This window comes from Pseudomonas sp. B22129, from assembly GCF_044218875.1.
Lineage (GTDB): Bacteria > Pseudomonadota > Gammaproteobacteria > Pseudomonadales > Pseudomonadaceae > Aquipseudomonas.
In genome coordinates, this window is sequence record NZ_CP162592.1 from 173,015 (window position 1) to 401,222 (window position 228,208).

Here is a 228,208-nt window from a genome sequence, read left to right on the forward strand (position 1 = left end):
CTCCAGGGTTGTCAGGCTAAGGCGGCCAAACAAGCAAGCATACCGAGTCGGCCCGTTTACACGGGCCGGCTAAAAAGATGGCGCATTATCCTGTGATTGACCGCGCCTGTCACGGAGCTTGCTCATGCACGTGCACAAAGCGTGAGGCAAGGGTTGTCAGGCTTTGCTTGCGAGGTTCAAACTGCGGCCTTTGTCGCGGGCGGTTTACAAAGCTCCCGAGCATCAAAGCCTGCGTACAGACGCCAGGCTCACAGACCTTAAATAAGGGACCCGAAAATGGAATTGGTTGTAAAAAGCGTTAGCCCCGAAACGTTGAAAACCGCCACCCTCGTGGTCGCTGTCGGCGAAGGCCGCAAGCTGGGCGTCGCCGCCAAGCAACTGGATGAACTGAGCGGTGGCGCCATCAGCGCGATCCTCAAACGCGGCGACCTGTCCGGCAAAGTCGGCCAGAGCCTGCTGCTGCAAAGCCTGCCGAACCTCAAAGCCGACCGCGTTTTGCTGGTGGGCGTGGGCAAGGATGCGGAGCTGGGCGACCGTCCATTCCGCAAGATCGTCAGCGGCATTCTCAACACCCTCAAGGGCCTGGGCGGCAGCGATGCGGCATTGGCGCTGGATGAAGTCGTCGTAAAAGGCCGTGACAGCTACGGCAAGACCCGCCTGCTGGCTGAAAGCCTGGTGGACGGCGGCTACCTCTTCGACCAGTTCAAGAGCACCAAGGCCGAACCCCGCGCCCTGAAGAAGATCACCCTGCTGACCATCAAGGCGGCGCAGGCCGAAGTCGAGCGCGCCGTGACTCACGCGACGGCAATCGCCAACGGCATGTCGTTCACCCGCGACCTGGGTAACCTGCCGCCGAATATCTGCCACCCGACGTTCCTCGGCGAGCAAGCCAAGGCACTGGGCAAAGAGTTCAAGGGCCTGAAAGTCGAAGTGCTGGACGAGAAGAAGATCAAGGAACTGGGCATGGGCTCGTTCTATGCCGTGGGCCAGGGCAGCGACCAGCCGCCACGCCTGATCGTGATGCAATACAACGGTGGCAAGAAGTCCGAGAAGCCTTACGCCCTGGTCGGTAAAGGCATCACCTTCGACACCGGCGGCATCAGCCTCAAGCCGGGCCTGGGCATGGACGAGATGAAGTACGACATGGGCGGCGCCGCCAGTGTGTTCGGTACCCTGCGTGCCGTGCTGGAGCTGAAGCTGCCGATCAACCTGGTGTGCATCCTGGCCTGCGCCGAGAACATGCCGAGCGGCGGTGCGACCCGTCCGGGCGATATCGTCACCACCCTGAGCGGCCAGACCGTTGAAATCCTCAACACCGACGCCGAAGGCCGCCTGGTGCTGTGTGATGCACTGACCTACGCCGAGCGCTTCAAGCCGCAAGCCGTGATCGACATCGCCACCTTGACCGGTGCCTGCATCGTCGCCCTGGGTTCCCACACGTCCGGCCTGCTGGGCAACAGCGACGAGTTGATCGAGCAACTGCTCAGCGCCGGCAAAGCCGCCGATGACCGCGCCTGGCAACTGCCGCTGTTCGATGAGTACCAGGAACAGCTGGACAGCCCGTTCGCCGACATCGCCAACATCGGCGGCCCGAAAGCCGGCACCATCACCGCTGCCTGCTTCCTGTCGCGTTTTGCCAAGAACTTCAACTGGGCGCACCTGGACATCGCCGGCACGGCCTGGACCAGCGGCGGCAAGGACAAGGGCGCCACTGGCCGTCCGGTTCCCCTGCTGACCCAATACCTGCTGGACCGCGCCAAAGCCTGAAACTGATGACGCCGGGGCGGCTTCATGGCCGCCCTGGTCTCAGGAACCGCAATGACCCAAGTCGACTTTTATATATTGCCCAGCGCCGACCCGCTCGCGCGCCTGGACTTTGCCTGCAAGCTCACCGAAAAAGCCTGGCGCATGGGCCACCGCATCTACCTGCACTGCAGCGATGCCGCCCAACGTGACGAGCTGGATGCCCGCCTGTGGCGTTTCAAGGGCGAAAGTTTTGTGCCCCACGGCCCGGCTGAATCCGAACCCGAAGGCCTGGTAGTGCTGGGGTTGGGTGACAGTTGCGGCGACCACGCTGACCTCTTGGTCAACCTGGACCTGAAAGTACCGGCCTTTGCCAAGGCTTTTGCCCGCGTGGCAGAGGTAGTGGTGGAAGACCCGGCTATTCGTCAGGCCGCGCGGGAGAGTTTCCGTTTCTACCGTGAACAGGGCTATCCTCTGCAAGATCACCGGCTACAACGACTCTGAGTACGCGATGGACACTCCCAACCCTATAAAAAAAGACGACCACCTGCTGGATGACCTTGAGTCGATCCGCCAGTTGCTCGGTGATGATGATTTGCAACCGCCGCTGTTGACCGAATCAGTCGAGGGCGAGGTACAGATTCCGCTGCTGTTCGACATGGTGGGCGGCAAACCTGCGGCGCCGGAGCCTGTGGCCGCCGAGCCTGCCCCCGCCCAAAAAGGGCCTGACGCCCTGCTGCTGCACCTGGACAACGAACTGCGCGCCGCCGCGCAACTGATCATGCAAGACGTGATCGACGACTTTGCCCCGCATATCGAGGCCGAAATCAAACGGCGAATGGATGCGCGGATGGAGCGCTTGCTCAGCCAATACCAGTCCTGAATTAAACACAGATCCCCTGTGGGAGCGGGCTTGCTCGCGAATGCGGTATGCCAGTCGCAAATGGATTGACTGACCCACCGCATTCGCGAGCAAGCCCGCTCCCACATTTTGATCTATGTAAAGTTCCAGGCCGTCTTCAACTCGCCCTCCTCGCCCTGCCCCGTTATACTTGCCGGCTTTCCTGAATAAATGCCAACTAGGGTCCCGCCGCGCATGGATAAGACCTACCAGCCGCACGCTATCGAAACTTCCTGGTACCAGACCTGGGAATCCGAGAATTATTTCGCCCCGCAAGGCGCGGGCGATTCCTACACCATCATGATTCCGCCACCGAACGTCACTGGCAGCCTGCACATGGGCCATGGCTTCAACAATGCGATCATGGATGCGTTGATCCGTTTCCGCCGCATGCAGGGCCGCAACACTCTGTGGCAACCGGGTACTGACCACGCCGGTATCGCCACCCAGATGCTGGTGGAACGCCAATTGGAAGCCACTGGCCAGAACCGTCACGACCTGGGCCGCGAAAAATTCCTGGAGAAGATCTGGGAATGGAAAGACCAGTCCGGCGGCAATATCAGCCGTCAGATCCGTCGCCTCGGCTCGTCCGTTGACTGGAGCCGCGAGCGCTTCACCATGGACGACGGCCTGTCGGAAGCCGTGAAAGAAGCCTTCGTGCGCCTGCATGAAGACGGCCTGATCTACCGCGGCAAGCGCCTGGTCAACTGGGACACCAAGCTGCACACGGCGATTTCCGACCTTGAAGTGGAAAACCACGACGAGAAAGGTTTCCTGTGGAACCTGAAATACCCGCTGGCTGATGGCGCGAAGACCGCCGAAGGCAACGACTACCTGATCGTCGCCACCACCCGTCCGGAAACCATGCTGGGTGACTCCGCCGTCGCCGTGAACCCGCAGGACGAGCGCTACAAGGCGCTGATCGGCAAGTTCGTCGAACTGCCGCTGGTAGGCCGTCGCATCCCGATTATCGCGGACGACTACTGCGACCCTGAATTCGGCACCGGCTGCGTGAAAATCACCCCGGCCCACGACTTCAACGACTACGAAGTCGGCAAGCGCCACAACCTGCCGCTGTTGAATATCTTCGACAAAAACGCCGTTGTGTTGCCGGCCTGCCAGGTGTTCAACCTGGACGGATCGCTGAACGACAGCGTCGACGGCAAGATTCCGGCTGAATTCGCCGGCCTCGACCGTTTCGAAGCGCGCAAGCAAATCGTTGCTGCCTTTGACGCCGCCGACCTGCTGGTGAGCGTTGATGACCACGCCTTGAAAGTACCGAAGGGCGACCGCTCCGGTACCGTGATCGAGCCGTGGCTGACCGACCAGTGGTACGTCTCCACCAAGCCGCTGGCCGAGCCTGCGATTGCTGCAGTAGAAGACGGCCGCATTGCGTTCGTGCCTAAACAGTACGAAAACATGTACTTCTCGTGGATGCGTGACATTCAGGACTGGTGCATCAGCCGTCAACTCTGGTGGGGCCACCGCATTCCGGCCTGGTACGACGAGTCGGGCAAGGTCTATGTAGGCCGTGACGAAGCCGAGGTTCGCGCCAAGCACAACTTGCCCGCCGACCTGGTGTTGAATCAGGACAACGATGTACTCGACACCTGGTTCAGCGCCGGGCTGTGGACGTTCTCCACCCTGGGCTGGCCGGAAAAAACCGAGTTCCTCGAAAAATTCCACCCGACCGACGTCCTTGTCACCGGCTTCGACATCATTTTCTTCTGGGTTGCCCGGATGATCATGTTGACCATGCACCTGGTGAAAAACGACGACGGCACCCCGCAGGTGCCGTTCAAGACCGTGTACGTACACGGCCTGGTGCGTGATGGCCAGGGGCAGAAGATGTCCAAGTCCAAGGGCAACGTCCTTGACCCGCTGGACATCATCGACGGCATCGACCTGGAAACCCTGGTGCAGAAACGCACCTCGGGCATGATGCAGCCGAAAATGGCGAAGAAGATCGAGAAGCAGACCCGCGACGAGTTCGAAGGTGGCATTGCCAGCTACGGCACTGACGCCCTGCGCTTCACGTTCTGCTCGCTGGCGTCCACCGGTCGCGACATCAAGTTCGACATGGGCCGCGTCGAAGGCTATCGCAACTTCTGCAACAAGATCTGGAACGCGGCGCGCTACGTGCTGGACAAAGGCGAAGACTGCGGCCAGAACGGCGAAGCCTATGAGCTGTCCCTGGCGGATCGCTGGATCATCTCGCAGTTGCAGCGCACCGAAGCCGAAGTGACCCGCCAACTCGATCAGTTCCGCTTCGACCTGGCCGCGCAAGCCTTGTACGAGTTCATCTGGAACCAGTATTGCGACTGGTACCTGGAACTGTCCAAGCCGGTGCTGTGGGACGAAAACTCGCCGATCGAACGCCAGCGCGGCACCCGCCGCACGTTGGTGCGCGTGTTGGAAGTGGCCTTGCGCCTGGCACACCCGTTCATGCCATTCATCACCGAAGAAATCTGGCAGCGCATCGCGCCGCTGGCCGGTATCGAAGGCAAGACCATCATGCTGCAACCTTGGCCGGTGGCCAACGAAGCGCGCATTGATGAGGCCGCCGAAAGCGATATCGAATGGCTCAAGACCCTGATGATGGGCACGCGTAACATTCGTGCCGAGATGAACATCGGCCCGGGCAAGCCACTGGCAGTGTTCGTCAAGAACGCCAGCGCCGAAGACCAGCGCCGCCTCGCCGAAAACGATGCGCTGCTCAAGAAGCTGGCGAAGCTGGAGTCCATCACTGTACTGGCTGCCGGCGCCGAAGCACCGTTGTCCGCGACCGCGCTGGTTGGCGAGATGGAAGTGCTGGTGCCGATGGCCGGCCTGATCGACAAAGGCGCTGAACTGGCCCGCCTCGACAAGGAAATCTCCCGCCTGCAAGGCGAAGTGGCACGCGTGGGCGGCAAGCTGTCCAACGCGGCGTTCGTCGACAAGGCGCCGGCTGAAGTCATCGAGAAAGAACGCGCCAAACTGGCCGAGGCCGAACAGGCCCTGGGCAAGCTGGCGGAGCAACATGCGCGGATTTCCAGCCTGTAAGCCGGAACCTGTGTGAAAAAGAGACCTTCGGGTCTCTTTTTTTATGCCTTTTTGTGGGAGCTGGCTTGCCTGCGATGCAGGCAACTCGGTCCTTCAAGCAGACCGAGGTGATGCCATCGCAGGCAAGCCAGCTCCCACAGTTGACCGAGTAAGGCCCAAGATGTGTGACAATGCCCACCACTTTGAGCCAACACCAGAATCAACATGACCGCCCCCAGCACGCCAAAACCTCCGCGCAAGAAGCCTAAAACCGCCGCCACGGCCAAGCCCGTCGCCCCGCGCAAGGAGGCCACCCTGCATCCGCGCAACCGCCACACGGGCCGTTACGACTTCCCGGCGCTGATCAAGACCACGCCGGAACTGGCGAAATTCGTGATCATCAACCCTTATGGCAAAGAGAGCATCGACTTCGCCAGCCCGGATGCGGTGCGAGTGTTCAACCGGGCGCTGCTCAAGTCCTTCTACGGTATTCAGCACTGGGATATCCCGGCCGACTACCTGTGCCCACCGGTGCCGGGGCGTGCGGACTACGTGCATTTTCTCGCCGACCTGTTGGCCAGTAACAACGACGGCAAGATCCCGCGTGGTTCGATCGTCAAGGTGCTGGACATCGGCATGGGCGCCAACTGCGTCTACCCGCTGATTGGCTATATGGAGTACCGCTGGAATTTCCTCGGCTCGGAAGTCGACCCGATCGCCGTGGCCGCCGCCAAAGCCATCGTGCAGTCCAACGACCTGAGCAAGGTCATCCAGTTGCGCCAGCAAACCAACCCCAAGCAGATCCTGCTGGGCTTGCTGGAGCCGGGCGAGCGCTTTGACCTGACCATGTGCAACCCGCCGTTCCACGCGTCCATGGACGAGGCCACCAAAGGCAGCGAACGCAAGTGGCGTGCCTTGGGCAAGGCAGACCCGAAGCGCAAGTTGCCGGTGTTGAACTTCGGCGGCCAATCGGCCGAACTGTGGTGCGAAGGCGGCGAAGCACGGTTTGTGACGCAACTGATCGCTGAAAGTGCGCATTTTGCCCACAAGGTATTGTGGTTCAGCACCCTGGTGTCAAAAGCATCGAACCTGCCCGCGATCGAGACCGCCCTGAAAAAAGCCGGCGTGCTGGAAAGCCAGGTGGTGGAGATGTCCCAGGGCCAGAAGCAAAGCCGTTTTGTGGCGTGGACGTTCCAGACCAAAAACGAACAGCAGATCTGGCGCCAGCGCTGGGTGCGCGACTAACCTGAAGCGCGCTTTTGTGGCGAGGGAGCTTGCTCCCGCTGGACCGGGCTGGCGCTCCAGTGCGCAGCGCTCCCAAGATTTTGGGGCCGCTTCGCAGCCCAGCGGGAGCAAGCTCCCTCGCCACAGTAAGCTAGCGACTAAAAATCGCAGGCAACAAAAAACCGCGCCCGGATCGCTCCGGAGCGCGGTTTTTTTTGCTGCGTCTTACTTGTTAACAGCGTCGGTCAGGCCTTTGGCCACAACCAGCTTGATAACTTTCTTGGCAGCGATTTCGATGGCAGCGCCAGTCGAAGGGTTACGGCCAGTACGGGCAGGACGCTCGGTCACTTTCAGTTTGCCAACGCCTGGCAGAGTGATTTCGCCGCCGTTTTCCAGCTGATCAGCAACGATCTGGCTCAGTTGGTCCAGCAGAGCGCGCACGGTGGTCTTCGGTGCGTCTACTGCTTCAGCCAGGTCAGCGATCAGTTGGTCTTTAGTAATAGCCATTGTGGTGTTCCTTCCCTATCAAATTCATATGGATTGCAGAGTGCAGTGTCAGCCGTCGAGCCCGACCGTCATGGCCTGGCACCCCCGGCTATAACCACGGAGATCGGGGTTATAGATGCTTGAAACGGGGATTGGTTCGACCTGACAGATGCTGAATGCACGCTTAACGCCGAGACTTGGCGTAAGACGGGGCAAAACTAGCACAGAGACGGGGAAATATCCGCTTCTACCTAGCCATTTGGTCAGCTTTATCGCTCTAAACCGTGAAAAAAAGGAATATCGCCCGTCAGAGGTCGCCCAAAACAGCCTTCCAGGCGTGTCTTGGCCAACGGGTGCGGTACACTGGGCGACTTTTCGGGGAGGCCACCGGCTCCCCTTCAACCAGCCGAGAAGCCTATGCCGATCCGTCATTGCATCGTCCACCTGATCGACAAAAAACCCGACGGCACACCCGCAGTTCTCCACGCCCGCGACTCGGAACTGTCCGAATCCGCCGCCATCGAGAACATGCTTGCCGACCTCAACGAGAGCTACAACGCCAAACAAGGCAAGGCCTGGGGTTTCTTCCATGCCGAGTCCGGCGCGCACCCGTTCAGTGGCTGGTTGAAGGAGTATTTCGACGGTGGCCAGGATTTCACCACCTTCAGCCGTACGGCGGTCGAGCATCTGCAAAAACTGATGGAAGAGTCCAACCTTTCCACCGGTGGCCATGTGCTGTTTGCGCACTACCAGCAAGGCATGACCGACTACCTGGCCATCGCCCTGTTGCACCACAGTGAAGGCGTGGCGGTGACCGACGAGCTGGACGTGACCCCGTCGCGCCACCTTGACCTGGGCCAGCTGCACCTGGCAGCACGCATCAACGTCTCCGAGTGGCAGAACAACAAGCAGTCCAAGCAGTATATTTCGTTTATCAAAGGCAAGAACGGCAAGAAGGTCTCGGAATACTTCCGCGATTTTATCGGCTGCCAGGAAGGCGTCGACGGCCCGGGCGAAACCCGCACCCTGCTCAAGGCGTTCAGTGACTTCGTGGAAAGCGAAGACTTGCCGGATGAATCGGCCCGCGAAAAAACCAAGACGCTGGTGGACTACGCCAGCAGCCAGGCCAAGCTCGGCGAACCCATGGGCCTGGAAGAACTGTCGGGTTTGATCGATGAAGATCGGCCAAAAGCCTTCTACGACCATATCCGCAACAAGGACTACGGCCTGTCGCCGGAAATCCCGGCCGATAAACGCACCCTCAACCAATTCCGCCGTTTCACCGGCCGCGCCGAGGGCCTGTCGATCAGCTTTGAGGCGCACCTGCTGGGCGACAAAATTGAATATGACGAAGCCGCCGGCACCTTGATCATCAAGGGCCTGCCGACCCAACTGACCGACCAGCTCAAGCGCCGTAACTGATGCTCGGCGGGGTTTTCAAGAAAGTCCTGCTGGTGTTGCTGGTGGTGGTGGTTATCCAGAACTGGGGCAAGATCGAGCGGCTGTTCAACCCTTCTCAAGTGGTTTCAGAGCAAGTGCGCGCTTCGGCGCGCGTGACGCTTTACTCCACCGAGTGGTGTGGCTACTGCAAGCAGATCCGGCGCTTTCTGGACCAGAAAGGTATTCCGTACCAGGCGTTCGATATCGAGAAGGATGCCCAGGCGCGCAAGGCGTATGAGGCGCTGGGGGGCGGTGGGATTCCGTTTGTGGATGTGAACGGCACGCTGATCCGGGACTTCAATCCCGAGGCGATCATGGCCGCACTGAAGTAACCCATCTATAAAACACTGAAGATCAAATGTGGGAGCGCCTATCTCAACGCAACACAATCATCCGGCCAAGCACACTGTGTTGTTCAAAACCGAGCACAGCCTGCAAGGCATTCAACACCGCCTGCGGGTCTTTGCTCGGAAAGCTGCCACTGACACGCTTGGCGCCCATCTCGTCGTTCAGCACGAAGATTCGGCCCGGGTAGTAACGCCCCAGATCCTTGACCACCTCCGCCAGCGGCGCCTTGTAATAATTGAGCCAGCCGTCACGCCAAGCCAGGCGTGATTCGCTGTCGACCGGATGCATCGCATCGGCTACGCCCTCGGCGTAGGCCACTTGCTGGCCTGCCGTCAGAATTTGCTGGGGGCCGCTGCGGGACGGCGTCACGCCGACGCGGCCAGAAAGCACCGTCACTTGGGCGCCAGCCGGTTGCAGGCGCACTTCGAACTGCGTCCCCAGCACCCGGGCCTCACCACTGCCCGCCTCCACCACAAAAGGCTGGCCGGTGTGAGTCACACTGAAAAAACCGGCGCCGCGTCGCAGGCGGATGTGCCGTTCACCCCGGCTGAAATCCACGGCAATCGCGCTGTCGGCGTCCAGCGTGACTTGGGATTGGTCAGCCAGGGTGACCGTTTTTATCTCCCCCGGCGCCGTGACGTAATCGGCGCCCAAATCATCCACCCAGCGCGACGGCTGCCAGCCGGCGCCCATCGACACCATCAGCACCAGGCATGCGGCCAGGGCCAGGGCGCCGCTCCAGCGCACGGCGGGTGTGCGTTTGGGCGTGTTCATCGCGTTGAGATAGCCCTGCAAGGCCAGCGCATCTTCGCCTGCCAGTTTGCGTGCCGGTACTTCACTCAGTTCCCACAGCACCTGGGCCTGGGCATAGGCCTCGACATGCGCCGGGTCGGCCCGCAGCCAACGGCTGAACGTGGCCTGGTCGCCACTGCTTGGCTGATCGTGCAGCAGGCTCAGCCAGTCGAGCGCGGCCTGTTCCTGGGCGGGCGTTGGGGTGACGTTCACGAGGCTTTCCCTGGCGTGCGTGGGGGTGATGGTTCGCGAAGGCTGGCTTTGCAGGCTTCGAGGGCACGCATCATATGTTTTTCCACGGCACTTTGGGACAGCCCCATGGCCTTGGCGATTTGCGCGTATTTGCGCCCGTGAATGCGGTTAAGCAGAAAGATCTGCCGGGTGCGCTCCGGCAAACTGCGCAGGGCGGCTTCGACATGGCGCAAATCATTGCCCGCTTCGAGGGCGGCCTGTGGTTCCGAGCTTTGGTTGTCTGGCTGTTCCGGCAACCAGCCCTCGCTGCTGCGCACCCGCGCGCCTTCGCTGCGCAGGTGGTCGATGGCGATGTTGCCGGCGCAACGCAGCAGGTAGGTGCTGAGTTCTTCAACCTGCACCAAGGGCCGGCGCCAGAAACGCAGGAACAGGTCCTGCACCAGGTCCGCCGCCGTGGCCCGGCAACCCACGCGGCGGCTGACCAGCGCTTCCATCTGCGAACGCTGGGACAAAAACACTTGCAGGAAATGCGCGCGCCCACCGGCCGCATCGGTGTGCGGGCTGTCCTGGGATTCCGGTGGGGTGCTGATCATCATAAGAAGCTCAGGATAGGGCGAAGGCCGCAACAGGGCTGGCCAGCAGGCCGGCGCCTGCCAGGATCAAGGCCAACCTTGGCCGATATGGCAACAGCAACACCAGTAGTAACGCGCTGAGCATCAACACGGCGCACCACTCCACCAGCCCCTGGCCCCAGCCCGTGGCGGCGACGGCCGGCCAGATCGCCAGCGTGAGCAGCAACCAACCCGCCACGCGCAAACCCAGGCGCCGACGCGGCGAAGGCTTGCTGTGAAGCAACTCGCCGTGATGGCGGTCTGTGGACAGGCACAACGCGGTAAACCCGGCATAGCACAGCAGCAGCGCAAGGAGCATTCAGAGGGCCTCCTGCTTGAGGGCCAAGCCCTGCGCGCGAGTGGCCTTGGTTTGCGGCGCAGCGCGGTGGTGCATCTTCCAGGCTGCCCACGTCAGGAACAGGCCGCTGGCGAAACACGTCAGGTCAAAGCCGGCCATGGCCCAATCGCCCTTGGCGAGTGACACGCCCAGGTGTTGCGAGGTGGTCAGCGCGTTGAGCAACGGGATCGCAATAAACAGCAAGGCGCCGACACTCAATTGCTCGACCCAACCTTGGCGCCCGCGACGCAAGAGCGCATGCACCAAGCTCAGGGCCCAGGCAATAAAGAAGACCTGCACCTCCCAGTCGGAACGCTCGGCGAAGCTTGCCGGCAACAGGCGGTTGGCCCAGAAGAAGGCGGCAATGGCGATCATCAGCCCGGACATGCTGGCGATGTTGAGCACTTCCACCAAACGCAGCTCAAACGGCATTACCCCGGTTTTCGCATGCTTGAGCTGGCGCTTGCCAAGCCAGATGACCAGCCCGGTGCCAATCATCGCCGTGCCCGCGAGGCCGCAGATGAAGTACAGCCAACGCAGCACCGGCCCGGCGAAATGGCCCATGTGCAGGCCGTAGAAACTGCCGCCGATTGCGGCTGGCAATGATTGATCCGCACTGACTCGCAGCAGCTCGCCCGTGTGGCCATTGAAGGAAACAGCACTGCCAAAATCATGTACTACGCGGTCGGAGCCGGCGCGCACGACATTGACCGAAGCGTTCACATCACCTGGATTGTTGACCACCAAGCGGCCCACGTGACCACCGCCCCATTGCCCACGCGCTTGCTCGTACAACGGCAATAACGGCAGCAACGCACCCGGCTGACCCAGCGCCGGTGCATTGTTTGTATTGGGGAACACTTCATTGAAAAACGCTCGACTGTCGCTGCCATAAGCCGCAGTGATCGGCGCAGGCATCACCATATTCATGAAGATCACCAGGCTGCTGTAGGTGATCATCAGGTGAAACGGCAGCACCAGCACGCCGACCGCGTTGTGCCCGTCGAGCCAAGAACGCTGGCCTTTGCGGGGGCGGAAGGTGAAGAAGTCCTTGAAGATTTTCTTGTGGGTGATGATGCCGGTAATCAGCGCGACGAACATCACCATCGCGGCAATCGTCGATAACCAGCGGCCCCACGGGTAGGGCATTTGCAGCTGGAAGTGGAAGCGGTAGAAGAAATCGCCGCCCATACTTTCACGGGCCTGCACCGGTTGAGCGGTGACAGGATCAAGCACCTTCTGAATGAAATTGCCGCGTTTGCCGGGGTCGATCTTGTCTTGCCACATCACCGACAGGCCGGGGTCGCGGCTGTCCGGCAAGGTGATAAACCAGCGTGCGGCGTGTGGCGCCTGTTGTTGCAGATAGGCTTGGGCGGCGGCAAGGCTGCGCGCGTCGTCCAGCGGATGGGCCTGCACTTCGGGTTGCATCCAGTGGGTAATTTCGTCCTTGAAATACGACAGGGTACCCGTCAGGAAAATCGCAAACAGCAGCCATCCGAAAATCAAACCGGCCCAGGTGTGCAGCCAGGCCATCGCCTGGCGAAAGCCCTCTTTCATGTGCGCACCACCCAGAACCCCACACCCGCCAGGGTCGCGAACAATGCGCTCGGCACCATCACGCCAAACCAGGCACGCCACGCCGTACGGCAGGCAAAGCACCAAATGACGGCGAGCAGGTAGAACACAAACGAACTCATCATCCCGGTGATCACCGCATCAGCGCGCGAGGTGGGCATCCACAGCGCCAGGCAGACGGCGGCCAGGGACGCCATCAGATAACCACCGACCACAGCCGCCAGCACGCGGGACGTGACGGCGAGGCGGTAAGCGGCCGGAAGTGAGGTTGTGCGTTTCATGCAGGAGGCGCCAGGTTCATCAGCGCGCAATATTAATGATAAATATTCTCATAAGCAAAAGAGAACGGATGAATCACCTGCCCTGGCGGATTGCCGAACAGTATCGGGCACCCTACAATGCGAACAATTCTTGTTCTCTAAAGCATGCCGATGCTTATGGAGTGTTCGCGTTGCAGCCGTCACACACCGTCGAAGTCTTGTATCAGGACCATCACCACTGGCTCACCGGCTGGTTGCGACGCAAGCTCGGCTGCCCGGAAAGTGCTGCTGACCTGGCGCAGGACACCTTCGTCCGCGTGCTCACCGCACGCGAAGCGCCGACGCTGATCGAACCACGCGCGTTCCTCACCACCGTGGCCAAGCGTGTGCTGTTCAACTTTTATCGCCGCCAGGACCTGGAGCGCGCCTACCTCGATGCATTGGCGCAGATGCCCGAACATGTGGCGCCGTCGGAAGAAGAACGCGCGATCATCCTGCAGACCCTGGTGGAACTGGATCAACTGCTCGACGGCCTCCCCGTTCAGGTCAAACGCGCGTTCCTGCTGGCCCAGCTCGACGGCCTGACTTACGCGCAGATCGGCGCGGAACTGGGCATCTCCATCGCCACCGTCAAACGCCACCTGAACAAAGCCGCCATGCGCTGCTACTTCGCTTTATGAATTTCTCCACACAAGTGGCCGAACAGGCCGTGCACTGGCTGATGGAAATGCAGCAAGGCGCACTCAACCCGCGCCAACAGGCGGCTTGGCAGCAATGGCTGGCTGCCCACAGTGAACATCAACGCGCATGGGACCATATCCAGCGCGTCAACCAACGGCTGCGCGGCATGCCCTCGCCACTCGCGCATGCGGCGCTGAACGCGCCGAAATCCAGCAGCCGGCGCCAGGCCTTGAAACTGTTGCTGATCCTCGGCGCCGGCTCCGCTGCAACCTGGGGCCTGCGCCAACAACATATTCTGCCGCCGTTGACGGCCGACTACCGCAGCCCCGTCGGCCAGCGCCGCAAAGTCCAACTGGCCGACGGCAGCCTGCTGCAGCTGAACACCGGCAGCGCTGTCGATGTGCATTTTGATGGCGGGCAGCGTTTGATCCGCCTGCTGGAAGGCGAAATCCTGCTGACCGCCCGCGCAGGCAGTGAACCATTGAAGGTGCTGACGGGCCAGGGCTTGCTCAGCAGCCAGTCGGCCCGCTTGAACGTGCGTCAGTTCAACGACCATACCCAACTGGCAGTGTTCGACGGCCATGTGGACGTAATGCCCAACCGCTACAGCGGCCTGCCGCTGACCGTTGAGGCTTCGCGCCAGGTCAACTTCACCCGCAAAGGCTGGGACACCCCACGCCCGACCGACGCCAACAGCGGCGCCTGGGCCGACGGCATGCTGGTGGCCGCGCACATGCGCCTGGACGACTTCCTCGCTGAGCTGGGCCGCTACCGCCATGGCCAGCTCAATTGCGACCCGCAGGTGGCCAACCTGCTGCTGTCCGGCAGTTACCCGCTGGACGACAGCGAACGCATTCTCGACCTGCTGGAAGTGAGTTTGCCGGTCAAGGTGCGACGTTTCACACGCTATTGGGTGACCGTTCAGGCACGCGCCTGAAAATATTTTCCAAAACAGTGAGCCGTTTTCCACCCCTCGCGTGACAGAGAAGGAAAGCCACCTTGACCTTTCCTTCTCAGGACCGCCCTTCATGCCCCAGCAACCGACGCTTCTCGCCCGCACCCTGCGCCAACTCCTGCTCGGCGCCAGCCTCAGCCTGACCGTGCTGCCGTCCGTCATGGCAGCCGATGCCAAGCCGTACCACATCGCGCCGACTTCGCTGGAAACAGCCCTGAACCAGTTTGGCCGTGAAGCCGGTGTGCTGATTTCTTTCGGTTCAGAAGTAACGGCGGGCATGCAAAGCCGTGGGTTGTCAGGCAACTACAGCGCCGCTGAAGGCTTGCAAAAACTGCTGGAAGGCACCGGCCTGCAAGCCCGCGCCGAGGGCGACAACGCCTATAGCCTGCAACCAGCCGGGGCCCCGGCCACCCTCGAACTGCAAACCTCCAACGTGGTCGGCGACTGGCTCGGCGACGCGGCGCAAACCAACGTGTTCGAGCATCCCGGCGCGCGTGACGTGATCCGCCGCGAAGAATTCGAACGCCAGGGCGCCACTCAGGCCCGCGACGTGCTCAACCGCATTCCCGGCGTGAATGCCCCGGAAAATAACGGCACCGGCAGCCACGACATGGCGCTGAACTTCGGCATTCGCGGCTTGAACCCCCGCCTGGCCTCGCGCTCTACCGTGTTGATGGATGGCATCCCGGTGCCTTTCGCGCCTTACGGCCAACCACAACTGTCATTCGCGCCCATCAGCATGGGCAACATGGACGCCGTGGACGTGGTTCGCGGCGGCGGCGCCGTGCGGTATGGCCCGCAGAACGTCGGCGGCATCGTCAACTTCGTGACCCGCGCGATCCCGGATGCGCCGACCGTCAAAGGCGGTTTGCAAACTGAAACCAGCCCGTCCTCCAGCCACGACGGCTTCAAGACCACCGGCAACCTGCTGGCGGGGGGCACGGCCGACAACGGCCTGGGCGGCGCGATCCTGTATTCCGGCACCCGTGGCGGCGACTGGCGTGAAAACAGCAACACACGCATCGACGACTTGATCCTCAAGGGCAAATACCAGCTCGATGACGCCAACAGCTTCAACGCCATGGCGCAGTACTACGAAGGCCAGGCCGATATGCCTGGCGGTTTGAACGTGAAGGACTACAAGGCCGACCCGTATCAATCCACCCGCCCCTACGACAAATTCTGGGGCCGCCGTACGATGTTCAACGCCGGTTACCGCTACCAGCAAGACCGCCGCGAATTCACCGCCAACACCTTCTTCACCACCACCTTGCGTAATGGCTACCTCGACCAGGGCAGTTTCCTCTCGCTGTCGCCGCGCGAATACTGGGTACGTGGCCTGGAAACCCGTTTCGCCCAGGGCTTCGACCTCGGCCCGACCAGCCATGAAGTGGGCGTGGGCTACCGCTACATCAACGAAGCTGGCCATGAATTGCGCTACCGCACGCCGATCAGCGCCAACCAACAGTTGCCAGACACCAACAGCCGCAACGACCGCGACACCCGTGGCGCCACCGAAGCCAACGCGTTCTTCGTCGATGACCGCATCGATATCGGCAAGTGGACCATCACCCCGGGCGTGCGCTACGAGATGATCGAATCCCAGCAGACCAACAACCTGACCAACTTGAAGTACAAGGGCGACTACAACACCGCGCTGCCCGCATTGAACGTGCTCTACCACCTCACCGACGACTGGAACCTCTACGCCAACACCGAAGGTTCGTTCGGCAGCGTGCAGTACAGCCAAATGCCCAACCGCGTCACCAGCGGCGAAGTGAAACCGGAAAAGGCGCGCACCTGGGAACTCGGCACGCGCTATGACAACGGCACCCTGCGTGCGGAAATCGGCGCGTTCCTGATCAACTTCGACAACCAGTACGACAGCAACCAGACCAACGACTCGGTAATCGCCCGTGGCGAAACGCGCCACCAGGGCATCGAGTCGAGCATCAACTACGCCCTCGACGGCTTGAGCCCGGCGCTGGCCGGTTTTGATGTGTACGCCACCTACGCCTACGTCGATGCAACCATCCGCGAAGACGGCCCGAACAAAGGCAACCGCGTGCCCTTCTCGTCCAAGCACAAAGGCACCCTGGGCGTGGGTTACACCGAAGGTCGCTGGAAGCTCAACCTCGACAGCAGCTACCAGAGCAGCCAGTTCGCCGACAACGCCAACACCAGGGCCGAAAGCGCAGACGGCAGTACCGGGCGCATCCCGGGCTACATGCTGTTCAGCAGCCGCGCGGCCTACGATTTCGGCCCGCAATTGTCGGATCTGAATGTGGCGGTCGGCGTGAAAAACATCCTCAACAAGCAGTACTACACACGCTCGTTTGACGATAACAACAAGGGCAAATACGTGGGCGAGCCGCGCACGGTGTATGTGCAGACGTCCATCGCGTTCTGATTGCCGGGACCTTACAAACGCTGCAAAACCCTGTGGGAGCTCCCACAGGTGATCGGCTTTGTCAGTTGGAGGGGTTAACTGCCCGCCAGGCAACTCGGCGTGCCGGCCACCAGAGCGTCGATGGCACAACGCACCTTGGCCGGCATATGCGCTGCCGTCGGCCAGATCACGTGGATCGGTGCAGGCCTGTCGCGGTAACTGGGCAGTACCGCTTCCAGTTGGCCGCGCAGCACGTAATGCGCAATCAACCAGCTCGGCAACCAGGCCAGGCCGACACCGGCAATGGCGGCGTCGGCAACGGCCTGCAAGTCGTCCAGTACCAACGGGGATACCACACCGGGGCGAAACGAGGTATTGCAACGGTAGGCAATACCTCGGTGGCCGATGAGATCATCGATACTTTCGATTCTTCCCACACGCTGCAAATACGCCGGTGAAGCTGCCAGGCCCACGGATTGCTCGCCCAACCGGCGTGCACTCAGGCGGTCGGAATCCGGCAGCGGGCCGATACGCACAGCTACGTCGAAACCTTCCTGCGCCAAGTCGGTTAATCGATCAGAGAACGAAATATCGATCTCCAACTCCGGGTAGCGGTCCATCAAACCCCATAACGCGGGCGCCGCATAATGATGACCGAATGCCAGCGGCAAACTGGCGCGCAAACGCCCGCGTGGCAATTGCCGGCCACTCTCCAGCACCGACTCGGCGGCCTCAAGTTCCGCCAATGCGCGCAGGCAATGTTCGTAATAGGCCTGCCCGTCTTCAGTCAGGCGCTGGCGCCGGGTGGAACGCTGCAAAAGGCAGGTGCCCAGCCGGGCTTCCAACCGCGCCAAGCCCTTGCCCACCGCAGAGCGTGTGAGGTTCAGGCGCTCTGCGGCCTCGGTCAGGTTGCCGCTTTCAACGATTTGCAGAAAGAGTTCAACACCGTCAAAACGTGGAGTGGCCATGTTTGAATTGTCGCCTTTGATTCCCCGATCAAAAGAAAACTTATCACGAATCAAGAACCAAACTCCCCTGAAAATAGATCGATACCTCATCGACAGGAGAATCCCCATGCCACCCGCCGCCACGTTATCGGCCACCCGCTCTGCGCGTACCGCCAGAGATGGCCTCGCCCTCACCGCCGTGTGCCTCGTTGCACTGATGTTTGGCCTGGAAATATCCAGCGTGCCGGTCATCCTGCCGACGCTGGAACAGCAACTGGGCACTGGTTTCCAGGATGCCCAATGGATCATGAACGCCTACACCCTGGCCTGCACCAGTGTGCTGATGGCAGCGGGCACATTGGCTGATCGCTTTGGCCGCCGACGCATGCTGGTGTTGTGCCTGTGGCTGTTCGGGCTCGCCTCGCTGGCGTGCGGACTGGCCACGGATGCCTCCACGCTGATCGCCGCGCGCTTCGTGCAGGGCGTGGGCGCCGGGGCGATGATGATCTGTCAGTTCGCGATTCTGTCGCACCAGTTTCGCGAGCCCGCCGCCCGGGCGCGGGCCTTCGCAGTATGGGGCGTGATCGCGGGTGCAGGCCTGGGCTTCGGGCCGATGGTGGGGGCGTTGATCCTGGCAGTGGCGGACTGGCGCTGGGTGTTTTGGGTGCATGTACCACTGACCTTGCTCACGCTGTTGCTGTTGCGCGTCAGCGTGCAGGAGTCCCGTGACCCGGCAGGCCATCGTCTCGACATAGCCGGCATGCTCACGCTGACGCTGTCGGTGTTCGCGCTGGTGTACTTCATCACCCAAGGCAGCGAGCACGGTTTCGCCACACCGGCAATGCTGGGCTGGGCTGGTTTAGCGCTGGCCGGTTTGCTGCTGTTCATCTTCGTCGAGCGGCGCAGCCCGCAGCCGATGTTTGATTTCGCGGTGTTTCGCATCCAGCGTTTCAATGGCGCGTTGATGGGTTCGATCGGCATGAACTTCAGTTTCTGGCCGTTCATGATCTACCTGCCGCTGTATTTCCAGGCCGGTCTTGGCTACGACACCCTGACCACAGGCGGTGCCCTGCTCGCCTATACCCTGCCGACCTTGCTGGTGCCACCGTTGGCCGAGCGCCTGGCCCTGCGTTATGGCGCCGAGCGCATCATCCCACTGGGCCTGGGTTTGATGGGTGCGGGTTTTATCGCCATGGCGGTGGCCAATACCGTGACGCAACCGAGCATCGTCTGGGTACTGATCAGTTGTGCGCTGGCGGGAATCGGGCTGGCACTGACCAACTCGCCCACCACCAACACCACCACCGGCTCGGTATCCGCCGACCGCGCGGGCATGGCCTCGGGCATCGATCTCAGCGCGCGGCTGATTACGCTGGCGCTGAATATCGCGCTGATGGGCCTGGTGTTGTTACTGGGGATCAGCCATCACCTGGCAAGCCTGCTGCCGGGCACCACCGCACTGGATTGGCCGGCGATCAGCCAGAACATTGCGGCGGGCAAACTGGACGTGCCGGGGATGACCCTCTCCGATGCCCGGGCGGCACTGCGCCACGGCGCCGGTTGGGCCATGCTGTTTGCGGGCCTGGGGGCTGGCGTATTGTCGATACTGAGCCGGTATTTCTTCCGGCGCGGCCGATAAACGAAAACGGGCCTGCATAAGCAGGCCCGTTCCTATGGGTTGAAAAAACTGTCAGCTATCAGCTGTTAAGCGCAGCCTGTTCGTTTTCCAAAAATTCCTCTTCAAGCTCGGCCTCGTCAGCCTTGGTGTTCGGCAGGCTCTGGCCGGCGGCGCGTGGCTTGCCGCGCAGTTTGCCGTACAGATGCTCCAGCGCATGTTCCAGTTTGGTGGCCGCACCGTCGATCGCCTGTTCCAGGGTATCGGCCTTATGCAGTACCGAGAGCGGTTGATGGCCTTTTGGCCGTGCTTCCAGGCGGCAACTTAGATCATGGGGGCCCGGCTTGTCGCCGTTCTCATCTTTCAGGTAGACCTCAACGCGGGTCAGGTCTTCTTCATAACGTTCGAGCGTGCTCTCAATGGTGGTACGTACCCACTCCTCCAGTCGGATGCTGCTTTCAATATGGTTATCGCTATTGACTTGGATTTGCATAGTTCTTCCCTTATTTCAGCTAGCTCGCCAGAGGTCACAAACTGCAACACCGGGGTGGTGAAACCATGACCTCTTGATTACACAATTGAGCACTCGCTGAAACAATTCAACCCCTTTGCAAAGATAAATCATACATTACAAATTAAGTCTGACTACGAGCAAAAACGCTGTTAGGGTGGGGAGTTAGTTACATCTTCTTACGCCCCGCGAACCTCATAATTGCCCCTCTCCCAACGGGTGCAATCCGCGAAAGATCCCTGCTTCCTCCACCAGCCAGTCGTGCACCGCGCGCACGCCCGGGTGACTCAACGCGCCCGGCGCATACAGCAACACGTAGCGTTTGTGGTTGGGCACGGCCAGGCCGAACGGCACGATCAAGGTGCCACGCTCCAGCTCATCATTGAGCAAGGTGCGCCGCGCGATGGCCACGCCCATGCCGGCGATGGCGGCCTCGATGGTCAGATGATTGCGGTTGAACGTGTGGCCGCGCCGAACATCCGCACCGTGATAGCCGATGGCATTCAGGTAAAACTCCCACTCCGCATATTCATAACTCCCACGCCAGGCGGTGATGTCGTGCAGCAGCGGGAAATGCACCAGGTCAGCCGGGCCGTGCAGCGGCGGGCGACCACGCAGCAGGCTCGGCGCGCACACCGGGAAAATTTGCTCATCGAGCAACGCCGTGGATAACAGGCCGGGGTAGCTGCCGTCGTTGAGGTCAATCGCCAGGTCGAAGTCGCCTTCATGCAAGGCGATGCTGCTGTCTTCGGCCACCATGCGCAGCTGGATATCCGGAAAGCGTTGCTGCAAACGTGGCAAACGCGGGGTCAGCCACTTGCCCAGAAAAGACGGGATCGAGCGCAGGCGCAAGGTGCCGCTGATCATGCCCGCATCCAGTCGCTGGAGCTCCGCGTCGATGCTGCCGTAAGCCTCGCCGACCGTCGCCGCCAGCCGCTGCCCCTCAGCACTGAGCTCCACCCCGCGCGCGCGCCGATGGAACAAACGAAAGCCCAAACGCTCCTCCAACTGGCGGATCTGCTGGCTCACCGCCCCCGGCGTGATGTGCAGTTCTTCGGCGCAACGGGTGAACGACAAATGCCGCGCGGCACAGGAAAAAACGTGCAACCAGACATATGTCTGGCCATGAAGGGGCCGGGTCATAGCGTTTAGTCCTGCTAAAGGGTGTCTTAGGATAATTCGTTGGTCAGTGCCGTTCCAGAGGCTCAGTATCGCGCCAATTCCGCTCGCTCTACAAAACATGGCAGCGATTTTTACTCCATTGCTTGTAAGGCTTTAGCATGGCTATCAGTGTTTTCGATCTATTCAAAGTCGGCATCGGCCCTTCCAGCTCCCACACCGTCGGTCCGATGCGGGCGGCGGCGACCTTTGCTCAGGCACTGACAGACCAGAGTTTGCTGGCCGATACACACCGCGTCGAAGTGCGTTTATATGGCTCGCTGTCCGCCACCGGTGTCGGCCATGCCACCGACCGCGCCTGCGTGATGGGCCTGATGGGCGAATGGCCGGATCAGGTCGACCCCACCTCGATCAACGCACGCATCCAGCAACTGCGCGAGTCCGGCAAATTGCTGCTCGCAGGCCGCCAGGAAATTGCCTTCAACTGGCACAGCGACCTCCTGCTGCTGGACGAAAGCCTGCCCTACCACCCCAACGCCATGTCCCTGCACGCCTACGGCGAAAACGGCCTGCTCAGCGAGCAAACATACTACTCGGTCGGCGGCGGTTTCATCATCGAAGCGGCAGAAGCCGAATCGGGGGTTGCGCCGACCAGCGACGTGCAATTGCCCTACGACTTTTCCAGCGCCGTCGAACTGCTGGCCCTGTGCAACAAGCACGGCCTGCGGGTTTCCGAGCTGATGATGGCCAACGAACGTGCGTGGCGCAGCGATGAAGAAATCCGCAGCGGCCTGCTGCACATCTGGTCGGTAATGCGTGAATGCGTGGAGCAAGGCCTGCGCGATGAAGGCATCTTGCCGGGCGGTTTGGATGTGCCGCGCCGAGCGGCAAAATTGCACCGCAGCCTGTTGGAAATCGGCAAACCGAATGTGATCACCTCGACCCTGTCGGCGATGGAGTGGGTCAATTTATTCGCCCTTGCCGTCAACGAAGAAAACGCCGCCGGCGGGCGCATGGTCACCGCGCCGACCAATGGCGCGGCGGGGATCATTCCGGCTGTTTTGCACTACTACATGAAATTCAACGTCGACGCGTCCGACGATGACGTCGTCAATTTCTTCCTGGCTGCTGCCGCCGTCGGCATCCTCTGCAAGAAAAACGCCTCGATCTCCGGTGCCGAAGTCGGCTGCCAGGGTGAAGTCGGCTCGGCCTGCGCCATGGCCGCGGCGGGGCTGGCGGACATTCTGGGCGCCACGCCGGAACAACTGGAAAACGCCGCCGAAATCGGCCTGGAACACAACCTGGGCCTGACGTGCGACCCGGTGGGCGGCCTGGTGCAAGTGCCCTGCATCGAGCGCAATGCCATCGCCGCCGTCAAGGCGATCAACGCTACGCAAATGGCCCTGCGCGGTGACGGCAAACACTTCATTTCCCTCGACCGGGTGATCCGCACCATGCGCGATACCGGCGCCGATATGCATGACAAATACAAAGAAACTTCACGGGGCGGCCTGGCGGTCAGCTGGGTGGAGTGCTGATCGGAGCACCTCTACCCGCCCCAACGTGAGCCCGCGCAAAAATAATAACGAGGCAATACCGATGACCGATGTACGTACACCTGCTGCCGAAAATCCGTCTGTAGAGAACACCGTTACCACTGGCTGGACCCAACACGACACCACCTGGATGCTCGGCCTCTACGGCACCGCCATCGGCGCGGGCACCTTGTTTCTGCCGATCAACGCTGGCGTCGGCGGCTTCTGGCCGCTGATCGTACTGGCGCTGCTGGCCTTCCCGATGACGTTCTTCGCCCACCGCGGGCTGACACGCTTTGTGCTATCAGGCAAATCCGGCGACATCACCGAAGTGGTCGAAGAACACTTCGGCGTCGGCGCGGGCAAGTTGATTACCCTGCTCTACTTCTTCGCAATTTTCCCGATTCTGCTGGTGTACAGCGTGGCGCTGACCAACACCCTCGGCAGCTTCATGGAACACCAACTGCACATGGCGCCGCCGCCCCGCGCGATCCTGTCGCTGGTGCTGATCCTCGGCCTGATGGCCATTGTGCGGTGCGGCCAGGGCGTAATCGTCAAGGCCATGAGCGTGCTGGTGTATCCGTTCGTCGCAGCCCTGCTGTTACTGGCCTTCAGCCTGATTCCCAACTGGAACGGCGCATTCTTTGCCTCCGCCGGCGACGGCATGCCCCTGCCGCTGTTCTTCAAAACCCTGTGGCTGGCGATTCCGGTGATGGTGTTTTCCTTCAACCATTCGCCGATCATCTCCGCCTTCGCCGTTGACCAGAAGCGCGTATACGGCGCAGCAGCCGAGCGCAAAAGCAGCGGCATCCTCGCCACCGCCCACGGCATGATGGTGTTGACCGTAATGTTCTTCTGTTTCAGTTGCGTGCTGGCGTTGTCGCCCGCCGACCTGGCAGCCGCCAAGGCGCAGAACATCTCGATCCTGTCGTACCTGGCCAACCACTTCCAGACCCCGGTGATTGCTTACGCCGCGCCGTTGATCGCACTGGTGGCAATTACCAAGTCCTTCCTCGGCCACTACATCGGCGCCAGCGAAGGCTTTCAGGGCTTGATCGTCAAAACCCTGCGCGGGCGTAACCGCTCGATATCTTCCAAATGGCTGGAACGCTGCACCGCATTGTTCATGGTGCTGACCTGCTGGGCCGTGGCGACCTTCAACCCAAGCATTCTGGGCATGATCGAAACCCTGGGCGGGCCGATCATCGCGTGCCTGCTGTTTCTGATGCCGATGTACGCGATCCGCCGCGTGCCCTCTCTGCGCCAGTATTCCGGCCAGGTGTCGAATGTGTTTGTGGTGGTAATCGGGCTGATTGCGCTGTCTGCGATCGTTTTTTCTGTGTTGCCCTGAAACAAAGCACATAGCTAAAGAAAAACACTGAACCAATGTGGGAGCGGGCTTGCTCGCGAATACGGTGTATCAGCTAATGAATACTTGGCTGAACGACCGCTTTCGCGGGCAAGCCCGCTCCCACATTGGCTCTCAGTGCCTGAGAGGTCTCTGTACGGCACGGCCCTTGCTGTACCGTTTGCGAGGGAAACGGAATTTGGCCGGTGGTCAGCAGACGCGAACTAATCCCGATACCGGTCGTCAATGACTGCAGGTTCTTATCAGGCGGTAACGCACCATGGACAATCCTTTTCAGATCATCACCGACACGTTCACGCCCACCTACCGTGTCAATTTAAGCATCCAGCGGCTGGACGGCAGCATCATGCTGACCCTCTCGGATGAGTCAGGCGTGGTCGCCAAACGCATGATCAGCGCCGAACAACGCAACGACCCGCAACGGCTCAAACGCCTGGTGCAAAGCATTCAATTCGGCATCGCCATCGAGCAGGGCCACAGCGCCATGGAAATCCTGGCGGTGATGACCGACGGCGACAGCCACAAACTCTTGCAGCCGCCACCGCCTCGCGTACTGCCCTTTAACGTCGGGCTTTAAAGCTCGCCCTTCTCGGTCTCCAGGCTCGCCTCGCCCTTGCGGCGCGGGCCTTCAACCTTCACCGAGGGGAACGCCGACGAGGCGTAACGCACCACCAGAATCGAAAACGCCAGCAGCAGAATGCCGCCGCACAGGTAGATGATCCCGATGTCGGGTGGGTTGTGGTGCGACACGTTGGAGATCAGCAGGCGTGTCAGCGCAGTGATCGCCACGTAGATCAAAAAGCGCACCGGCATGTGGTTGGTCTTGAAGTAAATCCCGACCATCGCGCCCAATTCCAGGTAGATGAACAGCAGCAAGATGTCATCGATCTTGATGTGCCCGTTCTCCAGCATCCCCAGAAATTCCATCACCGCCGCCCAGGCCGTCACCGCACCGATGGCGAACAACGCCAGGTAATGGAACGACTCGACAAACAGGTTGCCCAGGGATTCGGCCAGTTCATGCACGTTCTGGCGCAGCTTTTCGGCCCAATTGATTTTCACGATGATGCTTCCTTAGGTCGGCTCGACCGGATAATGCGGGGTGGACGTGACGGTTGTTCTGCATGCAGAAAAAAGGCCAGAGGACGGTATAAGATGGTGGCCGCGTGATATGAGGCACTGCAAACCTGTATTTACGGGCTACATTAAAAAACTGCTACCCAAACTCTGTGGTTTGGCTTACCCTTTTCACTGTATATGAATACAGTAGTCGCAAAAGACAACTATCGTGAAGGCATGTGAGGTGGTGAATGGCCGTCGAAGTGGTATACCGCAGCAGCCGAGATCTGGAGCGTTTGTTCATGGATAAAGCCGAAGCTGACCGTCATGACAAGATGCTTGAACTCGCTGAGTTGCTGGCAGAAGTGTTGCAAAAAGCCGTACCGTCCCTGAGCGAGCAGCAGGTGGAAGAAGCCGGGATCTACATGGCGAAGAACCGCGATGTATTTGCCAAGGCGTTCAAGAGCCAGCCGGACGCGTTGTCCGAGTTGCTGAACCCGGCGGCGGAATAAAGCCCGAATTGAACAGGCCCTGAGTCACTGACTCAGGGCCTTTTTAATGCCCGGGTTATTTGTAGAGCAGGCGTTCGGCCAACTCATCCGCCACCCGCGCGGGGGAGCGCTTTTCGGCTTGGGCGTGGGCGAAGATTTCCGTGAGCCGCGTGCCGATGTTCGACAGGTGCGCGGTGATGCCAGGCAGCTCGGCCCCGCCATGCTTGAGGGCGACGTAGATCAGGCCACCGGAGTTGATCACGTAGTCCGGGGCGTAAAGGATGCCGCGCCCTTCCAACTGATCGGCGATGTCCAGGTTGGTCAATTGCGCGCTGGCCGAACCGGCCACCGCCGCACACCGCAGCTGGCCGACGCTGTGACGGTTGAACACCGCGCCAAGACCGCAGGGCGCCAGGATGTCGCAAGGCGTGCTGAGCAAGGCATCATTGGCGATGGGGTGCGCGCCCAGTTGCTCCATGGCCAGTTGCACCTTGCCGTGGTCGATATCGCTGACCAGCAGCTCGGCCCCCGCCGCGTGCAGTTGCTCGGCCAAGGCGTAGCCGACGTTGCCCAGCCCCTGCACCGCCACGCGCAAGCCTTCGAGGTTGTCGCTGCCCAAGCGGGCCATGGCGGTGGTGCGGATGCCGGTGAATACACCCATGGCAGTGTGGGAAGACGGGTCACCGGCGGCGGTGGTGCTGGTGACAAAGCGCGTGTGTTGAGCGATGCAATCCATGTCCGCCACCGATGTACCGCTGTCGATGGCGGCGATGAAGCGGCCGTCAAGCTTCTCAATGCAGCGGCCAAAGGCTTCAAACAACGCCGCGCGGCTTTCCACGTGCACCGGCCGGATGATCACCGCTGTGCCGCCGCCTATCGGCAAACCCGCGAGCGCGGCTTTGTAGCTCATGCCTTGGGCCAGGCGCGCGGCGTCGGCCACGGCACTTTCATCGTCGGGGTAGGAAAGGTAGCGGCAACCACCCAAGGAAGGGCCCAGGCGGCTGTTGTGGATGGCTATGACCGCCTTCAGCCCGGTGATCGGGTCGACGCTCAGGTGCAGCGATTCAAGGCGGGTGCTGTGCATGAGAGCAAACATCGTCAAGCTCCCGAATCACTTCTGGTAGAGGCCCAAGTATAGGCTTGCGGCAGAAAACTGCCGAAGCGCGCTGGAATAAGCCGCCCGGTTTCGCAGGCTGCGCGACATAAGAAGGTGGGATGTTTCTTAAGATGCTGGACGAAATTTCACAGCAAGGCTAAAACGGGGGCATCCGCCGGAGAATGCAATGAATCCCCGCAAAGCCTTTTTCGCCTGCCTGGAACGCTCCCCCCCTGCGCTGTTTGAAGCCGCGCTGTGGATTGCCGCTGAACACGACCCAAGCGTGCAGCCGCTGCTGATCCTGCAAGGCTTGGTCGTGCTGCAACAACAGGTCAGCGTGGGCATGCCGATGCTCCCAGCTGATGAACTCGGCCAACCGCTGCTGCGCCGCCTGAATGACCTGGGGTTCGCCCAAGACGACTTCACCCCGCTGCGCCCCGCTGCCGCCCTGCTCGACAAAGTATTGCAGCGCAAACGCGGGCAGCCTCTGGTCATGGGCCTGATTGCGCTGGAGATGGCGCGACGCCTGAATATCCCGATGGTCGGTGTGAATTTCCCCGGCCATTTCCTGCTGCGGGTCCCCGGCGCCGATCACTTGCTCGACCCCTGCGGCGGGCGGCGCCTGTACCCCAATGACTGCCGCGAGCTCCTGCACCGGCAATACGGGCCAAACCTCAAATTGCAGGCCGACCACCTGCTCACCGCCGAACCCCGCGCGATCTTGCAGCGGCTGTCACGCAACCTGCGCCAACTGCACCTTTCCAACGACGCTCCGCTCGATGCGCTGGTCGATGCTGAACGCGTGCTGGAGCTGGGCAACGCCAGCGCCGCCGACTACCTGGCGCGCGCCAGTTTGTACCAGCGCCTGGACTGCCCGAACGCCGAGCGCTTCGACCTGGAACATGCCTTGCTGCTCAGCGAAGACCCGATCCAGCGCCTGCGCCTGACCGAGCGGCTGGGGCATCTGCCGCCCAACTCAGTGGTGCACTGAAAAGTGGGAGCTGGCTCCCACATCTGATCTGCAGTGAATCAGTGAGGGGACGGTGCCTTGAGAATATCACCGTGCAGTGGATTCTGCGGCGCCTCGTGCCCCGGTGAACGCACCTGAATAATCAACAACGCCGCCATCACCGCCGGAATCGCACAGAAAAAGAAAATCTGCTCCACCGGAATATGCATCGCCAACAGCATGCTGCCAAACAGCGGCCCCAGGATCGAGCCGAATCGCCCCACGCCCAACGCCCAGCCTGTGCCGGTGGCGCGTACGTGTGCCGGGTAGAAGTTGCTGGCGAAGGCATTGAGGGTCAGTTGGCCACCAATGATGCAGAACCCGGCCGCAAACACGCACGCCACCAGATAACGCGGGTTATCGTGGTTCAGGCCGAGCAGAAGGGTGCATACCGCAGCAGCCGCCAGCACGCCGGACAACAGCCGTACCTTGCTTTTCAGGCGGTCGGCGAACCAGGCCATGCCGATGGCGCCCAGGGTGCCGGCGAACAGGAACATTGAGGTCACAAGGTTGGCTTCCTTCAAGGCCAAACCGCTTTCCAGCAGCAGCGACGGCAGCCAGCTGATCATGAAATACAGCAGGATCAGGCTGACGAAAAAAGTCGCCCAGAGCAGCAGCGTCGGGCGCGCATAGCCATGACGAAACAGCTCCACTACCGTCAACTTGCTGCCCTGTTCCTGCCGGTTTTCAGCCTCGCTCGCCAGCGGCGGCTGCCAGTCAGGCAGCATGCGCGCCGTGACGTTGCGCAAACGCACATACGGCGGTGTATCTTGCAGCAAACGTGGCAAGGATTCCGGCAGCAGCCACACCAGGAATGGGAATAGCAGCAACGGCGTCACACCCCCCGCCAGGAACACTGCCTGCCAGCCGTAACCCTCGATAAACCCTGCGGCCACAAAGCCACCTGCCGCACCGCCGAACGAAAAGCCGCACGCCGCCAACGTCACCATCAGCGTGCGCATTCGCGGCGGGGAATATTCGGACATCAGCGCCATGGCACTCGGCATTGCGCCGCCCATGCCGATACCGCAGATAAACCGCGCGGCCATCAACGTGGTCAGGGAGTTGGCGAACACCATCAGCACGGTGAGGCTGGCGTAGATCAACACGCAACCGAGCAGGATGCGCCGCACGCCAAACCGGTCGGCCAATGGCGTTACCAGCAGCGAGCCCAATGTCAGCCCCAGCAGGTTGGCGCTGAACACCGGGCCGAACGCGGCTTTTTCCAGGCCCCAATCCTTGGCCAATGCCGGCACCACATAACCCAGCACCTGAGCATCGTAGCCATCGGTTACCAGCAGCAACGCCAGCAACAGAAGAATCAACCACTGGTAGCGCGACACTGGCCGGGCGTCGAGTGCCGCGCGAAAGCTGGCAATCTGATTGTGCATCGCGAGGTACCTTTGTTGTTTTTATTGGGGCAACGCGTTTCTAAAATGTGGGAGCGGGCTTGCTCGCGAAGGCGGTGGGTCAGTCAGTACATTGATCGCTGAGACGCCGTATTCGCGAGCAAGCCCGCTCCCACATTTAGATTCAGGGTGTGTCAGGTTGGTTGGCAGGGTGGGCCTGGATAAAGGCCGGATGCTGCGCCGCCAACGCCGCCACTCGCCCGATACGCGGGTAAGCCATCAACGACACCTTGAAGCGCTCCGCCGCATACAGCTGAGGGATCAAGAACGCGTCGGCCATCCCGGGCGCGTCACCGAAGCAGAAACCTTCATCGCCAATCAACTGCTCAACGGCACCCAGGCCCTGGCTGATCCAGTGCCCGATCCACTCCAGCAACTGCGCCTCATCGTGCCCCCACTGACGCAGCAGGTTTTGCGTGCTGGAGTTGTGCAGCGGGTGGATGTCACAGCCAATGATTGAGGCCACCGCGCGCTCATGTGCGCGGGTCGCCAAGTCTTTGGAGAGCAGCGGCGCCTGTGGATAACGTTCGTCCAGGTACTCAATGATCGCGGGCGATTGAATCAACAGCTCGCCCTCATCGGTACGCAGCGCCGGCACGCGGCCTTGCGGGTTGATCGCCAGGTAGCCCGGCTGGCGGTTGGCGCCGCCCGGCGGCACCAGCAGGTTGACCGGTAGCGCGTTGAAATCCAGCCCCTTGAGCGCCAGGGCGATACGCACCCGGTACGACGAGGTGGAACGGTAATAGGTATAGAGTTCCATCGCCCTGCCCTCTTAGCGCGCCGCGACCACGGTGCCACGGCATTCGCCGAAGCCGATGGACGCAAACCCTTCACGGCTGCAACGGGCGCGCAGGATGATTTCGTCGCCGTCTTCAAGGAACTTGCGCACCTCGCCGGAGGCCAGCTCGATGGGCTTTTTACCGCCCTCGGTGATTTCCAGCAGGCTGCCGAACTGCCCCGGTTGCGGGCCCGACAAGGTGCCCGAACCGAACAGGTCACCGGCCTGCAACTGGCAGCCGTTGACGCTGTGGTGCGCAACCATTTGTGCGACGGTCCAGTACATGTGCCCGGTGTTGCTCAGGGTCAGGCGATGGGCCGGCAGGTTCTGCTCGCGCATCGAAGCGGTGGTCAGCAGCACTTCCAATTCGATATCGAAGGCGCCGGTTTTCTGGTCACGGTTGTCGAGCAAATACGGCAGCGGCTGCGGGTCGCCTTCGGGGCGTGCCGGTTGCGCTTTGCGGAACGGCTCCAGGGCTTCGGCCGTGACCACCCACGGCGAAATGCTGGTGATAAAGCTTTTCGACAAAAACGGCCCCAGCGGCTGGTATTCCCAGGCCTGGATGTCGCGCGCGGACCAGTCGTTGAGCAGGCAGAAACCGGCGATGTGTTCGGCGGCGTCGCCGATGGCAATCGCGTCGCCCATGGCATTGCCCTGGCCGATCCAGATGCCCAGCTCCAGCTCGTAATCCAGCCGCGCACAGGGGCCGAAGGTCGGCTCGGTCTGCCCGGCTGGCAGCGTCTGGCCTTTAGGGCGACGCACTTCGGTGCCCGACGGGCGAATGGTCGATGCGCGGCCGTGATAGCCGATCGGCACGTACTTGTAGTTCGGCAGCAAAGGGTTATCCGGGCGGAAGAGTTTGCCGACGTTTTGCGCGTGCTCGATGCCGACATAAAAGTCGGTGTAGTCACTGATTTTCGCCGGCAAGTGCATCTGGCAATCGGCGGCGCGGTGCAGAACCTGCGCCTCGCGGGCGTGCAGCTTGCTGCCTTCGGCGAGCAGCTCCAGCAGGCGCTCGCGCAGGGCCACGCGCGGGCCACGGCCCAGTTCGAAAAAAACGTTCAGCTGGCCACCCGCGGTCGCTTCGACGGCACGGCGAGCCTCGCCTTCGAACTCATCCAGCGCGGCGTGCAAGTCGAGGATCGCGTCACCAATCGCCACGCCACTGCGCGGCGCCGAGCCGTTGATGCTGAACACGCCCAGCGGCAGGTTTTGCAGAGGAAAGTCAGCGTGACCGTTGGCGGAGGCTACCCAGCTGCGGGTCGGTGTGGGCTGAGTCATGGGTTATCTCCGGTTCGGGTTGAAGGTGGCGGGCAGTGAGGCCCAGCACGCGTCGTAGGAAGGTTGCAGTTGCGGGCATTCGAGGGCGAACTGCGTGGGGCGCAGCACCTGGCTGGTCTCGAACATGAAGGCCATGGTGTTATCGATCTTGTGCGGTGCCAGCTCCACGTTGATGGCCTTGGTGCAGGTCTCGCCATCCGGGCCGTGGGCGCTCATGCAACTGTGCAAGGAGGCGCCGCCGGGCAGGAAACCTTCGGCCTTGGCGTCGTACGCGCCGCTGATCAAGCCCATGTATTCGTTCATCAGGTTGCGGTGAAACCACGGCGGCCGGAAGGTGTTTTCAGCCACCATCCAGCGCGGCGGGAAGATCACGAAGTCGAGGTTGGCCAGGCCGTGGGTGCTGGTCGGCGAGGTCAATACGGTGAAGATCGATGGGTCCGGATGATCGAAACTCACGGTGCCGAGGGTGTTGAAACGGCGCAGGTCATATTTGTACGGCACGTTATTGCCGTGCCAGGCGACCACGTTCAACGGCGAGTGGTCGAGTTCGCAGGCCCACAGTTCGCCGAGGAATTTCTGCACCAGCGTCGTGGGTTGTTTCGGGTCTTCGTAGTGGGCAACCGGTGTGAGGAAATCACGCGGGTTGGCCAGGCCGTTGCTACCGATGGGGCCCAAGTCCGGCAGGCGCAGCGGCGCGCCGTGGTTTTCGGCAACATAGCCGCGCGCCTGGGCATCGAGCAATTCGACGCGGAATTTCAAGCCTCGCGGGAGCACCACAATTTCCAGCGGCGCCACTTCAAGCACGCCCAATTCGGTGGCGATACGCAGGCGGCCCTGCTCGGGAACAATCAGCAGTTCGCCGTCGGCATTGAAGAATACGCGCTCCATCGAGCGGTTCGCGCGGTAGTGATAGATGCTGATGCCTGAAGGTTTTTCCGACCCGCAATTGGCAACCATGCCGACAAGGCCGTCGATAAAGTCCGTCGGCTCGCTTGGAATTTCCAGCGGGTTCCAGCGCAGTCGGTTCGGCGTGACAGCGCCCAACGGCCCACCGGCCAGTTGTCGCTCAAGTTTTACAAAAGCCGGGTGATTGGCCGACGGCTGGATGCGGTACAGCCAGGTGCGGCGGGCTTCGCTGCGCGCCATGGTGAAGGCGGTGCCGGAGAACAGTTCGGTGTAGAGGCCGTAGGGGGCTTTTTGCGGGGAATTCTGGCCCACGGGCAGCGCGCCGGGCAGGGCTTCGCTGGCGAATTCATTGCCGAAGCCCGACAGGTATTCGAGGTTCATGGATCATCCTCTGTGCGGAAGTTGTTTTTATCGTAATCCAGTTACGCACAACGTAATTTGATCACTGTCGACCGTCAAGCTATAAAGACGCCCATTCATCTCTCGGATTCTCGCCCCTCCATGGAAAAGCCCCGCGACACCGGTAAACAGAAAGTCCGCTCGGCCGAAGTGGGCACCGATATCCTCAAGGCCCTGGCTGAACTGTCGCCCGCCACTTCGTTGTCGCGCCTGGCCGAACATGTGCAAATGCCGGCGAGCAAGGTTCATCGCTATTTGCAGGCGCTGATCGCTTCGGGTTTTGCCGAACAGAACACTGCCACCAACCATTACGGTTTGGGCCGCGAGGCGTTGCGCGTGGGTTTGGCTGCGCTGGGCAGCATGGATGTGTTGAAGGTCGGCGCACTGCCCCTGGCTGAGCTGCGCGATGAACTGAATGAAACCTGCTTCCTGGCCGTGTGGGGCAACCAAGGCGCAACCGTGGTGCACATTGAGCCTGCGGTGCGCGCCATTACGGTCGTGACCCAATTGGGTTCGGTGTTGCCCCTGCTCAGTTCGTCCACCGGGCTGGTGTTCAGCGCCTACCTGCCGTTGCGCGAAACCGTGGAGTTGCGCGAACGCGAGGTTCAGGCCGGTATCGCCCATGCCTTGGCGGACGACCAGGCCTACGCCACCGTCTGTGAACAGATCCGCAGCCGTGGCTTGCACTTTGTGCATGGTTTGCTGATGCCCGGCGTCGATGCGTTGTCGGCACCGGTGTTCAACGCGGTCGGGCAGGTGGCGGCGGTGATGACCGTGGTCGGCCCCACCTCACTGTTTCACGCCGATGAAGATGGCCCGGCGGCGCAGCAGTTGCTGGCAGCGACCCGGGCCGTGAGCTGGCGCATGGGCTATCAGCCCTGAATCAATCGTCCCAGCGGGACAGTGCGACTGCCACGCGGTTCTCCACGCCTTTGACCTGCGCACCCGCCACCACGTAATTGTTGGTGATCATCGAGAACACCAGCCGGCGCCCGTGGGCGTCGGTGATATAGCCGCTCAACGACGACACGCCGCCCATGGAGCCGGTCTTGGCATGCAGGTTGTTTTCAGCAGGTGTGCCGCGCAAGCGATAGCGCAAGCTGCCGCCGGTCATGCGGTCGGTATTGCCGGCAATCGGCAGCGCGTTGTACCAGGCGTTGAACCACGGCTGTTTGTTCGCCGCCAACAGCAGGTCAGTCAGGGTTTGTGACGACACCAGATTCAGGCGCGACAGGCCTGAGCCATCGACTTGATTCAGCGCCGCCGTGTCCAGCCCCTGACGCTTGAGAAACCCGGCGACCGCCACCGCACCCGCCGCCGCCGTGCCGCTGTTGGACGCCTTGCGCCCCATGGCTTTGAGCAAGGCTTCGGACATGTTGTTGTTCGACAGTTTGAGCAACGGCGTGATCAGTTCCTGCAACGGCGCCGACTGATGCTCGGCCAGCACGGTGACTGCCACCGGGGCTGCACCACCGATTATCCGCCGCCCGGACACGCTGATCCCCTGCTGCGCCAAGGCCTGTTCGAACAGGTTGGCGACCAACTGCGTCGGCTCCCACACACTGACCAATATCTGGCTCTGCTTGCCCGGTGCAACCGCGCCACTGAGTTGCAACAGGTTGGTGCCGTGACGACGGCTGACGCCGTAAGTGTTTCCCGGCCCGCTGATGGCGTGGTTGCTCAGTTGCAGGTAATCGGTGGGCGGGAAAATATCCACATTCACTGGCTGGCCGCCGCGCACCGGCGCCTTGGCCGTGACCAGCACGGTACCGGCGTCAAAATCGGTATTGGGTGACACGGTCAACGCGGAAATCTGCGCGCCGTAGTAGGTGCTTTCATCGTCGTGGGACCAGTCTACGCCCAACCGCTCGGCGTCAAACCAGGTGTCGTCGAATACCAGATCGCCCTGCACCTGGCGAATGCCCTGGCTGGCCAGTTGCGCGGCGAGTGCCTGGTAGTCGGCGAACTGGATGGTCGGGTCACCCAAGCCACGCAGGTAGAGGTTGCCGGTGAGGCGGTCGCCCTGATGGATGCCGTTGCTCAGCAATTGCGTGGCAAAGCGGTATTGCGGGCCCAGCACATCCATCGCGGCGGCAGTGGTCAGCAATTTGAGGTTGGAGGCCGGCACCAGCCGCGTGCGCGGGTTGTGTTGATAGAGCGTTTTTCCGCTTTGCGCATCGCGCACCATCAGCGAAACCGTGGCGCCGTGCAACGCCGGGTCGGCGAGCAATTGGTCCAGAGAGGTTGAGGTCGGTGAAACACTCGCGCAGCCTCCCAGTAAAAAACTCAAGCCCACCAGCATCGCGCCGGTGTGTATCCATTTACCCAACTGCATCAGTAACGTTTTCCCACAGAGCGTTCAGTGGCGGCAACGCTACCAGCTCTGCCTCCTTGTGGCGAGCGGGCTTGCCCCGCGTTGGGGCGCGGAGCGGCCCCTCTCAATGCCACCGCATTTTTCCAGGCATACCGCGCCGCCAGGTTTTAGGGCTGCTGCGCAGCCCGACGCGGGGCAAGCCCGCTCGCCACAGGAAGCCCGCTCGCCACAACAGCACCGCCGCCAGGTTAGAACGTGAGGGTACTGGACACCGACACCTGCCGCGCATCTCCGATCGACACAAACTGCGTGTTCACCGAAGAGGTGTAGTACGTGCGATCAAACAGGTTCTTCACGTTGAGCTGGAACTTGACCTTCTGCCCGTCGACTTTGGTGTCATAGCTGGCGAACGCATCGGCCACGGTGTAGCTCGGCAGCTCGAAGCTGTTCGCCGCGTCCCCTGCCCGCTCACCGACATAACGCGCACCGGCGCCGACACGCAGTTGATCGCCCCCCAGGATGCTGCCGAAGTCATACACGGCTGACAGCGACCCGGTATTTTTCGCCACGTTCTGCAGGCGGTTGCCCTTCAGCGTCGGGTCTTCGGTGACCTCGGCGTCGGTGTAGGCGTAGCTGCCGATCAAGCTCCATTTGTCAGTCAACTGGCCGCTGGCATCCAGCTCCAGGCCGCGCGAGCGCACCTTGCCCGCCACGCTGTAGACGGCCGCCAGACCGTCACCGACCTGCACCAGCACGTTACGTTTTTCGATGTTGAACAGCGCCGCGCTCGCGGTGATACGCCCCGGCATGTCGAACTTGGTGCCCAGCTCCCAAGCCTTGGATTGCTCCGGCTCGAGGCTGCCGTCCAGCACGCTTTTGTTGGCCAGTGGCGCGATGGTCGAGTTGGGTTTGAACGACTCGGTGTAGCTGCCGTAGAACGACAGTTCATCGGTGTAGCGGTACACCAGGCCCGCACGCGGCACCCACTTCTGGCCGTTGCCATCGGTGTTGGCCGTGAAGGGCACGCCTTTGCCGGCGTATTGGTCGTACATCTGGTAGCGCGCGCCGCCCACCAGAATCCACTGATCGTTCAGGTGAATGGCGTCCTGGAAGAACAGCGAGTCGCTGCGCAGCTGGTCCATCTGGTTGCTGTCCGGCGCGCTGACGTTGGTGCCCGCCACTTCGTTGCCGTACACCGGGTTGTTGTAGTTGAAGACACCCCGCGGCGCCTGGCGAATCAGGTCGGCGCGGTAGATTTTGCGGTACTCGTCGTCCAGGCCGAACACCAGATCATGCTGCATGCCAGCGGCATTGACCTTGCCTTCGAGGCTGGCCGTGGCGAAACGGTCGGTGGTCAGCGCGCCCTGGGTGCCGTCCATGCTGCGCGTCAGGGTGCCGTTGGTGTTGACCTTGACCACGCGCACCTGGCTGGCGTCATAAGTTTCGCGGTTCCAGCTGTAGCCGAAGTGGGCTTTCCAGTTGTCGTTCAAGTCGTGATCGACTTCCAGGCGGTACAGATCGGAGCGCCCTTCCATGTTGTTGAACGGCTCATCCAGACGGCGGGTCGCGGGGATGTTAAGCGGATGGTTGGTCTTGGGGTCGATGGCGGTGCCCCGGTCAAATGGCGAGAGAAACTCGCGGTGCTCATAGGCAAACACCACCTTGGTGGTGTCGCCGTACCAAGCCAGGGACGGCGCCACCAGGGTCTCGCGGTGGGTGCCGTAGTTGCGCCAGTAATCTTCGTCTTCATGGTCAACGATCAGGCGATAGGCCAAACCGCTGTCACCAATCGGCCCGGTGGTGTCAAGGTTGCCGCCGCTGCCGTTCTTGCCGTCACCAAACGTCGAACCGCGCGCGGTCAGGGAAGTGGACTGCACCAGCTCAGGCTTTTTGCTGACGATATTGACCACGCCGCCCGGGTCCTGAATGCCATACAACAACGACGACGGGCCCTTGAGCACTTCGACGCGCTCGGCGGTGGAGTTCAGCGCGCGCCCCTGCACCACGGGCATGCCGTCCTGCATGATCGAACCGTTACGGTTATCGCCAAAGCCGCGCAGCATCACCGCGTCCTGGGTGCTGCCGAGGGTGTTGGCCTGGGTGATGCCGCTGATATTGGCCAGGGCGTCATCCAGGTTACGCGGTTGCTGGTCGCGCAGCACTTGGGCGGGCACCACGTTGACGGTTTGCGGGGTTTCCAGCAGCAAGCCGTGGGAGCGCATCACTGAGCTGGTGGGCGGCGGCTGGTAGCTGGTGGTCTCCTGGGCCGGGTTGGCGCCGCTGATGGTGGTGGCACCGAGGTTGACCGCGCCATCAGTGGGCACCGGCTCCAACGCCAGGGTGCGGGCGTCGATCTGGCGGAAGGTGAAGCCCGAGTTGCCGAGCAGGCGTTGCAAAGCCTGGGTCGCGCTCATCTGCCCGCTGAGCGCCGGGGCGCTCAGGCCGTACGGCGCTTCATCGGTGTAGATCACGCTGATCCCGGTGACCCGGCTGAAATCAGCCAGGGCCTGGGGCAGCGGCTTGGCTGCCAGGGCAAAATTGAACTGGGCGCTTTGCTGCTCTTGCGCCTGCGCAATGCCCAGAGGCAGCAACGCCAGCCCCGACACTGCCAATACCGAGGCTCCCAGCCACTGTTTAACCCAACCGCCCGCCGTCGACTTCATGCTGTGAGAACCCGTGTAGAAAACGCTGTTAATGCGAATAGATCGCAGTTTCAAGCACTACACGGTTGGGCGGTGGATTTACCTCACCTCTTTTTGAAAATAATTTATTTATTGCGCCTGAATACGGAAACCGAAGCGTGGGAAATGCACGTGAACCGTGCCGCTGCGTTCGCCACTACGGCGCAGGATCAGTTCTTCGCGCCCGGCGAACAGCAACTCGCCGGCGATCGGATCGACACCGTAATCCGTCGCACTGACAGTGACCGGCTGACCGGCCTTGAAGCCATTCGGGTCGACGAAGACCTCATCCGGCAGAGGCGCCGGCGTGGCATTGCGCGCAATGTTCAACGCCTGTTCGGCACTCATTTCACTGGCGGTGCCATGGCCAAAGCCCAACACCCGGCCCAGCCAGGCTGATGCCGCCGGGTACTCGTCTACCAGCGGTGCGGTCACCGGCGAGCCTTTGAGAAACCACAGCGGGTGAGCCAGAGCAAAGTCGGCAATCGACGGCTCGCCAAACAGGAAATCGCCCGGCTCGTGCTGCAGTTGTTGCTCTACGCGCAGCATGAGCGCCGGCCATTGATGCCGCGCCAGCTCAGGCACAATTTTGCTCGCGGTGCCGCCGCTGAACAACCCGACGCGGTCGGCGGCCAATGCCTGCAATATTTCCGGTGGCAATTTCGCAAAGCGAACGGCCAGCGATTCCGGCTGGAACACCAGGCTCACGGCATGGTGAAACACCACGCTGTCGGCCCAGAAGGCAAACGCCTGGGTATTCATTTCCTGGCCGAGGGGAAACAGCGCCGGCGTGGCTTTTTCCTGTTCCAGACGACGGGCGATCAGCGCGGTGTCGCAATAGATATCCGCGCCAATCTGCAACACCGGCGTTTTGCGATAGCCACCGGTCAGTGCGGTGAGATCAGGTTTCGGCAGCATTGGCGGGATATGCACCGAGTGCCAGGACAGCCCTTTGAAACCCAGCAAAAGCCGGGCTTTTTCAGCGAAAGGGGATTGCGGGTAGTGGTGGAGGATCAACTCAGACATGCCAGGCTCCGCTCAAGAAATGAGCCGCTAGCTTAGCCTGCAAAACCACTCAGTGGTGCCGTGGAACCCATCAGTCAAATCGATGAGCCACTCGCCGCCAGACACTCCTTGGCACTCTTCTTCAGCTTCTTGATCAGCCGCTCCTGACGCAGTGCCTCGCCCTTGCTCGCGCACTGCTCGGTGTACACCAGCGCCACTGCGGGGCTGGACAGGAAGAACCGTGCGCCCTTACCGCTTTGGTGAGAAGCAAAGCGGCGCACCGGGTCATTGCTGATGCCGCAATACAGCGAGCCATTGGCGGCGCGCACCAGGTAGACGAACCAGGGTTTGGGGTCAGGCGTGGTCACGGGGGAATTCGGCACAGCAAAGGGGCGCCAATCTTATCAACGACTGGCCTGAAATGCCTTCAAGCCTTTGAGCGCCTGGGCGCGTACGGCGTTCTTCAACGCAGGCGACCAGCCCAGCAACAGGCCCTTGATGCCCAAGGCCTGCCGGGACCAACGCCACAGGTCGAAGTGGTCATGATGTTCACTGATCTTGCCGTCGCGAAACACAAACCGCGCGCCGATATCGTTGACCACCGTATTGCCAGTGGCGCTGAACAAGTACGTCGCCACCCAATGGGCGCTGCCTGTGGCGTCATCACTACGTACATGGTCGAAGGTCAGGGAGAAGTCTTTGGCGCGGGTAGTGAGCATGCGCCACATATCACCAGCGTCGCGCCCGCGCAGCTCACCGAAAGCCGGGTCGCTGAACACTACATCGTCGGTGTAGCAGGCGGCCATGGCTTCGGCGTCCAGGCGCTGGAAGGCCTCGTAGAAACGGTTGATCAGGGCGGTGTGGGCATCACTCATGGGCAGGCTCCGGGCGCTATTGTTATCCGGGTTGCACGATAGTCTGCAGCGGCTCACAACGCCATGCCCATTTGCGGCACAAATGAGCGGGGTGACGTTAGAGATACACCACGTCCAAGGTGGCGCTGTCGTTGATGGGGATTTCCCGGCAAATCAGCAAGAGGCGCTTATCGAAAACCGTGGTGCCGATAGCATTTCATAGTGTCTTGCAATAACTTTCCTGACATTCTCACGCGACTCCAGGACTAACGAACGCTCAACGGAGAATTCAATAACTCCACTTGCTCGATAACTCACTTACTCGACAACTCACTTACTCGACAACTAGGGCACCATTCCGACATCCCGCGCATAAGCAAACAAGTCCACGTCAGTTGATATACACAACCGATGCATCGCCGTACTCTTCTGCTTGCTGATCGTGGAAATACTGCGATTGACCCGTGCCGCAATCTGGCTCACGGTCATGCCGCTGGCGAGCATGCGCACCACTTCCTGCTCCTTGCCCGACAGCTGCGGTGCCTGGGTCGGTTGCGCCACACAGGCTTGATCGAGCTGCGCGCGCAGGCATTCACTGACAAACTCGCGCCCCTGAACGACCGTCTTCAACGCCTTGGGCAGCTCCCGGGCGGACGCACTCTTGGCAATCACCCCTCGCGCGCCATGGCTGAATGCCGCCCGCAAGGTGGCAATATTGGCGAACATGGTCACCAGGATCACCGGCACTTGTGGGTACTTACGATTCAATAAACCCAACAGCCCATAACCGTCGGCTTGATGATTTCCGGGCATGGCGAAATCAGTCACGATCACGTCACACGGTATACGGCCTACCAACTCCAGAAGTTGATCCGGGCCATCGGCCTCGCCCACTACCTTGCATTTACCATTGGCCTCGATCACCACTTTCTGACCTACACGAACAATAGGGTGATCGTCAGCAATAATGATGCGAATCATCGTTTTTTCCATGACGGCAATTTGAGATCGGCAAAATACCGCGATCATGTTTCTGCAACAACAGGTAATAAATCACTCTTCAACTAATCACCCCATATTTAAAGGGCACCATCTAAAACCTACAAAATTAAGAGAAATAACATACGGAAAAGTACTACATATCAAGCCGCTATATTCCTTCAAATACGCGTCAGATAATTCAGATACCTCTCCACCTCTTGGCGAAACTCATCCAACGCAGAGCGGTTCACGGCGACCCCCGTTGAATGCACATCGTTGATCAGCTCCATCGTGCTCGCCTCCAGGCCGGTGTCACCCAGAAATGCCATGCTGCCCACCAGACGATGCAGGCACTGCGTGACCATTCTTGCGTCCGGCGTAGCCCGGGCGTGAGCCAGCACAGCAAGGTCGGCATGGGTCTCGCGGATCAGGCTCACCAGCATCCGTTCCACGACATCCCAGGAACCAAAGGCCTCGATCAGGCTGGCGCGGCCCGGGAGCGCGCTGTTGCGTATCGGGATACCGCTGCCACACTTGCCGGCAACAGCGAAATACTGTGGCAACCAGCAACGCAGCACCTTGCGCAATTGCGCAAGCCCGATGGGTTTGACCAACCAGCCGTCCATGCCGCACGCCACGCATTGGCGGATACCCTCCGGCCCCAAGCTGGCGCTCAGGCCCAGCACCGTGATCGGCGGGCGGCCTTCGGCCTGCTCGCGGCGACGCAGTTCGCGGGTCAGGGCGTAACCATCCATGACCGGCATGCGGCAGTCGCTGAGCACCAAATCAAACGGCTCGGCCGCCAACGCCTGCAGCGCTTGCCGGCCATCGCTGCAACAAAGGTGAGCCACGCCGAGTTTTTCCAGCAGCGAGCCCAACAGCAATCGGTAGGTGTAATGGTCGTCTACCACGAGCACCCGAGCTTCACGCAATGCTCCGGGCGGATTTCGGTCTGGAAAGTAGCCCGGCATAGTGCCCTCTACGAGCGCTATCGGCTCACTCGTTTTTCGAATCAACAGGCTTGATCGAACTCAAATGAATGACTAAATGCCATTAAAGATCAGGAAAAATATCCGAACGAGTGGTTTAGAGCGATACAACAACTACGACAACTGCGCCTTGCCCTTCCAGATAACGTTTTTCTGATTAAACAAGCCCCTTTTGTCATTGCCACCCTGTCATTCGTATTAGTTGTATTTCCCCCTCGAGACGCCCCCGATAAATTCTTCCCCGCTTCTCCCTGAAGCGGCGCGTGCCCAAAACAACTCCAAAACCATGGGCAACTTCACCGCGCCACTCTGCCCTGTAGCCCTTGCATAGGAATTACGTTGTGATGAAAGACTGTTTCGCCGCTCTGGCCGGTGCGTTGTTGATCGCCCATGCCGCCGTGGCCCAGGCCGCCAGTTCAGTGGACGTGTCGTTGAAAGGCGCCATTACCCCGAGCGCCTGTAACCCCAGCCTGAGCGATGGCGGCCAAGTGGATTACGGCAAGATCGCGGCCAAGGACCTCTCCCCCACCGGCACCACTGTGCTACCACCGGTCACACTTGAACTGAATGTGGATTGTGAAGCTGCCACGTTGTTTGCGCTGAACGGCAGGGACAACCGTTTGGGGTCCTCCTACTTCTCCGCCCTGGACCACCTGTACGGTCTTGGCCTGGTCAACGGCAACGAAAAACTGGGCGGCTATCAGATCGGCGTATTCAACCCGGTGGCGGACGAACCCGTCGTCCCGTTGTTCTCCTTCGACGACGGCAAAACCTGGCTGGTGAATTCTTCGGGCAGCTACATGGGGCATCCCTACTTGAATGCCTTCGGCGATTCCCCCACACCCAAAGCTTTGCGCAACGTCAAGGTCGAGCTGCGCATCGCCACCGAAATCGCTCCTGTCAGAAACCTCACCCTGACCGAGGAAGTGCCATTGGACGGCTCAGCCACGCTGGACCTCATTTACCTGTAACACCTTGACCTCTGACCCATCCCCACAAGGACCTGTGCCCATGGATAAACCCACCCTCGCCTTCCTGCTGGCAGCCTTTGCGCCCGCCGCTTTGGCGGCCAGCAGCACCGACTTGAATGTCTCCGGGAGCATCACGCCCAGCGCCTGCGCGCCCGTACTGTCCAATGGCGGCGTGATCGACCACGGCAAAATGACCTCCAAGGATCTGCAGCCGACAGCGCCCACAAGGCTCAATCCGGCGGATATGCACCTTGAAGTCGTGTGCGAGGGTGAAACGTTTTTTACCCTGACCACCGTGGACAACCGCGCAGGCACGTCCGCCATCAACCCGCGGCACCACGGCCTGGGCCTGACCCCGGAAAAAGAAAAACTGGGCAGCGTGGCGTTTTCGCTGTTCGACCCGGTGGCCGATGAAAAGCCGGTCAAGGTCATCACGTCGAGCAATGGCGGAGCCAGCTGGGCCGCATCGATCTACCTGGGGCATGAGGCACTGACCTCGTTTGCCGCCCTCGACGGTCCCAACACGCCCATCGCCCTGAAAACCCTGAACGCACGTTTGCGCGCGTTCTCCATCATCGTGCCCGCCACCGACCTGACGCTGCTCGATGAAGTGCCGATCGACGGCCAGGCCACGTTGCAACTGAAGTACTGGTAAGCCGTTTTTTATTCCCCCCAGCTAGGAGCACCACCATGAAAACCCTCAACGCCCTGTTCACCACCCTGCTGCTCACTGGAGCGGGCAGCGCCATCGCCGCCTCCAGCGTGGACTTGACCGTGCGCGGGTTGATCACCCCGAGTGCCTGCGAGCCCACCCTCTCCGGCGGCGGCAATGTGGAGATCGGCAAGATTTCCGCCAAGGACCTCAAGGCCGACGAAATGACCCGGCTGGCAGAGCAAACACTACAACTGGCCGTGACCTGCGATGCCGCCACCCTGATGGCGATCGAGCCCAAGGACAACCGGGCGGGGTCGGCTTCTGAAGTAGACGACAGCGCCTTCGGCCTGGGGCTGGTCAATAGCAGCGAGAAGCTCGGCTTCTTCCAGATGATCGTGCAATCGCCGGTCGGTGACGGTACTGAATTGGGCCCAATCGTCTCCCGCGATGGCGGCCTGACCTGGACCCGCTTGATATTCCTGATCAACAACGGCATCACCTCCGTGGCCAACACCACCACCATCGCACCGGTCCCGGTGCAGTCACTGGTGACCGACCTGATCATCGCGCCCTTCATCGCTCCGGCCAGCAGCCTGACCCTGACCGAAGAAGTACCGATCGATGGCTCGGCAACCCTGACCGTCAAGTACCTGTAATGGAAAGCGGGCGCAGCGCACTGCCCTGCGCCCACCGCTGTTCTCACGGATGTTCCTCAACACGGTTTCAACAACAGACCATGAACACGCTCTCACGCCGCTTGATGTCGCTCTGTCTTTGCCTGACCGCCCCCCCCGCGCTGTGCGCCTCGAAGGTCGACGTGACGTTGACCGGCAGCATCACCCCCAGCGCCTGCACGCCGATCCTGTCGCCCAGCGGCATTGTCGATCACGGGCGAGTGCCGGCCCGCTCGCTCAACCAGTACGAGTTCACCGAACTGCCCGCCAGGACGCTAGACATGAGCGTGGCCTGCAACCAGCCGGTGCTGTTCGTGCTGGTGGGGGTGGACAACCGTGCCGAATCATCCGTGGGGCCGGGTTTTTACTACGGCCTGGGCAACAACGTCCATGCCCCGGCCGAGCGCCTGGGCTCAGTGGCTTTGGCCATCCGCGAAGCGGTCGGTGACGGGCAGCGCGCCATCGTGCTGGCCTCCAGCAACAAGGGCCTGACCTGGTTCCCCGAAACCAACGCCTACCCGGATAACTACATGGGCTTTGCACACCCCGGCACCCTGGTGCCGGACCCGCACAGCGTGCTCACCGCCAAGCTGGAAATCAAAACATCGATCAACGCCGCCGCCTACCTGACCCTCGACCAAGAGGTGCCGCTGGACGGCTCCATCGTGCTAGACCTGAGGTACCTGTAGTCATGTTCCCTTTCCCTTGCGTTACCAAAATAATTACACGGGTGTTCAACCTGGTTCGCTACACCTGTCTGTACCTCGCCGCGCTGACCCTGACGCTGTGGGGCCCCACCCTGGTGCTTGCCGACGGCATGGTGCCGGACACCTCCGTGGTGATCGTTCATGAAGAGGATGGCGAAGCCTCGGTGTCGGTGACCAACACCGACGCCAAACTGGCCTTGCTGCACGTCACGCTGGAAGACATCCCCGAAGACCCGGCTTCGCTGCTGTTTGTCACGCCGCCGCTGACACGGGTCGAGCCAGGCAAAAGCCAGCTGATTCGCTTCATCCTGCAATCACCGGCACCGCTGACCACCCAACGATTGAAACGGGTGATCTTTGAAGGCATGCCCCAGGGCCGCGCGGAGGCTCAGGCCGGGCATGCGCGGGTGGGTGTGACGGTGCGCCAAAATCTGCCGGTGATTCTGCACCCCAAAGGGCTCGCACCGAACCGTACGCCCTGGACCGGCTTGGTCTGGAGCCTGAAGGACCAGCAATTGAGCGTGAACAACCCGACGCCCTACGTGGTCCGCCTGGCCCAGGAGCTGACTCTGTTGCCCGGCAAAGGCTCGGCGTTGCTACCGCGCACCTACGTGCTGCCCGGCGAGACCTTGAGCGTCGCCGCCAGCCAGGCTCAGGCCAGCACCGTGCAGTTGCAACCGGCCACCGTCTACGGGTTTGCGGTCGCGCCTTACGAAGCACCGATCACCCTTTGATCGCAGCGCCGGCGGGACGTGTGCCGGTGCCCTGATAACGAAGTGGCCTCCCATTGAAGGCCACCGGGAGCTCTCCCGCCGCGAAGGATTGGCGCGGGTCTGCCTCCACTATTTGAGTACGACTTGTGAGCACAGTTATGACTGATCGCGACGGCGAAACCGTGCCTGGCGTTTCATCGCTGCGGGCGCGCAGATTGCTGGCGAGCCTGGCGTTGACGCTGGGCACCACGCTGCCAGCGAGTGAAACCCTGGCCGACGAAAGCGCTGGCTCGTTCGACCCGCAAACCTTGTCCCAGCGCGGCATTGACCCGCAATTGGCCAACCTGTTGCTGGAGGCCCCGCGCTTCACCGCAGGGCGTCATGCCCTCAACCTCAACGTGAACGGCCAGCGACGTGGCCGCGTCGATGTGCTGTTCAACGGCCAGGGCGCGCTGTGTTTCACCCAGGCATTGCTGGACGCAGGAAACCTTCGCGTCCCCTCGGACGCCGCCGAGTGCCATGCTTTTCTGGATGCCTACCCGCAAACCGTCATCGAGCAAGACCCCGCCACACTGAGCCTGTCGCTGGTGGTGCCGACCGAGGCGTTACGCCCGGCCGTGCGCGACGTGTCCGGCTACCAGACCGGTGGGTTTGCCGGGCTGCTCAACTATGACCTGAGCGGTCTCTACAACGAATACGGCGACGACAACAGCCGCTTCGGCTCGGCCAATACCGAAGTCGGTTTCAATGCGGGCGACTGGATTGTGCGCAGCCGCCAGGTCCGCACCTGGCAAGACAAGGTGTCACGCACCACGCACCTGGATGCCTACGCCCAACGCACCTTCGCCGAGCAACAGGCGGTGTTCCAGGCCGGGCAGATCAACCTCTACAACCCGGTGCTGGCGGGCGCGCAGATCACCGGCGCCCAAGTGCTCACCGAAACCGCGCTGCAAGACCAGAACCAGGGCGCGACCATCACCGGGATCGCCAACAGCCCGGCCCAGGTGGAGATCCGCCAGAACGGCACGCTGATTCATTCCACCGTGGTGCCGGCCGGGCCCTTTTCCCTCAATGACGTGCGGCGCCTGAACAGCCGCTCCGACGTGGAGGTGACGGTCAAGGAAACCAGCGGCGAAGAGCGGCGCTTTACCGTGCCGGCCGCCATGCTGGGCCTGGGGTTGCCGGCGCCGGGTTATTCGGTCGCGGCCGGGCGCGTGCGCAAGATCGGTGCCGGTGAAGGCGCCGAGCCGTGGGTGGTCAGCGGCGGCTGGAGCGGCGCGCTGCACCCGCAGGTCAGCGTGGGGGCTGGCGTACTGGGCGCCGAAGACTACCGCGCGGTGGGCGCGAACCTTGGCTGGCTACCCTGGCAAGACAGCCAGTTCCAGGTGTCCAGCCAATTCGCCCAGGCCACGCGCAACGGCAACGAGCGCGGCGTACAAACCGACCTGTCGTGGTCGCAACGCCTGACGGAACGCTGGGCAATCACCACCGCCGGTTCCTGGCGCACCCTGGGGTATCGCGACCTCGACGATTCCACCTACACCACCGAGCCCCGCGAACAACGCCAGTCCCGCTACCGCGACCAACAAAGCGCCACCGCGTCATGGTCGCACCCGATGCTGGGCGCGTTCAGTGCCGGTATTTCGCGTTCGTCCTCGTTCACCGGTGACAGCAGCAGCCGCGCGCTGGCGTCGTGGGGCACCAGCTTCGGTCGCGTGTCGGTGTCCGCCAGTGCCGAGTGGCAAGTCGGCGGGCGCCAGCAAAGCGACGACAGCGTTTACCTGAACATCAGCATGCCCTTGGGCGAGAACCGTCGCGGCCGCGCCTGGGCGCGCAATGCCGGAGGGGATCACCGCATCGGTGCCGGGGTCAGCGAACAAATCAACGACCAGCTGAGTTACCAGCTGGGCGTGGAGCGCGACAACCGCGACCGCGAAGTGGAGTCGTCCATCGGCGTCTCGGCGCTGCCGTATTACAGCCAGTTGGACTTCAACTACACCCGCAACAATCAGGAGCGTTCCAGTTATCAAGGCGGCGCGCGCGGAGGTGTGGTGCTGCACGGCGACGGCCTGACCTTTTCGCCCTACCCGGTGCGCGAAACCTTTGCGCTGATGTCGGTGGGCGACATGGCCGGTATCAAGATCAGCACCCCGAGTGGCCCGGTGTGGACCGACTGGCAAGGCCAGGCCGTGGTGCCGCAGCTCAGCCCTTACGGCCGCAGCCCGGTGGAAGTGCAAACCCGCTCGCTGCCGCGCAATGCCGATATCAGCAATGGGTTGGCGGTGCTGTCCGCCGGGCGCGGCGCGGTGGACAAAGTCGAGTTCGGCGTGGCCCTCACCCGCCGTGCGCTGCTGACCGTCACCACGCCAAGTGGCCAACCGTTGCCGCGAGGCGCAGCAGTCAGCACCGCCGACGGTGAGTTCATGACCCTGGTACAGGAAGGCAGCCAAGTGTTCTTGCCGGACGTGCTGGACCGTCGCGAGCTGTGGGTCAGCGCCCCCGGCCAACCCCGTTGCCGCCTGGACTTCGACCTGCCCGAGCGTGGCGATCCCGAAGTGTATTTCGAAACCGCACCGGCGCGGTGCCAACCATGAGGAACTTAACCATGGGCCTGAAACCTGCGTTGTTGTCAGCCAGCCTGCTGCTGAGCACTAACGCCTGGGGCATGGATGACTGCCAGTTGAACCTGAGCGAAACCACGGTGGATTTCGGCCTGATGAACCGGGCCGTCACGCAAGCGATGGCGGTGGAAAACCCGTTGGGCGAACGGCGTTTGAGCCTGACGTTGAAGTGCCCTGAGCCCACAGACCTGAGCGTGTTCTATCGCGGTTTAGCTTCCGGCAGTGAGCGCTTTCAATTTACTCAGCGTGGCAGCTACAGCCTGCGGGCCAGCGATGCGCTGCTGGACGGCCAGGCCGTGGAACTGGGCTTGTTACCCGGCAGCGGCCAACCGGCGGTGAGCAGTGGGGCCGCCCTGCGTTGGCGCCCGGAGCATGGCATCGTGCCTCTGCGTGCCGGGGTGCCTGCCATCGGGCGCAGTTTGTCATTGCAACTGGAAGTCGGCGCCTGGGCCGGGCAAGACGCCTCTCGCGTCAGTGATGCCGTCACCTGGGACGCCAGCGGCGTGTTCGACGCAATCAACACGGGGCGCTCGCGGGAACTGCGCCTGCAAGCCCGCTTCGCTCCGGCAGCCTGTACGCCGAGCCTGTCCAACGGCGGCACGGTAGCGTTCGGCAAATTGTCGGTCATGGACCTGAACATCGACAAGGAAACCACCCTGCCCGCGCGACCGCTGGTGGTCAACGTAGCCTGCGACGCGCCCGCGGTTTTCGCCCTGCGCCTGCAGGACAACCGCCAAGGCTCAGCCACCGGCCCCGGCGATGAATCCACCTACGGCCTGGGGCTCGACGTCCGCCAACAGAAAATCGGGCGCTACCGGCTGATCTTCGACCCGATGCGCGCCACTGCCGACAGTGGCCTTCAGCTGTACCGCACCGACTCGCCCACCGGCACGTTGCCGTGGAGCAGCGCGAGCGCCAACCCGCTGGCAATTGGCGCCAGCCGTTATCTCGGTTTCAGCACCCACACCGGCAGCACCAGCGGCCCCGTGCCGATTCAACAACTCAGCGCCACCACCAGCCTGGAAGCAGTGATCGCACCGCTGGGCACGCTGGACCTGGGCAGTGAAGTGCGCCTCGACGGCGCAGCCACCCTTGAACTCAACTACCTCTAGGAGCTTTCCCATGAAACACCTTCTGATTGCCTTGGCGTTGTTGTCAGGCACTGCGCACGCCGCCTCCACTGTCGACCTGGCTGTCACCGGCCTGATCACGCCCATGGCCTGTACGCCGCTGCTGTCCAGCGGCGGGTTGGTGGACTTCGGCAAGATCTCGCGCAATGACCTCAACCTCACCAATGGCACACGCCTGCCGCACAAGTACCTGACGCTGACCGTCAACTGCAACGCCCCGGGCCGCTTTGCCCTGCGCATGCGCGACAACCGCGACGGCACCGCCCACGTCAACAGCGAGATTTTCTACGGCCTGGGGCTGGACACCAGCGGCAACAAGATCGGCGTGTACTCGGTGAGCTTCGACCCCAGGCAAACCGTGGTCGATGACCTGGCTGTGGTGTACGGCACCGAGTCCACCACCGGCGGCCTGGCCTGGCGCACTGCCAACCTCAACCCCATCGATGTGGGCTCGCGCAGCCTGCTCGGTTTTACCGATGTAGTCGGCAGCACCGCCGGCCCCTCGGCCATCCAGACGCTGACCAGCACCCTGAAGCTGGAAGCCACGATCAACGCCCGGCAGAACCTGGACCTCAGCGTGGAAACGCCGATGGACGGGTCGGCCACGTTGGAAGTTGTGTACCTGTAACACCCTGAACGATCCACTTCCCTAGATAGGAGCAACACTGTGAGCAAGTCCCTGAATACCCTGATCGCCACCCTGATGATCGCTGGCGCCGGCAATAGTTTTGCGGCATCGAGCATCGACCTGAGCGTGCGCGGGCTGATTACCCCAAGCGCTTGTACCCCCGGCCTGGGCAATGGCGGGCAGTTTGAAGTGGGCAAAATTGCGGCCAAAGACTTGAAGGTCAATGACTACACCGTCCTCAGCGACCACTTCACACAAGTCACCGTGACCTGCGAAGCACCGACACTGATGGCCATCGAGCCCAGGGACAACCGGGCGGGTTCAGAAGCCATGGGCGAGCCGGTCTACTTTGGCCTTGGCTTGATCAATGGCGACGAAAAACTCGGGTCGCTCTCGGTTTTTCTGGAGCAAGTCATGGCTGATGGCGTGGCCAGCAGGGCAATTGACTCGCTGGATGGCGGTACAACCTGGGAGCGACATTTTTCCATCGGGCCGGACCGAATCACCTCGGTGGCCAATACCGGGACCTTGACGCCAATTCCTGTTCAGGAATTTTCCGCCAGAATGAGCCTGACCCCGGTTATCGCCCCCACCAGCGGCCTGACCCTCACCGAAGAAGTGCCCATCGACGGCTCGGTCACCCTGACCGTGCGCTACCTCTAAACCTTCTCGCTGGTCACCCCGACGTACAGGGCACGACCAGCCCCTAACCCGGCGAGGATCGCGCCCAGGCCGATCACGCCGAACACCCAGCCGGTGGCGCCCCAGCCACCGGTCCAGTCATGCAGCACACCCACCGCCAACGGGCCCAATGAGGCCAGCGTATAACCGATGCCTTGGGCCATGCCCGACAGGTTGGCCGCCACGTGGGAGTCACGCGAGCGCAGCACAATCAACGTCAGTGCCAGGCTGAACGTACCGCCCTGGCCCAACCCCAGCAGAATCGCCCAGCCCCACAAGCCTCCCAGCGGCGCAAACAGACAGCCAAACAGCCCGCCGAGGGTGAGCAGCATCACCACCACAATGGCCAGGCGTTGGTCTTTGCCTCGCGTAGCCAGCCACGGAGCAGTCAGTGCGCTGAGCAGTTGCACAATGATCGAACCGGACAGCGCCAGCCCGGCTTCCGTGGCGCTCAGCCCGCGACTGATCAAGATCGACGGCACCCAGCCAAACACGATGTAGGCCAGGGAGGATTGCAGGCCCATGTACAGGGTCACTTGCCAGGCCAAGGGATCGCGCAGCAAACCTTTCACCCGATAGGCGACTTGATGAGCGCCGTGTTTCTGCCCGACTTGCGGCAACCAGAACAGCGCCGCGACCAGCGCCGGCACGATCCAGAAGCCCAGGCCAAGGGTCCAGCTGTCACCAAAGTAGTGACTCAGCGGCACCGTGGCTCCGGCCGCCAATGCCGCGCCCAGGCACAGCGCCATGGTGTAGACGCCGGTCATGGTCCCGGCCTGCTTGGCAAAGTCGCGTTTGACGATACCTGGCAACAGCACGCCGATGATGCCAATGCTGGCACCTGCGATCAGGCTGCCGGCGAATAGCCCGGCTTCGCCAAATGAGCTGCGCAGGATGATGCCGCCGGCCAGCGTCAGCAAAATCCCCAGCACCACCCGTTCGGCGCCAAAGCGCCGCGCGAGGATCGGCGCCAGCGGCGCGAACAGGCCCAGGCACAACACCGGCAAGGTGGTCAGCAAACCGGCCTTGGCCGCCGACAACCCCAGGCTGTCGGACACTTCACTGAGCAACGGCGACAGGCTCGACAACGCCGGACGCAGGTTCATTGCCACCAGGACCAGTCCCATGATCAGCAACCACGGACGGCTCACCACCGGCGGGCGGTGTTGCACCACTTCGTCGTCGGCTTCGGCGTCGATCAACAGTTCTTCGAGCTTGGTTTCAGAGGTCATGGATAACTGCCGGCAGAGGGATGGGCGTTTGCCCTGATAGCTGGTTGAAAAGTCCCACAGCCTATTCGGACGCGCCTACAAGAGCAACGCACTAGGTTTCTTAGGCAGGAAAAGGAGCAGTATTTTTGATTGGTAAAATTACCCTTAGAGGGTAATTATTGGACTCAGGTGTCTTATGGAAAAGTACACACCTCATTACGATTTGGCGGTGATAAAGGCGGATGTGAGACGGCTTGGCAGGAGAGCGTTTACCCAGACAGCACAACGGTGCGGCAGGGAACTCCACTTCAGTATCAAGGAGATGCAGGATGCCATCTATGAGTTACAAAACTGGATGTTGTACAAGTCGATGACCACTCATAGGGACCATCGAGTTTGGCAGGACGTGTATCACACGCACTCAAGAGATAGGGAGATTTACATCAAGGTCACTTACTCCCCGGACGGTGACCCTCCGGTGATCTCCTTCAAGGAGAAGAACCTATGAAAGTAAAAGATTGCTACATCTGTGGGGCTCCCGACGCATTGCATTATTTCGAGGGTCGCAGTGAAACCATCAGTGTCAAAGGCATGGAGCGTCGGGTGGATAACCTTTCCGGCTGGGAATGCCACGTATGCGGCGACGGTTTTTGGGATCCCAATAACGATAGTGCAGATCGGTATGGAGAAGCAGGCGATGAGCTCGTCATAGCTGCCCAAAAGATGATTGGCGCGGAGATGAAACGTATCCGCCGCAAATTGCACCTTACCCAAAAAGAGGCGGTGAAATTGCTGTCCGGTGGCGGCCACAACGCCTTCTCTCGCTACGAACGTGGCGAGCTTCTTCCCCCCAAGCCGCTGGTATTACTGATGCGGTTATTGGATCGTCACCCGCATTTGCTGGCGGATGCAGAAGTCTTAGCCGAAGGCGCTGACATGCGTGGCGCCTTCACCTACACCGTGAACAACGACGCAGAAGCACTCAAAGCGTCCTAGCCCCAAAAAACAAACCCGGCACAGTGCCGGGTTTGTTTGTTCAACCCTCGATCAATGCAAAATCTGGCTCAAGAACAACTTGGTCCGGTCATTTTGCGGGTTGTCGAAGAAGTCATTCGGCGCTGCCTGCTCAACGATTTCGCCCTTGTCCATGAAGATCACGCGGTTGGCCACGGTGCGGGCGAAGCCCATTTCGTGGGTCACACACAACATGGTCATGCCGTCTTCGGCGAGGCCGATCATGGTGTCGAGTACTTCCTTCACCATTTCCGGGTCGAGTGCCGAGGTCGGCTCGTCGAACAGCATGATTTTCGGCTTCATGCACAGTGCGCGGGCAATCGCCACACGCTGTTGCTGGCCGCCGGACAATTGCCCCGGAAACTTGTGGGCCTGCTCCGGAATGCGCACGCGTTCCAGGTAGTGCATGGCAATTTCTTCGGCCTTGCGCTTGGGCATCTTGCGCACCCACATCGGCGCCAGCGTGCAGTTCTGCAGGATGGTCAGGTGCGGGAACAGGTTGAAGTGCTGGAACACCATGCCGACCTCACGGCGGATCGCTTCGATCTGCTTGAGGTCGTTGGTCAGTTCCACACCATCAACCACGATGCGGCCCTGCTGGTGTTCTTCCAGCCGGTTGAGGCAGCGGATGGTGGTGGACTTGCCCGAGCCCGACGGGCCGCACAGCACGATACGCTCGCCCTGCTTGACGTTGAGGTTGATGTCTTTCAACACGTGGAACTGGCCGTACCACTTGTTGACGCCCTGCATCTGGATAATGCCTTCAGGGCTCACAGGCTGTTTGATTGCTTCGCTCATAACAACAACTCCTAACGCTTGTGGCCTGTGTCGAGCTTGCGTTCCAAATGAATGGAATAGCGCGACATACCAAAACAGAAAATCCAGAACACCAGGGCGGCGAACACGTAGCCTTCGGTGGCCATGCCCAGCCATTTAGGGTCGGCGGCGGCTTGTTTGACGCTGTTGAGCAGGTCGAACAGGCCGATGATGATCACGAGGCTCGTGTCTTTGAACAGCGCAATAAAGGTGTTCACGATGCCGGGGATCACCAGTTTCAGGGCTTGCGGCAGAATCACCAGGCCCATGCTGCGCCAGTAACCCAGGCCCATCGCTGCAGCCGCTTCGTACTGACCTTTGGGAATGGCCTGCAAGCCGCCGCGCACCACTTCAGCCACGTAGGCCGACTGGAACAGGATCACGCCAATCAAGGCCCGCAGCAGCTTGTCGAAATTCATGCCTTCAGGCAGGAACAGCGGCAGCATCACCGAGGACATGAACAGCACCGTGATCAACGGCACGCCGCGCCAGAACTCGATGAAGGTCACGCAGATCACGCGAATTGCCGGCATGTTCGAACGCCGCCCCAGCGCCAACACAATCCCCAGCGGCAAAGCCCCGGCGATGCCGACGGTGGCAATCACCAGGGTCAGCATCAGGCCGCCCCATTTGTCGGCCGGCACGTTGGTCAAGCCAAAGATACCGCCGTGCAAGAGGAAGAATGCGACGACCGGATACACCACCAGGAAGCACAGGCCGTAGATCGCCTTGCGTTTGAAACGCGAGATGAACAACGGCGCCACACCCACGATGGCCAGCCACACGGTCAGGTCCACGCGCCAGCGCAGGTCGACGGGGTAGTAACCGTACATGAACTGCCCGAAGCGCTGCTGGATGAACACCCAGCAAGCGCCTTCCTTGGTGCAATCGGCACGCGTGGTGCCGACCCAGTTGGCGTCCAGAATCGCCCAATGCAAAATCGGCGGCACCACCAGATAGACCAAGTAGATCGCCAGGAATGTCAGCAGGGTGTTGAGCCAGCTGGAAAACAGGTTTGCGCGCATCCAGGCCATCGGTCCGAAGACCTTGTTCGGCGGCGGCATATCAGGTTTGAAAGTATGAGAACTCATGTGTGTTTCCTCACCGCTCGATCAGCGCAATGCGCTTGTTGTACCAGTTCATCAGCAGGGAAATACTGATGCTGATCGACAAGTACACGCTCATGGTGATGGCTATGACTTCGATGGACTGACCGGTTTGGTTGAGCACCGTACCGGCAAACAGCGAAACCATTTCCGGATAACCGATACCGGCGGCCAGCGACGAGTTTTTCACCAGGTTCAGGTATTGGCTGGTCAGTGGCGGAATGATCACCCGCAGGGCTTGCGGGATGATGACCTTGCGCAGCGTCGGCCCAGGGCGCAGGCCCAGGGAGCGCGCGGCTTCGGTCTGGCCGTGACTCACAGACTGAATACCTGAACGAACGATCTCGGAGATAAAGGCTGCCGTGTAAACGGTAAGTGCCAGGGTCAGCGCCAACAGTTCGGGGATCAATACCCACCCGCCGACGAAGTTGAAGCCCTGCAGCCTGGGCATTTCCCAGTGCAACGGCGCGCCGAACACCAAGGCACACAACGTCGGGATCACGATGAACAGCGCAAGGCCCGCCCAGAACTTGTGGAACGGCACACCGGTGGCTTCAAAGCGCTTGTTGGCCCAACGCGCCATCAGCACGATCGCTACGATGGCCACCACGATACTGGCCACAAACGGCCAGAAACCCTCAGCCGCCTGCGCGGCCGGCATATTAAGGCCCCGGGCGCTCATGAAGAACGTATCGTTAAAGTTATGGCTGTTACGCGGCAACGGCATGGTCAGGAAAACCGCGAAATACCAGAACAGGATCTGTAGCAGCGGCGGGATGTTGCGGAATATCTCCACATACACGGTCGCCAGCTTGTTGATCATCCAGTTCGGCGACAGCCGCGCCACGCCAATGATGAACCCGAGCACTGTCGCCAGGATTACGCCGATAAAGCTCACCAGCAAGGTGTTGAGCAACCCGATCACAAAGACCCGGGCATAGCTGTCCGATTCGGTGTAGTCGATCAAATGCTGCGCGATGCCGAACCCGGCACTGCGCTCAAGAAAGTCGAAACCCGAGGTAATGCCCCGGTGTTGCATGTTGGTCTGGGTATTGTTGAAGAGGTACCAGCCCAGCGAGACCACCGCCACAATCGTGATGATCTGGAAGAGCCACGCACGCACTTTAGGGTCGCTGAAGCTGAGCTTCTGCTTTGGTGCGCCGATTTGATTTTGCATGAAGTGCCCCGGAAAGAATGGAACAGAACATCACCCGGCGGTTGGCCCACCGGGTGACAGAACCATCAGCGATCAGCGCACAGGGGGTGCGTATTGAATGCCGCCGTTGTTCCACAGCGCGTTCAGGCCACGGTCGATTTCCAGCGGAGTGCTCTTGCCCAGGTTGCGCTCGAACATTTCACCGTAGTTACCGACTTGCTTGACGATCTGTACAACCCAGTCTTTCTTCACTTTCAGGTCTTTGCCGTATTCGCCGTCAGCACCGAGCAGACGGGCAACGTCCGGGTTCTTGGTGGACTTGGCTTCAGCTTCAACGTTTTTGGAGGTAATGCCGGCCTCTTCAGCGTTGAGCATGGCATAGCCAACCCAGCGCACGATGGCCAGCCACTCGTCGTCGCCGTTACGCACGACCGGGCCCAAAGGTTCTTTGGAGATGGTTTCCGGCAGAACCACGTAGTCCTTCGGCGAAGCCAGCTTGCTGCGCTGGGCAAACAGTTGGGACTTGTCGGAGGTCAGCACGTCGCAACGGCCGGATTCCAGCGACTTGGCGCTTTCATCGGAGGTGTCGAAGGTGATCGGGGTGTACTTGAGGTTGTTGGCGCGGAAGTAGTCGGAAACGTTCAGCTCGGTGGTGGTACCGGCCTGGATGCAGATGGTTGCACCGTCCAGTTCCTTGGCACTTTTCACGCCCAGCTTGTTGTTTACCAGGAAGCCGATGCCGTCGTAGTAAGTGATGAAGCCCGGGAATTTCAGGCCCATGCCGGCATCGCGGGAGCTGGTCATGGTGGTGTTACGCGACAGAATGTCGACTTCGCCGGACTGAAGCGCGGTGAAACGCTCCTTGGCATTCAACTGGCTGAATTTGACCTTGGTAGCGTCGCCGAAAACGGCAGCGGCTACAGCGCGGCATACGTCAGCGTCGATCCCCAGGATCTTGCCGCTGGCATCGGGTACCGAGAAGCCCGGCAGACCGTCACTCACGCCACATTGTACGAAGCCTTTCTTCTGCACGGCATCCAGAGTGGCGCCAGCTTGGGCGAAACCGCTGACACCCAGTACAGCCGCCGCACACACGATGGCCAGGGTGGATTTCAATACCTTCATTCAAACCTCCAGTTTTGCTCTTGTTGTGTCGGAGCTCGAACCTCAGCGCACCCTTATGAGGCGATATCGACCTGTGTTGGCTTTTTTTAGGTCAAGCGGCATGAAGTTGTCGCAGTAATTCCAGTTGCTATCCCACAAGCGGCAGTCACTGATAGTGTTACCGTCCCGGGATAGTTCTGACATCGACCTACACATAGCAAGCCCCGTACCAGAGTGCTGGCTGAGTCGTTTCAGCCCATGGTCAATATAAAAAGATTCAACGTTGCGACATTCTCTTAACAGATCAACGCATTGCGCACCGTTCCGATGCACCCAATCGGAGCGCACGCACATATATGGAGCAGACATGACCGAACCCTTGATTCTTCAGCCCGCCAAGCCCGCAGACGCCTGCGTTATCTGGTTGCATGGCCTGGGTGCCGATCGCTACGACTTTTTGCCGGTGGCCGAGGCGCTGCAGGAAACTTTACTCACCACCCGCTTCGTTTTGCCCCAGGCGCCTACCCGCCCGGTGACGATCAACGGCGGCTACGAAATGCCCAGCTGGTACGACATCAAGGCCATGAGCCCGGCCCGCTCCATCAGCCTGGAAGAGCTGGAAACCTCGGCCAAAACCGTCACGGATTTGATGGAAGACCAGAAGAGAACCGGAATAGACGCCTCGCGCATTTTCCTGGCCGGCTTTTCCCAAGGCGGCGCCGTGGTGTTCCACACCGCTTTCCTTAAATGGCAGGGCCCCTTGGGTGGCGTGATCGCCCTCTCCACCTACGCCCCGACCTTTGGTGATGAGCTGCAATTGTCCGCCAGCCAGCAGCGCATTCCCGCCCTGTGCCTGCACGGCCAGTACGATGACGTGGTACAGAACGCCATGGGCCGCAGCGCCTACGAGCATTTGAAGACCCGTGGTGTCACCGTGACATGGCAGGAATACCCAATGGGCCACGAAGTGTTACCCGAGGAGATACGCGATATTGGTGCCTGGTTGACCGCTCGCCTGGGCTGAAAACCACACATTATGTAGCCACATGACAGACGCACTACGCCGCGCCCGATTCTTGCATTACACTGGCCGGCGTACATTCCTTAACCAATTAATGAGATCACCGTGCTCAAAGCACTTAAGAAGATGTTCGGCAAAAGCGAGGCTGAGCCGCTCGCGCCTGTTCCCAGTGCTCCTGTCCCTACTGCCAGCAGCCGCAATGACGGTAAACAGCCCGACCGGACCGCACCTGTCGCTTCCGAGAAAAAGCCGCCGGTGACACCGCCTGAACAGGCCACTCCTGCCGAGGCTGCGCCAGCGCCAGCACCTGCGCCGAAAGCAGCTCGCCGTGAACGCGCGCCAAAACCGCCCGTTATTGCGTGGAAACTCGAAGATTTCGTCGTCGAGCCCCAGGAAGGCAAAACCCGCTTCCACGATTTCAAACTGGCCCCGGAGCTGATGCACGCCATCCAGGACCTGGGCTTTCCGTACTGCACGCCGATCCAGGCGCAGGTCCTGGGCTTCACCCTCGCCGGCAAAGACGCCATCGGCCGCGCCCAAACCGGTACCGGCAAGACCGCCGCGTTCCTGATCTCGATCATCACCCAGCTGCTACAGACCCCGCCGCCCAAAGAGCGCTACATGGGTGAGCCGCGTGCACTGATCATCGCCCCGACCCGCGAGCTGGTGGTGCAGATCGCCAAGGACGCCGCCGACCTGACCAAGTACACCGGCCTCAACGTCATGACGTTCGTGGGCGGCATGGACTTCGACAAACAGCTCAAGCACCTCGAAGCGCGCCATTGCGACATCCTGGTCGCAACGCCGGGCCGCCTGCTCGACTTCAACCAGCGTGGCGACGTGCACCTGGACATGGTCGAAGTGATGGTGCTGGACGAAGCCGACCGCATGCTCGACATGGGTTTCATCCCGCAAGTGCGTCAGATCATTCGCCAGACCCCGCCGAAAAACGAGCGCCAGACCCTGCTGTTCTCCGCGACCTTCACCGAAGACGTGATGAACCTCGCCAAGCAGTGGACCACCGACCCGTCCATCGTCGAGATCGAAGCGCTGAACGTCGCCAGCGAAAACGTTGAGCAACACATCTACGCCGTGGCCGGTGCCGACAAGTACAAGCTGCTCTATAACCTGGTCAACGACAATGGTTGGGAACGCGTGATGGTGTTTGCCAACCGCAAGGACGAGGTGCGCCGCATCGAAGAGCGCCTGGTGCGCGATGGCGTCAACGCCGCGCAACTGTCGGGCGACGTGCCGCAGCACAAACGCATCAAGACCCTGGAAGGTTTCCGCGAAGGCAAGATTCGCGTGCTGGTGGCCACCGACGTGGCCGGTCGCGGGATTCACATCGACGGCATCAGCCACGTGATCAACTTCACCCTGCCGGAAGTGCCGGACGACTACGTGCACCGCATTGGGCGTACCGGGCGTGCAGGCGCAGCCGGTGTGTCGATCAGCTTTGCCGGTGAAGATGACTCGTATCAGTTGCCGTCGATCGAGACGTTGCTGGGGCGCAAGATCAGCTGTGAAACGCCACCGACACACTTGCTGCGGGCCGTGGAGCGCAAGCGCCCGTAAGCTCGAATGCGGTAAAAAATGTGGGAGCGGGCTTGCTCGCGAATGCGGTACATCAGTCAATATATCAGGCGACTGATACACCGCATTCGCGAGCAAGCCCGCTCCCACATTTGTTTGGCGGTGCTTTCAAGTGAATATTCCAGGAGGGATCATGAACCACGCCGACTTCATCATCATCGGCGGCGGCATTGCCGGGGCGTCCGCCGGCTACTGGCTGTCGCAGCATGCGCGCGTCATCGTGCTGGAGCGCGAGTCGATGCCGGGTTACCACTCCACCGGGCGCTCCGCCGCGCTGTACATCGCCGCCTACGGCACCCCGCAAGTCCGTGCCCTGACCCTGGGCAGCCGCGCATTCTTCGACCATCCGCCCGCTGGTTTCACCGAACATCCCTTGCTGACACCCCGTGGCGAAATCGTGGTGGACCTGATCGGCGATCCGGTAGAGCTGCAACGCCAGTTCCTGAAAGCCAAGGCACTGGTGCCGCAAACCCGCCTGCTGGACGTGGAGGACGCGATGAACATGATGCCGATCCTGCGCCCGGAAAAAGTCCACGGCGCCTTCTGCGATCCAACGGTATGCGACATCGACACCGACGCGCTTTACCAAGGCTACCTGCGTGGCATTCGGCGCAACGGCGGTGAAATCCACACCGACAGCGATGTGCAACATTTGCACCGCGATGAACAGGGCGTGTGGCAAGTACGCACGGCGCACCAACCCTTCAGCGCGCCCGTGGTGATCAACGCCGCCGGGGCCTGGGCCGACGCCCTTGCCGAGCTCGCCGGCGTGCGCAAAATCGGCCTGCAACCCAAGCGCCGCAGTGCCTTCATCTTTGCGCCGCCAGCGGGCGTGGATATTCATGCCTGGCCCGAGCTGGCGGCCCTGGACGGTTCGTTCTACATGAAGCCGGACGCGGGCATGTTCCTTGGTTCACCGGCCAACGCCGACCCGGTCGAACCCCACGACGTACAGCCCGAAGAACTGGACATCGCCATGGGCATCTACCACATCGAAGCCGCCACCACCCTCACCATCCGCCGCCCGACACGCACCTGGGCCGGGCTGCGCAGCTTTGTCAGTGATGGGGATTTAGTGTGCGGGTTCGATCCGCAGGTGGAAGGGTTTTTCTGGGTGGCAGCCCAAGGCGGTTACGGCATCCAGACCTCGCCGGCCATGGGCCAGGCCAGTGCGGCGCTGGTCCGCGGCGAGCCGTTGCCCGAGGCGCTTGTCAGCGTGGGTTTGACCGAGGCGATGCTGTCGCCCACAAGGCTAAATCTTCACGCGCTCTAATCCGCCGCAGATCAAATGTGGGAGCTGGCATGTGTGGGAGCTGGCTTGCCTGCGATGCAAGCACCTCGGTGTTTCAGTTGCACCGCAGTGATGCTATCGCAGGCAAGCCAGCTCCCACACAAGTTCACATTGGCATCAGGTATTACTTCCAGCGCTCCGCCGCCGCGTGATCACTGCTGCGCCCTTCCACCCAACGCGGGCCTTCGCAGGTGTTTTCCTTCTTCCAGAACGGCGCGCGGGTCTTCAGGTAATCCATCACAAACGCACACGCATCAAACGCGGCCTGGCGATGCGCGCTGGCAACGCCGACAAACACGATCGGCTCGCCCGGCTCCAGCGCGCCGACGCGGTGCAGCACTTCGAGCTTGAGCAGCGGCCAGCGTTGCTCGGCTTCCACGACGATCTTGGCCAGGGCTTTTTCGGTCATGCCGGGGTAGTGTTCAAGGAACATGCCCGACACATCGCGGCCATCATTGAAGTCACGCACGTAGCCGACAAAACTCACCACCGCGCCCACGCCCACATTGGCCGCGTGCATGGCATTCACCTCTGCGCCGGGGTCAAACGCCTCGGCCTGCACCCGAATGGCCACCGTCAGCCTCCGGTCACGGGCGGGAAGAACGCCACTTCGTCACCGGCTTGCACCGGCTCTTCGAGGCCACACAGCTCTTCGTTGCGGGCACACATCAAACTGCTCTCGTTGAGCACCGCAAACTCCGGGTCACTGGCCAGCGCCAGACGCACGGCATCGACGGTGGCAAAATCGCCTTCCATCTCCAGTGAATCAAACCCCACCGCTTCGGCGTAGCGTGCAAAAAACAATACGTTGATGCTCATGCCTGGTCCGCCTTGAAGTGCCCGCTTTTACCGCCGAGCTTTTCCAGCAGGCGTATGGTTTCGATGGTCATGCCGCGGTCCACGGCCTTGCACATGTCATAGATCGTCAGCGCCGCGACGCTGGCGGCGGTCAGTGCTTCCATCTCCACGCCGGTCTGGCCGCTGAGCTTGCAGCGCGCGAGGATATGTACGGCGTCCACGCCATCGGCGCGCAGTTCAACCTTGACGCCGGTGAGCATCAGCGGGTGGCACAAGGGGATCAAATCACTGGTTTTTTTTGCGGCCTGGATCCCGGCAATGCGGGCCACGGCAAACACGTCGCCCTTGGGATGGGCGCCGTCGACAATCATTTTCAGGGTCTCGGGCAGCATGCGCACCCGCGCTTCAGCCACAGCCTCACGGAACGTCACGGCTTTGTCGGTGACGTCGACCATATGGGCGCGACCTTGGGAATCGAGATGAGTCAGCACAGGGATACTCCTGATCAGGAGCAGCAATTGTAAACCCGTGAGTCAATTTTGCGCAGGGCTGTTTATCCCATGAGCCAGCGCTGTCAATGTGGCGAGGGAGCTTGCTCCCTCGCCACAGGTTATCGACAGCAGCGGGCGTCAGAAGCGGAAGGTAAATCCGGCATTGATCCCGTTGTTGTTGCCCCGGTTCGATAGCAAACCGCTGTAGTTCAATGACACCAGCGTATCTTTTGTCAGCGCCATTTCCGCACTGGCCTTGATCACCGCACCATCCCGGGCCACGGGCACGCTGTTGACGGCAAACGCGTTGTCACTGCCGGCAAACTTCAGCGAGGCTTCACGGTCTGTGTCGCCGAACTGATGCTCCCACCCCAACTCACCGCGCAAGGTGACCGCCGAGGTCGAGCTGATGGGCAGTTGGGTATGCGCGCGCAGGCCCAGCGTCGAAAGCGTAGCGTCCTGGCTTTGCTTGCTGGCATGCAACGCGGCAGCGCCGCCTTTCTCCTTGAACGAGTCGCTTTGGTAGTTCAGGTACGTCAGGTTGGCGAAGGGTTCGAACAGGTTCCACTGGGTGTAACCAATTTCGGCAAACACCTGGTCGGTGCGGGCGTTGTAGTCCGCTTTGTCATAGTCCGATTGGTTGGCGTAAGCCACGCGCCGCGAGCTGTCGATACGATGCCAGGTGGTGGCACCGCCCAACCGCAGGGCAATCGCGTCGAAGCGTTTGCCGCTATACACCGACAGGTGATAGTTGTCGCTGTCCGCCGACGCCGACTCGCCATTGAGGTGGCTCTGGGTGTAGCCGGTCGCCGCGCCCACACGCCAGCCGTCGCCGACTTCAGTGTCCAGCCCCAGCAACACGCCGCTGGTGGATGAGGAGTAGCCACTGGCATTGCTGTCACCGCTGACGTTATTGCGACCGCCCAGCAGTTGCACCCAGCCACCGTTGTCATGGGTTTCGATCTGCGCACCGGAATCCAGCGCCTGGGCTTGCTGCAAGCGACCATTCACGGCTTCACGGAGGTAACGGCTGTCGGCCATTTGCGCCGCCGCCACGTCCGAGTGCAATTGCCCCGAGAGCTGCTTGAACGCCGCCTGCGCCTGTGCGGCCGAGTCCGACGCCAGCAAGCTTTCATACACCGGGCTGCCCGTGCCCAACGCTTCGATTGCGGTCGCTGCGGCCCGCTCGTTGCGGGTTTGCGCGATGCTGGCGAAGCTCGTCTGGTTACGCTCCACCGCCAGGGTCAGCTGGTTCGGCTGATAACTGAGCTGGGTGCCGATAAACAGATAGTTGGGCGAAATCGCCGCAAACTGCCCATTGATACCCTGGGCGGCGCTGAGGATGTTGAACTGCTGGCCGACCAGGCTGCGCGCTTCGCTGGCGGACAACAGGTTGGGGCTGTTTTCCAGGGACACGGCCACCACACCGCCATTGAGCGTGGCGACGCCGCTGCTCTGGATCTGGTCGCTGCGCCCATTGGGGCCGACTTCGACCGCGTACACCGAGCCGGGGTTGAACGTCACATTGCCGGTGTGCAGCGTACCGATCGAATGCCCAGGCGCCACGCGGCCACCGTTGTTCACTGTGAGCGCGCCCACCGAACCATTGCCGGCCAGTGTGCCACCCAGCGTGGTCACCACGCCGTTACCGGGATCGCGCACGCCCACGGCGCTGCCATCCACCGTCACAGCCGACGTCAACGTGCCGTCCACCGACAGTTTGCCGCCGCGCACCCAGGTGCTGCCCGAATACGTGTTCTGGCCTTCCAGCACCAGTTCGCCGTCACCCGACTTGGCCAGGCTGCCGACGTAAGTGCTGCCGGTGAGCAAGTCCTGACCGCGTGTCAGGGTCGCCTGCTCCCGGGCATGGCCGATTTCGTATTCGAATTGATCATCCGCCGAGGCGTTGGCCGGCAGGCCGTTGAGCCAGCCTTTTTGCTGCTGGGTCGCCGCCCACGTCGCTTGCTCGGTGGCGTCCTCTACGCGGCGTGCGCGAATGGCCTCATCGGAAATCGGGTTGGCCCAGATATCGCGGGTGCCGCCCGGCAGTGCCACCGCCACGGCGCCGAGGAACTGCCCCGGCCCTTGCATGGCTTTTTGCAGGTTGGGCAGGCCCCAGCCACTGACCACGCCCGGCACTTGCGGCGTGCCTGGCGCGGCATCATGTACTGGCTGCAGGTTGTCGTAGGTACGGCCACCGGTCAGGTTGCCCACGGGCGTGCCCGGACCGTCCGGCGCTTGCAGGCTAGAGGTGGTCAGCAACACGTCCCGCGCCTGGCTGGCGGTCATATACGGGAAGCGCTGAATCACCAACGCCAGGGCCCCGGAAACACTTGGCGCTGCGGCCGAGGTGCCGTTGGCGTTAGGGATGATCTCCCCCTCAGGCCCGGTGGATGGAATGCCTGAAACGCCCATCACGCACCACCACTTCGAGGTGCCGCAACGGTTGTAGACCTGCGCGCTGGTCTCGTCATAACCGGTGATCGAGAGGAATTTGCCTTCGATGTCCGGCTTGAAAAACGGCAGGTTGGCGTTGGTGTCCGGGTTGGCGCCGTGGCTGTCGTTACCGGCGGAGATGATCTGGATGAAGGTATTTTGCCGCGCGGCATCGGCCATCGCGTCCATCCAGGTTTTCTGCCCGGCGTGGGCCTTGTCCCAGAACGGGCGATAAGCGGCGGTCATGTCGCGCAGGTTATCGGCCGCGCTGTCGCCGACATTGCCGAAATGGTTCTCCACGTCGTTGCGCGAGTTCTGCCCCCAGCTCTGGTTGACGATCGACACATTCTTCGCCGCCAGCGCGTTGTAGCTGGCCATGAAGGCGTTGTAGTCCAGATCGTTGGAACCCTGGAAACGGTTGTCATCGGTACCGCCGGTGTTCGCGACAAAAATGTTCGCGTCAAACGCAATGCCATGCATGCCGGTGCCGTTGCGACTGGCACCCAGCACACCGGACATTTCCGTGCCGTGGCCGTCGTTGATGGCGGGGTCGTATTCGCCGGAAATGCTGAAGTGCTCGCCCTTCTGAAACTCGCCGTCCGGTGTGTCATGGATATAGCGCGGGTGGGTGGCGTAGTACTCGCCAGTGGAGGTCACTGCCTGCACGCGGTCCTGGCCTTGGGCATTCTTGCCCTGGAATTCGAAATGTTCGGTGAGGATGCCCGAGTCGAGCACGCCCACATTCACCCCCTTGCCGGTCATGCCCAAGGCATAGGCGTAATACGCATTGGTGCGGTCCAGGCCGGAATTGACCTGGGCTTCCGGGGTTTTCCAGGTTTGCGCGTTGGCGCTCCAGTCACGCGTGGCGGCGGCCCAGGACTGCCCGGCATTCAGTTGCCCGCTCAGGTTGCTGCTGACGCCCGGCTCCACATAGGTGTAGGGCTTGGCGGCCGGCAGGTTGGCGATGATCGCCTTGGAAAAATCCAGAATATTGGTGGTGTAGCGGCCGTTGTTGCTGAACAGCCGGCTGCGGTAGTAATCGAGGCGCGAGGCGTAGTCCAGCGGGCGTCTGGTGTCGCCAAGCATGGCGCCGATGGTCAGGTTTTCCGGTTGCAACTCGTAGTTTTGCTTGAGGGCCGAATCGAATTTGCCGGACTGCGCGGCAAAATCCTTGGCCGCCAGATCGACGATATCCGCGTAGGCAAACCGCAGGTTTTTGTACACATCGGTGTTGGGGCCAAAGGAGGCGACGGCTTTTCTGAAGGCCGACTCCAAAACCTGCGAGGTATAGGGGTTGGCATCATCGGCCCAGGCCATGCAACCCTGCCCCAGCCACAATGCCAGGCCGAGTGCGATGGGGGTGAGCGGTATCGGTTTGAAGCGAGAAGCGCGCTTGGGTTTTTCAGACAAAGTGAAGCCATTACCTGCTACGTCCATTCTTCCTTTCCCTTTGGATAAGTGCGTCGTCAATGAGCGATGTATCGGGCTTTTTGTAATAGGCAGGGTCACGCGGAAAACCCGAAGGGGTCTTCAAACGTCGTCGAATCAGGGAGGTGGTGTTCCGACGGGGTGGTGAAGTGTTCTTATTATTTTCGGCGATAAAAAATGTAACAAAATAAATACAAAGACCACAAGCACCCACGGCGCATTAACGAATTCAAATGTCGCCCACAACAAAAACCCCGGATTTCGTGAAAAATCCGGGGCGGTTCGTGGCATTTAGCCACTAACTACGACATGGGTGTGTTTACAGATGGGACTCGGCGTATTCAGCCAGAATCGAACGAGGTACCCCTTGCAGCGCGATGTGCACGCCGTTCGGGAAGTCTTTGAAACGTTCCGTGAGGTAAGTCAGCCCGGAGCTGGTCGCGGACAGGTAAGGGGTGTCGATCTGTGCCAGGTTGCCCAGGCACACCACTTTGGAACCGGCGCCGGCACGGGTGATGATGGTTTTCATCTGGTGCGGCGTGAGGTTCTGGCATTCATCGATCAAAATCAGGCTTTGCTGGAAGCTGCGACCCCGGATGTAGTTGAGGGATTTGAACTGCAACGGCACTTTGCTGAGGATGTAGTCGACGCTGCCATGGGTGTTTTCGTCATCCATGTGCAAGGCTTCGAGGTTGTCGGTGATCGCCCCCAGCCACGGCTCCATTTTTTCCGCCTCGGTGCCGGGCAGGAAACCGATTTCCTGGTCCAGGCCCTGCACGCTGCGGGTGGCGATGATGCGGCGATAGCGCTTGGTCACCATGGTCTGTTCGATGGCGGCCGCCAGGGCGAGGATGGTTTTCCCCGAGCCTGCGGCGCCGGTCAGGTTGACCAGGTGAATGTCCGGGTCGAGCAGCGCGTACAGCGCCAGGCTCTGGTAGATGTCACGCGGTTTCAGGCCCCAGGCTTCCTGGTGCAACAGGGGTTCCTGATGCAGGTCGAGGATCAGCAGCTTGTCGACCTGGATCTCTTTGATCCAACCCACAAACCCCTGTTCGTCGATGATGAATTCATTGATGTGCACGGCCGGCAGGTTGTCGATCAGCTGTACCTGGTGCCAGGTGCGGCCATGGTCCTGACGGGTTTCGACCTTGCTCACCAGGTCCCAGAACGAGCCGGTCACCGTGTGGTAACCACGGGACAACATCGACACGTCGTCGACCAGTTGGTCGGTACTGTAGTCCTCGGCAGCGATCCCACACGCTCGTGCCTTGAGGCGCATATTGATGTCTTTGGTCACCAGCACCAGGCGCAGGTCCTTGTCGCGCGCGTGCAGGTCGATCAATTGGTTGATGATTTTGTTGTCGTTCAGATTTTCCGGCAGCAGGCTGTTGGGCTCGTTGCCCTTGCTCATCAGAATCGAAAGCAAGCCCTTGGGCCCGCTTTTACCGCGCTGGATCGGTACGCCGACTTCAACGTCCTCGGGCGAGGCTTCACCCAGGGTCTTGTCGATCAGGCGGATGGCCTGGCGGCATTCGGCGGCAACGCTGTGGTGCCCGCTTTTGAGTTTGTCGAGCTCCTCAAGCACGATCATCGGGATGGCGACGTGGTGTTCTTCGAAGTTAAGCAGTGCGTTTGGATCGTGGATCAGTACGTTGGTATCAAGCACATAAAGGATTGGCTGGTCGGAAGAAGGGTTACGTCCATGATCATCCATACTCGGTCACCTTTGTGGGAGCCAGTCGACGCAATACCTGGGCGGTGCTGCGCCTCGATTCGACCACCGAATGCACCTGAGGGACGTCAAGTGCATGCCCACATGAGGAGTCTGGGAAGACGCCACCTGTGCTGCAGGTTTCGGCGATCTGACTTCGTAATACCGCAAAACACATGACAGGAAAAAGCACTTTGACGCTTTTTTGAAGTTTATTTTTCAGGATGACGAATAGCACTAGCCGGGTGCCAGCGACCCCGTTAAAGTCGGAAGTCCGCCTGCATCGAGTTGTCGCGAAAAATCACCCCAAAAAAGCTTCATCCCCAACAGGGCCGGGGACTTCGCCTTTTTAACGAAAGGCTTCCCGGCAGTCCTGCCAACCAAGCCCGCTTTGCGCCGTCGCCTGCATCAGCAAGGGCAATGCCACCCGCGCCTTGTCCTGGGTGTCGTGGAACACAATCACCCCTTTGCGCCACAGCAGCATCAGCGTCAGCACGCGCTGCGCCGACTCGTCCGGCTTGAGCATGCCCGGGTCGTCCTGGGAATCGATATCCCACAACGCCACTTGCAACCCCTGGGCTTGGAAGAAGCCCTGGCTGTCTGCCCGGCGTTGGCCATAGGGCGGGCGAAACAGCGGCACGTAGTTTTCCGGCATCAGGTTCTGCGCCAGCGACGCGCTGCGGGTGATTGAGCTTTGCCAGTCCACCCAATGGCTGTGTGAGCGATACTGCCAACCCTGAATGCCCACGCACTGGCCCTGGTACAACGCCTGCACGTCGGCCGCAGAGCTACGCTCCACGCGGTTTTTCAGGCTGCTGCCGAGGGCGAAGAAGGTGGCGTTCATCTTTTGTTTGCGCAGGTAGTCGGTGAGCCAGTCGGTATTGCCGCTGACGGGTGCCGGTCCGCCATCGAAGGTCAGCAGGAACATCCGGTCGTTGAGCTCGTCGCCGTTGCGCTCGTGATCACCGAAGCGGGCGATTTCGCTGCTGATCTGCGGAAACAGCGCGGCCTTGCGCAGCAGCTCGTCGAGGTAGCGTTCGTGGAAGTGATGACTGGGGGCGGCCCAGCCTATATAGAAGGAGTTGTCGCTGACTTCGAACTTGCCGGCCTGTTCGCGCAGGTCGTCCATGCTTTCGACCAAGTAGCAAAAGGACGCATCCTCCTCGCAGCTTTGCTCGGCGTGGGTGTAGTTTTCCAGCAGGCGTTGCCAGAGCTGGCGACGCAGGTCATCGATGGACGCCATGTTGATGATCTTCAGGCCCAGGCGTTGTTTGAGCGCGGCTTCATCCTGGGCTTCGCTGGCGATCAAGCTGTGGGCGAACATCAGGATTTCGGCGCGTGAGGCGACGTCGAACAACGCGGGGCTGCTGAGTTTTTCGGGCCAGGTGCCGCGGTCGAGGCTGGCCACGTCTACCGGCGCGGCTTGGACGGTCAGGCTGAGCAGGCAGGCTGATAATAGTAGGCGTGCAATTCGCACCTGGGGTCTCCCGTTTCAGAGTCGTCGGGCACTATAGCTGATCGACGCCCACCCAGTGTGGGAGCTGGCTCCCACAGAAAAGAAGCCTCGGCGTCTATCAGCATGATAGGTGGAGTCAAACGCCCCAACCCCCTAGAATCCCCCCACGATTCCAGGAGCCAACCTCATGCTGATGGTGATTTCCCCCGCCAAAACCCTCGATTTCGAGTCCAAACCGGCCACCCCGCGCTTCACTCAGCCGCAATACCTCGACCACTCCCAGGAGCTGATCGAGCAACTGCGCGAACTGACCCCGGCGCAAATCAGCGAATTGATGCACGTCTCCGACAAGATCGGCGGCCTCAACGCCGCGCGCTTCGGCAGCTGGACGCCAGCGTTCACCCCGGCCAACGCCAAACAGGCCCTGCTGGCGTTCAAGGGCGACGTGTACACCGGCCTGAATGCCGAAACATTCAGTGATGCCGACTACACCTACGCCCAGGACCACCTGCGCATGCTCTCGGGCCTCTACGGCCTGCTGCGCCCGCTGGATCTGATGATGCCGTATCGCCTGGAAATGGGCACCAAACTGCCCAACGCCCGTGGCAAGGACCTGTACGCGTTCTGGGGCACGCGCATCAGCGAATGGCTGAATGAAGCACTGGCCGCACAAGGCGATGACGTGCTGCTCAACCTGGCGTCCAACGAGTACTTCTCGGCCGTCAAACGCACAGCCCTGAACGCGCGCATCATCAACACCGAGTTCAAGGACCTGAAGAACGGCCAGTACAAGATCATCAGCTTCTACGCCAAAAAGGCGCGGGGCATGATGAGCCGCTTCGTGATTGAAGAACGCATCAACGACCCGGCCAGGCTCAAGGAGTTTGACGTACAGGGTTATCGCTTCAATGCAGAGCAGTCCAAGCCGGACAACCTGGTGTTCCTGCGCGATCACGCACCGGAATAAGGCCCTCAAAAACACAGATGTTCAAATGTGGGAGCTGGCTTGCCTGCGATGGCGGTGTATCAGTAGCAACTTTGCCAACTGACCCGCCGCCATCGCAGGCAAGCCAGCTCCCACATTTTGTTTGTATTCCAAGCCTGAGAAAGTCATTTATTTGACGTCAAAAAATATCCTGACGCATTCCTAACGAATTTTTCACTCGACATTCGTCGTTTTTTTTCGTAGTGGCACCACTTTTTTTAAACACTGGTGGCACAAAACTATCCCCCGCGCCCAACTCCCTACAACTACTGGCCCAAGTAGCAAGTGCTATCAATATACTACCAGTGCCATCTTTTCTAATATTTCAAGAAATTTCCGAAAACAGGATGAGCGGCCCGGAACTTCATCAAAACACGCGGCTCATACCACCGGTAACGAAATTCTCTGTTTCTGTAAGAGATGACTTACATGACGATCCACAGAAGTAATTAAGTTGTCACAACAATTTATATAGACGGGTCACATCATCAACTGATTGAGTTGAGGGCGGCGATAAGGACTGGTTGCTATCCCCTATAGGCCAAGGCAGCGCTTACCTGAATGTGTCGGTGATGACACCCAAGGCATTGATATTTAAAGGCTACCAGCCTGTATCAAGCCCTTGCGGCACCGGCGTCGGGCCCTTCCAGCAGGAAGACCGGCTGCATTTGAGGGCAAGCCCCAATAACAAGGCCAAGTTGCGCACAACTTGAGTGCAATCGTTAGTCACTCGCTAATAAACATGCCTGCACGCGGTAAGTCGGCGTCTATTCGCCCAACTTCCGTGGCATTCAGTGACGCTTGCAAACATGAACTCCGGCCATCTAATTGGCGTGATTAATACAGAGGTAAATGCGATGCGCATCAGCATATTTGGTTTGGGTTACGTTGGCGCAGTCTGTGCCGGTTGCCTGTCTGCCCGTGGCCACGAAGTGGTCGGCGTAGACATCTCCAAGGATAAGATTGACCTGATCAATGCGGGCAAATCGCCAATCGTTGAACCGGGTCTGGGCGAGCTGTTGAGCCAGGGTATCGAGACCGGTCGGCTGCGCGGCACCACCAACTTCGCCGAAGCGATCCGCGACACCGACCTGTCGATGATTTGCGTCGGTACGCCGAGCAAGAAAAACGGCGACCTGGAACTCGATTACATCGAAGCCGTGTGCCGCGAGATCGGTTTTGTCCTGCGTGACAAAGCCACCCGCCACACCGTGGTCGTGCGCAGCACCGTATTGCCGGGCACCGTGGCCAACGTGGTGATCCCGATCCTCGAAGACTGCTCCGGCAAAAAAGCCGGCGTCGACTTCGGTGTCGCGGTCAACCCGGAATTCCTGCGTGAATCCACTGCCATCGCCGACTACGACCTGCCACCGATGACCGTCATCGGCGAGTTCGACAAAGCCTCCGGCGATGTCCTGCAGTCGCTGTACGAAGAACTCGACGCGCCGATCATCCGCAAAGACATCGCCGTCGCCGAAATGATCAAGTACACCTGCAACGTGTGGCACGCCACCAAAGTTACCTTCGCCAACGAAATCGGCAACATCGCCAAGGCCGTCGGCGTCGATGGCCGCGAAGTGATGGAAGTCGTGTGCCAGGACAAGACCCTCAACCTGTCCCAGTACTACATGCGCCCAGGCTTTGCCTTCGGCGGTTCGTGCCTGCCCAAAGACGTGCGTGCGCTGACTTACCGCGCCGGCTCCCTGGACGTGGAAGCGCCGCTGCTCAACTCCCTGATGCGCAGCAACGAATCCCAGGTGCAGAACGCCTTCGACATCGTCGAAAGCCACGACAAACGCAAAGTCGCCCTGCTCGGCTTGAGCTTCAAGGCCGGCACCGATGACCTGCGCGAAAGCCCGTTGGTCGAACTCGCAGAAATGCTGATCGGCAAGGGTTACGACCTGAGCATCTACGACAGCAACGTCGAATACGCCCGTGTGCACGGCGCGAACAAGGACTACATCGAAGGCAAGATCCCGCACGTGTCGTCCCTGCTCAACGCGGACTTCGATGATGTGATCAACAACTCCGACGTGATCATCCTCGGCAACCGCGACGAGAAATTCCGTGCCCTGGCGCACAACGCGCCACACGGCAAGCAAGTGATCGATCTGGTGGGCTTCATGTCCCAGGCCACCAGTGTGAGCGGTCGCACCGAAGGCATTTGCTGGTAACAGCAACGGCGAGTTCCGGGCTGCAAGCGTACTTCCCCAGCGCTTGCAGCCGGGAGCCTTCTTCACCTTCGGATGACGCTTATGTCCAAGTTAAAACACGTACTCCTTCAATCCGCCGGCTGGCTGTTCTTTCTGAGCCTGCTGATGGGGCTCGCCCTGCTGCTGCCGGCGAGCACGTTCGACTCACAGTCGAAGAATTTTATTTTCCTGATTGGCGCCGTCGGTATCTGGCGCTACTCGATGGGTGCTACGCATTTCTTTCGCGGCATGCTGTTCCTCTACGTGGTCTACCCGCACCTGCGCCGCAAGGTACGCAAGCTGGGCAAGTCGGCGGACCCTTCCCATGTGTTCCTGATGGTCACCAGTTTTCGTATCGACGCGCTGACCACCGCGCAGGTGTACAGCTCGGTGATTCGCGAGGCCATTGAGTGCGGCTTCCCCACCACCGTGGTCTGCTCGCTGGTGGAAATGTCCGATGAGCTGCTGGTGAAGAGCCTGTGGGAACGCATGAACCCGCCGGACCACGTAAAGCTGGACTTCGTGCGCATCGCCGGTACCGGCAAGCGCGACGGCCTGGCGTTTGGTTTTCGCGCTATCTCCCGCCACTTGCCGGATGACCGCGCCGTGGTGGCCGTGATCGATGGCGACACCGTGCTCGCCGAAGGCGTGGTGCGCAAGACCGTGCCGTGGTTCCAGCTGTTCGGCAATGTCGGCGGCCTGACCACCAACGAATTCTGTGAAGTACGTGGCGGCTACATCATGAGCGAGTGGCACAAGCTGCGCTTCGCCCAGCGCCACATCAACATGTGCTCCATGGCCCTGTCCAAACGCGTGCTGACCATGACCGGGCGCATGTCGGTATTCCGCGCCAACGTGGTCACCGACCCCGGCTTTATCGCCGACGTGGAAAGCGACTCGCTGCAACACTGGCGCCTGGGCCGCTTCAAGTTCCTGACCGGTGATGACAAGTCCAGCTGGTTCAGCCTCATGCGCCTGGGCTATGACACCTTCTACGTGCCGGACGCGGCCATCCACACGGTGGAACACCCGCCGGAAAAGAGCTTTATCAAGGCCAGCCGCAAGCTGATGTTCCGCTGGTACGGCAACAACCTGCGCCAGAACTCCCGTGCCCTGGGCCTGGGTGTACGCCGCCTCGGCCTGTTCACCAGCGTGGTGCTGTTCGACCAGCGTGTGTCGATGTGGACCTCGCTGCTCGGCCTGACCGTGGCGATCATCGCCACCTTCAAATACGGCGGCGCGTTCATCCTCGCCTACCTGCTGTGGATCGGCATCACCCGCCTGATTCTCACCCTGTTGCTGTCGTGCTCCGGCCACAAGATCGGCCCGGCCTACCCGGTGATTCTCTATTACAACCAGATCATGGGCGCGCTGGTGAAGATCTACGTGTTCTTCCGCCTTGATCAACAGTCCTGGACCCGCCAGGACACCAAACTGACCCGCGATTTGGCCAGCTTTCAACGTTGGTTCAACACCTGGTCGTCTCGGACCATGACCTTCTCCGCCGGCAGCATTTTCGTCGCCGTGTTGCTGATGATGGTCTGACCCTGCCAAGCCTGAATTAACTAGGAAACCGAACACTATGAACAGCCCAGCAAACGTCAACGTTGTCCACGAATCCGAAGCCCAGCGCCAACATGCCCGCGTGAAAATCCCGGCCAAGCTGCGCTTCTTCAACACTGACCGCACGCCGACCGAAGCCCGGGTGATCGACCTGTCCGCCGGCGGCCTGGCCTTCACCTCCACCCAGCCGCTGACCGTCGGCGAAGTGCACAAGGGCCGCCTGCAATTCGTGATCGATAACCTCGGCCTGGCGATGGACGTGGAGCTGCAGATCCGTTCTTACGACCGCCAGAGCGGCCGCACCGGTTGCCAGTTCCAGAACCTGGAACAACAGGATATTTCCACCCTGCGCCACCTGATTACCTCGCACCTGTCCGGCGACATCGTGACCATGGGCGACGTGCTCGCCACCCTGCAGCGCGACAACTTCACCAAGGCGCGCAAGGTCAAGGACAGCGGCAGCGGCATGACAGCGCTTGGCCGCCTGCGTGCGGTGACGTTCAGCGCGGGCATCTTCATCGTCGGCCTGGCTGCGTTCGGTTTCGTGTTCAAGTCGGTGTACGGCATGTACTTCGTCAGCCACGCCCAGGCCGGCCTGGTCAGCGTACCCGGCATGAACGTGACAATGCCGCGCGACGGCACCGTGCAAAGCCTGCTCAAAGGTGACGCGATAGCCGCCAAAGGCGCGCCGCTCGCCACCTTCAGCACCAGCATGCTCGACGTGCTCAAGGGCCACCTGGACGAAGACCAACTGCAACCGGCCAAGGTTGAAGAGCTGTTCGGCAAACAAATGACCGGCACCCTGACTTCTCCGTGCGATTGCGTCGTAGCCCAGCAACTGGTCGCCGACGGCCAATACGCCAGCAAAGGCGACGTGATTTTCCAACTGGTGCCACGCGGCAGCCAGGCCAACGTGGAAGCGCGCTTCACCTATCGCCAGTTCGCCGATGTTCGCCCAGGTACCCCGGTGAACTTCCAGGTCGCCGACGAAGAACAGGTACGCACCGGCACCATCGTCAGCAGCACCAGCCTGAACAGCGCCGATTTGTCCTCCGACATCCGCGTGCAGATCAAGCCTGACGCGCCGCTGGACAGCACCTACGCCGGCCGCCCGGTGGAAGTGACCAGCGACCGTGGCCCCTCGCTGAACTGGCTGATCGACAAAGCCATGGCCAACGGTCTGTAAGCAGAGGACATGCCTGTGATGACTCTCCCAAACACACCACTCCCCCCTGTGGGAGCCGGGCTTGCCCGCGATGGCATCGACTCGGTACACCCGATACACCGAGGTGCCCGCATCGCAGGCAAGCCAGCTCCCACACAAGGCAGATCGCATGCAGCCGCCGTGTATTGTGCTCTGGCACTGGCCGTCAGCCTCGCCGGTTGCGCCGGCCTGCCCGACCAACGCCTGGCCAACGAAGCCCTGAAGCGCGGCGACACCGTCACCGCCCAGCAGAACTACCAGCAACTGGCCGACCTGGGTTACAGCGAGGCCCAAGTCGGCCTGGCCGACATCCAGGTCACCACCCGCGATCCCGAGCAAATCCGCCAAGCCGAAGCCACCTATCGCGCGGCTGCCGACACGTCGCCCCGCGCCCAGGCCCGCCTCGGTCGCCTGCTGGTGGCCAAACCCGGCGCCACCGAAGCCGAACAGCACGAAGCCGAAGGCCTGCTGAAAAAAGCCTTTGCCAATGGCGAAGGCAACACCCTGATTCCGCTGGCGATGCTTTACCTGCAATTCCCCCACAGCTTCCCGAACGTGAACGCCCAGCAGCAAATCAACACGTGGCAGGCCGCCGGTTATCCGGAAGCCGGGCTGGCTCAGGTGCTGCTGTATCGCACCCAGGACACCTACGACCAGCACCTGGATGACGTGGAGCGCATCTGCAAAGCCGCGCTGAACACCACCGACATCTGCTACGTCGAGCTGGCCACGGTCTACCAGAAAAAAGCCGAGCCGGAAAAACAGGCCGAGCTGCTTAAGCAGATGGAAGCCGGCTACAGCCGTGGCACGGTCACAGCACAACGTGTGGATAGTGTTGCGCGTGTCTTGGGCGATGCGACCCTCGGTAAAACCGATGAGAAAACCGCCCAAGCCCTGCTGGAAAAAATTGCCCCCGGCTACCCCGCGTCCTGGGTCAGCCTGGCGCAGTTGCTCTACGACTTCCCCGAGTTGGGCGACGTCGACCAGATGATGAAGTACCTCGACAACGGCCGCGCCGCCGACCAACCGCGTGCCGAGCTGCTGCTGGGCAAGCTCTATTACGAAGGCAAGTGGGTGCCGGCTGATGCCAAGGTCGCCGAAGCGCATTTCGAAAAAGCCGAGGGCAAGGAAGTCGCCGCCGACTACTACCTCGGCCAGATCTACCGCCGGGGTTACCTCGGCAAGGTCTATCCGCAAAAAGCCCTCGACCACTTGCTGACCGCTGCACGCAACGGCCAGAACAGCGCGGACTTCGCCATCGCGCAATTGTTTTCCCAAGGCAAGGGCACCCAGCCCGACCCATTGAACGCCTACGTCTTCAGCCAGTTGGCCAAGGCCCAGGACACGCCAGAGGCCAATGACTTGGCCACGCAGCTCGAAGCCCCGCTCACGCCAGCGCAACGCGCCGAAGGCCAACGCCTGGTGCAACAGGAACTGGCCGCGCGCGGCACCCTGGCCCAGAGCACGCTGCAACTGCACGCCCTGCAAGAAGAAGACGGCGAGGAATCCCTATGAAGCTCAACCCCTTCGTCAAGGCCGGCATCGGCCTGACCTTCGCCCTGCTGTGGTCGTGCCCGACCCTGGCCGCGCTGACCGAAGCCAAGAACTTTGGCCTTGAAGTCAAAGCCACCGCGCAGTCCGAAGATGACCGTGACCTCGGCACCCAGAAAGGCGGCGACGTCAACGGCATCGGCCTTGACCTGCGCCCCTGGATCTACGGCGAAAGCGGCGCGTGGAGCGCCTACGCCATGGGCCAGGCCGTGACCTCCAGCGACATCATCGAGACCGACACCCTGCAACAGTCGGCCGATGACACCACGGAACAATCGAGCAACGACGACCGCAAGGCCAAGAAAAACTACCTGGCCCTGCGCGAATTCTGGGTCGGCTACAGCGGCTTCACGCCCTACCCCGGCGAGATCCTCAAGTTCGGCCGCCAGCGCCTGCGCAATGACGACGGCCAATGGCGCGACACCAATATCGAAGCGCTGAACTGGACCTTCGACACCACCCTGCTCAAGGCCAATGTCGGCGCCGCTGAACGCTTCAGCGAATACCGCACCGACCTCAAGGAGTTGTCCCCTGTGGACAAGGACCGTCAGCACTTCTATGCCGACGCCGCCTACCAGTGGACGCCGGGCCAGTGGATCGGCCTGCGCGGTCACCACACCCACGACGACGGCAAGCTCGATTATGCCGAACCGGGCGTGGCCAGCGACCCTTTGGACAAGCGTGAAAACGGCGACCTGACCTGGCTCGGTATCGAAGCCAACAGCGATGCCTACAACTGGCGCAACACCAACACGGTCAACTACTGGGCGAGCATCACCGGCATGAAAGGCGACCGCGACAAGGTCAATGCCCTGAACGCCGACGGCACCCGTCCCACCGAAGCCAAGCGCAGCGATGACGTGAGCGGCTGGGCCACCGACCTCGGCGTGCGCTTGCGCCTCGACCCGCAGTGGCAAGTCGGTGCGGCTTATTCACGCGCCAGCGCCAACTACGAACAGAACGGCCTGCAAAGCAACCGTTCGAACTGGACCGGCACCCAGTCCCGTGTGCACCGCTTCGGCGAAGCCTTCCGTGGCGAGATGAACAACATGCAGTCCATGAGCCTGTTCGGTTCCTGGCAGCTGCGCGAGGACTACGACGCGAGCCTGGTCTATCACAAGTTCTGGCGCGTGGACGGCAATAAGCCGGTCGGCAGCAACGGCATCGATGCGGTGCAGAACAACACCGACGACGTGACTGGCGCGATCCTGTCCAGCACGTCCCTGCCCCTTGAAGACGGCAAGAAAGACCTGGGCCAAGAGATGGACCTGGTGGTCACCAAGTACTTCAAGAAAGGCCTGCTGCCGGCCGCGCTCAGCCAGTCGATCGACGAGCCGTCGGCGCTGGTGCGTTTCCGTGCCGGCGTGTTCAAGCCGGGTGATGCCTATGGCAGCGGGGTCGACTCGTACATGCATCGCGCGTTTGTCGACGTGATCTGGAAATTCTGATGGGAGCCTGCGCAATGAATGCTCAAAGCCTACTCGTCGCGGCAATGCTGGTGGCCAGCGCCCCAGCGTTTGCCGACACGACGGCCAAGGCGCCGACCATCGCCAAGGAACTGCAACAGGCCAAAACCTACACCATTTCCAGCCCGCCGACTGCGCCGCTGGAGATGCCCAAGCCGGCCCTGCCGGACCTGTCGGGCTACACCGCGGCGGCGATGGAAAAGAAGATCGTGCGCAGCAAGCCGGGCAAAGTCAGCATCCGCCGCATGATGCAGGAAGATGCGCTGAAGGACTTTATCGGCGGCGACAACAAGATGGCCGAATGGGTGGTGCGCCAGCACGGCATTCCCCAGGCCATCTTCGTTGACGACGGCTACCTGAACCTCAAGGACTTGCTCGGCAAGGTGCCCAAGCAGTACCTCAGCGAGACCTCGCCGGGCGTGTTCCTGGCCAAGCTGCCGATCGTGGTCGGGCGCAAGGGCATTCTGGAAATCGACAAGAAAACCCAGGAGCTGCGCCTGTCCCAGCAAGCCGGTTCGTTCCTGATCAACGACGGCCAGCTGTTCGTGCGTGACACCAAAATCACCGGCTGGAACGAAAAGGCCAATGGCCCGGCGCTGTTCCAGTCGCCCAAGGAATTCCGCCCGTTCCTGCTGGCCTGGGGTGGCACCGAGACTTACATCGCCAACAGCAAGATGGCCAGTTTCGGCTACGCCAACAGTAAGTCGTACGGCGTGAGTATTTCCCAATACACGCCGAACATGGCCAAGGTACTCAAGCGCCCTGAACCGACCGGCTGGATCATTGATTCCGAGTTCTCGGACATGTGGTACGGCTTCTACTGCTACGAGACCACCGGCTTTGTGCTCAAGGGCAATACCTACAAAGACAACATCGTCTACGGCATTGACCCGCACGACCGTTCCCACGGCCTGATCATCGCGGACAACACCGTGTACGGCACCAAGAAGAAGCACGGCATCATCATTTCCCGGGAAGTGAACGACAGCTTCATCTTCAACAACCGCAGCTACGACAACAAGCTGTCGGGCCTGGTGATCGACCGTAACAGCGTGAACAACCTGATCGCCGACAACGAGATCTACCGCAACCACACCGACGGCATCACCCTCTACGAGAGTGCCGACAACCTGCTGTGGGGCAACAAGGTGATCAGCAACCGTCGCCACGGCATCCGCATCCGTAACAGCGTGAACATTCGCCTGTACGAAAACACCGCCATGGCCAACGGCCTGACCGGCGTGTACGGCCACATCAAGGATTTGACCGACACCGACCGCGACATCGCCCTCGACCCGTTCGATGCCAAGGTCTCGCTGATCGTGGTCGGCGGTGAACTGGCCGGTAACGGCAGCGGGCCGCTGGCCATCGACTCGCCGCTGAGCATCGAGCTGTACCGCGTGTCGATGCTGGCGCCGACCAAATCCAGCGGCATCAGCTTCAACGGCGTGCTGGGTGATCGTCAGGAAGAAATTCTCGACCTGCTGGTGCGCCAGCAGAAAGCCGTGCTGATCGACCCTGTCGAACGCCAGACCGAAATGCAGGACTGAGGATGACCCTTATGCACCCACACATGATCAAACTGCTCAGCCTTTCGGGCCTGACCCTCGGCCTGCTCGCGGCCAGCCAGGGCGTGCGCGCCGACGAAGTCAAGGCACCGACTTTCACCGCCGAACCCTGCTGCAGCCTGTGCCCGGCGGCGCATGACGCGAAGAACTACACCACGCGCTACCAGCAGAACTTCACCACCCTGGTACAAGCCCAAGGCGACTGGCTGTTCCGCACCCAGGAAGACCTGCGCACCGAATTCGACACCAGCCCCGCCGGCTACAAACGCATGCAACAGTTGCACGATGCGTTCAAGGCCAAGGGCGTGGAATTGGTGGTGGTCTACCAGCCGACCCGTGGCCTGGTGAACCGCAACAAGCTCAACCCCGAAGAGAAGGCCAAGTTCGATTTCGACAAGGCACTGGGCAACTACAAAACCATGCTCGGCCGTTTCGCCAAGATGGGCTATGTGGTGCCGGACCTGTCGCCGCTCACAGATGAGCAACTGCCGGATGAACTGCCGGCCCACGATTTCTACTTCCGTGGCGACCAACACTGGACGCCGTATGGCGCCCAACGCACGGCGAAGATCGTCGGCGCAAAAGTGCGGGCCATGCCCGAATTCGCCGACATTCCCAAGCGTGAATTCGAAACCGTGCGGTCCGGGCGCATGGGCAAGACCGGCACCCTGCACAACATGGCCGGGCAACTGTGCGGCACCAGCTACGCGATCCAGTACATGGACCAGTTCACCACCGAGCCCAAGGGCGAAGCGGGCGACGGCGACCTGTTCGGCGATTCGGGCAACCCACAGATCACCCTGGTCGGCACCAGCCACAGCGGCAAGAACTACAACTTCGCCGGCTTTCTGGAACAGGAAATCGGTGCCGACATTCTCAACGTCGCGTTCCCCGGCGGTGGCCTTGAAGGTTCGATGATCCAGTACCTGGGCAGCGATGAGTTCCAGAAGAGCCCGCCGAAGATTCTGATCTGGGAATTCTCGCCGCTGTATCGCCTCGACCAGGAGACCATCTACCGCCAGATGATGTCGCTGCTCGACAACGGCTGCGAAGGCAAGACCGCGCAGATGAGCGCGAGCACCACGCTCAAACCCGGCAAGAACGAACTGCTGGTCAACAGCTCGAACAAAGACCTGCGTAACGCCAGTCACCAGGTCGATATCCGCTTCGCCGACCCGTCGGTGAAAACCTTGCAAGCCACCCTCTGGTACATGAACGGGCGCCACGAGGACCTCAAGATCGAAAAACCCGAAACATCCGATACAGACGGGCGTTTCGCCTTCGAACTGCGCACTGATGAAGACTGGGCCTCGCAGAACTTGCTGGCCGTAGAAGTGCAAGGCCCCGAAGCGGGCCAGGCCGCGCAGAAGGTTGAAGCGAAAATTTGCACACGCAACGTGTTCCCCAGCGGTGGTCAGCAGACCGCCCAACTGGGGCAATGAGGTTACCTATGCAGAAGTTATTGATTCCATCGTTGCTGGGCCTGGCGATCTTCGCCGGCGCAGCCAACGCCGCCGCCCCACTGCGTCCGCCCCAGGGCTATTTCGCGCCGGTGGAAGCCTTCAAGACCGGCGACTTCAAGAATGACTGCGACGCCATGCCGGCGCCGTACACCGGTTCGCTGCAATTTCGCAGCAAGTACGAGGGCTCGGACAAAGCCCGCGCCACCCTGAACGTGCAATCCGAAAAAGCCTTTCGCGACAGCACCGCCGACATCACCAAGCTGGAAAAAGACACCAGCAAGCGCGTGATGCAGTTCATGCGCGACGGTCGCCCGCAACAGTTGGAATGCACGCTCAACTGGCTCACGAGCTGGGCCAAGGCCGATGCGTTGATGTCCAAGGACTTCAACCACACCGGCAAGTCCATGCGCAAATGGGCGCTGGGAAGCATGGCGTCGGCCTATGTGCGTTTGAAGTTTTCCGACTCCCACCCGCTGGCCAACCACCAACAGGAATCGCAGTTGATCGAGGCGTGGTTCAACAAACTCGCCGATCAAGTGGTCAGCGACTGGGACAACCTGCCGCTGGAAAAAACCAACAACCACTCCTACTGGGCCGCCTGGTCGGTGATGGCAACTTCCGTCGCCACCAACCGCCGCGACCTGTTTGATTGGGCGGTGAAGGAATACAAGGTCGGCGCCAATCAGGTGGATGACCAAGGCTTCCTGCCCAACGAACTGAAGCGTCAGCAACGCGCCTTGTCGTACCACAACTACGCCCTGCCGCCGCTGTCGATGATCGCCAGTTTTGCCTTGGTCAACGGTGTGGATCTGCGCCAGGAAAACAACGGCGCACTGAAGCGCCTGGGCGACAAGGTGCTGGCCGGGGTCAAAGACCCGGACATCTTCGAGAAGAAGAACGGTAAGGAACAGGACATGAAGGACCTCAAGGAAGACATGAAATTTGCCTGGCTTGAGCCCTTCTGCACCCTCTACACCTGCGCCCCGGATGTGCTCGAGCGCAAGCACGGGATGCAGCCGTTCAAGACGTTCCGCCTGGGCGGTGACCTGACCAAGGTCTACGACCCGACGCATGAGAAAGGCAACAAAGGCAGCTGACGAAACAGGGGCCCAATGTGGGAGCGGGCTTGCTCGCGAATGCGGTGTGTCAGGCAACACATCTGTAACTGAACCACCGCATTCGCGAGCAAGCCCGCTCCCACAGTTAACCCGGTTTCGTCAGTTGGAATGTTGTACCGCCCTCCCCCGAAATCGTGGGGGGGGTTTGGGGGGGCTCTGGCCCTTGACTGTCTGTTAAACATGGAGAGATCGGGATGGTTTTCTCGTCCAATGTGTTCCTGTTTCTGTTCTTGCCGATCTTCCTCGGCTTGTACTACTTGAGCGGGCAACGCTATCGCAACCTGCTGCTGCTGATTGCCAGCTATGTGTTCTACGCCTGGTGGCGAGTGGACTTCCTGGCGCTGTTCGCCGCCGTCACGCTGTGGAATTACTGGATCGGCCTCAAGGTCGGTGCGGCAGGCATGCGCACCAAGCCGGCCCAGCGCTGGCTGCTGTTGGGCGTGGCAGTCGACCTGTGCATCCTCGGCTACTTCAAATACGCCAACTTCGGCGTCGACAGCATCAACGTCATGATGAAATCCGCGGGGCTGGAGCCGTTCATCCTGACCCACGTGCTGTTGCCGATCGGGATCTCGTTCTACATTTTCGAGTCCATCAGCTACATCATCGACGTGTACCGCGGCGATACCCCCGCCACCCGCAACCTGATCGACTTTGCGGCGTTCGTGGCGATCTTCCCGCACCTGATTGCCGGCCCGGTGCTGCGCTTTCGCGACCTGGCCGACCAGTTCAACAACCGCACGCACACCCTCGACAAGTTCTCCGAGGGCTGCACGCGGTTCATGCAGGGTTTCATCAAGAAGGTGTTCATCGCCGACACCCTCGCGGTGGTGGCCGACCATTGCTTCGCCCTGCAAAACCCGACCACGGGCGATGCCTGGCTCGGCGCGCTGGCCTACACCGCGCAGCTGTACTTCGACTTCTCCGGCTACAGCGACATGGCTATCGGTTTGGGCTTGATGATGGGTTTCCGCTTCATGGAAAACTTCAAGCAGCCGTACATCAGCCAGTCGATCACCGAGTTCTGGCGCCGCTGGCACATCAGCCTGTCGACCTGGCTGCGTGACTACCTGTACATCACGTTGGGCGGCAACCGTAAAGGCACGCTGACCACCTACCGCAACCTGTTCCTGACCATGCTGCTCGGCGGTCTGTGGCACGGCGCGAACATCACCTACATCGTGTGGGGCGCCTGGCACGGCATGTGGCTGGCGATTGAAAAAGCCATCGGCCTCAACACGTCGCCGCGCAGTTTCAACCCGGTGCGCTGGGCCTTCACTTTCCTGTTGGTCGTAGTGGGCTGGGTAATCTTCCGCGCCGAGAACCTGCACGTGGCCGGGCGCATGTATAGCGCGATGTTCAGCTTCAACGAGTGGTCGTTGTCGGAACTCAACCGCGCCAGCCTCACCGGCCTGCAAGTGGCAACCCTGGTGGTGGCGTACGCGACGCTGGCGTTCTTCGGCCTGCGCGATTTCTATCGCGACCATCCGGCCACGCCGAGCGCGAACCGTGCAGCCCCTGGCTATGCCATGCGTGCCTGCGTGCTGGTGCTGTTCGCGGCGTCGATTTTCAAACTGTCGGCGCAGAGTTTCTCGCCGTTCCTTTACTTCCAATTCTGAGGGAGCCGACATGACCCGTTCATTCCGCGTGCTCTATATCGCCCTGTTCCTCGCCATCCTGCTGGGGTTGGGGCTGTGGTCGACGCGCAGTTTCTTCGGCTTCAGCACCAACGCCGACGCGACCGTGCTTAATGGTCGCTGGACCAAAGCGGTGGAGACTCACTACGACGATGAGTTCCCGATCAAACGCCTGGGCACCAACCTGTGGGCGGCGCTGGACTACAAGCTGTTCAATGAAGGCCGTAAAGGTGTCGTGCTCGGTCGCGACCACTGGCTGTACAGCGACGAGGAGTTCAACCCTAGCGTCAACGAAGACCAGAACCTGCAAGGCAACTACGCGCTGGTCGAAGGCGTGCGCCAGAAGCTCAAGGCCCAGGGCATTCAACTGGTGATGGCGATTGTGCCGGCCAAGGTGCGTCTGTATCCGGAACATCTGGAAGAGGTAAAACCGGCGAGCATCCACGCCAACCTGTACGACGACTTCCACGCCCGTGTGGCGGCCGACAAGATCATCGCCCCCGACCTGCTGGGCCCGCTGCAACAGGCCAAGCTCGGCGGCACGCAAGTGTTCCTGCGCACCGACACGCACTGGACGCCGGACGGAGCGGAAATCGCCGCTAAACAACTGGCAAAGACGATTGCTGAAAAGACGCCACTGAGCGGCGAACCCCAACGCTTTGTCACTGAGGCCGAAAAAACCGAGCCGCACAAAGGCGACCTGCGCCTGTTCCTGCCGCTGGACCCGCTGTTTGAAAACCTGATGCCGCCCAAAGAGCCGCTGCAAAAACGCGTCACCCACCTGGCAGAAAACAAAGGCGACGACGCGCTGTTCACCGACAGCGAAACCCCGGTGGCACTGGTCGGCACCAGCTACAGCGCCAACCCCAACTGGAACTTCGTCGGCGCGCTCAAGCAAGCCTTGCACAGCGACGTCATCAACTACTCCGAAGACGGCCACGGCCCGATCCTGCCGATGCTCAGCTACCTGAAAAGCGATGACTTCAAGAACAGCCCGCCCCAGGTGCTGATCTGGGAGTTCCCGGAACGTTATCTGCCCGTCAACAACGAAATCGGTGATGCCGACCCGCAGTGGGTTGCGCAGCTTAAACAAGCCGGTTCGCGCCAACAGAACATGGCATTGAACACCCTTAAAAAATCCGAGACGCCCGACCGGGCGCAAAACTGAAAGAGAGGTAACTCACATGACTTTCACTACAACTCCTCGTCGTCTCGCCAAGACCCTGGCCCTCGCCGCCGGCATGAGCATCGTTTCGATGTCGGCCTTTGCCGGTGATGCCGCCTTGTACGGCCCTGTCGCGCCAAAAGGCTCCAGCTTTGTGCGGGTCTATAACGCGTCGAATCAGGAAGTCAGCGCCACCGTCGGCGCGACCAACCTGAGCGACGTTGCGCCACTGGCCAGCAGCGATTTCAGCTTCATGCCCGGCGGTGACTACAGCGCCAAGGTCGGCAGCCAGACCGTGCCAGTCAAACTCGCCGCCGACCACTACTACACCCTGGTCAACAGCGGCGCCGGCCAGCCACAACTGATCGAGGAGCCGCCGTTCAAGAACAAGCAGAAGTCCCTGGTGCGCGTGCAGAACCTCAGCGACAAGGCCCTGACCTTGAAGACTGCCGACGGCAAGACCGATGTGGTCAAGTCGGTGGCCGCCAAAGGCCGTGGCGAGCGCGAAATCAACCCGGTGAAAGTGAGCCTGGCGTTGTATGACGGTGACAAGAAAGTCGGCGATGTGAAGCCGGTGGCGTTGGAACGTGGTGAAGCGGCGGTGCTGTATGTGACCGGTTCTGGTTCAAGCATTTCGCCAGTCTGGGTCAAGCGCCCGGTGTCGACCCGCTGATTAGATTCTGAAATTGACGCTCCCCCTGTGGGAGCGGGCTTGCTCGCGAATGCGGTGGTTCATCAGCAGATGTGCCGACTGACACACCGCTTTCGGGAGCAAGCCCCCTCCCACAGGCTCTGACCCAAATCGATTCAAGGAGAAACAGCATGATCCCAGTAATCCTTTCCGGTGGTAGCGGCTCACGTCTTTGGCCGCTTTCCCGTAAACAGTTCCCGAAACAATTCCTGGCCCTGACCGGCGAGCACACACTGTTCCAGCAAACCCTGGAACGCCTGGTGTTTGAAGGCATGGACTCCCCGATCGTGGTCTGCAACAAGGACCACCGCTTCATCGTCAATGAGCAACTCAGCGCCCGCAAGCTGGAATGCCAGCGCATCCTGATGGAGCCCTTTGGCCGCAACACCGCGCCCGCCGTGGCGTTGACCGCGATGATGCTGGTCAACGAAGGGCGCGACGAGCTGATGCTGGTGCTGCCCGCCGACCACGTGATCGACGACCAGAAAGCCCTGCAACGCGCGCTGGCCCTGGCCACCGTGGCCGCCGAGCGTGGCGAGATGGTGCTGTTCGGCGTACCGGCGACCCGCCCGGAAACCGGCTATGGCTACATCAAATCCACCGCTGACTCACTGCTGCCTGAAGGCGTCAGCCGCGTGCAACAGTTCGTGGAAAAACCGGATGAAAAACGTGCCGTCGAGTTCGTCAAAAGCGGCGGTTATTTCTGGAACAGCGGCATGTTCCTGTTCCGCGCCAGCCGCTTCCTCGAAGAGCTGAAAAAGCACGACCCGGACATCTACGACACCTGCGTGCTGACCCTGGAACGCAGCGAGCAAGATGCCGACACCGTGACCTTCGACGAAGCCACCTTCGCCTGCTGCCCCGACAATTCCATCGACTACGCCGTGATGGAAAAAACCCAGCGCGCCTGCGTGGTGCCGCTGAGTGCCGGTTGGAGCGACGTGGGTTGCTGGGCGTCGCTGTGGGCGGTCAACGATAAAGACGTGCACGGCAACGTGAGCAAAGGCGATGTGGTCATCCAGGACAGCCGCAACTGCATGATCCACGGCAACGGCAAACTGGTGTCGGTGATCGGCCTGGACAATATCGTGGTGGTGGAAACCAAGGACGCGATGATGATTGCCCACAAGGACAAGGTCCAGGGCGTCAAGCAGATGGTCTCGACCCTCAACGACCAGGGCCGCAGCGAAACCCAGAACCACTGTGAAGTCTATCGCCCGTGGGGCTCCTACGATTCGGTGGACATGGGCGGGCGCTTCCAGGTCAAGCACATCTCGGTCAAGCCGGGCGCGTGCCTGTCGCTGCAAATGCACCACCACCGCGCCGAGCACTGGATCGTGGTCAGCGGCACGGCTGAAGTCACCTGTGACGAAAACGTGTTCCTGCTCTGCGAAAACCAGAGCACCTACATCCCGATCGCCTCGGTGCACCGCCTGCGCAACCCGGGCAAGATCCCGCTGGAAATCATCGAAGTGCAATCGGGCAGCTACCTGGGCGAAGACGATATCGAGCGGTTTGAAGATATCTACGGCCGCTCGACGCCGGTTGAACGTGGCGTGTCGGTGAAAACTATCGCGCAGTAACACAGTCGTACAAGAAGCCCTCACCCAGCCCATTGCGTCCCCTATCCGCAGTGGGTTGGGTGGGGGCTTTTTCTTTGGGCCTTGCGGTGACTGTGACGGCCTCTTCGCGAGCAAGCCCGCTCCCACATTTGACCGAGTACATCCTTTGGAATGCAGTCGAATGTGGGAGCGGGCTTGCTCGCGAAGGCGTCATCCCAACCAACCCACCTCTCAAGGCACCCAATCCCACCTACGCTTAAGTTAGGATGCTCGTTCCCTATTCGAGGTGGTCTCCATGTTCTTCGGCGTTCTCCTGATCATCACCTGGCTGATTCTCCTGCTGCGTTACCCCGCCAAAGCCCTGCCGGTATCGCTGGCCGCCGCCGTCGGCCTGGGTTTTGTGGCCGTCTGGGTCGTCTGGCTGGACAACCGCGAAGCCTCGCAACTGGCGCGCCTGGAGCTGCGCATCAGCTATGCACCCGAGGAATGCCCCGCCGACCGCCCGCTGAAACTGGTCCTCAACAACGGCAACGACGTGCCGCTGACCGAACTGCGCTGGCGCCTCGCCGCCTATGCACCGGGCGACACGGTCAACCTGGCCGATAACGTCTACGCTGCACCCCGCTATCGCGGCCCCGGCGAGTTGCAAGCCGGCGCCACCTGGGACGACTGCCTGCCCACCCCGCCTTTGCGCCCCGGCTACCGCCCGCAAACCCTTGAATTTCGTGCCGAACACCTGCAAGGCAGTTTCTCGGACTGACAAAGGATTGACCCATGCCCAATGTACTGATCACCGGCTGTTCCAGCGGCATCGGCCGTGCCCTCGCCGACGCCTTCAAAACTGCAGGCTATGACGTGTGGGCCAGCGCCCGCCGCCCCGAAGACGTCGCCGGCTTGTCCGCCGCCGGCTTCAACGCCGTGCAACTCGATGTCAACGACAGCGCCGCCTTGCAGCACCTGGCCGAGCAATGGGGCGAGCTGGATGTGCTGATCAACAACGCCGGTTATGGCGGCATGGGCCCGCTGCTCGATGGCGGCACAGACGCAATGCAGCGCCAGTTCGAGACCAACGTGTTTTCCATCGTCGGGGTGACCAAGGCGCTGTTTCCGGCGCTGCGTCGTGGCAAAGGCCTGGTGGTGAATATCGGCAGCGTTTCCGGAGTGCTGGTCACGCCGTTTGCCGGCGCGTACTGCGCGTCCAAAGCGGCCGTGCATGCGTTGAGCGACGCGCTGCGCATGGAGCTCGCGCCGTTTAGCATCCGGGTGATGGAAGTGCAGCCGGGTGCCATCGACACAAGTTTCGCGAAAAATGCCGGGGCCCAGGCCGAACTGCTGATCAACGAACAGTCGCCCTGGTGGCCCTTGCGCGAAGGCATTCGTGCGCGCTCCCAGGCTTCGCAAAATAACCCGACCTCGGCCGACCAGTTTGCGGCGCAGGTACTCAAGGCCGTCCAACAATCAAACCCTCCTCGACTGTTGCGCGCGGGCAATGGCTGTCGGGCGTTGCCGCTGATGGCCGCCTTGCTGCCCAAGGGCTTGCTGGAGAAGGTGTTGAAGAAACGCTTTGGGCTCGCCGGCTCGCTCTAACCCTTCATAAAATCAATAAACGCCCGCACCTTCAGCGGCAAATGTCGGGTGTCCGGGTACATCGCGTAAACCCCTTGCGCGGCGAAGCGATGGTCCGGCAGCAGGCGCACCAACCGCCCCGCCTCCAGATCCGCCTGCACCAGCCACTGCGGCAGCACCGCCACGCCGTGCCCGCGCACGGCGAAGGCCTGGAGCACGGCGGCGCTGTCGGCGACCAGCGCGGTTTGACCGACGCGGTATGGATGTTCGACGCCAGAGGGGTCGGTGACTGCCAGCTCCGTCAACCTGCCGTGCCCCAGCCTCGGCACCTGCTCCAACTCATCAAGCGTTTTAACCCCGGCAAACACTGGCGCTGCGACGGCGAACACGTGGAATGTCGATAACTGCACCGCGCGGTGATTGGAGTCCAGCAAGCGGCCCAGTCGAATCGCCACGTCAAAACGCTCGGAGATCAAATCCGCGTGGGTCGAGGATGTGGATAAGTGAATGTTCAAATCCGGGTGCAGGCGACGGAACGCCTCAATCGCCGGCGCCACCACCGCCAGCGCGTATTCCACTGTGGTGGTGATGCGCAGCGTGCCCTTGAGCTGGGCGTGTTCCGAGCGGGCCTCTTCCACCGCCAGTTGTGCCTCTTCCAGCACCCGCGTGCAGCGTTGGTAAAACCGCTCGCCTGCATCGGTGAGCGCCAACTGGCGCGTGTTGCGGGTCAGCAGCGTGACACCCAGCTCGGCTTCCAGGCGCTTGAGATTGAAGCTGACCACCGCGCGGGTCTGGCCCAGGCGGTCGGCGGCAGCGGTGAGCGAGCCAGCCTCGACCACGGCCTTGAAGGTGTCGAATCGGTCCAGGCTGACCATAGGCCGCGCCCTCCTTTGTCAAAATATTTTTGACAAACTAACAGGAGAACCGCTGTATCCCAAACGTCGCTGCACGCCTACCCTGCCTGCTCAACCCGCAGGATCGCCTTCCGATGACCTACCCCGCAAAAGTCGCCTGGATCTTTTTACTGGGCTTCGCCCTCGACCTGGTGAACATGTTTGTCGCCACGGTCGCCTACCCGGATATCGCTCGCGAGTTGCACGCTTCAGTCACGCAACTGGCGTGGATCAGTAACGCCTACATGCTTGGCCTTACGCTGATTATTCCGTTAAGCGTGTGGCTGGCGGCGATCATGGGCGAGCGCCGTCTGATCGGGGCGAGCCTTTTGCTATTTGCGGGCGCATCACTGATGGTCGGCCAGGCCGCTTCAATCGAAGCGCTGATCGGCTGGCGCGCCGTACAAGGGTTGGGTGGCGGTTTGTTGATCCCCGTGGGTCAAGCGATGGCTTACCGGCAATTTCCGGCGGCACAGCGCAGCCATCTGACGGCGCGGGTGATGTCGGTGGCGCTGCTGGTGCCGGCGTTGTCTCCAGCGCTGGGTGGGTTGATCGTCGACAGCGTGTCCTGGCGCTGGATCTTTTACGCCAACCTGCCGCTGGCGCTGTTCACGTTGCTGCTGACGATGCTGTGGATAAAACCCGATGTGCCTGCGGCTGTACGCCCCAGCCTGGATCTTGGCGGTATTTTCACTCAAGCCCGCAGCCCGATGCTGCGCGTCGCGATGCTTATTTACTTGTTCATTCCCGGCGTGTTTATCGGCACCAGCCTGATCGCCATCCTCTACCTGCGCGGCCTGGGTTACGACGCCACGCGCACCGGCGCCTTGATGTTGCCCTGGGCGCTGGCGTCGGCGCTGGCGATCTTCCTCAGCAAAAAACTGTTCAACCGCTGCGGCCCAAAACCCTTGCTGTTGGCCGGTATGGTGTTGCAATGCATCGGCATCCTGTTGCTCAACACGGCCTTGATCATTCCCGCCTACCTGTTGATGGGCCTGGGCGGCAGCCTGTGCAGCAGCACGGCGCAAACCCTGGCATTTCTCGACATTCGCGCCGAGCGCATGGGCCACGCCAGCGCCTTGTGGAACATCAATCGGCAAATCAGCTTTTGCCTCGGCGCCGCCGTGCTCAGCGCGTTGCTGTCGGCCTTGGATTCTTTCGCCATAACCTTCACGATAGCCGCAGCCCTGACACTGCTGCCCCTTTTCGCGGTGCTGCGCCTGGACGCTTCCAGAGTACGGACACTGCTTCACCCTGCCAGCGAGCCCCAACGATGATTGATTACAGCGATTTTTTTGAGGAAGTGATCCAGACCCACGTCGAGATCGAACAGTGGTTCGCCGGGGTTGCGCCTGAAGGCACCTTGCAGAATCTGCTCGCGCGGTTCTCGCCGGAGTTCAGCATGGTTGCCCCCGCCACGGGCACGCGGGTGAATGCAGCCGGGGTGAACGCCTTGTTCACACGCCTGGGCGGCATGCGCCCGGGGTTGAAAATCACCTTGAGCGAAATGGCCGGGATCGACCGGCATGCGCGCGGGGCGACGGTGACGTATCGCGAGCATCAGATGGATGACAGCGGTACGCAGACCGACCGGCGCGCCACGGTGGTGTTCGAGAAACAGGCCAGTGGCGCACTGCTGTGGCGCCATTTGCACGAGACCTTCATCAAGGCCTGACGCAGTCAAAAAAATGTGGGAGCTGGCTTGCCTGCGATAGCGGTGGGTCAGCCACAAATACTTCAACTGACAGCCCGCAATCGCAGGCAAGCCAGCTCCCACACGAGCCTGCTCCTGCAGTTAGATTGGTGTTGGGTTGACGATCACGGTGCAGGTGATGCCCGCCGCCAACAGCACGCCCTGTGGCACTTCATCAATGTGAATGCGCACCGGCACGCGCTGGGCCAGGCGCACCCAGTTGAACGTCGGGTTCACATCGGCGATCAACTCGCGGCTCTCGGGGTTGTCGCGGTCGTAGATACCACGTGAGATGCTTTCCACATGGCCCTTGAGCGTCTCACCGCTCATCAATTGCATATCGGCTTTGTCGCCGACGTTCACATGGGGCAGTTTGGTTTCTTCGAAAAAGCCATAGACCCAGAATGAGTTCATGTCGACCACGGCCATCTTGGCTTCGCCGATGCGCGCGTAGTCGCCACGGTGCACATTCAGGTTGGTGACATAGCCGTCCACCGCCGCCACCACTTGCGTGCGTCTCAGGTTCAGCTCGGCCGCTTCCAGCTGGGCCAGCGCGTGCTGGTAATCGGCCAAGGCTGCGTCGGCGATGTTACTGGCATCGTCGCGGTTTTCCTTCGAGATCACCAGCGCATCAAGGTCAGCACGGCGGTGGGCGTTGACCTTGCGCATCTCCCAGGTGGCTTTGCGTGACGCCACGAGCGACTGGGCTTGTTTGACGGCAATGCGGTAGTGCTCGGGATCAATCTGCATCAGCAGGTCGCCCTTCTTCACCCGTTGGTTGTCGCGCACTGGTACGTCGACCACTTCACCTGTGACGTCGGCGGCCACATTGATGATGTCGGCGCGAACGCGGCCATCGCGGGTCCACGGGGTTTCCATGTAATGCACCCACAGCGTGCGGCCAATCCAGATCGCCAAGGCCAGTACCAGCAAGGTCGCAAGCAGGCTGAAAAACTTTTTCATCGGGGCATTCTCAACGGTAGACGGTCAGCGCCAGCGCGCCGAACAGGCAAACGAACAGGCTCAGGCGCAGCAGCGCCGGGTGCCAGAAAAAACGGTACAGGTCGAACCCTGCCAGGAAACGGTCGAGCGCCCAGGCCAGGGCGGCCGCGATGAAAAACATCAGGGTCATGGTCGGCATGTACACGCCGTGGAAGGCGATTTCACGGGGCATGCGGGGCTCCTTTGAGGGCCGCGAGTGGCGATTGCGGGTCCAGCAACGAGGTACGGATAAAGTGCAGGTAGCTCTTCACGCGGCGCAGCGCCGAGGTGTCGAAGTGCGGCGCGAAGGGCTCGTCGGTGGCCTGCACGCGGCTGATCGCGTGGTCAACGGCAATCAGGGCGCGTTCCAGGTTGCTCGCGCTGGGTTGCAGGAACAGCCGCACCAGCGAGCGGCCCATCACGCGGATCGCCTGGCGCCACGGCTGGGATTCGGCATACGCCGGGTGCACCGGCAAAATTGCCTGTTCCTTGCGCAGTTCGATGATCGCGTGGCCGACTTCCAGCACCACAAACATCCAGCGCAGCAGGTCGCGCTGCACTTGCGGCTGGCCGACGGCGAGGCCGTAAGCCTGGTGCAGCAAGTCGCGGGTGCGGCTTTCGAAGCTTGAGGCCAAGCCCTTGAGCTTGCCGCTGATGGCGTACACCACCTGCTCACGCAGATCCTGCTCCAGGCGACGCCACAACCAGCGGCTGTTGGGCGGCAGAATGATCGCCCCCGCCGCCGCGCACACCAGCATGCCGATGACCATGGCGATGTAGTCGTTGATGAAGGTGTAAGGGTTGTAGACCGTGAGGTTGTCCGGTACCGAGCCGGTGCTGAAGAAGATCAGCAGCCCCACGCCGACACCCGCGTACTGTGGGCGTGAAGCGAGGAAAGAGCCGAAGACGATCACCGGCGCAAGCATCACGCACAGTAGCGGGAAGCCGTCGATCCACGGGAACACGAAGAACATCTCGACGAACCCCACCAGCGCGCCGATCAAGGTGCCACAGGCCATCTGAAAGGCCATGCGTTTCGGGTTCGGCGTAGCGGCAGACAGGCCCACGGTGGCGGCGGCAATCAGGGTCATGGTCGCGCCGCTGGGCCACGCAGTGGCAACCCAATAACTGCCGAGCACAATCAGGATGAATGACGCGCGAATACCCGACGCGGCGCAGGCCAGCCAGTTGGTTTTCGGGGTAAAGGTTTCGTCCCACTGCTCGCGCTCGTGGCGGTGGTCTGCCAGCGACGCATGGGTTTGTGCGTAGTTGTGCAGGTCGTCGACGAAGCGGTAAAGCAGCTCGTAGGCGGTGTGAAAATCCAGCTGCTCGGCTTCGTTGGGGTCACCTTCCTGGAAGGCCGTGCGCAGGGCACGCACCTTGGCGGGCAAGCCGTCCTTGTAGGCGGTGAGTTGGGCCACCAGCCTTGCGGCGTCGGGGCTGGTAAGGGCGCGACCAGAGAAACCATCGAGCAGTTCGGCCAGGCCCTGCAGGCCGGGCTTGATTGCAGCGACCACGTGGTCAGCCGCATCGGCGCGCAAGCGTTCGAGCAACTGGTGCAACGCGTTGAAGCGCGTGGTGATGCTCATGAATTCGCTGTTGAGACGGCTGAGGCGGCCATTGCGCCGACGCATGTGCGGGTCCTCGAACACCGTGAGGCTGCGCAGCCCTTCCAGGCCCACGGCTTCGGCGATAAAGCGCACGTTGCTGGCCTCGAACGCTTCACGCCCGCTGCGCCCGCGCAGGCCGTCGGTGACAAACAGCGCGAACACGCCAAAACGCTGGTACAAGGCGTTGCGCATGGCAGCGCTGGACGTCTGCGGCAGGATCGCGGCGCTGACCAGGGTGGAGCAGAGAATCCCCAGGGAGATTTCCAGTACGCGCCACACCGCGGCCATAAACGCCCCGTCCGGATGCGCCAGCGCCGGTAAACCGACCATGGCCGCCGTGTAGCCCGCCAGCACGAATCCATAGGCGCGAAAGTTGCGGTTGCGCGTCGCGCCAGCGGTACAGATACCGACCCAGATGGCCAGCGCGCCAAGGAACAATTCAGTGTTTTGCGCAAACAAGGCAATTAAAAACACCATCACCGCCGATCCGGCCAGAGTGCCGAGGAAGCGATAAAAACTCTTGGCGAACACCTGGCCGCTCTGGGGCTGCATCACAATAAAGACGGTGATCATCGCCGTGCGTGGCTGCGGCAGCTCAAGGCGCATGGCCAGCCACAACGTGAGGAACGCGGCGATCAGCACCTTGAAGATATACACCCAGGTCACGCCGTCGCTGCGTGCCCAGTCGAAAAAGCCACGGCGCCACTCAAGGGAGTAGAGCCACCGCAGCGGTGCAGGCAAGGGAGTCATCGAAACCTGCTCAGTGATCAAACACGGCCAGCGCCGCCGAGGTTTTGCTCGGCAGGGTTTTGGCGTCTTGTGGGGCGTCTTTACCGGCGCCGAGGCCGCCGCCCAGCGCGGTGACGAGTTCGGCGTGGGCACTCAATCGCGCGGCCTGCACTTGTTGCTCGATTTGCTGCTGATGGAACAGCAGCGTCTGGGCGTTCAGCACATTGAGGTAATCGGTGAGGCCGCGCTGGTAGGCGATCATCGCAATGTCGTAGGTTTTCTGCGCCGAGGCCACGGACTGCGCGGCGAAGGCCGACTGCTTGTCCATGGATTCGCGGCGGATCAACTGGTCGCTGATGCCCTTGAGTGCATTGATCAGCGTCTGGTTGTAGCGGGCGACCGCGATGTCATAACCCGCACTGGCCTCGCCTAGTTCTGCACGCAAACGGCCGCCGTCGAAGATCGGCAAGGTGATCGCCGGCCCCACGTTGTAGTTGAATTTCTTGCCCGCCAGAAACTCCAGCATGCCGCCGCCGGTGGCCATGTAGCCGAGGCTGCCGACCAGATCGACGTTGGGGTAGAAACCGGCATGGGCCACATCAATGCCACGGGCTTGCGCCGCGACCTGCCAGCGGCTGGCGACCACGTCGGGGCGCTGGCCGAGCAACTGCGCGGGCAAGCTCGACGGCAATTTCAGCGGTGCTGCGAGGGACAGGCTCGGTCGTTGCAACTGCGCGCCCTCCCCCGGGCCTTTGCCGGCCAATGCCGCGAGCTGGTTACGGGTCAGGGCGATTTCTTCGTCGAGGGCGTCCAGTTGGCGGTGGGTTTCCGGCAACGGGGTTTCGGCCTGGCTGACGTCGAAGTGCGTGCCGATCCCGGCGTTCAGGCGTTTGTTGGCCAGGTCCAGGATCTGCTGTTGCTGGGCCAGAGTGGCGGCAACGATGTCGCGGTTGGCGTAGTGCAACGACAGCTGAATGTAGGCGCGCACCACGTTGTTTTGCAGTTCGAGCCGGGCCTGGCGCGCTTCGGCGGCGCTCATGTGGGCAAGGTCCACGGCGCGCTCGGTGGTGCTACTTTCACGCCCCCAGAGATCGAGGGCGTAGCTCAGGCCCAGTGACGCATTGTTGTCCCAGGTGTTGGCACCGCTCAGTTCGCCAGGGCCGTAAAACTGATCTTTCGGCCAGCTGTGGCGCTTGAGGGTGGTGTCACTGTTGATCTGCAACGACTCAGCCGACTCGGCAACCCCGGCCAGGGCCCGCGCCTGGCGCACACGCGCGGCGGCCATGGCCAGGCTCGGGCTGTTTTGCGTGGCGAGCTCGACCCAGCGGTTGAGTTGCGGGTCGCTGTAGGCCTGCCACCATTGCGCGGTGGGCCAGTGGGCGTCTCTGGCGGCGCTCTGAATCGCTTCGTCGGTGGCCAGTTGGTTGGCGTTGAGGGCCTGGCCCTGGGGGGCGATCCCTGCGGTTCCGATGCAGCCGCTGATGGCTAACGATAGAGCCCAAACACTGAGAGTCTTCAGCTCTCTGCTGATGCGACGCGGCACGGCAAGCGAATTCCTGAGAGGGTGATGCGGGAAAGGTGGCGCAATTCTAGGCGGCGCCATGGAGGACGATAAGCTGGCATTCCTGTGAATCTTTGTTACCGTTCAGGCGATAATCCGTTGGTAGGGATCACTGGACGGCGTAACTTTCTGTCACAATTTGTTATCTCCCCTGAGAACACTCCATGGACACTTTGCAAAACATGCGCGCCTTCAGTTGTGTGGCCGAAGCCGGCAGCTTCACCGCCGCCGCCGTGCAACTGGATACCACCACGGCCAACGTCTCGCGCGCGGTCTCCAACCTGGAGGCCCACCTGCAAACCCGCTTGCTCAACCGCACTACCCGCCGTATCGCGCTGACCGAGGCCGGCAAGCGCTATTTGCTGCGCTGCGAGCAGATCCTGGCCTACGTCGAGGAGGCCGAGGCCGAAGCCAGCGATGCCCATGCGCGCCCGGCCGGGCAGTTGAAAGTGCACACCATGACCGGCATCGGCCAGCATTTCGTGATCGACGCGATTGCCCGCTACCGCCGCACCCACCCAGACGTGACCTTTGACCTGACCCTGGCTAACCGCGTGCCGGACCTGCTTGACGAGGGCTACGACGTGTCCATCGTGCTGGCCAGCGAGTTGCCGGATTCGGGGTTTGTCTCCCAGCGTTTGGGCATCACCTACAGCATCGCCTGCGCCTCACCGGATTACGTAAAAGCCAAAGGCTGCGCACAACGCCCGCAGGACCTGCTCAACCACGCCTGCCTGCGCCTGGTGAGCCCGGTGATCCAGCTGGATAAATGGACCTTCAACGGCCCCGAAGGCCAGGAAAGCGTGGCGATCAACACCTCGCCGTTTTTGGTCAACTCGGCTGACGCGATGAAAACGGCGATCACCAGCGGCATGGGCGTCGGCCTGCTGCCCGTGTATGCGGCCATCGAAGGCCTGCGCAATGGCACCCTGGTGCGAGTGATGCCGACTTATCGCTCGCAAGAGCTGAACCTGTACGCCATCTACCCGTCACGCCAATACCTGGATGCGAAGATCAAGACGTGGGTGGAATACTTGCGCGGTTCGTTGCCGGAGATTCTGGCCGCGCATCAGGCGGAGTTGGCGGCGTATGAACTCAGTGGCGGCGTGCGCTTGGTCAACTGATTTCTGACCTTCAACACAGATCACCTGTGGGAGCGGGCTTGCTCGCGAAGGCGGTGGGTCAGCCTATACATTCAGTGACTGACACACCGCCTTCGCGAGCAAGCCCGCTCCCACATTTTTTACTGTGCCCACATGGAATGAACGGTGCCCTGACAATCACCTTCAGGAATGTTAGCGTGCCTCGCATTCTCCCGTAGTCGATGAGCCCGCCTGCCATGAAAAAGACTGTCCTCGCCTTCAGCCGTGTCACCCCGCAAATGATCGAACGCCTGCAACAGGATTTCGAGGTGATTTCGCCCGATCCCAAGCGCGGGGACATCAATGCCCAGTTCAATGAAGCCCTGCCCCATGCTCACGGCCTGATCGGTGTGGGCCGCAAGCTCGGCCGCGCGCAGCTCGAAGGGGCTAGCAAACTGGAAGTGGTGTCCAGCGTGTCGGTGGGCTACGACAACTACGACGTGCCGTACTTCAACGAGCGCGGCATCATGCTCACCAACACCCCCGACGTACTCACCGAAAGCACCGCCGACCTGGCCTTTGCCCTGCTGATGAGCAGCGCACGCCGGGTGGCCGAGCTGGACGCCTGGACCAAGGCCGGCCAGTGGAAAGCCAGCGTCGGCGCACCGTTGTTTGGTTGCGATGTACACGGCAAGACGCTGGGCATCGTCGGCATGGGCAATATCGGCGCCGCCGTGGCCCGGCGTGGGCGCCTGGGTTTCAACATGCCGATTCTGTACAGCGGTAACAGCCGCAAGACTGAGCTGGAACAGGAACTCGGCGCGCAATTTCGCAGCCTGGACCAGTTGCTGGCCGAGGCGGACTTTGTGTGCCTGGTAGTACCGCTGAGTGAGAAAACCCGGCACCTGATCAGCACCCGCGAGCTGGGGCTGATGAAGCCCGGTGCGATCCTGATCAACATTTCCCGTGGCCCGGTGGTGGACGAGCCGGCGCTGATCGAAGCCCTGCAAACCGGGCGTATTCGCGGCGCCGGGCTGGATGTGTATGAGCAGGAGCCGTTGGCCGAGTCGCCATTGTTCCAACTGAGCAATGCCGTGACCTTGCCGCACATCGGCTCGGCAACGTATGAGACGCGCGAAGCCATGGCCAACCGCGCCCTGGAGAACCTGCGCAGCGCCTTGTTGGGCCAGCGCCCGCAGGACCTGGTGAACCCGCAAGTCTGGAAGGGCTGACATAATTCCCCTGTGGGAGCGGGCTTGCTCGCGAATGCGGTGGATCAGTAAATACATCTTTGACTGACCCACCGCATTCGCGAGCAAGCCCGCTCCCACATTAAGACCGCCCCCACAGAAAACCCGGTTAAAGCCTGGCGCCCTCAAGTCGATAACCTTCCATAGATGTCATCCCTGATCCACAGAAGGTTTTTATGTCCACCACCAAAGCCCGCGCAGATTCACTCTCGCTTCTGCTCTTTACCTTGCGCAGCGGCAAGCTGATGGCGATCAACCTGTTGAAAGTCAGTGAAATCATCCCCTGCCCGCCGCTGACCAAGCTGCCGGAGTCGCACCCGCACGTCAAAGGTATCGCCACCCTGCGCGGCGCTTCGCTGTCGGTGATCGACCTGAGCCGTGCCCTGGGTGAAATGCCCCTGCAGGACCCCAACGGCGGCTGCCTGATCGTCACCGACGTCAGCCGCTCCAAGCAGGGTTTGCATGTGCAGGCGGTGAGCAAGATCGTGCACTGCCTGACCACCGATATCCGTCCGCCGCCTTATGGTTCGGGCGGCAGCCGCGCGTTTATCACCGGTGTGACCCAGGTCGAAGGCGGCCTGGTGCAAGTACTGGACATCGAGAAAGTCATCCACGGCATCGCCCCGGCACCGATCGAAACGGCGCCCACTGACTTGACCATGGAAGAAGCTGAAGTGCTGGGCAACGCGCGAATCCTGGTGGTGGACGACAGCCAGGTAGCGTTGCAACAATCGGTGCACACCTTGCGCAACCTCGGGCTGACCTGCCACACCGCCCGCAGTGCCAAGGAAGCCATCGATGTATTGCTGGAGCTGCAAGGCAGCGCCGAACAGATCAACGTGGTGGTGTCGGATATCGAAATGTCCGAGATGGATGGCTATGCCCTCACCCGCACGCTGCGCGAAACCCCGGATTTCCAGCACCTCTATGTGTTGCTGCACACCTCTTTGGACAGTGCGATGAACAGCGAAAAAGCCCGACTGGCCGGGGCCGACGCGGTGCTCACGAAGTTCTCGTCGCCCGAACTGACCAAGTGCCTGGTCGTCGCCGCCCAAACCGTGGCGCAAAAGGGTCTGTAAGCGTTGGCCGAGTATTTCCAGCTACTGCGTCGCGACCTCACCGGCAGCCTGCCCGCGCCGCAGTGGCCAGCGAACATCCGGCTCGACCACTACCGCAACGAGCTGGCCCCGGCGATTCACGCGGTGCTGGCCCTGACCCAGGACCAGGGCGGCGGCCGTGTCGCAAGCCTGGATGAATGGCGTCAGCAGTTTGTCACCGATGCAGAATTCGACCCCACGCTGTGCCTGGTAGCCAGTGACGCCAGCGGTATCCTCGGCGTGGCCCAATGCTGGACCAGCGCTTTTATCAAGAACCTCTCCATACACCCCTGCGCCCAGGGCCAGGGGTTGGGCCGCGCCTTGCTGCTGCACACGTTCCAGGTGTTCAAACAGCGCGGCGAGCCTTATGTGGACCTCAAGGTGCGCGAAAGCAACCTGCGCGCCCGGCACCTGTATGAAAGCGCGGGCATGCTGTTTGTGCTGCGTGACCTGGTCCCCGAAGACTGACAGGCACTGGCGCATAACTTGCTTCCAGAGAGCCCGAGCGGTGAACAGAGGTAAAAACCCGTCACCGCTCATGAGCGCCCTCTGACCTTGCCTGGTGACAGATCCTCCATGAACACTCACTTTTCCTGCGTAGGCTGCGGCAAATGCTGCTCCGACCACCACGTGCCCCTGACCCTTGCAGAAGCCCGACAATGGGCGGCGGACGGCGGTAATGTCATCGTTTTGATCGAAGGTTTCCTCGCCAACGGCCTGGGTTTACCCCAGCAACAACGCGAACACGCCGAGCGCCGGTCGGTGGTAGTGCCCAGCGGCAATATCGAGGCGTTTGTGGCAATCACCTTTGCCGCTTACAACGCCGGGCGTTGCCGCAATCTTGACGCAGACAACCGCTGCGGCATTTATGAGCGCCGCCCGCTGGTGTGTCGCATCTACCCGATGGAGATCAACCCGCATATCCCACTCAACCCTGGCGCCAAGGACTGCCCGCCGGAATCCTGGGAACAGGGCCCGGCGCTGATCGTTGGCGGCGAGTTGGTGGACACGGAGTTGGCCGAACTGATCCGCCGTTCGCGCCAGGCCGACCGCGACGACGTGCAAACCAAGGAAGCGGTGTGCGCCCTGCTCGGCATTCACACCACGGCGCTCAAGGGCGATGGGTTTACCGCGTATCTGCCAGATATGAATGCTTTTGCGCAGGCAATCGAGCTGGCGATTGATCAACCGACCGAGGCCAACGAGTGGGTGTTTCATGTGTCGGGAATGGACATTGCCGAGCAAGTGCTTGGGGCCGGCGCCCGGATCGCAACCCAGGTGCCGGCCAACTACGCGTTTATTCCATTGCGGGCGTCTTAGGTCTACGCGCGATTGACCCTCACAGACCGGGAGGCGGCTCATCGAGGTTATAAGGCTGCAGGATTCGCTCGTATTCGCCGCTCTGCATCAGCTGTTCAAGCGCCCGGTTAAGCTCAGTGCGCAAGCCGGTATCGGGCTTGCGCACTGCGATGGCCACGCCGTCGCCCAACAGTTCGGCTGAAACGGCGGGGCCCAGGAAGCCGAAATCCTGGCCGCTGGCTGTGTCCAGCAGCGCCCTGCGAATTTCCACCGTGCCTTGCAGCGTCGCATCGATCTTGCCCGCCACCAGGCAGCGCATCAGTTCGTCATTGAGCCAGAAGCTCTTGACGATGACGCCCGCCGGCGCCCATTTCGAGTTAACGAACGCCTCGCGATTACTCCCCAGGAGTACACCCACCCGTTTGCCTTTAAGCGAACGTGCCGTGGGCAACAAACCTGAAGTCTTGCGAGCCACCAGCCGGGTGGTGAACGGATAGAGCGTGTCGGTGAAACTCACCCATTGACGCCGCGCGGAGGTACGGGCAATGCCCATGATCGCGTCGAACTGGCGCGCCTCCAGCGCCGCAAAGCTTTCGACGAGCACCTGATCGACCCAGGTGCAACGCACGTTGAGTTGTTGGCACAGGGCGTTGCCCAACTCGATGTTCAACCCCACCAGTTGCCCCTGCTGATTGCGGCTCTGGAAGGGTGGAAACTGCGCGGCGACAGCAAAACGAATTTCACCACGCGGCGGCTCAACCACCGCTGCGGCGTCCAGCGAAAGCAGCAGGGCAAATACTGCAAAGAGGCGTATCAGGGCCACGCAAGCACGTCCTTTTTCCGGAAAGATCAGCCTGACCACGCCCCGACGAACAATCACCAGGGCGAAGGAAAGGCTGTGCAGCTTTCAAGAAGCGGACGTAGACCTACAAGTCGAAAATTCAGCAGACGCTGTAGGCAGAGGCCGACACTGTGTGCCGATGGCTAGCCTCAGCGTTTACCCATCGAACGGCGAGTGCCCGGTGGGGCCATGCCTGGGGTCTTGGTGTGGCCGTTTTTCGCGCCGCCTTTGTACCAGGGCTGGCCAGCATTTTTGGCCCCGGCCAGTTCACCCGGCTTGAACGGAAACTTGAACGCCGGGATCTCGGCTTTTTCAACGCTTTCAGCGCTGGCCGGATCGACGAGGTCGGCCGCTTCAACAGGGGATTGTGTCGGGGAAGTCATGAAAGCTCCGGGGCATGCAAAAAATGAGGCGTGACCGGCTTGCGGGCCACACAGGCGCGCAGTATACCTGCGCCCTTCGGAACTTTTACCACCGCCTGTAGGAACATCAGGACTTTACTGACAGCGCCGTCAGATAGCGGTCACTGTGCTGACCGGATTGGCGGGTTATAAAGAGCCCCCTGACCTTCCAACCCCTTGCCCGGCGCCTCACCCATGCTTATTCAACGAAAAACCGTTCTGATCGTGGGAGCCCTCGTGGTACTGGCGGGTGCAGCTTGGGCGCTGACCCGCCCGGCGAAAGCCAAACTGGCAGCGCCAACGGCAGTCCCGGTGCGGGTGGTGAGCGTTACACAGCAGGACATCCCGCGGTATGTCAGTGGCATCGGCTCGGTGCTGTCGTTGCACAGCGTGGTGATCCGCCCGCAAATCGACGGCATTCTCACCAAGCTGCTGGTCAAGGAAGGCCAACTGGTCAAGGCCGGGGACCTGCTGGCGACCATCGATGACCGCTCGATCCGCGCCAGCCTCGACCAGGCCAAGGCGCAACTGGGCGAAAGCCAGGCGCAGTTGCAAGTGGCGCTGGTCAACCTTAAGCGCTACAAGGAACTGAGCATCGACGACGGCGTGTCGAAGCAGACTTATGACCAGCAACAAGCCCTGGTCAACCAGCTCAAGGCCACCGCGCAAGGCAACCAGGCGGCCATCGACTCGGCTCAAGTACAACTTTCCTACACCCAGATTCGCTCACCCGTCACCGGCCGCGTCGGTATTCGCAGCGTGGATGAAGGCAACTTCCTGCGTATGAGCGACACCCAGGGTCTGTTCTCGGTGACCCAAATTGACCCGATTGGCGTCGAGTTCTCCCTGCCCCAGCAAATGCTGCCGACCCTGCAAGGCCTGATTGCCGCACCTGACCGCACCAGCGTCGATGCCTACCAGGGTGCCGACACCGACGGCCAGACGGGCGACCTGCTCGGCGAAGGCCACTTGAGCCTGATCGACAACCAGATCAGTTCCACCACCGGCACCCTGCGCGCCAAGGCTGAATTCAATAACGCCTCGCAACGCCTGTGGCCGGGGCAACTGGTGACCATCAAGATTCAGACGGCCCTGGACAAGAACGCCCTGACAGTACCGCCAACCGTGGTGCAACGTGGTCTTGACTCGCATTTCGTGTACAGGGTCAACGGCGATAAGGTCGAGATCGTACCGGTGCAAGTGGCCTATCAAGACAGCGATGTGAACATCATCAAGGGTGTGAACGCCGGCGACGTGCTGGTCAGCGATGGCCAGTCGCGGCTCAAGGCCGGCGCCCAGGTGGACGTGCTCAAGGAGCCGCCGCAAGTAATCCAGACCGTCGATGCCAAGGTGCAGCCATGAGCACGCGAGGTTCGGTTTCCGCCTGGTGCATCGACCGTCCGGTCGCCACCTTGCTGCTGACGTTTGCTCTGGTGCTGCTCGGGCTGATTGCCTTCCCCAAACTGCCAATCGCCCCACTGCCGGAGGCGGAATTTCCGACAATCCAGGTGACGGCGCAGTTGCCCGGCGCCAGCCCCGACACCATGGCATCTTCCGTCGCCACCCCGCTGGAAGTGCAATTCAGCGCCATTCCCGGCATGACCCAGATGACGTCCAGCAGTGCCTTGGGTTCAAGCCTGCTGACCTTGCAATTCACCCTCGACAAGAGCATCGACACCGCCGCGCAGGAAGTGCAGGCTGCGATCAACACCGCAGCCGGCAAACTGCCCAGCGACATGCCAAGCCTGCCGACCTGGAGGAAGGTAAACCCCGCCGACAGCCCGGTGCTGATCGTCAGCGTCAGTTCCCATGACATGCCAGGCACAGAGTTGAGCGACCTGGTGGAAACCCTGCTGGCGCGGCAACTCAGCCAGATCGACGGCGTGGGCCAGATCAATATCACCGGCCAGCAACGCCCGGCCATTCGTGTACAAGCTTCGCCGGACAAACTCGCGGCTATCGGGCTGACCCTCGCCGATATCCGCCTATCGATTCAACAATCCAGCCTGAACCTGGCGAAAGGTGCGTTGTACGGTAAGAACAGCGTATCGACCCTATCGACCAACGACCAGCTGTTCCATCCCGATGAATATGGCGACCTGATCGTCTCCTACAAAAACGGCGCGCCGGTCCAGTTGCGGGACGTGGCGAAGGTGGTCAACGGTTCGGAAAATGCTTACGTGCAAGCGTGGGCGGGCGATACCCCCGGGGTCAACCTGGTGATCACCCGCCAGCCCGGCGCCAACATCGTCGAGACGGTAGAGCGCATTGAGGCTGAGCTGCCGCGCCTGCAAGCCATGCTGCCGGCATCAGCCCAGGTCAGCATATTGATGGACCGCACCACCACCATCCGCGCGTCGCTGCACGAAGTGGAAATGACCTTGCTGATCGCTATCTTGCTGGTGGTCGGCGTCATGGCGATTTTCCTGCGCCAATGGTCAGCGACGTTTATTGTGTCCAGCGTGCTCGGCGTGTCGCTGATCGCGAGCTTCGCACTGATGTACGTGATGGGCTTCAGCCTGAACAACCTGACCCTGGTTGCCATTGTGGTGGCGGTGGGGTTTGTGGTGGACGATGCGATTGTGGTGGTGGAGAACATCCATCGCCATCTCGAAACCGGTTTGGACAAACGTGAAGCGGCGATCCTCGGCGCCAGCGAAATTGGCTTTACCGTGGTGTCCATCAGCGTCTCGCTGGTCGCAGCCTTTATTCCGTTGCTGTTCATGGGCGGTGTGGTAGGCCGGTTGTTCAAGGAGTTTGCCTTGACCGCCACCTCGACCATCCTGATATCGACGGTGGTGTCGCTGACACTGGCACCCACCCTGGCCGCCCTGTTCATGAAAGCGCCGAGCCATCACGCCCATGACAACCCGGGGTTCGGCGAACGCTTGCTGGCGGGCTACGAAAGAACCCTGCGTCGAGCCCTCGCCCACCAACGCACAATGTTCAGTATATTCATGCTCACCCTGGGCCTGGCCGTGGCAGGCTACGTGTTTATCCCCAAAGGCTTCTTTCCGGTACAAGACACCGGTTTTATCCTCGGCACCAGCGAGGCCGCCGCCGACGTGTCCTACCCGGACATGGTTGCCAAGCACAAGGCGCTGGCAGAGATCCTCAAGGAAGACCCGGCCGTGCGGGCATTTTCCCATTCCGTCGGGGTGACCGGCAGCAACCAGACCATCGCCAACGGCCGTTTCTGGATTTCGCTTGTCGACCGTGGTGACCGTGACGTGTCTGCCAGCCAGTTCATCGACCGCATCCGGCCCAAGCTGGCCAAGGTACCTGGCATTGTCCTGTACTTGCGGGCAGGCCAGGACATCAACCTCAGTTCAGGCCCCAGCCGCAGCCAATATCAATACGTACTCAAGAGTAATGACGGCGAGACACTCAATACCTGGACCCAGCGCCTGACCGAAAAACTGCGCACGCTGCCGGCATTTCGCGATCTGTCCAATGACTTGCAACTGGGCGGCAGCATCACCCATATCAGTATTGACCGCCAAGCCGCCGCGCGCTTCGGCCTGACCGCCACCGATGTCGACCAGGCGCTGTACGACGCCTTCGGCCAGCGGCAAGTCAACGAGTTCCAGACCGAAACCAACCAATACCAAGTGGTACTGGAACTGGATACCCAACAGCGCGGCAAAGCCGAAAGCCTGAACTACTTTTACCTGCGTTCACCGCTGACCAATGAAATGGTGCCGCTGTCGGCGCTCGCCAGGGTGGATGCGCCCACGGTTGGCCCGCTGTCCATCAGCCATGATGGCATGTTCCCGGCGGCCAACCTGTCGTTCAACCTGGCACCGGGTGTTGCGCTGGGCGACGCAGTAGTGCTGCTCAATCAGGCGAAAAACGAGATCGGCATGCCGGCCTCGATCCTCGGCAATTTCCAGGGCGCGGCACAAGCGTTTCAGAGCTCGTTGGCCAGCCAGCCATGGTTGATCCTTGCGGCACTGGTGGCGGTCTACATCATTCTCGGCGTGCTGTATGAAAGCTTCGTGCACCCGTTGACCATCATCTCGACCTTGCCGTCAGCAGGGCTGGGAGCCCTGATCATGCTGTGGCTGCTGGGCCAGGACTTCTCGATCATGGCGTTGATCGGCCTGGTGCTGTTGATCGGCATCGTCAAGAAGAACGGCATCCTGTTGATCGACTTTGCCCTGGAAGCCCAGCGTGAGCGCGGGTTATCGCCGCGAGACGCCATCTTCGAAGCCTGTATCACGCGGTTCCGCCCGATCATCATGACTTCGCTGGCGGCACTGCTCGGCGCTCTGCCGCTGATGTTGGGCTATGGTGCAGGTGCCGAACTGCGCCAGCCGCTGGGTATCGCAGTCGTCGGCGGGCTGCTGGTGAGCCAGGCGCTGACGCTGTTCACCACGCCAGTCATATACTTGTACCTTGAGAAGTTTTTCCACAGGCCCACACCAGCACCAGCGCTGGCGACCACACACCAAGGCTGAGGCCCCGTCCTGGAACAAAAGGCTCATGCGCGTCCTGATTATTGAAGATGAAGAAAAAACCGCGGACTACCTGCACCGCGGCTTGACGGAACAGGGTTATACCGTCGATGTGGCGCGCGAAGGCGTCGAGGGCTTGCACCTGGCGCTGGAGAACGATTACGCGGTGATCGTACTCGACGTCATGCTGCCAGGCCTGGACGGCTTCGGCGTGCTGCGTGCCCTGCGAGCGCGCAAGCAGACGCCGGTGATCATGCTCACCGCGCGCGAGCGTGTGGAAGACCGTATCCGCGGCCTGCGTGAAGGCGCGGATGATTACCTGGGCAAGCCATTTTCCTTCCTGGAACTGGTGGCGCGCTTGCAGGCCCTGACCCGCCGCAGCGGCGGCCATGAACCGGTGCAGGTCACCGTGGCCGACCTGTGGATCGACCTGATCAGCCGCAAGGCCAGCCGCAATGGCGTACGCCTGGACCTGACCGCCAAGGAGTTTTCGCTGCTCAGCGTATTGGCGCGGCGCCAGGGCGAAATCCTGTCCAAGACAGCGATTGCGGAAATGGTCTGGGACATCAATTTCGACAGCGACGCCAACGTGGTGGAAGTCGCGATCAAACGCCTGCGTGCCAAGCTCGACGGGCCGTTCGACACCAAACTGCTGCACACGATTCGCGGCATGGGTTATGTGCTGGAGAACCGCAGTGTCGGCTAACTCCATCGCCCTGCGCCTCAGTGGCATGTTCACCCTGGTGGCGCTGCTGATCTTCGTGTTGATCGGCGGCGCGCTGTACCAGCAAGTGGACCGGGGCCTGGGTTTGTTGCCGGGCGCCGAACTGGATGCGCGCTACAGCGTGCTGGAATCCTCGGTCAATCGCTTCGGCACGCCGGATCATTGGGCGAAAATCACCGCCAAGCTCAAGCTGCTCAGCGAAGAAGACCAGCGCATCCGCTTCTGGGTGGTCAGCAGCGATCCAACTTACGAATACGGCAACCCCGACGCCCAGATCCGCGCCTTTGCCGAAGGGCGAACCGGCAAGCGTGACTTGCGCCTGCCTGGGCACAATCACCCGTTCAAGGCGCTGGTCAGCCAGTTCCCGGCAAAGGACCAGCGCCCGCCGCTGCGCTTCATGATCGCCATCGACACCGAAAACTTCCACGCGACGCAGCACCAACTGTTGATGGCGCTGATTGGCCTGGCGTTTGTCGGCGTGGTGCTGGCGGCGCTGCTGGGGTTCTGGGTGTCGCGCATCGGTCTCAAACCGTTGAGCAAGCTCTCGGATGAAGCGCAGAAACTGGCGCCACCTAAGCTGTCGGGGCGCCTGCAACTGTCGCCCCTGCCGCCGGAGTTGAGCCAGTTCGTCAACTCGTTCAACTCCACACTGGATCGGGTCGAGCAGGCCTACTCGCGCCTGGAGTCCTTTAACGCCGACGTCGCCCACGAACTGCGCTCGCCACTGACCAATCTGATCGGCCAGACCCAAGTGGCGCTGACCCGTGGGCGTTCAGCGGAGCATTATTTCGAGGTGCTGCAATCCAACCTTGAAGAGCTGGAGCGCTTGCGCTCAATCATCAACGACATGCTGTTTCTCGCCAGCGCCGACCAGGGCAGCAAGGCCACCAAGCTGATCGAAAGCTCCCTGGCCGATGAAGTGGCGACCACTCTCGATTACCTCGACTTCATTCTTGAAGACGCGCAGGTCAAAGTGAACGTGCGCGGCGACGCCATGGTGCACATCGAAAAAGCCCACCTGCGCCGCGCGCTGATCAACCTGCTGAGCAATGCGGTGCAACACACTGCACCGGGGCGGCTGATCGAGGTAAACATTGAGGTGCAGGAGCATCAGGTCTCCATCGGCGTAACCAACCCCGGCGATGAGATCGCCAGTGAGCACCTGCCACGGTTGTTTGAGCGGTTCTATCGGGTGGACGCATCGCGTAGCAACAGTGGCGCGAACCACGGGCTGGGGCTGGCCATCGTCAAGGCGATTGCGCTGATGCATGGCGGGGATGTGTTTGTGCGCAGTGAATGTGGCGGCAATACGTTTGGTATTACCCTGCCCGTCTAAATCCCCAGAACACCTCAATCAAATGTGGGAGCGGGCTTGCTCGCGAAAGCGGAGTATCAGTTAAAGATGATTTGACTGACATACCGCATTCGCGAGCAAGCCCGCTCCCACATTTGGTCTGCGGCGTATTCGGCAACAGGCAGACTGTTGCCGTTTGGGCAACAGTCATTATCTTGTTACACTCTGTATCGCACCGCTCGCCTGCGTTACTTTGACGCACCGATGAGCGCGACGGCAACACAGATTCTGCGCTCACCCGAATTTCCCTCGACTTATTTCCAGGGCTCTACACTGGGAATCTGTTTAAAGCCGCTGACTTCAGCGGCTTTTTTTTGCCGTAAAAAAGGCCAGGCACACCCCACGACACTGGCTGTTTTCGATTGACCAAAGGAGCTCCACCGGTGAAGAACTCGCTGACGTTCACCCCGTTATTCCTCGCGATTGCAGCAACGATCGTCCCCCTCGCCCACGCGGCAGACACCACCCCCGCCGACGGTTTCGTCGAAGGCTCAAGCCTTACAATCAACACCCGCAGCTACTACATGAACCGCGACCGTCGCGATATTCACACCGATGACAGCAAGGAATGGGGCCAGGGCTTCATCGGTACATTTGAATCCGGTTACACCCAGGGCACCGTCGGTTTCGGCCTGGACGTGAACGCCATGCTCGGCCTCAAGCTCGACGGCGGTGGCGGCACCGACGGTTCCAGCATCCTTCCCTACGGCAGTGGCAACGGCAAAGCGCCCGGCTCGTTCTCCACCGCCGGCGGCACCTTGAAAATGCGTGCGTTCGACACCGAGCTGAAAGCCGGCGACCTGTTCCTCAACAACCCGGTGATCGCCGGCGGCATGACCCGCATGCTGCCGCAGACCTTCCGTGGCGTCAGCTTGAACAATCACAGCGTTGACGGCTGGATGATCGAAGGCGGCCAGGCCAGCTTCACCAAACTCTATAACCAGAGCGGCCACCGCCGCATCGGCACCAGCTACGGCGCGTTGCCGGACCACGCCGACAGCCAGCACCTGAACTGGGCCGGCGTGTCGTTCAGCGGCGTTCCAGGTCTGACCAGCAACCTGTATGCCTCAGAATTGAAAGACGTGTGGCACCAGTATTACTACGACCTGGACTACACCTACGCACTCAATGACTTGGTCAGCCTCAACCCGGGCCTGCACTACTACCACACCAGGGACACCGGCCAGTCACTGCTGGGAAACATCGACAACAACACCTACAGCCTGCATTTCACCGTGGGTGTGGGCCACCACAGCGTCACCGCCGCTTACCAGCGGGTCAACGGCAACACGCCGTTCGACTACATCACCCAGGGCGACAGCGTGTACCTGGACAATTCCCAGCAGTATTCGGACTTCAACGGCCCGAACGAACGCTCGTGGAAACTCAAGTACGCCTATGACTTCGCAGGCCTGGGCATGCCCGGCCTGACCTCCGCAGTGTCCTACATCAGCGGCAAGACCGACCTGACCAAAGTCGACCCCAACAGCCGGGGCTACAGCGCCTGGTACAGTGCCGATGGCAAAGACGCCAAGCACTGGGAGCGGGATATCGACCTGAAATACGTGGTGCAAGGCGGCACGGCCAAGGATCTGGCCGTACGCCTGCAATGGGCCACCAACCGGGGTGGAAATGGCTATTCGGCGGTCGACCGGGATGTGGATGAGTACCGTGTGATCGTGGATTACCCGATCGACGTGTTCTAACGTCGCTCATCCCCTGAAATACGCTCAAAAAGGTGGGAGCTGGCTTGCCTGCGATGGCGGTGCCCCAGGTGCGGGCACGTCGACGGGTAAAACGCTATCGCAGGCAAGCCAGCTCCCACACTGAATCTGCGTTTGCCTACTAAGCTATGGGCATCCTCGAAGCAGAAGTAAGCCGATGAGCCCGAGCCTCCCACGCCCCACCCGTCGCCCGGAACGCTTGCTGATCACAGGCAGCGTCCTCACGGTGCTGCTGATCGTAGCGGTCGTGACGGCCCTGCTGATTCGCGAACACGCCAATACCCTGCAGACCGCCAAGCGCACAGCAAACAACATCACCCAACTGATCGATGCCGATGTGCTGCGCAACGTCGAGCTCTACGACATGGCGCTCAAAGGCCTGATTGCGGCCACGGAGCGCAACGATCTGCACAGTGTCTCCGCCAGCATCCGCCACCTGGTGTTGTTCGACCGCTCCACCGCTGCGCCGTACAAGGGCGACATTTTGCTGCTGGACGCCCATGGCGAGGTGATCGCAGATTCTTCACTGCTCACGCCCAAGACCGGAAACTTCGCCGACCGTGACTATTTTCAGGCCCATCGCACCAACCCCGACGTCGGCTTGTACATCAGCCGTCCGTTCATCGCGCGCTGCGTGTGCGATGACCAGTGGCGAATCGCATTCAGCCGCCGGGTGTCCGCGCCCGACGGGCGTTTCCAGGGCGTCGCGGTGGCGTCTATGCGCCTCTCGTACTTTCATCAGTTGTTCAGCGGCCTGAATATTGGCCGTAACAGCACCATCAACCTGATCAACCAACAGGGCATCCTGCTGGCGCAAGAGCCAATGCTGGAGCTGGACATGATCGACAAAGACCTGAGCCAGCGCCCGAATGTGGCCCGTATGCTCAGGGAGCATGATGGCAGCTTTCAGGGCGTCTCCAGCGTCGATCGCCAGCCACGGCTCTACACGTTCTCCACCGTCGGCAACCTGCCGCTGATCGTCGCAGTGGCGCTGTCTGCCGATGAAGTCTTCGCCCAGTGGAAGCGTGCTGCCATTCTGATCAGCCTCGCGACGGGCGTACTGTGCATCGGCCTGCTGTGGCTGACCTGGATGCTGAGCAACGAGTTGCGCCGCCGTCACCGCGCCGAGCAGGTGCTGTCAGAACTGGCAGCCACCGACGCGTTGACCGGGCTGGCAAACCGTCGCACCCTGGACGAACGCCTTCGGTTGGAGTGGGACCGCGCCCAACGTTCCACCGAACCGCTGACCCTGCTAATGATCGACGTGGACCACTTCAAGGCCTTCAATGACCTGCATGGCCATCACGGCGGCGATGAGGCATTGCGCGCGGTTGCCCAAGTGATCGAAGACAACATCCGCCGCCCGGCTGACCTGGCGGCTCGCTACGGTGGCGAAGAGTTTGCGGTGGTGCTGCCACATACCGACGCCAAAGGCGCCTGGGTGATCGCCGAGCATATCCGCAGCAGTGTCGAGCATTTGCCACGAGTGGCCGGTGCGCAAGGGCCCATTACGGTGAGTATCGGCATGAGCACGTGGCAAAAACGCAGCCGCATGTCCCTTGAGGATTTGCTGCTCAATGCTGATCAGGCGCTGTATGAAGCCAAACACAGTGGGCGCAATCGTATCGTCGATGCTGGATGAGACAGATGAGCTTTTGTGCTGAGCAGGCTTGTTGTGGTGAGCGAGCTTGCTCGCTCACCACAACAAGCTCGCTCACCACAAAGGTGGCTATTACCAATTCAAAGGCATAAAAAAAGGCCACCCGAAGGTGGCCTTTCAAAACTAAAGAAAGAGAGTTGTTACTTACACCGCCGCAACGGGACGCATGTAAGAGATCGGTGCGGTGCTGGCATCTTCGAAGGTCACGACTTCCCAAGCGTCTGTCTGCTCAATCAACTTGCGCAGCAGCTGGTTGTTAAGGGCGTGGCCCGACTTGAAGCCTTTGAACTCGCCTATCAGGCTATTGCCCAGCAGGTAGAGGTCACCGATTGCATCGAGGATCTTGTGCTTCACGAACTCGTCTTCGTAGCGAAGGCCGTCTTCGTTCAGTACACCATCCGCGTCGACCACAATGGCGTTTTCAACGCTGCCGCCGAGTGCGAGGTTGTGCTTGCGCAGGTACTCGATGTCACTCATGAAACCAAAGGTACGGGCGCGGCTGACTTCTTTTACGAACGAAGTGCTGGAAAAATCCACGCTTGCACTTTGGGTGCGGTCACGGAATACCGGGTGATCGAAATCGATCTCAAAGCTCACTTTAAAGCCTTCGAACGGGACGAAGGTGGCGCGCTTGTCGCCGTCTTCTACTGTCACTTCCCGCAGAATGCGAATGAACTTCTTGGCTGCGTCCTGTTCTTCCAGGCCGGCAGATTGAATCAAGAATACGAAGGGTCCAGCGCTGCCATCCATGATCGGGACTTCGGACGCGGAGAGCTCGACGTAGGCGTTATCGATGCCCAGACCGGCCATGGCCGAGAGCAAGTGCTCCACCGTGTCCACTTTGACGTCACCGTTGACCAACGTGGTCGACATCGTGGTTTCGCCAACATTTTCCGCGCGAGCAGGAATCTGCACCACAGGGTCCAGGTCGGCACGAACAAACACGATGCCGGTGTCGACAGGTGCGGGCTTGAGGGTCAGGTATACCTTCTCCCCGGAGTGCAGACCTACACCTGTGGCACGGATAATATTCTTCAGGGTGCGTTGTTTAATCATGGCTTGGACCGCTTCAGCGCAAATTGCGAACTGGTATCAACAAAGGCTGGCGATAATAACAGACCAGACCTTTGCTGAACACCAATCACCTTCATAGCCCTGATACATTCCATTAATCGGCCTGACGACGCAGGAATGCCGGGATGTCCAGGTAGTCCAGATCATCTTGCGGATTCAGGCTACGGGACGCCGCAGCACCGGCCTGAGCCTGGTTGCGCATCACGGTCGGACGGTCCAGGTCACGGTAGTTCACCGACGGCAGTTCCTGGCGCGCAGGCGCTGGAGCGGCAGCTTGCTGGCTGGCGTGACTGTTGTGGCCAGTGTGAACGGTATTGTCGATGACCTTCACAGGCTTCTCGATTTTAGCGCCCAGGCCGGTAGCAACCACGGTCACGTGCAGTTCATCACGCATGTCCGGATCAATAACGGTACCGACTTTGACCATCGCGTGCTCGGAAGCGAAGGCTTCGATGATGCTACCCACGTCGGAGTACTCACCCAGGGACAGGTCAGGGCCGGCGGTGATGTTCACCAGGATGCCGCGTGCACCTTGCAGGTTCACGTCTTCGAGCAACGGGTTGCGAATGGCCGCTTCAGTGGCTTCGCGTGCACGGTTCGGACCGCTGGCGCAGCCAGTGCCCATCATCGCCATGCCCATTTCGCTCATCACGGTACGGACGTCGGCAAAGTCGACGTTGATCATGCCCGGGCGCTTGATGATGTCGGAGATACCGCGAACGGCACCGGCCAGCACATCGTCAGCCTTGGCGAACGCGGACAGCAGGCTTGCGTCCTTGCCCAGGATGGTCAGCAGCTTCTCGTTGGGGATAGTGATCAACGAGTCGACGCTTTCAGACAGCAGACGGATGCCTTCGTCGGCGATCTGCATGCGCTTGCGACCTTCGAACGGGAACGGACGCGTCACGACAGCAACGGTCAGAATGCCCATTTCCTTGGCCACTTCGGCAATGATCGGCGCAGCACCGGTACCGGTACCGCCGCCCATGCCCGTGGTGATGAACACCATGTTGGTGCCTTGCAGCACTTCAGCAATACGCTCGCGGTCTTCCAGTGCGGCTTGACGGCCGACTTCCGGGTTGGCGCCAGCGCCGAGGCCTTTGGTCACCGCAGTGCCCAATTGCAGGATGGTCCGCGCGCCGATGCTTTTCAGCGCCTGGGCATCAGTGTTGGCGCAAATGAATTCAACGCCTTCAATGTTGCTCTTGACCATATGGTTGACAGCGTTGCCGCCGCCACCGCCGACACCGATTACTTTGATAACCGGGCTTGCGGGGATGTTGTCTACGAGTTCGAACATGTTCCCTCTCCTTTCGTTTTCTCTAGTTTTTTCGCCTACTGCTTGCTGCGGTGTTGCGGTAAATCTTTAGAAATTGCCTTTTACCCAAGCCTGCAACCGCTCAAACAACGGTGCTTTCGCGTCGTCGTCGTTATTGCGGTAGCTGTCACGGACGCTCGGGCCCGACAGGGAAATGCCGTCGGTCTGCTTTTGCAGCCCGTACAACAGCAAGCCCACACCGGTGGAATAAATCGGGTTGCGCACCACGTCGCCCAGGCCTTTGACGCCATGGGGCACGCCCAGGCGGACCGGCATGTGGAAGATTTCCTCGGCCAGTTCGACCGCGCCTTCCATCTTCGAGGTACCGCCGGTCAGCACGATGCCGGCCGGGATCAAATCTTCGTAACCGCTGCGGCGCAGTTCAGCCTGGATCAGGGTGAACAGTTCGTCGTAACGCGGCTCGACCACTTCGGCCAGGGCCTGACGCGACAGTTCACGCGGTGGACGATCGCCCACGCTTGGCACTTTGATGGTTTCACCTGCACCGGCCAGTTTGGCCAGGGCGCAGGCATAACGGATCTTGATTTCTTCGGCGTACTGGGTGGGTGTACGCAGCGCCATGGCGATGTCGTTGGTGACCTGGTCGCCGGCAATCGGGATCACGGCGGTGTGACGGATCGCACCCTCGGTGAAGATCGCGATGTCGGTGGTGCCGCCGCCGATGTCGACCAGGCACACGCCCAGCTCTTTTTCGTCGTCGGTCAGGACCGAGTAGGCCGAGGCCAACTGCTCAAGAATGATGTCGTCGATTTCCAGGCCGCAGCGGCGCACGCATTTTTCAATGTTCTGTGCGGCGTTGACGGCGCAGGTCACCACGTGAACCTTGGCTTCCAGACGTACGCCCGACATGCCCAGCGGCTCACGCACGCCTTCCTGGTTGTCGATCACGTAGTCCTGAGGCAGCGTGTGCAGCACGCGCTGGTCAGCCGGGATCGCCACGGCCTGGGCGGCGTCGAGTACCCGCTCAAGGTCGGCGGCGCTGACTTCACGGTCGCGGATCGCCACGATGCCGTGGGAGTTCAGGCTGCGGATATGGTTGCCCGCCACGCCGACGAACGCCGAGTGAATCCGGCAACCGGCCATCAGCTGCGCTTCTTCGATGGCGCGCTGGATCGATTGCACGGTGGACTCGATGTTCACCACCACACCCTTCTTCAGGCCCCGGGACGGATGCGTGCCGATACCGACGATTTCGATCACACCGTCTTCCCCGACCTCGCCGACCAGCGCCACCACTTTGGAGGTGCCGATATCGAGACCGACGATCATTTTGCCGCTTTGCACGTTTGCCATGGGTCCTGCCTCTTCTTAATTCTTCGCGACAGCGGGTTTGGCTGTCGTCGGCGCAGCCGGTTCACGCCAGCCGACGGCCAGGCCGTTGGCGTAACGCAGGTCGACGCTCGCAATGTTCGTAATCTGTTCTTTCAAGGTCTTTTCATAGATGGCAATAAAGCGGCGCATCTTTTCCACCAGGTTGCCGCGTCCCAGCAACAACTCGATACCAGGGCCGGAACTGCCTGCCCCGGTCGTCAAAAACCAGCTGCCGCGCTCACGCAATTCCAGCCGCGCGATCGAGAAACCCAACGGCCGCAGCATCTGGCTCAACGCCTGGTACTGCTGCATCACTTGCTGTTGCGCGCGCTGCGGCCCGAACAACTGCGGCAGGTGCTCATAGTTCGCCAGCTCACGCGGCGTGAACGCCTGGCCCTGGTTGTTCAACAGCGCGCCATCACCCCAACGGGCCACGGGCAGTTGCTCTTCCAGGCGGATCGTCACCTGGTCCGGCCATACACGGCGCACTTCCGCGTGGGCGATCCATGGCATCTGCTCCAGCTCCGAGCGCATACCCGCCAGGTCGATGGTGAAGAAGCTCGCCGCCAGGTATGGCCCGATGCGCTGCTGTACCGCTTGCTGGCTGATGTAGCTCAGGTCGCCCTGCACGCTGATCTTGGTGATCGGCCGGTCGGCATACGGCAACAGACGCTGTGCGCCTTCATAAGTGCCGAAACCCAACGCCACCAGCAACACCGGCCAGAACAACGCCTTGATAAAACCAAAGTTGGCTTTCGGCAGGCGCGCCGACATCGGCTCTTTAGCCACCATCCGGCTGGCACCCCGTGGCACCGGCTTGCGGCTCGGTGCTTGTGGGGGCTGATGACGAAGCGATGCGCCGTTCATGTGCTTAGCCTCTTGGCTCAATGCTGGCTGCCAGGATCGCCAGCACTAACTGCTGGAAATCGAGACCGGCGGCACGAGCAGCCATGGGTACCAGGCTGTGGTCGGTCATGCCGGGAGCGGTGTTGACTTCCAGGAACCAGAAATTCCCTTGGCCATCCTGCATCACGTCTGCCCGCGCCCAACCGGCGATACCCAGCGCCTCACAGGCTTTCGCCGTGAGGTCCATCAATTCCTGTTCCTTGGTTGCTTCAAGGCCACACGGGATCCGGTACTGGGTATCGGAAGCCACGTACTTGGCGTCGTAGTCATAAAAGGTGTGGGGCGTACCCAATGCGATAGGCGGCAAAACCTGGCCACGCAGGGTGGCGATGGTGTACTCGGGACCGGAAATCCACTGTTCCACCAACACTTGCGAATCGTAGGTACTTGCCGCTTTCCATGCGTCGATCAATTCGGCGGCCGAGTTCACTTTGGCCATGCCGATACTGGAGCCTTCATGGGCTGGTTTGACGATCAAAGGCAGGCCCAGTTCCTCGGCTGCAGAAATACAATCGTCTTCGCTGCACAGCACACTGTGACGCGGCGTTGGAATGCCCAGGCTGTGCCAGACCTGCTTGGTGCGCAGCTTGTCCATGGCCAGTGCCGACGCGAGGATCCCGCTGCCGGTGTAAGGAATACCTGCGCACTCCAGCAAGCCCTGCATGCTGCCGTCTTCACCGCCACGGCCGTGAAGAATGATGAAGGCGCGGTCGATCTTCTCGGCCTGCAAACGGGCCAGGAAATCATCGCCCACATCAATGCCGAAGGCGTTCACGCCAGCGCTTTGCAGGGCTTCGAGCACGGCATTGCCAGACTTGAGCGACACTTCGCGCTCAGCGCTTTTGCCGCCGAACAACACGGCCACGCGGCCGAAGTCGGCGGGTGCGATATTCGAAAACAGGGAGCCGTAGTCAGTGGTCATTTCGACTTCCCCTTTTCGGCAGCGGCAAACAGCGGGCTTGCCAGCAATTTAGGCGCGAGCCCACCAATGTCACCGGCACCCTGGCACAGCAGAATGTCGCCGGCACGCAGCAGCGGCTTGACGATAGGGGCCAGGTCCACACCACGCTCGATGTAGATCGGGTCCAACTGGCCGCGCTGACGGATGCTGTTGCACAGCTTGCGGCTGTCGGCGCCCGGGATCGGCTCTTCACCGGCCGGGTAGACTTCCATCAGCAGCAGCACGTTGGCATCGGCCAATACATTCACGAAATCGTCGTACAGGTCGCGGGTGCGGCTGTAGCGGTGCGGCTGGTAGACCATCACCAGGCGGCGCTCCGGCCAGCCACCGCGCACGGCCTTGATCACGGCGGCGACTTCGGTCGGGTGGTGACCGTAATCGTCTACCAGCATCACATCGCCGCCTTCTACCGGCAGCTGGCCGTAGACCTGGAAGCGACGGCCGACGCCAGCGAAGCACGACAAGCCTTCGACGATGGCTTCATCGCTGACGCCTTCATCGGAAGCGATGCAGATGGTCGCCAGGGAATTCAAGACGTTGTGGTTGCCCGGCATGTTCACCGACACATCCAGCGGCTCGCGGTCAGGGCGCAGCACGGTGAAGAAGGTTTGCATGCCTTCCTGGCGCACATTGATCGCGCGCACGTCGGCGTCTTCGCTGAAGCCGTAGGTCACGGTCGGGCGCTTGACCGAGGGCAGGATTTCACGCACCACCGGGTCGTCCAGGCACACCACCGCCAAACCGTAGAACGGCAGGTTGTGCAGGAACTCGACGAAGGTTTTCTTCAACTTGTTGAAGTCACCGTCGTAGGTGGCCATGTGGTCTTCGTCGATGTTGGTGACCACGGCAACCAGCGGTTGCAGGTGCAGGAAGCTCGCATCACTTTCGTCGGCTTCGGCAATCAGGTAACGGCTGGTGCCCAATTGTGCATTGGTGCCGGCTGCATTCAGGCGGCCACCGATGACGAACGTCGGGTCCAGACCACCGGCCGCGAACACCGAGGCGATCAGGCTGGTGGTGGTGGTTTTGCCGTGGGTACCGGCGACGGCGATGCCGTGGCGATAGCGCATCAGCTCGGCCAACATCTCGGCACGCGGTACCACGGGAATGCGACGCTCAAGGGCGGTCGCCACTTCCGGGTTGGAGGTGTTCACGGCGCTGGACACGACCAGCACGTCAGCTTCGGCGGCGTTCTCGGCACGGTGGCCGATGAAGATCTGTGCGCCGAAGGTTTTCAGGCGATCGGTCACCGGCGACTCTTTCAAGTCGGAGCCGGACACTTGATAGCCCAGGTTCAGCAACACTTCGGCAATCCCGCACATGCCCACGCCGCCGATCCCGACGAAGTGGATGCGACGGATGCGGCGCATTTCCGGTTGTGGCATGGCTTTCTGATTCTCAACCATGGGCCACCTCCAGGCAGATATCGACCACGGTGCGGGTTGCGTCAGGTTTGGCCAGGCGGCTTGCGGTGCTCGCCATGCTGTTGAGTCGTTCCGGTTGCATCAAAACCTCGGTCAGGCGTGCGGCCAAATCGGCGGCGCCAGTCGTTCTTTGCGGCAGCAGGAAGGCAGCGCCCTCCCCGGCCAAATATTCGGCGTTGCGGGTCTGGTGATCGTCGATGGCGTGGGGCAAAGGCACCAGCAAGGACGGCAGACCGGCGGCGGCCAGTTCACTGACGGTCAGCGCGCCGGAGCGGCAGACCACCAGGTCGGCCCAGCCATAGGCATGGGCCATGTCTTTGATGAAAGGCTGTACGTTCGCCTCCACACCGGCCTCGCGATAACGCGTAGCCGTGACTTCACCGTGGTGCTTGCCAGCCTGATGAAAGATCTCCGGGCGCAGCTCCAAAGGAAGTTGCGCCAGCGCTTCCGGCAGCAGTTTGTTCAACGGCTCGGAGCCCAGGCTGCCCCCCATGATCAGCAGGTGCGCCTTGCGCCCGGCCAGTGCTTCACGGGCGATGTCCATAAACAGTTCAGTACGCACCGGGTTGCCGGTGGTGCGCAGCTTGTCGGATTGCGCAAAGGTCTTCGGGAAGGCCTCGCACACGCGGGCAGCCAACGGCACCAGCAGACGGTTGGCAGTGCCGGCGACAGCGTTCTGCTCATGCACGATCACCGGCACGCCGGCCAGCTTGGCGGCAACACCGCCAGGGCCGGTCACGTACCCACCAAAACCGAGCACACACACCGGCTTCAATTCACGAATGACTTTGCGCGCTTGCCACACGGCCTTGAACAACACAAATGGCGCCTTGAGCAAGGACAATTTGCCCTTGCCACGCAGGCCGGTGACGTTGATCAAATGCAGCGGCAAACCGGCGTTCGGGACCAATTCATTTTCGATGCCGCGCGGCGTACCGAGCCAATGCACGCTGTAACCACGGCTCTGGAATTCCCGCGCACACGCCAGGGCCGGGAACACATGGCCCCCGGTGCCGCCCGCCATGATCAGCACGTTAGCGCCCATGGTTCGGCTCCTCGGCGAAGTCGCTTTCGCTGAATTCCATCTCTTCACTGCCCAAGTGGGTTCGACTCTCCCACTCGATGCGCAGCAACAAGCCCAGGCACGCGCAGCAAATCACCAACGAACTGCCGCCGTAACTGAGGAACGGCAAGGTCAGGCCCTTGGTCGGCAGCAGGCCGACGTTCACCCCGATGTTGATCAGGAACTGGCCGATCCACAGGAACGACAAGCCGTACGCCACATACGCGGCGAAATACTGTTTGGCCTTCTCGGCCCACAAGCCGATGTACATGCCGCGTACACACACGAACACGAACAACGCGACGGTGCACAACGAGCCGACCACGCCGAGTTCTTCGGCGAGCACCGAGAACACGAAGTCGGTGTGCGCTTCCGGCAGGTAGAACTGCTTCTGTACGCTGTTGCCCAGGCCTACGCCCAGCCACTCGCCGCGACCGAAAGCAATCAGCGCCTGGGTCAGTTGATAGCCGGAGCCGAACTGGTCGGACCACGGGTCGGTAAAGGTGATCAGACGCGCCATCCGATAGGGTTGTGCCTGCACCAGCACCGTCACCGCAGCGACGGCCAGCACCACCATCAAGGTGAAGCGGAACAGGCCGACGCCACCGAGGAACAACATCGCCGCCGCCGCCCCCATCATCACGACGGTGGCACCGAAGTCGGGCTCCATCAGCAGCAGGCCGGCCATCGGCAGCAGCACGATGAAGGGCTTGAAGAAGCCCATCCAGCTTTCACGCACTTCTTTCTGGCGACGCACCAGGTAGCCGGCGAGGTAGATCACCACAAACACTTTGGCGATTTCCGACGGCTGCACGTTGAACGCACCGAAGCCGATCCAGCGCATCGAACCGTTCACTTCACGGCCGATGCCGGGGAGGATCACCATGATCAGCAAGCCGAACGCACCGATCAGCATCAACCAACCCAGGCGCTGCCAGGTGGCGATGGGAATCATCATGGTCACGATGCACGCACCCAGGCCGATCACCAGATAGACCAAGTGACGGATCATCATGTACAGGGTATTGCCCGACTGCACGGCGGCCACTTCGGAAGAAGCCGAAGTGATCATCACCAGGCCCAGGCCGAGCAGCGCGAGGCAGCCGGCGAGCATCGGGAAATCGAGGTCGATGCCGCGCCCGGTGATGATCGGCGACGGGTACGGCTTGATGATATTTCTGAAATTCATGCCAAGGCCTCCACGCCGCGGGCGAACAGCTGGCCGCGCTCTTCGTAGTTCTTGAACATGTCGAAACTGGCGCAGGCCGGCGACAGCAGCACGGCATCACCAGGCTGGGCCAAGGCCCTGCACTGGGCGATGGCGTCGTCCAGCGAGGTCGCGCGCACTTGCGGCACACCGTCGCCCAGAGCGGCGCCGATCAAACCGGAATCGCGGCCCATCAGCACCACGGCGCGGCAATGTTCAGCCACCGGGCCTTTGAGGTCTTTAAAGTCAGCGCCCTTGCCGTCGCCACCGACGATCAGCACCAGCTTGCCTTCGATATCGGCGCCCAGGCCTTCAATCGCCGCCAGGGCCGCACCGACGTTGGTCGCCTTGGAGTCGTTGTAGTAGCTGACGCCCTCGAGATCACGCACCCATTGGCAGCGGTGCTCAAGGCCGGCGAACGTGCGCAGGCTCGACAGCATCGCGTCGAACGGCAGGCCCACGGCATGCCCCAGCGCCAGGGCGGCCAGGGCATTGGACTGGTTATGTGCACCACGGATTTTCAGTTCGCGCACCGGCATCAGGTTCTGGAATTCAAAGGCCAGGTATTTCTCGCCATTCTCTTCGCGAATACCGAAGGCTTTGAAGTCAGGTTTGCCCAGGCCAAAGGTCCAGCAAGGCATGCCTTCGCCCATCAGCGGACGGCTCAGGGCGTCCTGGCGGTTGACCACAAATTGCTTGGCGCCACGGAAAATCCGGTGCTTGGCCAAGTGGTACGCCGGCAGGCCGCTGTAGCGGTCCATATGGTCTTCGCTGACGTTCAACACAGTGGCCACTTCGGCACCGAGGTCGTGAGTGGTTTCCAGCTGGAAGCTCGACAGCTCCATCACGTACAACTCGATGTCGTCGCTGAGCAGGTCCAGCGCCGGGGTGCCGAGGTTGCCGCCCACCGCGACGCGCTTGCCCGCCGCAACGGCCATCTCGCCGACCAACGTCGTCACGGTGCTTTTCGCGTTGGAACCGCTGATGGCCACGATGGGCGCGTTCGCGTTGCGCGCGAACAGGTCGATGTCACCGGACAGCTTCACGCCACGCGCCGCGGCCGCTTGCAGGGCCGGTGTCGCGAGGGCCAGGCCCGGGCTCACGTAGAGCTCGTCGGCACGGCACAGAAACTCGACATCCAGCTCGCCACAACGCACTTCCACGTGCGGGTAGTCACGGCGCAGCGTGACCAGCTCCGGTGGATTTTCCCGCGTGTCGGCCACGGCAAACGACGTGCCCCGGTTCGCCAGGAAGCGAACCAGGGACATGCCGCTCTTGCCGAGGCCGACAACGATGCGGAAGTGGTCTGAAGCGATCAGGGACACTCGTTTCTACCTCAGTTTCAGGGTGGCAAGGCCGATCAGCACGAGAATCACGGTGATGATCCAGAAACGGACGATCACACGCGGCTCGGGCCAGCCCTTGAGTTCAAAGTGGTGGTGAATCGGCGCCATGCGGAACACGCGGCGCCCGGTCAATTTGAAGGAGGCCACCTGGATGACCACCGACAGGGTTTCCATCACGAACACACCACCCATGATGAACAACACGATTTCCTGGCGGACGATCACTGCGATGGTGCCCAGGGCTGCGCCGAGCGCCAGTGCGCCGACGTCGCCCATGAAAACCTGTGCGGGGTAGGTGTTGAACCACAGGAACCCCAGGCCGGCACCGATCAGCGCGCCGCAGAACACAATCAGTTCACCTGCGCCCGGTACGTAAGGGATCAGCAGGTATTCGGCGAATTTCACGTTACCCGACAGGTAGCAGAAAATGCCGAGCGCGCCGCCCACCATCACGGTCGGCATGATCGCCAGGCCGTCGAGGCCGTCAGTCAGGTTGACCGCGTTGCTGGAGCCGACGATCACGAAGTAGGTCAGCACCACGAAACCGATGCCCAGTGGAATGCTGGCGTCCTTGAGCATTGGAATGATCAAGGTGGTTTCCACGGCACTTGGCGCGGTGGTGTAGAGGAAGATCGCTGCAGCGAGGCCGAACACCGACTGCCAGAAATACTTCCAGCGACTTGGCAGCCCCTTGGAGTTTTTCTCGATGACTTTGCGGTAGTCATCGACCCAGCCGATGGCGCCGAACAGCAAGGTCACCAGCAGCACGGTCCACACGTAACGGTTATGCAGGTCGGCCCACAGCAAGGTGCTGATGCCGATGGACGACAGGATCAACGCACCGCCCATGGTCGGGGTGCCGGACTTGGACAGGTGCGACTGCGGGCCGTCATTGCGAACCGATTGACCAATTTGCAGGTTCTGCAGGGTGCGGATCATCCACGGCCCCAGGAACAGCGACAAACACAACGCAGTCAGCACACCCAGGATCCCGCGCAGGGTGAGGTACTGAAAGACCGCGAAGCCTTTGTGGAACTGTTGCAGATACTCAGCCAGCAGCAGCAGCATTAATGTTTCTCCGTACTTGAGCCACACAAGGCCGCGACGACGTTTTCCATCACCGCGCTGCGCGATCCCTTGATCAAAATGGTTGTGTGTTTGTCGTGTTCAGCCGCCGTCAGCGCCTGGATCAGCTCGGCCTGGGTGGCGAAATGCCGCGCACCGGGGCCGAAAGCGTCGACGGCGTGCGCCATGTTCGGGCCGACCGCGTAGAGCGCGTCGACCTTGCCGGCGGCATAGGCACCGACTTCACGGTGGCCTTGTTCTGCCCAGTCGCCCAACTCGCCGATGTCCCCCAGCACCAGCACCTTGCGCCCGGCAAAGGCTTTGAGCAGGTCTACTGCAGCATTGATGGAGGACGGGTTGGCGTTGTAGGTGTCGTCGATCACACGCATGCCGTTGGTGGCCAGTTGTGCCACGGTGCGCCCCTTGACCGGCTGCACGGCGCCCAAACCAGTGGCGATACCGAACAGCGACACGCCCAAAGCGTGCGCAGCAGCAGCAGCGGCCAAGGCATTGGCGACGTTATGGTTGCCCAGCAGATTCAACTGCACGTGCTCGCTACCCTGCGGCGTGTGCAACGTGAAGGACGGGCAACCACGCGCATCGACGGTGATGTTCGAGGCATGAAAATCAGCGGCCGCGTTCAACACGGCAAACGTCAGGACCTTGCGACCGGCGGCACGTACACGCCAGGTTTCGAAAGCCTTGTCATCAAGATTCAGTACAGCAGTGCCCGAAGCCTCGAGGCCTTCGAGGATTTCGCCCTTGGCCTCGACGATTTTTTCTGGGCCGCCGAATTCACCGACGTGGGCGGTGCCGGCATTGTTGATGATCGCCACGTGAGGCTTGGTCAGCGCCACGGTGTAGGCGATTTCGCCGATGCGCGATGCGCCCAGTTCGATCACGGCAGCGGTGTGTTCCGGGGCCAGTTCGAGCAGGGTCAGCGGCGCGCCGAAATCATTGTTCAGGTTGCCACGGGTGGCGAGCACCGGCCCGCGCGTGCGCAACACACCGGCAAGCAGCTCCTTGACGGTGGTCTTGCCGCTGGAGCCGGTCACGGCTGCCACCGGCTTGTCAAAGGCGGCGCGGTTCAGCGCACCCAGTTGGCCGAGGGCCAGGCGAGTGTCAGCCACCAACAGTTGCGGCAGGCTGGACTCGGCGACTTCTCGCTGCACCAAGGCACCCACGGCGCCTTTGGCGGCAACGTCATTCAGGTAGTCGTGACCATCAAAACGCGGGCCTGCCAGTGCGACAAACAATTGGCCCGGTTTGATGTTGCGACTGTCGATACTGACGCCGTCGAAGCTGCAATCGCTCGACACTACGCGGGCCGACAGGGCCTGGGTCAGTTCGCTGAACTTCATCGCTTTAAGCATGGGCAATCTCCCAGGCGGTCAAGGCGTGATCCGCCTCGACTAAGTCGGAGAAGGCATGACGCTCGCCGTTGATTTCCTGGTAATCCTCGTGCCCCTTGCCGGCCAGCACCACCACATCATCGGCACTCGCGCTGGCGATCAATTGGGCGATGGCTGCGCCGCGACCGGCAACAAAGGTCGCTTTGGACACGTCTTTGAAGCCGACACGGATGTCGTCGAAAATCTGGCTTGGGTCTTCGGTGCGCGGGTTGTCATCGGTGACGAGTACGCCATCGGCCAGGCGCTCGACGATTTCGGCCATCAGTGGGCGCTTGCCGCGATCGCGATCACCGCCGCAACCAAATAGGCACAACAACTTGCCCTTGGCGTGTGGGCGCAGGGCGACCAATACTTTTTCCAGGGCGTCCGGGGTGTGGGCGTAATCGACCACTACCAGCGGCTGTTTGCCGCCACCCAGGCGCTGCATGCGACCCACCGGGCCTTCCAGCTTCGGCAGGACGCGCAGGATTTCGTCCAGGGCGTAATCCAGCCCGAGCAGTGCGCCGATGGCGGCCAGGGTGTTGCTCAAGTTGAAACGACCGAGCAAGGTGCTGCGCAAATGATGCTCGCCCTGAGGCGTCACCAAGGTCGCAAGCACGCCTTCGTCATTGAAGTGGGCATCGCGGCAATACAGGTACGCGCTGGCGTCTTCGAGGCTGTAGCTGATCAGGCGCGATTCACGGTCTTCGGTAGCCAGCTGGCGACCGAATGCGTCATCCAGGTTCACCACGCGGCATTTGAGATCGTTCCAGGCAAACAGCTTGGCTTTCTCGGCAGCGTAGGCCTCCATGGTGCCGTGGTAATCCAGGTGATCACGCGACAGGTTGGTCATCACCGCCACATCAAAAGCCAGCGCAGCAACGCGCCCCTGATGCAAACCGTGGGAAGACACTTCCATGGCAACCGCCTTGGCACCGGCCTTTTTCAGGTCGGCCAAGGTCGCTTGCACGGCAATCGGGTTTGGCGTGGTGTGCAGGCCGCTTTGCAACGCACCATAGAAACCAGTGCCAAGCGTGCCGACGATGCCGCAGTGCTGACCGAGCAGGTCAAGGGCCTGGGCGATCAATTGGGTCACGCTGGTCTTGCCGTTGGTACCGGTGACGCCGACCAGGTCGAGCTGGCGGCTCGGGTCGCCATAAAAGCGCCCGGCGATATCGGACAGTTGTGCAGCGAGGCCTTTGACCGGAATCAAGGGTACGTCGGTGATTGGCAGTACCGTGGCGCCTTCCACTTCATAAGCGACTGCGGCCGCACCGCGCTGCAGCGCATCAGCAATGTGTGCACGACCATCATATTTACCGCCAGGCACTGCCAGAAACAGGTCACCGGCACGCACATTACGGCTGTCCAGGCTCAACTCACGAATCAGCAGATCGCGACCGGCGTGGGCAAAAATCTTGTTCAGGCTAAGAGACATCAGCCGCGCCCTCCATTGGCTTTTACAGCAGCGGCCGGTGGTCCGGCGTTCGCTTGTTGAGTCGGCGGCAGGTTGTCCGGCGTGATGTTCATCAGGCGCAGGGTGCCGGACATCACTTTGCTGAACACCGGCGCCGATACCAGGCCACCGAAGTAGCCCGCTTTACTCGGTTCATCGATCACTACGACGATGGCGTAGCGCGGGTCGCTCATCGGGCCGAAACCGGCAAACAGCGAGCGATAGGAGTTTTCGGCGTAGCCCTTGGTACCCACCGACGTTTTACGCGCAGTACCCGACTTGCCTGCCACGTGATACGCCGGCACCTGGGCACGGAACACACCACGTGGCGCTTCGATCACTTGTTGCAGCATGCCCTGCATGGTCTTGGCGACGTTTTCCGGGATCACCTGGGTCGCTTTCGGTGCTTCGTCGACGTGAATCAGGCTCAAGGGAACCATGCGGCCGTTGTTGGCCAATACAGAGAAAGCGTGGGCCAGCTGGATCGCGGTCACCGACAGACCGTAGCCATAGGAAAGCGTGGCGGTCTCGGCCTTTTTCCAGTCGCGGTAGTTCGGCAGGTTGCCTACGCGCTCACCCGGGAAGTCCAGACCGGTGGGTTGCCCAAGGCCGACTTTCTGCGCCAGGTGGTAGATGGTTTCGCCGCCGATGTCGAAGGCGACCTTACTCATGCCCACGTTACTGGAGTTGATCAGGATACCTGTCAAATCCAATACCGGCCCTTCGGTGCGGGACACGTCACGAATGGTGTATTTGCCCAACTGCAGCGTGCCCGGGTAAACCTCGACCTTGTCGCTGGGCTTCCAGCGCCCGGTTTCCAGGGCAGCACTCATGGAGATGGCTTTCATGGTCGAACCCGGCTCGAACACGTCGATCATCGCGCGGTTGCGCATCATCGCCGGTTGCAGGTTGCGACGGTTGTTCGGGTTGTAGGTCGGCTGGTTGACCATGGCGAGGATCTCGCCGGTCTTCACGTCCATGATCACCAAACTGCCGGCCTTGGCGCCGTTCTCGATGATCGCGTTACGCAGCTCGCGGTTGGCCAGGTACTGCAGGCGCAGGTCAATCGACAACGCCAAGGGCTTACCGGCCTTGGCGTTTTTGGTGACCTGGACATCCTTGATCAATCTGCCGCGCCGATCCTTGATGACTTGGCGCTTGCCGGGCACCCCGGCCAGCCACTCATCGTAGGCCAGCTCTACACCTTCGCGACCGTGATCATCGATGTCGGTAAAGCCCACCATGTGCGCGGTGGTTTCACCGGCGGGGTAGAAACGACGAAATTCCTCGATGCCGTACACACCGGGGACTTTAAGGTCGAGCACTTGCTGGCCTTGTTCAGGCGTCAGGCCGCGAACCAGGTAAATGAATTCCTTGTTGGCTTGAGCTTCAAGGCGCTCAGCCAGGGCTTTCGGGTCCTGGCCCAACGCAGCGGCGAGCTCTGGCCATTTTTCCTTGGCGGTTTGCAGCTCCTTGGCGTTTGCCCACAGCGTGGTCACCGGCGTACTGACCGCCAGAGGTTCGCCGTTACGGTCGGTGATCAGGCCACGGTGCGCAGGAATCGGAATATGCCGCAGGCTACGGGCATCGCCCTGGCCGATCAGGAAGTCACGGTCGACCACTTGCAGGTCGATGATCCGCCAGGCAATCGCGCCGACCATCAAGGCCAGCAGGCCGAGCATCAGGCGGAAGCGCCAAGGGTAGAGTGCGCCTTCAAGTTTCATCATGGCGCCACCATGCGAACGTCGGCCGCGCCCGGGATGTGCATTTTCAGTTGTTCAGTGGCCAGTACTTCGATACGGCTGTGGGCCGTCCAGGTACTTTGCTCCAGGATCAACCGGCCCCATTCCGCTTGCGCTTTGTCACGCACGCTCAATTCCCCGTACAGGGTATTGAGCAACTGGCGGTTGTAGTGGGCGCTGTAGGACACCGCAATCGCGGACACCAGCACGCCGACAAACAGCAGCAACATAAAGAAGCTACCGCCCGGGAGGGGCTTGGCGAAAAGCTTGCTCACCGCAACTTCTCCGCGACGCGCATGACGGCGCTACGGGAACGAGGGTTGGCTTTGAGCTCGGCTTCGGAAGCGAACTGCGCTTTGCCATGGATTTTGATTTTCGGCACAAAGGCTTCGAAACGCACCGGCAGGTTGCGCGGCAGGTTATCGGATTCGCCTTTGACCAGACGACGCATGAACAATTTGACGATGCGGTCTTCAAGGGAATGGAAGCTGATCACCACCAAGCGGCCGCCCACTTCCAAAGCGTCCAGAGCGGCTTCGAGACCCGCTTCCAGATCGCCCAATTCGTTGTTGACGTGAATACGCAGCCCCTGGAACGCGCGGGTCGCAGGGTTCTTGCCCTTTTCCCACGCGGGGTTGGCGACTTTCAGCACTTCAGCCAGGTCGGCGGTGCGCTCGAACGGCTGGATTTCGCGGCGCTCGACCACAGCGCGAGCCATGCGACCGGCGAAACGCTCCTCGCCGTATTCCTTGAACACGCGGGTGATTTCTTCGTGGGGCGCGGTGGCGATGAACTCGGCGGCGCTGATGCCCCGGGTCGGGTCCATGCGCATGTCGAGCGGGCCGTCGTTCATGAAACTGAAGCCACGCTCAGGATCGTCGAGCTGTGGCGAAGACACGCCCAGGTCGAGCAAAACCCCGGCCACCTTGCCTGCCATGCCGCGCTCGGCCACTTCGGCACCCAGCTCGGCAAAGCTGCGCTGCACAACGACAAAGCGGCCGTCTTCGGCCGCTAGCGCTTGCCCGGTGGCAATCGCTTGAGGGTCTTTGTCGAACCCGAGGAGTTTGCCGTCGGACCCGAGCTGGCTGAGTATCAACCGGCTGTGCCCGCCCCTGCCGAAGGTGCCATCCAAATAGCAGCCATCCGCGCGTACGGCGAGAGCCTCAACGGCTTCGTCAAGCAGTACGGTGATGTGGTTAAAGCCGCTATCAATAGTCACAGGATCAAATCACGCAGTTCATCAGGCATGGCGCCCGGTTGTTGAATAGCAGCCAGGTCCGCTGCAGACACAGCATCCCAGGCATCTTCGTCCCACAATTGGAACTTGTTCAGTTGGCCTACCAGCATTGCGCGCTTATCCAGCTTGGCGTACTCGCGCAGACGCGGAGGCACCAGGAAACGACCGCTGCCATCCAACTCAAGGTCGACGGCATTACCGATCAGCAAACGCTGCAGGCGGCGGTTCTCTTCACGCAACGAAGGCAGCGCGCGCAACTTGGTTTCAATCAACTCCCACTCATCGAGGGGGTAAACACACAAACATGGATCAACGGCGTCAATCGTGATGATTAACTGGCCTGAACTACGCGAAACGAGCTCGTCACGATACCGGCTCGGCATGGCGAGACGGCCTTTTGCATCGAGACTGATAGCGTTAGCTCCGCGAAACACAGATGCGTTTCTCCAAATTTTAGCGTTTTACGTTCAAAAAACCCACTTTGTGCCACTTTCCGCCACTTGCGCACACTATAGGAATGCGCCCACCACACCGTCAAGGCGCGGATTCAAGGAAAAGCCTTACAGAACGGAGATTTAGGAACGTAAAAGGAGGAGAAACGAGAGTTTGGCGCTGTTTTTGACTCAATAACCGCAGACAGCTCAGAGAGCTATAGCTTGAAGTTAAAGTAATTTATTAAGAGTAAGATTTTTTTGGTATTACGAAGATGCATCTGCCAATGATTCGGCAGGGAGGGATTCTTGCGTTACTACCGGGTTTCTGCCCGAGATTCAGACAGAAGGAAAAAAGGTGGAGAGTCGATCTGTAAGCCGGGTTCTGTCTTGAACAGTCATTCGTCTACGATGGCCATCACTGGACATCTTTAGCAACCTACCCGGTCCCAGCGCGGGCCACGCCTTGGGACCCTATTTGGTCTTGCTCCAAGTGGGGTTTACCTAGCCACGAACTGTTGCCAGACGTGCGGTGCGCTCTTACCGCACCTTTTCACCCTTACCGGCACCGAAGTGCTTAGGCGGTTATTTTCTGTGGCACTTTCCGTAGGCTCACGCCTCCCAGGCATTACCTGGCACTTCGCCCTATGGAGCCCGGACTTTCCTCCCCCCCCTAATTTTCATAGAGGGCAGCGACTGTCCAATCGACTCTCCGCCGCGCAGGTTAACGGCACGGCGGCCTCAGGACAAGTATTAAAAGTACAGCAATGCCATCACGTTCAGACGGAATACCGGTTTAACCCCGGAACTATTCGCCTTTCTGTTTATCCAGCGCCACTTGATACAACACATTTTTACGCAAGCCGGTAATTTCCGCAGCCAGGGCGGCGGCACGCTTGAGTGGCATGTCTTTAAGCAACAAATCGAGGATACGCATGGCTTCACTGCCGACCGCCTCTTCATCGACCGGCGCAGTCCAGCCGGCCACCAGCACCACGCACTCGCCGCGCTGCTGGTTGCTGTCGCCCTCGACAAACGCGCGCAGGTCCTCCAGCGGCAGGCCCTTGAGCGTTTCAAAGGTCTTGGTCAACTCGCGCGCCAGCAACGCCAGGCGCTCGCCACCGAACACCAGCTCCATGTCTTGCAGGCATTCCAGAATACGGTGCGGGGCTTCGTAAAAGATCAAGGTGCGCGGTTCTTCCTTTAGAGCCTGAAGACGCGCGCGGCGGCCCACAGCCTTGGCCGGCAGGAAACCCTCAAAAATGAAACGGTCGGAGGGCAGGCCGGCGGCGGATAATGCCGCAATCAGCGCGCACGCCCCCGGAACAGGCACTACATTGATACCAGCGGCCCGCGCCTGGCGGACCAGGTGGTAGCCGGGATCGGAAATCAACGGTGTGCCCGCATCGGAGATCAGCGCCACATCATCCCCGGCCAGCAGGCGGGTGATAAAACGGCTGCCCTCTTCGCGCTCATTATGTTCATGGCACGCAGCGAGTGGCGTGCTGATACCAAAATGCTGCATCAACCGTTGGGAGTGCCGAGTGTCTTCTGCTGCGATCAATTTCACGTCGCGCAACACTTTCAGCGCCCGAGCACTGATGTCGTCCAGGTTGCCAATGGGCGTCGCCACGACAAAAAGCGAGCCTGCAGTGGAATTCAAAGGACCTGGAGCAGTCAAAACGCACACCTCGATGGTTAAGAAAAGTCGCATTGTAGCGCGTAGGCGTCTCGATAATATGCCCCCGAGGTTGACCGTCGGTGCCGGCTCGCAACATTTGCACGACCTAAATCAACGGTTTCACGCCACTAACATCGCGCCTGGGCCAGTGCTTGGGTACACTTCCACGCTAATTTGTTCGGTATCAGGAACGCTTACATGATCGCTTGCCTGCGGCTGCTCTCCGCCCTCTGCCTCGCTGCCTTGTTGGCCGCTTGCGCCAGCTCGCCCTCGTCCAGCCTTGGCGACCTTCCACGGACTCCGGATGCCAGTATCGAGCAACTGCTCGAACAGGCAACTTCCGCCAGCACGCCAGAAAAGGCCGCGCTGCTGCGCCTGAGTGCGGCTGACCTGGCGTTCCACCAGAACAACCCTGGCCGCTCGTCGCAGATTCTTGCGCAGGTTCCTCTGGATGCCCTGAAGCCCGCCGCACAAATCTTCGCCAGCACCCTGTCCGCCGAATTAGCCATGGCGCGCAACCAGCCCAAGGCTGCGCTGGCCGCGCTGAACCATCCCAGCCTGCAAAGCCTGAAAGATCTGCCGACTGACCAGCAGATCCGTACCGGCACCGTGCATGCCCGCGCCTATGAAGCCGATGGCCAGACCCTGGCCGCGGCTCGCGAGCGTGTTGCATTGGCCCCCCTGCTCAGTGGCGATGCCGCGAAGAACAACCACGAAGCGATCTGGACCCTGATTGCCGCCCTGCCAGCCGAACAGCTGCAAGCCAGTGGCAACCCGACACTCGACGGCTGGATCACTCTGGCCCAGGCGGTCAAGGGCGCCGGTACCCTGGAGCAACAGCAAGCCGCCATCGATACCTGGCGCGCACAAAACCCGGGCCACCCTGCTGCAGTGAATCTGCCAACCCCGCTGACCAAGCTCAAGGAACTGGCCAGCCAGCCCCTGAACAAGATTGCCGTGCTGCTGCCGCAAGATGGCCCGTTGGCTTCGGTCGGCAAGGCACTGCGTGAAGGTTTCATGGCCGCTCACTTCCAGGCTGAACAAGCCGGGCAGAAGCCGCCGGTCATTGAGTTCTTCGACAGCTCGCGCCTGACCTCTATCGACGACTTCTACGCCAAGGCCCAGGCGGCAGGCGTGCAACTCGTCGTCGGCCCGCTGGAGAAGCAGCTGGTCAAACAGCTGGCTGCTCGTCCGCAACTGCCGATCACTACGCTGGCACTCAACTACAGCGAAACCGATCAGAACCCACCGCAACTGTTCCAATTTGGCCTGGCCGCTGAAGACGAAGCCCGCGAAGTCTCGCGCCGTGCCCGCGCCGACGGCCTGCATCGCGCTGCCGCCATGGTGCCGCGTGGTGAATGGGGTGAGCGTGTCTATAAGGCCTTCCGCCAGGATTGGGAAGCCAATGGCGGCACCGTGGTCGGCGTTGAGTACGTTGACCAACCCGTCGCCCTCGCCCAACAGATTGCCGACCTGTTCCAGCTGCGTAAAAGTGAAGGTCGCGCCAAAAGCCTGCAAAGCACCGTTGGCACTGACGTAGCCGCCCAGCCGTCGCGTCGCCAGGACATCGAGTTCATCTTCCTGGCCGTGCCTCCACAGTTGGCCCAGCAGATCAAACCGACCCTGAACTTCCAGTACGCCGGCGATGTGCCTGTGTATGCGACCTCCCACGTATTCAGCGCCAGCGGCGACAAGAACCAGTACCTGGACATGACCAACGTCATGTTCTGCGAAACGCCTTGGCTGCTTAACACTACTGACCCGCTGCGCAATCAGGTCGCCGCACAATGGCCGCAAGCCAATGGCAGCCTCGGCCGCCTGTACGCGATGGGCGTCGACGCCTACCGCCTGGCGCCGCGCCTGGGCCAACTCAAGGCGCTGCCGGACACCCGCGTTGACGGCCTGTCGGGCAGCCTGGGCATCAACGCCAACCAGCGCGTTGATCGCCAGTTGCCTTGGGCGAAGTTCGTCGGCGGCGATATCCAGCGCCTGCCGGACACCCCGCGCTGATGCCCGAGCGGTCCCGCGCACAAAGCGGCAAGGATGCCGAACTTCAAGCGCTTTCGTACCTGCAACAACAGGGTCTGCGCCTTCTGGCGCAGAACTGGTTATGTAAACGCGGCGAGCTTGATCTGGTCATGCTTGACGGCGATACAGTAGTATTCGTCGAAGTCCGCTACAGAAAACACGCACAATGGGGTGGTGCGCTCGCCAGTATCGACGGGCGCAAGCGTCAGAAGCTGATACTCGCCGCGCAGTATTTCCTGCAGAAAGAGCATCGCTGGGCTGACAACCCCTGCCGTTTCGATGTGGTTGCCATAGAAAGCACACCGTCTGGCACAGTTGATCTGAACTGGCTCAAAGATGCCTTCGACAGCTGATTCACCGGACATCTTCACCACACACTTTTGCTCTTTGCATTGCGGGCTGCACATTCCTGTGCCAATCAGCCGCGCTACTTAAGGTCACACAGATGGACATGCAATCCCGAATTCGCCAGCTTTTCCAGGCCAGCATCGACACCAAGCAACAGGCGATGGACGTACTTGCACCGCACATCGAGCAAGCCAGTCAGGTCATGGTCAATGCCTTGCTCAACGAGGGCAAAATGCTTTCGTGCGGCAACGGCGGTTCGGCCGGTGATGCCCAGCACTTCTCCTCCGAGTTGCTCAACCGCTTCGAGCGCGAGCGCCCGAGCCTGCCAGCCATCGCCCTGACGACCGATTCGTCGACGATCACCTCGATTGCCAACGACTACAGCTACAACGAAATCTTCTCCAAGCAGATCCGTGCCCTGGGCCAACCCGGCGACGTGTTGCTGGCGATTTCCACCAGTGGCAACTCGGCCAATATTATTCAAGCGATCCAGGCCGCACATGATCGCGAAATGATTGTCGTAGCATTGACCGGGCGTGACGGCGGCGGCATGGCTTCACTGCTGCTGCCGGAAGACGTGGAAATCCGCGTCCCGGCCAATGTCACTGCACGCATCCAGGAAGTCCACCTGCTGGCGATCCACTGCCTGTGCGATCTGATCGACAGCCAACTGTTCGGGAGTGAAGAATGACCGTTAACCGCCTCAGCCTTTTGGCCATCACGCTGTGCCTTGCCATCAGCGGCTGCAGCACGGCAATCACTGCGACACGCGACACCCCCATCCAGGATGACCGGGGCACACGCACCTTCGGCAGCACCATTGATGATTCGCTGATCGAGACCAAGGTGAAGGTCAACGTCGCCAAGGCGGCTACCGACCTGGGCAATGGTGCGTCGCGCATTGTGGTGACCAGCTTCAACGGTGTGGTGCTGCTGGCCGGGCAAACACCGCGCGCCGACCTCAAAGCCCAGGCTGAACAGGCCGCCTCCACGGTTCAGCGGGTCAAGAAAGTCCACAATGAACTGCAAGTCATGGACCCGATCACCCTGCTGGCCATCAGCAACGATGCGTTGCTGACCACCAAGATCAAAGCGCAGATGCTCACCGACAGCGCTGTTCCCGGCTCGCGCATCAAGATCGTCACAGACAACGGTATCGTCTACATGATGGGCCTGCTGACCCAGGCGGAAGCCACTCGCGCAGCCAACCTGGTACAGGGCGTGTCCGGCGTACAGAAGATTGTGAAAGTGTTCGAATACATCGACTGACATAAACGTCGGCCACAAAAAAGGCGCCGTGCATTGACTGCACGGCGCCTTTTTTATGGCCAGCGTTTATTGGTACTGCTGGTACGGGTTGCCCTGGAACTGGTTGTTCTGCTGTGGCGCCTGCTGTTGTTGAGCGCCAGGCTGGCCGTATTGCTGGCCAGGGATCGGGCCGAGGTTCACCTCAACACGACGGTTCTGGGCGCGGCCATTCACGTCGGCGTTGCTGGCAATCGGGTTATCCGGGCCGGCACCGCGTGCGCTCAGGTTGGTCGGGCTCACGCCTTGGGACGTCAGGTAGTTGGCAACGCTCTGGGCCCGGCGCTGGGACAGATCCATGTTCAACTGGCGGCTACCGGTGCTGTCGGTATAACCCACAATCTGGATAGTGTTCTGGTTGAACTGCTTGAGTGAGCCGGCCAGGTTGTTCAGCGGCGTGTAGAAGCTGCTGGAGATCGCGTCCGAGTTGGTGGCGAAGGTGATATTACCCGGCATGATCAGCTTGATCTGATCGCCTTGGCGCTGCACTTCAACCCCGGTATTGGCCATGCTCTCACGCAGTTTCTTTTCCTGCTGGTCGGCGTAGTAGCCATAACCTGCGGCCCCAAGGCCTGCAATAGCACCACCGATCAATGCGCCTTTGCCACGGTTGTTGTGGTCGATGGCGGCACCGGCCAAGGCACCGGCCAGCGCACCAAGCCCGCCGTATTTGGCGGTTTTGCTGATGCCGCCTTGCGAACCATTATTTGCCTGCCCCTGGCTGCCGTCGTAAGGATTAGGCGAAGCGCAGCCGGATAACAGGGCTACAGCGGTGGCAACAACAAGAAGACGACGCGGAGTAAACATGAAGGGAGCTCCTACTTTTGCATTCTGTGGTGCAAAGGACATTGGCAATGGACCTGTGCCGAGTTTGGAACGTGACAAACGGTAAAAATTCCATGGCCGCTATCCGCCGCTAAGGAAACCGTAGCAGACGCAGGCTGAACGCGACCTGCGTTTTTGCTACTTGAAGAACAGCCCTGGCGCCGAAATTATTCCCTTCTCGCTACGCCCTCACAAAAGGATTCTCACGCATTTCATCGCCCAACCGGGTATCCGGCCCGTGACCGGCCACCACCGTCGCCTCCTCGTCCAGCGTGTACAAACGCTGCTTGATCGAACGCACAATCGTGGCCTGGTCCCCGCCCCACAAATCCGTACGCCCGACACCGCGTCGAAACAACGTATCACCCGCAATCAGCAGCTTGGCGTCGGCGAACCAGAAACTCATCGACCCAGGCGTATGCCCCGGGGTATGCAAGGCCACGCCGCAGCCGCATGCCAATTCTTCCTCATCCTCCAGCCAGCGATCCGGCGACGGCACTGGCGTATAGGGCACACGAAACATCTGGCATTGCATTTCCAGGTTATCCCAGAGGAATTGATCCTCCTTGTGCAGGTGCAACGTTGCGCCGGTCTTCTCCTTCAACTGGCCGGATGCCAGAAAGTGATCCAGATGGGCATGGGTATGAATGATGCTCACCACCTTGAGGCCAAGCGCATCGAGGCGCGCCAGGATCAGTTCGTGATTGCCGCCCGGGTCGACCACGATGGCTTTTTTGGTGATCGGGTCGCCAATGATGGTGCAGTTGCACTGCAACGGGCCGACGGGAAAGGATTCGCGAATCAAGGCTGGGGGCAGAGACATCAGGGCGGGCTCGGTGATGGGCAATCCAGCAATTTTGGCACAGATCGTTGAATGCCTACCCCAACAAGCCCATTTCCTGCGCCCGCGCCACCGCCTGGGTGCGCCGCTCCACCCCCAGCTTGCTGTTGATATGGCTCGCATGGGTTTTGACCGTGTGCAGGGAGATGAACAGCCGGTTGCTGATTTCCTGGTTCGAACAGCCTTGGGCGATCAGTTGCAGCACGGCCAATTCCCGAGCGCTAAGGGTTTCATGGGCAGATGAAGGCTCTGCCGGTGCAACCGCCGGCAAAAGTGCCAGCAGGCTCTGGTTCAACAACCCGTGCGGGTCCTTGCCCAACTGCTCACGCATCCAGCCCGGGTGGTTTTCCAGCAAGCGCTGAAACGGTTGCAACGCTCCCCCCACACCAGCTTCGAGGGCCCTGGCAAAAACCGGCCGGGCCTTGGCTTCCTGGCCACACTCCAGCAGCAAATGCGCCTGTTGAGTGAGGGCCATCAAGGCGATCATCTGGCGACCGCTGTTCTGCGCCTGTTGCGCCAGCTCTTCGAGCCGTTCCAGCGCCGCCGCAGGCTGATGCCGAGTGGCATCCAGCGCGGCTTGTTGCAACCCGATATGTTGCGGCAGGTGCGGATGAAACTCCGGCGCGGCCGCCGCGTGCTCGCCGTTGTAGGTTTGCCCCAGCCGGGCCAGCCAGGCATCGGCCAGGTCGGTGCGACCCTGGGCCAGCCACAGCTCGCATTTGATCAGCGTAATCATCGCCAGGTAGTAGATCGGCGGCACGTCCCAGATGTGCATCAAGCGCTCGGCTTCGGCGAGTTCGGCGAAGGCTTTGGAGAAATCATTGCGGCGCCCTTCGAAATTGGCGATCACACAATGACCGATCAATACGCTGATGTCGCGACAGGCCCGGGCTTCGGTGAGCCCGGCGCGCAAACGGGCAAGGCCGGCTTCGGGCTGGCAGCGCACCAGCAACAAAAAGCCTTCATACAACGACAGCCGCGCGCGCACTGCGTACAACCGCTGAGGCGCCAGCCCGTGCAGACGCTGCTGGCCCTGGCGGACCTCGTCCAGGGAACGCAAAATTTCCCCCCGCGCTTGCAGCACACGCGCCCGGTCGTAATGGGCCAAGGCTTCAAACAGTGGGTTGCCGACGCGCTGGGCCAATTCCAGGGATTCGCGATTCAAACCACGGGCGCGCCACAAGTCAGCATCGACGATGGCCAGGTTGGATAACGTCGACAGGCACATCAGCCGTTGGCCGTAACGTTTTTGCGGCAGGCTTTCCAGCGCCTCGCTGCAATAGCGCTGGGTCAGTTCGCGATCCCCCCGCCCCCGGGCGATGATCCCGCTCAGCGCCAGCCATTGGGCCAGCATTGATTTTTGCGCGGTGGCCGACGGCGCCGGCAGAAAACGGCTGAGATAACTGGACAGTTCCTCCGCCGCATCCAGCTGACACGCCAGGCCCAGCGCCCAGCTGTAGAGCACGATCAACCGCGGTGTGCTGATCAGCAGGCTGTCGGGCAAATCCATCTTCCAGCGCAGCAACATGCCGATATTCTGCTCGGCGAGCAGTTGCTCCTCCGACAGGTTCTGCACCAGGTTCGCCGCCACGTCCAGATGGCCGGCACGTAATGCCTGCTCTACCGCTTCGTCGATCAAACCCTGCACGTTGAACCAGCGACAGGCCCGCAAGTGCAGGCTGGCCAGCGGCAACGTGGCATTGCTCGCGCGGCGGGTGCGCAGCAAGTCAGAAAACAGGTGGTGATAGCGGAACCAGTGGCCCTGTTCGTCCAGTGGCACCAGAAAGACCTGGTGCGACTGCAGGTAGCGCAGGATTTCCGCGCTGTCATGGGCTTCGCGGACGGCGTCGCACAGCTCGCTGCAAAAACGATCCTGGGGGGCTGTGTCGTATAGAAACGCTTGAACTTCGATGGGCAGGCAATCGATCACTTCTTCGAGCAGGTAATCGCGAATCAGCCCTTCCCCGCCGTGCAGGTTCTGCGGCAAGGCGCCCTCGTTACCCGCCTCGGAAACGGCCAGCAACCAAAACCGCAAACCGGCGACCCAGCCTTCGCTGCGGCGAATCAAGTTATCCAGCGCCTCACCGCGCAATGAGTTGCTGTGCCGGTCCAGCACGGCCAGGGACTCGTCGTGGGTCAGGCGCAAGTCCTGTTCGTGCAGCTCCAGCAGGTGCCGCGACAGGCGCAGACGCGCGAGATGCCAATCCGGGCGTTGGCGGCTGGTCACCAGCACCACCAGGCCATCGGGCAGATGATTGAGGAAAAACTGCAGGCAACGATCCAGCACCGGGCCCTGGGCCAGATGGTAGTCATCCAGCACCAGTAACAATGGCGTGCGCGTGGACAGATGTTCGGCCAATTCGTCGAGCAAACCATCAAGCCACTCTTCAAAGGCAAAAGGCTGATGACGCTGGCGCATTTTCAGCAGGCCCAGGGATTGGGTGCCGAGCTGTGGGAAATACTGCTGCAAACCGTCGAGCAGGCGTTCAAGGAAACGGCCCGGGTCATTGTCGCGCGGGCTCAAACCCAGCCACAGGCTGTGCCAGTGGGCTGGCAGCCCCTGACAGAACTCGACGGCCAACGAACTCTTGCCGAACCCTGCCGGAGCGCTGACCAGCAGCAACCGCCCCTCCAGCCCCGCACTCAGCCGCTCGCACAGGCGCGGGCGCAGCACGTAGCCGTCAGGCAGCGGTGGCCTGTAGAAACGCGCTTCCAGGGTCGGAATCACCGCGCTTGCAGGCCCTCGGATGGGGGACAGATCAGTCATCGCCGGGCTCTTGTAGAAGGCTGTTGTCGGCATTGCAGATGACCGCAGACTAGCGGTAAAAGCGGCGGGATTGTAGATCTTTGCAACATTTGCCTGAAAAAGAACTGCGACAAAAAATCTCAACACAAACAAATGTGGGAGCTGGGCTTGCCCGCGATAGCATCACCTCGGTCTGTCAGACCTACCGAGGTGATGCTATCGCAGGCAAGCCAGCTCCCACACAAGCCCAGCTTCTACAGTGGCGAACTATCGCAGCTTAGCGAACACCATCCTGACGCAGGGCCGCAGGCGAGAAGTCTGCGGTGCTGGCGGTGAAGCCGAAGTCATACGCCTGCTTCTCTTCGTTCTTCATGCCCAGCGCGAGGTAGCGGCCGGACTGCAGGTCGTAGAGGGTTTCGAGGGCGTACCACGGCACTTGTTTGTCGTAGTAGTTCTCGGCATGGGCTTCGGCGACACGCCACAGTTGGCCACGGCCGTCGTAATGGTCGATCACGGCCGCTTGCCAGGTGTCTTCGTCGATGAAGAAGTCACGCTTGGCGTAGATATGGCGCTGGCCTTCCTTCAGGGTCGCCACCACGTGCCAGACGCGGCGCAGCTCGTAACGTGCCAGGTCCTGGTTGATGTGGCCGGCCTTGATGATGTCGGCGTACTTGAGCTTCGGATCGTCGATCTTGTAGCTGTTGGACGCAATGTAGATCTCTTTTTTGCCTTCCAGCTTCCAGTCATAGCGGTCTGGCGCACCGTTGTACATGTCGAGGTTGTCGGAAGTCCGCAGGCCGTCGGCGGCGGTACCCGGGCCGTCGTAGGACACTTGCGGCGCCCGGCGCACACGGCGCTGGCCGGCGTTGTAGACCCACGCCGAACGCGGCTCCTTTACCTGGTCGAGGGTTTCGTGCACCAGCAGCACACCACCGGCCAGACGGGCTGGCGCGGTCACTTGCTGCTTGAAGTAGAACAGCACGTTGCCCGGGTTTTTCGGGTCGAAGTCCTTCATTTTGTCGCGGAACACGAACTGGTCTTTGAAGTACACCAGGCTGAACGAGCCGTTGGTTTGCGGCGTGGCCTGGGTCACCAGGCGGGTCACGCTGCCGCCGCGATAGCGGGTGATGTGGTTCCAGATCACTTCCACGCCGCTTTTCGGAATCGGGAATGGCACGGCGGTTTCGAAGTTTTCCAGGCCGTTACCGCCCGACACCAAGTTGGTAGTGGTGGCGTTCTTCTTGATGGCGGCAAACACATCGGCCGGCACAGTTGCGCCGCGATGGGTCGGGTAAACCGGCATTTTGAAGGTGTCCGGGTAACGCTTGAACATCGCGTACTGCCCCGGTGCCAGCTTGTCTTTGTATTGCTCCACGTTTTGCGCGGTGATGGTGAATTGCGGTTGCTCGCTGGCGTAAGGGTTGGCGAGGAACCCACGGGCATCCACGGCGCCGGCATTGGTGGGCAGTGGCGACCATTTCGGAATGGTGCCGGCCGCGTTACCGGCCATTTCAGCGCCCATCGGCGTCAGGGTAGTGCCCAGCTTGGCGGCTTCATCCGCCGAGACTGCCGCCATGACGTTGCTCGCCAGGATCGACAGCCCGAGCACACCCACATGCAACAGACTTTTAGTTATTTTCATGTTCTGGTTCTTCCTGAAATGCATGCATCTGAAAAAGACAGTCTTAGAAGTTCACGCCAGCGCTCAAGGCGATGAAGTCACGGTCATCCACGGTGCTGAACTTGCCACCGAAGAAATTGGTGTAGTTCAAGCCCACGGTGTAAGTGTTCTGGTATTCGGCATCCACACCCAGGCTGACGGCCTTGCGACCTTCTTCAAAGTTGCCGCCAGGACCTGGCGAGTAACCTTTGACGTCGTGGGACCAGGCCACGCTAGGCTTGAGGTTCACACCGGCGAAGACATCCGGGTATTCCCAGATGGCACGACCCCGGTAGCCCCAGGAAGTGGCGGTGGTGAAACCGTCGTTGTCGCAGTACTTGGAGACGTTGCTGGCATCTGCGCCAGGACCGGCGCCACCGATAGTGCTTGGGTTAAGAATTTGTGCACAGGTGTTCAGAGTGCGGCCAGGAGCCACAGTGGTACCAGGCAATGCTCCAGGACCAAAGGAAGGATCACGGCCATAGCGAGCCTTGGACTTACCCTCAAGCCCGCCCACATGGGTAACGCCCAACTCGCCCACCAATGTCAAGCGACTTGCCCCCATCACCTGATCAAAAAAGTGCGTCAGCGTGGTCTGGAACTGAGTGATTTCCTTACGGCGATAGCCATTCAAATCCTGGCCCTTGGCAGCATCGAGAAGCGAGGCATTGGCAAACTGCCCACCCAAGGGTCTAACGGCTGCATACAGAATGTCATTGGTGTTGAGTTGCACAGGCGCATTTGGGCGATAACTGACTTCACCGCTCCAAGCCGTGCCGGTCGGAAGCGTGGTCGAGAAGCTCAAGCCGTACAGACGGATGTCTTCCGGGTACTCGACAAAATATTTGGAGTTCCCGGCGATAAACACCGGAGCCAGCGTGCCGAAGGCGGGCGCAACCGCGTAAGCGGAAGCAGGTGCGGCCGTCGCACTGAAGATTGGTGCACGGCTGTGGTAGTTCATGAAGTAGGCACCGAATTCGGTGTCCAGCGGTTCGAAGTTGTAGTGCATGGCCACACCAAACTGGCCGCTGTCACGCGCATCCCGATCACCAGCGCGACGAACCAGCGTGCCCTCTTCATTGGTGTCCACGCCGCGCGCCGCGAACTGGGCGAGCGCGCCGCGACCCGCGGCCGTGGCAGCAATCGTCGAACGTTTGGCCAGCAGGCGCAGGTTATCGCCGCAACCGTCGGCAATCACGTCCGGCTGGGAGAAGAACGTACCGCAGTTATCCACCACGGTCTGGTCCCACTCCAACTGGTAGAACGCCTCGGCAGACAGGTTGTCGGTCAGAGTCTGGGACACGTAGAACATGTTGACCGGAATCAGGCCTTCCTTGATCTCTGCGCCCGGGCGGCGGAATGCGGACACATCGATCGGGTTGATCGAGTTGATGCCGCCGCCAATGAAGGTACTTTCACCCCAGCTCACTACCTGCTTGCCGAACCGCACGTTACCCGGCTGATCAGCGATGGTGTAGTTGTGGTAGATGAAGGCATCAAGGATTTGCCCGCCGGAGGACTTGGCGCCCTCTTTGCGGTTGTCATTGCTGACGTTTTTGAAGTCCAGGTCTTCGTTTTGCAGCGCGAAGTCGTACCAGTATTTGCCGCGCACAAAGATGCCGGTGTCGCCGTATTTCAACTCAAGGTCGTGAATACCCTTGAAGATCTTCGAGAAAGTATCGCCCTTGTCGAAGTTCAGGCGACCGTCATCGGAGGTTTGAGACAAACCCTTGCCACCGTTGTTGACGCCGATCAGGTCTTTGTTTCGACCCGCAGTCGACCAGCTCGCCCCCACCGACAGAGAGGAGTCAAAGCTGCCTTCGATTTCACCGATGTTGAAACTGACGCCGAATGCGGGCCCGGCGAGCGTAGAAGCGAGACTGACGGCCAGGGGCAGTCTTGCCCGGCGCCAGAACTGGTTTACTGAGGTCATCGACGCTACTCCATGTGCATTATTGTTATGGCAGTGAGTTCTTTCTTCTGGATGCGTGTAACGGCCGGAATACAACGATTCCAATGCCGCCTGGCAACCGGGGCCCCATGCCCCTGAACGCAACATCCATGAAAAACTCTGGGTGGGACTATAGCCAGCAGGGGGTATCGCTTGATCCCTCTAAAGTGTGATTTGCATCACCAACCCGTCTGCCACAACCCTTTCGCCACGCCGACGACGGTCGGCGCGGGAAGGATGGCTGAAAATCCGCAAATCACAAGTGAAGGTGCGAGATAGAGCAGTGCGTGCCCGAAAGGGCACGCTGCGCTGTTTCAGAGGGTGGACAGGAAGGTGCTGTTGTTGGCCTGCCATTCGATGATGTCGATGCGGATACGTTTTTTGTCGAGCTTGCCGACGCTGGTCTTGGGAATTTCAGTAACAACGGCGATCTGGCTCGGAATCGCCCACTTGCTCAAGTGGCCCAGTTCGACGAAAGGTTTGAGGTGTTCCTTGAGCTCGCGAGCACCTATCACATGGCCATCACGCACCACCAGCAACGCAAACGGGCGCTCGCCCCACTGCGGGTCGGCGATGCCCACCACCGCTACTTCGCGTACCGCCGGGTGACGGCTGACCAGGTCTTCAAGGGCCAGGGACGAGATCCACTCGCCACCGGTCTTGATCACGTCCTTGATGCGGTCGCGGATATCGATCACGCCGAAAGCGTCGAGCGTGGCCACGTCGCCCGTGTGCATCCAGCCGCCGGCCCACAGCTCGGCGCCCTTCTGTGGTTCGTTGAAATAGCCTTCGCTGAGCCACGGCGCACGCAGCACCAGCTCGCCCTGGGATTCGCCGTCGGCAGGCAGGAAATTGCCGTCGCCGTCGACAATCGCCGCCTCCACCAACGGCCCGGGCACACCGGCCTTGATGCGATACGTGGTGCGTTCGTCTTCGCTGCCGGCCATCAATTCTTCGTTGAGGTGGGCGCACGACACCAGCGGCCCGGTCTCGGACATGCCGTACGCGGCGGTCAGTTGAATCCCACGCGCCTTGGAGGCTTCATACAACGAACGGTTAAGCGCACTGCCGCCGATGACGATTTTCCAGCCGCCAAAATCCACGCCTTGCGCAGCCTTGGCATTGAGCACCATCTGCAGGATGGTCGGCACGCAATGGGAGAACGTGACCTTTTCCTTGCGCCACAACTCCACCAGGTATTCCGGGTCGTAGCGGCCGGGGTAGACCTGCTTCAGACCGAGCATGGTCGCCACATACGGCAGGCCCCAGGCATGCACGTGGAACATCGGCGTGATCGGCATGTACACGTCGTTTGTACCCAGCAAGCGAACGCTGTCGACGCTGCCCATGATGGTCGCCACGCCCATGGTGTGCAGCACCAGTTGGCGATGGGTGAAGTACACGCCCTTGGGGTTACCGGTGGTGCCGGTGGTGTAGAAAGTGGTGGCAACGGAGTGTTCGTCGAAGTCCTGGAAGTCGTACTTCGGGCTGGCGGCGGCCAGTAAGGTTTCGTACTCGCCAACCAGACCGGGCAGCTCGGCGGTTTTGGCTTCACCATCGGTCAGTAACAGGGTCTTGTCGACGGTGGTGAGGTGGCCGGCAATCGCCTGGTAGAGCCCCACGAACTCGCTGTTGACCAGCACAAAGCGGTCCTCGGCGTGGTTCATGGTGTAGAGAATCTGTTCCGGCGACAGGCGCACGTTGATGGTGTGGATGACCGCGCCGATCATCGGGATGGCAAACATGCATTCCAGGTAGCGGTGGCTGTCCCAGTCCATCACGGCCACGGTGTCACCGGCCTTGACCCCGGCCTCGGTCAGCACATTGGCCAGGCGGGCGACGCGCTCGATCAGGGTCGGGTAGGTGTAACGCAGCTTGTCGCGGTAGACGATTTCCCGGGTTTTCTCGTAACGCGTCCCGGACATCAACAGGCGTTTGATCAACAGCGGGTATTGGTACGCACCTTCGGCGGGCGGGATAACACGGGTCTGCAACATACGAATCCCTTATCTGACTGCACGGTCTTGGCTTGAAGACCTGCACTGTAGAGAGCTTATGTGTCAGCCAAATCAGCCAAAGGAATGATTTGTTGCGGCCTGTGAATGCTAGCTTTGCGCCAGCACTGGAGCCTTGCGCAGCTCCGTGTGGGAGCTGGCTTGCCTGCGATGGCCTCAACTCGGTATGTCTGAAACACCGAGGTGCCTGCATCGCGGGCAAGCCCGGCTCCCACAGCGATCGGGCCTACCCATGAAGGGTGTTCCCTCAGCAGGGTTACTTCATGCTGGTAAACGCCAGCTTCACCCCAATGGTAATCAGCACCGCGCCCATGGTCCGGTCAAACCAGTGCCCCATCCGCGCAAACCCCGCGCGCACGCGCTGCTGGCTGAACAGCATGGCCACCAGGCAGAACCACAACGCCGTCGCCACCGCCAGGTACACGCCGTAACCGGCCTGGATCGCCAGCGGTGTGTGCGGGTTGATCACCACGGTGAACAGCGACAGGAAAAACAGCGTGGCCTTGGGGTTCAAACCATTGGTCACGAAGCCCGAGGTGAACGCGCCGCGCGCCGTGCGTTCGCCCACTTCACGGTGCAGGTCTTCTTCACTGGCAGGTTTGGCCGGCTGCGCGCGCAGGGCCTTGAAGCCAATGTACAGCAGGTACGCCGCTGCCGCCCACTTCAGCGCGTTGAACAGCACGATGGACTGGGACACGATCAAGCCGATCCCGAGCAACGAATAACCCACGTGCAGGAAAATCGCCGAGCCGACGCCCAGCGCGGTCCAGGTTCCAGCACGGCGGCCATGGGTCACGCTTTCGCGCACCACCACGGCGAAATCCGGGCCGGGGCTGGCCACCGCCAACAAGTGAATCAAGGCTACGGTCAAAAACTCGGCGGCGTACATGCTCACTCCATTAAGTAACTGATTATTTCATCTGATAGGCTCGGGAGATTACGCCTACAAACCCAGTCGCAAAAGGTACAGTTGATGTCGAACAATCGCCGCGCCGTCTTCCTTGATCACCCATCCCTGGACCTGGGGGACCTCGACCTCAGCGAACTGCGAGGCAGCTTCAGCGAACTTGAGCTGTGTTCCGACACCACGCCGCAGAATGTCCTCGAGCGCCTGCAAGGCGCCCAGGTGGTCATCAGCAACAAGATCGCCCTCAACACCGAAACCCTGGCGGCGTGCCCGGACCTCAAGCTGATCCTGGTGTCGGCCACCGGCACCAACAACGTCGACCTGGCCGCTGCCCGTGCCCACGGCATCACCGTGAGCAACTGCCAGGGTTACGGCACGCCATCGGTGGCGCAACACACGATCATGCTGTTGCTCAACCTGGCGACACGTTTGAAGGACTACCAGCGCGACGTCAGCGCCGGAAAATGGCAAGAGGCCAAACAGTTCTGCCTGCTGGACCACCCGATTGTCGAGCTGGAAGGCAAAACCCTCGGCCTGCTCGGGCATGGCGAACTGGGCGGCGCCGTCGCACGCCTGGCCGAAGCCTTCGGCATGCGCGTGCTGCTTGGCGCGATTCCTGGCCGCCCGGCCCGCGCCGACCGCGTGCCGCTGGATGAGTTGCTCGCTCAGGTAGATGCACTGACCCTGCACTGCCCGCTCAATGAACACACCCGCGACTTTATCGGCGCCCGCGAACTGGCGCTGCTCAAGCCCGGCGCGTTTGTCGTCAACACCGCGCGCGGTGGTTTGATCAATGAACAGGCGCTGGCGGATGCGTTGCGCAGCGGCCATCTGGGTGGCGCAGCAACCGATGTGCTGAGCGTGGAGCCGCCGGTCAACGGCAACCCGCTGCTGGCCGGCGACATTCCGCGCCTGATCGTCACGCCCCACAATGCCTGGGGCAGCCGCGAAGCCCGGCAACGCATCGTCGGCCAACTGGCCGAAAACGCCCGGGGCTTTTTCAGCGGCGCCCCGCTGCGCGTCGTCAGTTGATAAACTGCGCCCCTTTTCAAGGAGCAGACTATGGATCCGCGCAGTGAAGTACTGCTTCGTCAGGCCGAACTTTTTCAGGGCAACCTGTTGTTGGTCGGCCTGCCCGCCGACGATTTGCTCGGCCGCCTGCCCAATGCCCACGGCTGGTGCTGGCATGCCGGCGACCAGGCTGCGCTGGAGGCGCGCTTCCCCGAACGCAGCCTGTTCGGCGTGAACGTGCCTGAGCGTGGGTTCGATGCGGCGGTGATCTTTCTGCCCAAGTCCAAGGACCTCACCGACTACCTGCTCAACGCCGTGGCCGCGCGCCTGCCCGGCGCGGAGTTGTTTCTGGTCGGCGAGAAAAAAGGCGGCATCGAAAGCGCCGCCAAGCAGATGATTCCTTATGGCAAGCCGCGCAAGCTGGATAACGCACGGCACTGCCAGCTGTGGCAAATCACCGTGGCCAACGCCCCGCAGGCAGTTGAGCTGCAAAGCCTGGCGCAAGTCTTTGACGTGCCCCTGGCCGAAGGGCCGCTCAAGGTGGTGAGCCTGCCGGGCGTGTTCAGCCATGGTCGCCTGGATCGCGGCACCGAGTTGCTGCTTGAACACCTGGACAAACTGCCGAGCGGCCACTTGCTGGACTTCGGTTGCGGCGCGGGTGTGTTGGGCGCTGCGGTCAAACGCCGCTACCCGCACAACAGCGTGACGATGCTCGACGTAGATGCGTTTGCTGCCGCCAGCAGTCGCCTGACGTTGGCTGCCAACGGTCTGGAAGCCGAGGTCCTGACGGGTGACGGAATTGACGCCGCGCCGATGGGTTTGAATGCAATCCTGAGCAACCCGCCGTTCCATGTCGGGGTGAACACCGATTACTTCGCCACCGAAAACCTGCTGCGAAAAGCGGCGAAACACCTGGCAAAAGGCGGCGAACTTCGCTTGGTCGCCAACAGCTTCCTGAAGTACCAACCCTTGATTGAAGAGCATTTGGGCGTGTGCGCAATCAAGGCCGAGGGCAACGGTTTTCGCATTTATCGTGCCAAGCGCGGCTAATGGCATTTTGAAAAAGAAGGCTTGCCGAATGGATTTTGCCTAGGCAGAATCCGCTCCGTCCTAGGGGAGTAGTCTCCCACGAGCGCCATGCTCGTCCGGCATACGTCAACATACTTGGTCAACAGGCCATGGCGTATGCGACCCAGGAGTCCGCACAGACGGACCGGGGTTTGACAAGACCTATGACACGCACACCTTACCCGGGGCGGGAAGGCTGTACGTGTCATAGCCGTGTCGACCCGCCCCTGGAAGCTTACCTGATGCTGGATTCATTACTCGTTCCTACCGCAATCGTTGCCTTGGCCGAAATCGGCGACAAGACGCAACTGCTCGCGCTCATCCTTGCCGCTCGCTTTCGCAAACCCTGGCCGATCATCGCCGGCATCGTCGCCGCGACCTTGGCCAACCATGCGGCCGCCGGTGCTGTGGGGGCCTGGTTCGGAAGCTTCTTCTCGGATGCGGTGTTGCACTGGATCCTCGCGGCGAGCTTCTGCGCCACCGCGTTGTGGACGCTGGTGCCCGACAAACTCGACGATGACGAAGCCAGTACCACGCGCAAGTTCGGGCCGTTCCTGACCACGCTGATCGCGTTCTTTCTCGCGGAAATCGGTGACAAGACGCAGATCGCCACGGTGATGCTGGCCGCGCAGTACCCGGAGCTGTGGCTGGTGATTATCGGCACCACCTTGGGCATGCTGATTGCCAACGTGCCGGTGGTGTTGGCGGGGAATTTCGCGGCGGAAAAACTGCCGTTGACCCTGATTCGCCGACTGGCGGCTACGGCGTTTTTCGTGCTGGCGATTGTTGCGGTGTACAAGGCCATGCAGAGCAGTGGCTGGATCTAAAGGGGCTGGGCTTTTGTGGGAGCTGGCTTGCCTGCGATAGCATCACCTCGGTGCAACTGACACACCGAGGTGCCTGCATCGCGGGCAAGCCCGGCTCCCACATTTAGATTTGCATTTCAGCCTTATGAATCAGGATTTTTTGGCCTGCTGGTACAGCGGCATCACCTTTGGAATCGCCGCCTGCAACGAGGCGATTCGGCTGTCAGACGCCGGGTGCGTGCTCATGAACTCCGGCGGTGCGCCTTCCGAAGCCTTGGCCATCTTGTTCCATAACGTGATGGCCGCGTTCGGGTTGTAGCCGGCACGGGCCGAGAGCTCCAGGCCGATCAGGTCGGCTTCATTCTCGTTGGCGCGGCTGTTGGGCAAGGTCATGCCGTAATTGGCCACGGTATCGGCCAGCGCCATGCTGTCCTGGCCCAGACCGAACAAGGCACCGGCGCCCTGCTTGGCCATCTGGATGCCGTAAGCTTTGGACATGGCCTCGCGTCCATGCTCGCGCAAGGCGTGGGCGATTTCATGACCCATCACGGCAGCCAGCTCGTCATCGGTGAGCTTGAGGTTGTCGATCAACGCGCTGTACACAAAAATCTTGCCGCCAGGCCCGCAGTTGGCGTTCATCTCGTCGCTTTTGATCAGGTTCACTTCCCACTTCCACTGCGCCGCATCCGGGCGGAAAGTCGGCGCCTGGGCGATCAGGCGGTTGGCAATCGCCTGTACACGCTTGGCGTTGGCGCTGCTCTTGTCCACCAGGCCTTTGCCACTGGCCTCACCCAACGTCTGTTGATAAGACTGGGCATACATCTGGTCGACCTCCTGGCTCGACAGCATGCTGAACATGTACTGCTTGCGCTCGACCCCAACGGCGCCGCCGCTGGTGGTGTTAACTGACTGGCAGCCCGCCAGCAGCATGGCTGCAACCAATCCACTCATCGCCAATGACTTTTTCATCACACTCTCCCTGAAAACCTGGCGCGTATCGTAGGCGGTCATTTGTATCCACGCCAGATACAACAGACGTGTAACCGCCCAATTTCAGATACATCCCACACACTCATACCGGCGGCGAAGTGCTCATTTGCGACAGCACGCACTATTTTGCAGGGCAAGCCTTAAGCCTCCCAACCCCGTGGCCGATACAAAAAAGCAGCCAATCTCCCCCTGGGCACGGAGCGTTCATGAAATTCAGGTCGATTCAGTTTTCTGTCGCGGCACTCACCGGCGCCATCGTGTTGAGCGTGGTCGCAGTGCTGGTGCTCTACGCCTTGTTTGCCGGCGCGCGCACTCAGGAGATGGTGCAAGCACGCACCCAGGTGCAGTTCGAGCAAATCATCGAACAGCGCCTCACTGCCATGGCGCAAACCCAGGCCACACTGATTCAGCGCGAACTCGAAGCACCGCTGGTCACCGCCAAGGGCCTGGCCACCGCCAATGCCCTGCTCGGCATGAAAGACGCCAAGGGCGAGCCGGCCCTGCAAGTCAGCCGTGAACAGTTGATCAACCTGCTGCACGAAACGGTGGTGCGCAACCCGAAAATCCTCGGTGCCTATATCGGCTGGGAGCCCAATGCGATCGATCACAACGACGCCGCTTACGTGAACAGCCCCATCGTCGGCATGGGCGCCGACGGCCGTTTCCTGCCGTGGTGGTACCGCAACGCCGATGGCAGCCTGGGCCTGGATAAACTCGCCGACGTCAACGACCAGAACATCCTCGCCACCGGCGTGCGCGCCAGCGAGTACTACCTGTGCTCCAAGGAAACCAACAAACCCTGTGCCATCGACCCCGCGCCTTATAAGGTCGGCAACGCCATGGTGATGCTGGCTTCGTTCATCGAGCCGATCATGATCAACGGCACGTTCCAGGGCATCGTCGGCGCCGACCTGTCGGTGAACTTCATCCAGGAAATGCTCACCCGCGCCGACCGGAGCCTCTACAACGGCGCCGGCGAACTGGCGCTGATCTCCAGCAACGGCCGCTTGGTCGCCTACACCAAGGACGCCAGCAAACTCGGCGAAAAAGCCAGCGACCTGCTCGACACTAATGAGCTGGCCAACCTGAACCAGTTGAAGGTCGGCGAAGTGCGCTACGACATCGACAAGGAGCACGGCCACATCGAGTTGTTCCTGCCATTCAACATCGGCCAGGCCGAAGCGCGCTGGACCCTGATGCTGCAACTGCCGCTGAGCGCGGTAATGGCTGACTCGCAGCAACTGCAAAGCGACCTGCAGGCACAGCGCAAGACCGACACCGTGGGCATGGCCATGGTCGGCCTGTTGATCGCCGGTATTGGCCTGCTGGTTATCTGGCTGGTGGGCCATGGCATCGCCCGCCCGCTCAAGCAGATGGTGGCGATGCTCAATGACATCGCTCAGGGCGAAGGCGACCTCACGCGCCGCCTGACCAGTGACCGTGCCGACGAGTTGGGCGCGATTGCCAGCGGCTTCAACACCTTTCTGATCAAGCTGCAGGGCATGATTACCCAAGTGGTGAGTTCGGTACAGAAGGTCAGCGATTCCTCGGAACACACCGCCGACATCGCGATTCGCACCAACCAGGGCGTGCACAAGCAGATGGTCGAGATCGACCAGGTCGCCACCGCCGTGCATGAGATGACCGCCACTGCCCAAGACGTTGCGCGTAACGCCACCCAGGCCGCACAAGCCGCCAGCCACGCCGATCAGGCGGCGAGCCAGGGCATGCGCATTGTGCGCGACACCTCCACCTCCATCGGCGCACTGGCCGAAGAAATCGGCAAGGCCGTGGGCGTGGTGCAGGCCCTGGCCAAGGACAGCGAGAACATCAATGCGATCCTCACGGCGATTCGCGGGATTGCCGAGCAGACCAACCTGCTGGCCCTCAACGCGGCCATTGAAGCGGCACGAGCGGGAGAGCAAGGCCGTGGTTTTGCGGTGGTGGCCGATGAAGTGCGCAACCTGGCCCAGAAAACCCAGAAGGCCACCGAAGAAATCCAGACCATGATCCAGCAACTGCAACAAGGCACGCGGGACGTGGTGCGGGTGATGGAAGACAGCCAGAACCGTACCGATGAAAGCGTGCAACATGCGGCCAAGGCCGCCGAGGCGCTGGAGACCATCACTCAGGCAGTGTCGGTGATCAACGACATGAACACCCAGATCGCCAGCGCCGCCGAGGAGCAAAGCGCGGTGGCCGAGGACATCAACCGCAATGTGATCAATATCGGCCAGGTCGCCAACGAAGTGGCGGGCGGCGCGGATGAGTCCAGCGCGGCCAGTGCGGATTTGACCAAGCTGGCGGAGCAGCAGCGGCGGTTGATCAACCAGTTCAAGGTTTGAGGCCGCCATCGCAGGCAAGCCAGCTCCCACAGTTGAATGTATTCACACATCCAGTGTGGGAGCTGGCTTGCCTGCGATGAGGCCAGTGGGTTCAACCGCTAAGCCGGGGTCAGGCACTCCGGCCCATTAAGCTTGGGATCATTGACCATATTGGCCAGCACCCGCTCGCGCAGCGCAACGGGTTCACTGGCCAACAACGCGTGCAACACATGCAGGGGCGTCTCGGGATCCAACCAGGCCTCTTGCCCCGCCGCATCCAGAATCAACGGCCGACGCTGGCTCTGGGCGGCCTGAGTCACCACGGCCGTACTCAACCACACCTGCTCCTGCACCGGATACGCCTCCCAGATCGCCGCAAAAAACAGCGTGGAGCCCTCCCCCGGTGTCAGCCAATACGGGCGTTTGCGCTGGGTACCGCGCCATTCGTAGAACCCGTTGGCCGGCAGCAGGCAACGGCGTTGACGGAACGCTTCACGAAACATGGGCTGCTCGGCGAGGGTCTCGGCGCGGGCGTGAGCGGGCGTGCGGGACAGGTCTGTGAGCCAGGGCGGCGTCAGGCCCCAGCGGGCGCGGGCCAGCGTACGCTGGCCTTCGCTCATACGCTGGATCAGCACTGAATCATTGGGGGAGATGTTCCACTGAGCCAACTGATCGGCCGGAAAGCCCGGCAGGGCAGCAAAAGCGGGGTTCCAGCGAAACAGGGCATAACGTCCACACATGGGGTAACACGACTCTTGGGGTAAACCGACCGACAGCCTAACAGACCAACACGTCGGGGAAGCTGTCGGGTTCATCGCCGGGCACCGGTTGCGCGCCGATGTAGGCGGTAATCAGCTCGCGGGCGTAGGCGGCCCTGTCGTTATCCACCTCCAGCCCCAGCAGCCCGAAAATCGGCAGCTCGCCGGTACCGCCGAGCAAATGGCGGCCGACCAGATGCGCCTCGATGCCCTCGCTGGCGAGCATTTGTTGCAGCAGCTCGCCTTCCATCAGGTTTTCAGGCTCGTAGATTCGCAGCATGGGCGTACCTGTTATTCGTTTTCACTACGGGTTTCGAGCATCCACTCGTCATCATGGACCTGCAGATCGAAAATGATCGGCCGGCAACATACCTGACAGTCCTCTATGTAAACCTGATCACCACCGGACAAGTCGACCGTTGTCTCAACTTCTTCCCCACAATAAGGACAATCGTACGTCGCGTTTTCCAGCATCGCAGCCTCCAGAGTGACTTGTGCGTATAATCGCCGGTCTATTTACAGGGCTATTTTCGGCCGAGCCCATTACTCGGGCCGCTCCCTGGTATTTCCTTTACTTACCCTAGCCGTTTCTAACAAGAGAGCATGATGGGCGAATTCGATACCATCCGACCTTACAACGACAGCGAAGTCCCGGCAGTGCTGGCACGTCTGTTCAGTGACAAGGCCTTTCTGGACATCCTGACCCACTTCCGCTTCCCGCGCTTTGCCGGCGCCCTGGGCTGGCTGCTCAAGCCAATGATCGCCCGCAAGCTGCGCCGTGAATTCGCCGGCGTCACCACCGTGGCCACGCTGCAGGACAAAGTCGAGTACTACGTCGACCACACCATCGACCGTGCGACCGATGGCGTGACCTACACCGGCGTCGAGCAGCTCAAGTCCGGCACCGCCTACGTGTTTCTGGCCAACCACCGCGACATCGTGATGGACCCGGCCTTCGTCAACTACGCCGTGTACCACGCCGGCCTGCCGACGCCACGCATTGCCATTGGCGACAACCTGTTGCAAAAACCGTTTGTCAGCGACCTGATGCGCCTGAACAAGAGTTTCATCGTGCACCGCTCGATCACCGGGCGCAAAGAGAAGATGGCGGCATACCAGTTGCTGTCGGCGTACATCAACCATTCGATCCGCAATGACGGCGCTTCCATCTGGATCGCCCAGGCCGAAGGCCGCGCCAAGGATGGGGATGACCGCACCGAGTCGGCGATCCTCAAGATGTTCCACGTCAGCCGCAAGGACGAGCCGTTTGCCGAGGTGATCCAGTCGCTGAACCTGACACCGGTGTCCATCAGCTACGAATATGACCCGTGCGATTCGGCCAAGGCCCGCGAGCTGTACATCCGCGCCACCACCGGCACCTACAGCAAGGCGCCGGGAGAAGACGACGTGAGCATTGCCCTGGGCATTACCGGTTACAAAGGCCGGGTGCACGTTAACTTCGCGCCGCCGATCACCGAGCGTTTCGAAGACACCAAGCTGCTGGCCGTGGAAATGGACCGGCAGATTCTCGGCGGCTATCGGTTGTTTCCGGTGCATTACCTGGCGTACGCGCAGTGGGCCGACGCCGACCCGCAGTTGCAGGTGCCGACGGCGGCCGAGGTGTTCCCGGCGGATGAGTTGGCCAAGGCGAAAGCCGAGTGGGAGCGGCGGCTGAATGAGTGCCCGGTGGAGCACCGGCCGTTTCTGGTGGTGCAGTATGCGACACCGGTTCGCAATCAGTACCGGGTAAAGGCCGGGATTCCCCTGTAACACGCGAACAAACAATGTGGGAGCTGGCTTGCCTGCGATAGCAATGTGTCATTCAGCACATCAGTGACTGAACCGGCGCAATCGCAGGCAAGCCAGCTCCCACCGTTGTTTGGTGGTGTTCTTTAGAAGTGGGTGCTGAGCCAGGAAAGGGCCAGTGCCAGGCCGAGGCAGGTATACCCCACGCGGTAAGCCAGGCGATGCGCCCGTTCGGTGCGCACATCCAGAAACAACATGGGTTGGTCGATCGCACGGTCTTCGCTTTGAGCGGTCAGGTCGGCCATCGCGCGCTGCTCGCGCAAGCGGGTAATGAACAGCAGCCCTGCACCCGGGCAGGCCACCAGTAAAGCCACAGCATTAATGAGCAGTGCGGGCAGCGCCATCGCAAACCTCGGTCGATCAGTGTTCTGGTATCAATTCAGATACAAACCTGAACGATAGTGGCGTCCTGCGCCTGAAAAGCTCCGTCCCCCATGTACGCTTAATGTATCCAGTAATTTACAGCGTCACCTGAACGTCACCTTAACAAGCCACTCTGTTGCCCTTCGAACGCTGGGAGCTTGTCATGTTGCACGCGCAAAACCAGGATCGGCTGTACCTGATCACCCCAAACGAGGAGCAAGAAGCACTGGTCGGCGGCTTGGCTTTCAACGTCCAGGACCGCCACTGGCTGGTGTATTGCGCACTGGGCGGGCACCAGCATGCCGATCTGCCGGAGCTGGACTTGCTCACTGGCGTGAGTGTGCTGGACTTCTATGTCGAAACGGCTGCATGAAAGCTACAGGCACAAAAAAACCGGGCCCATCACTGAGCCCGGTTTTTTATTGGCTGACGGTTACTGCGAGCTGAGCAACTGGCCGATGCTCGGGTCTTTGAACAGACGGGTCAGTGCGTCACTCAGTACATCGCTGACCAACTTGGTGTTGGTTTCCTCGTTCGGCGACATGCCGAAACGCTGGTTCAGGGAAGCACCATAACGGCCGCTGTAGCGACGGGTACCGGCACTGACATCGGACTTGAACGTCGCACCGATGGAAGCCTCAGTCACATACAGGCCTTCCTTGGGGGATTGGTACTTCAGCTCCGCCAGGGTAATGGTCAACTGTGGCGCGCCCGGCGAGTTGGCCGGGGTGAAGCCCAACAGGCGCACAGCGGCTTCGGCCTGGGCCTGCAGCTTGGGCAGTACGTCTTGGCCGGTCACCGAGATCAGTGCGGTTTCAGGGTACAGGCCGCCACGGGAACCCAGGGTTGGCGACGGGCGACCATCCACCACACGCACCGACACTGGCTGGCCATGGCCGACAGGCGCCAGTTGCGTGGTGAGTTTCGGTTGCGGGCTGAGTTGTTGCGGGCTGTTGGCGCAGCCAACCAGGGTCAAGCTGGTCACAGTGATCAAACCGAACAACAGGCGTTGCAACATACTCATTTCTCCAGGACTAGATGCAAACAGGCCGCCAGTATAACGGTGCAGGCGCGCCACTCACCAGCGATCCTGAACGGCGGCTGAAGGCTTGTTCGAATTACAATTTCACATAAATCCGTCATTCCAATGTCATGGCACACTGGCAACCTTCAAGCATGTAACGTAACCGGTACAAAGCCATGCGCCTTCTCAAATCGTTGTTCATGCCAAACGCGCGCCTGCGCCACTACGCCCTGCTCGACAGCCATGGCCATTGCCTGGCGTTCAAGCAGTGCAGCCTGCCACCCGTCGGCGAGGGTTGGGTAGAAGTGGTCGAGACGCACCTGGGCTGGATGCACCGCCCGCTGCCGTCCAGCGCCCGCATCACTGCGCAGGTCTCACACGCACAACCGCAACATGCGTTGGCCTCCTGACCGAAGCACTAATAAAAGTCATAAAACACGCCCATTTCCCTAGCGTTCTTCGCTACAATCTCCCCCCGATTATAAGGACGTCTCCTGATCGGGCCTCGCAGCATCGTTAATGCCTCGGCATTAGCCACCCAATCGCCCACAGAGAGCCGCCCACACAGATCGAGTGAAGCTGGCGTGCTTGCTGTTTTCTTTGCAAACCCTCCCTCTTTACCGAATCTGCCAGAGCTGCCATTGCGCTCGGCCACTTGAGTTGTTTGCCCGTATTGCCGCGTGTCGGCAGGCGTCACGGGCCAGGTGCCAGGCTGGGGCAGCCCTTTTTTGAGGTTCACGTCTTCAAAAGAGCGTGAAAAAACGGGTTTTCACAACTTCACAAGAGTGTGGCGAGCAAATGAATAGTTTGGCGTTTGTACAAGCACCATCAGCGTCTGGAACAGCCCAACCACACAGGACCGAGTACTCCTCAAAAACCGGAGCTTGAAGCCTGTCCGCTACGGATTTGGTTGCACGAATTGCACGCTTTGACCATAAGTCGAATTGCCACAGGCGCCCATGAATGCGTTCATAGGCAGATTAGCCCGGCAGGAAGCGTGCGCTGAAGTTGCAAAAAAATTGCGAAGAATCGGACATGGCGATCCTGGCCATGGGTAATCGGGGGCAACACGTGAACCGCCCCGTCACTCCTGGCCGCCATGCCGTCAATTTGGTGCTGCAGATTTTGGAGACGCGTTAAATGGCGCATAACGAAGCAGTCGACGTAGTACTGGTAGGGGCCGGCATCATGAGTGCCACCCTGGCCGTACTGCTCAAAGAGCTCGACCCCGGCCTCAAGCTGGAAGTCGTTGAGCTGATGGATTCGGGTGCCGCGGAAAGTTCCAACCCGTGGAACAACGCCGGTACCGGCCACGCCGGGCTGTGTGAGCTGAACTACACGCCGCAGGCTGCCGATGGCTCCATCGATATCAAAAAAGCCGTGCACATCAACACGCAGTTCGAGGTGTCGAAGCAGTTCTGGGCATACCTGACTAAAAAGGGCACCTTTGGCTCGTCCAAATCCTTTATCAGCCCGGTACCGCACCTGAGCTTCGTGCAGGGTGAAAAAGGTGTTTCCTTCCTCAAGAAGCGTTTTGAATCCCTCAGCCAGCACCACGCGTTCTCGGACATGCACTACACCGAAGACCGCAGCGAAATGGCCGAGTGGATGCCGCTGATGATGCCAGGGCGCCCGCTCGACGAAAAAATCGCCGCCACCCGTGTCTTGAACGGTACCGACGTCAACTTCGGCGCCCTGACCAACCAGCTGCTGGGTCACCTGACCAGCTCGCCAGATGCCCAGGTCAAGTACTGCAAGCGCGTCACCGGCCTCAAGCGCAATGGCGCCGGCTGGACCGTGAGCATCAAGGACGTCAACAGCGGCAACAGCCGTGAAGTGGACGCCAAGTTTGTCTTCCTCGGCGCCGGTGGCGCGGCCCTGCCGCTGCTGCAAGCCTCGGGCATCGAGGAAAGCAAAGGTTTCGGCGGTTTCCCGGTCAGCGGCCAGTGGCTGCGTTGCGACAACCCGGAAGTGGTCAAGCACCACCAGGCCAAGGTCTACAGCCAGGCCGCCGTGGGTTCGCCGCCGATGTCCGTGCCGCACCTGGACACCCGCGTGGTGGATGGCAAGAAGTCCCTGCTGTTCGGGCCCTACGCCGGCTTCACCACCAAGTTCCTCAAGCACGGCTCGTTCCTCGACCTGCCGATGTCGATTCGCGCCGGTAACATTGGCCCGATGCTGGCCGTGGCCCGTGACAACATGGACCTGACCAAGTACCTGGTCAGCGAAGTGCGTCAGTCCATGGAACAGCGCCTGGAATCCCTGCGCCGCTTCTACCCGGAGGCGAAAGCCGAAGACTGGCGCCTGGAAGTGGCCGGCCAACGGGTGCAGATCATCAAGAAAGACCCGAAAAAAGGCGGCGTGCTGCAATTCGGCACCGAGCTGGTCGCGGCTAAAGATGGCTCTCTGGCGGCACTGCTGGGCGCGTCCCCGGGTGCTTCGGTGACCGTTTCGATCATGCTGGAACTGATCGAGAAGTGCTTCCCGCAGAAAGCTGCTGGTGAATGGGCTGCCAAGCTGCACGAGATCTTCCCGGCGCGGGAAAAGGTCCTGGAGACCGATGCCGAGCTGTATCGCAAGATCAACGCGCAGAACAACATCAGCCTGGAACTGGTTGAACCTGCCGCCGAGACCGAGAGCTACGCTTGAGGCCTTGATGCAATAAAAAACGCCCCGCTCTCAACCTGAGAACGGGGCGTTTTTTTATGTCTCGGATATCAGCCGCGAGCGTTTTCGATCAGCTCGATGTACTCGTCCGCGTTGCGCTGGTCCTTGATCAGGTCGACGAAAGTCTGGCCGTGCTCATCCTTGCCGTCCAGGTCGAGGCCGGCTTCCTTGAAGAAGCCCAGGAAGCGCTCGAAGTCGTCGATACGCAGGCCGCGGTAGGCCTTGATCAGCTTGTGCAGGGACGGTGAAGTCGCATCAACCGGCTCGAAGTCCAGGAACAACTTGATCTGGTCGTCGCCGATCTCGTCACCAATCACCTGTTTCTTATCTTTACGCATTACCGACTCCAGCCTGCAGACATTTACACGGGAGAGGCAGTTTACCTGCGGCGCGCATGCTTCGGAAACAATGAAGATCCAATGTGGGAGCGGGCTTGCTCGCGAATGCCGTGGATCAGTCAACTTATCTTTAACTGACATTGCGCATTCGCGAGCAAGCCCGCTCCCACAATTGGACCTTCTGCGTTCTGGCTATTGGGCACGCACGCTACCGGTGTGCAGGTCCGCCCAGATGTGGCCGTTGGCGTAGCTGAGAAATTGCACATACACCGTGTCATTGCGCAGCAGGTCGACAATCACGCGGTATTGGGCCACCGGGTAGGACAAGGTCAGGGTCTTGCTCTTGTCATCGTAGGCCGGCTTTTTCAGGCTTTTGCTTTCGGCGTCGAAGTTGAGCACCACCTGGGCGATGGTCGCGCCTTTGTTCAGGGGCTTGCCCTTGAGGCGGATCATCAGCGGTGAGGTCACCGGTATGGGTTGCTGGCTGGATTGGCGCTGGTTGCCGGCCACCACTGCGTACTCGGTGACTTGCAGCAATTGCTGTTGGTCAGGGGGTTCGGCGCGCAGGGCCTGGTCATCGGGCGGCAGGTATTGGCCGTGCATGGGGGCCGAAGCCGCCGCCAAAGGCAGGCTGAATATCAACGCCAGAACGGCGCAGGTGCGTGAAAACAGGCTCATGGGCCACTCCACGAAAGATGGCCGGGCACTGTAGCTCAATCGAACTGAGCAAGCATCCAGCGATGGTACTCGGCCATACCTGCCTCGCCCTCACGTGGCGCCCAGGTCGCCAGCTCCCCCTCACCCACAGGCCGATACGGCCCCGCCTTGCACTCGAACATCAGGCTGTCGGGCTCAAGCACCACCAGGCCATGAAACACCCCTGGCGACAAATCGACGCCCAGGCAATCACCGCCCGCTTGCAGGACGCGCTTGCTCAACACCTCACCTGTATCACTGAAAATCAGGATACCCAGGCGCCCTTTGAGCACCAGCAAGGTTTCCGCTTTGTCGGCGCTGAGGTGACGGTGAGGCTGCACATACGTCTGTGGCTGGAGACCCACCACCATCCGGTGGCAAGGCTCTTCCATCTGATGGAAGTTGACGTTCTGCCGGCCACGAGGGTTGGTAGCCGCTTTCTCGGCCAATTCGGTGAACAGCGTCTGATCAAGAAAGCGGGCCATCATTTACATCCCTTTAACAGCGTAGATGCCGTTGGCATTGCGCCAGTAGCCTTTGTAATCCATGCCATAACCGAAGATGTAGCGATCGATGCACGGCAGGCCGACGTAATCGGCTTTGAGGTCCGGGCGCGCCTTGCGGTCGTGGTCTTTGTCGATCAGCACAGCGGTGTGAACCTTGCGCGCGCCGGCGTGTTTGCAGAAGTCGATGATCGCGCCCAGGGTGTGACCTTCATCGAGGATGTCGTCGATGATCAGCACGTCACGGTCGATGAACGACACTTCCGGCTTGGCTTTCCAGAACAGGTCGCCGCCGCTGGTTTCGTTGCGGTAGCGGGTGGCGTGCAGGTAGGACGCCTCCAGCGGGAATTGCAGGTGGGTCAGCAATTTGCCGGCGAAGATCAGGCCGCCGTTCATCACGCAAAAGACCACCGGGTTGGTGTCGGCCATTTCGCGGGTAATGTGTGCGCCGACCTCGGCGATCGCTGCTTCGACTTGCGCTTCGGTGTACAGGCAGTCAGCCTCACGCATGATTTGACGGATATGCTCAAGATCAGCGGACATGGCGCTCTCCAAGGGGGTGCTGTGGCAAGAAAAGCGGGCGAAGGTACGCTTCTCGTGCGCTCCGGGCAAGCCTTAATGGACTAACGTACTAGATGTCTATAGGACAACACCCTCGGATAGATTAATCTAGGCCGGTTTTTTTGCCCGCCGCCGGAGCCTTTCCCATGCCCACTCGCGAGATCCGCCACCCGCTGATCCAACACAAACTCGGCCTTATGCGCCGCGCCGACATCAGCACGAAGAATTTCCGTGAGCTTGCTCAGGAAGTCGGAGCGTTGCTCACTTACGAAGCCACCAAGGATCTGCCCCTGGAAACTTACGAGATCCCAGGTTGGGCTGGTCCCGTACAGGTCGAAAAAATCGCCGGCAAGAAAATCACCGTGGTGCCGATCCTGCGTGCCGGTATCGGCATGCTCGAAGGCGTGCTCAGCCTGATCCCGGGCGCCAAGGTCAGCGCCGTGGGCGTGGCCCGCAATGAAGAAACCTTGCAGGCCCACACCTACCTGGAAAAACTCGTCCCGGAAATCGACGAGCGCCTGGCCATGATCATCGACCCGATGCTGGCCACCGGCAGTTCGATGGTTGCCACCATCGACCTGCTGAAAAAAGCCGGCTGCAAGGACATCCGCGCCATGGTGCTGGTCGCCGCGCCCGAAGGCATTGCCGCCGTCGAGAAGGCCCACCCGGACGTGCAGATCTACACCGCGTCCATCGATGAACGCCTGAACGAACATGGCTACATCATTCCGGGCCTGGGCGATGCCGGCGACAAGATCTTCGGCACCAAGCAGAAGGACGCGTGAGCATGCAGGATGAATTCAACGACCCGCTTTGGCGCCAGATCCTGTCTGGCGCACAAATGCTCTTCGTGGCATTTGGCGCGCTGGTGTTGATGCCGCTGATCACAGGTCTTGATCCAAACGTCGCACTGTTCACCGCCGGCCTGGGCACGCTGTTGTTCCAGGTGGTGACAGGGCGTCAGGTGCCGGTGTTCCTGGCATCGAGCTTTGCCTTCATCACCCCGATCATTCTCGCCAAGGGCCAGTTCGGCCTCGCGGCGACCATGGGCGGTGTCATGGCGGCTGGTTTCGTTTATACCTTTCTCGGCCTGGCCGTGAAGATCAAAGGCACCGGGTTTATTGACCGGCTGCTGCCGCCCGTCGTCATTGGCCCGGTGATCATCTCGATCGGCCTGGCCATGGCGCCGATTGCCGCCAACATGGCGATGGGCAAGAACGGCGATGGCAGCGAGCTGATCCATTACCAGACGGCGATGATGATTTCGATGCCGGCGCTGCTGACCACGCTGATCGTGGCGGTGTTCGGCAAAGGCATTTTCCGCCTGGTGCCGATCATCTCCGGCGTGCTGGTCGGCTTTGCCATGTCGTTCTACTTCGGCGTGGTCGACACCGCGAAGATCGCCGCCGCACCGTGGTTCGCCCTGCCCCACTTCACCGCGCCGGAATTCAACTGGCAAGCCATCCTGTTTATCGTCCCCGTGGCCCTGGCCCCGGCGATCGAACACATCGGCGGTGTGATTGCGGTGGGCAGCGTGACCGGTCGCGACTACCTGAAAAAGCCCGGCCTGCATCGCACGTTGCTGGGTGACGGCATCGCCACCACCGCTGCAGGTCTGTTTGGCGGCCCGCCGAACACCACCTACGCCGAAGTGACCGGCGCGGTGATGCTGACCAAGAACTACAACCCGAAAATCATGACCTGGGCGGCAGTGTTTGCCATCAGCCTGGCGTTTATCGGCAAGTTCGGCGCATTGCTGCAGAGTATTCCAGTGCCGGTGATGGGCGGGATTCTGTGCCTGCTGTTCGGCTCTATCGCGGCGGTGGGGATGAACACGTTGATTCGCCACAAGATCGACCTGGGCGAAGCGCGCAATTTGGTGATTGTGTCGGTGACGCTGGTGTTCGGGATTGGCGGCGTATTGGTAGGGACCGGCACCGGCCCGGACGACTTCGGCCTCAAGGGCATCGCCCTGTGTGCGGTGGTAGCGATTGGTTTGAACCTGCTGCTGCCGGGCAATGATGGCTGGAAGAACAAGAAGCCGGATGAGCCACTGCTGTAACTAACACTGCAAAACAAATGTGGGAGCGGGCTTGCTCGCGAAAGCGGAGTGTCAGTCGATAGATGTTTGACTGATACACCGCATTCGCGAGCAAGCCCGCTCCCACATGTTTTGATCTCCAGCGTGGCTTAGAGCTCGCCGAGGCCGTCGACCAGCGCCTGGTTCTGCTCCGGCGTACCGATGCTGATCCGCAGGAACTGGGCAATCCGCTCCTGCTTGAAGTGCCGCACGATCACCCCCTGTTCACGCAACTTGGCCGCCAGGCCGGCAGCGTCGTGTTTAGGGTGGCGGGCGAAGATGAAGTTCGCCGCCGACGGCAATACTTCAAAACCCTTGCCTTCCAACTGCTCGACCACCTTGTTGCGGCTGTCGATCACCAACCGGCATGTCTTCTCAAAGTACTCACGGTCTTCAAACGCCACCGCCGCGCCGACAATCGCCAGGCGATCCAGCGGATAGGAGTTAAAGCTGTTCTTGACCCGCTCCAGCGCCTCGATCAGGTCCGGGTGGCCCACGGCCAGGCCCACGCGCAAACCGGCCAGTGAGCGCGATTTGGACAGGGTCTGGGTCACCAGCAGGTTCGGGTAGCGATCCACCAGGGGGATTGCGGTTTCGCCGCCGAAATCGATGTAAGCCTCGTCCACGACCACGACCGACTCCGGGTTGGCCTTGAGGATCTGCTCCACAGCCTCCAGCGCCAGCAAGCAACCGGTCGGTGCATTCGGGTTGGGGAAAATGATCCCGCCGTTAGGCTTGGCGTAGTCCGCCACGCGAATCTGGAACTGCTCATCCAGCGGCACCGGGTCAGACTTGATGCCATAAAGCCCGCAGTAAACCGGATAGAAGCTGTAGCTGATGTCCGGAAACAGCAGTGGCAGATCGTGTTGCAGCAGGCCGTGGAAGATATGCGCCAGCACTTCGTCGGAGCCGTTGCCGAGGAACACCTTGTTCGCGTCAACGCCGTAATATTTCGCGACCGCCTGCTTGAGACGGTCGCTGTTGGGGTCCGAGTAAAGACGCAGATCGTCATTCAACTCGGCCCGCATGGCCTCCAGCGCTTTGGGCGAGGGGCCATACGGGTTTTCGTTAGTGTTGAGCTTGACCAGTTTGGTCAGCTTCGGCTGCTCGCCGGGCACGTAAGGCACCAAGTCCTTGACGAAGGGGCTCCAGAATTTGCTCATGTCTTATTTCCCCTCTTCAAGGATGCGGTATTCAGCGCTACGGGCATGGGCGCTCAGGGATTCACCACGGGCCAGCACCGAGGCGGTCTTGCCCAGCTCAGAGGCGCCTTGTGGCGAGCAGAAGATAATCGACGAGCGCTTCTGGAAGTCATACACCCCCAGCGGCGACGAGAAACGCGCGGTGCCGGAAGTGGGCAGCACGTGGTTGGGGCCAGCGCAGTAGTCACCCAGGGCTTCGCTGGTGTGGCGGCCCATGAAGATCGCACCGGCGTGGCGGATGGACGGCAGCCAGGCTTGCGGGTCAGCGACGGACAGCTCCAGGTGCTCCGGCGCGATGCGGTTGGCCACTTCGATGGCTTGTTCCATGTCGCGCACGAGGATCAGCGCGCCGCGACCATTGATCGACTTCTCGATGATCTCGGCGCGGTCCATGGTCGGCAGCAGCTTGTCGATGCTGGCGGCAACCTTGTCGAGGAACTCGGCGTCGGGGCTGACCAGGATTGCCTGGGCGTCTTCGTCGTGTTCGGCTTGGGAGAACAAGTCCATGGCGATCCAGTCCGGGTCGGTCTGGCCGTCGCACACCACCAGAATTTCGGATGGGCCCGCGATCATGTCGATACCGACCTGGCCAAACACGTGGCGCTTGGCGGTGGCGACGTAGATGTTGCCCGGGCCGACGACCTTGTCGACCTTCGGCACGCTTTCGGTGCCGTAGGCCAGGGCCGCTACAGCCTGGGCACCACCGATGGTGAACACACGGTCGACGCCGGCGATGCACGCCGCTGCCAGTACCAGCTCGTTGATTTCACCACGCGGCGTCGGCACGACCATGACCACTTCCGTCACACCGGCCACTTTGGCTGGAATCGCGTTCATCAGTACCGACGACGGGTACGAAGCCTTGCCGCCCGGCACGTACAGGCCGGCACGGTCCAGCGGCGTGACCTTCTGGCCCAGCACGGTGCCGTCGGCCTCGGTGTAGCTCCAGGAGTCCTGCTTCTGCTTTTCGTGGTAGCTGCGCACGCGGGCCGCCGCAACTTCCAGGGCTTCACGCTGAGGCGCAGTAATGCGCGTCAAGGCCAGCTCCAGGCGTTCGCGGGGCAGGATCAGGTCGGCCATGGAGGCGACGTCCAGGCCGTCGAACTGACGGGTGAAATCCACCAGCGCCGCGTCACCGCGCTCGCGCACGGCCTTGATGATGTCGAGCACCCGCTGATTGACCGAGTCGTCGGACACGCTTTCCCAGCTCAGCAGATGATCCAGATGATGGGCGAAATCCGGGTCGGCAGCGTTGAGTCGGGCAATTGCAGTGGACGTGGTCATAGCGAGGGCCTCATAGGATTGGCAAAAATGCTCAGGCGCCGAAAGTTAGCAGTCGATCCGCTTGGGCACCTGAGAATTCTGGCTATGAGGCGGATAGACGGGCGCGGCTGCTTAGGGCCGCGCGGGTGAGTCAACCGCGGTGTCGCGACTCCACTGCCGTACGCAGGGTGTCGATCAACGCCTGGATACGGGCGTGCTGCATCTTCATCGAGGCTTTGTTGACGATCAGCCGGGAGCTGATGTCGGCAATGAAATCCTGAGGTTCGAGGCCGTTCGCACGCAGGGTGTTGCCGGTGTCGACCACGTCGATGATCTTGTCGGCCAGGCCGATCAGCGGGGCCAGTTCCATCGAGCCGTAGAGCTTGATGATGTCGACCTGACGGCCTTGCTCGGCATAGTAACGCTTGGCAACGTTGACGAATTTGGTGGCTACGCGCAGGCGGCCTTTGGGCTCGACGTCACCGACGCGGCCGGCAGTCATCAGCTTGCACAGGGCGATACGCAGGTCCAAAGGCTCGTACAGGCCTTGGCCGCCGTACTCCATCAGCACGTCTTTACCGGCGACACCCAAGTCCGCCGCGCCATGCTCAACGTAGGTTGGCACGTCGGTAGCCCGTACGATCAGCAGGCGAACGTCGTCCTGGGTCGTGGGGATGATCAGCTTGCGGCTCTTGTCCGGATTCTCGGTCGGCACGATGCCCGCTTCAGCCAGAAGCGGCAAAGTGTCGTCAAGGATGCGGCCCTTGGACAGTGCGATGGTCAACATGGGAAACGTCAGTCCTTCATCAGGCTATTGCGGTCCGGTCGCTAACGGCGCCAGACACAGATCGAGGCCATTACAGCCTCGATTTGAAACAAATTCAGCTAACAGCAACTGTGGCGAGGGAGCTTGCTCCCGCTGGGTCGCGAAGCGGCCCCAACTATGGGACTGCTACGCAGTCCAGCGGGAGCAAGCTCCCTCGCCACAACAACAGCAGCAGGGACTAGCCCGGTACGCGGCGGATTTTCGCGCCGAGCATCTGCAGTTTTTCTTCGATGCACTCGTAACCACGGTCTATGTGGTAGATGCGATCGATCAAGGTGTCGCCTTCGGCGATCAGAGCCGAGATCACCAGGCTGGCCGAGGCACGCAGGTCGGTCGCCATGACTGGCGCACCCTTGAGCTTCTCGGTACCGGTAACGATGGCGGTGTTGCCTTCGACCTGGATCTTGGCGCCCATGCGGTGCAGTTCGTAAACGTGCATGAAGCGGTTTTCGAAGATGGTCTCGATCACGGCACCGGTGCCTTCGGCAATCGCGTTCAGAGAGATGAACTGCGCCTGCATGTCGGTCGGGAACGCCGGGTAGGGAGCGGTACGCACGTTGACGGCCTTGGGGCGCTTGCCGTGCATGTTCAACTCGATCCAGTCTTCGCCCGTGGTGATTTCGGCACCGGCTTCGCGCAGTTTTTCCAGGACCGCTTCCAGGATGGTCGGATCGGTGTCCTTGACCTTGACGCGCCCGCCGGTGACGGCGGCGGCAACCAGGTAGGTGCCGGTCTCGATGCGGTCAGGCATCACCTTATAGGTTGCAGTGTGCAGACGCTCTACACCATCAATGGTGATGGTATCGGTGCCGGCCCCGGCAACCTTGGCGCCCATGGCGTTCAGGAAGTTGGCCAGGTCGACCACCTCAGGCTCGCGCGCGGCGTTTTGCAGGACGCTGCGGCCTTTGGCCAGGGCAGCGGCCATCATGATGTTCTCGGTACCGGTCACGCTGACGGTGTCGAAGAAGAAGTTCGCACCGCGCAGGCCGCCTTCCGGGGCCTTGGCCTTGATGTAGCCGCCTTCGACGTCGATGACCGCGCCCATGGCTTCAAGGCCACGGATGTGCAGGTCAACCGGACGCGAGCCGATAGCGCAACCGCCAGGCAGAGCAACTTCGGCTTCGCCGAAACGGGCAACCATCGGGCCCAGCACCAGGATCGACGCACGCATGGTTTTCACCAGTTCGTACGGAGCAACCAGGGTCTTGATGGTGCGCGGGTCGATTTCGACCGACAGTTTCTCGTCGATCACCGGCTCAATACCCATGCGACCGAACAGCTCGATCATGGTGGTGATGTCGTGCAGGTGCGGCAGGTTGGCCACAGTCACCGGACCATCGCACAGCAAGGTTGCTGCAAGAATCGGCAGGGCGGAGTTTTTCGCACCGGAAATGCGGATCTCGCCATCAAGACGGGCACCGCCGGTAATAATCAATTTATCCATAAGAATCTCGACGCCTTGGGGGCTCAGGTGCGCTCGGCCCAGGCCGCGCGGCTGAAAAATTTCATAGTGACCGCATGGATGCTGCCATCGGTGATCCACGGGTTCAAATGGGCATAGATCTGCTGTTGACGCTTGACCGGGCTCAATGCCGCCAGTTCATCGCTAATCACGTTCAGCTGGAAGTTGCAGCCTTCGCCTTCAACTTCTACGCTCGTATCCGGCAGCTTTCCTTCAAGGAAGCTCTTAACTTCTAGGGCCTGCATGCTCAACCTCTATCGGCGCCAGGTGCGCACGGGTCGCACATCATACAAAAAAGCCCCGCGCCTGCGAACCCCGCATAGCAGGACTCTGACGGGGGGCTTCTTTAATAATGTGTATTAAGGATGTGCCAACAACTCGGTCAGCCCGGAAACCTCAGCAATTTCACGCATATCTTCAGGCAATGCGCGAATGCTCACCGGTTTATTGATCGCTTGCGCATCGCGCATGAAGCACAGCAGCAACGACAAGCCGACACTGCTGGACTTGGTCACTGCCGAGCAATCCAGCACCAGCGCCGGCGCATTGCTGGCGCTGATCAATGCCTGGCCCTGCTTGCGCAGGTCAGGCCCGGAGCGGTAATCGAGCACGCCACTGAGGAATAACTCACCGGCGTCGCCAAGACGAACAGCCGACTCGGTCATTGTGCGGACTTCCCGGCTTCCTTATCGGAAGTTTCCTTGGCCTTGGCCACTTCGCCAGCCCAGCCATTGATGGTCTTGTCCAGGTCATTGCCATTGCGTTGCATCGCGTCGGCGAACTGATCACGGAACAGCTTGCCAATGTTGATGCCGTTGATGATCACGTTACGCAGCTTCCACTCGCCGTTGACCTTCTCCAACGTGTACTGCACAGGGTAAACCGCGCCGTTATTGCCTTTGACGGTCATGTTGACGCTGGTGCGATCACCCGACTCATCCCCGGCAGGAGCGACGGTAATACCTTGGTTGTTGTACTCCAGCAAGGCGTTGCCATAGAACTGGAACAGGCCTTTCTTGAAGTTTTCCTGGAATGTCTGCATCTGCGCAGGCGTAGCCTTGCGCGAATACTTGACCGTCATGATGCTGCGGGAAATGCCTTCGGCATCGACCACCGGGCCGACAATGGTGTTCAGCGCATCGTAGAACTTGGTCGGGTCTTGCTTGTACTGCTCTTTATTGGCAGTCAGGTCAGCCAGCATCTTGCTGGTTGTGTCCTGCACCAGATCGTGCGCAGAACCTGCCGCGTTGGCCATCAGCGGCAGCGCTGCAAGCAGTACCAGCAGGCCACGTCGCAAGGTAGAGATCATGAACAGATTCCTCATTTGGCGTCTTTATTGACCGTATTGAGCAGGAATTTACCGATCAGGTCTTCAAGCACCAACGACGACTGTGTGTCGTGGATTGTCGAACCATCCTTGAGCAGGGCTGTTTCCCCGCCCACGCTGACGCCGATGTACTTCTCGCCCAGCAGACCCGCAGTGAGGATAGATGCAGTGGAGTCAGTCGGCAGATTATCTACCTTCTTGTCGACCTGCATGGTCACTCGCCCGGTGAAGCTGTCGCGATCCAGATCGATTGCCGTGACCTTGCCGATGGTCACACCGGCCATGGTCACTTTAGCTCTGACAGTCAAACCGGCGATATTGTCGAAGTAGGCGTAAAGTTTATAAGTATCGGCCGTAGGGCTGGCCGAAAGGCCGCTGACTCGCAGGGCCAGCAACAGTAAAGCCAGGATGCCAGCCAGCAAGAAAAGGCCGACACCGATTTCCACAGTGCGGTTTTGCATCAGAAATCTCCAAACATCAAGGCGGTCAAAATGAAGTCAAGGCCCAGTACCGCCAGCGAGGCGTACACAACGGTCTTGGTGGTGGCACGACTGATCCCTTCTGAAGTGGGCTCACAGTCATAGCCTTGGAATACGGCGATCCAGGTCACTACAAAGGCGAAAACGATGCTCTTTATGATGCCGTTGAGCACGTCACCACTGAAGGTCACGCTGTTTTGCATGTTGCCCCAGTAGGAGCCGTCATAGACGCCCAACCAGTCAACCGCGACCCACGAACCACCCCAGATACCCACCACGCTGAAGATCATCGCCAGCAGCGGCAGGGAAATGAAGCCGGCCCAGAGGCGCGGGGCAACAATGTACTTGAGCGGGTCCACGCCGATCATTTCCAGACTGGACAACTGCTCGGTGGACTTCATGTTGCCGATTTCGGCAGTCAATGCAGAACCTGCACGGCCAGCGAACAGCAAGGCCGTTACGACCGGCCCGAGTTCGCGCAACAGCGTCAGGGCGACCATCTGGCCGACCGCCTGCTCCGAACCGTAGCTGGAAAGGATATTGAACCCCTGCAACGCCAGCACCATGCCGATGAAAATCCCGGAAACCACGATGATGACCAGGGACATGACGCCGACAGAGTGCAGCTGCTTGATCAGCAGGCCAAAGCCACCGCCGATACCGCCACGGCCCAGCAAGGCGTGAAACAGGAAGATCGTCGAACGCCCGAGCACTTCGATCAGGTCGATGCCGGAGCGACCGAAAAGGCGCACCTTCTCGAGTAAAGATTTCTTGCGCATCAGCGCTTCCCCAGAAGATCTGAGCGGTAGTCCGCTGCCGGAAAGTGAAATGGCACCGGGCCATCGGGGTCGCCAGTCATGAATTGGCGGATACGCGGGTTATCGGCGTTCATCAATTCTTCCGGTGTACCCTGCCCCAATACCTGGCCGTCGCCCACCACATAGAGGTAGTCGGCAATGCTGGCGGTTTCGGCCAGATCGTGGGAGACCACGATACTGGTGATTCCCAGCGCATCGTTGAGCAGGCGGATCAGGCGCACCAGCACGCCCATGGCGATCGGGTCCTGGCCGACGAAGGGCTCGTCATACATGAGGATCTGAGGGTCGAGGGCGATAGCTCGCGCAAGCGCAACGCGGCGCTTCATGCCGCCAGACAGTTCGTCAGGCATCAGCTCGGTAGCACCGCGAAGGCCCACGGCCTGAAGCTTCAGAAGCACAATGTCACGAATCATTTCTTCGGACAGCTGGGTATGCACCCGCAGCGGAAACGCTACGTTTTCGAAAACGTCGAGGTCGGTGAACAGGGCACCGCTCTGGAACAACACGCCCATATGCTTGCGCGCATCGAACAGATCGCTGCGCGACAGCGTCGGCAGGTTCTGGCCGTTGACCCACACTTCGCCGGCACTGGGCCGCAATTGCATGCCCATCAGACGCAACAGAGTGGTCTTGCCGCAACCGGAAGGCCCCATGATGCCCGTGACCTTGCCGCGGGGAATGCGAATATCGACGTTATTGAAGATGCTGCGCGTCCCGCGCTTGAAGGTAAGACCCTTCAGCTCGACCGCGTAGGCGTTATCGGCACTCATCTAATCTCCTTGGGATGCAGCCTTTCACTCAGACACCATGTTTGCGACTTTCGTTTGCAACGGATGTGCAATAGTTAGGCACATGGGTTGGGCGGACCGAACTGGCGGCGAACTATATCACTGCTGATGCAGAGCCCCCAAGGCCGGAACGGTGCTCGTTCAGATAATGGACAGGGAAAAAACCTTGCTTGCCATGTTGCAAATCATGAATCTCGCGCCCCCGCAGAATAAAGCCTGACGAACTTACGTGAGGGATTTGATCATTACCGCTATAATCGCCGACTTTTCGTCAGGCTATACGATTTCAGACATGAGCCAATCCAGCGACCTCATTCAATCCGCACAACGTACTATCCGCCTGGAGCTTGAAGCCGTAGAAGGCTTGCTGGCCCACATCGACGCGGATTTCGTACGCGCGTGCGAGATGATTCTGGCCAGCAAGGGCCGCGTTGTGGTGGTCGGCATGGGCAAATCCGGCCACGTCGGCAACAAGATCGCCGCCACCCTGGCCAGCACCGGGACCACGGCGTTTTTCGTGCATCCGGCCGAAGCCAGCCACGGCGATATGGGCATGATCACCAAGGATGACATCATCCTGGCACTGTCCAACTCGGGCACCACCAACGAAATCGTGACCTTGCTGCCGCTGATCAAGCGCCTGGGCATCCAGATGATCAGCATTACCGGCAACCCGGAATCGACCCTGGCCAAGGCAGCCGAAGTGAACCTGAATGTTCACGTGGCCCACGAAGCCTGCCCGCTGAACCTGGCACCGACCTCCTCCACCACCGCGGCCCTGGTCATGGGCGACGCACTGGCCGTGGCCTTGCTGGACGCCCGTGGCTTTACCGCTGAAGATTTCGCGTTCTCACACCCGGGAGGCGCCCTGGGCCGCCGCCTGCTGCTGAAAGTGGAAAACGTGATGCACAGCGGTGATGAGCTGCCCAGCGTGCAGCGCGGCGCATTGCTCAAGGAAGCCTTGATGGAAATGAGCCTAAAGCGCCTGGGCATGACCGCCATCCTGGAAGCCGATGGCCGCCTTGCCGGGGTATTCACCGACGGCGACCTGCGCCGCGCCCTGGACCGCAACCTCGACATTCAAACGGCGAAGATTGACGAAGTCATGACGCCGCACGGCAAGACCGCACGCCCCGACATGCTGGCGGCCGAGGCTTTGAAGATCATGGAAGACCATAAAATTCTGGCGCTGGTCGTAGTCGACCGCGACGACCGCCCGATCGGCGCCTTGAACATGCACGACTTGCTGCGTGCGGGAGTGATGTAAATGACCGGCGACCTGTTGCAACGCGGCAAAAACATCAAACTGGCGATTTTCGACGTGGACGGCGTGCTGACTGACGGCCGCTTGTACTTCCTCGAGGATGGCAGCGAATTCAAGACCTTCAACACGCTCGATGGCCAAGGCATCAAAATGTTGATGGCGGCCGGCGTGCAAACGGCGATTATCAGTGGTCGAAAGACTCCGGTTGTGGAACGCCGCGCACAAAACCTGGGGATTCCTCACCTGTATCAGGGCCGCGAGGATAAACTGGTGGTTCTGGACGAGCTTCTTGGTCAACTCAACCTAAGCTATGAACAGGTCGCCTATTTGGGTGACGACCTGCCTGACCTGCCGGTGATACGCCGGGTCGGCCTGGGCATGGCCGTTGCAAACGCTGCGGCTTTCGTTCGCGAACACGCACACGGCACCACCACCGCCCGCGGCGGAGAAGGCGCTGCCCGCGAGTTCTGCGAATTGATCCTGCGTGCCCAGGGCCGTCTTGAAGCGGCTCACGCCGCCTACCTATAGAGCGTTTTATGCTGAGCAAAAAGATTCGCAACTTCCTGCTGTTCGGAGTCATTGCCGCGCTATTTCTGGCAGTGGGCTACTGGAATATCAGCCCGGAGCGCTTCCTCGACAAGCCTGTTGCACAGGTTGACGAAGGCGTTATCGACTATTACGCAACCAATGCCTACAGCGTGCAGTTCCTGCCGGATGGCAAGGTTCAGTACGAGATGACAGCCGACAAGGTCGATCATGTGAAAGCCTCCGAGGTCACTCTGCTGACCAACCCGGACATGAACCTTTACCGCGGCACCGAATTTCCGTGGCACGTCACCAGCCAGCGTGGCGAAGTCAACCCGGACGGTACCCAAGTGGAACTGATCGACTCGGTACGCGTTGCGCGTACCGATGAAAAGAACCGTGACACTATTATTACCAGCAGTCGCATGACCGTTTTCCCACAACAGCAATATGCGCAGACCGAGCAAGACGTTAGAATCGACGGCGCTGGCGGTGTATCGACTGGCAAGGGAATGAAAGCGTATTTGAAAGAAAGCAGGATACACCTGCTATCGAACGTAAGAGGACAGTATGAGGCTCGTTAAAACCCTCCCTATTTTGCTCGGTCTGGGCGCAGCACTGGGAAGCGTGAGCGCCTGGGCTCTGCCGAACGATAGCCAGCAACCGATCCACATTCAGGCTGACGATGCTCAACTGGATGACAAGCAAGGTGTTGCAACCTACACCGGCGCCGTGATCATCACCCAAGGCTCGATGAAGATCACCGGCAACACCGTGACCCTCACGCGCACGCCGGCGGGTGATATTGACGTCGTGACTTCGGTGGGCAACCTGGCTTACTTCGAACAGAAGCAAGCGGCGGCGGACCCCGCTCCAATGAAGGGCTATGGCAAGACCATCCAGTACCACGCCCAGCAGAATCGCATCATCCTGATCGATCAGGCCAGGGTTGTCAGCAGTGACGGCAACACCACTGACGGTGAAAAGATCACCTATGACACCGTGAAGCAAATCGCCCAGGCCGGCCGTGCCAACGGTTCGAAGATCGGTACTCCGAAGCCGCGCATCGACATGGTTATTCAGCCGAAGCAGAAAGACGGCGCCGCTCCAGCTGCACCCAAACCCGCTGCGAAGAAGACGAATTAATGGCAACCCTGAAAGCCCAGCATCTGGCCAAGGCCTATAAAAGCCGTCAGGTCGTGCGCGACGTCAGCCTGTCGATCGACAGTGGCCAGATCGTCGGCCTGCTCGGCCCTAACGGTGCCGGCAAGACCACGTGCTTCTATATGATTGTCGGGCTGGTCCAGGCCGATCAGGGCCGCGTCCTGATCGACGACCTGGATGTCAGCCACCAACCCATGCATGGCCGCGCCCGCGCCGGTATCGGTTATCTTCCCCAGGAAGCGTCGATCTTCCGCAAACTGTCGGTGTCCGACAACATCATGGCGATCCTTGAAACCCGCAAGGAACTTGACCGTGACGGCCGCCGCAAAGAGCTGGAAAGCTTGCTGCAGGAATTTCACATCAACCACATTCGCGACAACCTCGGCATGAGCTTGTCCGGTGGTGAGCGTCGTCGTGTGGAAATCGCTCGTGCCCTGGCTACCGCACCGAAGTTCATCCTGCTGGATGAACCGTTTGCCGGCGTCGACCCGATCTCGGTCGGCGACATCAAGCAGATCATCCATCACCTCAAGGCCAAGGGCATCGGTGTGTTGATCACCGACCACAACGTCCGTGAGACCCTCGATATCTGTGAAACCGCTTATATCGTCAACGATGGCCAGCTGATTGCCGAAGGCGATTCCGCCACCATCCTGGCTAACGAACTGGTCAAGGAAGTGTACCTGGGCCACGAGTTCCGCCTGTAAGCACTGCGGTGTCTGGCCATTCGCCAAGGCGCGCGGGAGTCAATAAAAACCTCGGTTTTTTTATTGTTACCGCGCTCTAGGCAAAGCACCCGATATCAGGCATATAATTTGCTTATGTTTGGCGCTCACGCGCCCTGTCGTGGATGGCGCATTGCGCCGGCGAATAAGGTGTTAAGCCCCTGCCATGAAACCATCGCTAGTCCTGAGAATGGGCCAGCAGCTGACGATGACACCGCAGCTGCAACAGGCCATCCGCCTGCTCCAATTGTCGACCCTGGACCTGCAACAGGAGATCCAGGAGGCCCTGGAGTCCAATCCGATGCTCGAACGCCAGGAAGAAGGCGACGACTTCGATAATGCAGACCCGCTGGCCGACAACATCGAGCAAAAACCCAACTCTGACGTGCAAGAGCCCTCCTACCAGGAAACCGCCCCAACGGTGGATAACCTCGAGGAAGGTGAATGGAACGAACGCATCCCCAATGAGCTTCCCGTGGACACCGCCTGGGAAGATGTTTACCAGACCAGCGCCAGCAGCCTGCCCAGCAATGATGATGACGAGTGGGATTTCACCACCCGCACCTCCGCCGGCGAGAGCCTGCAAAGCCATTTGCTGTGGCAGCTGAACCTGGCACCCATGTCGGACACTGATCGCCTGATCGGCGTCACCTTGATCGACTGCATCAATAACCAGGGTTACCTGGACGAAACCCTCGAAGAGATTCTTGAGGCATTCGATCCAGAACTGGATATCGAACTGGACGAAATCGAGGCCGTCCTGCACCGCATCCAGCAATTCGAGCCCGCCGGCATTGGCGCCCGCACCCTCAGCGAATGCCTATTGCTGCAATTGCGCCAACTGCCCGCCAAAACGCCGTGGCTCATCGAAGCACAGCGCCTGGTCACCGACTACATCGACTTGCTGGGCAGCCGCGACTATAGCCAATTGATGCGCCGCATGAAGCTCAAGGAAGATGACCTGCGCCAGGTGATCGAGCTGGTGCAAAGCCTGAACCCGCGCCCAGGCTCGCAGATCGAGTCCAGCGAAGCCGAATATGTCGTTCCTGATGTGATCGTGCGCAAAGACAACGAGCGCTGGCTGGTGGAGCTGAACCAGGAGTCGGTGCCACGCCTGCGAGTCAACCCGCAATACGCAGGCTTTGTGCGCCGCGCCGATACCAGCGCCGACAACACCTTCATGCGCAACCAGTTGCAGGAAGCACGCTGGTTCATCAAGAGCCTGCAAAGCCGCAACGAAACCCTGATGAAAGTGGCCACCCAGATCGTCGAGCACCAGCGCGGCTTCCTGGAATATGGCGACGAAGCCATGAAACCGCTGGTTCTGCACGACATCGCCGAAGCCGTCGGCATGCATGAGTCGACGATTTCGCGGGTAACCACACAGAAATTCATGCATACCCCACGGGGTATTTATGAGTTGAAATACTTTTTCTCCAGCCACGTCAGCACCTCCGAAGGCGGCGAATGCTCGTCCACGGCCATCCGCGCGATCATCAAAAAACTGGTTGCCGCGGAAAATCAGAAAAAGCCATTGAGTGACAGTAAGATCGCTGGTTTACTGGAGGCACAAGGCATTCAGGTCGCCCGTCGAACCGTCGCCAAGTACCGCGAGTCCCTCGGGATCGCGCCTTCCAGCGAGCGTAAGCGTTTGATGTGACGGGCGGGCCATAGCGTTCCAGTGGTGGGTATTTCTGCCCACCGCTTTATGCACTGGCAACGAAGGAGAAGCTGTATGCAAGTCAACATCAGTGGACACCATGTAGAAGTCACCCCTCCATTGCGCGAATACGTCGAGCAGAAGCTGAAACGGCTTGAGGGTCATTTTGACAAGATCACCAATGTGCAAGTCATCATGAAGGTCGATAAACTTCAGCAAAAAATTGAAGCGACCCTACAGATCCCCGGTGGCGAAGTAGTCGCCAATGCCGAGCATGAAGACATGTATGCATCAATCGATGCCTTGACTGACAAGCTTGACCGCCAACTCAAAAAGCATAAGGAAAAGAATCTGCACCTGATGCAAGGTACAGGTCGTTAACTCTCCCCCCATGATCCGACTTGAAACCATCCTGACCCCCGGCCGTTCCCTTGTGAACGTGCCGGGCGGCAGTAAAAAGCGCGCCCTCGAACAAATTGCCAACCTGATCGGCCGTGAAGTGCCCGAACTGGACACGCAAGCTGTGTATGAAGCGCTTATTGCCCGTGAAAAACTCGGTTCTACCGGTTTTGGCAACGGCATAGCCATTCCTCACTGCCGCCTGCAAGGCTGTGAATCCCCGGTGAGCGCCCTGCTCCACTTGGACGCTCCTATCGATTTCGACGCCATCGACGGCGCGCCGGTCGACCTGCTCTTTGTTCTGCTGGTCCCGCAAGCTGCCACCGATGCACACCTGGAACTGCTTCGGCAGATCGCCAGCATGCTCGACCGCAAGGAAGTACGCGACAAACTGCGCAGCGCCAAAAGCAACGAGGCGCTCTATCAGGTTGTACTGGATGAACAAAACGGGCAGTAATCATGCGTTTGATCATCGTCAGCGGCCGTTCCGGCTCGGGTAAAAGCACCGCCCTCAACGTTCTTGAGGACAATGGTTTTTATTGCATCGATAACCTGCCCGCTGGCCTGCTGCCGGAATTGGCAGAGCGTGCACTCATTCATACCGAACTGGCGCAACCTCTGGTCGCCGTCTCGATTGACGCCCGCAACCTGCCCAGCCATCTCTCGCGATTCCCCGAATTGCTCGAAGAGGTGCGCGCCAAGCACATCCACTGCGATGTGCTGTATCTGGACGCAGATGAAGAAACGCTGCTCAAGCGCTTCTCCGAAACCCGCCGCCGCCATCCTCTGAGCAGCCCACATCGCTCTCTGGCCGAAGCCATCGAAGACGAAACCACGCTGCTTGGCCCGATCATTGACCTGGCCGATCTCAAGATCAACACCACCGGGCTGAACCTTTACCAGTTGCGTGACGCCATCAAGCTGCGCCTGCTGAACCAGCCGGAACCCGGCACGGCGTTTCTGGTTGAGTCGTTCGGTTTCAAGCGCGGGATGCCGGTGGATGCTGACCTGGTATTCGACGTGCGTTGCCTGCCCAATCCCTATTGGAAACCGGAGTTGCGCGACCAGTCCGGGCTGGATCAGCCTGTAGCCGATTACCTTGCAGCGCAGCCGGATGTGGAAGAAATGTTCCAGGACATTTCCAGCTACCTGCTCAAATGGCTGCCACGATTCGCCGCGAGCAACCGGGCTTATGTCACCATAGCCATTGGCTGCACCGGTGGCCACCATCGTTCCGTCTACCTGACTGAACGCCTGGGCCAGGTGCTCCAACAAACCCTCAAGAACGTCCAGGTCCGCCACCGCGACCTTTAGCTGAAAGGAACACCCTCGCGATGCCCGCTCTGGAAATTGAAATCATCAACAAGCTGGGCCTGCACGCCCGAGCCTCCGCCAAGTTTGTCGGCGTTGCCGGCCAGTTCCCCTGCCAGATTCGCGCCGGGCGCACGCCGGAATCCATGGTCGATGGCAAAAGCATCATGGCCATGATGATGCTGGCCGCAGGTAAAGGCACCAGGATTCACTTGAAGACGGAAGGCGAGCAGGAAGATGAAGCCATGGCCGCACTGGTGGCGCTGATCAATAACTTCTTTGATGAGGGTGAGTGAACTCACCCTTTAGGGCAGGTGAAGCCGCAATGGCTTCACCCCAACGCAGTATCCATCACCATCATTAAACAAAACCCGATGCACAACCCCAGGCTGGCGAGCTTTTCATGGCCATTGCGGCGTGATTCAGGAATGACTTCATGAGTCACCACCAACAGCATCGCACCCGCGGCCAGCGCCAACCCCAAAGGCAGCAGCACTTCGGCCAGGCTCACGAGCCAAGCGCAAAGCACGGCAAACACTGGTTCGACCAGGCCTGACGCAGCACCAATCAAGAACGCTTTGACCCGCGACATCCCCGCGCCGGCCAACACCAATGCAATCACCAAGCCTTCCGGCACGTCCTGCAAGGCAATGCCCATGGCCAGGCTGTCGGCATCCGGCATTCCACCACCGGCAGAAACGCCGACGGCCATGCCTTCAGGAATGTTGTGGGCGATGATGGCAAATACAAACAGCCAGATGCGCGGCAGGATCACCGGTTTATCCGGCGTGCCCACCAACATTTCCGGGCTGGCGCCGGAGACCTTGCGATCAACCAGATACAAACCGAAAGCCCCAAGCATAATGCCGAAACTGATCAGCCCGCTGGCCCCCCATGGCGAGAGCCCCAGGGTTTCAGCGGCCGCAATACCCGGCACAATCAACGAAAAAGCCGTCGCCGCGAGCATCACACCGGCGCCAAAGCCCAGCAGGGTATCGCTCAACGCCACCGGCATCCGGCGAATCACCAGCACCGGCACCGCACCCAACGCCGTGCCGAGCGCGCAGATCGCCCCGCCCTGCAAGGCACGCAGAATACGTGGCTCAAGGTTCAGCCAGGCCAGCCCGTGAGCCACCAGCAATGCCGTTCCTGCCGATAGCAACAGCGAGCCGAATGCGTAGCGAAACATTCGCCCGCTGCTGATCGCCAGTGTTTCAGTGCCCATAGTCGGCCTTAGATCTTGTTATAGGGGTGGAATATCAGGCCAAGGCGGCCTTGTAGCGGGCGGCAACTTCCGGCCAATTGATGACGCTGTAAAAGGCGTTGATGTATTCCGGACGGCGGTTCTGGTACAGCAGGTAGTAAGCGTGCTCCCAGACATCCAGGCCGAGGATGGGTGTGTTGCCGCTCATCAACGGGCTGTCCTGGTTGCCGCTGCTTTCCACCACCAGGGTCTTCTGCGGGGTGACGCTCAGCCAGGCCCAACCACTGCCAAAACGGGTCAGCGCCGCCTTGGTAAAGGCGTCCTTGAAGCTGTCGTAGCCGCCCAGTTGCTCATCGATGGCCTTGGCCAGTGCGCCCTCGGGTTTGCCGCCACCTTTTGGCGACATTACCGCCCAGAACAAGGAATGGTTGGCATGGCCGCCACCTTGGTTGATCACCGCTGCGCGCAGCTTTTCCGGCAGTTGCTGGACGCTGGACACCAGTTTCTCTACCGGCCACCCGGCAAACTCCGTGCCCTCGACCGCTGCGTTAAGGTTATTGATGTAGGTCTGGTGGTGTTTGGTGTAGTGGATCTCCATGGTTTGCGCATCAATGTGCGGTTCCAGGGCGTCGTAGGCGTAGGGCAATGCAGGCAAGGTGTAGGTCATATCAATGAGCTCCGTAATAAGGACTGTTGCGGACCGACGCATCCGACTGCGCCGCAGTGCCGCCCAGCAAACGATGAGTACGTGGGTACTCGCCGTGATCGCTGATGAAATTCAGTAGTTCGACGTAGGTCTTGCTGCTCTGACGCAACGCCGCTTCACGCAATTGCGAGCTCAGGCGCGAGTCCTGCATGGTTTGCAACAAGCGCTGGTGAATGGCGCAGAGGTATTCCGCGCTCTCCTCGGGCTGGTTCAGACGCAGGTGCAGGTCCGCCAGGTTATGGTGGGAAATGACGCAAGCCGCCACTGCCTCGTCGGCGTCCGCCCAGCGTTCGAATAACACTTGGGCGAGGGCCAGGGCCTGTAGATAAGCTTCGCGAGCATCCACCAACTCGCCCGCCATGAAGCAGCGGTTAGCCCTTTCGATCGTGCGTTTCCAGTGCTCCACGGTGAACCTCCAAAGCAGGGTCGGTGATTACACGCCGCCGGCGGTGAGTTTTTCCGGATCCAGCAGGGTTTCCAGCTGGCTGCGTGACAAATCGGTGTCTTCAAGGGCGACGTCTATTACCGGGCGACCTTGCTTGTAGGCCTTCTTGGCGATTTCAGCGGCTTTTTGGTAACCGATGATCGGGTTCAGTGCCGTGACCAGGATCGGGTTGCGCGACAGCGCTTCCTTGAGCTTGGCCTCATTGACCTTGAAGCTGGCGATGGCCTTGTCGGCCAGCAAACGGCTGGCGTTGGCCAGCAGCTCAAGGCTGCCCAGCAGGTTCTGGGCGATGATCGGCAACATCACGTTCAGTTCGAAATTGCCTGACTGACCGGCGACGGTGATCACCGTGTCATTGCCGATCACCTGCGCGGCAACCATGGCCGTGGCTTCCGGAATCACCGGATTGACCTTGCCCGGCATGATCGAAGAGCCGGGCTGCAGGCCTTCCAGCTCGATTTCACCCAGGCCGGCGAGCGGTCCGGAGTTCATCCAGCGCAAGTCATTGGCAATTTTCATCAGCGAGACAGCAGTGGATTTCAACTGTCCGGAAACCGCCACGGCGGTGTCCTGGGAGCCGATCAACGCGAATAGATTCTTGCCCGGGGTGAATTTCACACCGGTCAGGCTACTGAGTTGTTGGCTGAAACGTGCCGCAAACTCCGGATGTGCATTGATCCCGGTACCGACCGCCGTGCCGCCCTGAGCCAGCGCCTGCAAAGCTGGCAGCAAGTCCTGCAGGTGGCCGATATTGGCTTTGAGCTGCTGCGCCCAGCCGTTGAGCACTTGGCTCATGCGTACCGGCATGGCGTCCATCAGGTGCGTGCGGCCGGTCTTGATGAACGGGTGAACTTCTTTGGCCTTCAGCTCAATGACTTGCACCAGGTGCAACAAGGCAGGCAGCGTTTGCTCGTGCAGGACCAGCGCGGCGCTGACGTGAATCGTGGTTGGAATGATGTCGTTGCTGCTTTGGCCGCAGTTCACATGGTCATTGGGGTTGACCGGCTCGCCCAGCAAGCGAGTGGCCAGGGTGGCAATCACTTCGTTGGCATTCATGTTTGAGCTGGTGCCTGAACCGGTCTGGAAGATGTCCACCGGGAAGTGCTGCATGAAATCGCCTTCAAGCAACCCTTGAGCGGCGTCGACGATGGCCTTGCCCTGCCCTTCGCTGATTTGCTTCAGGTCGACGTTGACCCTGGCAGCGGCAGTTTTCGCCAGGATCAAGGCGCGAATGAACTGCGCCGGCATGCGCTGGTGGCTGATCGGAAAATTGTTCACCGCGCGCTGGGTCTGGGCGCCATACAAGGCTTCGGCAGGCACTTGCAGCTCGCCCATGCTGTCGCGTTCGATACGGGTGTTACTCATCGTTAGATCCTTGCACCAAGTCAGAAACAGAAAGGGAAGGCAGCAATTCGCAGGTCGCCAATTGCCAGGCAAAGGCCTGCCAGCGCTTGAGGCGGCAGGCACAGTGAGAAAGTTGTTCCAGGTCACGCAACGGGCGCCAGGCCTGGTCCAGGCACATGGAGCGCCAGTGCCAGGGCAAGGCGACGTCGCTGGCAGTGTCGACCAGCAGGCGAAATGAAGTTTCAGCGATCGTCCACGGATGGGTCGCGGTGCAACACGCCAGGTATCGGCCCTCATTGAGGTAGTGTTCGATCAGGCGAGGCTCATTGGGATCGAGGCCGCAGCGAATCTGACGACTCATCCAGCGCCAGCTTTCCAGGTACGGATCCTCATGCAGGACAGAACTCATGATCCACACTCACTCGGTAATGATATTTATTATTAAATGATATTGAGAATCAAAACAAGAGTGGCGCATTGAACTGCTTTTGGCGCAGCCAAAAAAAAGCGCGCCATCTGTATGATGGCGCGCCTTTTTTGAAGCGTGACCGGAGGATTAGCTGCCGGCGACGGTCATCCGCTCGATCAACACTGAGCCCGTGCGAATGTTACTGCGCAGCTCCAGATCATTACCTACTGCAACGATCTGCTTGAACATGTCACGCATGTTGCCGGCAATGGTCACTTCCTGGACTGCAAACTGAATTTCACCGTTTTCAACCCAGAAGCCCGCCGCACCACGAGAGTAATCTCCGGTCACCATGTTCAGGCCATGCCCCATCAACTCGGTCACCAGCAAGCCACGGCCCATGCGACGCAACAACGCCGCCTGATCTTCGTCACCATGGGTCACGAACAGGTTATGCACGCCACCGGAGTTGGCAGTACTTGGCAGGCCGAGCTTACGGCCGGCATAAGTGCCCAGCACGTAGGACACCAGTTCGCCCTTCTCGACGAACGGCTTGGCATAGGTCGCCAGGCCATCACCGTCGAACGCCGAACTGCCCATGGCACGCATCAGGTGCGGGCGCTCATCGATGGTCAGCCATTCTGGAAACAGCTTCTGGCCAATCGCCCCCTCCAGGAACGAAGACTTGCGGTACAGGTTGCCGCCGGAAATCGCCCCAAGGAAGCTACCGAACAAACCACCGGCCAGTTCGGCCGAAAACAGTACCGGCACTTCGCACGTCGGTACCGGGCGTGCGCCAAGACGGCTTGCGGCGCGCTGCGCAGCCCGTTGGCCAATGCTGACCGGATCGGCCAGCAATTCACCCTGACGATTCACGTCGTACCAGTAATCGCGCTGCATCTGGCCATTGGCCTCCGCGATCATCACGCAACTCAAGCTGTGGCGAGTTGAGGCATAACCGCCGATAAAACCATGGCTGTTGCCGTAGACGCGGCAACCCTGATGGGTACTCAACGTGGTGCCATCAGCGTTCTTGATACGCGGATCAGCGTCGAACGCCGCCGCTTCGCAGGCCAGCGCCTGCTCAATGGCTTGCTCAGGGGTGATGTCCCAGGCGTGGAACAGATCGAAGTCTTTCAGCTCCTTGGCCATCAACGCCTTGTCGGCCAAACCCGAACTTTCATCCTCAGAGGTGTGTTTGGCAATTGCCAATGCAGCCGCAACGGTCTCGCGAATGGCTTCCGGGCCGCTGGCCGCAGTGCTGGCCGAGCCTTTGCGCTGCCCCACATACAAGGTGATACCAAAACCCTGGTCGCGGTTGAATTCGACGGTTTCCACTTCCCGCTGGCGCACCGACGTCGACAGCCCCTGCTCCAGCGAAACCGCCACTTCACAGGCACTGGCCCCCTGGCGCTTGGCCTCTGCAATGATCTGCTCGACTTGTTCCTGCAGTGCCGGTAACGCTTGCGGACCGACGCTTTGGGCTGCACTCATGGTTTTCTCCACTCAAATTCTGCTTACGGTTAAGGCCATCGAGCGACCGGGCCGGACAAGCGGCCCCCGACTGGTTATCATGGCGGCGTTTCTTTGCGGACTGCCACCATGGTTGATTCTTACGACGACTCCCTCGATGGGGAGAAAAGCAAAACCCAGGTCAAACGTGAGCTGCATGCTCTGGTTGACCTTGGCGAGCGCCTTACAACGCTCAAGAAAGACTTGATTGCAAAACTGCCATTGACCGACGAAATGCGCCGGGCACTTGCGGACGCACCCAAGCACACCGCGAATATCGCGCGTAAACGGCACATCATGTTTATCGGCAAGCTGATGCGCGATCAGGATACTGACGCGATTCTGGCGTTGCTTGATCAAACCGATGCCTCCACTCGCCAGTACAACGAACGCTTCCATAACCTGGAACGTTGGCGTGACCGCCTGATCGCGGGCGATGACGCGGTGCTGGAGAAATTCGTACTGGACTACCCGGACGCGGACCGCCAGCAATTGCGCTCCCTGATCCGTCAGGCCCAGCACGAGCAGGCGCACAACAAGGCGCCGGCCACCAGCCGTAAAATCTTCAAGTACATCCGTGAGCTGGACGAGACTCAACGCGGCCTGCGCTGATCCTCTTCCCCGGGTGGCGGCTCCCGCCACCCGAAGCTCCACCGCTTACGACCCCGTGCCACCCACGGTGATCGCATCAATTTTCAGCGTTGGCTGGCCGACACCCACCGGCACCGACTGCCCATCCTTGCCGCACGTGCCCACGCCACTGTCCAGCGACAGGTCGTTACCGACCATCGACACCTTGCTCATGGCCTCCGGCCCGTTACCAATCAACGTCGCCCCTTTGACCGGCGCGGTAATCTTGCCGTCTTCGATCAGGTACGCCTCGCTCGTGGAGAACACGAACTTGCCACTGGTGATATCCACTTGGCCGCCACCGAGGTTGGCGCAGTAGATGCCGCGCTTCACCGAGGCAATGATTTCCGCCGGGTCACTTTCGCCACCGAGCATGTAGGTGTTGGTCATGCGTGGCATCGGCAGGTGCGCGTAGGATTCTCGGCGCCCGTTACCCGTGCGAGCAACGCCCATCAGGCGGGCATTCAGCTTGTCTTGCATATAGCCTTTGAGCACGCCGTTTTCGATCAACGTGGTGCACTCGGTCGGCGTGCCTTCGTCGTCGACGCTCAGCGAACCACGGCGACCCGCCAGGGTGCCGTCATCGACAATGGTGCACAGCTTGGACGCGACCATTTCACCCATCCGCCCGCTGTAGGCCGAGCTGCCCTTGCGGTTGAAGTCGCCTTCCAGGCCATGGCCCACCGCTTCGTGGAGCAGCACACCGGACCAACCCGAACCGAGTACCACCGGTAAAGTGCCCGCCGGCGCCGGAATGGCTTCCAGGTTGACCAGCGCCTGACGCAGCGCTTCACGGGCATAGCCCATCGCGCGGTCTTCAGCGAGGAAGTAACGGTAATCGGTACGACCGCCGCCGCCATGGCCACCGCGCTCGCGGCGGCCGTTCTGCTCTACGATCACACTGACGTTGAAACGCACTAGAGGCCGCACATCGGCCGCCAGGCCGCCGTCAGTGGATGCCACCAGAATGCGCTCCCACACACCGGCCATGCTCACGGTGACCTGCTGGATGCGTGGGTCCAGGGCGCGGGTTGCTGCGTCGATACGCTTGAGCAAATCGACCTTTTCCGCGCGGCTGATGACTTCCAGGGGGTTATCCGGCGCGTACAACTGGGCCACGTCCTGCGTGCTGAAGGCCTGCACGGTGCCGTTCTGGCCCGCACGGGAAATGGAGCGCGCCGCACGGGCAGCCAAGCCCAATGCCTCCAGCGTAATAGCGTTGCTGTAGGCAAAACCGGTTTTTTCACCGGATTGCGCCCGCACGCCAACGCCTTGGTCGAGGTTGAAACTGCCTTCCTTGACGATGCCGTCTTCCAGGGCCCAGGACTCGGAAATCTGGCCCTGAAAATACAGGTCAGCCGCATCGATGCCGGGCCCTGCCAGGTCGCCAAGTACGGTTTGCAAGCTTTCGATGGTCACGCCACCGGGCGCCAGGAGGTGTTCACTGACTGAGGACAACAACTCGCTCATAGGTTTGGCCTTAAATTCATCGTTCCGAAGCAGGCCGCTGTGCGCCCTGCGAGAAAAAGCGCCGGTGGTTGACCACCGGCATGCGCGCCCGTATCGACGCCTGTTCACTGCTATCGCGTTCGGCCAGCAACACCGCTTCGCCTTTGTCCTGTTGTGTCAGTACACGGCCCCATGGGTCGACAATTGCCGCGTGGCCGTGGGTTTCACGCGGCCCCGGGTGCACACCGCCTTGCGCCGCCGCCAGCACATAACACTGGGTCTCGATGGCCCGCGCACGAATCAGCACGTCCCAATGCGCGGCACCGGTAACCGCCGTGAAGGCCGAAGGCGCGGTTATCAACTCCGCCCCGGCTGCACGCAACTCGCTGTACAGCTCGGGAAAACGCAGGTCGTAACACACGGTCAAGCCCAACCGGCCGACAGGCGTGTCCGCCACCACCACCTTGCTCCCGAAAGCATAGTCATCGGATTCCCGATAGCGACCTCGCGCGTCAGCCACATCGACATCAAAGAGATGGAGCTTGTCGTAACGAGCGACGACTTCGCCCTGGTCATTGACCAGCAATGAGCAGGCATTGGACTTGGCGTTCGGCTGCCCCTCGGGCGGCAGCGGCAATGTGCCGGCCACTATCCATAAGGTGAGGTCGCGGGCGGTCTGTTTCAACCATGGCAGGATCGGACCTTCGCCCAGTGCTTCGGTACGGCCGATATCCGCCACATCGCGCCGGCCCATGGCGGCGAAGTTTTCCGGCAATACCGCGAGTTTCGCACCGCCCGCTGCAGCTTGCTCCAGCAGGCGACGGGCCTGAGCCAGATTGGCCAGCACATCACTCTGGCTAACCATTTGAATTACCGCAAAGGACATGGGCCGACACTCCGTAATGGGCATACGGCCATGCTACTCCACAGGCTCTCAGTTTGGCTTTTCAAATGGCTTGTCGAAGGTGATTTTGGGATCCTTCCACGGCCCTTCCACTTTGTATTGCACGCTGGCGAAGCGTGAAACACGGTCACCGATCAATTTGTCGATCAGGAACAGCGCACCACCAATGGCGGGCGCACCCACAATCAGCGCGGCAATCGGCAGGTTGTTGGTCACCGGTAAAGTCACCAGCAGCTTGGCATCGACACGGTCGGCCACCAGATCCAGGGTGCCATTGAGCTCCAGGTTGGTGGAAGGCCCGGTCATGGTGATGGGTTCGCGGGTCACGAACACGCCATTACTGGCTGCCAGCAGACCTTTGACCCGGTCATAGCTCAAGCCCTTGCCGAGCAAGTCCGAGAAGTCCAGGCGCAGGCGGCGACCGATGGAATTGAAGTTGAGCAACCCAAACACCCGCAGGGCTTGAGCGCCACCTTCCACTTCAACGAACTGGCCTTTGCGGAACGCGGCATCCAGGCTGCCGGAAAAGCGCTTGGGGCCGACCCAGGCCGGCGACCCAGGCCAACGACCATCCACGTCCAGGTGGAAGTCTTCGCTGGTCACCGTCGGCGCAAAACCCCAACCCTTCAGCACATCGGCGATGTTCTTGCCATCCAGGCGGCCCTTGTACCAACTGCTGCTGGACCCCGGCGCCCCTTCCCAGCCGCCGGCACCATTGAGCTGCATGCCCTTGAGGCCAAGGTCCAGGTTATTGAAGGCCAACCCCTTGGCAGTCGGCCGGATCTTCAGCGACCAGGCGCCCACCAGGTCAGGCCCCTGGAACAGTTGGTTGATTGAGATATCCAGCGCCGGAATGTCCTTGGGATCAATGTCCGCCAACGGATCCGGCGCGTTTTCATCGGCCTGTACTGTCGGGTCCACCGCTGGCAACTTCACGTATTGCAGGGCGATTGCAATCGGTGCGCCCTTGGCGTCCGGCAGGTTCACAGTACCCTTGGCTTGCTGGCTGTCGAGTTGCAGGCCCCAGGCCGCCGGCTTGCGATCAAGCTGCAAATTGACCTGATCAAACTGAGTGCCGAAGCCGGTCAGCTTGCCCACCTTGAAGTCGGCACTGTTGAGCAGTTGCTTGGCACTGCCGCCTGGATCGTTGCCGGCATAGCGGTCGACCAGTTTTTTCCATGGATCAATATCCAGCTCCGACAGCACACCGCGAATGCGCAACCCCTTGGAGGCGGGCAACACGGCATCACCATCGCCAAGGAACAGCTCCCCACGGCCGTCATTGAACTTGTCGGGAGGCGAGGCGAAGGTGAAGCTCGCCAACTCTCCGTAATCAAACCAGTAACGGCGCTCGGCACCCTGCAAGGTCATGCGGAACACGCTATCGCGGCCCTGGCTAGCCGGCATGCCGAAAGGTGCTGGCAAGTCCACTGCAACCCCCTTCAGGTTGGAACTGACCATCAATTGGCTGTCGGCGCCGTCGAGGGTGAGTTGCAACTGGTAAGGGATATCGCCGGATACTGGCAACGGCTGGCTGATTTTCAACCAGTCCGCCAGGCGCTTGACCGCGACCTGGCCCTTTGCTGTGACACGCGTACTGATATTGCCCGGCTTGCCGTCGGCAATGATCTGCGCGGTGACGGGACGATCAAATGCCTGGGCCGAAATATTCTGGCCACTCAGCCCCTTGGCACTGTCGAAGCGAAAATCGCCCTTGAGCTGAGACAGGTCCAGAGTCGGCTCGGCCAATTGCAGGCGGGACTTGTCAGTTTGGAAGTCCACCACGATCTTGGGTTCGGTGCCCTTGACCAGCGGGATATCCAGATCGAGCTTGCCCTGCAGGTCACCGTCGCCCTTCCAGCCGGTGAATGTCGAAGCCGTACCAATGGGCGCTTCTTGAAGGATCTTCAGACCATCGCCCAAGCCGCCCGAGAACCCGCCAGTGATCAGCAAATGGCTGTCTTTGCCGGCAGGCGCGTGGGGAATATTGACGTAGACGTCCTTGACCTTGGTGTCGAGCAATTGGCCCTTACTCGCCAGGATGCGTACACCGCTTTCTTCGACGAACACTTCGCCATTGACCTTGCTCACATGCGGCCAGCCTGGTTGGAATGCCAACTCGGCGTCATGCACCTTGAAGAACAGGCTGATATTGCGTGCCGCCGGCAGCGCGTCATGGTTCAGCGAGCCTTGGTATTGGAAGAAACCCTGATCGACCGCGCCCTTGAGAATGGCCGTGCGCAACCATTCGTCCAAAGACGGGCTCAACACCGCAGGCAGGTATTTGGGGGTAAACCGACCATCGCCATCAACCATGCCGACCCGCAGGTCCATGTAGTCTTCCTGGCTATGGTCGAAATGCAGGCGAATCAGGAAGTCAGCAGCAACCTTGCCTTCTTCACCCAACACCTTGATGTAGGGTGCAATCAGCGTGAAGCCTTCTTTATCCAGCTTCCATGTCAGGCGCGCATTGGCCTGAATGTACTGCCAGGGCTTGGCGAAGATCGGGTACAGGTGCAGGGAAAAATCCTTGCTGTCCATGCGCAACTCGCCCTTGCCCAAATCACCGCTGATACTGCCGGACACGTTGCGCGCGGCCGGTGCGCCGAAGTAGGCGTCGAAGCCGATGCGCTCAAGGTTGGCGGCAAAGCTTACTTTTTGATCGGTGGTGTCTTGAGGCCGGAAATCCACCAGCACATTACGCAGGACGCCGGTGGCTTTCAGGTGCTCAATGGTTTTGGCGAAGCCTTCCGGCAACGACGCCAAAGCATTCAACAACGGCGTGACAGGGGTCAGGTCGAGGCGATCGGCCTGCAGCTTCCAGACTTCCTGGCCCTTGTCGGTCGCGAGTGTTTGCTGCAATTGCAGGTGCGATTCCCAACGGGTATCACCGATATTCATTGCCAGCGAATCAAGTTGAACCTTGAGGCCTGTCGCACTGCGTTGCAGGTAAGCGGTGAGGGCCAGGTTTTCGATATGTACCGGCTTGCGGTCGGCGTAGCTGCCTTTCACTTGCGGTGAGTTAAGGCGCACCACGGCGCTTTGCACGGTGCCCCTGGCCCAGTCCAGCCAGAACTCGCCGCCGGCCTTGAACTGTGTGAGCTTCCATTGCTGGGTCAGCCTGGCCGGAAGCCATTTGGCCCAGTCACTCTGAGGCAAACTGAGATAGGCCTGAACTTCACCCTCTTTCCATTGGCTGGCGCGAATACGGCTGTTCAGGCTCAAGGCGAGCGGCTGGCCGTCAGGCAGCGTCAGGCGGGCGTCCAGGCGTTGCCGGGTGACGCCGGTATGCAGGCTCAAACCCACGTAGGTGAGCGTCAACGGCGCTTGGTCAAACGGTTGCAAGGTCACCTGGCTGTCGAGCAACGACACGCGCTTGACCATTTGCATGCGCTTGAGCAATTGCTCCGGGTCCAATGGCTGATCGTCCTGCACCGGCAGGCCTTGCAGCGCCCAGTGGCCGTCCTTGTCTTCCTTCACGCTCAGTTGCAGGCCGCTGACTTCCAGGTGCGCGATGCGCACTTCACGCGCCATCAAGCTGGCCCAAATGTCCGGTACCACTTCAACCTGGTCCAGGCGCAAGGCACTGCTGCCCTCGCCCATCATCACGTCATGGGCCAGCAATACCGGGGCAAACCCGCTCCAGCGCCCTTCGAGGCTGCCGATTTGCAGCGGCATATCCACCGCGGCCTGAGCCTTGGCTTCTATTTCGGCGCGGTATTCAGCCACCAGCGGGATCAACTCGCGACCCAGGCTCACGTACACCGCCGCGAGCACCAGCAACAACGCACAGAGGCCCAGGCCCCAACGGGTCAAAGCGGCAAAAAAGCGTATCAGACGCTCCATGTCAGGTGACCCTCAAAGCAGTGGGCGGACGGCAGATCAAGGTCGGCCGGTCTCGAAGAAAGAAAGCGATTGGGGATCAGAGCAGCACCACGTCATATTGTTCCTGCGAATACATGGTTTCGACCTGGAAGCGAATCGTGCGCCCGATAAAACCCTCCAGTTCCGCGACGTTGCCGGACTCCTCATCCAGCAAGCGATCAACCACTTTCTGGTTGGCAAGCACTCTATAACCTTCAGCCTGGTAGGCACGCGCCTCCCGTAAGATTTCCCGGAAAATCTCATAGCAAACCGTTTCCGGGGTCTTCAACTTGCCGCGCCCCTGGCAACTGCTGCAAGGCTCGCACAGCACTTGCTCGAGGCTTTCACGGGTGCGCTTGCGGGTCATCTGCACCAGGCCCAATTCGGTGATGCCGATGATATTGGTCTTGGCGTGATCGCGCTCCAGCTGTTTCTCGAGGGTGCGCAACACTTGGCGCTGGTGCTCTTCGTCTTCCATGTCAATGAAGTCGATGATGATGATGCCGCCCAGATTGCGCAGGCGCAGTTGGCGAGCAATCGCCGTGGCCGCCTCGAGGTTGGTCTTGAAGATGGTTTCTTCAAGGTTGCGATGGCCGACGAACGCACCGGTGTTGACGTCGATGGTCGTCATGGCTTCGGCCGGGTCTACCACCAGATAACCGCCGGACTTGAGAGGCACTTTGCGCTCCAGGGCTTTCTGAATTTCGTCTTCAACGCCATACAGGTCGAAAATCGGCCGCTCGCCAGGGTAATGCTCCAGGCGGTCGGCAATTTCCGGCATCAACTCAGCCACAAACTGCGTGGTGCGCTGGAAGGTTTCCCGCGAGTCGATGCGAATTTTCTCAATCTTCGGGCTGACCAAATCGCGCAAGGTGCGCAGGGCCAGGCCAAGGTCTTCATAGATCACGCTCGGGGCGCCGATGGTCTTGATCTGCGCGCCGATCTGGTCCCACAAGCGTCGCAGGTAACGGATGTCCATGAGGATTTCATCGGCGCCCGCGCCTTCCGCTGCGGTGCGCAGGATAAAACCGCCCGCCTCCTTGATGCCTTCGGCCGCCACGCAATCGCTGACCACCTTCTTCAGGCGCTCGCGTTCAGCTTCATCTTCAATTTTCAGGGAAATGCCAACATGGGCCGTGCGTGGCATGTACACCAGATAGCGCGAAGGGATCGACAACTGAGTGGTCAACCGCGCGCCTTTGGAGCCGATGGGGTCCTTGGTGACTTGCACCACCAGGCTCTGCCCTTCGTGCACCAATGCACTGATGCTCTCGACCGCCGGGCCTTCACGTAGTGAAATTTCCGAAGCATGGATAAACGCAGCGCGGTCCAGGCCAATGTCGACGAAAGCCGCCTGCATGCCCGGCAATACGCGCACCACTTTGCCTTTATAGATGTTGCCGACGATCCCGCGCTTTTGCGTGCGCTCGACGTGCACTTCTTGCAGAACACCGTTCTCTACCACCGCCACGCGCGATTCCATCGGCGTGATATTGATCAGAATCTCTTCACTCATGGCTGGGTCTCGTTCAGGCGTTTTCACAATAGTGACCAATCGCTTAAGGCTGGGCGCTGGGGTACGGCGTTCAGCGCGCGGTAAGGTGTTGCCAACAGGGTATGCCGAATTGGCAGAGCAGTTGCGCGGTTTCGCACACCGGCAGGCCGACCACGGCGGAATAACTGCCATTGAGCCCGGCGACAAACACCGAGCCAAGCCCCTGAATAGCATAGCCGCCTGCTTTATCCTGAGGTTCGCCACTGTGCCAGTAGGTTGTAGCCTCTTCGACAGAAATACCGCGAAAACGTACGCGGCTGCTTACACATTGCGTTTCACAGCGCTGCCCATCCGTCAGGGCAATCGCAGTCAGCACTTCATGCTCACGTCCGGCGAGCGCCATCAACATGGCCAGGGCATCGGCTTGATCCACGGGTTTGCCCAGGATCTGACCATCAACGATGACGGCCGTGTCGGCGCCCAGCACACAAACATTGAGGTTGTTTTCGAGCGCAGCAAAACCCGCCGTTGCCTTGCCGCGCGCGAGGCGTTCGACGTAGGCAACAGCAGATTCGTTTTTAAGAGGAGTTTCATCAATGGCGGCGCTGACCACGGTGAAAGGCACACCGATCTGGGTCAACAATTCACGCCGCCTTGGGGAGCCGGAGGCTAGATAAAGCGAATTCATACGAGACTCTCCCTGTGACATTCGATAACCAGGCAGAGCCTCGCAATCCATTCAATTGATTTTATAGCGGCGACGTAACCCACGCAGACCGAAGCTGACCCAGGGCCACAACAGCGCACTGACCAAGGCGGGCAATACCAATGCAAGCGTTGGCTGGCGGTTGCCGGTCAGGGCACTGAGCCACAGTTGCACCAGCTGCGCCAGGCCGAAGATCACGAGGATCACCAGGCACTGCTGCCACATGGGGAACATGCGCAAACGCTGCTGCAACGACAGCACCAGGAACGTAATCAGGGTGAGGATCAGCGCGTTCTGGCCGAGCAAAGTGCCATAGAGCACATCTTCCGCCAAGCCCAGGCACATCGCCGTGACCATGCCGATCTTATGCGGCAAGGTCAGCGACCAGAATGCCAGCAACAGCGCCAGCCAGAGCGGGCGCAGGATTTCCATGAATTGCGGCAGTGGCGAAACACTGAGCAGCAGGCCGATGGCAAACGTCAGCCAGACGATCCAGCCATTACGCGAATGTGTACCGGCCATTATTCCTCCCTCTGCCGCGTGGTTGCCGGGGCAGCGGCCGGAGGCTTGGCTGCAGGCGTGGTGGCTGCAGGCTTGACCGCCGGTTTGGCCGGGCGGGCGCTATGGGCAGCCGGCTTGACCGGGGTTGCCACGGGCGCTGCCGCAGTGGCGGGCGGCGCAGGCGGCCCGACGAATGCCGGTTTCGGCACCGTGGCCGGAATAATCGGCGTCGTGCCGTTTTGCTTGTCTTCCGCTTCCTGGGCCTGGGCGGCGTCGTTGGCGCGCTCTTCCGGGGTACGGTTGTCACTGAATACCAGCAACAGGTAACGGCTGCGGTTCAAGGCGGCGGTCGGTACGGCGCGCACAATGGCGAACGGCTGGCCGGAATCGTGGATGACTTCCTTCACCGTTGCCACCGGGTAACCCGCCGGGAAACGCTGGCCCAAACCGGAACTGACCAGCAGGTCGCCCTCCTTGATATCGGCGGTGTCGGCCACATGGCGCAGTTCCAGGCGCTCCGGGTTACCGGTCCCGCTGGCAATCGCGCGCAAGCCGTTGCGGTTGACCTGCACCGGGATGCTGTGGGTGGTGTCCGTCAGCAATAAAACCCGCGAGGTGTAGGGCATCAACTCGACCACCTGCCCCATCAGGCCACGGGCATCGAGCACCGGCTGGCCAAGGACCACACCGTCGCGCTCACCCTTGTTAATGATGATGCGATGGGTAAAGGGGTTAGGGTCCATGCCGATCAACTCGGCCACTTCGACCTTCTCGTTGACCAACGCGGAAGAATTGAGCAACTCACGCAGCCGAACGTTCTGCTCGGTGAGGGCCGCGAGCTTTTGCATGCGCCCCTGCAACAGCAGGTTTTCAGTCTTGAGTTTTTCGTTCTCGGCGACAAGCTCAGTGCGGCTGCCGAATTGGCTGGCCACGCCCTGATAGAGCCGTTGCGGCAGGTCGGTGATCCAGTAGGTCTGCATCAACACCAGCGACATCTGGCTGCGCACGGGCTTGAGCAGTGCAAAACGGGCATCGACCACCATCAGCGCGACCGAAAGCACGACCAGCACCAATAAGCGCACGCCCAATGAGGGGCCTTTGGCGAAAAGCGGTTTAATAAGCCGCTCCTCCCGGGCAAATGTTCTCTTTATTCATACGGCATCAAACCGGCCTGGATGCAGATTGAAGAAGATAAACGCCAACAGGCAGCACTGCAAAGTGCTGCCTGCCGACGAAGCATGTACCGCCCAAACGATCTTATTCGCTGGAGAGCAGGTCCATGGTGTGTTTATCCATCATTTCCAGTGCACGACCACCGCCACGGGCGACGCAAGTCAGCGGGTCTTCGGCGACAATCACCGGCAAGCCGGTTTCCTGAGCCAGCAGCTTGTCGAGGTCGCGCAGCAAGGCGCCACCACCGGTCAGTACCAGACCACGCTCGGCGATGTCGGAAGCCAGTTCCGGCGGCGATTGCTCCAGGGCGCTCTTCACCGCCTGAACGATGGTGGCCAGGGACTCTTGCAGAGCTTCCAGCACTTCGTTGGAGTTCAGGGTGAAGGCACGTGGAACGCCTTCGGCCAGGTTGCGGCCGCGAACATCAACTTCGCGAACTTCGCCGCCCGGATAGGCAGTGCCGATTTCCTGCTTGATGCGCTCGGCGGTGGATTCACCGATCAGGCTGCCGTAGTTACGACGCACATAGGTGATGATCGCTTCGTCGAAGCGGTCGCCGCCCACGCGTACGGATTCGGCATACACCACACCATTCAGGGAGATCAGGGCGATTTCAGTGGTACCCCCACCGATATCCACCACCATCGAACCGCGCGCTTCTTCAACCGGCAGGCCGGCACCGATCGCAGCAGCCATTGGCTCTTCGATCAGGAACACTTCACGGGCACCGGCGCCAAGGGCCGATTCACGGATGGCACGACGCTCCACCTGGGTGGACTTGCATGGAACGCAGATCAGCACACGAGGGCTGGGCTGCAGAAAACTGTTTTCGTGAACCTTGTTGATGAAGTACTGCAGCATCTTCTCGCAGACGCTGAAGTCGGCGATCACGCCGTCTTTCATCGGACGAATGGCAGCAATATTGCCTGGTGTGCGGCCGAGCATGCGCTTGGCCTCGGTGCCGACGGCAACGACACTTTTCTGATTACCATGGGTCCGAATGGCCACAACCGATGGCTCATTCAGAACGATACCGCGCTCGCGCACGTAAATAAGGGTGTTGGCAGTGCCCAGGTCAATGGAAAGATCGCTGGAAAACATGCCACGCAGTTTCTTGAACATGGGGAAAGGACCCTAGGCAACGCGTGGGTAAAAAAGTGCGGCAAACTCTAACAACGACAGGGATTTTGGGCAAGGCGCCAATGTGCTAAATTGGCCGACTTTCTGTGCACCAACCCCCACAATCGCGGCCATATGACCGTAGAAATGCGGTAGTGTTCCGACAATCTAACACACGGACGCCCTCCGTTCTGTTTTCCACTGGAGAATCCCATGGCGCTTGAACGCTCCGACGTGGAAAAAATCGCGCATCTGGCCTCGCTTGGCCTGAATGACGCCGATCTTCCACAGACCACCGCAGCCCTGAACAGCATTCTCGGGCTGGTTGACCAAATGCAGGCCGTGAATACCGACGGCATCGAGCCCCTGGCTCACCCTCTGGAAGCCAGCCAGCGCCTGCGCGCTGACGTCGTGACCGAGCGCAATAATCGCGAGGCTTACCAGTCCATCGCACCAGCGGTCGAAAACGGCCTGTACCTGGTTCCGAAAGTCATCGACTAAAGGGAAAGAGCCTTTCATGCATCACATGACTCTGGCCGAGATCGCCCGCGGTCTCGCCGACAAAAAGTTTTCTTCCGAAGAGCTGACCCAGACCCTGCTGGCGCGCATTGCCGCGCTGGACCCCAAGGTCAACAGCTTCATAAGCCTCACCGAAGAGCTGGCCCTGAGCCAGGCCAAGGCCGCCGACGTACGTCGCGCCAACGGTGAGAATGGCGCACTGCTGGGCGCACCGATCGCCCACAAAGACCTGTTCTGCACCCAGGGCATTCGCACCAGTTGCGGCTCCAGGATGCTCGACAACTTCAAAGCACCCTACGACGCCACCGTGGTGTCCAAGCTGGCTGCCGCCGGGGCCGTGACCCTGGGCAAGACCAACATGGACGAATTCGCCATGGGTTCGGCCAACGAATCGAGCTACTACGGTGCGGTGAAAAACCCGTGGAACCTGGAGCACGTGCCCGGCGGCTCGTCCGGCGGTTCGGCTGCAGCCGTTGCCGCGCGTTTCCTGCCGGCGGCCACCGCCACTGACACCGGCGGTTCAATCCGTCAGCCTGCGGCCTTCACCAACCTCACCGGCCTGAAACCGACCTACGGTCGCGTTTCCCGCTGGGGCATGATCGCCTACGCGTCCAGCCTGGATCAGGGTGGCCCGCTGGCACGCACCGCTGAAGACTGCGCAATATTGTTACAAGGTATGGCCGGGTTCGATAAACAGGACTCCACCAGCATCGATGAGCCGGTGCCGGATTACAGCGCCAGCCTCACGACCTCGCTCAAAGGCCTGCGCATTGGCGTGCCGAAAGAGTATTTCAGCGCCGGCCTCGACCCGCGTATCGCTGAACTGGTGCACAACAGCATCAAGGAGCTGGAAAAGCTCGGCGCGGTAATCAAGGAAATCAGCCTGCCAAACAACGCGCACGCGATTCCGGCCTATTACGTGATCGCCCCGGCTGAAGCCTCTTCCAACCTGTCGCGTTTCGACGGCGTACGCTTCGGCTATCGCTGCGAGAACCCGAAAGACCTGACCGACCTGTACAAACGTTCCCGTGGCGAAGGCTTTGGGGCCGAAGTACAACGCCGGATCATGGTCGGTGCCTACGCCCTGTCGGCCGGCTACTACGACGCGTATTACCTCAAGGCGCAAAAAATCCGTCGCCTGATCAAGAACGACTTCATGGCGGCGTTTGAAGAAGTTGACGTGATCCTCGGCCCAACCACGCCGAACCCGGCCTGGAAGATTGGCGCCAAGACCGGCGACCCGATCGCCGAGTACCTGGAAGACCTGTACACCATCACCGCCAACCTCGCGGGCTTGCCGGGCTTGTCCATGCCCGCCGGTTTCGTCGATGGCCTGCCGGTCGGCGTGCAATTGCTCGCCCCGTATTTCCAGGAAGGCCGCCTGCTCAATGTGGCGCACCAGTACCAGTTGAACACCGACTGGCACACCCGCACCCCTACCGGCTTCTGAGGAGAACACTATGCAATGGGAAGTTGTGATCGGGCTGGAGATTCATACCCAGCTCGCCACCCAATCGAAGATTTTCTCCGGTAGCGCCACCACGTTTGGCTCCGAGCCGAACACTCAGGCCAGCCTGGTCGACCTGGGCATGCCCGGCGTGCTGCCGGTGCTGAACCAGGAAGCGGTGCGCATGGCGGTGATGTTCGGCCTGGCGATTGACGCCGAGATCGGCCAGCACAACGTGTTCGCGCGCAAAAACTACTTCTACCCGGACCTGCCCAAGGGCTACCAGATCAGCCAGATGGAATTGCCGATCGTCGGCAAGGGCTACCTGGACATCCCGCTGGAAGACGGCACCATCAAACGTGTCGGCGTAACCCGTGCGCACCTGGAAGAAGACGCCGGCAAGAGCCTGCACGAAGAATTCCCGGGCGCGACCGGTATCGACCTGAACCGTGCCGGCACGCCGCTGCTGGAGATCGTCTCCGAGCCGGACATGCGCAGCGCCAAGGAAGCCGTGGCCTACGTCAAGACCATCCACGCGCTGGTGCGCTACCTGGGCATCTGCGACGGCAACATGGCCGAAGGCTCGCTGCGTTGCGACTGCAACGTGTCGATCCGTCCAAAAGGCCAGGTTGAGTTCGGCACCCGCTGCGAGATCAAGAACGTCAACTCGTTCCGCTTTATCGAGAAGGCGATCAACAGTGAAGTGCGCCGCCAGATCGAGCTGATCGAAGACGGCGGCAAGGTGATCCAGCAGACCCGCCTGTACGACCCGAACAAAGACGAAACCCGCGCCATGCGCAGCAAGGAGGAAGCCAACGACTACCGTTACTTCCCCGACCCGGACCTGTTGCCGGTGGTCATCGAGGACTCGTTCCTCAACGACGTGCGCGCGACCCTGCCGGAATTGCCGCAGCAAAAACGTGAGCGCTTCCAGGCGCAGTTCGGCCTGTCGGTCTACGATGCGAGCGTCCTGGCCTCCAGCCGTGAACAAGCAGACTACTTCGAAAAAGTGCTGAGTATTGCCGGTGACGCCAAACTGGCCGCCAACTGGGTAATGGTTGAGCTGGGCAGCCTGTTGAACAAACAGGGCCTGGAAATCGACGAAGCACCGGTCACCGCTGAGCAATTGGGCGGCATGTTGCTGCGCATCAAGGACAACACCATCTCCGGCAAAATCGCCAAGACCGTGTTTGAAGCGATGGCCGCAGGCGAAGGCAGTGCGGACGAGATCATCGACAAGCGCGGCCTCAAGCAAGTCACCGACAGCGGCGCGATTTCGGCCGTGCTGGATGAAATGCTCGCGGCCAATGCCGAGCAAGTTGAACAATACCGCGCGGCGGACGAAGCCAAGCGCGGCAAGATGTTCGGCTTCTTTGTGGGCCAGGCGATGAAGGCCTCCAAAGGCAAAGCCAACCCGCAACAGGTGAACGAACTGCTGAAAAGCAAGCTCGAAGGCTGACAGCGGTGAATGGTCCGGGCGGGATTTCACAACCAACCCGGATCCATTGTGGGAGCGGGCTTGCTCGCGAATGCGGTACATCAGTAAAGGAATGCTTAGCTGACACACCGTATTCGCGAGCAAGCCCGCTCCCACATTTGTTATGGGGATAAGCAAAAAATGAAGCGTCTACTCGGCCTCCTGGCCCTGTTCTCTCTGTTGGCCGGTTGCGCCAGCGGCCTCATCGACCCCAACGGCTACGACGAAACCGGCACCGCCTCCTATTACGGCGCCAAGCACCATGGCAACAAGACCGCCAGTGGTGAACCTTTCAACCAGAACGCCCTGACCGCCGCCCATCGGCGCCTGCCTTTCGGCACTCAGGTCAAGGTGACTAACCTCGACAACAATAAAACCGTGGTGGTGCGTATCAATGATCGCGGCCCGCACACCCGTGGGCGTTTGATCGACCTTTCACGCAAGGCTGCCGAGCAACTGGGTATGCTGGGCAGCGGCACCGCGCGGGTGCGCATACAAGCCATGAGCAATTAATGAGGGAGCCCCGGCCATTTTTGGATTAACCGCCCTTTCGCCCTGGAGCCTGCTCGAGCTGGGCAGCGGCTTGCTGCTGCTGATCCTGGGCGCCGAAATCCTGGTGCGCGCCGCGGTGCGGCTGGCCGCCAGCCTCAAGGTGCGCCCGCTGATCATCGGCTTGAGCATCGTCGCCTTCGGCAGCAGCGCGCCGCAGATGACTGTCAGCCTGCAAGCCACCCTCGCCGGCAACACGGATATCGCCGTAGGCAGTGTGATTGGCAGCAGCATCTTCAACATTCTCGTCACCCTCGGCTTGTCGGCGCTGATCATTCCGTTACGGGTGTCACGGCAATTGGTACGCCTGGATATCCCGGTGATGATCTGCGCCGGCCTGCTGGTGTTCACCCTGGCGGCCAATGAAGAGCTGACGCCATTCGATGGGCTGGTTTTGCTGGTGGCATTGGTGGCGTATCTCGCGCTGCTGCATTACCAGACACGCCACTCCCGCCGCCCACGAACGCTGGACACCGTGGCCAACGCACCTTGGCTGAGCAGCGTACTGCTGATGCTCGGCGGGCTGCTGGTGCTGGTCGTGGCCGGGCATTTGCTGCTGGGTGCAGCTGTGGATGTGGCGAGCGACCTCGGCCTGTCGGAACGCATCATCGGCCTGACGCTGATCGGCGTCGGCACCTCGCTGCCGGGCCTTGCCACCTCACTGATTGCCGCCCTGCGCGGCGAGCGCGAGATTGCGGTGGGCAACGTGATCGGCAGTAACCTGTTCAACCTGCTCGGCGTTTTGGGGTTTACCGCACTGGTCGCACCCTCGCCGCTGTCGGTGTCGCCCAATGCGCTGGACTTCGATTTGCCGGTGATGCTTGGCGTGGTCGTGCTGTGCCTGCCGGTGTTCTACACCGGCTATCGGGTCACTCGCGCCGAAGGCCTGCTGTTCCTCGGCCTGTACCTGGCGTATGGGTTGCACGTGGTGTCGTTTACCTTCGGCATGCCACTGGCCACAAGGCTTGAACATTTGATGCTGTATTACGTCCTGCCAGCGCTGGTGGCTTTCCTGCTGTTCACCTCGCTGCGAGCCTGGCGCCGCCAACACAAGAGGGAATCGCAATGACCGATCAGAAAAAGCCCGGGGTTGAAATGCGTCGCCAGGTGATGGGCGATGTGTTCGTCGACCGCGCCTTGGGCAATGCCACCGAGTTCACCCAGCCGCTGCAGGATTTCGTCAATGAACATGCCTGGGGCAGTGTGTGGAACCGCGAAGGCTTGCCGCTGAAGACGCGCAGCCTGATCACCCTCGCCGCCCTCACGGCGCTCAAGTGCCCGCAGGAGCTGAAGGGCCATGTGCGTGGCGCGCTGAACAATGGCTGCACGGTGGAGGAGATTCGCGAGGCGCTGTTGCATTGTGCGGTGTACGCGGGTGTGCCGGCGGCGATTGATGCGTTTCGGGCGGCGCAGGAAGTGATTGAGGCGTATCAGGCGGATCAGCAGTGACTGACAGATAGCCTTCGCGAGCAAGCCCGCTCCCACACTTGGAATGCATTTCAAATGTGGGAGCGGGCTTGCTCGCGAATGGCTATCACAGGCACCACAACCTTCAGATCCAGCCACCCGCCTGCAGCACGAAAATCCCGATATTGGTGGTCACCGCCGCCATCAAGGTGGTGATCACAATAATCGCCGCCGCCAACTCATGATTGCCCTCGGCCGCCCTGGCCATCACGAAACTCGCCGCTGCCGTCGGCGCGCCGAAGTACAGGAACAGAATCCCCAATTCCGGCCCGCGAAAACCCAGCAACCAGGCACCCAGCGTCGCGAACACCGGCAACCCGACCATCTTCACCAGGCTCGCACTCAGCGCCATGTTCCCGCTTTTGCGCAGCGCCGCCAGCGACAGGGTGCCGCCGATGCAGATCAACGCCAGTGGCAAGGTCATGTCCGCCAGATACTGGCCGGACGACTCCAGCCAACCGGGCAGGCCGATTTTAAAAATGGCGAAAGGCGCCGCCACTATCACGCTGATGATCAGCGGGTTGGCCACCACGCTTTTGAAGATGCTCCATGGGTCGGACTTGATCACCGGGCTGTACACCGCCAGCACGATGGTCGACAGGGTGTTGTAGAACAGGATCACCAGCGCCGCGAGGATCGCGCCCAGGGAGATGCCGTAGTCGCCATACATGCTGGCGGCCAGCGCCAGGCCGATCACCCCGTTATTGCCGCGAAATGAACCTTGGGTGTAAATACCGCGGTCTTCACGCGGGCAGCGAAAAATCGCCCAGCCCCAGGCCAGGGCAAAGCTCAACAGCGTGGCGACGGCAAAGTAGATCAGCAGGCCCGGCTTGAGCGCCGAGTGCAGGTCGGCGTGCAGGATGCCGAGAAACAGCAGCGCCGGCATGGTGACGTTGAACACCAGCGAAGACGCGACGTGGATGAAGTTATCGTTGATCCAGTTGATGCGCTTGAGCAGCACACCGAGAAACAGCATGGCAAACACCGGCGCGGTGATGGTCAGGGTGGTGAGGAAGATAGCCAGCATGCCGGGGAGAACCTTGGTGAGCGTCGTCAGGTGGCTAATGATAAGCCATGCAGGCCTGTGGCGTCTGGAAGGACGCTTTCGCGAGCAAGCCCGCTCCCACATTTGATTTGTGAACACCGGTCAAAATGTGGGAGCGGGCTTGCTCGCGAAGCAGGCGCCGCGGTCTCAGGTGATGGGCGCCGGGTTGAACAAGGTGATGTCGTTGTGCAGCTTGTGCCGCTCCGCCCATGTCTGCTTCTTGCCGCTGGCCACATCCAGATAGAAGTGAAACAGATCCCAACCCAACTCTTCGATGCTCGCGCGCCCGGTAGCAATGCGCCCGGCATCAATGTCGATCAAATCCGGCCAACGCTGCGCCAGCTCCGTACGCGTCGAGACCTTCACCACCGGCGCCATCGCCAGCCCATAGGGCGTGCCACGCCCGGTGGTGAACACATGCAGGTTCATCCCCGCCGCCAGTTGCAAGGTGCCACACACAAAGTCACTGGCTGGCGTTGCGCAGAAGATCAGGCCTTTGCGCTTGAAGCGCTCGCCCGGGCCGAGCACGCCGTTGATCGCGCTGCTGCCGGATTTGACGATAGAACCCAAGGACTTCTCGACGATGTTCGACAACCCGCCCTTCTTGTTCCCCGGCGTGGTATTGGCACTGCGGTCCGCCTCGCCCTTGGCCAGGTAACGGTCGTACCAGTCCATTTCCCTGACAAGCTCCTGCGCAACTTCTTTCGTCTCGGCGCGAGAGGTCAGCAGGTAAATCGCGTCGCGCACTTCAGTCACTTCGGAAAACATCACCGTCGCCCCTGCGCGCAGCAGCAAGTCCGAGGCATAGCCCAGCGCCGGGTTGGCGGTGATGCCGGAAAACGCGTCGCTGCCGCCACACTGCATGCCCAGGATCAGCTCGGACGCAGGCACGGTTTCGCGGCGGCGCTGGTCGAGCTTCTTCAAGCGCGTCTCGGCCAGTTCCATGATCTGCTCGATCATCTCGGTAAAGCCGTGGCTGGAATCCTGCAGCCGGTACAGCCATGGCTCACTCAAGTCGACGGAGCTGTCGTTGTCGTGCATCACCTGCCCGGCCTGCAATTTCTCGCAGCCGAGGCTGATCACCAGCGCTTCGCCGCCCAAGTTCGGGTTGCGCGCCAGGTTGCGCACGGTGCGGATCGGGATGTAAGCGTCTGTGGCCGTAATCGCCACGCCGCAGCCGTAGCTGTGGGTCAGCGCCACCACGTCATCGACGTGCGGGTACTTGGGCAGCAACTCGTCCTTGATGCGCTTGACCGCGTGGTCCAGCACGCCCGTAACGCACTGCACCGTGGTGGTGATGCCGAGGATGTTGCGCGTGCCCACGGTGCCGTCGGCGTTGCGATACCCCTCGAAGGTAAACCCCTCCAGCGGCGCCTGGGTTTCAGGCACCTCGGTGGACAGCGGCAAACTGTCGAGTGGCGGCGCAGTGGGCATGCGCAGTTGATCTTCCTGCACCCAACTGCCGCGCGGAATGGGCGCCAGGGCGTAACCGATGGTCTGGCCGTAGCGAATGATCTGACCGCCTTCGGGGATATCTTCCAGGGTCACCTTGTGGCTCTGCGGGATGAAATCCACGGTCACCAGGCCGTCCGGGAACTCAGTACCTGCAGGTACTCCTTGGTCATTGACCACAATCACCACGTTGTCGCGCGCGTGCAAACGGATCGAGCGCGGCGAGTCGGCATGTTCAATCAACTGCATTACATCGTCCCTCAGGAATGCGCTTGGGTCAGGTTAGTCAGCTCAGGGCCTTTGCTTGGCGGCTCTTTGAGCACCACGCGTTTGATCGGGCCGACGATGACCACGTAGCTGAACACGGCCAGGAGCGCGTTGGCGCCCACAAACACCAGCGCCCACTTGAACGAGCCGGTGGTGCTGATGATGTAACCGATCACGATGGGCGTACTGATCGAGGCCAGGTTGCCAAACATGTTGAACAGGCCACCACTCAGCCCGGCGATTTGTTTCGGCGAGGTGTCGGACACCACCGCCCAACCCAGTGCGCCAACGCCTTTACCGAAGAAGGCCAGGGCCATGAAGCCCACCACCATCCATTCGATATCCACATAGTTGCACGCCACGATGCTGCACGAGATCAGCAGCCCGCCAATGATCGGCGCCTTGCGCGCGAAGGTCAGCGAGTGGCCTTTGCGCAGCAGGTAGTCGGAAATGATCCCGCCCAATACGCCGCCGATAAACCCGCAGATCGCCGGCAGCGAAGCAATGAACCCCGCCTTGAGAATGGTCATGCCACGCTCTTGCACCAGGTACACCGGGAACCAGGTCAGGAAGAAGTAGGTGATGCCGTTGATGCAGTACTGGCCCAGGTACACGCCGAGCATCATGCGGTTGGTCAGCAACTGGCGGATGTAATCCCACTTCGGCCCGTCGGTTTTCTGGCCGCGGGCCTTGTCCTGGTCCATATCGACCATCGCGCCGTTGGCGGCGATGTGGTTGAACTCGGCCTCGTTGATCATCGGATGCTGGCGCGGGCTGTGGATAAGTTTCAGCCAGATCAGCGAAAACAAAATACCGATGCCGCCCATCACGATAAACACGTGCTGCCAGCCGAAGGTGTAGACGATCCAGCCCATCAGCGGCGCAAACAATACGGTGGCGAAGTACTGCGCGGAGTTGAAGATGGCCGACGCGGTGCCGCGTTCGGCGGTAGGAAACCACGCCGCAACAATGCGGGCATTTCCGGGAAACGATGGCGCTTCAGCCAGGCCCACCAAAAAGCGCAGCATGAACAGCGCGACGATGGCGGTGGAGACACCAAACTCACCGACATAGCCTTGCAGCACGGTGAACAGGGACCAGGTGAAGATGCTCAGGGCATAGATTTTTTTCGAGCCGAACCGGTCGAGCAGCCAGCCACCGGGGATTTGCCCGGCCACGTAGGCCCAACCGAATGCAGAGAAGATAAAACCGAGGGTGACCGCGTCGATGCCGAGGTCTTTTTGCAGGCTGGAGCCGGCAATGGCGATAGTGGCTCGGTCGGCGTAGTTGATCGTGGTCACCAGAAACAGCATGAGCAGGATCAAATAGCGGACGTGAGTCGGCTTGGTCGCTTGCATGAAGATGTACTCCCACTAATTATTTTTTTTGCGGGTGATCATTTTTTTGTGCAGTGCTGAACCCGCTCTCTGTGGGAGCTGGCTTGCCTGCGATGGCATCACTTCGGTCCCACTGAAAGACCGAGGTGTCTGCATCGCAGGCAAGCCAGCTCCCACAAGAGCCGGTGCCTACAGGTAGTACGCGTTACGACCCGATGTAGCTGGTTTTCACCACGGTGTAGAACTCTTGCGCATAGCGACCCTGCTCACGCGAACCGTAGGACGAGCCCTTACGGCCACCGAACGGCACGTGATAATCCACACCGGCAGTCGGCAAGTTGACCATCACCATCCCGGCCTGGGAGTGGCGTTTGAAGTGGTTGGCGTACTTCAACGACGTGGTGGCAATACCCGCCGACAAACCAAACTCAGTGTCGTTGGCCATGGCCAGCGCCGCCTCGTAATCCGCCACGCGCACCACGTTGGCGACCGGGCCGAAGATCTCTTCACGGCTGATACGCATGGCGGCTTCACTGTCGGCAAACAGCGTCGGCGCCAGGTAGTAGCCTTCGGTATCGCACGTCACCAGGCCACCACCGCTGACCAGCCGCGCGCCTTCGCTTTGGCCGATGTCGATGTACTTGAGGTCTTGGTCCAACTGGGCCTGGGAAACCACCGGGCCGATGTCGGTGCCGCTCTTGAGGGCGTGGCCGACCTTGATCGACTTCATGCGCTCAGCCATCGCCGCGACGAATTGGTCGTGGATACCGGCGGTGACGATCAAGCGGCTCGACGCCGTGCAACGCTGGCCGGTGGAGTAGAACGCGCTCTGTACCGACAGCTCGACGGCCTGTTTGAGGTCGGCGTCATCAAGGATGATCTGCGGGTTCTTGCCGCCCATTTCCAGCTGCACTTTGGCCTGGCGCGACACACAGCTGACGGCGATCTGACGACCGACGCCCACCGAACCGGTGAAGCTGATGCCGTCGACTTTCGGGCTGTTGACCAGCACATCGCCGACCACGCGACCGCTGCCCATCACCAGGTTGAACACACCGGCCGGGAACCCGGCGCGGGAGATGATTTCAGCCAGGGCCCATGCACAGCCCGGTACCAGCTCAGCGGGTTTGATGACCACGCAGTTGCCGTAGGCCAGGGCCGGGGCGATTTTCCAGGCCGGGATGGCAATCGGGAAGTTCCACGGGGTAATCAAGCCGACCACGCCCAGCGCTTCACGGGTGACTTCAACGTTGACGCCCGGGCGTACGGATGGCACGTAGTCGCCAGACAACCGCAGGCATTCACCGGCGAAGAACTTGAAGATGTTGCCGGCGCGGGTCACTTCGCCGATGGCTTCGGGCAGGGTCTTGCCCTCTTCCCGAGCCAGCAGGGTGCCGAGTTCTTCACGGCGGGCGAGGATTTCAGTGCCGACTTTATCCAGAGAATCATGGCGGGCCTGAATGCCGGACGTGGACCAGGCGGGGAAAGCGGCGCGTGCGGCGTCGATAGCGGCGTTGACTTGGGCGACATCAGCCTTGGCGTATTCGCCGATCGTATCGGAAAGCTCCGACGGGTTGATGTTGACGCAATAGTCGGCACCGGCCACCCACTCACCGTTGATGTAGTTATCAAAACGTTTGGCTTGGGACACAAATCTTCTCCTGACGCAAAAGGCCGCTGAGCGATCAGCGGCCTTGTTGATAAGTTACTGCGGACCTTGCTTGTCGATCAGCGCGGCCAGGGCTTCGTATTCTTCCGGCAGCAGGTCGGTCAACGGCGTGCGTACCGGGCCTGCGTCGTAGCCGACAATTTTTGCACCCGCCTTGACGATGCTCACGGCATAACCGGCCTTGCGGTTACGAATGTCGAGGTAAGGCAGGAAGAAGTTGTCGATGATCTTGCCGACGGTGGCGTGATCGTCCTTGGCAATTGCGTGGTAGAAGTCCATCGCGGTTTTCGGCAGGAAGTTGAACACCGCCGAGGAGTACACCGGCACGCCCAGGGCCTTGTAGGCAGCGGCGTAAACCTCTGCAGTCGGCAGGCCGCCGAGGTAGCTGAAACGATCACCGAGGCGACGACGGATCGACACCATCAGCTCGATATCACCCAGGCCGTCTTTGTAGCCGATCAGGTTCGGGCAGCGTTCAGCCAGGCGCTCCAGCAATGGCGCGGTCAGGCGGCAAACGTTGCGGTTGTAAACCACCACGCCGATTTTCACCGACTTGCACACCGCCTCTACGTGGGCGGCGACGCCGTCCTGGCTGGCTTCGGTCAGGTAATGCGGCAGCAGCAGCAGGCCTTTGGCGCCCAGGCGCTCGGCTTCCTGGGCGTACTCGATGGCTTGGCGGGTCGAACCGCCGACACCGGCCAGAATCGGCACGCTGGTGGCGCAAGTATCAACCGCGGTCTTTACCACTTGGGAGTATTCGCTGGCAGCCAGGGAGAAAAACTCACCGGTGCCGCCGGCAGCGAACAAGGCGGTGGCGCCGTAAGGGGCCAGCCATTCCAGACGCTTGATGTAGCCCGCCTGGTGAAAGTCACCCTGGGCATTGAAATCGGTCACCGGGAAAGACAGCAGACCGTGGGAAAGGATGGACTTCAGTTCTTGTGGATTCATTATTCGAACACCCTGGGCGAAGACTTTCTGTCGAAAGGTTGTTGTTGGTTTGTTGATGTCGTACGTCATCGTACAACTATAAAAAGATTCGTCAACTGCAATTCATCGACCTTCATGGTTGGCGCGACGTTTAAATCAGACTTCTTGACGCAGGAAATTATTCCTCTATGCTCGACATAACTGTATATGCATACAGTTAACAAGGAAGATTCCTACGACATAGCAAGGAGCTAACATGTCAGGTCTTGAACTCGCTACACCTGAGAAAACCCCGCCTACCCTGCGCTTTGAAGGCGGTGAACACACAGCCATCGGCGACGACACGCTGCTGCGTTTCGTCAAGGGCGCCCCGGCGATTCCCGCGCGACAAGTCGAGCTGCACCTGCCTAACGGGTTGGCGCTGACCTATGGCCAAGTCATCGCCCTGGGCGGTGACTTTTATGGCATTCCCGGCCAACCCATCAGCGATGGCACGTCCCCTGCCGACCGTGTGCAACGCTTCACCGCCGCGTTTAATTCGCTGGCCGTGCTGCCAGCCTCGCGGGAAGAAGCCGGAAAAATCCTCGCGGTGATGCAAAAGGAGATCAACGCGGTCAACCAGGCGATCAGGGACGGCAAGCAGCCCCACGAAGCCTATGACGCGCTGGGTGATACGTTGTCGGAAGAGTGGAACCGCATCACCGGCGGCGGCAGCGCGGTATCGGCGCTGATTCCGCTGGGGCGCTACCTGAAACTGGCGGCGGATAACGCTGATCACTTCGGCGAATGGGCATTGTCGGCATATCTGGCCGGTCATACGGCCGCGCTGCAACAGGCCGTTGTCGCCCATCAAACCGGTACCGACCAGGCGCTCGAACTGGCCTACGCCATGAACAGCTTCGCCGATCACTTTTTGACGGATCTGTTTTCCGCCGGCCACCTGCGCGTGCCACGCAAACAACTGGCGGCCGTGGTGACTCCGGGTGAACTGGGTTCGTTGATCAGCCGCTTTATGCATGACGAAGACAGCAAGTTCGGGCTCAAGGTACGTAACGCCATGGGTGACCAGTGGCATGCCTATGGTGATAAACGCTACTTCGACAGCATCGACGCGGACAACAGGGTGCAGGTCAAACGTGCGGTGCAGGCCTCGGCGGATGAGATTTTTGAGACCTTCCTCAGCGGCGTGGCGCCCTCCCCGGCCAACTTCAAGGCGCCGCTGTATGTACCGGATTTGAACGCGGCGCAAAACCCGGCGAATAACTTTTCGCCGCTGTTCAAGATGGAGGGGGACAAGGTGCTGCGGCGCAAGGACGTGAATGACCTGAACGACAAGCACTGGACCAATGACTGGTGGGGGTGGAGTACTTACTTGCTGCTCAAGGACTACAAGCCCAACCAGCCTGCTGGCTAACCCAAGACAACCATAACCAACTGTGGGAGCTGGCTTGCCTGCGATGGCATCACCTCGGTCTATCAGCCATACCGAGGTGATGCCATCGCGCGCAAGCCCGCTCCCACACTAGATAGGCATTACTTTTAACCGCGCTGTGCTTCTGCCTCTTCATGGGCATGGCGCAGCCGCTCACGGCTGTTGGTCAAGTGCAGGCGCATGGCCGCACGTGCCGCGTCCGAGTCCTGGCGGGCAATTGCCTCGTAAATCTCTTCGTGTTCGCGGCTCAGGCGGCCCATGTAGTGCTGCTGGTCATCATGGGCCAGGCGCGCCGAATTCAGGCGTGTACGCGGGATGATGCTGGTGCCCAGGTGGGTCATGATGTCGGTGAAGTAGCGGTTGCCGGTGGACAGCGCGATTTCCAGGTGGAACGCGAAGTCTGACGCGACGGCATCGCCGGCGTGGGCTGCACTTTCATTCAACGCGTCGAGCGCGGCACGCATGGCAGCCAGTTGCTCATCGCTGCGACGCAAGGCCGCAAGCCCGGCGGACTCCACTTCCAGGCTGATCCGCAGTTCCAGAATCGCCAACACATCACGCAGCGTCACCACAGTGGCCGGGTCAATCCGGAAACCACTCGGGCTCGGCGTGTCCAACACAAAGGTGCCGATGCCGTGACGGGTTTCCACCTGCCCGGCCGCCTGCAAACGCGAAATGGCCTCACGCACCACGGTGCGACTGACCCCATGGGCATCCATGATGGCCGACTCGGTGGGCAGTTTGTCGCCACGCTTGAGCTGACCGTCACGGATTTGCTCGGACAACACCGTGACCAATTCCTGGGCAAGGCTGCGGCGCTTGCGGGGAAGACGAGGGGCGGCGCTGGCGTTTTCCATGATGAATCATCTTTCTCGGCGAACTTGAGGGGGCATCATAGCCCATGGCGGTTGTACGATCACCGTTCTGACACGACTTTCATCCCTATCCCGTGCGCAAAAAAATGCCCCGGCACAGGCCGAGGCATTTTTTAAGGCTCACCCGAGGGTGAAAGCCGGTTACTTCACCACTTTCAGGCTCGGCCGGCCGCTTGGGCGCGGAGGCTCGGAATCCGGTGGCGGCACGTCATCGCCGTTTTCACCTTCAATCGCTTCGTCTTCCTCGAAAGGCGACTCCAGATCAAACACCATGCCTTGGCCATTCTCCCGGGCATAGATGCCGAGAATGGCGCCAATCGGCACGAACAGCGTGTGTGGCACACCGCCAAAACGCCCTTCGAAGCTCACCGCTTCGTTGTCCATATGCAGGTGGCGCACAGCACTGGGTGATACGTTCAGCACGATCTGCCCATCACTGGCAAAGCCCTGAGGCACGTCAACCTTGGGAAATTCGGAGTTGACCAGCATGTGCGGGGTGCAATCGTTGTCCACAATCCACTCATAGAGCGCGCGAACCAAATAGGGTCGACTGGAGTTCATCAGCGGCTCCTTAAGCCTTAGCGCATATCGCGTTCGACACCAGACAGACTCGCCTGGAAAGCCTCACGCGCAAACTGGCGCTCCATGTAATCAAGCAACGGCTTGGCCGGCCGCGGCAGTTCAATACCGAGAATCGGCAAGCGCCAGAGTATCGGTAATAGGCAGCAATCCACCAAGCTTTGTTCCTCACTGAGGAAAAAAGGTTTATCGGCGAACAAAGGCGAAACACCCGTCAGGCTCTCGCGCAATTCCTTACGCGCCTGCACACGTGCCGCTTCTTTACTGCGTGAATCCAGAATCACATCCACCAGCCCGCACCAGTCACGCTGGATCCGATGGATCAGCAAGCGGCTGTTGGCACGCGCCACCGGGTACACCGGCAGCAAAGGCGGATGCGGGTAACGCTCATCCAGGTATTCCATCACCACGGTTGACTCCCACAACGCCAGGTCGCGATCGACCAGGGTGGGCAAGCTGCCGTAAGGGTTCACTTCGATCAGTTTCGGCGGCTGACGGCCCGCCTCCACACTGATGATCTCTGCGCTGACACCCTTCTCTGCGAGCACGATGCGTACTCGGTGGGAATAGTGGTCGGCGGGGTCGGAGTAACAGGCCAACCGGTTGGTCACGCCCATGGCGGTCCTCCTCGCTTGTTGAAATTATCGAAAGCTCAAAAACGAGCGCGCCCAGTGAGCATCCCTGTAGAGCCTGATCGATCCAGGCCGCTACGTGTTCAGAGATGCCGCTGGGCGCGCAAGATTAACAGCAATTGCTTACGGTTGGATCAATGCACATCCTTCCAGTATTCGCGTTTGAGCAGATAGGCGAATACGAAAAAGAAAGCCAGGTACAGCAAGACGTACGTACCGATGCGCTGGTGCTGCAGTTTGACCGGGTTGGCCGAGTAGGCCAGGAAGGTCACCAGATTTTTCACCGTCTGGTCGAACTGCTCTTCGTTCTGCGTACCGGTCTTGGGCACGATGGTCAATTGATCGCACGCTTCATGGGTCAAAGGCGTACCGGTCAACGGATCATATTGCTTCTTGCCGTCTTCAACGACTTGAACCTGCTTGCATCCTACCACTTGGCGCCCCTGCAGGCCGACCAGAACGTTTGGCATACCGACGTTCGGGAAGACTTTATTGTTCACGCCATAAGGGCGCGCAGGGTCTTCATAGAAGGATTTCAGGTAACCGTAGAGCCAGTCGGTGCCACGTACGCGGGCCACCAGGGTCAGGTCCGGCGGCGCGGCACCGAACCAGGTTTTGGCGTCGGCCGGTTGCATGCCGATGGTCATGTGGTCGCCGATCTTGGCGCCGGTGAACACCGAATGGCTGAGCATCACGTCATGGGGGATGCCCAGGTCGTCTGCAACACGCTCATAGCGCTGGAATTTGGCGCTGTGGCAGCCCATGCAATAGTTGGTGAACGTGCGCAGGCCATCCTGCATGGCGGCTTTGTCGGAGACGTCGATATCGACTTTTTCCAGTTCCGGGCCATGCTCGGCGGCGAAGGACAGTAGCGGCAGGGCCGCAAGCATCAATGCTACGAATAATTTTTTCATCAGCCAGTCACCCTTTCCGGTACCGGTTTGGTCTTCTCGAGCCGGGTGTAGAACGGCATCAGAATAAAGTAGGCGAAGTACAGGAAGGTGCAGACCTGCGACAGCAGCGTGCGCTCAGGGGTGGGCGCCAGTACGCCCAAAATGCCCAGGATCACAAACGCGATGCAGAACACCCACAGCCAGATTTTGCTCAGCCAGCCCTTGTAGCGCATGGACTTAACCGGGCTACGGTCGAGCCAAGGCAGCACGAACAGCACCGCAATCGCAGCGCCCATGGCGATCACGCCCATCAGCTTGTCGGGGATCGCCCGCAAGATCGCGTAGAACGGCGTGAAGTACCAGACCGGGGCAATGTGCTCAGGTGTCTTGAAGGCGTTGGCCTGTTCGAAGTTGGGTTTCTCCAGGAAATAACCGCCCATCTCCGGGAAAAAGAACACGATCGAGCAGAACACGAACAAGAACACGACTACGCCGACGATGTCTTTGACGGTGTAGTACGGGTGGAACGGAATGCCGTCCAGCGGGATGCCGTTTTCGTCCTTGTGCTTCTTGATGTCCACACCGTCCGGGTTGTTCGAACCCACTTCGTGCAGCGCCAGGATGTGCAGCACCACCAGGCCGAGAATCACGATCGGCAGGGCCACTACGTGCAACGCAAAGAAGCGGTTCAGGGTGATGCCGGAAATCAGGTAGTCACCGCGAATCCATTGGGTCAGGTCGTTGCCGATCACCGGGATCGCACCGAACAGCGAGATGATCACCTGGGCGCCCCAGTACGACATCTGGCCCCACGGCAGCAGGTAACCCATGAAGGCTTCGGCCATCAGCGCCAGGTAGATCAGCATGCCAAAGACCCACACCAGCTCGCGGGGCTTCTGGTATGAACCGTAGAGCAAGCCACGGAACATGTGCATGTAGACGACAATGAAGAACGCCGACGCGCCGGTAGAGTGCAACAGGCGCAGGATCGAGCCGTACTCGACGTCACGCATGATGTATTCGACGGAGGCGAACGCCTCTTCTGCCGACGGGGTGTAGCTCATCGTCAGCCAGACACCGGTGACGATCTGGTTGACCAGCACCAGCAGCGCCAGGGAGCCGAAGAAGTAGAAGAAATTGAAGTTTTTTGGTGCGTAATATTTGCTGAGATGGTCTTCCCACATTTTGGTGGCGGGGAAGCGCGCATCCACCCAATCCATGAACTTGCTCATCAGGCTTTCTCCCCCTCGTCGACGCCAATGACAATGACACTGTCAGTCTCGTAGTGATGTGGCGGAACTGGCAGGTTCAAGGGTGCGGGTTGTGACTTGTAGACGCGGCCGGCCAGGTCGTAGTGGGAACCGTGGCATGGGCAGAAGTAGCCACCGACCCAATCCTTGCCAAGGTCAGCAGGAGCAACTTCCGGGCGGAAGGTAGGCGAACAGCCCAGGTGGGTGCAGATACCGATCAGCAGCAGGATCTCTGGCTTGATCGAACGAACTTCCTTGTCGACGTAAGCGGGCTGGTCGGAATTCTTCGAGTCGGGGTCGGACAGCTGGCCCTCGATTTTCTTCAGATTCCCCAGGATTTCCTCGGTACGACGAACGATGAATACGGGCTGACCGCGCCACTCAGCAATCATTTGCTGGCCTGGGTCGATCTTGCTGACATTCACCTTCACCGGTGCACCTGCGGCTTTCGCCTTGGCACTGGGAAACCATGACCCCACGAACGGGACCGCAGCCCCCACCGCTCCTGCAGCACCCACCACGGATGTGGCTGCTACCAAGAAGCGACGCCGGCCTGCATTCACGCCGTCATTGCTCATTCAGTCCTCTCCCATCAGCTTTTTGGCCTGTTAAATCAGGCGTCTACTAAGTATTGAAGCTTTGCTTATAAAAATTTTGTCGGATGGTAATGAAAAGCCCCACGTATGACAAGGGAATTGCCCGGGCCTCCGCCCCCAGGCCTTGTAGTATAGGGGGTCTACGGATGTGGCAAGTTGTCACGCGCAAATTTGTGCATAAATCGCAGGCAATAAAAAACGCCCAGCTCCGTGAGGAGGCTGGGCGTTTTTGTGGAACGTAAAGCGAATTAACGCTTCGAGTACTGCGGACGCTTACGCGCTTTACGCAGACCGACTTTCTTACGTTCAACTTCACGGGCATCGCGAGTTACGAAGCCAGCTTTGCGCAGAGCGCCACGCAGGGTTTCGTCGTACTGCATCAGAGCGCGAGTGATACCGTGGCGGATTGCGCCAGCTTGACCACTTACACCGCCACCGATAACGGTGACGTAGATGTCGAACTTCTCAACGGTCTCGGTCAGTTCCAGCGGCTGACGAACTACCATGCGGGCAGTTTCGCGACCGAAGAAATTATCCAGAGTGCGGTTGTTGATCGAGATGTTACCAGTGCCCGGACGCAGGAAAACGCGTGCGGTTGCGGTTTTGCGACGGCCAGTGCCGTAATTTTGAGTCGCCGACATAATGAACTATTCCGTTAAAACTTCAGTTCTTGGGGCTGCTGAGCAGCATGAGGGTGTACAGCGCCCGCATAGACTTTCAGCTTGCGAAACATATCGCGACCCAGTGGGCCCTTAGGCAGCATGCCTTTGACCGCGATTTCGATCGGGGCTTCAGGCTTCTTGGAAATCAGGCCTTCAAAGTTCGAAGACTTGATACCGCCTGGGAAACCGGAGTGACGGTAGTACATTTTGTCTTGCGCTTTGTTGCCGGTAACACGTACCTGCTCAGCGTTGATGATCACGATGTAGTCACCGGTGTCAACGTGAGGGGTGTACTCAGGCTTGTGCTTGCCACGCAGACGGCTGGCGACTTCAGTGGCCAGACGACCCAGGGTCTGACCAGCGGCGTCGACGACAAACCAGTCGCGCTGAACTGTTTCCGGTTTTGCAGTAAAAGTTGTCATTCTTTAATAGCCTCAGGGGCCGCCCTGTAAATTAGACGGCGGATCTTACTGAATAGTGCGTACTTTGACAAGTCAAAGGCAGCCGGATACAGACGCTATCGGGGGCTCGGGTCGGCGCGTCCGTTCAACGGCAAGATTCTTCGGCAGGCGGCGCATCACTTCCACTGCAGAAAGAGGTGGGCAATTATGCAGATTGCCAAAAAAAATTCAACCTGCTTTTATGATTGTTTTACCCGAAGGAGTACCCGATGGATTATCGACAGCTGGGCCGTACGGATCTGAACGTGAGCGCGATAGCCTTGGGCACCATGACCTGGGGCGAGCAGAACAGCGAGGCAGAGGCCTTTGCACAGATCGAACGGGCCAAGGCGGCAGGGATCAACTTCCTCGACACGGCGGAAATGTACCCGGTGCCGCCCAAGGCCGACACCTACGCCACCACCGAGCGCTATATCGGTAACTACTTCAAAAGCCGCGGCGACCGCGGCGACTGGGTTTTGGCCAGCAAGATCGCCGGCCCCGGCAACACCATCGACTACATCCGTGATGGCCACCTGCGCCACAACCGCAAGCACATCGTGGAAGCCCTCGACGCCAGCCTCAAACGCCTGCAAACCGACTGGATCGACCTCTACCAGTTGCACTGGCCTGAGCGCAGCACCAACTTCTTCGGCCAACTGAGCTACAAACACAAGGACGAGGACAACCTCACCCCGCTGGAAGAAACCCTCGAAGTGCTGGACGAGCAAGTGAAGGCCGGCAAGATCCGCCACATCGGCCTGTCCAACGAAACCCCGTGGGGCACCATGAAATTCCTGGCGCTGGCCGAAGCCCGCGGCTGGACCCGCGCGGTGTCGATCCAGAACCCCTACAACCTGCTCAACCGCAGCTTTGAAGTGGGCTTGGCGGAAATCGCAATCCGTGAACAGTGCGGCCTGTTGGCCTACTCGCCGCTGGCGTTTGGCATGCTCAGCGGCAAATACGAAGGCGGCGCACGCCCGGCCAAGGCGCGCCTGACCGAATACAGCCGGTTCACCCGCTACTTCAACCCGCAGTCGGAAGCAGCGTGCAGCCGTTATGTGGCGCTGGCGCGCGAACACGGCCTGGACCCGGCGCAGATGGCGTTGGCGTTTGTGACGCAACAGCCGTTTGTGACCAGCAATATCATTGGGGCGACGTCGCTTGAGCAGCTGGACAGCAACATTGCCAGTGCCGACCTGAAACTGTCAGCCGAGGTGTTGGCGGGGATTGAGGCGATTCAGAAGGATCATCCGAACCCTGCTCCATGATTGACCGGTAGACCGCTTTCGCGAGCAAGCCCGCTCCCACATTTGACCGAGTACATCCATTTGGAATGCGGTTGAATGTGGGAGCGGGCTTGCTCGCGAAGGGGCCATAAGCAACGCTACAAAATCATCAAAGCGCCCGCGCAATGATCTCCTTCATGATCTCATTGGTCCCCGCATAAATCCGCTGCACCCGCGCATCCGCCCAGGCCCGGGCAATCGGGTATTCCCACATGAAACCGTAGCCGCCGTGCAACTGCACGCACTCATCGAGCACCTTGCATTGCAGGTCCGTGGCCCAGTATTTGGCCATCGCCGCCGTGGGCACATCGAGCTTGCCCTCCAGGTGCAGCGCCATGCACTTGTCGACGAACACACGACCGATCTGAATTTCGGTGGCCATCTCCGCCAGCTTGAACCGGGTATTCTGGAAATCTGCAATCGCCTTGCCGAATGCTTTGCGTTCACGGGTGTATTCCAGCGTCCATTCCAACGCGGCCTCCGCAGATGACACGGCGCCAATCGCCACGGTCAGACGCTCCTGCGGCAGTTCCTGCATCAAATACGCGAAGCCCATACCGGCCTGGCCCAACAGGTTTTCCTTGGGCACGCGTACATCCTGGAAGAACAGCTCGGACGTGTCCTGGGCTTTCATGCCGACTTTTTCCAGGCGCTTGCCCTTATCGAATCCCGGCGTGTCGGCCTCCACCAAGAACAGGCTAGTGCCCTTGGCACCGGCCTTGGGGTCAGTCTTGGCCACGACGATGACCAATTCGGCCAGGTAGCCATTGGTGATAAAGGTTTTGGAGCCGTTGATCACATACTCATCGCCGTCCAGCACCGCCGTAGTCTTCACGCCTTGCAGGTCAGATCCGGCGCCGGGCTCGGTCATCGCAATCGCCGTGACCATTTCGCCCGAGATCAATTTGGGCAAATACTTTTGCTTAAGCGCCTCGCTGCCGTAATGCAGGATGTACGGCGCAACGATGTCCGAATGCAGCGAAAACCCGATACCGGTCAGCCCCAGGCGGCTGACCTCCTCGATCACCACCGCGCTGTACAAAAAGTCCGCGCCCAGGCCGCCATACGCCTCGGGCAGATGGGAACACAACATCCCCGCCTCCCCCGCCTTGCTCCACAGCCCACGGTCGATGTAGCCCTGTTTTTCCCACTGCCCGTGGAACGGCGCGGCGTGTTTTTCAAGGAAGGTACGCACGCTGTCGCGGAAGAGTTCGTGCTCCGGGCTGTACAAGGTTCTGGGAATCATGGGTCACCTGCGAGGATTGTCGGACAAGGACGAGCCCACAGAGACTATGCCGCGAAAGCATCACGGGACACTGGACACATGCGACAAAAAATAAGACGATCCAGCCGTCTGGTGACCACTTTCCCCTATAAGAATAAATGAAATTATGTCTAACCAAATCTCCACGCCCTTGCGGCGCGTCAGCATTTTGGCCATTGATCGGGTATTCGCTTCGACCCTCATGCAAGCCAAGGATTTCTTCCACCTCGCCAGCCTGCGTTACGGCAAGCAACAAGGCCTGGGCCTGACCCCAGCGTTCGAAACACGCCTGGTCAGCCCCGACGGGCAATCGGTGCGCAGCTTCAGCAATGTAATCATGCCGGTGGACGGCGGCCTGGAAGATGCCGACATCATCGTGCTACCGGCCTTCTGGGACGACTTCGACGCCCTGTGCGCCCGCTACCCGCAAGTGCTGCCGTGGCTACGCGAGCAACACGCGCGCGGCGCCGTGCTCTGCGGCGAAGCCACCGGGGTGTTCTGGCTGGCCGAGGCCGGCTTGCTCGATGGCAAGGAGGCGACCACCTACTGGCGCTTCTTCAACACGTTCAGCGAACGCTTTCCCAACGTCCAGCTCAACGAGGACAAGCACCTCACCGACGCCGACAACCTTTACTGCGCCGGCGGCACCACCTCGGCGTGCGACCTCTACATTTATCTGATCGAGCGTTTCTGCGGCGCCAATATCGCCCAGGCCGTGGCCCGCGACATTCTCTACGAAGTGCAGCGCAGCTATGCGCCGGGGCGCATCGGGTTTGGCGGGCAGAAGCTGCACCAGGACGTGATCATCCTGCAGATCCAGCATTGGCTCGAAGAACACTTCGCCGACAAGTTCCGCTTCGAAGACGTCGCCCGGGAACACGGCATGAGCATCCGTAACTTCATGCGCCGCTTCCAGACGGCGACAGGCGACAAGCCCCTGCACTACCTGCAACGCCTGCGTATCGAGACGGCCAAAGGCCTGCTCTCGGGCAGCCGCAAGAGCATCAAGACCATCAGTTATGAGGTGGGTTACGACGATGCGAGTTTCTTTGCGCGGCTGTTCAGGCAGCACACGGAGCTGTCGCCGAACCAGTATCGGCAGCAATTCCAGCAGGCTGCATAGCACCGACTGTGGCGAGGGAGCTTGCTCCCGCTGGGGCGCGCAGCGGCCCCAAGCTCTTCAGGGCTGCTTCGCAGCCCAGCGGGAGCAAGCTCCCTCGCCACAGAAGCCCTCCCACATTTTGATTTGCAGCGCTTTTAGGGTTTGTGCCCACGTGAGAGGAATTCGTGGGACTGCATTTCCAGCAAGCGGCTAAGCGTGCGCTGGAATTCAAAGTTCAAGCGACCGCCGGTGTAGAGGTCCTTGAGCTCGACTTCTGCCGAGATGATCAACTTCACGTTACGGTCGTAGAACTCGTCGACCATGTTGATGAAACGGCGCGCGATGTCGTCGGTGGTGACGCTCATCTGCTCCACACCGCTCAAGATCACCGCATGGAAAATCTTGCCCAGCTCGATGTAGTCGTTCTGGCTGCGCGGGCCGTCGCACAGCTGGCGGAATTCAAACCACGCCACATCATCGCAGGTACGCAGCGCGATGATTTCGCGGTTCTCGATCATCAGCTTGTCATTTTCCACCGCCTTCGTGCATTCCGGCGTCAGCGCGCGGAAGCTTTTCTTCAGGCTGTCATGCGCCGCTTCGTTCAGCGGGAAGTGGAACAGTTCGGCTTGCTCCAGGTGACGCAGGCGGTAGTCGACGCCACTGTCAACGTTGACGATGTCGGTGTTCTGTTTGATCAGCGCAATGGCCGGCAGGAAGCGCGCGCGTTGCAGGCCGTCCTTGTACAAGCCGTCGGGCACGATGTTCGAGGTGGCAACCAGGGTCACGCCGTTCTTGAACAGTTCTTCCATCAAGGTGCCGAGGATCATGGCGTCGGTGATGTCGGAGACGAAGAACTCATCGAAACAGATCACCCGCGCTTCGTCGGAAAAGCGCTTGGCGATGAGGGTCAGCGGGTTTTTCTCGCCCGGCAGCGTCTTCATCTCTTCGTGCACACGCTTCATGAAGCGGTGAAAGTGCGTACGCACCTTTTCCTTGAACGGCAGCGCTTCGAAGAAGGTGTCGACCAGGTAAGTCTTGCCCCGGCCGACGCCGCCCCAGAAGTACAGGCCTTTGACCGGGGTGTGATCTTTCTTGCCAAACAGCTTGCTGAACATCCCTGGCTTGTTTTGCGAGGCCGCGACCAGGTCGTCGTACAGGCGCTGCAAATGGCGCACTGCATTTTCCTGGGCCGCGTCATGGAAGAACTCAGGGCGTTTCAGATCAGCTTGATATCGTTCTAGGGGCGTCATAATTCGTTAGCAAGGCAACAAAAACGGGCCGCCACTGTAACGACGGCCCTGATTAATGGCAATCAACCCTTGGTCGGGTTAATCCTCGGTTGGAGTCAACGCAACGCGCAAGGCGGCGACGGCTGTGTCGCGCGACGCTTCGTCGGCAAACGCGGCACTGTCGGCCACTGCGGCACCGTCCAGCCATACGCTGAAGCTCAAGGCTTCGGTGCGTACGTCCAGCGCGTCACCGTTTTGCAGTTGCTTGGTTACGGCGCCAGCGGCTTTACCGTCGGCAAAGTTGCGCGACAGCAGCAGTTGCTCGCCATCGGCGGCCAACAGCCGGAAGCGGAAGCTGCCGTCATCTTCGCGAAAGCTCACAAAGCGTGCAGCCTTTGCAGCTTTCTTCTTGGCGGCGACCGGAGCAGCAGCCTGCTCGACGAAGGAACGCAGGCCGACGGCTTCACGCAACTCGGCGAGGAACGGTGCAGCCACGGCACGGGCTTTCTTGGCGCCGATCAGCAGCAAGTCTTCCATGTCCGAGGGGCGCGACATCAACTGATGGTAACGCTCGCGCGCCTCACCCAGCTGGCCGTCCAGCAGTTGGAACAGGCGGTTCTTCGCCTCGCCCCAGCCCAGGCCTTGCAGCAATTCAGCACGGAACTCTTCTTCCTGAGCCTTGCTGGCGAACGCCTGATACAAGGTGAACAGGTGCGAATTGTCAGGGTCCTTGGCTTCGCCCGGCGCGCGGGAGTCGGTGACGATGCGCGAGATGGCGTCCTTCATGTCCTTGGCGCTGGTGAACAACGGGATGGTGTTGTCGTAGCTTTTAGACATCTTGCGGCCATCCAGGCCCGGCAAGGTGGCGACGCTTTCTTCGATCAACGCCTCAGGCATGGTGAAGAATTCTTTACCGTTGCCGAACAGGTGGTTGAAACGCTGGCCAATGTCGCGGGCCATTTCCACGTGCTGGATCTGGTCACGGCCGACCGGCACCTTGTGGGCGTTGAACATCAAAATGTCCGCCGCCATCAGCACCGGGTAGCTGTACAGGCCCATGCTGATGCCCGCATCCGGGTCTTCGCCGGCTTCCACGTTCTTGTCCACCGAGGCCTTGTACGCGTGGGCGCGGTTGAGCAGGCCCTTGGCGGCCACGCAGGTCAGCAGCCAGGTCAGCTCGGGAATTTCCGGGATGTCGGACTGGCGGTAGAAGGTTACCCGGTTCACATCCAGGCCACCGGCCAGCCAGGTCGCGGCAATTTCCATGCGCGAGCGCTGGATGCGCTGCGGGTCATCGCACTTGATCAGGGCGTGGTAGTCGGCCAGGAAGTAGAAGGAGTCGGCATTGGCGTCCTGGCTGGCGAGGATCGCCGGGCGGATCGCACCGGCGTAGTTGCCCAGGTGCGGCGTGCCGGTGGTGGTGATGCCGGTGAGGATACGGGTACGAGTCGTCATGGGTAATCGCTTATCAGACTGCTATCAATTCGAGAGACGCGGCAGCACCAGATCCTTGAGATCGGTGAGCTTGCCATGAAAAAAGTGTCCGCATTCTGCCACTTTCAGCAGCTCATGGGGGCGATTCAAGGCGGCGGACCAGTCGTAGACGAGTTGTGGGTCGACCACTTCGTCGGTTTCCGGCTGGATCAGGGTCAACGGGCAGCCCTGAGGCAGCACGTCGATGTCGCGCAGGCGCATCACGGCGGCGGCGACCATAAACAGGTGCGCAAGTTTTTCACCCTTGGCTTCCAGGCGACCGCCGAGGCTGGCGGCCACGTAGCCACCGAAGGAAAAACCGAGCAAGGTGATCGGCAGGTCCGGGTGTTTTTCCCGCAGCCAGGTGGCGGCGGCTTGTGCATCGTCCACTTCACCGGTGGCCATGTCGTGGGTGCCGGCGCTGGCACCGACGCCGCGGTAATTGAAACGTAAAGTAATCAAACCGGCATCGCGCGCAGTGCGTTGCAGGGTCGATACGACTTTATTGAGCATGGTCCCACCCTGCACCGGGTTGGGGTGGCAGATCAGCGCCAGGCCACGTGGCTCGGGGTGATCCAGGTACAGGGCTTCCAATTGGCCTACCGGGCCATCGATCAAAACGGGGGTTTCACGCATGAGCAAGAGATGAACTCCGTGACCTCTCAATGGGTCGACTCGTCTAGCTAAAAGTCTGTGCATGGCATCATTGCGAGCTTAATCGCGGTATACAGCGCAGGTTTGAGCCGTTAACGTAAAGCAAAGCCGTTTATAGAGGAAGGACTCGTGGAACACTCGCTCTTAGTTTGGTTGTTGCCGACTCTTGCCCTGGTTGCCGGTGTCGCCATTGGTTTCCTGGTTGCCCGCCTGCTGCCGAATGCCGCGCCTAACCGCACGCAGCGTCAGTTGGATGACATTCAGGAACGTTTTGACAGTTATCAGAACGAGGTTGTTACCCACTTCAACAGCACCGCGACCCTGGTCAAGAAGCTCACCCAGAGCTACCAGGAAGTACAGGATCACCTCGCCGATGGCGCTAACCGCCTGGCCCTCGACGACATCACCCGCCAGCGCCTGCTGGCCGCGCTGCATTCCGATGCACCGCAAGCTCCAAGGGAACGCCTGACCCCGCCTCGGGAAAATCAGGAACCGCCACGGGACTACGCGCCAAAAACGCCGAACGCCCCTGGTATGCTGGATGAGCATTACGGTTTGAAGAAGTAAGTCATTTTCAAGCGTTAAAAAAGCCCGGCTGATCGACGATCAGCCGGGCTTTTTGTTGGGCGCACAAACTTCGGAACACCGCAGTCTCAATGTGGGAGCGGGCTTGCTCGCGAATGCGGTGGATCAGTCACAGCTATTGCAACTGACACACCGCATTCGCGAGCAAGCCCGCTCCCACAATGTTGACCGAGTTTTACCTCAAGGAATCGCTTGTTCCTGAAGCAACCCACCCTCAATCCGCACATGCCGTCCATGGAAGCGCTTGAGGCTGCTGCGGTGGCCGACGCTGACGATGCTCAGCCCCGGCAGCTCATCGATCAACGCCTGATACAACGAAGCCTCATCCTCTTCATCCATCGCCGACGTGGCTTCGTCCATGTACAGCCACTGCGGCGCGAACAGCAATGCGCGCGCAAAGGCGAGGCGTTGCTGCTCGCCCGGCGAGAGCATGCGCTGCCAGTGGTTGGCTTCGTCCAGGCGTGCGACCAGGTGCGGCAAGCGGCAGGTTTCCAGGACCTGTGCATAACGTTCTGCCGGGTAGACGCTTTCGTCCTGTGGGTAACTCAGCGCAGCCTTCAACGTGCCAATCGGCAAGTAAGGTTTTTGCGGCAGGAACAGGTAGCGCGCGGCCGGCAACAAAATGCTGCCGTGGCCAGCGGGCCACAGATGCCCCATCGCCCGCAGCAGCGTACTTTTACCGCTGCCCGAGCGCCCGCTGAGCATGACGCGCTGGCCAGGCTCGACAGCCATGTCGGCGTCGGTGAGCAGGTGGCGACCATCCGACAGGTCCATGCCCAGGCCCTGCACCACCAGGCGTTCGCCTTCACCGCGCACATCAATCGCCGCAGGGCGCTGTTCATTTTCGCTCATCGCCTGCTGGAAGCTCAGCAGACGGTCACTGGTCGCGCGCCAGCTTGCCAAGTCGGAATAGGCGCTGATAAACCAGCTGAAGTTGCCTTGCACGTTGCCGAAGGCCGAGTTGATTTGCATCAGTTCGCCCAACTCGATCTTGCCGGCGAAATAGCGTGGAGCCGCCACAATAAAGGCAAAGACAATGGCAATCTGTTCGTAACCGGCGGTGAAGAACGTCAGGCGCTTGGACACTTTCATGATGTCCCAGTAGTTCTGCCAGACCTTGCCGAACCGCGCGCTCAAACGCTGCTTTTCATTCGGCTCGCCGTTGTACAGGGCAATGCTCTCGGCGTTCTCACGTACACGTACCATGGAGAAACGCAGGTCCGCTTCGAAGCGTTGTTGTTGGTTGCTCAGGCCGATCAAGCGACGGCCAATCAGGTGAGTCAGCCAGCTGCCAACCGCGGCATACAGCAGTGCGCACCAGAACATATAGCCGGGAATGGTGATCCCAAACACTTCAATGCTGCCCGACACGCCCCACAAAATGATCGAGAACGACACCAGGCTGACGACGTTGCGCAGCAGCCCCAGGCCCAGACTCAAGGTGGTCGAGGTGAAGTTGTTGAGGTCTTCGGAAATCCGCTGGTCCGGGTTATCGGTGTACCCGCCCTGCTCCAGCTGGTAGTAGTTTTTGTTGCCGAGCCAGCGCGTGAAATGTTTTTCGGTCAGCCAGGCGCGCCAGCGAATGGTCAGCATCTGGGTCAGATACAGGCGGTACACAGCACCAAGGATAGCCACGGTGGCGATGCCACAAAAATAGCCGATCAGTTGCCAGAAGGCCGCTGTGTCCTTTTTTTCCAGAGCGTTGTAGAAATCCTTGTACCAGTGGTTGATCCACACGGAAATCGCCACGCTGAACAGCGACAGTGCAATCACCGCCGCCAGCAGCAACCAGGCCTTGCCCTTCTCCTCACTGCGCCAATAGGGCGTGATCATCGCCCAGGTTCGGCGAAAGAAGTGCCCACGCACCGCGTCGTTGACCGCGGAGTACTCAGCGTTCTGATTCATCGTTCAGGCTCTGTAAGAAAATGTGACAGGCGTTTGAACCGATCATAGACGATCGGTTCGGGGCTCCGTGCGGCCTGAAGCAAATTGTTCAGTCAGTGTTCAGCGCCGTACCGGGCGCTTCTGCAGCTTGCGCTGCAAGGTGCGGCGGTGCATGCCCAACGCACGGGCAGTGGCGGAGATGTTGCCTTCGTGTTCGGTCAGCACACGCTGGATGTGTTCCCACTGCAGGCGGTCCACCGACATCGGGTTTTCCGGCACCAGGGTGTCGAGGTCGGCATGCTCGGACAGCAAGGCGGCCAGCACGTCGTCGGCGTCGGCCGGTTTGCACAGATAGTTGCAGGCGCCGCGCTTGATCGCCTCGACGGCGGTGGCAATGCTCGAGTAACCGGTGAGGATCACCACGCGCATTTCCGGGTCGAGTTCCAGCAGCTTGGGCAGCAGCACCAGGCCGGAGTCGCCGTCCATTTTCAGGTCAAGCGCAGCGTAGTCCGGCAGGTCGGCCTGGGCGATGGTCAGGCCCTCTTCGGCGGAGCCTGCGGTGCTCACGCGAAAACCACGGCGGCTCATGGCGCGCGCCATGACACGGGTAAAAGTAGCGTCGTCATCTACCAGCAACAAATGCGGCAGTTCTTCGCCTTCGACTTGGATCTCGTCACTCATCGATATCTCCTCGTGCGACACGTGGCAGGCGCAGCTCGGTGAGCGTACCGCCTTCCTCATGACTATAGAGTTTCACTGAGCCGCCCGCGCGGGTCACGCTGGCCTTGCTCAAAAACAGGCCCAGGCCGAAGCCTTTGCCCTTGGTGGTAAAGAAGGGTTTGCCGATCTGCTCGGCAATGGCCAGCGGCACACCTGCGCCGTGGTCACGAATGCTGATGGTCACGTTTTCCGCGTCCCAGTCCAACTGCACGCCCAGGCCTTCGGGGCAGGCGTCGGCGGCATTGTTCAACAGGTTGAGCAGCGCCTGGGTCAGGTCCGGTGGCGGTGCCATGCGCGGCACGCTGCCCTGGCCCAATAGATGAAAGCGGTAACTGGCCTCGGGCCGCATCAGGTGCCAACGGTTCAGGGCTTCGTCGAGCCACTGGGTCACGTCTTGCATTTCTACCGCGAGGCGGCGGTTGGCTTCGGCGGCGCGCACCAGTTGCTGCAAGGTGTGCTTGCACTGCTTGACCTGTTCCTGGAGCACGCTGAGGTCATCTTGCAGGGCGGGGTCAGGGTGGTCCTGGACCATCTCATTGAGCAACACACTCATGGTCGCCAGCGGCGTACCCAATTCATGGGCGGCACCGGCGGCCTGGGTGGCGACGGCGAGCAGTTGCTGGTCGCGCAGGCCTTCTTCACGGCGAATGGCGCGCAACTCTTCCTGGCGGCGCAGCTCTTCAGCCATGCGCGCGGCAAAGAAGGTGATCACCGCCGCCGACAGTGCGAAGCTCAGCCACATCCCGTAAATCTGCAGATTTTCCCGGGCGATGGGAAACGTCTGCAACGGGTAGAACTGCGCCAGCAGCAGGGTGTACAGCGCCAGCGCGATACCCGACAACACCACTGAGTAGCGCCACGGCAAGGTCACGGCGGCGATGGTCAGTGGCACCAGGTAATAGGAAACGAAGGGGTTGGTGGAACCACCCGAGAAATAAAGCAACACACTGTGGATAAACAGGTCGCAGGCCAGTTGCAGGGCGTACTCCAGCTCGGTCACCGGCCACGTGGTGCGCAACCGGATGGCGGTGAACACGCAGAGCACGATGGAGAAACAGAGGGTGACACCCAGTTGCAGCCAGGGCAGTGGCAGCAGGTCAAACCAGTAGGCGAGCCCAACGGAACCGGCCTGCGCGGCCAGCACCAAGGTGCGAATGAACGTCAGGCGCCAGAGGTTTTGGCGAGTGGCGGAAGTCAGTTTTACGGCGGCGAGCATGAGCTCTCCCGATGAGCGCTGCAGGCGGATCGTCGGGAGTATAAACGAAGCAGGCCCGCCGCCACGGCCTGTGTGGCTCTTTGACGCAGGCCGGGCAGATGACCGTTCGTCGGCGTCGCCACAACTTGTAGGTAATGTGTAAACCCGAAGAACCCGATGCCACCGTCTACAGTCATACCGAACACGAATACCTCCAAGGAGCTTACATGTCTCGTTTCACTCGCAGTGCTGCTGTTATCACCCTCGGCGTCGCCACCCTGGCCAGCCTTCCGGCATTGGCTGCCGAAGGCTTGAACTACAACCAGATTTCCCTGCGCGCCGAGGTCAGCCAGGAGGTTGCCCGCGACAAGATGATCGTGACCCTCTACACCGAGTCCCAAAACAGCGACCCGGCCAAGCTTGCCGCTGAAATCACCAACACCATGAACAAGGCCCTCGGCGAAGCCCGCGAAGTCAAAGGCGTAACCCTGCGCCAGGGCAGCCGTAACAGCTACCCGATCTACGACAACAAGAACCAGAAAATCACCGGCTGGCGTGAACGCGCCGAGTTACGCCTGGAAAGCGCGGACTTCCCGGCCCTGTCCAAGCTCACCGGCGAGCTGCTGAACACCCTGAAAATGGAAAACATGGACTTCGCCATTGCCGATGCCACGCGCAAGTCCAGCGAAGATGCGCTGCTCAAAGACGCCGTCGCCGCCTTCAAGGCCCGCGCCCAACTCGCCACTGACGCACTCGGCGGCAAGGGCTACAAGATCGTCAACCTGAACTTCAACACCAACGGCTACCCGATGCCGTACGCGCGCAATGGCGGCATGATGATGAAGGCCGCCATGGCTGATTCAGCACCGACACCGGAAGTGGAAGCCGGCACCAGCCAGGTCACCATGAGCGCCGATGGGGTGATTGAAGTGCTGCAATAAGTATCCGTCCTGGATCTCAAAACGGCGCGGCCTCTGGGCCTGCGCCGTTTTTGTTTGCACGGGCCGCCCGGAGTTTCACACTTTGCGACAAACCCAATGCAACCGAGCTTTCGGTTCTCACGACCCAAGGACGACACCGGCCCACAGGGAGAGTCTTGCCGGACGCACTCCATAAGAGAACCTCACCATGACACTATCCGTGCGCAACGGTTATCCCTTTCTACCCGCACTGGGCAGCCACACTCCCTCCAAACCTGTCGAGACACGTACAACACAAGCCGCTGTAAACCCAGCGTCGAGCGAACCCTCGCCAACCTCCGCCGGGGATAAAAAACTGGTCGAAGCCTACATCGCGGCGGTGCAGAAAAAGATACTGCACAACGACCCTGGCCTGATCAGAGTCCCTGCCGACAGCCAGCTGGGCCAATGGCTCGCGCTGTATCGAACGCACTTGGAAAATCCGACTGTCAAAAAGTGGCTGCAAGATCAGGGTATCCAGATGGATGCCGCATCGATTGTTCCCTCCACTGGCGTCCTGACAGTGGGTGAAGGCGAGAACAAAAAAACATTCACCCTCACCGACAACTCAGGCTGGGGGCAAATCGCCGAGCCCATCCTGGACGCCG

General features: G+C 60.7%; 214 protein-coding genes, 1 other RNA gene, 1 pseudogene and 1 riboswitch (1 of these 217 only partly in view). Of the genes and pseudogenes, 97 read left to right on the top strand and 119 right to left on the bottom strand.

Annotated features, from left to right (window positions below; all coding sequences use genetic code 11):
- Positions 1–276: 276 nt before the first annotated feature.
- The 5 genes from AB4P94_RS00790 to rlmF all read left to right on the top strand — a co-directional run bounded on the left by AB4P94_RS00790 (position 277) and on the right by rlmF (position 6,910).
- Positions 277–1,767: a leucyl aminopeptidase gene (locus AB4P94_RS00790; RefSeq protein WP_395609004.1), complete on the top strand. Its 1,491-nt coding sequence runs from the start codon at positions 277–279 to the stop codon at positions 1,765–1,767.
- A gap of 51 nt (positions 1,768–1,818) precedes the next feature.
- Entirely contained in the window at positions 1,819–2,247 is a 429-nt protein-coding gene (locus AB4P94_RS00795; protein ID WP_395609005.1) for a DNA polymerase III subunit chi, read from the top strand.
- Between the two features lie 7 nt (positions 2,248–2,254).
- Positions 2,255–2,626 (top strand): DNA polymerase III subunit chi, encoded by a 372-nt coding sequence (locus AB4P94_RS00800; protein ID WP_395609006.1) that lies wholly within the window; start codon positions 2,255–2,257, stop codon positions 2,624–2,626.
- A gap of 213 nt (positions 2,627–2,839) precedes the next feature.
- Entirely contained in the window at positions 2,840–5,686 is a 2,847-nt protein-coding gene (locus AB4P94_RS00805) for a valine--tRNA ligase (RefSeq protein WP_395609007.1), read from the top strand.
- Positions 5,687–5,890: 204 nt separating this feature from the next.
- Positions 5,891–6,910 carry a 23S rRNA (adenine(1618)-N(6))-methyltransferase RlmF gene (rlmF, locus tag AB4P94_RS00810; protein WP_395609008.1) on the top strand — a complete coding sequence of 340 codons (1,020 nt, stop codon included), beginning with the start codon at positions 5,891–5,893 and terminating at the stop codon, positions 6,908–6,910.
- A 204-nt stretch (positions 6,911–7,114) separates the two neighbouring features.
- Here rlmF and AB4P94_RS00815 read toward each other — a convergent pair whose 3' ends face one another.
- Positions 7,115–7,396, bottom strand: coding sequence for an HU family DNA-binding protein (locus AB4P94_RS00815; RefSeq protein ID WP_003212743.1), 282 nt, complete (start codon positions 7,394–7,396; stop codon positions 7,115–7,117).
- A 396-nt stretch (positions 7,397–7,792) separates the two neighbouring features.
- On the opposite strand from AB4P94_RS00815, the gene yejK reads away from it, so the two are divergent.
- Both yejK and AB4P94_RS00825 read left to right on the top strand, forming a co-directional pair.
- A complete protein-coding gene (gene yejK / locus AB4P94_RS00820; RefSeq protein ID WP_003171997.1) occupies positions 7,793–8,797 on the top strand; it encodes a nucleoid-associated protein YejK in 1,005 nt (334 codons plus the stop codon).
- A complete protein-coding gene (locus AB4P94_RS00825) occupies positions 8,797–9,147 on the top strand; it encodes a glutaredoxin family protein (protein ID WP_395609009.1) in 351 nt (116 codons plus the stop codon). The genes yejK and AB4P94_RS00825 overlap by 1 nt, the downstream gene beginning before the upstream one ends.
- Positions 9,148–9,190: 43 nt before the next feature.
- On the opposite strand, the gene AB4P94_RS00830 is transcribed toward AB4P94_RS00825, so the two are convergent.
- Genes AB4P94_RS00830 through AB4P94_RS00850 form a run of 5 tightly spaced genes read right to left on the bottom strand, consistent with a single transcriptional unit; the run spans position 9,191 to position 12,951 of the window.
- Positions 9,191–10,168: a FecR family protein gene (locus AB4P94_RS00830; protein ID WP_395609010.1), complete on the bottom strand. Its 978-nt coding sequence runs from the start codon at positions 10,166–10,168 to the stop codon at positions 9,191–9,193.
- Entirely contained in the window at positions 10,165–10,743 is a 579-nt protein-coding gene (locus AB4P94_RS00835; protein WP_395609011.1) for an RNA polymerase sigma factor, read from the bottom strand. The genes AB4P94_RS00830 and AB4P94_RS00835 overlap by 4 nt, the downstream gene beginning before the upstream one ends.
- A gap of 7 nt (positions 10,744–10,750) precedes the next feature.
- On the bottom strand, positions 10,751–11,077 hold the full coding sequence (locus AB4P94_RS00840) for a DUF3325 domain-containing protein (RefSeq protein ID WP_395609012.1): 327 nt from the start codon (positions 11,075–11,077) through the stop codon (positions 10,751–10,753).
- Positions 11,078–12,652 (bottom strand): PepSY-associated TM helix domain-containing protein, encoded by a 1,575-nt coding sequence (locus tag AB4P94_RS00845; protein ID WP_395609013.1) that lies wholly within the window; start codon positions 12,650–12,652, stop codon positions 11,078–11,080.
- Positions 12,649–12,951, bottom strand: a complete 303-nt coding sequence (locus AB4P94_RS00850; protein ID WP_395609014.1) for a DUF3649 domain-containing protein — start codon at positions 12,949–12,951, stop codon at positions 12,649–12,651. The genes AB4P94_RS00845 and AB4P94_RS00850 overlap by 4 nt, the downstream gene beginning before the upstream one ends.
- 170 nt (positions 12,952–13,121) lie before the next feature.
- Here AB4P94_RS00850 and AB4P94_RS00855 point away from each other — a divergent pair, with 170 nt between their 5' ends.
- From AB4P94_RS00855 to fecA, 3 genes are all read left to right on the top strand, one after another.
- Entirely contained in the window at positions 13,122–13,610 is a 489-nt protein-coding gene (locus tag AB4P94_RS00855) for a sigma-70 family RNA polymerase sigma factor (protein WP_395609015.1), read from the top strand.
- On the top strand, positions 13,607–14,548 hold the full coding sequence (locus AB4P94_RS00860) for a FecR domain-containing protein (protein ID WP_395609016.1): 942 nt from the start codon (positions 13,607–13,609) through the stop codon (positions 14,546–14,548). The genes AB4P94_RS00855 and AB4P94_RS00860 overlap by 4 nt, the downstream gene beginning before the upstream one ends.
- A gap of 91 nt (positions 14,549–14,639) precedes the next feature.
- On the top strand, positions 14,640–16,976 hold the full coding sequence (fecA, locus tag AB4P94_RS00865) for a TonB-dependent Fe(3+) dicitrate receptor FecA (protein ID WP_395609017.1): 2,337 nt from the start codon (positions 14,640–14,642) through the stop codon (positions 16,974–16,976).
- 74 nt (positions 16,977–17,050) lie between these two features.
- On the opposite strand, the gene AB4P94_RS00870 is transcribed toward fecA, so the two are convergent.
- A complete protein-coding gene (locus AB4P94_RS00870) occupies positions 17,051–17,923 on the bottom strand; it encodes a LysR family transcriptional regulator (RefSeq protein ID WP_395609018.1) in 873 nt (290 codons plus the stop codon).
- 106 nt (positions 17,924–18,029) lie between these two features.
- Between AB4P94_RS00870 and AB4P94_RS00875 the strand changes: the two genes are divergently transcribed.
- Positions 18,030–19,541, top strand: a complete 1,512-nt coding sequence (locus AB4P94_RS00875) for an MFS transporter (protein WP_395609019.1) — start codon at positions 18,030–18,032, stop codon at positions 19,539–19,541.
- Positions 19,542–19,599: 58 nt separating this feature from the next.
- Here AB4P94_RS00875 and AB4P94_RS00880 read toward each other — a convergent pair whose 3' ends face one another.
- Both AB4P94_RS00880 and AB4P94_RS00885 read right to left on the bottom strand, forming a co-directional pair.
- A complete protein-coding gene (locus AB4P94_RS00880) occupies positions 19,600–20,010 on the bottom strand; it encodes an HPF/RaiA family ribosome-associated protein (protein ID WP_110623033.1) in 411 nt (136 codons plus the stop codon).
- Positions 20,011–20,223: 213 nt separating this feature from the next.
- A complete protein-coding gene (locus AB4P94_RS00885; RefSeq protein ID WP_395609020.1) occupies positions 20,224–21,171 on the bottom strand; it encodes a LysR substrate-binding domain-containing protein in 948 nt (315 codons plus the stop codon).
- A gap of 137 nt (positions 21,172–21,308) precedes the next feature.
- Between AB4P94_RS00885 and AB4P94_RS00890 the strand changes: the two genes are divergently transcribed.
- From AB4P94_RS00890 to AB4P94_RS00900, 3 genes are all read left to right on the top strand, one after another.
- A complete protein-coding gene (locus AB4P94_RS00890) occupies positions 21,309–22,685 on the top strand; it encodes an L-serine ammonia-lyase (RefSeq protein WP_395609021.1) in 1,377 nt (458 codons plus the stop codon).
- A 61-nt stretch (positions 22,686–22,746) separates the two neighbouring features.
- Positions 22,747–24,033: a serine/threonine transporter gene (locus AB4P94_RS00895; protein ID WP_395609022.1), complete on the top strand. Its 1,287-nt coding sequence runs from the start codon at positions 22,747–22,749 to the stop codon at positions 24,031–24,033.
- Between the two features lie 277 nt (positions 24,034–24,310).
- On the top strand, positions 24,311–24,628 hold the full coding sequence (locus AB4P94_RS00900) for a DUF3509 domain-containing protein (protein WP_395609023.1): 318 nt from the start codon (positions 24,311–24,313) through the stop codon (positions 24,626–24,628).
- Here the strand turns inward: AB4P94_RS00900 and AB4P94_RS00905 are convergent.
- Entirely contained in the window at positions 24,625–25,113 is a 489-nt protein-coding gene (locus AB4P94_RS00905) for a phosphate-starvation-inducible protein PsiE (protein WP_176994956.1), read from the bottom strand. The two genes, AB4P94_RS00900 and AB4P94_RS00905, sit on opposite strands and share 4 nt — an antisense overlap.
- A gap of 248 nt (positions 25,114–25,361) precedes the next feature.
- Here AB4P94_RS00905 and AB4P94_RS00910 point away from each other — a divergent pair, with 248 nt between their 5' ends.
- On the top strand, positions 25,362–25,622 hold the full coding sequence (locus tag AB4P94_RS00910; protein ID WP_003188807.1) for a YebG family protein: 261 nt from the start codon (positions 25,362–25,364) through the stop codon (positions 25,620–25,622).
- Between the two features lie 55 nt (positions 25,623–25,677).
- On the opposite strand, the gene AB4P94_RS00915 is transcribed toward AB4P94_RS00910, so the two are convergent.
- Positions 25,678–26,697, bottom strand: coding sequence for a Glu/Leu/Phe/Val dehydrogenase dimerization domain-containing protein (locus tag AB4P94_RS00915; protein ID WP_395609024.1), 1,020 nt, complete (start codon positions 26,695–26,697; stop codon positions 25,678–25,680).
- A gap of 187 nt (positions 26,698–26,884) precedes the next feature.
- Here AB4P94_RS00915 and AB4P94_RS00920 point away from each other — a divergent pair, with 187 nt between their 5' ends.
- Complete coding sequence (locus tag AB4P94_RS00920; RefSeq protein ID WP_395609025.1) at positions 26,885–27,688, top strand: SirB1 family protein; 804 nt, start codon at positions 26,885–26,887, stop codon at positions 27,686–27,688.
- Between the two features lie 38 nt (positions 27,689–27,726).
- Here AB4P94_RS00920 and AB4P94_RS00925 read toward each other — a convergent pair whose 3' ends face one another.
- The 4 genes from AB4P94_RS00925 to hmgA form a co-directional block, all read right to left on the bottom strand.
- Positions 27,727–29,097, bottom strand: a complete 1,371-nt coding sequence (locus AB4P94_RS00925) for an MFS transporter (protein WP_395609026.1) — start codon at positions 29,095–29,097, stop codon at positions 27,727–27,729.
- Between the two features lie 142 nt (positions 29,098–29,239).
- Positions 29,240–29,875, bottom strand: a complete 636-nt coding sequence (gene maiA, locus AB4P94_RS00930) for a maleylacetoacetate isomerase (RefSeq protein WP_395609027.1) — start codon at positions 29,873–29,875, stop codon at positions 29,240–29,242.
- Between the two features lie 12 nt (positions 29,876–29,887).
- Entirely contained in the window at positions 29,888–31,174 is a 1,287-nt protein-coding gene (gene fahA, locus AB4P94_RS00935) for a fumarylacetoacetase (RefSeq protein WP_395609028.1), read from the bottom strand.
- Positions 31,175–31,177: 3 nt separating this feature from the next.
- On the bottom strand, positions 31,178–32,461 hold the full coding sequence (gene hmgA, locus AB4P94_RS00940; protein ID WP_395609029.1) for a homogentisate 1,2-dioxygenase: 1,284 nt from the start codon (positions 32,459–32,461) through the stop codon (positions 31,178–31,180).
- 120 nt (positions 32,462–32,581) lie between these two features.
- Between hmgA and AB4P94_RS00945 the strand changes: the two genes are divergently transcribed.
- On the top strand, positions 32,582–33,361 hold the full coding sequence (locus AB4P94_RS00945) for an IclR family transcriptional regulator (protein ID WP_395609030.1): 780 nt from the start codon (positions 32,582–32,584) through the stop codon (positions 33,359–33,361).
- 1 nt (position 33,362) lies between these two features.
- Here the strand turns inward: AB4P94_RS00945 and dacB are convergent, their stop codons facing one another.
- From dacB to AB4P94_RS00980, 7 genes are all read right to left on the bottom strand, one after another.
- Positions 33,363–34,814, bottom strand: a complete 1,452-nt coding sequence (gene dacB, locus AB4P94_RS00950) for a D-alanyl-D-alanine carboxypeptidase/D-alanyl-D-alanine-endopeptidase (protein ID WP_395609031.1) — start codon at positions 34,812–34,814, stop codon at positions 33,363–33,365.
- A gap of 227 nt (positions 34,815–35,041) precedes the next feature.
- Positions 35,042–37,456: a TonB-dependent siderophore receptor gene (locus AB4P94_RS00955; RefSeq protein WP_395609032.1), complete on the bottom strand. Its 2,415-nt coding sequence runs from the start codon at positions 37,454–37,456 to the stop codon at positions 35,042–35,044.
- Positions 37,457–37,564: 108 nt separating this feature from the next.
- Positions 37,565–38,500 carry a glutathione S-transferase family protein gene (locus AB4P94_RS00960; protein ID WP_395609033.1) on the bottom strand — a complete coding sequence of 312 codons (936 nt, stop codon included), beginning with the start codon at positions 38,498–38,500 and terminating at the stop codon, positions 37,565–37,567.
- 74 nt (positions 38,501–38,574) lie between these two features.
- Positions 38,575–38,847 carry a GIY-YIG nuclease family protein gene (locus tag AB4P94_RS00965; protein ID WP_395609034.1) on the bottom strand — a complete coding sequence of 91 codons (273 nt, stop codon included), beginning with the start codon at positions 38,845–38,847 and terminating at the stop codon, positions 38,575–38,577.
- Positions 38,848–38,883: 36 nt separating this feature from the next.
- The gene (locus AB4P94_RS00970; RefSeq protein ID WP_395609035.1) at positions 38,884–39,354 is read right to left on the bottom strand and encodes a nuclear transport factor 2 family protein; all 471 of its coding nucleotides are present in this window, start codon (positions 39,352–39,354) and stop codon (positions 38,884–38,886) included.
- 324 nt (positions 39,355–39,678) lie between these two features.
- The gene (locus AB4P94_RS00975) at positions 39,679–40,314 is read right to left on the bottom strand and encodes a response regulator (protein WP_395611410.1); all 636 of its coding nucleotides are present in this window, start codon (positions 40,312–40,314) and stop codon (positions 39,679–39,681) included.
- Between the two features lie 179 nt (positions 40,315–40,493).
- On the bottom strand, positions 40,494–41,231 hold the full coding sequence (locus tag AB4P94_RS00980) for a response regulator (protein ID WP_395609036.1): 738 nt from the start codon (positions 41,229–41,231) through the stop codon (positions 40,494–40,496).
- A gap of 416 nt (positions 41,232–41,647) precedes the next feature.
- Between AB4P94_RS00980 and AB4P94_RS00985 the strand changes: the two genes are divergently transcribed.
- The 9 genes from AB4P94_RS00985 to AB4P94_RS01025 all read left to right on the top strand — a co-directional run bounded on the left by AB4P94_RS00985 (position 41,648) and on the right by AB4P94_RS01025 (position 50,065).
- Positions 41,648–42,274 carry a DUF1120 domain-containing protein gene (locus AB4P94_RS00985; RefSeq protein ID WP_395609037.1) on the top strand — a complete coding sequence of 209 codons (627 nt, stop codon included), beginning with the start codon at positions 41,648–41,650 and terminating at the stop codon, positions 42,272–42,274.
- A 40-nt stretch (positions 42,275–42,314) separates the two neighbouring features.
- Positions 42,315–42,929, top strand: coding sequence for a DUF1120 domain-containing protein (locus AB4P94_RS00990; protein ID WP_395609038.1), 615 nt, complete (start codon positions 42,315–42,317; stop codon positions 42,927–42,929).
- A gap of 35 nt (positions 42,930–42,964) precedes the next feature.
- The gene (locus AB4P94_RS00995) at positions 42,965–43,585 is read left to right on the top strand and encodes a DUF1120 domain-containing protein (RefSeq protein WP_395609039.1); all 621 of its coding nucleotides are present in this window, start codon (positions 42,965–42,967) and stop codon (positions 43,583–43,585) included.
- 80 nt (positions 43,586–43,665) lie between these two features.
- On the top strand, positions 43,666–44,292 hold the full coding sequence (locus AB4P94_RS01000; protein WP_395609040.1) for a DUF1120 domain-containing protein: 627 nt from the start codon (positions 43,666–43,668) through the stop codon (positions 44,290–44,292).
- Positions 44,293–44,333: 41 nt separating this feature from the next.
- Positions 44,334–45,044, top strand: coding sequence for a fimbria/pilus chaperone family protein (locus AB4P94_RS01005; protein WP_395609041.1), 711 nt, complete (start codon positions 44,334–44,336; stop codon positions 45,042–45,044).
- Between the two features lie 137 nt (positions 45,045–45,181).
- Positions 45,182–47,617 carry a fimbria/pilus outer membrane usher protein gene (locus tag AB4P94_RS01010; RefSeq protein ID WP_395609042.1) on the top strand — a complete coding sequence of 812 codons (2,436 nt, stop codon included), beginning with the start codon at positions 45,182–45,184 and terminating at the stop codon, positions 47,615–47,617.
- Between the two features lie 11 nt (positions 47,618–47,628).
- The gene (locus tag AB4P94_RS01015; protein WP_395609043.1) at positions 47,629–48,756 is read left to right on the top strand and encodes a DUF1120 domain-containing protein; all 1,128 of its coding nucleotides are present in this window, start codon (positions 47,629–47,631) and stop codon (positions 48,754–48,756) included.
- Between the two features lie 10 nt (positions 48,757–48,766).
- Positions 48,767–49,402, top strand: coding sequence for a DUF1120 domain-containing protein (locus AB4P94_RS01020; protein ID WP_395609044.1), 636 nt, complete (start codon positions 48,767–48,769; stop codon positions 49,400–49,402).
- A gap of 39 nt (positions 49,403–49,441) precedes the next feature.
- Positions 49,442–50,065 carry a DUF1120 domain-containing protein gene (locus AB4P94_RS01025; RefSeq protein ID WP_395609045.1) on the top strand — a complete coding sequence of 208 codons (624 nt, stop codon included), beginning with the start codon at positions 49,442–49,444 and terminating at the stop codon, positions 50,063–50,065.
- Here the strand turns inward: AB4P94_RS01025 and AB4P94_RS01030 are convergent.
- The gene (locus AB4P94_RS01030) at positions 50,062–51,315 is read right to left on the bottom strand and encodes a CynX/NimT family MFS transporter (RefSeq protein ID WP_395609046.1); all 1,254 of its coding nucleotides are present in this window, start codon (positions 51,313–51,315) and stop codon (positions 50,062–50,064) included. The two genes, AB4P94_RS01025 and AB4P94_RS01030, sit on opposite strands and share 4 nt — an antisense overlap.
- A gap of 175 nt (positions 51,316–51,490) precedes the next feature.
- Here AB4P94_RS01030 and AB4P94_RS01035 point away from each other — a divergent pair, with 175 nt between their 5' ends.
- Complete coding sequence (locus AB4P94_RS01035; protein ID WP_395609047.1) at positions 51,491–51,802, top strand: type II toxin-antitoxin system MqsR family toxin; 312 nt, start codon at positions 51,491–51,493, stop codon at positions 51,800–51,802.
- Entirely contained in the window at positions 51,799–52,290 is a 492-nt protein-coding gene (locus AB4P94_RS01040; RefSeq protein ID WP_395609048.1) for a type II toxin-antitoxin system MqsA family antitoxin, read from the top strand. Before AB4P94_RS01035 ends, AB4P94_RS01040 begins: the two co-directional genes overlap by 4 nt.
- 51 nt (positions 52,291–52,341) lie before the next feature.
- Here the strand turns inward: AB4P94_RS01040 and AB4P94_RS01045 are convergent, their stop codons facing one another.
- The 4 genes from AB4P94_RS01045 to AB4P94_RS01060 all read right to left on the bottom strand — a co-directional run bounded on the left by AB4P94_RS01045 (position 52,342) and on the right by AB4P94_RS01060 (position 56,511).
- Positions 52,342–53,106, bottom strand: a complete 765-nt coding sequence (locus tag AB4P94_RS01045) for an amino acid ABC transporter ATP-binding protein (RefSeq protein ID WP_003171943.1) — start codon at positions 53,104–53,106, stop codon at positions 52,342–52,344.
- 11 nt (positions 53,107–53,117) lie between these two features.
- Complete coding sequence (locus AB4P94_RS01050) at positions 53,118–54,215, bottom strand: amino acid ABC transporter permease (protein ID WP_200430875.1); 1,098 nt, start codon at positions 54,213–54,215, stop codon at positions 53,118–53,120.
- Between the two features lie 10 nt (positions 54,216–54,225).
- Entirely contained in the window at positions 54,226–55,407 is a 1,182-nt protein-coding gene (locus AB4P94_RS01055; protein ID WP_395609049.1) for an amino acid ABC transporter permease, read from the bottom strand.
- A gap of 72 nt (positions 55,408–55,479) precedes the next feature.
- Complete coding sequence (locus tag AB4P94_RS01060; RefSeq protein WP_016974565.1) at positions 55,480–56,511, bottom strand: amino acid ABC transporter substrate-binding protein; 1,032 nt, start codon at positions 56,509–56,511, stop codon at positions 55,480–55,482.
- Between the two features lie 346 nt (positions 56,512–56,857).
- On the opposite strand from AB4P94_RS01060, the gene AB4P94_RS01065 reads away from it, so the two are divergent.
- The 3 genes from AB4P94_RS01065 (at position 56,858) to AB4P94_RS01075 (ending at position 60,377) form a co-directional block, all read left to right on the top strand.
- Positions 56,858–57,514: an alpha/beta hydrolase gene (locus AB4P94_RS01065; RefSeq protein WP_395609050.1), complete on the top strand. Its 657-nt coding sequence runs from the start codon at positions 56,858–56,860 to the stop codon at positions 57,512–57,514.
- Positions 57,515–57,610: 96 nt separating this feature from the next.
- Entirely contained in the window at positions 57,611–59,086 is a 1,476-nt protein-coding gene (gene rhlB / locus AB4P94_RS01070; RefSeq protein WP_395611411.1) for an ATP-dependent RNA helicase RhlB, read from the top strand.
- A 151-nt stretch (positions 59,087–59,237) separates the two neighbouring features.
- Positions 59,238–60,377: an NAD(P)/FAD-dependent oxidoreductase gene (locus tag AB4P94_RS01075; RefSeq protein ID WP_395609051.1), complete on the top strand. Its 1,140-nt coding sequence runs from the start codon at positions 59,238–59,240 to the stop codon at positions 60,375–60,377.
- 142 nt (positions 60,378–60,519) lie between these two features.
- Here AB4P94_RS01075 and moaE read toward each other — a convergent pair whose 3' ends face one another.
- The 6 genes from moaE to AB4P94_RS01105 form a co-directional block, all read right to left on the bottom strand.
- Complete coding sequence (gene moaE, locus AB4P94_RS01080) at positions 60,520–60,969, bottom strand: molybdopterin synthase catalytic subunit MoaE (RefSeq protein ID WP_395609052.1); 450 nt, start codon at positions 60,967–60,969, stop codon at positions 60,520–60,522.
- Positions 60,970–60,971: 2 nt separating this feature from the next.
- A complete protein-coding gene (moaD, locus tag AB4P94_RS01085; protein ID WP_395609053.1) occupies positions 60,972–61,214 on the bottom strand; it encodes a molybdopterin converting factor subunit 1 in 243 nt (80 codons plus the stop codon).
- Positions 61,211–61,684, bottom strand: coding sequence for a cyclic pyranopterin monophosphate synthase MoaC (gene moaC, locus AB4P94_RS01090; protein ID WP_395609054.1), 474 nt, complete (start codon positions 61,682–61,684; stop codon positions 61,211–61,213). The genes moaD and moaC overlap by 4 nt, the downstream gene beginning before the upstream one ends.
- A gap of 138 nt (positions 61,685–61,822) precedes the next feature.
- Positions 61,823–65,557 (bottom strand): autotransporter domain-containing protein, encoded by a 3,735-nt coding sequence (locus AB4P94_RS01095; protein ID WP_395609055.1) that lies wholly within the window; start codon positions 65,555–65,557, stop codon positions 61,823–61,825.
- 310 nt (positions 65,558–65,867) lie between these two features.
- On the bottom strand, positions 65,868–67,262 hold the full coding sequence (locus tag AB4P94_RS01100; protein ID WP_016974557.1) for a PhoH family protein: 1,395 nt from the start codon (positions 67,260–67,262) through the stop codon (positions 65,868–65,870).
- A 346-nt stretch (positions 67,263–67,608) separates the two neighbouring features.
- Complete coding sequence (locus AB4P94_RS01105) at positions 67,609–68,736, bottom strand: polysaccharide deacetylase family protein (RefSeq protein ID WP_395609056.1); 1,128 nt, start codon at positions 68,734–68,736, stop codon at positions 67,609–67,611.
- A gap of 166 nt (positions 68,737–68,902) precedes the next feature.
- Between AB4P94_RS01105 and yaaA the strand changes: the two genes are divergently transcribed.
- The 15 genes from yaaA to AB4P94_RS01180 all read left to right on the top strand — a co-directional run bounded on the left by yaaA (position 68,903) and on the right by AB4P94_RS01180 (position 88,467).
- The gene (yaaA, locus tag AB4P94_RS01110) at positions 68,903–69,682 is read left to right on the top strand and encodes a peroxide stress protein YaaA (RefSeq protein ID WP_395609057.1); all 780 of its coding nucleotides are present in this window, start codon (positions 68,903–68,905) and stop codon (positions 69,680–69,682) included.
- A gap of 875 nt (positions 69,683–70,557) precedes the next feature.
- Positions 70,558–71,874 carry a nucleotide sugar dehydrogenase gene (locus tag AB4P94_RS01115; protein WP_395609058.1) on the top strand — a complete coding sequence of 439 codons (1,317 nt, stop codon included), beginning with the start codon at positions 70,558–70,560 and terminating at the stop codon, positions 71,872–71,874.
- Between the two features lie 81 nt (positions 71,875–71,955).
- Entirely contained in the window at positions 71,956–73,437 is a 1,482-nt protein-coding gene (alg8, locus tag AB4P94_RS01120; RefSeq protein WP_395609059.1) for a mannuronan synthase, read from the top strand.
- A 37-nt stretch (positions 73,438–73,474) separates the two neighbouring features.
- A complete protein-coding gene (locus tag AB4P94_RS01125; protein ID WP_395609060.1) occupies positions 73,475–74,641 on the top strand; it encodes a PilZ domain-containing protein in 1,167 nt (388 codons plus the stop codon).
- An 18-nt stretch (positions 74,642–74,659) separates the two neighbouring features.
- Positions 74,660–76,174, top strand: coding sequence for an alginate biosynthesis TPR repeat lipoprotein AlgK (algK, locus tag AB4P94_RS01130; RefSeq protein WP_395609061.1), 1,515 nt, complete (start codon positions 74,660–74,662; stop codon positions 76,172–76,174).
- Positions 76,171–77,658: an alginate export family protein gene (locus AB4P94_RS01135; RefSeq protein ID WP_395609062.1), complete on the top strand. Its 1,488-nt coding sequence runs from the start codon at positions 76,171–76,173 to the stop codon at positions 77,656–77,658. The genes algK and AB4P94_RS01135 overlap by 4 nt, the downstream gene beginning before the upstream one ends.
- Positions 77,658–79,226 (top strand): mannuronan 5-epimerase AlgG, encoded by a 1,569-nt coding sequence (algG, locus tag AB4P94_RS01140; protein WP_395609063.1) that lies wholly within the window; start codon positions 77,658–77,660, stop codon positions 79,224–79,226. The genes AB4P94_RS01135 and algG overlap by 1 nt, the downstream gene beginning before the upstream one ends.
- Before the next feature lie 11 nt (positions 79,227–79,237).
- Entirely contained in the window at positions 79,238–80,686 is a 1,449-nt protein-coding gene (locus tag AB4P94_RS01145) for an alginate O-acetyltransferase (RefSeq protein ID WP_395611412.1), read from the top strand.
- 8 nt (positions 80,687–80,694) lie between these two features.
- Positions 80,695–81,804, top strand: coding sequence for a mannuronate-specific alginate lyase (locus tag AB4P94_RS01150; RefSeq protein ID WP_395609064.1), 1,110 nt, complete (start codon positions 80,695–80,697; stop codon positions 81,802–81,804).
- A gap of 215 nt (positions 81,805–82,019) precedes the next feature.
- Entirely contained in the window at positions 82,020–83,444 is a 1,425-nt protein-coding gene (locus AB4P94_RS01155) for an MBOAT family O-acyltransferase (RefSeq protein ID WP_395609065.1), read from the top strand.
- Between the two features lie 10 nt (positions 83,445–83,454).
- On the top strand, positions 83,455–84,630 hold the full coding sequence (locus tag AB4P94_RS01160) for an alginate O-acetyltransferase (protein ID WP_395609066.1): 1,176 nt from the start codon (positions 83,455–83,457) through the stop codon (positions 84,628–84,630).
- A gap of 16 nt (positions 84,631–84,646) precedes the next feature.
- Complete coding sequence (locus AB4P94_RS01165; RefSeq protein ID WP_395609067.1) at positions 84,647–85,300, top strand: alginate O-acetyltransferase AlgF; 654 nt, start codon at positions 84,647–84,649, stop codon at positions 85,298–85,300.
- Between the two features lie 149 nt (positions 85,301–85,449).
- Complete coding sequence (locus AB4P94_RS01170) at positions 85,450–86,901, top strand: mannose-1-phosphate guanylyltransferase/mannose-6-phosphate isomerase (protein WP_395609068.1); 1,452 nt, start codon at positions 85,450–85,452, stop codon at positions 86,899–86,901.
- A gap of 274 nt (positions 86,902–87,175) precedes the next feature.
- Positions 87,176–87,640, top strand: a complete 465-nt coding sequence (locus AB4P94_RS01175; protein WP_395609069.1) for a multidrug transporter — start codon at positions 87,176–87,178, stop codon at positions 87,638–87,640.
- A 14-nt stretch (positions 87,641–87,654) separates the two neighbouring features.
- Positions 87,655–88,467: an SDR family oxidoreductase gene (locus tag AB4P94_RS01180; RefSeq protein WP_395609070.1), complete on the top strand. Its 813-nt coding sequence runs from the start codon at positions 87,655–87,657 to the stop codon at positions 88,465–88,467.
- Here AB4P94_RS01180 and AB4P94_RS01185 read toward each other — a convergent pair.
- Complete coding sequence (locus AB4P94_RS01185; protein ID WP_395609071.1) at positions 88,464–89,321, bottom strand: LysR family transcriptional regulator; 858 nt, start codon at positions 89,319–89,321, stop codon at positions 88,464–88,466. The two genes, AB4P94_RS01180 and AB4P94_RS01185, sit on opposite strands and share 4 nt — an antisense overlap.
- Before the next feature lie 113 nt (positions 89,322–89,434).
- Here AB4P94_RS01185 and AB4P94_RS01190 point away from each other — a divergent pair, with 113 nt between their 5' ends.
- Together AB4P94_RS01190 and AB4P94_RS01195 are read left to right on the top strand one after the other, a co-directional pair.
- Positions 89,435–90,616 (top strand): MFS transporter, encoded by a 1,182-nt coding sequence (locus AB4P94_RS01190; RefSeq protein WP_395609072.1) that lies wholly within the window; start codon positions 89,435–89,437, stop codon positions 90,614–90,616.
- Positions 90,613–91,014, top strand: a complete 402-nt coding sequence (locus tag AB4P94_RS01195; RefSeq protein WP_395609073.1) for a DUF4440 domain-containing protein — start codon at positions 90,613–90,615, stop codon at positions 91,012–91,014. The genes AB4P94_RS01190 and AB4P94_RS01195 overlap by 4 nt, the downstream gene beginning before the upstream one ends.
- Positions 91,015–91,134: 120 nt before the next feature.
- Here the strand turns inward: AB4P94_RS01195 and AB4P94_RS01200 are convergent, their stop codons facing one another.
- From AB4P94_RS01200 to AB4P94_RS01215, 4 genes are read right to left on the bottom strand one after another with little or no spacing between them, the layout of a single operon-like run.
- A complete protein-coding gene (locus AB4P94_RS01200) occupies positions 91,135–91,995 on the bottom strand; it encodes an efflux RND transporter periplasmic adaptor subunit (protein WP_395609074.1) in 861 nt (286 codons plus the stop codon).
- Between the two features lie 10 nt (positions 91,996–92,005).
- Positions 92,006–92,206, bottom strand: a complete 201-nt coding sequence (locus tag AB4P94_RS01205) for a DUF1656 domain-containing protein (protein WP_395609075.1) — start codon at positions 92,204–92,206, stop codon at positions 92,006–92,008.
- Positions 92,196–94,373 carry an FUSC family protein gene (locus tag AB4P94_RS01210; RefSeq protein WP_395609076.1) on the bottom strand — a complete coding sequence of 726 codons (2,178 nt, stop codon included), beginning with the start codon at positions 94,371–94,373 and terminating at the stop codon, positions 92,196–92,198. Before AB4P94_RS01210 ends, AB4P94_RS01205 begins: the two co-directional genes overlap by 11 nt.
- A 10-nt stretch (positions 94,374–94,383) precedes the next feature.
- Positions 94,384–95,895, bottom strand: coding sequence for an efflux transporter outer membrane subunit (locus AB4P94_RS01215; RefSeq protein ID WP_395609077.1), 1,512 nt, complete (start codon positions 95,893–95,895; stop codon positions 94,384–94,386).
- A gap of 182 nt (positions 95,896–96,077) precedes the next feature.
- On the opposite strand from AB4P94_RS01215, the gene AB4P94_RS01220 reads away from it, so the two are divergent.
- The 5 genes from AB4P94_RS01220 to AB4P94_RS01240 all read left to right on the top strand — a co-directional run bounded on the left by AB4P94_RS01220 (position 96,078) and on the right by AB4P94_RS01240 (position 100,662).
- A complete protein-coding gene (locus AB4P94_RS01220; RefSeq protein ID WP_395609078.1) occupies positions 96,078–97,037 on the top strand; it encodes a LysR family transcriptional regulator in 960 nt (319 codons plus the stop codon).
- 215 nt (positions 97,038–97,252) lie between these two features.
- Positions 97,253–98,227 carry a 2-hydroxyacid dehydrogenase gene (locus tag AB4P94_RS01225; RefSeq protein ID WP_395609079.1) on the top strand — a complete coding sequence of 325 codons (975 nt, stop codon included), beginning with the start codon at positions 97,253–97,255 and terminating at the stop codon, positions 98,225–98,227.
- A 194-nt stretch (positions 98,228–98,421) separates the two neighbouring features.
- Entirely contained in the window at positions 98,422–99,324 is a 903-nt protein-coding gene (locus AB4P94_RS01230) for a chemotaxis protein CheV (protein ID WP_395609080.1), read from the top strand.
- Between the two features lie 3 nt (positions 99,325–99,327).
- Positions 99,328–99,810 (top strand): GNAT family N-acetyltransferase, encoded by a 483-nt coding sequence (locus tag AB4P94_RS01235; RefSeq protein ID WP_395609081.1) that lies wholly within the window; start codon positions 99,328–99,330, stop codon positions 99,808–99,810.
- Between the two features lie 108 nt (positions 99,811–99,918).
- Positions 99,919–100,662 (top strand): YkgJ family cysteine cluster protein, encoded by a 744-nt coding sequence (locus tag AB4P94_RS01240; protein ID WP_395609082.1) that lies wholly within the window; start codon positions 99,919–99,921, stop codon positions 100,660–100,662.
- A gap of 19 nt (positions 100,663–100,681) precedes the next feature.
- Here AB4P94_RS01240 and AB4P94_RS01245 read toward each other — a convergent pair whose 3' ends face one another.
- Both AB4P94_RS01245 and AB4P94_RS01250 read right to left on the bottom strand, forming a co-directional pair.
- A complete protein-coding gene (locus AB4P94_RS01245) occupies positions 100,682–101,464 on the bottom strand; it encodes a transporter substrate-binding domain-containing protein (protein ID WP_395609083.1) in 783 nt (260 codons plus the stop codon).
- Positions 101,465–101,631: 167 nt separating this feature from the next.
- Entirely contained in the window at positions 101,632–101,865 is a 234-nt protein-coding gene (locus AB4P94_RS01250; protein WP_395609084.1) for a hypothetical protein, read from the bottom strand.
- Positions 101,866–102,078: 213 nt separating this feature from the next.
- Here AB4P94_RS01250 and AB4P94_RS01255 point away from each other — a divergent pair, with 213 nt between their 5' ends.
- The 6 genes from AB4P94_RS01255 to AB4P94_RS01280 all read left to right on the top strand — a co-directional run bounded on the left by AB4P94_RS01255 (position 102,079) and on the right by AB4P94_RS01280 (position 111,784).
- Entirely contained in the window at positions 102,079–103,245 is a 1,167-nt protein-coding gene (locus tag AB4P94_RS01255) for an efflux RND transporter periplasmic adaptor subunit (protein WP_395609085.1), read from the top strand.
- The gene (locus AB4P94_RS01260) at positions 103,242–106,343 is read left to right on the top strand and encodes a multidrug efflux RND transporter permease subunit (protein WP_395609086.1); all 3,102 of its coding nucleotides are present in this window, start codon (positions 103,242–103,244) and stop codon (positions 106,341–106,343) included. Before AB4P94_RS01255 ends, AB4P94_RS01260 begins: the two co-directional genes overlap by 4 nt.
- A gap of 25 nt (positions 106,344–106,368) precedes the next feature.
- Positions 106,369–107,046, top strand: a complete 678-nt coding sequence (locus AB4P94_RS01265) for a heavy metal response regulator transcription factor (RefSeq protein ID WP_016974228.1) — start codon at positions 106,369–106,371, stop codon at positions 107,044–107,046.
- Positions 107,036–108,400, top strand: coding sequence for a heavy metal sensor histidine kinase (locus tag AB4P94_RS01270; RefSeq protein WP_395609087.1), 1,365 nt, complete (start codon positions 107,036–107,038; stop codon positions 108,398–108,400). The genes AB4P94_RS01265 and AB4P94_RS01270 overlap by 11 nt, the downstream gene beginning before the upstream one ends.
- A 401-nt stretch (positions 108,401–108,801) precedes the next feature.
- Complete coding sequence (locus AB4P94_RS01275; RefSeq protein WP_395609088.1) at positions 108,802–110,124, top strand: OprD family porin; 1,323 nt, start codon at positions 108,802–108,804, stop codon at positions 110,122–110,124.
- A 175-nt stretch (positions 110,125–110,299) separates the two neighbouring features.
- A complete protein-coding gene (locus tag AB4P94_RS01280; RefSeq protein WP_395609089.1) occupies positions 110,300–111,784 on the top strand; it encodes a diguanylate cyclase in 1,485 nt (494 codons plus the stop codon).
- Positions 111,785–111,946: 162 nt separating this feature from the next.
- On the opposite strand, the gene lpxC is transcribed toward AB4P94_RS01280, so the two are convergent.
- The 18 genes from lpxC to rsmI form a co-directional block, all read right to left on the bottom strand.
- A complete protein-coding gene (lpxC, locus tag AB4P94_RS01285; protein WP_003171886.1) occupies positions 111,947–112,858 on the bottom strand; it encodes a UDP-3-O-acyl-N-acetylglucosamine deacetylase in 912 nt (303 codons plus the stop codon).
- A 112-nt stretch (positions 112,859–112,970) separates the two neighbouring features.
- Entirely contained in the window at positions 112,971–114,176 is a 1,206-nt protein-coding gene (gene ftsZ, locus AB4P94_RS01290; RefSeq protein WP_071486031.1) for a cell division protein FtsZ, read from the bottom strand.
- 66 nt (positions 114,177–114,242) lie between these two features.
- Positions 114,243–115,508 (bottom strand): cell division protein FtsA, encoded by a 1,266-nt coding sequence (gene ftsA, locus AB4P94_RS01295; RefSeq protein ID WP_395609090.1) that lies wholly within the window; start codon positions 115,506–115,508, stop codon positions 114,243–114,245.
- 15 nt (positions 115,509–115,523) lie between these two features.
- Positions 115,524–116,393: a cell division protein FtsQ/DivIB gene (locus AB4P94_RS01300; protein WP_395609091.1), complete on the bottom strand. Its 870-nt coding sequence runs from the start codon at positions 116,391–116,393 to the stop codon at positions 115,524–115,526.
- Between the two features lie 4 nt (positions 116,394–116,397).
- On the bottom strand, positions 116,398–117,354 hold the full coding sequence (locus AB4P94_RS01305) for a D-alanine--D-alanine ligase (protein WP_395609092.1): 957 nt from the start codon (positions 117,352–117,354) through the stop codon (positions 116,398–116,400).
- Complete coding sequence (gene murC / locus AB4P94_RS01310; RefSeq protein ID WP_395609093.1) at positions 117,351–118,799, bottom strand: UDP-N-acetylmuramate--L-alanine ligase; 1,449 nt, start codon at positions 118,797–118,799, stop codon at positions 117,351–117,353. The genes AB4P94_RS01305 and murC overlap by 4 nt, the downstream gene beginning before the upstream one ends.
- Positions 118,792–119,862 carry an undecaprenyldiphospho-muramoylpentapeptide beta-N-acetylglucosaminyltransferase gene (gene murG, locus AB4P94_RS01315; protein ID WP_395609094.1) on the bottom strand — a complete coding sequence of 357 codons (1,071 nt, stop codon included), beginning with the start codon at positions 119,860–119,862 and terminating at the stop codon, positions 118,792–118,794. The genes murC and murG overlap by 8 nt, the downstream gene beginning before the upstream one ends.
- Positions 119,852–121,069: a putative lipid II flippase FtsW gene (gene ftsW, locus AB4P94_RS01320; RefSeq protein ID WP_058414267.1), complete on the bottom strand. Its 1,218-nt coding sequence runs from the start codon at positions 121,067–121,069 to the stop codon at positions 119,852–119,854. Before ftsW ends, murG begins: the two co-directional genes overlap by 11 nt.
- Positions 121,066–122,412 carry a UDP-N-acetylmuramoyl-L-alanine--D-glutamate ligase gene (gene murD / locus AB4P94_RS01325; protein WP_395609095.1) on the bottom strand — a complete coding sequence of 449 codons (1,347 nt, stop codon included), beginning with the start codon at positions 122,410–122,412 and terminating at the stop codon, positions 121,066–121,068. Before murD ends, ftsW begins: the two co-directional genes overlap by 4 nt.
- Positions 122,413–122,418: 6 nt before the next feature.
- Positions 122,419–123,501 (bottom strand): phospho-N-acetylmuramoyl-pentapeptide-transferase, encoded by a 1,083-nt coding sequence (gene mraY / locus AB4P94_RS01330; RefSeq protein ID WP_395609096.1) that lies wholly within the window; start codon positions 123,499–123,501, stop codon positions 122,419–122,421.
- Entirely contained in the window at positions 123,501–124,871 is a 1,371-nt protein-coding gene (murF, locus tag AB4P94_RS01335; RefSeq protein ID WP_395609097.1) for a UDP-N-acetylmuramoyl-tripeptide--D-alanyl-D-alanine ligase, read from the bottom strand. The genes mraY and murF overlap by 1 nt, the downstream gene beginning before the upstream one ends.
- Positions 124,864–126,327: a UDP-N-acetylmuramoyl-L-alanyl-D-glutamate--2,6-diaminopimelate ligase gene (locus AB4P94_RS01340; protein ID WP_395609098.1), complete on the bottom strand. Its 1,464-nt coding sequence runs from the start codon at positions 126,325–126,327 to the stop codon at positions 124,864–124,866. Before AB4P94_RS01340 ends, murF begins: the two co-directional genes overlap by 8 nt.
- Positions 126,327–128,069, bottom strand: coding sequence for a peptidoglycan D,D-transpeptidase FtsI family protein (locus AB4P94_RS01345; protein ID WP_395611413.1), 1,743 nt, complete (start codon positions 128,067–128,069; stop codon positions 126,327–126,329). The genes AB4P94_RS01340 and AB4P94_RS01345 overlap by 1 nt, the downstream gene beginning before the upstream one ends.
- On the bottom strand, positions 128,069–128,362 hold the full coding sequence (ftsL, locus tag AB4P94_RS01350; RefSeq protein ID WP_004371991.1) for a cell division protein FtsL: 294 nt from the start codon (positions 128,360–128,362) through the stop codon (positions 128,069–128,071). Before ftsL ends, AB4P94_RS01345 begins: the two co-directional genes overlap by 1 nt.
- Positions 128,359–129,306, bottom strand: a complete 948-nt coding sequence (gene rsmH, locus AB4P94_RS01355) for a 16S rRNA (cytosine(1402)-N(4))-methyltransferase RsmH (RefSeq protein WP_167496641.1) — start codon at positions 129,304–129,306, stop codon at positions 128,359–128,361. Before rsmH ends, ftsL begins: the two co-directional genes overlap by 4 nt.
- Positions 129,303–129,758: a division/cell wall cluster transcriptional repressor MraZ gene (mraZ, locus tag AB4P94_RS01360; RefSeq protein WP_064450756.1), complete on the bottom strand. Its 456-nt coding sequence runs from the start codon at positions 129,756–129,758 to the stop codon at positions 129,303–129,305. The genes rsmH and mraZ overlap by 4 nt, the downstream gene beginning before the upstream one ends.
- 355 nt (positions 129,759–130,113) lie before the next feature.
- An RNA gene (gene rnpB / locus AB4P94_RS01365) (RNase P RNA component class A) lies at positions 130,114–130,467 on the bottom strand.
- Positions 130,468–130,563: 96 nt separating this feature from the next.
- The gene (gene rsmI, locus AB4P94_RS01370) at positions 130,564–131,469 is read right to left on the bottom strand and encodes a 16S rRNA (cytidine(1402)-2'-O)-methyltransferase (RefSeq protein WP_395609099.1); all 906 of its coding nucleotides are present in this window, start codon (positions 131,467–131,469) and stop codon (positions 130,564–130,566) included.
- Between the two features lie 165 nt (positions 131,470–131,634).
- Here rsmI and AB4P94_RS01375 point away from each other — a divergent pair, with 165 nt between their 5' ends.
- The 4 genes from AB4P94_RS01375 (at position 131,635) to AB4P94_RS01390 (ending at position 135,081) form a co-directional block, all read left to right on the top strand.
- Positions 131,635–133,446: a penicillin-binding protein activator gene (locus tag AB4P94_RS01375; RefSeq protein WP_395609100.1), complete on the top strand. Its 1,812-nt coding sequence runs from the start codon at positions 131,635–131,637 to the stop codon at positions 133,444–133,446.
- On the top strand, positions 133,446–133,817 hold the full coding sequence (locus AB4P94_RS01380; RefSeq protein WP_395609101.1) for a YraN family protein: 372 nt from the start codon (positions 133,446–133,448) through the stop codon (positions 133,815–133,817). Before AB4P94_RS01375 ends, AB4P94_RS01380 begins: the two co-directional genes overlap by 1 nt.
- A gap of 92 nt (positions 133,818–133,909) precedes the next feature.
- On the top strand, positions 133,910–134,503 hold the full coding sequence (locus AB4P94_RS01385; protein WP_007904374.1) for a phosphoheptose isomerase: 594 nt from the start codon (positions 133,910–133,912) through the stop codon (positions 134,501–134,503).
- A complete protein-coding gene (locus AB4P94_RS01390) occupies positions 134,500–135,081 on the top strand; it encodes a BON domain-containing protein (RefSeq protein ID WP_307420422.1) in 582 nt (193 codons plus the stop codon). Before AB4P94_RS01385 ends, AB4P94_RS01390 begins: the two co-directional genes overlap by 4 nt.
- A 66-nt stretch (positions 135,082–135,147) precedes the next feature.
- Here AB4P94_RS01390 and AB4P94_RS01395 read toward each other — a convergent pair whose 3' ends face one another.
- The 7 genes from AB4P94_RS01395 to AB4P94_RS01425 form a co-directional block, all read right to left on the bottom strand.
- Entirely contained in the window at positions 135,148–135,924 is a 777-nt protein-coding gene (locus AB4P94_RS01395; protein WP_395609102.1) for an OmpA family protein, read from the bottom strand.
- A gap of 199 nt (positions 135,925–136,123) precedes the next feature.
- Entirely contained in the window at positions 136,124–136,765 is a 642-nt protein-coding gene (locus AB4P94_RS01400) for an MBL fold metallo-hydrolase (protein ID WP_395609103.1), read from the bottom strand.
- Positions 136,766–136,820: 55 nt separating this feature from the next.
- Positions 136,821–139,550, bottom strand: a complete 2,730-nt coding sequence (locus tag AB4P94_RS01405; protein WP_395609104.1) for a LuxR C-terminal-related transcriptional regulator — start codon at positions 139,548–139,550, stop codon at positions 136,821–136,823.
- Between the two features lie 256 nt (positions 139,551–139,806).
- On the bottom strand, positions 139,807–141,171 hold the full coding sequence (locus AB4P94_RS01410; protein WP_395609105.1) for a DUF1329 domain-containing protein: 1,365 nt from the start codon (positions 141,169–141,171) through the stop codon (positions 139,807–139,809).
- A gap of 43 nt (positions 141,172–141,214) precedes the next feature.
- Positions 141,215–143,122 (bottom strand): DUF1302 domain-containing protein, encoded by a 1,908-nt coding sequence (locus AB4P94_RS01415; RefSeq protein ID WP_395609106.1) that lies wholly within the window; start codon positions 143,120–143,122, stop codon positions 141,215–141,217.
- A 332-nt stretch (positions 143,123–143,454) separates the two neighbouring features.
- Complete coding sequence (locus tag AB4P94_RS01420) at positions 143,455–145,137, bottom strand: fatty acid--CoA ligase (protein ID WP_395609107.1); 1,683 nt, start codon at positions 145,135–145,137, stop codon at positions 143,455–143,457.
- A 274-nt stretch (positions 145,138–145,411) separates the two neighbouring features.
- Positions 145,412–146,044: a LysE family translocator gene (locus AB4P94_RS01425; RefSeq protein ID WP_395609108.1), complete on the bottom strand. Its 633-nt coding sequence runs from the start codon at positions 146,042–146,044 to the stop codon at positions 145,412–145,414.
- Positions 146,045–146,128: 84 nt separating this feature from the next.
- Here AB4P94_RS01425 and AB4P94_RS01430 point away from each other — a divergent pair, with 84 nt between their 5' ends.
- From AB4P94_RS01430 to AB4P94_RS01440, 3 genes are all read left to right on the top strand, one after another.
- Positions 146,129–147,094 carry a 2-hydroxyacid dehydrogenase gene (locus AB4P94_RS01430; protein WP_395609109.1) on the top strand — a complete coding sequence of 322 codons (966 nt, stop codon included), beginning with the start codon at positions 146,129–146,131 and terminating at the stop codon, positions 147,092–147,094.
- A gap of 30 nt (positions 147,095–147,124) precedes the next feature.
- The gene (locus AB4P94_RS01435; protein ID WP_395609110.1) at positions 147,125–148,123 is read left to right on the top strand and encodes a methyltransferase; all 999 of its coding nucleotides are present in this window, start codon (positions 147,125–147,127) and stop codon (positions 148,121–148,123) included.
- A 51-nt stretch (positions 148,124–148,174) separates the two neighbouring features.
- Positions 148,175–148,294: riboswitch (yybP-ykoY riboswitch) on the top strand.
- Between the two features lie 89 nt (positions 148,295–148,383).
- Positions 148,384–148,968 carry a TMEM165/GDT1 family protein gene (locus AB4P94_RS01440; protein WP_005784895.1) on the top strand — a complete coding sequence of 195 codons (585 nt, stop codon included), beginning with the start codon at positions 148,384–148,386 and terminating at the stop codon, positions 148,966–148,968.
- 129 nt (positions 148,969–149,097) lie between these two features.
- Here AB4P94_RS01440 and AB4P94_RS01445 read toward each other — a convergent pair whose 3' ends face one another.
- On the bottom strand, positions 149,098–149,916 hold the full coding sequence (locus AB4P94_RS01445) for a M48 family metalloprotease (RefSeq protein WP_395609111.1): 819 nt from the start codon (positions 149,914–149,916) through the stop codon (positions 149,098–149,100).
- A gap of 1,313 nt (positions 149,917–151,229) precedes the next feature.
- Between AB4P94_RS01445 and AB4P94_RS01450 the strand changes: the two are divergent.
- Both AB4P94_RS01450 and AB4P94_RS01455 read left to right on the top strand, forming a co-directional pair.
- A pseudogene (locus AB4P94_RS01450) lies at positions 151,230–151,424 on the top strand (HAMP domain-containing protein); the annotation flags it as partial.
- 114 nt (positions 151,425–151,538) lie between these two features.
- Entirely contained in the window at positions 151,539–152,282 is a 744-nt protein-coding gene (locus tag AB4P94_RS01455) for a methyl-accepting chemotaxis protein (RefSeq protein ID WP_371923942.1), read from the top strand.
- A 98-nt stretch (positions 152,283–152,380) separates the two neighbouring features.
- Here the strand turns inward: AB4P94_RS01455 and AB4P94_RS01460 are convergent, their stop codons facing one another.
- Genes AB4P94_RS01460 through AB4P94_RS01470 form a run of 3 tightly spaced genes read right to left on the bottom strand, consistent with a single transcriptional unit; the run spans position 152,381 to position 153,493 of the window.
- Positions 152,381–153,001 (bottom strand): SOS response-associated peptidase, encoded by a 621-nt coding sequence (locus AB4P94_RS01460; RefSeq protein WP_395609112.1) that lies wholly within the window; start codon positions 152,999–153,001, stop codon positions 152,381–152,383.
- A gap of 37 nt (positions 153,002–153,038) precedes the next feature.
- The gene (locus AB4P94_RS01465) at positions 153,039–153,299 is read right to left on the bottom strand and encodes a putative signal transducing protein (protein ID WP_016974263.1); all 261 of its coding nucleotides are present in this window, start codon (positions 153,297–153,299) and stop codon (positions 153,039–153,041) included.
- Between the two features lie 11 nt (positions 153,300–153,310).
- A complete protein-coding gene (locus AB4P94_RS01470) occupies positions 153,311–153,493 on the bottom strand; it encodes a CPXCG motif-containing cysteine-rich protein (RefSeq protein ID WP_395609113.1) in 183 nt (60 codons plus the stop codon).
- A gap of 132 nt (positions 153,494–153,625) precedes the next feature.
- On the opposite strand from AB4P94_RS01470, the gene AB4P94_RS01475 reads away from it, so the two are divergent.
- Positions 153,626–154,789 carry a 1-acyl-sn-glycerol-3-phosphate acyltransferase gene (locus tag AB4P94_RS01475; protein ID WP_395609114.1) on the top strand — a complete coding sequence of 388 codons (1,164 nt, stop codon included), beginning with the start codon at positions 153,626–153,628 and terminating at the stop codon, positions 154,787–154,789.
- Between the two features lie 122 nt (positions 154,790–154,911).
- Here the strand turns inward: AB4P94_RS01475 and AB4P94_RS01480 are convergent, their stop codons facing one another.
- Positions 154,912–155,169, bottom strand: coding sequence for a hypothetical protein (locus tag AB4P94_RS01480; protein ID WP_395609115.1), 258 nt, complete (start codon positions 155,167–155,169; stop codon positions 154,912–154,914).
- A gap of 182 nt (positions 155,170–155,351) precedes the next feature.
- Here AB4P94_RS01480 and AB4P94_RS01485 point away from each other — a divergent pair, with 182 nt between their 5' ends.
- On the top strand, positions 155,352–155,561 hold the full coding sequence (locus AB4P94_RS01485) for a hypothetical protein (protein ID WP_395609116.1): 210 nt from the start codon (positions 155,352–155,354) through the stop codon (positions 155,559–155,561).
- A 60-nt stretch (positions 155,562–155,621) separates the two neighbouring features.
- Here the strand turns inward: AB4P94_RS01485 and AB4P94_RS01490 are convergent, their stop codons facing one another.
- Positions 155,622–156,206, bottom strand: a complete 585-nt coding sequence (locus AB4P94_RS01490; protein ID WP_395609117.1) for a YajG family lipoprotein — start codon at positions 156,204–156,206, stop codon at positions 155,622–155,624.
- Positions 156,207–156,388: 182 nt separating this feature from the next.
- On the opposite strand from AB4P94_RS01490, the gene AB4P94_RS01495 reads away from it, so the two are divergent.
- Both AB4P94_RS01495 and mqo read left to right on the top strand, forming a co-directional pair.
- On the top strand, positions 156,389–156,622 hold the full coding sequence (locus tag AB4P94_RS01495; RefSeq protein WP_395609118.1) for a hypothetical protein: 234 nt from the start codon (positions 156,389–156,391) through the stop codon (positions 156,620–156,622).
- A 730-nt stretch (positions 156,623–157,352) separates the two neighbouring features.
- Positions 157,353–158,861 carry a malate dehydrogenase (quinone) gene (gene mqo / locus AB4P94_RS01500; RefSeq protein WP_395609119.1) on the top strand — a complete coding sequence of 503 codons (1,509 nt, stop codon included), beginning with the start codon at positions 157,353–157,355 and terminating at the stop codon, positions 158,859–158,861.
- Positions 158,862–158,929: 68 nt separating this feature from the next.
- Here the strand turns inward: mqo and AB4P94_RS01505 are convergent, their stop codons facing one another.
- From AB4P94_RS01505 to AB4P94_RS01520, 4 genes are all read right to left on the bottom strand, one after another.
- Positions 158,930–159,217: a PA4642 family protein gene (locus AB4P94_RS01505; protein ID WP_016976601.1), complete on the bottom strand. Its 288-nt coding sequence runs from the start codon at positions 159,215–159,217 to the stop codon at positions 158,930–158,932.
- A gap of 192 nt (positions 159,218–159,409) precedes the next feature.
- Positions 159,410–159,895: a hypothetical protein gene (locus AB4P94_RS01510; RefSeq protein WP_395609120.1), complete on the bottom strand. Its 486-nt coding sequence runs from the start codon at positions 159,893–159,895 to the stop codon at positions 159,410–159,412.
- A 35-nt stretch (positions 159,896–159,930) separates the two neighbouring features.
- Positions 159,931–160,398, bottom strand: a complete 468-nt coding sequence (locus AB4P94_RS01515; protein WP_395609121.1) for a WbuC family cupin fold metalloprotein — start codon at positions 160,396–160,398, stop codon at positions 159,931–159,933.
- 3 nt (positions 160,399–160,401) lie between these two features.
- Positions 160,402–160,959: a hypoxanthine-guanine phosphoribosyltransferase gene (locus AB4P94_RS01520; protein ID WP_176995068.1), complete on the bottom strand. Its 558-nt coding sequence runs from the start codon at positions 160,957–160,959 to the stop codon at positions 160,402–160,404.
- A gap of 164 nt (positions 160,960–161,123) precedes the next feature.
- Here AB4P94_RS01520 and upp point away from each other — a divergent pair, with 164 nt between their 5' ends.
- The gene (upp, locus tag AB4P94_RS01525) at positions 161,124–161,762 is read left to right on the top strand and encodes a uracil phosphoribosyltransferase (RefSeq protein ID WP_004372055.1); all 639 of its coding nucleotides are present in this window, start codon (positions 161,124–161,126) and stop codon (positions 161,760–161,762) included.
- 2 nt (positions 161,763–161,764) lie between these two features.
- The gene (locus AB4P94_RS01530; RefSeq protein WP_395609122.1) at positions 161,765–163,039 is read left to right on the top strand and encodes a uracil-xanthine permease family protein; all 1,275 of its coding nucleotides are present in this window, start codon (positions 161,765–161,767) and stop codon (positions 163,037–163,039) included.
- 128 nt (positions 163,040–163,167) lie between these two features.
- Here the strand turns inward: AB4P94_RS01530 and hisC are convergent, their stop codons facing one another.
- The 10 genes from hisC to AB4P94_RS01580 all read right to left on the bottom strand — a co-directional run bounded on the left by hisC (position 163,168) and on the right by AB4P94_RS01580 (position 171,204).
- A complete protein-coding gene (gene hisC / locus AB4P94_RS01535) occupies positions 163,168–164,220 on the bottom strand; it encodes a histidinol-phosphate transaminase (RefSeq protein WP_395609123.1) in 1,053 nt (350 codons plus the stop codon).
- 3 nt (positions 164,221–164,223) lie between these two features.
- Entirely contained in the window at positions 164,224–165,543 is a 1,320-nt protein-coding gene (gene hisD / locus AB4P94_RS01540; protein WP_395609124.1) for a histidinol dehydrogenase, read from the bottom strand.
- Positions 165,544–165,673: 130 nt separating this feature from the next.
- Positions 165,674–166,309, bottom strand: a complete 636-nt coding sequence (gene hisG / locus AB4P94_RS01545; RefSeq protein WP_003171824.1) for an ATP phosphoribosyltransferase — start codon at positions 166,307–166,309, stop codon at positions 165,674–165,676.
- A gap of 217 nt (positions 166,310–166,526) precedes the next feature.
- Entirely contained in the window at positions 166,527–167,792 is a 1,266-nt protein-coding gene (gene murA / locus AB4P94_RS01550; protein WP_395609125.1) for a UDP-N-acetylglucosamine 1-carboxyvinyltransferase, read from the bottom strand.
- Positions 167,793–167,815: 23 nt separating this feature from the next.
- Positions 167,816–168,055: a BolA family protein gene (locus tag AB4P94_RS01555; RefSeq protein WP_099587128.1), complete on the bottom strand. Its 240-nt coding sequence runs from the start codon at positions 168,053–168,055 to the stop codon at positions 167,816–167,818.
- A 114-nt stretch (positions 168,056–168,169) separates the two neighbouring features.
- Positions 168,170–168,475: a lipid asymmetry maintenance protein MlaB gene (locus tag AB4P94_RS01560; RefSeq protein ID WP_395609126.1), complete on the bottom strand. Its 306-nt coding sequence runs from the start codon at positions 168,473–168,475 to the stop codon at positions 168,170–168,172.
- A complete protein-coding gene (locus AB4P94_RS01565; protein ID WP_395609127.1) occupies positions 168,472–169,119 on the bottom strand; it encodes a phospholipid-binding protein MlaC in 648 nt (215 codons plus the stop codon). The genes AB4P94_RS01560 and AB4P94_RS01565 overlap by 4 nt, the downstream gene beginning before the upstream one ends.
- A gap of 11 nt (positions 169,120–169,130) precedes the next feature.
- Entirely contained in the window at positions 169,131–169,598 is a 468-nt protein-coding gene (gene mlaD, locus AB4P94_RS01570) for an outer membrane lipid asymmetry maintenance protein MlaD (RefSeq protein WP_005784855.1), read from the bottom strand.
- The gene (gene mlaE / locus AB4P94_RS01575) at positions 169,598–170,395 is read right to left on the bottom strand and encodes a lipid asymmetry maintenance ABC transporter permease subunit MlaE (RefSeq protein ID WP_395609128.1); all 798 of its coding nucleotides are present in this window, start codon (positions 170,393–170,395) and stop codon (positions 169,598–169,600) included. The genes mlaD and mlaE overlap by 1 nt, the downstream gene beginning before the upstream one ends.
- Positions 170,395–171,204: an ATP-binding cassette domain-containing protein gene (locus AB4P94_RS01580; RefSeq protein WP_395609129.1), complete on the bottom strand. Its 810-nt coding sequence runs from the start codon at positions 171,202–171,204 to the stop codon at positions 170,395–170,397. Before AB4P94_RS01580 ends, mlaE begins: the two co-directional genes overlap by 1 nt.
- 310 nt (positions 171,205–171,514) lie before the next feature.
- Here AB4P94_RS01580 and AB4P94_RS01585 point away from each other — a divergent pair, with 310 nt between their 5' ends.
- The 10 genes from AB4P94_RS01585 (at position 171,515) to AB4P94_RS01630 (ending at position 178,566) form a co-directional block, all read left to right on the top strand.
- Complete coding sequence (locus AB4P94_RS01585; RefSeq protein WP_395609130.1) at positions 171,515–172,489, top strand: KpsF/GutQ family sugar-phosphate isomerase; 975 nt, start codon at positions 171,515–171,517, stop codon at positions 172,487–172,489.
- Positions 172,490–173,014: a KdsC family phosphatase gene (locus AB4P94_RS01590; RefSeq protein ID WP_395609131.1), complete on the top strand. Its 525-nt coding sequence runs from the start codon at positions 172,490–172,492 to the stop codon at positions 173,012–173,014.
- 8 nt (positions 173,015–173,022) lie between these two features.
- Positions 173,023–173,595, top strand: a complete 573-nt coding sequence (gene lptC, locus AB4P94_RS01595) for an LPS export ABC transporter periplasmic protein LptC (RefSeq protein WP_395609132.1) — start codon at positions 173,023–173,025, stop codon at positions 173,593–173,595.
- Complete coding sequence (gene lptA, locus AB4P94_RS01600; protein ID WP_395609133.1) at positions 173,582–174,157, top strand: lipopolysaccharide transport periplasmic protein LptA; 576 nt, start codon at positions 173,582–173,584, stop codon at positions 174,155–174,157. The genes lptC and lptA overlap by 14 nt, the downstream gene beginning before the upstream one ends.
- A complete protein-coding gene (lptB, locus tag AB4P94_RS01605; protein WP_016974288.1) occupies positions 174,157–174,882 on the top strand; it encodes an LPS export ABC transporter ATP-binding protein in 726 nt (241 codons plus the stop codon). The genes lptA and lptB overlap by 1 nt, the downstream gene beginning before the upstream one ends.
- Before the next feature lie 184 nt (positions 174,883–175,066).
- A complete protein-coding gene (locus tag AB4P94_RS01610; RefSeq protein WP_395609134.1) occupies positions 175,067–176,560 on the top strand; it encodes an RNA polymerase factor sigma-54 in 1,494 nt (497 codons plus the stop codon).
- A 75-nt stretch (positions 176,561–176,635) separates the two neighbouring features.
- Positions 176,636–176,941, top strand: coding sequence for a ribosome hibernation-promoting factor, HPF/YfiA family (gene hpf, locus AB4P94_RS01615; protein ID WP_078740744.1), 306 nt, complete (start codon positions 176,636–176,638; stop codon positions 176,939–176,941).
- 10 nt (positions 176,942–176,951) lie between these two features.
- Complete coding sequence (ptsN, locus tag AB4P94_RS01620; protein WP_016974290.1) at positions 176,952–177,416, top strand: PTS IIA-like nitrogen regulatory protein PtsN; 465 nt, start codon at positions 176,952–176,954, stop codon at positions 177,414–177,416.
- 2 nt (positions 177,417–177,418) lie between these two features.
- Positions 177,419–178,273 carry an RNase adapter RapZ gene (gene rapZ / locus AB4P94_RS01625; RefSeq protein WP_395609135.1) on the top strand — a complete coding sequence of 285 codons (855 nt, stop codon included), beginning with the start codon at positions 177,419–177,421 and terminating at the stop codon, positions 178,271–178,273.
- Between the two features lie 20 nt (positions 178,274–178,293).
- Complete coding sequence (locus AB4P94_RS01630; RefSeq protein ID WP_395609136.1) at positions 178,294–178,566, top strand: HPr family phosphocarrier protein; 273 nt, start codon at positions 178,294–178,296, stop codon at positions 178,564–178,566.
- A gap of 35 nt (positions 178,567–178,601) precedes the next feature.
- Here AB4P94_RS01630 and AB4P94_RS01635 read toward each other — a convergent pair whose 3' ends face one another.
- From AB4P94_RS01635 to pmbA, 6 genes are all read right to left on the bottom strand, one after another.
- Positions 178,602–179,495 carry a ZIP family metal transporter gene (locus AB4P94_RS01635; RefSeq protein ID WP_395609137.1) on the bottom strand — a complete coding sequence of 298 codons (894 nt, stop codon included), beginning with the start codon at positions 179,493–179,495 and terminating at the stop codon, positions 178,602–178,604.
- 34 nt (positions 179,496–179,529) lie between these two features.
- Positions 179,530–180,141, bottom strand: coding sequence for a superoxide dismutase (locus AB4P94_RS01640; protein WP_395609138.1), 612 nt, complete (start codon positions 180,139–180,141; stop codon positions 179,530–179,532).
- Between the two features lies 1 nt (position 180,142).
- Positions 180,143–180,586 carry a hypothetical protein gene (locus tag AB4P94_RS01645; RefSeq protein ID WP_395609139.1) on the bottom strand — a complete coding sequence of 148 codons (444 nt, stop codon included), beginning with the start codon at positions 180,584–180,586 and terminating at the stop codon, positions 180,143–180,145.
- Between the two features lie 27 nt (positions 180,587–180,613).
- Positions 180,614–181,990: a class II fumarate hydratase gene (locus tag AB4P94_RS01650; protein ID WP_395609140.1), complete on the bottom strand. Its 1,377-nt coding sequence runs from the start codon at positions 181,988–181,990 to the stop codon at positions 180,614–180,616.
- The gene (locus tag AB4P94_RS01655; RefSeq protein WP_395609141.1) at positions 181,983–182,378 is read right to left on the bottom strand and encodes a FagA protein; all 396 of its coding nucleotides are present in this window, start codon (positions 182,376–182,378) and stop codon (positions 181,983–181,985) included. The genes AB4P94_RS01650 and AB4P94_RS01655 overlap by 8 nt, the downstream gene beginning before the upstream one ends.
- 147 nt (positions 182,379–182,525) lie before the next feature.
- A complete protein-coding gene (gene pmbA, locus AB4P94_RS01660) occupies positions 182,526–183,872 on the bottom strand; it encodes a metalloprotease PmbA (protein WP_395609142.1) in 1,347 nt (448 codons plus the stop codon).
- A gap of 108 nt (positions 183,873–183,980) precedes the next feature.
- Here pmbA and yjgA point away from each other — a divergent pair, with 108 nt between their 5' ends.
- Positions 183,981–184,502: a ribosome biogenesis factor YjgA gene (gene yjgA / locus AB4P94_RS01665; protein WP_017738766.1), complete on the top strand. Its 522-nt coding sequence runs from the start codon at positions 183,981–183,983 to the stop codon at positions 184,500–184,502.
- Between the two features lie 45 nt (positions 184,503–184,547).
- Here the strand turns inward: yjgA and tldD are convergent, their stop codons facing one another.
- The 8 genes from tldD to mreB all read right to left on the bottom strand — a co-directional run bounded on the left by tldD (position 184,548) and on the right by mreB (position 195,734).
- Positions 184,548–185,990 (bottom strand): metalloprotease TldD, encoded by a 1,443-nt coding sequence (gene tldD, locus AB4P94_RS01670; protein WP_064450712.1) that lies wholly within the window; start codon positions 185,988–185,990, stop codon positions 184,548–184,550.
- Between the two features lie 16 nt (positions 185,991–186,006).
- On the bottom strand, positions 186,007–186,855 hold the full coding sequence (locus AB4P94_RS01675; protein ID WP_395609143.1) for a carbon-nitrogen hydrolase family protein: 849 nt from the start codon (positions 186,853–186,855) through the stop codon (positions 186,007–186,009).
- Between the two features lie 48 nt (positions 186,856–186,903).
- Positions 186,904–190,719: a YhdP family protein gene (locus tag AB4P94_RS01680; protein WP_395609144.1), complete on the bottom strand. Its 3,816-nt coding sequence runs from the start codon at positions 190,717–190,719 to the stop codon at positions 186,904–186,906.
- A 76-nt stretch (positions 190,720–190,795) separates the two neighbouring features.
- Positions 190,796–192,253, bottom strand: a complete 1,458-nt coding sequence (gene rng / locus AB4P94_RS01685; protein ID WP_010213134.1) for a ribonuclease G — start codon at positions 192,251–192,253, stop codon at positions 190,796–190,798.
- Positions 192,254–192,323: 70 nt separating this feature from the next.
- A complete protein-coding gene (locus tag AB4P94_RS01690) occupies positions 192,324–192,920 on the bottom strand; it encodes a Maf family protein (RefSeq protein ID WP_395609145.1) in 597 nt (198 codons plus the stop codon).
- 51 nt (positions 192,921–192,971) lie between these two features.
- Entirely contained in the window at positions 192,972–193,460 is a 489-nt protein-coding gene (gene mreD / locus AB4P94_RS01695) for a rod shape-determining protein MreD (RefSeq protein WP_016974305.1), read from the bottom strand.
- Positions 193,460–194,527 (bottom strand): rod shape-determining protein MreC, encoded by a 1,068-nt coding sequence (mreC, locus tag AB4P94_RS01700; RefSeq protein ID WP_395609146.1) that lies wholly within the window; start codon positions 194,525–194,527, stop codon positions 193,460–193,462. Before mreC ends, mreD begins: the two co-directional genes overlap by 1 nt.
- Before the next feature lie 169 nt (positions 194,528–194,696).
- On the bottom strand, positions 194,697–195,734 hold the full coding sequence (mreB, locus tag AB4P94_RS01705) for a rod shape-determining protein MreB (RefSeq protein ID WP_002555108.1): 1,038 nt from the start codon (positions 195,732–195,734) through the stop codon (positions 194,697–194,699).
- A gap of 210 nt (positions 195,735–195,944) precedes the next feature.
- On the opposite strand from mreB, the gene gatC reads away from it, so the two are divergent.
- The 6 genes from gatC (at position 195,945) to AB4P94_RS01735 (ending at position 201,172) form a co-directional block, all read left to right on the top strand.
- Positions 195,945–196,232 carry an Asp-tRNA(Asn)/Glu-tRNA(Gln) amidotransferase subunit GatC gene (gene gatC, locus AB4P94_RS01710; protein ID WP_003188556.1) on the top strand — a complete coding sequence of 96 codons (288 nt, stop codon included), beginning with the start codon at positions 195,945–195,947 and terminating at the stop codon, positions 196,230–196,232.
- 16 nt (positions 196,233–196,248) lie between these two features.
- Positions 196,249–197,700, top strand: coding sequence for an Asp-tRNA(Asn)/Glu-tRNA(Gln) amidotransferase subunit GatA (gene gatA, locus AB4P94_RS01715; RefSeq protein WP_395609147.1), 1,452 nt, complete (start codon positions 196,249–196,251; stop codon positions 197,698–197,700).
- Between the two features lie 10 nt (positions 197,701–197,710).
- Positions 197,711–199,156 carry an Asp-tRNA(Asn)/Glu-tRNA(Gln) amidotransferase subunit GatB gene (gatB, locus tag AB4P94_RS01720; RefSeq protein WP_395609148.1) on the top strand — a complete coding sequence of 482 codons (1,446 nt, stop codon included), beginning with the start codon at positions 197,711–197,713 and terminating at the stop codon, positions 199,154–199,156.
- A gap of 159 nt (positions 199,157–199,315) precedes the next feature.
- Positions 199,316–199,687, top strand: a complete 372-nt coding sequence (locus AB4P94_RS01725; protein ID WP_395609149.1) for a septal ring lytic transglycosylase RlpA family protein — start codon at positions 199,316–199,318, stop codon at positions 199,685–199,687.
- Between the two features lie 58 nt (positions 199,688–199,745).
- On the top strand, positions 199,746–200,792 hold the full coding sequence (locus tag AB4P94_RS01730) for a calcium/sodium antiporter (protein ID WP_395611278.1): 1,047 nt from the start codon (positions 199,746–199,748) through the stop codon (positions 200,790–200,792).
- Positions 200,789–201,172: a carboxymuconolactone decarboxylase family protein gene (locus tag AB4P94_RS01735; RefSeq protein ID WP_053254400.1), complete on the top strand. Its 384-nt coding sequence runs from the start codon at positions 200,789–200,791 to the stop codon at positions 201,170–201,172. The genes AB4P94_RS01730 and AB4P94_RS01735 overlap by 4 nt, the downstream gene beginning before the upstream one ends.
- Before the next feature lie 103 nt (positions 201,173–201,275).
- Here the strand turns inward: AB4P94_RS01735 and AB4P94_RS01740 are convergent, their stop codons facing one another.
- The 5 genes from AB4P94_RS01740 to kdgD all read right to left on the bottom strand — a co-directional run bounded on the left by AB4P94_RS01740 (position 201,276) and on the right by kdgD (position 207,908).
- The gene (locus AB4P94_RS01740; protein ID WP_395609150.1) at positions 201,276–202,217 is read right to left on the bottom strand and encodes an AEC family transporter; all 942 of its coding nucleotides are present in this window, start codon (positions 202,215–202,217) and stop codon (positions 201,276–201,278) included.
- 165 nt (positions 202,218–202,382) lie between these two features.
- Positions 202,383–203,936 (bottom strand): galactarate dehydratase, encoded by a 1,554-nt coding sequence (gene garD, locus AB4P94_RS01745; protein WP_395609151.1) that lies wholly within the window; start codon positions 203,934–203,936, stop codon positions 202,383–202,385.
- Between the two features lie 11 nt (positions 203,937–203,947).
- Positions 203,948–205,312, bottom strand: a complete 1,365-nt coding sequence (locus AB4P94_RS01750) for an MFS transporter (RefSeq protein ID WP_395609152.1) — start codon at positions 205,310–205,312, stop codon at positions 203,948–203,950.
- A 184-nt stretch (positions 205,313–205,496) separates the two neighbouring features.
- Complete coding sequence (locus tag AB4P94_RS01755) at positions 205,497–206,942, bottom strand: aldehyde dehydrogenase family protein (protein WP_395609153.1); 1,446 nt, start codon at positions 206,940–206,942, stop codon at positions 205,497–205,499.
- 54 nt (positions 206,943–206,996) lie between these two features.
- Positions 206,997–207,908, bottom strand: coding sequence for a 5-dehydro-4-deoxyglucarate dehydratase (gene kdgD, locus AB4P94_RS01760; protein WP_395609154.1), 912 nt, complete (start codon positions 207,906–207,908; stop codon positions 206,997–206,999).
- Positions 207,909–208,143: 235 nt separating this feature from the next.
- Between kdgD and AB4P94_RS01765 the strand changes: the two genes are divergently transcribed.
- Positions 208,144–209,301, top strand: coding sequence for a phospholipase (locus AB4P94_RS01765; RefSeq protein WP_395609155.1), 1,158 nt, complete (start codon positions 208,144–208,146; stop codon positions 209,299–209,301).
- 125 nt (positions 209,302–209,426) lie between these two features.
- On the opposite strand, the gene AB4P94_RS01770 is transcribed toward AB4P94_RS01765, so the two are convergent.
- The 8 genes from AB4P94_RS01770 to rplM all read right to left on the bottom strand — a co-directional run bounded on the left by AB4P94_RS01770 (position 209,427) and on the right by rplM (position 215,228).
- The gene (locus tag AB4P94_RS01770) at positions 209,427–210,176 is read right to left on the bottom strand and encodes a FadR/GntR family transcriptional regulator (RefSeq protein WP_395609156.1); all 750 of its coding nucleotides are present in this window, start codon (positions 210,174–210,176) and stop codon (positions 209,427–209,429) included.
- Positions 210,177–210,335: 159 nt separating this feature from the next.
- On the bottom strand, positions 210,336–210,755 hold the full coding sequence (locus AB4P94_RS01775) for a ClpXP protease specificity-enhancing factor (protein WP_395609157.1): 420 nt from the start codon (positions 210,753–210,755) through the stop codon (positions 210,336–210,338).
- 17 nt (positions 210,756–210,772) lie between these two features.
- Positions 210,773–211,390, bottom strand: coding sequence for a glutathione S-transferase N-terminal domain-containing protein (locus AB4P94_RS01780; RefSeq protein WP_084376331.1), 618 nt, complete (start codon positions 211,388–211,390; stop codon positions 210,773–210,775).
- 149 nt (positions 211,391–211,539) lie between these two features.
- Positions 211,540–212,319, bottom strand: coding sequence for a cytochrome c1 (locus tag AB4P94_RS01785; RefSeq protein WP_395609158.1), 780 nt, complete (start codon positions 212,317–212,319; stop codon positions 211,540–211,542).
- Positions 212,319–213,530, bottom strand: coding sequence for a cytochrome bc complex cytochrome b subunit (locus tag AB4P94_RS01790; RefSeq protein WP_395609159.1), 1,212 nt, complete (start codon positions 213,528–213,530; stop codon positions 212,319–212,321). Before AB4P94_RS01790 ends, AB4P94_RS01785 begins: the two co-directional genes overlap by 1 nt.
- The gene (gene petA, locus AB4P94_RS01795; RefSeq protein WP_016971569.1) at positions 213,530–214,126 is read right to left on the bottom strand and encodes a ubiquinol-cytochrome c reductase iron-sulfur subunit; all 597 of its coding nucleotides are present in this window, start codon (positions 214,124–214,126) and stop codon (positions 213,530–213,532) included. The genes AB4P94_RS01790 and petA overlap by 1 nt, the downstream gene beginning before the upstream one ends.
- 266 nt (positions 214,127–214,392) lie before the next feature.
- Positions 214,393–214,785, bottom strand: a complete 393-nt coding sequence (rpsI, locus tag AB4P94_RS01800; protein ID WP_003171743.1) for a 30S ribosomal protein S9 — start codon at positions 214,783–214,785, stop codon at positions 214,393–214,395.
- Between the two features lie 14 nt (positions 214,786–214,799).
- Positions 214,800–215,228 carry a 50S ribosomal protein L13 gene (gene rplM, locus AB4P94_RS01805; protein ID WP_003171742.1) on the bottom strand — a complete coding sequence of 143 codons (429 nt, stop codon included), beginning with the start codon at positions 215,226–215,228 and terminating at the stop codon, positions 214,800–214,802.
- 248 nt (positions 215,229–215,476) lie between these two features.
- Here rplM and AB4P94_RS01810 point away from each other — a divergent pair, with 248 nt between their 5' ends.
- Positions 215,477–216,517, top strand: a complete 1,041-nt coding sequence (locus AB4P94_RS01810) for an NADP(H)-dependent aldo-keto reductase (protein ID WP_395609160.1) — start codon at positions 215,477–215,479, stop codon at positions 216,515–216,517.
- A gap of 127 nt (positions 216,518–216,644) precedes the next feature.
- Here AB4P94_RS01810 and AB4P94_RS01815 read toward each other — a convergent pair whose 3' ends face one another.
- Entirely contained in the window at positions 216,645–217,781 is a 1,137-nt protein-coding gene (locus AB4P94_RS01815; protein ID WP_395609161.1) for an acyl-CoA dehydrogenase family protein, read from the bottom strand.
- A gap of 220 nt (positions 217,782–218,001) precedes the next feature.
- Between AB4P94_RS01815 and AB4P94_RS01820 the strand changes: the two genes are divergently transcribed.
- Entirely contained in the window at positions 218,002–218,922 is a 921-nt protein-coding gene (locus AB4P94_RS01820; RefSeq protein ID WP_395611279.1) for a GlxA family transcriptional regulator, read from the top strand.
- A 134-nt stretch (positions 218,923–219,056) separates the two neighbouring features.
- On the opposite strand, the gene zapE is transcribed toward AB4P94_RS01820, so the two are convergent.
- The 3 genes from zapE to AB4P94_RS01835 all read right to left on the bottom strand — a co-directional run bounded on the left by zapE (position 219,057) and on the right by AB4P94_RS01835 (position 222,239).
- Complete coding sequence (gene zapE, locus AB4P94_RS01825; protein WP_395609162.1) at positions 219,057–220,151, bottom strand: cell division protein ZapE; 1,095 nt, start codon at positions 220,149–220,151, stop codon at positions 219,057–219,059.
- 78 nt (positions 220,152–220,229) lie between these two features.
- Positions 220,230–221,585: a tryptophan--tRNA ligase gene (locus AB4P94_RS01830; RefSeq protein ID WP_395609163.1), complete on the bottom strand. Its 1,356-nt coding sequence runs from the start codon at positions 221,583–221,585 to the stop codon at positions 220,230–220,232.
- Between the two features lie 24 nt (positions 221,586–221,609).
- Positions 221,610–222,239 carry an alpha/beta hydrolase gene (locus AB4P94_RS01835; RefSeq protein ID WP_395609164.1) on the bottom strand — a complete coding sequence of 210 codons (630 nt, stop codon included), beginning with the start codon at positions 222,237–222,239 and terminating at the stop codon, positions 221,610–221,612.
- Between the two features lie 147 nt (positions 222,240–222,386).
- On the opposite strand from AB4P94_RS01835, the gene AB4P94_RS01840 reads away from it, so the two are divergent.
- Complete coding sequence (locus AB4P94_RS01840) at positions 222,387–222,824, top strand: YhcB family protein (protein WP_017138275.1); 438 nt, start codon at positions 222,387–222,389, stop codon at positions 222,822–222,824.
- Positions 222,825–223,022: 198 nt separating this feature from the next.
- Here the strand turns inward: AB4P94_RS01840 and AB4P94_RS01845 are convergent, their stop codons facing one another.
- The 3 genes from AB4P94_RS01845 to AB4P94_RS01855 all read right to left on the bottom strand — a co-directional run bounded on the left by AB4P94_RS01845 (position 223,023) and on the right by AB4P94_RS01855 (position 226,662).
- Positions 223,023–224,747, bottom strand: coding sequence for an ABC transporter ATP-binding protein/permease (locus AB4P94_RS01845; RefSeq protein ID WP_395609165.1), 1,725 nt, complete (start codon positions 224,745–224,747; stop codon positions 223,023–223,025).
- 99 nt (positions 224,748–224,846) lie between these two features.
- Positions 224,847–225,407: a response regulator transcription factor gene (locus tag AB4P94_RS01850; RefSeq protein ID WP_003171731.1), complete on the bottom strand. Its 561-nt coding sequence runs from the start codon at positions 225,405–225,407 to the stop codon at positions 224,847–224,849.
- The gene (locus AB4P94_RS01855; RefSeq protein WP_395609166.1) at positions 225,400–226,662 is read right to left on the bottom strand and encodes an ATP-binding protein; all 1,263 of its coding nucleotides are present in this window, start codon (positions 226,660–226,662) and stop codon (positions 225,400–225,402) included. The genes AB4P94_RS01850 and AB4P94_RS01855 overlap by 8 nt, the downstream gene beginning before the upstream one ends.
- A gap of 206 nt (positions 226,663–226,868) precedes the next feature.
- Here AB4P94_RS01855 and AB4P94_RS01860 point away from each other — a divergent pair, with 206 nt between their 5' ends.
- Both AB4P94_RS01860 and AB4P94_RS01865 read left to right on the top strand, forming a co-directional pair.
- A complete protein-coding gene (locus AB4P94_RS01860) occupies positions 226,869–227,582 on the top strand; it encodes an SIMPL domain-containing protein (protein WP_395609167.1) in 714 nt (237 codons plus the stop codon).
- Between the two features lie 187 nt (positions 227,583–227,769).
- Positions 227,770–228,208 carry the start of a dermonecrotic toxin domain-containing protein gene (locus tag AB4P94_RS01865; protein ID WP_395609168.1) on the top strand. Its footprint extends 2,933 nt past the window's final position, so 439 of the gene's 3,372 nt are visible here — the first part of the coding sequence; it begins with the start codon at positions 227,770–227,772; the stop codon falls past the right edge of the window.

What these genes read in the sequence shown, in the direction of transcription:
- AB4P94_RS00790 (WP_395609004.1), top strand. Translation starts at nt 277, where the DNA reads ATGGAATTGGTTGTAAAAAGCGTTAGCCCCGAAACGTTGAAAACCGCC.
- AB4P94_RS00795 (WP_395609005.1), top strand. Translation starts at nt 1,819, where the DNA reads ATGACCCAAGTCGACTTTTATATATTGCCCAGCGCCGACCCGCTCGCG.
- AB4P94_RS00800 (WP_395609006.1), top strand. Translation starts at nt 2,255, where the DNA reads ATGGACACTCCCAACCCTATAAAAAAAGACGACCACCTGCTGGATGAC.
- AB4P94_RS00805 (WP_395609007.1), top strand. Translation starts at nt 2,840, where the DNA reads ATGGATAAGACCTACCAGCCGCACGCTATCGAAACTTCCTGGTACCAG.
- rlmF (WP_395609008.1), top strand. Translation starts at nt 5,891, where the DNA reads ATGACCGCCCCCAGCACGCCAAAACCTCCGCGCAAGAAGCCTAAAACC.
- AB4P94_RS00815 (WP_003212743.1), bottom strand. Translation starts at nt 7,396, where the DNA reads ATGGCTATTACTAAAGACCAACTGATCGCTGACCTGGCTGAAGCAGTA.
- yejK (WP_003171997.1), top strand. Translation starts at nt 7,793, where the DNA reads ATGCCGATCCGTCATTGCATCGTCCACCTGATCGACAAAAAACCCGAC.
- AB4P94_RS00825 (WP_395609009.1), top strand. Translation starts at nt 8,797, where the DNA reads ATGCTCGGCGGGGTTTTCAAGAAAGTCCTGCTGGTGTTGCTGGTGGTG.
- AB4P94_RS00835 (WP_395609011.1), bottom strand. Translation starts at nt 10,743, where the DNA reads ATGATGATCAGCACCCCACCGGAATCCCAGGACAGCCCGCACACCGAT.
- AB4P94_RS00840 (WP_395609012.1), bottom strand. Translation starts at nt 11,077, where the DNA reads ATGCTCCTTGCGCTGCTGCTGTGCTATGCCGGGTTTACCGCGTTGTGC.
- AB4P94_RS00845 (WP_395609013.1), bottom strand. Translation starts at nt 12,652, where the DNA reads ATGAAAGAGGGCTTTCGCCAGGCGATGGCCTGGCTGCACACCTGGGCC.
- AB4P94_RS00850 (WP_395609014.1), bottom strand. Translation starts at nt 12,951, where the DNA reads ATGAAACGCACAACCTCACTTCCGGCCGCTTACCGCCTCGCCGTCACG.
- AB4P94_RS00860 (WP_395609016.1), top strand. Translation starts at nt 13,607, where the DNA reads ATGAATTTCTCCACACAAGTGGCCGAACAGGCCGTGCACTGGCTGATG.
- fecA (WP_395609017.1), top strand. Translation starts at nt 14,640, where the DNA reads ATGCCCCAGCAACCGACGCTTCTCGCCCGCACCCTGCGCCAACTCCTG.
- AB4P94_RS00870 (WP_395609018.1), bottom strand. Translation starts at nt 17,923, where the DNA reads ATGGCCACTCCACGTTTTGACGGTGTTGAACTCTTTCTGCAAATCGTT.
- AB4P94_RS00875 (WP_395609019.1), top strand. Translation starts at nt 18,030, where the DNA reads ATGCCACCCGCCGCCACGTTATCGGCCACCCGCTCTGCGCGTACCGCC.
- AB4P94_RS00880 (WP_110623033.1), bottom strand. Translation starts at nt 20,010, where the DNA reads ATGCAAATCCAAGTCAATAGCGATAACCATATTGAAAGCAGCATCCGA.
- AB4P94_RS00885 (WP_395609020.1), bottom strand. Translation starts at nt 21,171, where the DNA reads ATGACCCGGCCCCTTCATGGCCAGACATATGTCTGGTTGCACGTTTTT.
- AB4P94_RS00890 (WP_395609021.1), top strand. Translation starts at nt 21,309, where the DNA reads ATGGCTATCAGTGTTTTCGATCTATTCAAAGTCGGCATCGGCCCTTCC.
- AB4P94_RS00895 (WP_395609022.1), top strand. Translation starts at nt 22,747, where the DNA reads ATGACCGATGTACGTACACCTGCTGCCGAAAATCCGTCTGTAGAGAAC.
- AB4P94_RS00900 (WP_395609023.1), top strand. Translation starts at nt 24,311, where the DNA reads ATGGACAATCCTTTTCAGATCATCACCGACACGTTCACGCCCACCTAC.
- AB4P94_RS00910 (WP_003188807.1), top strand. Translation starts at nt 25,362, where the DNA reads ATGGCCGTCGAAGTGGTATACCGCAGCAGCCGAGATCTGGAGCGTTTG.
- AB4P94_RS00915 (WP_395609024.1), bottom strand. Translation starts at nt 26,697, where the DNA reads ATGTTTGCTCTCATGCACAGCACCCGCCTTGAATCGCTGCACCTGAGC.
- AB4P94_RS00920 (WP_395609025.1), top strand. Translation starts at nt 26,885, where the DNA reads ATGAATCCCCGCAAAGCCTTTTTCGCCTGCCTGGAACGCTCCCCCCCT.
- AB4P94_RS00925 (WP_395609026.1), bottom strand. Translation starts at nt 29,097, where the DNA reads ATGCACAATCAGATTGCCAGCTTTCGCGCGGCACTCGACGCCCGGCCA.
- maiA (WP_395609027.1), bottom strand. Translation starts at nt 29,875, where the DNA reads ATGGAACTCTATACCTATTACCGTTCCACCTCGTCGTACCGGGTGCGT.
- fahA (WP_395609028.1), bottom strand. Translation starts at nt 31,174, where the DNA reads ATGACTCAGCCCACACCGACCCGCAGCTGGGTAGCCTCCGCCAACGGT.
- hmgA (WP_395609029.1), bottom strand. Translation starts at nt 32,461, where the DNA reads ATGAACCTCGAATACCTGTCGGGCTTCGGCAATGAATTCGCCAGCGAA.
- AB4P94_RS00945 (WP_395609030.1), top strand. Translation starts at nt 32,582, where the DNA reads ATGGAAAAGCCCCGCGACACCGGTAAACAGAAAGTCCGCTCGGCCGAA.
- dacB (WP_395609031.1), bottom strand. Translation starts at nt 34,814, where the DNA reads ATGCAGTTGGGTAAATGGATACACACCGGCGCGATGCTGGTGGGCTTG.
- AB4P94_RS00955 (WP_395609032.1), bottom strand. Translation starts at nt 37,456, where the DNA reads ATGAAGTCGACGGCGGGCGGTTGGGTTAAACAGTGGCTGGGAGCCTCG.
- AB4P94_RS00960 (WP_395609033.1), bottom strand. Translation starts at nt 38,500, where the DNA reads ATGTCTGAGTTGATCCTCCACCACTACCCGCAATCCCCTTTCGCTGAA.
- AB4P94_RS00970 (WP_395609035.1), bottom strand. Translation starts at nt 39,354, where the DNA reads ATGAGTGATGCCCACACCGCCCTGATCAACCGTTTCTACGAGGCCTTC.
- AB4P94_RS00975 (WP_395611410.1), bottom strand. Translation starts at nt 40,314, where the DNA reads ATGATTCGCATCATTATTGCTGACGATCACCCTATTGTTCGTGTAGGT.
- AB4P94_RS00985 (WP_395609037.1), top strand. Translation starts at nt 41,648, where the DNA reads ATGAAAGACTGTTTCGCCGCTCTGGCCGGTGCGTTGTTGATCGCCCAT.
- AB4P94_RS00990 (WP_395609038.1), top strand. Translation starts at nt 42,315, where the DNA reads ATGGATAAACCCACCCTCGCCTTCCTGCTGGCAGCCTTTGCGCCCGCC.
- AB4P94_RS00995 (WP_395609039.1), top strand. Translation starts at nt 42,965, where the DNA reads ATGAAAACCCTCAACGCCCTGTTCACCACCCTGCTGCTCACTGGAGCG.
- AB4P94_RS01000 (WP_395609040.1), top strand. Translation starts at nt 43,666, where the DNA reads ATGAACACGCTCTCACGCCGCTTGATGTCGCTCTGTCTTTGCCTGACC.
- AB4P94_RS01010 (WP_395609042.1), top strand. Translation starts at nt 45,182, where the DNA reads ATGACTGATCGCGACGGCGAAACCGTGCCTGGCGTTTCATCGCTGCGG.
- AB4P94_RS01015 (WP_395609043.1), top strand. Translation starts at nt 47,629, where the DNA reads ATGGGCCTGAAACCTGCGTTGTTGTCAGCCAGCCTGCTGCTGAGCACT.
- AB4P94_RS01020 (WP_395609044.1), top strand. Translation starts at nt 48,767, where the DNA reads ATGAAACACCTTCTGATTGCCTTGGCGTTGTTGTCAGGCACTGCGCAC.
- AB4P94_RS01030 (WP_395609046.1), bottom strand. Translation starts at nt 51,315, where the DNA reads ATGACCTCTGAAACCAAGCTCGAAGAACTGTTGATCGACGCCGAAGCC.
- AB4P94_RS01035 (WP_395609047.1), top strand. Translation starts at nt 51,491, where the DNA reads ATGGAAAAGTACACACCTCATTACGATTTGGCGGTGATAAAGGCGGAT.
- AB4P94_RS01040 (WP_395609048.1), top strand. Translation starts at nt 51,799, where the DNA reads ATGAAAGTAAAAGATTGCTACATCTGTGGGGCTCCCGACGCATTGCAT.
- AB4P94_RS01045 (WP_003171943.1), bottom strand. Translation starts at nt 53,106, where the DNA reads ATGAGCGAAGCAATCAAACAGCCTGTGAGCCCTGAAGGCATTATCCAG.
- AB4P94_RS01050 (WP_200430875.1), bottom strand. Translation starts at nt 54,215, where the DNA reads ATGAGTTCTCATACTTTCAAACCTGATATGCCGCCGCCGAACAAGGTC.
- AB4P94_RS01055 (WP_395609049.1), bottom strand. Translation starts at nt 55,407, where the DNA reads ATGCAAAATCAAATCGGCGCACCAAAGCAGAAGCTCAGCTTCAGCGAC.
- AB4P94_RS01060 (WP_016974565.1), bottom strand. Translation starts at nt 56,511, where the DNA reads ATGAAGGTATTGAAATCCACCCTGGCCATCGTGTGTGCGGCGGCTGTA.
- AB4P94_RS01065 (WP_395609050.1), top strand. Translation starts at nt 56,858, where the DNA reads ATGACCGAACCCTTGATTCTTCAGCCCGCCAAGCCCGCAGACGCCTGC.
- AB4P94_RS01075 (WP_395609051.1), top strand. Translation starts at nt 59,238, where the DNA reads ATGAACCACGCCGACTTCATCATCATCGGCGGCGGCATTGCCGGGGCG.
- moaD (WP_395609053.1), bottom strand. Translation starts at nt 61,214, where the DNA reads ATGAGCATCAACGTATTGTTTTTTGCACGCTACGCCGAAGCGGTGGGG.
- AB4P94_RS01095 (WP_395609055.1), bottom strand. Translation starts at nt 65,557, where the DNA reads ATGGACGTAGCAGGTAATGGCTTCACTTTGTCTGAAAAACCCAAGCGC.
- AB4P94_RS01100 (WP_016974557.1), bottom strand. Translation starts at nt 67,262, where the DNA reads ATGGATGATCATGGACGTAACCCTTCTTCCGACCAGCCAATCCTTTAT.
- yaaA (WP_395609057.1), top strand. Translation starts at nt 68,903, where the DNA reads ATGCTGATGGTGATTTCCCCCGCCAAAACCCTCGATTTCGAGTCCAAA.
- AB4P94_RS01115 (WP_395609058.1), top strand. Translation starts at nt 70,558, where the DNA reads ATGCGCATCAGCATATTTGGTTTGGGTTACGTTGGCGCAGTCTGTGCC.
- alg8 (WP_395609059.1), top strand. Translation starts at nt 71,956, where the DNA reads ATGTCCAAGTTAAAACACGTACTCCTTCAATCCGCCGGCTGGCTGTTC.
- AB4P94_RS01125 (WP_395609060.1), top strand. Translation starts at nt 73,475, where the DNA reads ATGAACAGCCCAGCAAACGTCAACGTTGTCCACGAATCCGAAGCCCAG.
- algK (WP_395609061.1), top strand. Translation starts at nt 74,660, where the DNA reads ATGACTCTCCCAAACACACCACTCCCCCCTGTGGGAGCCGGGCTTGCC.
- AB4P94_RS01135 (WP_395609062.1), top strand. Translation starts at nt 76,171, where the DNA reads ATGAAGCTCAACCCCTTCGTCAAGGCCGGCATCGGCCTGACCTTCGCC.
- algG (WP_395609063.1), top strand. Translation starts at nt 77,658, where the DNA reads ATGGGAGCCTGCGCAATGAATGCTCAAAGCCTACTCGTCGCGGCAATG.
- AB4P94_RS01145 (WP_395611412.1), top strand. Translation starts at nt 79,238, where the DNA reads ATGCACCCACACATGATCAAACTGCTCAGCCTTTCGGGCCTGACCCTC.
- AB4P94_RS01150 (WP_395609064.1), top strand. Translation starts at nt 80,695, where the DNA reads ATGCAGAAGTTATTGATTCCATCGTTGCTGGGCCTGGCGATCTTCGCC.
- AB4P94_RS01155 (WP_395609065.1), top strand. Translation starts at nt 82,020, where the DNA reads ATGGTTTTCTCGTCCAATGTGTTCCTGTTTCTGTTCTTGCCGATCTTC.
- AB4P94_RS01160 (WP_395609066.1), top strand. Translation starts at nt 83,455, where the DNA reads ATGACCCGTTCATTCCGCGTGCTCTATATCGCCCTGTTCCTCGCCATC.
- AB4P94_RS01165 (WP_395609067.1), top strand. Translation starts at nt 84,647, where the DNA reads ATGACTTTCACTACAACTCCTCGTCGTCTCGCCAAGACCCTGGCCCTC.
- AB4P94_RS01170 (WP_395609068.1), top strand. Translation starts at nt 85,450, where the DNA reads ATGATCCCAGTAATCCTTTCCGGTGGTAGCGGCTCACGTCTTTGGCCG.
- AB4P94_RS01175 (WP_395609069.1), top strand. Translation starts at nt 87,176, where the DNA reads ATGTTCTTCGGCGTTCTCCTGATCATCACCTGGCTGATTCTCCTGCTG.
- AB4P94_RS01180 (WP_395609070.1), top strand. Translation starts at nt 87,655, where the DNA reads ATGCCCAATGTACTGATCACCGGCTGTTCCAGCGGCATCGGCCGTGCC.
- AB4P94_RS01185 (WP_395609071.1), bottom strand. Translation starts at nt 89,321, where the DNA reads ATGGTCAGCCTGGACCGATTCGACACCTTCAAGGCCGTGGTCGAGGCT.
- AB4P94_RS01190 (WP_395609072.1), top strand. Translation starts at nt 89,435, where the DNA reads ATGACCTACCCCGCAAAAGTCGCCTGGATCTTTTTACTGGGCTTCGCC.
- AB4P94_RS01195 (WP_395609073.1), top strand. Translation starts at nt 90,613, where the DNA reads ATGATTGATTACAGCGATTTTTTTGAGGAAGTGATCCAGACCCACGTC.
- AB4P94_RS01200 (WP_395609074.1), bottom strand. Translation starts at nt 91,995, where the DNA reads ATGAAAAAGTTTTTCAGCCTGCTTGCGACCTTGCTGGTACTGGCCTTG.
- AB4P94_RS01205 (WP_395609075.1), bottom strand. Translation starts at nt 92,206, where the DNA reads ATGCCCCGTGAAATCGCCTTCCACGGCGTGTACATGCCGACCATGACC.
- AB4P94_RS01210 (WP_395609076.1), bottom strand. Translation starts at nt 94,373, where the DNA reads ATGACTCCCTTGCCTGCACCGCTGCGGTGGCTCTACTCCCTTGAGTGG.
- AB4P94_RS01220 (WP_395609078.1), top strand. Translation starts at nt 96,078, where the DNA reads ATGGACACTTTGCAAAACATGCGCGCCTTCAGTTGTGTGGCCGAAGCC.
- AB4P94_RS01225 (WP_395609079.1), top strand. Translation starts at nt 97,253, where the DNA reads ATGAAAAAGACTGTCCTCGCCTTCAGCCGTGTCACCCCGCAAATGATC.
- AB4P94_RS01230 (WP_395609080.1), top strand. Translation starts at nt 98,422, where the DNA reads ATGTCCACCACCAAAGCCCGCGCAGATTCACTCTCGCTTCTGCTCTTT.
- AB4P94_RS01240 (WP_395609082.1), top strand. Translation starts at nt 99,919, where the DNA reads ATGAACACTCACTTTTCCTGCGTAGGCTGCGGCAAATGCTGCTCCGAC.
- AB4P94_RS01250 (WP_395609084.1), bottom strand. Translation starts at nt 101,865, where the DNA reads ATGACTTCCCCGACACAATCCCCTGTTGAAGCGGCCGACCTCGTCGAT.
- AB4P94_RS01255 (WP_395609085.1), top strand. Translation starts at nt 102,079, where the DNA reads ATGCTTATTCAACGAAAAACCGTTCTGATCGTGGGAGCCCTCGTGGTA.
- AB4P94_RS01260 (WP_395609086.1), top strand. Translation starts at nt 103,242, where the DNA reads ATGAGCACGCGAGGTTCGGTTTCCGCCTGGTGCATCGACCGTCCGGTC.
- AB4P94_RS01265 (WP_016974228.1), top strand. Translation starts at nt 106,369, where the DNA reads ATGCGCGTCCTGATTATTGAAGATGAAGAAAAAACCGCGGACTACCTG.
- AB4P94_RS01280 (WP_395609089.1), top strand. Translation starts at nt 110,300, where the DNA reads ATGAGCCCGAGCCTCCCACGCCCCACCCGTCGCCCGGAACGCTTGCTG.
- lpxC (WP_003171886.1), bottom strand. Translation starts at nt 112,858, where the DNA reads ATGATTAAACAACGCACCCTGAAGAATATTATCCGTGCCACAGGTGTA.
- ftsZ (WP_071486031.1), bottom strand. Translation starts at nt 114,176, where the DNA reads ATGTTCGAACTCGTAGACAACATCCCCGCAAGCCCGGTTATCAAAGTA.
- ftsA (WP_395609090.1), bottom strand. Translation starts at nt 115,508, where the DNA reads ATGGCAAACGTGCAAAGCGGCAAAATGATCGTCGGTCTCGATATCGGC.
- AB4P94_RS01300 (WP_395609091.1), bottom strand. Translation starts at nt 116,393, where the DNA reads ATGAACGGCGCATCGCTTCGTCATCAGCCCCCACAAGCACCGAGCCGC.
- AB4P94_RS01305 (WP_395609092.1), bottom strand. Translation starts at nt 117,354, where the DNA reads ATGACCACTGACTACGGCTCCCTGTTTTCGAATATCGCACCCGCCGAC.
- murC (WP_395609093.1), bottom strand. Translation starts at nt 118,799, where the DNA reads ATGGTTGAGAATCAGAAAGCCATGCCACAACCGGAAATGCGCCGCATC.
- murG (WP_395609094.1), bottom strand. Translation starts at nt 119,862, where the DNA reads ATGGGCGCTAACGTGCTGATCATGGCGGGCGGCACCGGGGGCCATGTG.
- ftsW (WP_058414267.1), bottom strand. Translation starts at nt 121,069, where the DNA reads ATGAATTTCAGAAATATCATCAAGCCGTACCCGTCGCCGATCATCACC.
- mraY (WP_395609096.1), bottom strand. Translation starts at nt 123,501, where the DNA reads ATGCTGCTGCTGCTGGCTGAGTATCTGCAACAGTTCCACAAAGGCTTC.
- murF (WP_395609097.1), bottom strand. Translation starts at nt 124,871, where the DNA reads ATGCTTAAAGCGATGAAGTTCAGCGAACTGACCCAGGCCCTGTCGGCC.
- AB4P94_RS01340 (WP_395609098.1), bottom strand. Translation starts at nt 126,327, where the DNA reads ATGTCTCTTAGCCTGAACAAGATTTTTGCCCACGCCGGTCGCGATCTG.
- AB4P94_RS01345 (WP_395611413.1), bottom strand. Translation starts at nt 128,069, where the DNA reads ATGAAACTTGAAGGCGCACTCTACCCTTGGCGCTTCCGCCTGATGCTC.
- rsmI (WP_395609099.1), bottom strand. Translation starts at nt 131,469, where the DNA reads ATGCGACTTTTCTTAACCATCGAGGTGTGCGTTTTGACTGCTCCAGGT.
- AB4P94_RS01375 (WP_395609100.1), top strand. Translation starts at nt 131,635, where the DNA reads ATGATCGCTTGCCTGCGGCTGCTCTCCGCCCTCTGCCTCGCTGCCTTG.
- AB4P94_RS01380 (WP_395609101.1), top strand. Translation starts at nt 133,446, where the DNA reads ATGCCCGAGCGGTCCCGCGCACAAAGCGGCAAGGATGCCGAACTTCAA.
- AB4P94_RS01385 (WP_007904374.1), top strand. Translation starts at nt 133,910, where the DNA reads ATGGACATGCAATCCCGAATTCGCCAGCTTTTCCAGGCCAGCATCGAC.
- AB4P94_RS01390 (WP_307420422.1), top strand. Translation starts at nt 134,500, where the DNA reads ATGACCGTTAACCGCCTCAGCCTTTTGGCCATCACGCTGTGCCTTGCC.
- AB4P94_RS01395 (WP_395609102.1), bottom strand. Translation starts at nt 135,924, where the DNA reads ATGTTTACTCCGCGTCGTCTTCTTGTTGTTGCCACCGCTGTAGCCCTG.
- AB4P94_RS01400 (WP_395609103.1), bottom strand. Translation starts at nt 136,765, where the DNA reads ATGTCTCTGCCCCCAGCCTTGATTCGCGAATCCTTTCCCGTCGGCCCG.
- AB4P94_RS01405 (WP_395609104.1), bottom strand. Translation starts at nt 139,550, where the DNA reads ATGACTGATCTGTCCCCCATCCGAGGGCCTGCAAGCGCGGTGATTCCG.
- AB4P94_RS01410 (WP_395609105.1), bottom strand. Translation starts at nt 141,171, where the DNA reads ATGAAAATAACTAAAAGTCTGTTGCATGTGGGTGTGCTCGGGCTGTCG.
- AB4P94_RS01415 (WP_395609106.1), bottom strand. Translation starts at nt 143,122, where the DNA reads ATGACCTCAGTAAACCAGTTCTGGCGCCGGGCAAGACTGCCCCTGGCC.
- AB4P94_RS01420 (WP_395609107.1), bottom strand. Translation starts at nt 145,137, where the DNA reads ATGTTGCAGACCCGTGTTATCCCGCCCGCCGAAGGTGCGTACCAATAC.
- AB4P94_RS01425 (WP_395609108.1), bottom strand. Translation starts at nt 146,044, where the DNA reads ATGTACGCCGCCGAGTTTTTGACCGTAGCCTTGATTCACTTGTTGGCG.
- AB4P94_RS01430 (WP_395609109.1), top strand. Translation starts at nt 146,129, where the DNA reads ATGTCGAACAATCGCCGCGCCGTCTTCCTTGATCACCCATCCCTGGAC.
- AB4P94_RS01435 (WP_395609110.1), top strand. Translation starts at nt 147,125, where the DNA reads ATGGATCCGCGCAGTGAAGTACTGCTTCGTCAGGCCGAACTTTTTCAG.
- AB4P94_RS01440 (WP_005784895.1), top strand. Translation starts at nt 148,384, where the DNA reads ATGCTGGATTCATTACTCGTTCCTACCGCAATCGTTGCCTTGGCCGAA.
- AB4P94_RS01445 (WP_395609111.1), bottom strand. Translation starts at nt 149,916, where the DNA reads ATGAAAAAGTCATTGGCGATGAGTGGATTGGTTGCAGCCATGCTGCTG.
- AB4P94_RS01455 (WP_371923942.1), top strand. Translation starts at nt 151,539, where the DNA reads ATGGTCGAGATCGACCAGGTCGCCACCGCCGTGCATGAGATGACCGCC.
- AB4P94_RS01460 (WP_395609112.1), bottom strand. Translation starts at nt 153,001, where the DNA reads ATGTGTGGACGTTATGCCCTGTTTCGCTGGAACCCCGCTTTTGCTGCC.
- AB4P94_RS01465 (WP_016974263.1), bottom strand. Translation starts at nt 153,299, where the DNA reads ATGCTGCGAATCTACGAGCCTGAAAACCTGATGGAAGGCGAGCTGCTG.
- AB4P94_RS01470 (WP_395609113.1), bottom strand. Translation starts at nt 153,493, where the DNA reads ATGCTGGAAAACGCGACGTACGATTGTCCTTATTGTGGGGAAGAAGTT.
- AB4P94_RS01475 (WP_395609114.1), top strand. Translation starts at nt 153,626, where the DNA reads ATGGGCGAATTCGATACCATCCGACCTTACAACGACAGCGAAGTCCCG.
- AB4P94_RS01480 (WP_395609115.1), bottom strand. Translation starts at nt 155,169, where the DNA reads ATGGCGCTGCCCGCACTGCTCATTAATGCTGTGGCTTTACTGGTGGCC.
- AB4P94_RS01485 (WP_395609116.1), top strand. Translation starts at nt 155,352, where the DNA reads ATGTTGCACGCGCAAAACCAGGATCGGCTGTACCTGATCACCCCAAAC.
- AB4P94_RS01490 (WP_395609117.1), bottom strand. Translation starts at nt 156,206, where the DNA reads ATGTTGCAACGCCTGTTGTTCGGTTTGATCACTGTGACCAGCTTGACC.
- AB4P94_RS01495 (WP_395609118.1), top strand. Translation starts at nt 156,389, where the DNA reads ATGCGCCTTCTCAAATCGTTGTTCATGCCAAACGCGCGCCTGCGCCAC.
- mqo (WP_395609119.1), top strand. Translation starts at nt 157,353, where the DNA reads ATGGCGCATAACGAAGCAGTCGACGTAGTACTGGTAGGGGCCGGCATC.
- AB4P94_RS01505 (WP_016976601.1), bottom strand. Translation starts at nt 159,217, where the DNA reads ATGCGTAAAGATAAGAAACAGGTGATTGGTGACGAGATCGGCGACGAC.
- AB4P94_RS01510 (WP_395609120.1), bottom strand. Translation starts at nt 159,895, where the DNA reads ATGAGCCTGTTTTCACGCACCTGCGCCGTTCTGGCGTTGATATTCAGC.
- AB4P94_RS01515 (WP_395609121.1), bottom strand. Translation starts at nt 160,398, where the DNA reads ATGGCCCGCTTTCTTGATCAGACGCTGTTCACCGAATTGGCCGAGAAA.
- AB4P94_RS01520 (WP_176995068.1), bottom strand. Translation starts at nt 160,959, where the DNA reads ATGTCCGCTGATCTTGAGCATATCCGTCAAATCATGCGTGAGGCTGAC.
- upp (WP_004372055.1), top strand. Translation starts at nt 161,124, where the DNA reads ATGCCCACTCGCGAGATCCGCCACCCGCTGATCCAACACAAACTCGGC.
- AB4P94_RS01530 (WP_395609122.1), top strand. Translation starts at nt 161,765, where the DNA reads ATGCAGGATGAATTCAACGACCCGCTTTGGCGCCAGATCCTGTCTGGC.
- hisC (WP_395609123.1), bottom strand. Translation starts at nt 164,220, where the DNA reads ATGAGCAAATTCTGGAGCCCCTTCGTCAAGGACTTGGTGCCTTACGTG.
- hisD (WP_395609124.1), bottom strand. Translation starts at nt 165,543, where the DNA reads ATGACCACGTCCACTGCAATTGCCCGACTCAACGCTGCCGACCCGGAT.
- hisG (WP_003171824.1), bottom strand. Translation starts at nt 166,309, where the DNA reads ATGTTGACCATCGCACTGTCCAAGGGCCGCATCCTTGACGACACTTTG.
- murA (WP_395609125.1), bottom strand. Translation starts at nt 167,792, where the DNA reads ATGGATAAATTGATTATTACCGGCGGTGCCCGTCTTGATGGCGAGATC.
- AB4P94_RS01555 (WP_099587128.1), bottom strand. Translation starts at nt 168,055, where the DNA reads ATGCAGGCCCTAGAAGTTAAGAGCTTCCTTGAAGGAAAGCTGCCGGAT.
- AB4P94_RS01560 (WP_395609126.1), bottom strand. Translation starts at nt 168,475, where the DNA reads ATGACCGAGTCGGCTGTTCGTCTTGGCGACGCCGGTGAGTTATTCCTC.
- AB4P94_RS01565 (WP_395609127.1), bottom strand. Translation starts at nt 169,119, where the DNA reads ATGATCTCTACCTTGCGACGTGGCCTGCTGGTACTGCTTGCAGCGCTG.
- mlaD (WP_005784855.1), bottom strand. Translation starts at nt 169,598, where the DNA reads ATGCAAAACCGCACTGTGGAAATCGGTGTCGGCCTTTTCTTGCTGGCT.
- mlaE (WP_395609128.1), bottom strand. Translation starts at nt 170,395, where the DNA reads ATGCGCAAGAAATCTTTACTCGAGAAGGTGCGCCTTTTCGGTCGCTCC.
- AB4P94_RS01580 (WP_395609129.1), bottom strand. Translation starts at nt 171,204, where the DNA reads ATGAGTGCCGATAACGCCTACGCGGTCGAGCTGAAGGGTCTTACCTTC.
- AB4P94_RS01585 (WP_395609130.1), top strand. Translation starts at nt 171,515, where the DNA reads ATGAGCCAATCCAGCGACCTCATTCAATCCGCACAACGTACTATCCGC.
- AB4P94_RS01590 (WP_395609131.1), top strand. Translation starts at nt 172,490, where the DNA reads ATGACCGGCGACCTGTTGCAACGCGGCAAAAACATCAAACTGGCGATT.
- lptC (WP_395609132.1), top strand. Translation starts at nt 173,023, where the DNA reads ATGCTGAGCAAAAAGATTCGCAACTTCCTGCTGTTCGGAGTCATTGCC.
- lptA (WP_395609133.1), top strand. Translation starts at nt 173,582, where the DNA reads ATGAGGCTCGTTAAAACCCTCCCTATTTTGCTCGGTCTGGGCGCAGCA.
- lptB (WP_016974288.1), top strand. Translation starts at nt 174,157, where the DNA reads ATGGCAACCCTGAAAGCCCAGCATCTGGCCAAGGCCTATAAAAGCCGT.
- AB4P94_RS01610 (WP_395609134.1), top strand. Translation starts at nt 175,067, where the DNA reads ATGAAACCATCGCTAGTCCTGAGAATGGGCCAGCAGCTGACGATGACA.
- hpf (WP_078740744.1), top strand. Translation starts at nt 176,636, where the DNA reads ATGCAAGTCAACATCAGTGGACACCATGTAGAAGTCACCCCTCCATTG.
- ptsN (WP_016974290.1), top strand. Translation starts at nt 176,952, where the DNA reads ATGATCCGACTTGAAACCATCCTGACCCCCGGCCGTTCCCTTGTGAAC.
- rapZ (WP_395609135.1), top strand. Translation starts at nt 177,419, where the DNA reads ATGCGTTTGATCATCGTCAGCGGCCGTTCCGGCTCGGGTAAAAGCACC.
- AB4P94_RS01630 (WP_395609136.1), top strand. Translation starts at nt 178,294, where the DNA reads ATGCCCGCTCTGGAAATTGAAATCATCAACAAGCTGGGCCTGCACGCC.
- AB4P94_RS01635 (WP_395609137.1), bottom strand. Translation starts at nt 179,495, where the DNA reads ATGGGCACTGAAACACTGGCGATCAGCAGCGGGCGAATGTTTCGCTAC.
- AB4P94_RS01640 (WP_395609138.1), bottom strand. Translation starts at nt 180,141, where the DNA reads ATGACCTACACCTTGCCTGCATTGCCCTACGCCTACGACGCCCTGGAA.
- AB4P94_RS01650 (WP_395609140.1), bottom strand. Translation starts at nt 181,990, where the DNA reads ATGAGTAACACCCGTATCGAACGCGACAGCATGGGCGAGCTGCAAGTG.
- AB4P94_RS01655 (WP_395609141.1), bottom strand. Translation starts at nt 182,378, where the DNA reads ATGAGTTCTGTCCTGCATGAGGATCCGTACCTGGAAAGCTGGCGCTGG.
- pmbA (WP_395609142.1), bottom strand. Translation starts at nt 183,872, where the DNA reads ATGAGTGCAGCCCAAAGCGTCGGTCCGCAAGCGTTACCGGCACTGCAG.
- yjgA (WP_017738766.1), top strand. Translation starts at nt 183,981, where the DNA reads ATGGTTGATTCTTACGACGACTCCCTCGATGGGGAGAAAAGCAAAACC.
- tldD (WP_064450712.1), bottom strand. Translation starts at nt 185,990, where the DNA reads ATGAGCGAGTTGTTGTCCTCAGTCAGTGAACACCTCCTGGCGCCCGGT.
- AB4P94_RS01675 (WP_395609143.1), bottom strand. Translation starts at nt 186,855, where the DNA reads ATGTCCTTTGCGGTAATTCAAATGGTTAGCCAGAGTGATGTGCTGGCC.
- AB4P94_RS01680 (WP_395609144.1), bottom strand. Translation starts at nt 190,719, where the DNA reads ATGGAGCGTCTGATACGCTTTTTTGCCGCTTTGACCCGTTGGGGCCTG.
- rng (WP_010213134.1), bottom strand. Translation starts at nt 192,253, where the DNA reads ATGAGTGAAGAGATTCTGATCAATATCACGCCGATGGAATCGCGCGTG.
- AB4P94_RS01690 (WP_395609145.1), bottom strand. Translation starts at nt 192,920, where the DNA reads ATGAATTCGCTTTATCTAGCCTCCGGCTCCCCAAGGCGGCGTGAATTG.
- mreD (WP_016974305.1), bottom strand. Translation starts at nt 193,460, where the DNA reads ATGGCCGGTACACATTCGCGTAATGGCTGGATCGTCTGGCTGACGTTT.
- mreB (WP_002555108.1), bottom strand. Translation starts at nt 195,734, where the DNA reads ATGTTCAAGAAACTGCGTGGCATGTTTTCCAGCGATCTTTCCATTGAC.
- gatC (WP_003188556.1), top strand. Translation starts at nt 195,945, where the DNA reads ATGGCGCTTGAACGCTCCGACGTGGAAAAAATCGCGCATCTGGCCTCG.
- gatA (WP_395609147.1), top strand. Translation starts at nt 196,249, where the DNA reads ATGCATCACATGACTCTGGCCGAGATCGCCCGCGGTCTCGCCGACAAA.
- gatB (WP_395609148.1), top strand. Translation starts at nt 197,711, where the DNA reads ATGCAATGGGAAGTTGTGATCGGGCTGGAGATTCATACCCAGCTCGCC.
- AB4P94_RS01725 (WP_395609149.1), top strand. Translation starts at nt 199,316, where the DNA reads ATGAAGCGTCTACTCGGCCTCCTGGCCCTGTTCTCTCTGTTGGCCGGT.
- AB4P94_RS01735 (WP_053254400.1), top strand. Translation starts at nt 200,789, where the DNA reads ATGACCGATCAGAAAAAGCCCGGGGTTGAAATGCGTCGCCAGGTGATG.
- AB4P94_RS01740 (WP_395609150.1), bottom strand. Translation starts at nt 202,217, where the DNA reads ATGCTGGCTATCTTCCTCACCACCCTGACCATCACCGCGCCGGTGTTT.
- garD (WP_395609151.1), bottom strand. Translation starts at nt 203,936, where the DNA reads ATGCAGTTGATTGAACATGCCGACTCGCCGCGCTCGATCCGTTTGCAC.
- AB4P94_RS01750 (WP_395609152.1), bottom strand. Translation starts at nt 205,312, where the DNA reads ATGCAAGCGACCAAGCCGACTCACGTCCGCTATTTGATCCTGCTCATG.
- kdgD (WP_395609154.1), bottom strand. Translation starts at nt 207,908, where the DNA reads ATGAATCCACAAGAACTGAAGTCCATCCTTTCCCACGGTCTGCTGTCT.
- AB4P94_RS01765 (WP_395609155.1), top strand. Translation starts at nt 208,144, where the DNA reads ATGTCAGGTCTTGAACTCGCTACACCTGAGAAAACCCCGCCTACCCTG.
- AB4P94_RS01770 (WP_395609156.1), bottom strand. Translation starts at nt 210,176, where the DNA reads ATGGAAAACGCCAGCGCCGCCCCTCGTCTTCCCCGCAAGCGCCGCAGC.
- AB4P94_RS01775 (WP_395609157.1), bottom strand. Translation starts at nt 210,755, where the DNA reads ATGAACTCCAGTCGACCCTATTTGGTTCGCGCGCTCTATGAGTGGATT.
- AB4P94_RS01780 (WP_084376331.1), bottom strand. Translation starts at nt 211,390, where the DNA reads ATGGGCGTGACCAACCGGTTGGCCTGTTACTCCGACCCCGCCGACCAC.
- AB4P94_RS01785 (WP_395609158.1), bottom strand. Translation starts at nt 212,319, where the DNA reads ATGAAAAAATTATTCGTAGCATTGATGCTTGCGGCCCTGCCGCTACTG.
- AB4P94_RS01790 (WP_395609159.1), bottom strand. Translation starts at nt 213,530, where the DNA reads ATGAGCAAGTTCATGGATTGGGTGGATGCGCGCTTCCCCGCCACCAAA.
- petA (WP_016971569.1), bottom strand. Translation starts at nt 214,126, where the DNA reads ATGAGCAATGACGGCGTGAATGCAGGCCGGCGTCGCTTCTTGGTAGCA.
- rpsI (WP_003171743.1), bottom strand. Translation starts at nt 214,785, where the DNA reads ATGTCGGCGACTCAAAATTACGGCACTGGCCGTCGCAAAACCGCAACC.
- rplM (WP_003171742.1), bottom strand. Translation starts at nt 215,228, where the DNA reads ATGACAACTTTTACTGCAAAACCGGAAACAGTTCAGCGCGACTGGTTT.
- AB4P94_RS01810 (WP_395609160.1), top strand. Translation starts at nt 215,477, where the DNA reads ATGGATTATCGACAGCTGGGCCGTACGGATCTGAACGTGAGCGCGATA.
- AB4P94_RS01815 (WP_395609161.1), bottom strand. Translation starts at nt 217,781, where the DNA reads ATGATTCCCAGAACCTTGTACAGCCCGGAGCACGAACTCTTCCGCGAC.
- AB4P94_RS01820 (WP_395611279.1), top strand. Translation starts at nt 218,002, where the DNA reads ATGCAAGCCAAGGATTTCTTCCACCTCGCCAGCCTGCGTTACGGCAAG.
- zapE (WP_395609162.1), bottom strand. Translation starts at nt 220,151, where the DNA reads ATGACGCCCCTAGAACGATATCAAGCTGATCTGAAACGCCCTGAGTTC.
- AB4P94_RS01830 (WP_395609163.1), bottom strand. Translation starts at nt 221,585, where the DNA reads ATGACGACTCGTACCCGTATCCTCACCGGCATCACCACCACCGGCACG.
- AB4P94_RS01835 (WP_395609164.1), bottom strand. Translation starts at nt 222,239, where the DNA reads ATGCGTGAAACCCCCGTTTTGATCGATGGCCCGGTAGGCCAATTGGAA.
- AB4P94_RS01845 (WP_395609165.1), bottom strand. Translation starts at nt 224,747, where the DNA reads ATGAATCAGAACGCTGAGTACTCCGCGGTCAACGACGCGGTGCGTGGG.
- AB4P94_RS01850 (WP_003171731.1), bottom strand. Translation starts at nt 225,407, where the DNA reads ATGAGTGACGAGATCCAAGTCGAAGGCGAAGAACTGCCGCATTTGTTG.
- AB4P94_RS01855 (WP_395609166.1), bottom strand. Translation starts at nt 226,662, where the DNA reads ATGCTCGCCGCCGTAAAACTGACTTCCGCCACTCGCCAAAACCTCTGG.
- AB4P94_RS01860 (WP_395609167.1), top strand. Translation starts at nt 226,869, where the DNA reads ATGTCTCGTTTCACTCGCAGTGCTGCTGTTATCACCCTCGGCGTCGCC.